This window comes from Acinetobacter sp. SH024 (genome assembly GCF_000163635.1).
In the GTDB taxonomy this organism is placed as follows: Bacteria; Pseudomonadota; Gammaproteobacteria; order Pseudomonadales; family Moraxellaceae; genus Acinetobacter; species Acinetobacter pittii.
Window position 1 is genome coordinate 444710 of the sequence record NZ_GG753601.1, and the last position, 230686, is coordinate 675395.

Annotated in this window: 199 protein-coding genes, 5 tRNA genes and 2 pseudogenes (1 of these 206 only partly in view); 93 read left to right on the forward strand and 113 right to left on the reverse strand. The window is 38.4% G+C overall.

Annotation, left to right across the window (positions count from 1 at the left end):
* The 3 genes from HMPREF0013_RS0105450 to HMPREF0013_RS14740 all read right to left on the reverse strand — a co-directional run.
* Window positions 1-569 (reverse strand): replication protein (locus HMPREF0013_RS0105450; RefSeq protein WP_228681030.1); only part of this gene is annotated, 569 nt, incomplete at its 3' end.
* 15 nt (window positions 570-584) lie between these two features.
* Entirely contained in the window at window positions 585-911 is a 327-nt protein-coding gene (locus HMPREF0013_RS14735) for a ribbon-helix-helix protein, CopG family (protein WP_000818540.1), read from the reverse strand.
* Between the two features lie 9 nt (window positions 912-920).
* Window positions 921-1169 (reverse strand): YdaS family helix-turn-helix protein, encoded by a 249-nt coding sequence (locus HMPREF0013_RS14740; protein WP_001111170.1) that lies wholly within the window; start codon window positions 1167-1169, stop codon window positions 921-923.
* A gap of 113 nt (window positions 1170-1282) precedes the next feature.
* Here HMPREF0013_RS14740 and HMPREF0013_RS14745 point away from each other — a divergent pair, with 113 nt between their 5' ends.
* From HMPREF0013_RS14745 to HMPREF0013_RS14790, 11 genes are all read left to right on the forward strand, one after another.
* The gene (locus tag HMPREF0013_RS14745) at window positions 1283-1972 is read left to right on the forward strand and encodes a LexA family transcriptional regulator (RefSeq protein WP_001026716.1); all 690 of its coding nucleotides are present in this window, start codon (window positions 1283-1285) and stop codon (window positions 1970-1972) included.
* Window positions 1972-2325, forward strand: coding sequence for a hypothetical protein (locus HMPREF0013_RS14750; protein ID WP_001221213.1), 354 nt, complete (start codon window positions 1972-1974; stop codon window positions 2323-2325). The genes HMPREF0013_RS14745 and HMPREF0013_RS14750 overlap by 1 nt, the downstream gene beginning before the upstream one ends.
* A gap of 237 nt (window positions 2326-2562) precedes the next feature.
* The gene (locus HMPREF0013_RS14755; protein ID WP_000508120.1) at window positions 2563-2910 is read left to right on the forward strand and encodes a hypothetical protein; all 348 of its coding nucleotides are present in this window, start codon (window positions 2563-2565) and stop codon (window positions 2908-2910) included.
* Window positions 2911-2929: 19 nt separating this feature from the next.
* A complete protein-coding gene (locus HMPREF0013_RS14760) occupies window positions 2930-3196 on the forward strand; it encodes a hypothetical protein (RefSeq protein ID WP_005803716.1) in 267 nt (88 codons plus the stop codon).
* Entirely contained in the window at window positions 3196-3381 is a 186-nt protein-coding gene (locus HMPREF0013_RS14765; protein ID WP_005803718.1) for a DUF551 domain-containing protein, read from the forward strand. Before HMPREF0013_RS14760 ends, HMPREF0013_RS14765 begins: the two co-directional genes overlap by 1 nt.
* Before the next feature lie 9 nt (window positions 3382-3390).
* Complete coding sequence (locus HMPREF0013_RS14770; protein WP_005803719.1) at window positions 3391-4404, forward strand: hypothetical protein; 1014 nt, start codon at window positions 3391-3393, stop codon at window positions 4402-4404.
* Window positions 4405-4414: 10 nt separating this feature from the next.
* Window positions 4415-5173: a phage recombination protein Bet gene (bet, locus tag HMPREF0013_RS14775; RefSeq protein ID WP_000065871.1), complete on the forward strand. Its 759-nt coding sequence runs from the start codon at window positions 4415-4417 to the stop codon at window positions 5171-5173.
* A complete protein-coding gene (locus HMPREF0013_RS14780; protein WP_025464128.1) occupies window positions 5154-5762 on the forward strand; it encodes a lambda exonuclease family protein in 609 nt (202 codons plus the stop codon). Before bet ends, HMPREF0013_RS14780 begins: the two co-directional genes overlap by 20 nt.
* A complete protein-coding gene (locus tag HMPREF0013_RS25310) occupies window positions 5759-6286 on the forward strand; it encodes a DUF551 domain-containing protein (RefSeq protein WP_005803725.1) in 528 nt (175 codons plus the stop codon). Before HMPREF0013_RS14780 ends, HMPREF0013_RS25310 begins: the two co-directional genes overlap by 4 nt.
* Window positions 6283-6627, forward strand: coding sequence for a hypothetical protein (locus tag HMPREF0013_RS14785; RefSeq protein WP_005803728.1), 345 nt, complete (start codon window positions 6283-6285; stop codon window positions 6625-6627). Before HMPREF0013_RS25310 ends, HMPREF0013_RS14785 begins: the two co-directional genes overlap by 4 nt.
* 1 nt (window position 6628) lies before the next feature.
* Complete coding sequence (locus HMPREF0013_RS14790) at window positions 6629-6898, forward strand: helix-turn-helix transcriptional regulator (RefSeq protein ID WP_000123991.1); 270 nt, start codon at window positions 6629-6631, stop codon at window positions 6896-6898.
* Here the strand turns inward: HMPREF0013_RS14790 and HMPREF0013_RS14795 are convergent.
* The gene (locus tag HMPREF0013_RS14795) at window positions 6895-7881 is read right to left on the reverse strand and encodes a site-specific integrase (protein ID WP_005803731.1); all 987 of its coding nucleotides are present in this window, start codon (window positions 7879-7881) and stop codon (window positions 6895-6897) included. The genes HMPREF0013_RS14790 and HMPREF0013_RS14795 overlap by 4 nt on opposite strands.
* Before the next feature lie 297 nt (window positions 7882-8178).
* Here HMPREF0013_RS14795 and HMPREF0013_RS14800 point away from each other — a divergent pair, with 297 nt between their 5' ends.
* From HMPREF0013_RS14800 to HMPREF0013_RS14835, 8 genes are all read left to right on the forward strand, one after another.
* Window positions 8179-9114 (forward strand): ABC transporter ATP-binding protein, encoded by a 936-nt coding sequence (locus HMPREF0013_RS14800; RefSeq protein ID WP_002118101.1) that lies wholly within the window; start codon window positions 8179-8181, stop codon window positions 9112-9114.
* Window positions 9111-9884: an ABC transporter permease gene (locus tag HMPREF0013_RS14805; protein ID WP_002118099.1), complete on the forward strand. Its 774-nt coding sequence runs from the start codon at window positions 9111-9113 to the stop codon at window positions 9882-9884. Before HMPREF0013_RS14800 ends, HMPREF0013_RS14805 begins: the two co-directional genes overlap by 4 nt.
* Window positions 9881-10693, forward strand: coding sequence for an NADPH-dependent 7-cyano-7-deazaguanine reductase QueF (gene queF, locus HMPREF0013_RS14810; protein ID WP_002118169.1), 813 nt, complete (start codon window positions 9881-9883; stop codon window positions 10691-10693). The genes HMPREF0013_RS14805 and queF overlap by 4 nt, the downstream gene beginning before the upstream one ends.
* 23 nt (window positions 10694-10716) lie before the next feature.
* Entirely contained in the window at window positions 10717-11367 is a 651-nt protein-coding gene (locus HMPREF0013_RS14815; RefSeq protein ID WP_002118229.1) for a hypothetical protein, read from the forward strand.
* 126 nt (window positions 11368-11493) lie between these two features.
* Entirely contained in the window at window positions 11494-12636 is a 1143-nt protein-coding gene (rodA, locus tag HMPREF0013_RS14820; protein WP_005068220.1) for a rod shape-determining protein RodA, read from the forward strand.
* A 19-nt stretch (window positions 12637-12655) separates the two neighbouring features.
* The gene (gene mltB, locus HMPREF0013_RS14825) at window positions 12656-13657 is read left to right on the forward strand and encodes a lytic murein transglycosylase B (RefSeq protein ID WP_005068218.1); all 1002 of its coding nucleotides are present in this window, start codon (window positions 12656-12658) and stop codon (window positions 13655-13657) included.
* A 288-nt stretch (window positions 13658-13945) separates the two neighbouring features.
* Window positions 13946-14557, forward strand: coding sequence for a septal ring lytic transglycosylase RlpA family protein (locus HMPREF0013_RS14830; protein WP_002118141.1), 612 nt, complete (start codon window positions 13946-13948; stop codon window positions 14555-14557).
* A gap of 572 nt (window positions 14558-15129) precedes the next feature.
* A complete protein-coding gene (locus HMPREF0013_RS14835) occupies window positions 15130-15579 on the forward strand; it encodes a DUF962 domain-containing protein (RefSeq protein WP_002118194.1) in 450 nt (149 codons plus the stop codon).
* Between the two features lie 43 nt (window positions 15580-15622).
* Here HMPREF0013_RS14835 and HMPREF0013_RS14840 read toward each other — a convergent pair whose 3' ends face one another.
* The 6 genes and pseudogenes from HMPREF0013_RS14840 to rpsB all read right to left on the reverse strand — a co-directional run bounded on the left by HMPREF0013_RS14840 (window position 15623) and on the right by rpsB (window position 19993).
* Window positions 15623-15940 (reverse strand): AzlD domain-containing protein, encoded by a 318-nt coding sequence (locus HMPREF0013_RS14840; RefSeq protein WP_002118104.1) that lies wholly within the window; start codon window positions 15938-15940, stop codon window positions 15623-15625.
* A gap of 1 nt (window position 15941) precedes the next feature.
* Entirely contained in the window at window positions 15942-16658 is a 717-nt protein-coding gene (locus HMPREF0013_RS14845) for an AzlC family ABC transporter permease (protein ID WP_002118115.1), read from the reverse strand.
* 88 nt (window positions 16659-16746) lie between these two features.
* Window positions 16747-17571: pseudogene (locus HMPREF0013_RS14850) on the reverse strand (AraC family transcriptional regulator).
* Window positions 17572-17676: 105 nt separating this feature from the next.
* Window positions 17677-18162: a DUF3465 domain-containing protein gene (locus tag HMPREF0013_RS14855; protein WP_002118103.1), complete on the reverse strand. Its 486-nt coding sequence runs from the start codon at window positions 18160-18162 to the stop codon at window positions 17677-17679.
* A gap of 65 nt (window positions 18163-18227) precedes the next feature.
* Window positions 18228-19103 (reverse strand): translation elongation factor Ts, encoded by an 876-nt coding sequence (gene tsf / locus HMPREF0013_RS14860; protein WP_002118238.1) that lies wholly within the window; start codon window positions 19101-19103, stop codon window positions 18228-18230.
* Window positions 19104-19240: 137 nt separating this feature from the next.
* Window positions 19241-19993: a 30S ribosomal protein S2 gene (rpsB, locus tag HMPREF0013_RS14865; RefSeq protein ID WP_002118204.1), complete on the reverse strand. Its 753-nt coding sequence runs from the start codon at window positions 19991-19993 to the stop codon at window positions 19241-19243.
* A 210-nt stretch (window positions 19994-20203) separates the two neighbouring features.
* On the opposite strand from rpsB, the gene map reads away from it, so the two are divergent.
* The 4 genes from map to HMPREF0013_RS14885 all read left to right on the forward strand — a co-directional run bounded on the left by map (window position 20204) and on the right by HMPREF0013_RS14885 (window position 25513).
* Window positions 20204-21031 (forward strand): type I methionyl aminopeptidase, encoded by an 828-nt coding sequence (gene map / locus HMPREF0013_RS14870; RefSeq protein ID WP_002118165.1) that lies wholly within the window; start codon window positions 20204-20206, stop codon window positions 21029-21031.
* Between the two features lie 203 nt (window positions 21032-21234).
* Window positions 21235-22377, forward strand: a complete 1143-nt coding sequence (locus HMPREF0013_RS14875) for an OmpW/AlkL family protein (RefSeq protein WP_002118130.1) — start codon at window positions 21235-21237, stop codon at window positions 22375-22377.
* Between the two features lie 404 nt (window positions 22378-22781).
* Window positions 22782-24128, forward strand: coding sequence for an MFS transporter (locus HMPREF0013_RS14880; RefSeq protein WP_002118212.1), 1347 nt, complete (start codon window positions 22782-22784; stop codon window positions 24126-24128).
* A 170-nt stretch (window positions 24129-24298) separates the two neighbouring features.
* Window positions 24299-25513 carry an MFS transporter gene (locus HMPREF0013_RS14885; RefSeq protein WP_002118121.1) on the forward strand — a complete coding sequence of 405 codons (1215 nt, stop codon included), beginning with the start codon at window positions 24299-24301 and terminating at the stop codon, window positions 25511-25513.
* Between the two features lie 242 nt (window positions 25514-25755).
* On the opposite strand, the gene sthA is transcribed toward HMPREF0013_RS14885, so the two are convergent.
* Window positions 25756-27168 (reverse strand): Si-specific NAD(P)(+) transhydrogenase, encoded by a 1413-nt coding sequence (gene sthA, locus HMPREF0013_RS14895; RefSeq protein ID WP_002118117.1) that lies wholly within the window; start codon window positions 27166-27168, stop codon window positions 25756-25758.
* Window positions 27169-27364: 196 nt separating this feature from the next.
* Here sthA and lipA point away from each other — a divergent pair, with 196 nt between their 5' ends.
* The 3 genes from lipA (at window position 27365) to HMPREF0013_RS14910 (ending at window position 31610) form a co-directional block, all read left to right on the forward strand.
* Window positions 27365-28378: a lipoyl synthase gene (lipA, locus tag HMPREF0013_RS14900; RefSeq protein WP_002118167.1), complete on the forward strand. Its 1014-nt coding sequence runs from the start codon at window positions 27365-27367 to the stop codon at window positions 28376-28378.
* Between the two features lie 279 nt (window positions 28379-28657).
* Entirely contained in the window at window positions 28658-31120 is a 2463-nt protein-coding gene (locus HMPREF0013_RS14905; RefSeq protein ID WP_005803747.1) for an acyl-CoA dehydrogenase, read from the forward strand.
* Window positions 31121-31226: 106 nt separating this feature from the next.
* On the forward strand, window positions 31227-31610 hold the full coding sequence (locus HMPREF0013_RS14910) for a carboxymuconolactone decarboxylase family protein (protein ID WP_002118157.1): 384 nt from the start codon (window positions 31227-31229) through the stop codon (window positions 31608-31610).
* A gap of 37 nt (window positions 31611-31647) precedes the next feature.
* On the opposite strand, the gene HMPREF0013_RS14915 is transcribed toward HMPREF0013_RS14910, so the two are convergent.
* Window positions 31648-32184 (reverse strand): cysteine peptidase family C39 domain-containing protein, encoded by a 537-nt coding sequence (locus HMPREF0013_RS14915; RefSeq protein WP_002118255.1) that lies wholly within the window; start codon window positions 32182-32184, stop codon window positions 31648-31650.
* A 221-nt stretch (window positions 32185-32405) separates the two neighbouring features.
* On the opposite strand from HMPREF0013_RS14915, the gene ahcY reads away from it, so the two are divergent.
* The 6 genes from ahcY to HMPREF0013_RS14945 all read left to right on the forward strand — a co-directional run bounded on the left by ahcY (window position 32406) and on the right by HMPREF0013_RS14945 (window position 42260).
* The gene (gene ahcY / locus HMPREF0013_RS14920; protein WP_005073425.1) at window positions 32406-33788 is read left to right on the forward strand and encodes an adenosylhomocysteinase; all 1383 of its coding nucleotides are present in this window, start codon (window positions 32406-32408) and stop codon (window positions 33786-33788) included.
* A 70-nt stretch (window positions 33789-33858) separates the two neighbouring features.
* A complete protein-coding gene (metF, locus tag HMPREF0013_RS14925; RefSeq protein WP_002118150.1) occupies window positions 33859-34695 on the forward strand; it encodes a methylenetetrahydrofolate reductase [NAD(P)H] in 837 nt (278 codons plus the stop codon).
* Between the two features lie 18 nt (window positions 34696-34713).
* Window positions 34714-35436 carry a 16S rRNA (uracil(1498)-N(3))-methyltransferase gene (locus HMPREF0013_RS14930; RefSeq protein ID WP_002118152.1) on the forward strand — a complete coding sequence of 241 codons (723 nt, stop codon included), beginning with the start codon at window positions 34714-34716 and terminating at the stop codon, window positions 35434-35436.
* Window positions 35437-35570: 134 nt separating this feature from the next.
* A complete protein-coding gene (locus HMPREF0013_RS14935; protein WP_002118155.1) occupies window positions 35571-38423 on the forward strand; it encodes a putative bifunctional diguanylate cyclase/phosphodiesterase in 2853 nt (950 codons plus the stop codon).
* Between the two features lie 236 nt (window positions 38424-38659).
* A complete protein-coding gene (locus tag HMPREF0013_RS14940; protein ID WP_002118176.1) occupies window positions 38660-40930 on the forward strand; it encodes an NADP-dependent malic enzyme in 2271 nt (756 codons plus the stop codon).
* Window positions 40931-41021: 91 nt separating this feature from the next.
* On the forward strand, window positions 41022-42260 hold the full coding sequence (locus HMPREF0013_RS14945; RefSeq protein ID WP_005073421.1) for a multifunctional CCA addition/repair protein: 1239 nt from the start codon (window positions 41022-41024) through the stop codon (window positions 42258-42260).
* A gap of 42 nt (window positions 42261-42302) precedes the next feature.
* On the opposite strand, the gene HMPREF0013_RS14950 is transcribed toward HMPREF0013_RS14945, so the two are convergent.
* Complete coding sequence (locus HMPREF0013_RS14950) at window positions 42303-43478, reverse strand: S1C family serine protease (protein WP_002118178.1); 1176 nt, start codon at window positions 43476-43478, stop codon at window positions 42303-42305.
* A 194-nt stretch (window positions 43479-43672) separates the two neighbouring features.
* On the opposite strand from HMPREF0013_RS14950, the gene HMPREF0013_RS14955 reads away from it, so the two are divergent.
* From HMPREF0013_RS14955 to HMPREF0013_RS14980, 6 genes are all read left to right on the forward strand, one after another.
* Window positions 43673-44431, forward strand: a complete 759-nt coding sequence (locus HMPREF0013_RS14955) for a Nif3-like dinuclear metal center hexameric protein (protein WP_001284932.1) — start codon at window positions 43673-43675, stop codon at window positions 44429-44431.
* Window positions 44432-44576: 145 nt separating this feature from the next.
* Window positions 44577-45203 (forward strand): superoxide dismutase, encoded by a 627-nt coding sequence (locus HMPREF0013_RS14960; RefSeq protein WP_000208083.1) that lies wholly within the window; start codon window positions 44577-44579, stop codon window positions 45201-45203.
* Window positions 45204-45349: 146 nt separating this feature from the next.
* A tRNA-Asn gene (locus tag HMPREF0013_RS14965) sits at window positions 45350-45425 on the forward strand.
* An 8-nt stretch (window positions 45426-45433) separates the two neighbouring features.
* Window positions 45434-45509 (forward strand) — tRNA-Asn (locus tag HMPREF0013_RS14970).
* A gap of 181 nt (window positions 45510-45690) precedes the next feature.
* A tRNA-Asn gene (locus tag HMPREF0013_RS14975) sits at window positions 45691-45766 on the forward strand.
* 56 nt (window positions 45767-45822) lie between these two features.
* Window positions 45823-46266 carry a DUF2726 domain-containing protein gene (locus tag HMPREF0013_RS14980; RefSeq protein WP_005068176.1) on the forward strand — a complete coding sequence of 148 codons (444 nt, stop codon included), beginning with the start codon at window positions 45823-45825 and terminating at the stop codon, window positions 46264-46266.
* A 4-nt stretch (window positions 46267-46270) separates the two neighbouring features.
* Here HMPREF0013_RS14980 and HMPREF0013_RS14985 read toward each other — a convergent pair whose 3' ends face one another.
* From HMPREF0013_RS14985 to glnA, 5 genes are all read right to left on the reverse strand, one after another.
* A complete protein-coding gene (locus HMPREF0013_RS14985; protein ID WP_000082753.1) occupies window positions 46271-46471 on the reverse strand; it encodes a hypothetical protein in 201 nt (66 codons plus the stop codon).
* 103 nt (window positions 46472-46574) lie between these two features.
* The gene (locus HMPREF0013_RS14990; RefSeq protein ID WP_002119060.1) at window positions 46575-47882 is read right to left on the reverse strand and encodes a lipase family protein; all 1308 of its coding nucleotides are present in this window, start codon (window positions 47880-47882) and stop codon (window positions 46575-46577) included.
* Between the two features lie 109 nt (window positions 47883-47991).
* Window positions 47992-48870: a 4-hydroxybenzoate octaprenyltransferase gene (gene ubiA, locus HMPREF0013_RS14995; RefSeq protein ID WP_002119072.1), complete on the reverse strand. Its 879-nt coding sequence runs from the start codon at window positions 48868-48870 to the stop codon at window positions 47992-47994.
* A complete protein-coding gene (locus HMPREF0013_RS15000; RefSeq protein ID WP_001231788.1) occupies window positions 48867-49376 on the reverse strand; it encodes a chorismate--pyruvate lyase family protein in 510 nt (169 codons plus the stop codon). Before HMPREF0013_RS15000 ends, ubiA begins: the two co-directional genes overlap by 4 nt.
* 125 nt (window positions 49377-49501) lie before the next feature.
* Window positions 49502-50917, reverse strand: a complete 1416-nt coding sequence (gene glnA, locus HMPREF0013_RS15005) for a type I glutamate--ammonia ligase (protein ID WP_002119065.1) — start codon at window positions 50915-50917, stop codon at window positions 49502-49504.
* A 761-nt stretch (window positions 50918-51678) separates the two neighbouring features.
* Here glnA and HMPREF0013_RS15010 point away from each other — a divergent pair.
* The 3 genes from HMPREF0013_RS15010 to HMPREF0013_RS15020 all read left to right on the forward strand — a co-directional run bounded on the left by HMPREF0013_RS15010 (window position 51679) and on the right by HMPREF0013_RS15020 (window position 55914).
* Window positions 51679-53238, forward strand: a complete 1560-nt coding sequence (locus tag HMPREF0013_RS15010; RefSeq protein ID WP_078210490.1) for a peptide MFS transporter — start codon at window positions 51679-51681, stop codon at window positions 53236-53238.
* On the forward strand, window positions 53235-55037 hold the full coding sequence (locus tag HMPREF0013_RS15015) for an aminopeptidase P family protein (protein WP_005803753.1): 1803 nt from the start codon (window positions 53235-53237) through the stop codon (window positions 55035-55037). The genes HMPREF0013_RS15010 and HMPREF0013_RS15015 overlap by 4 nt, the downstream gene beginning before the upstream one ends.
* Before the next feature lie 292 nt (window positions 55038-55329).
* Entirely contained in the window at window positions 55330-55914 is a 585-nt protein-coding gene (locus tag HMPREF0013_RS15020) for an anthranilate synthase component II (protein ID WP_000925675.1), read from the forward strand.
* A gap of 96 nt (window positions 55915-56010) precedes the next feature.
* On the opposite strand, the pseudogene HMPREF0013_RS15025 reads toward HMPREF0013_RS15020, so the two are convergent.
* Both HMPREF0013_RS15025 and HMPREF0013_RS15030 read right to left on the reverse strand, forming a co-directional pair.
* A pseudogene (locus HMPREF0013_RS15025) lies at window positions 56011-58781 on the reverse strand (M1 family metallopeptidase).
* A gap of 7 nt (window positions 58782-58788) precedes the next feature.
* Complete coding sequence (locus HMPREF0013_RS15030) at window positions 58789-61521, reverse strand: TonB-dependent receptor plug domain-containing protein (RefSeq protein WP_002118673.1); 2733 nt, start codon at window positions 61519-61521, stop codon at window positions 58789-58791.
* Between the two features lie 357 nt (window positions 61522-61878).
* Between HMPREF0013_RS15030 and trpD the strand changes: the two genes are divergently transcribed.
* On the forward strand, window positions 61879-62928 hold the full coding sequence (gene trpD, locus HMPREF0013_RS15035; protein WP_002118605.1) for an anthranilate phosphoribosyltransferase: 1050 nt from the start codon (window positions 61879-61881) through the stop codon (window positions 62926-62928).
* Between the two features lie 9 nt (window positions 62929-62937).
* Window positions 62938-63744, forward strand: coding sequence for an indole-3-glycerol phosphate synthase TrpC (gene trpC / locus HMPREF0013_RS15040; RefSeq protein ID WP_002118549.1), 807 nt, complete (start codon window positions 62938-62940; stop codon window positions 63742-63744).
* Between the two features lie 73 nt (window positions 63745-63817).
* Here the strand turns inward: trpC and HMPREF0013_RS15045 are convergent, their stop codons facing one another.
* Entirely contained in the window at window positions 63818-64549 is a 732-nt protein-coding gene (locus HMPREF0013_RS15045) for a hypothetical protein (protein ID WP_002118989.1), read from the reverse strand.
* A 94-nt stretch (window positions 64550-64643) separates the two neighbouring features.
* Here HMPREF0013_RS15045 and HMPREF0013_RS15050 point away from each other — a divergent pair, with 94 nt between their 5' ends.
* Entirely contained in the window at window positions 64644-65240 is a 597-nt protein-coding gene (locus HMPREF0013_RS15050) for a TetR/AcrR family transcriptional regulator (protein WP_005803757.1), read from the forward strand.
* Window positions 65241-65436: 196 nt separating this feature from the next.
* Entirely contained in the window at window positions 65437-66132 is a 696-nt protein-coding gene (locus HMPREF0013_RS15055) for a Smr/MutS family protein (protein ID WP_002118671.1), read from the forward strand.
* Window positions 66133-66142: 10 nt separating this feature from the next.
* On the opposite strand, the gene xdhC is transcribed toward HMPREF0013_RS15055, so the two are convergent.
* The 3 genes from xdhC to xdhA are packed head-to-tail and all read right to left on the reverse strand — an operon-like array spanning window position 66143 to window position 71009.
* The gene (xdhC, locus tag HMPREF0013_RS15060; RefSeq protein WP_002118468.1) at window positions 66143-67126 is read right to left on the reverse strand and encodes a xanthine dehydrogenase accessory protein XdhC; all 984 of its coding nucleotides are present in this window, start codon (window positions 67124-67126) and stop codon (window positions 66143-66145) included.
* Between the two features lie 6 nt (window positions 67127-67132).
* The gene (gene xdhB / locus HMPREF0013_RS15065; RefSeq protein WP_002118520.1) at window positions 67133-69508 is read right to left on the reverse strand and encodes a xanthine dehydrogenase molybdopterin binding subunit; all 2376 of its coding nucleotides are present in this window, start codon (window positions 69506-69508) and stop codon (window positions 67133-67135) included.
* A 1-nt stretch (window position 69509) separates the two neighbouring features.
* The gene (gene xdhA, locus HMPREF0013_RS15070) at window positions 69510-71009 is read right to left on the reverse strand and encodes a xanthine dehydrogenase small subunit (RefSeq protein ID WP_005803759.1); all 1500 of its coding nucleotides are present in this window, start codon (window positions 71007-71009) and stop codon (window positions 69510-69512) included.
* A 261-nt stretch (window positions 71010-71270) separates the two neighbouring features.
* Here xdhA and folE point away from each other — a divergent pair, with 261 nt between their 5' ends.
* Entirely contained in the window at window positions 71271-71819 is a 549-nt protein-coding gene (folE, locus tag HMPREF0013_RS15075; RefSeq protein WP_002118643.1) for a GTP cyclohydrolase I FolE, read from the forward strand.
* A 150-nt stretch (window positions 71820-71969) separates the two neighbouring features.
* Window positions 71970-73121: an extended-spectrum class C beta-lactamase ADC-18 gene (locus tag HMPREF0013_RS15080; RefSeq protein ID WP_002118772.1), complete on the forward strand. Its 1152-nt coding sequence runs from the start codon at window positions 71970-71972 to the stop codon at window positions 73119-73121.
* A gap of 68 nt (window positions 73122-73189) precedes the next feature.
* Here the strand turns inward: HMPREF0013_RS15080 and HMPREF0013_RS15085 are convergent, their stop codons facing one another.
* From HMPREF0013_RS15085 to hemE, 4 genes are all read right to left on the reverse strand, one after another.
* Window positions 73190-75082, reverse strand: a complete 1893-nt coding sequence (locus tag HMPREF0013_RS15085) for a DUF4105 domain-containing protein (protein WP_019767535.1) — start codon at window positions 75080-75082, stop codon at window positions 73190-73192.
* 61 nt (window positions 75083-75143) lie between these two features.
* A complete protein-coding gene (locus HMPREF0013_RS15090; RefSeq protein ID WP_002118800.1) occupies window positions 75144-75614 on the reverse strand; it encodes a DUF3015 family protein in 471 nt (156 codons plus the stop codon).
* A 145-nt stretch (window positions 75615-75759) separates the two neighbouring features.
* On the reverse strand, window positions 75760-76554 hold the full coding sequence (locus HMPREF0013_RS15095; RefSeq protein WP_002118932.1) for a DUF817 family protein: 795 nt from the start codon (window positions 76552-76554) through the stop codon (window positions 75760-75762).
* Window positions 76555-76560: 6 nt separating this feature from the next.
* Window positions 76561-77634, reverse strand: coding sequence for a uroporphyrinogen decarboxylase (gene hemE, locus HMPREF0013_RS15100; RefSeq protein WP_002118698.1), 1074 nt, complete (start codon window positions 77632-77634; stop codon window positions 76561-76563).
* A gap of 301 nt (window positions 77635-77935) precedes the next feature.
* Between hemE and HMPREF0013_RS15105 the strand changes: the two genes are divergently transcribed.
* Window positions 77936-79174: a L,D-transpeptidase family protein gene (locus HMPREF0013_RS15105; RefSeq protein ID WP_002118952.1), complete on the forward strand. Its 1239-nt coding sequence runs from the start codon at window positions 77936-77938 to the stop codon at window positions 79172-79174.
* A 120-nt stretch (window positions 79175-79294) separates the two neighbouring features.
* On the opposite strand, the gene basJ is transcribed toward HMPREF0013_RS15105, so the two are convergent.
* The 8 genes from basJ to basE all read right to left on the reverse strand — a co-directional run bounded on the left by basJ (window position 79295) and on the right by basE (window position 89391).
* Window positions 79295-80464, reverse strand: coding sequence for an acinetobactin biosynthesis isochorismate synthase BasJ (gene basJ, locus HMPREF0013_RS15110; RefSeq protein WP_005803771.1), 1170 nt, complete (start codon window positions 80462-80464; stop codon window positions 79295-79297).
* 124 nt (window positions 80465-80588) lie between these two features.
* On the reverse strand, window positions 80589-81344 hold the full coding sequence (locus HMPREF0013_RS15115; RefSeq protein ID WP_002118449.1) for a 4'-phosphopantetheinyl transferase family protein: 756 nt from the start codon (window positions 81342-81344) through the stop codon (window positions 80589-80591).
* 10 nt (window positions 81345-81354) lie between these two features.
* Window positions 81355-82089: an acinetobactin biosynthesis thioesterase BasH gene (gene basH, locus HMPREF0013_RS15120; RefSeq protein WP_002118515.1), complete on the reverse strand. Its 735-nt coding sequence runs from the start codon at window positions 82087-82089 to the stop codon at window positions 81355-81357.
* A gap of 72 nt (window positions 82090-82161) precedes the next feature.
* The gene (barB, locus tag HMPREF0013_RS15125; RefSeq protein WP_002118845.1) at window positions 82162-83757 is read right to left on the reverse strand and encodes an acinetobactin export ABC transporter permease/ATP-binding subunit BarB; all 1596 of its coding nucleotides are present in this window, start codon (window positions 83755-83757) and stop codon (window positions 82162-82164) included.
* Window positions 83754-85364: an acinetobactin export ABC transporter permease/ATP-binding subunit BarA gene (barA, locus tag HMPREF0013_RS15130; protein ID WP_002118873.1), complete on the reverse strand. Its 1611-nt coding sequence runs from the start codon at window positions 85362-85364 to the stop codon at window positions 83754-83756. Before barA ends, barB begins: the two co-directional genes overlap by 4 nt.
* Before the next feature lie 244 nt (window positions 85365-85608).
* Window positions 85609-86760 carry an acinetobactin biosynthesis histidine decarboxylase BasG gene (gene basG / locus HMPREF0013_RS15140; protein ID WP_002118388.1) on the reverse strand — a complete coding sequence of 384 codons (1152 nt, stop codon included), beginning with the start codon at window positions 86758-86760 and terminating at the stop codon, window positions 85609-85611.
* 115 nt (window positions 86761-86875) lie between these two features.
* Window positions 86876-87745, reverse strand: coding sequence for an acinetobactin biosynthesis bifunctional isochorismatase/aryl carrier protein BasF (basF, locus tag HMPREF0013_RS15145; RefSeq protein WP_002118594.1), 870 nt, complete (start codon window positions 87743-87745; stop codon window positions 86876-86878).
* Between the two features lie 17 nt (window positions 87746-87762).
* Entirely contained in the window at window positions 87763-89391 is a 1629-nt protein-coding gene (gene basE, locus HMPREF0013_RS15150; protein WP_002118378.1) for a (2,3-dihydroxybenzoyl)adenylate synthase BasE, read from the reverse strand.
* 160 nt (window positions 89392-89551) lie between these two features.
* Here basE and basD point away from each other — a divergent pair, with 160 nt between their 5' ends.
* Window positions 89552-92494, forward strand: a complete 2943-nt coding sequence (gene basD, locus HMPREF0013_RS15155; RefSeq protein ID WP_016802868.1) for an acinetobactin non-ribosomal peptide synthetase subunit BasD — start codon at window positions 89552-89554, stop codon at window positions 92492-92494.
* Between the two features lie 47 nt (window positions 92495-92541).
* A complete protein-coding gene (gene basC / locus HMPREF0013_RS15160; RefSeq protein ID WP_002118858.1) occupies window positions 92542-93852 on the forward strand; it encodes a putative histamine N-monooxygenase in 1311 nt (436 codons plus the stop codon).
* 64 nt (window positions 93853-93916) lie between these two features.
* On the opposite strand, the gene bauA is transcribed toward basC, so the two are convergent.
* From bauA to bauD, 5 genes are all read right to left on the reverse strand, one after another.
* On the reverse strand, window positions 93917-96220 hold the full coding sequence (gene bauA, locus HMPREF0013_RS15165; RefSeq protein WP_023187806.1) for a TonB-dependent ferric acinetobactin receptor BauA: 2304 nt from the start codon (window positions 96218-96220) through the stop codon (window positions 93917-93919).
* A gap of 84 nt (window positions 96221-96304) precedes the next feature.
* Window positions 96305-97273, reverse strand: a complete 969-nt coding sequence (gene bauB, locus HMPREF0013_RS15170; RefSeq protein ID WP_002118853.1) for a siderophore-binding periplasmic lipoprotein BauB — start codon at window positions 97271-97273, stop codon at window positions 96305-96307.
* A 6-nt stretch (window positions 97274-97279) separates the two neighbouring features.
* On the reverse strand, window positions 97280-98050 hold the full coding sequence (gene bauE / locus HMPREF0013_RS15175; RefSeq protein ID WP_002118433.1) for a ferric acinetobactin ABC transporter ATP-binding protein BauE: 771 nt from the start codon (window positions 98048-98050) through the stop codon (window positions 97280-97282).
* The gene (gene bauC / locus HMPREF0013_RS15180) at window positions 98047-98994 is read right to left on the reverse strand and encodes a ferric acinetobactin ABC transporter permease subunit BauC (protein ID WP_002118596.1); all 948 of its coding nucleotides are present in this window, start codon (window positions 98992-98994) and stop codon (window positions 98047-98049) included. The genes bauE and bauC overlap by 4 nt, the downstream gene beginning before the upstream one ends.
* Window positions 98994-99935 carry a ferric acinetobactin ABC transporter permease subunit BauD gene (gene bauD / locus HMPREF0013_RS15185; protein WP_002118809.1) on the reverse strand — a complete coding sequence of 314 codons (942 nt, stop codon included), beginning with the start codon at window positions 99933-99935 and terminating at the stop codon, window positions 98994-98996. Before bauD ends, bauC begins: the two co-directional genes overlap by 1 nt.
* Before the next feature lie 631 nt (window positions 99936-100566).
* On the opposite strand from bauD, the gene basB reads away from it, so the two are divergent.
* Window positions 100567-102597, forward strand: a complete 2031-nt coding sequence (gene basB, locus HMPREF0013_RS15190) for an acinetobactin non-ribosomal peptide synthetase subunit BasB (protein ID WP_016802870.1) — start codon at window positions 100567-100569, stop codon at window positions 102595-102597.
* 70 nt (window positions 102598-102667) lie between these two features.
* Here basB and basA read toward each other — a convergent pair whose 3' ends face one another.
* Window positions 102668-104515 (reverse strand): acinetobactin non-ribosomal peptide synthetase subunit BasA, encoded by a 1848-nt coding sequence (gene basA / locus HMPREF0013_RS15195; protein WP_002118455.1) that lies wholly within the window; start codon window positions 104513-104515, stop codon window positions 102668-102670.
* Window positions 104516-104908: 393 nt separating this feature from the next.
* Between basA and bauF the strand changes: the two genes are divergently transcribed.
* Complete coding sequence (gene bauF, locus HMPREF0013_RS15200; protein ID WP_002118744.1) at window positions 104909-105769, forward strand: acinetobactin utilization protein BauF; 861 nt, start codon at window positions 104909-104911, stop codon at window positions 105767-105769.
* 189 nt (window positions 105770-105958) lie between these two features.
* Complete coding sequence (locus HMPREF0013_RS15205) at window positions 105959-106645, forward strand: pirin family protein (RefSeq protein WP_002118840.1); 687 nt, start codon at window positions 105959-105961, stop codon at window positions 106643-106645.
* Window positions 106646-106679: 34 nt separating this feature from the next.
* On the opposite strand, the gene HMPREF0013_RS25485 is transcribed toward HMPREF0013_RS15205, so the two are convergent.
* From HMPREF0013_RS25485 to efp, 10 genes are all read right to left on the reverse strand, one after another.
* Window positions 106680-106925, reverse strand: a complete 246-nt coding sequence (locus HMPREF0013_RS25485) for a hypothetical protein (protein ID WP_078210493.1) — start codon at window positions 106923-106925, stop codon at window positions 106680-106682.
* 104 nt (window positions 106926-107029) lie between these two features.
* Window positions 107030-107584 carry a TetR/AcrR family transcriptional regulator gene (locus tag HMPREF0013_RS15210; protein ID WP_002118523.1) on the reverse strand — a complete coding sequence of 185 codons (555 nt, stop codon included), beginning with the start codon at window positions 107582-107584 and terminating at the stop codon, window positions 107030-107032.
* 682 nt (window positions 107585-108266) lie between these two features.
* A complete protein-coding gene (locus HMPREF0013_RS15215) occupies window positions 108267-108779 on the reverse strand; it encodes a phage antirepressor KilAC domain-containing protein (RefSeq protein ID WP_002118410.1) in 513 nt (170 codons plus the stop codon).
* Between the two features lie 137 nt (window positions 108780-108916).
* Complete coding sequence (locus HMPREF0013_RS15220; RefSeq protein WP_002118783.1) at window positions 108917-110218, reverse strand: hypothetical protein; 1302 nt, start codon at window positions 110216-110218, stop codon at window positions 108917-108919.
* Window positions 110219-110607: 389 nt separating this feature from the next.
* Window positions 110608-111087 (reverse strand): hypothetical protein, encoded by a 480-nt coding sequence (locus HMPREF0013_RS15225; RefSeq protein ID WP_002118748.1) that lies wholly within the window; start codon window positions 111085-111087, stop codon window positions 110608-110610.
* Between the two features lie 291 nt (window positions 111088-111378).
* Window positions 111379-112785, reverse strand: coding sequence for a MoeA protein (locus tag HMPREF0013_RS15230; protein ID WP_002118603.1), 1407 nt, complete (start codon window positions 112783-112785; stop codon window positions 111379-111381).
* Between the two features lie 259 nt (window positions 112786-113044).
* Window positions 113045-113121: transfer RNA gene (locus HMPREF0013_RS15235), tRNA-Val, on the reverse strand.
* Between the two features lie 167 nt (window positions 113122-113288).
* Entirely contained in the window at window positions 113289-113594 is a 306-nt protein-coding gene (locus HMPREF0013_RS0105485) for a YbdD/YjiX family protein (protein ID WP_002118393.1), read from the reverse strand.
* Window positions 113594-115690, reverse strand: coding sequence for a carbon starvation CstA family protein (locus HMPREF0013_RS15240; RefSeq protein WP_005803786.1), 2097 nt, complete (start codon window positions 115688-115690; stop codon window positions 113594-113596). Before HMPREF0013_RS15240 ends, HMPREF0013_RS0105485 begins: the two co-directional genes overlap by 1 nt.
* A 164-nt stretch (window positions 115691-115854) precedes the next feature.
* Complete coding sequence (gene efp, locus HMPREF0013_RS15245; protein ID WP_002118666.1) at window positions 115855-116424, reverse strand: elongation factor P; 570 nt, start codon at window positions 116422-116424, stop codon at window positions 115855-115857.
* A 73-nt stretch (window positions 116425-116497) separates the two neighbouring features.
* Here efp and epmB point away from each other — a divergent pair, with 73 nt between their 5' ends.
* The 3 genes from epmB to HMPREF0013_RS15260 are packed head-to-tail and all read left to right on the forward strand — an operon-like array spanning window position 116498 to window position 121383.
* Window positions 116498-117514 carry an EF-P beta-lysylation protein EpmB gene (epmB, locus tag HMPREF0013_RS15250; RefSeq protein ID WP_002118545.1) on the forward strand — a complete coding sequence of 339 codons (1017 nt, stop codon included), beginning with the start codon at window positions 116498-116500 and terminating at the stop codon, window positions 117512-117514.
* Window positions 117515-117529: 15 nt separating this feature from the next.
* Window positions 117530-119275, forward strand: coding sequence for a hypothetical protein (locus HMPREF0013_RS15255; RefSeq protein WP_005073306.1), 1746 nt, complete (start codon window positions 117530-117532; stop codon window positions 119273-119275).
* Window positions 119272-121383, forward strand: coding sequence for an EAL domain-containing protein (locus HMPREF0013_RS15260; protein WP_002118508.1), 2112 nt, complete (start codon window positions 119272-119274; stop codon window positions 121381-121383). Before HMPREF0013_RS15255 ends, HMPREF0013_RS15260 begins: the two co-directional genes overlap by 4 nt.
* Before the next feature lie 62 nt (window positions 121384-121445).
* On the opposite strand, the gene rpmE is transcribed toward HMPREF0013_RS15260, so the two are convergent.
* The 4 genes from rpmE to HMPREF0013_RS15280 form a co-directional block, all read right to left on the reverse strand.
* Entirely contained in the window at window positions 121446-121670 is a 225-nt protein-coding gene (rpmE, locus tag HMPREF0013_RS15265; protein WP_001200845.1) for a 50S ribosomal protein L31, read from the reverse strand.
* 196 nt (window positions 121671-121866) lie between these two features.
* Window positions 121867-122838, reverse strand: coding sequence for a bile acid:sodium symporter family protein (locus HMPREF0013_RS15270; protein ID WP_005803805.1), 972 nt, complete (start codon window positions 122836-122838; stop codon window positions 121867-121869).
* Window positions 122839-122971: 133 nt separating this feature from the next.
* Window positions 122972-123373, reverse strand: a complete 402-nt coding sequence (gene gloA, locus HMPREF0013_RS15275; protein ID WP_005067992.1) for a lactoylglutathione lyase — start codon at window positions 123371-123373, stop codon at window positions 122972-122974.
* A gap of 2 nt (window positions 123374-123375) precedes the next feature.
* Window positions 123376-125559: an AmpG family muropeptide MFS transporter gene (locus HMPREF0013_RS15280; RefSeq protein ID WP_002118376.1), complete on the reverse strand. Its 2184-nt coding sequence runs from the start codon at window positions 125557-125559 to the stop codon at window positions 123376-123378.
* Window positions 125560-125724: 165 nt separating this feature from the next.
* On the opposite strand from HMPREF0013_RS15280, the gene HMPREF0013_RS15285 reads away from it, so the two are divergent.
* A complete protein-coding gene (locus tag HMPREF0013_RS15285; protein WP_002118620.1) occupies window positions 125725-128343 on the forward strand; it encodes a Lon protease family protein in 2619 nt (872 codons plus the stop codon).
* Between the two features lie 51 nt (window positions 128344-128394).
* Here HMPREF0013_RS15285 and HMPREF0013_RS15290 read toward each other — a convergent pair whose 3' ends face one another.
* The 3 genes from HMPREF0013_RS15290 to surE form a co-directional block, all read right to left on the reverse strand.
* Entirely contained in the window at window positions 128395-129324 is a 930-nt protein-coding gene (locus tag HMPREF0013_RS15290; protein ID WP_002118686.1) for a LysR family transcriptional regulator, read from the reverse strand.
* 102 nt (window positions 129325-129426) lie between these two features.
* Window positions 129427-130254, reverse strand: coding sequence for a peptidoglycan DD-metalloendopeptidase family protein (locus tag HMPREF0013_RS15295; RefSeq protein WP_002119027.1), 828 nt, complete (start codon window positions 130252-130254; stop codon window positions 129427-129429).
* Between the two features lie 111 nt (window positions 130255-130365).
* A complete protein-coding gene (gene surE, locus HMPREF0013_RS15300) occupies window positions 130366-131136 on the reverse strand; it encodes a 5'/3'-nucleotidase SurE (RefSeq protein WP_002118784.1) in 771 nt (256 codons plus the stop codon).
* 101 nt (window positions 131137-131237) lie between these two features.
* On the opposite strand from surE, the gene HMPREF0013_RS15305 reads away from it, so the two are divergent.
* The 9 genes from HMPREF0013_RS15305 (at window position 131238) to HMPREF0013_RS15345 (ending at window position 138781) form a co-directional block, all read left to right on the forward strand.
* A complete protein-coding gene (locus HMPREF0013_RS15305; RefSeq protein WP_002118529.1) occupies window positions 131238-131609 on the forward strand; it encodes an MCR_0457 family protein in 372 nt (123 codons plus the stop codon).
* 154 nt (window positions 131610-131763) lie between these two features.
* Window positions 131764-132186, forward strand: a complete 423-nt coding sequence (locus tag HMPREF0013_RS15310; RefSeq protein ID WP_002118406.1) for an MCR_0457 family protein — start codon at window positions 131764-131766, stop codon at window positions 132184-132186.
* 126 nt (window positions 132187-132312) lie between these two features.
* On the forward strand, window positions 132313-133461 hold the full coding sequence (dacC, locus tag HMPREF0013_RS15315; protein WP_002118558.1) for a D-alanyl-D-alanine carboxypeptidase PBP5/6: 1149 nt from the start codon (window positions 132313-132315) through the stop codon (window positions 133459-133461).
* A gap of 90 nt (window positions 133462-133551) precedes the next feature.
* Entirely contained in the window at window positions 133552-134103 is a 552-nt protein-coding gene (locus tag HMPREF0013_RS15320; protein ID WP_002118988.1) for a gamma carbonic anhydrase family protein, read from the forward strand.
* A 144-nt stretch (window positions 134104-134247) separates the two neighbouring features.
* Window positions 134248-134736, forward strand: coding sequence for an NUDIX hydrolase (locus HMPREF0013_RS15325; protein ID WP_002119006.1), 489 nt, complete (start codon window positions 134248-134250; stop codon window positions 134734-134736).
* 4 nt (window positions 134737-134740) lie between these two features.
* Window positions 134741-135874 (forward strand): tRNA 2-thiouridine(34) synthase MnmA, encoded by a 1134-nt coding sequence (gene mnmA / locus HMPREF0013_RS15330; RefSeq protein WP_002118444.1) that lies wholly within the window; start codon window positions 134741-134743, stop codon window positions 135872-135874.
* 13 nt (window positions 135875-135887) lie between these two features.
* A complete protein-coding gene (gene hflD / locus HMPREF0013_RS15335; protein WP_002118587.1) occupies window positions 135888-136619 on the forward strand; it encodes a high frequency lysogenization protein HflD in 732 nt (243 codons plus the stop codon).
* A gap of 55 nt (window positions 136620-136674) precedes the next feature.
* Entirely contained in the window at window positions 136675-138063 is a 1389-nt protein-coding gene (gene purB / locus HMPREF0013_RS15340) for an adenylosuccinate lyase (protein ID WP_002118712.1), read from the forward strand.
* Window positions 138064-138142: 79 nt separating this feature from the next.
* A complete protein-coding gene (locus HMPREF0013_RS15345; protein WP_002118728.1) occupies window positions 138143-138781 on the forward strand; it encodes a DUF2238 domain-containing protein in 639 nt (212 codons plus the stop codon).
* 38 nt (window positions 138782-138819) lie between these two features.
* On the opposite strand, the gene blp2 is transcribed toward HMPREF0013_RS15345, so the two are convergent.
* The 8 genes from blp2 to HMPREF0013_RS15385 all read right to left on the reverse strand — a co-directional run bounded on the left by blp2 (window position 138820) and on the right by HMPREF0013_RS15385 (window position 150909).
* Window positions 138820-141006, reverse strand: a complete 2187-nt coding sequence (blp2, locus tag HMPREF0013_RS15350; protein ID WP_005803814.1) for an Ig-like repeat protein Blp2 — start codon at window positions 141004-141006, stop codon at window positions 138820-138822.
* Between the two features lie 253 nt (window positions 141007-141259).
* Window positions 141260-142222 (reverse strand): protease SohB, encoded by a 963-nt coding sequence (gene sohB, locus HMPREF0013_RS15355; protein WP_002118820.1) that lies wholly within the window; start codon window positions 142220-142222, stop codon window positions 141260-141262.
* 148 nt (window positions 142223-142370) lie between these two features.
* Window positions 142371-143273, reverse strand: a complete 903-nt coding sequence (gene pstB / locus HMPREF0013_RS15360) for a phosphate ABC transporter ATP-binding protein PstB (RefSeq protein WP_005067963.1) — start codon at window positions 143271-143273, stop codon at window positions 142371-142373.
* A gap of 13 nt (window positions 143274-143286) precedes the next feature.
* Window positions 143287-144684, reverse strand: a complete 1398-nt coding sequence (gene pstA, locus HMPREF0013_RS15365; protein WP_005803816.1) for a phosphate ABC transporter permease PstA — start codon at window positions 144682-144684, stop codon at window positions 143287-143289.
* Complete coding sequence (gene pstC / locus HMPREF0013_RS15370; protein ID WP_002119004.1) at window positions 144681-146060, reverse strand: phosphate ABC transporter permease subunit PstC; 1380 nt, start codon at window positions 146058-146060, stop codon at window positions 144681-144683. The genes pstA and pstC overlap by 4 nt, the downstream gene beginning before the upstream one ends.
* A 99-nt stretch (window positions 146061-146159) precedes the next feature.
* Window positions 146160-147191 carry a substrate-binding domain-containing protein gene (locus HMPREF0013_RS15375; RefSeq protein WP_002118975.1) on the reverse strand — a complete coding sequence of 344 codons (1032 nt, stop codon included), beginning with the start codon at window positions 147189-147191 and terminating at the stop codon, window positions 146160-146162.
* 476 nt (window positions 147192-147667) lie between these two features.
* Entirely contained in the window at window positions 147668-149047 is a 1380-nt protein-coding gene (locus HMPREF0013_RS15380) for an amino acid permease (RefSeq protein ID WP_002118750.1), read from the reverse strand.
* 140 nt (window positions 149048-149187) lie between these two features.
* A complete protein-coding gene (locus tag HMPREF0013_RS15385; protein ID WP_002118792.1) occupies window positions 149188-150909 on the reverse strand; it encodes an alpha-keto acid decarboxylase family protein in 1722 nt (573 codons plus the stop codon).
* Between the two features lie 134 nt (window positions 150910-151043).
* On the opposite strand from HMPREF0013_RS15385, the gene HMPREF0013_RS15390 reads away from it, so the two are divergent.
* Window positions 151044-151529, forward strand: coding sequence for an Lrp/AsnC family transcriptional regulator (locus tag HMPREF0013_RS15390; protein ID WP_002118966.1), 486 nt, complete (start codon window positions 151044-151046; stop codon window positions 151527-151529).
* A 69-nt stretch (window positions 151530-151598) separates the two neighbouring features.
* Here the strand turns inward: HMPREF0013_RS15390 and HMPREF0013_RS15395 are convergent, their stop codons facing one another.
* The 3 genes from HMPREF0013_RS15395 to HMPREF0013_RS15405 form a co-directional block, all read right to left on the reverse strand.
* The gene (locus tag HMPREF0013_RS15395) at window positions 151599-153029 is read right to left on the reverse strand and encodes an aldehyde dehydrogenase family protein (protein WP_002118947.1); all 1431 of its coding nucleotides are present in this window, start codon (window positions 153027-153029) and stop codon (window positions 151599-151601) included.
* Window positions 153030-153316: 287 nt separating this feature from the next.
* Complete coding sequence (locus tag HMPREF0013_RS15400; RefSeq protein ID WP_002118849.1) at window positions 153317-154849, reverse strand: pyridoxal phosphate-dependent decarboxylase family protein; 1533 nt, start codon at window positions 154847-154849, stop codon at window positions 153317-153319.
* 2 nt (window positions 154850-154851) lie between these two features.
* Complete coding sequence (locus HMPREF0013_RS15405; RefSeq protein ID WP_002118718.1) at window positions 154852-156225, reverse strand: diaminobutyrate--2-oxoglutarate transaminase; 1374 nt, start codon at window positions 156223-156225, stop codon at window positions 154852-154854.
* A gap of 467 nt (window positions 156226-156692) precedes the next feature.
* On the opposite strand from HMPREF0013_RS15405, the gene HMPREF0013_RS15410 reads away from it, so the two are divergent.
* On the forward strand, window positions 156693-157394 hold the full coding sequence (locus HMPREF0013_RS15410) for an SIMPL domain-containing protein (RefSeq protein ID WP_005803821.1): 702 nt from the start codon (window positions 156693-156695) through the stop codon (window positions 157392-157394).
* 49 nt (window positions 157395-157443) lie between these two features.
* Here the strand turns inward: HMPREF0013_RS15410 and HMPREF0013_RS15415 are convergent, their stop codons facing one another.
* Complete coding sequence (locus HMPREF0013_RS15415) at window positions 157444-158538, reverse strand: fatty acid desaturase family protein (protein WP_002118415.1); 1095 nt, start codon at window positions 158536-158538, stop codon at window positions 157444-157446.
* A gap of 12 nt (window positions 158539-158550) precedes the next feature.
* On the reverse strand, window positions 158551-159621 hold the full coding sequence (locus HMPREF0013_RS15420; RefSeq protein WP_005803823.1) for a ferredoxin reductase: 1071 nt from the start codon (window positions 159619-159621) through the stop codon (window positions 158551-158553).
* A gap of 140 nt (window positions 159622-159761) precedes the next feature.
* On the opposite strand from HMPREF0013_RS15420, the gene fabR reads away from it, so the two are divergent.
* Window positions 159762-160457 (forward strand): HTH-type transcriptional repressor FabR, encoded by a 696-nt coding sequence (gene fabR / locus HMPREF0013_RS15425; protein WP_002118668.1) that lies wholly within the window; start codon window positions 159762-159764, stop codon window positions 160455-160457.
* A 166-nt stretch (window positions 160458-160623) separates the two neighbouring features.
* Entirely contained in the window at window positions 160624-161640 is a 1017-nt protein-coding gene (locus tag HMPREF0013_RS15430) for an AI-2E family transporter (protein ID WP_002118525.1), read from the forward strand.
* A 57-nt stretch (window positions 161641-161697) separates the two neighbouring features.
* Here the strand turns inward: HMPREF0013_RS15430 and rapA are convergent, their stop codons facing one another.
* The 6 genes from rapA to HMPREF0013_RS15460 all read right to left on the reverse strand — a co-directional run bounded on the left by rapA (window position 161698) and on the right by HMPREF0013_RS15460 (window position 168669).
* A complete protein-coding gene (gene rapA / locus HMPREF0013_RS15435) occupies window positions 161698-164535 on the reverse strand; it encodes an RNA polymerase-associated protein RapA (RefSeq protein ID WP_005073250.1) in 2838 nt (945 codons plus the stop codon).
* Window positions 164536-164679: 144 nt separating this feature from the next.
* Complete coding sequence (locus HMPREF0013_RS15440; protein WP_002118925.1) at window positions 164680-165318, reverse strand: RluA family pseudouridine synthase; 639 nt, start codon at window positions 165316-165318, stop codon at window positions 164680-164682.
* A gap of 132 nt (window positions 165319-165450) precedes the next feature.
* Entirely contained in the window at window positions 165451-166155 is a 705-nt protein-coding gene (locus HMPREF0013_RS15445; protein WP_002118521.1) for a hypothetical protein, read from the reverse strand.
* A gap of 62 nt (window positions 166156-166217) precedes the next feature.
* Window positions 166218-167516: a glutamate-1-semialdehyde 2,1-aminomutase gene (gene hemL / locus HMPREF0013_RS15450; protein ID WP_002118795.1), complete on the reverse strand. Its 1299-nt coding sequence runs from the start codon at window positions 167514-167516 to the stop codon at window positions 166218-166220.
* A 42-nt stretch (window positions 167517-167558) separates the two neighbouring features.
* Window positions 167559-168170 carry a thiamine phosphate synthase gene (gene thiE, locus HMPREF0013_RS15455; protein WP_002118528.1) on the reverse strand — a complete coding sequence of 204 codons (612 nt, stop codon included), beginning with the start codon at window positions 168168-168170 and terminating at the stop codon, window positions 167559-167561.
* Window positions 168171-168285: 115 nt separating this feature from the next.
* Complete coding sequence (locus HMPREF0013_RS15460; protein WP_016802513.1) at window positions 168286-168669, reverse strand: DUF962 domain-containing protein; 384 nt, start codon at window positions 168667-168669, stop codon at window positions 168286-168288.
* Window positions 168670-168834: 165 nt separating this feature from the next.
* Between HMPREF0013_RS15460 and HMPREF0013_RS25335 the strand changes: the two genes are divergently transcribed.
* A complete protein-coding gene (locus HMPREF0013_RS25335) occupies window positions 168835-170298 on the forward strand; it encodes a CYTH and CHAD domain-containing protein (protein ID WP_002118867.1) in 1464 nt (487 codons plus the stop codon).
* A gap of 34 nt (window positions 170299-170332) precedes the next feature.
* Here the strand turns inward: HMPREF0013_RS25335 and HMPREF0013_RS15470 are convergent, their stop codons facing one another.
* Window positions 170333-170965, reverse strand: coding sequence for a hypothetical protein (locus HMPREF0013_RS15470; RefSeq protein WP_002118705.1), 633 nt, complete (start codon window positions 170963-170965; stop codon window positions 170333-170335).
* Between the two features lie 107 nt (window positions 170966-171072).
* On the opposite strand from HMPREF0013_RS15470, the gene HMPREF0013_RS15475 reads away from it, so the two are divergent.
* Entirely contained in the window at window positions 171073-171456 is a 384-nt protein-coding gene (locus HMPREF0013_RS15475) for a DUF3144 domain-containing protein (protein ID WP_002118682.1), read from the forward strand.
* Window positions 171457-171517: 61 nt separating this feature from the next.
* Here the strand turns inward: HMPREF0013_RS15475 and HMPREF0013_RS15480 are convergent, their stop codons facing one another.
* From HMPREF0013_RS15480 to HMPREF0013_RS15495, 4 genes are all read right to left on the reverse strand, one after another.
* The gene (locus HMPREF0013_RS15480; RefSeq protein WP_002118863.1) at window positions 171518-174280 is read right to left on the reverse strand and encodes a M16 family metallopeptidase; all 2763 of its coding nucleotides are present in this window, start codon (window positions 174278-174280) and stop codon (window positions 171518-171520) included.
* Between the two features lie 122 nt (window positions 174281-174402).
* Window positions 174403-175218, reverse strand: a complete 816-nt coding sequence (locus HMPREF0013_RS15485; RefSeq protein WP_005803828.1) for a PhzF family phenazine biosynthesis protein — start codon at window positions 175216-175218, stop codon at window positions 174403-174405.
* A gap of 148 nt (window positions 175219-175366) precedes the next feature.
* A complete protein-coding gene (locus HMPREF0013_RS15490) occupies window positions 175367-176761 on the reverse strand; it encodes an L-cystine transporter (protein WP_002118474.1) in 1395 nt (464 codons plus the stop codon).
* Window positions 176762-176969: 208 nt separating this feature from the next.
* On the reverse strand, window positions 176970-177851 hold the full coding sequence (locus HMPREF0013_RS15495; RefSeq protein WP_002118709.1) for a LysR family transcriptional regulator: 882 nt from the start codon (window positions 177849-177851) through the stop codon (window positions 176970-176972).
* Between the two features lie 96 nt (window positions 177852-177947).
* Here HMPREF0013_RS15495 and HMPREF0013_RS15500 point away from each other — a divergent pair, with 96 nt between their 5' ends.
* Both HMPREF0013_RS15500 and HMPREF0013_RS24610 read left to right on the forward strand, forming a co-directional pair.
* Complete coding sequence (locus HMPREF0013_RS15500) at window positions 177948-179126, forward strand: YbfB/YjiJ family MFS transporter (RefSeq protein WP_002118387.1); 1179 nt, start codon at window positions 177948-177950, stop codon at window positions 179124-179126.
* Complete coding sequence (locus HMPREF0013_RS24610; protein WP_002118699.1) at window positions 179123-179248, forward strand: hypothetical protein; 126 nt, start codon at window positions 179123-179125, stop codon at window positions 179246-179248. Before HMPREF0013_RS15500 ends, HMPREF0013_RS24610 begins: the two co-directional genes overlap by 4 nt.
* A 35-nt stretch (window positions 179249-179283) precedes the next feature.
* On the opposite strand, the gene icd is transcribed toward HMPREF0013_RS24610, so the two are convergent.
* Window positions 179284-180540: an NADP-dependent isocitrate dehydrogenase gene (gene icd / locus HMPREF0013_RS15505; protein ID WP_002118856.1), complete on the reverse strand. Its 1257-nt coding sequence runs from the start codon at window positions 180538-180540 to the stop codon at window positions 179284-179286.
* Window positions 180541-180736: 196 nt separating this feature from the next.
* Between icd and HMPREF0013_RS15510 the strand changes: the two genes are divergently transcribed.
* Complete coding sequence (locus HMPREF0013_RS15510; protein ID WP_005067912.1) at window positions 180737-181525, forward strand: rRNA large subunit pseudouridine synthase E; 789 nt, start codon at window positions 180737-180739, stop codon at window positions 181523-181525.
* 115 nt (window positions 181526-181640) lie between these two features.
* Here the strand turns inward: HMPREF0013_RS15510 and HMPREF0013_RS15515 are convergent, their stop codons facing one another.
* Entirely contained in the window at window positions 181641-183878 is a 2238-nt protein-coding gene (locus tag HMPREF0013_RS15515; protein ID WP_002118624.1) for an NADP-dependent isocitrate dehydrogenase, read from the reverse strand.
* A gap of 401 nt (window positions 183879-184279) precedes the next feature.
* The gene (locus tag HMPREF0013_RS15520) at window positions 184280-185983 is read right to left on the reverse strand and encodes a M61 family metallopeptidase (RefSeq protein WP_005073224.1); all 1704 of its coding nucleotides are present in this window, start codon (window positions 185981-185983) and stop codon (window positions 184280-184282) included.
* A 169-nt stretch (window positions 185984-186152) separates the two neighbouring features.
* On the opposite strand from HMPREF0013_RS15520, the gene HMPREF0013_RS15525 reads away from it, so the two are divergent.
* From HMPREF0013_RS15525 to HMPREF0013_RS15565, 9 genes are all read left to right on the forward strand, one after another.
* On the forward strand, window positions 186153-187472 hold the full coding sequence (locus HMPREF0013_RS15525) for a D-alanyl-D-alanine carboxypeptidase PBP6B (RefSeq protein WP_002118897.1): 1320 nt from the start codon (window positions 186153-186155) through the stop codon (window positions 187470-187472).
* Window positions 187473-187570: 98 nt separating this feature from the next.
* Window positions 187571-188857, forward strand: a complete 1287-nt coding sequence (locus HMPREF0013_RS15530; RefSeq protein ID WP_002118447.1) for an NAD(P)/FAD-dependent oxidoreductase — start codon at window positions 187571-187573, stop codon at window positions 188855-188857.
* 135 nt (window positions 188858-188992) lie between these two features.
* Window positions 188993-189475 (forward strand): FKBP-type peptidyl-prolyl cis-trans isomerase, encoded by a 483-nt coding sequence (locus HMPREF0013_RS15535; protein WP_002118581.1) that lies wholly within the window; start codon window positions 188993-188995, stop codon window positions 189473-189475.
* A gap of 118 nt (window positions 189476-189593) precedes the next feature.
* Window positions 189594-191036 (forward strand): cryptochrome/photolyase family protein, encoded by a 1443-nt coding sequence (locus tag HMPREF0013_RS15540; RefSeq protein ID WP_002118715.1) that lies wholly within the window; start codon window positions 189594-189596, stop codon window positions 191034-191036.
* A gap of 195 nt (window positions 191037-191231) precedes the next feature.
* Window positions 191232-191975 (forward strand): hypothetical protein, encoded by a 744-nt coding sequence (locus HMPREF0013_RS15545; RefSeq protein WP_002118735.1) that lies wholly within the window; start codon window positions 191232-191234, stop codon window positions 191973-191975.
* Window positions 191975-192871: a hypothetical protein gene (locus HMPREF0013_RS15550; protein WP_002118561.1), complete on the forward strand. Its 897-nt coding sequence runs from the start codon at window positions 191975-191977 to the stop codon at window positions 192869-192871. Before HMPREF0013_RS15545 ends, HMPREF0013_RS15550 begins: the two co-directional genes overlap by 1 nt.
* A complete protein-coding gene (locus tag HMPREF0013_RS15555; RefSeq protein WP_002118919.1) occupies window positions 192858-194108 on the forward strand; it encodes a glycosyltransferase family 2 protein in 1251 nt (416 codons plus the stop codon). Before HMPREF0013_RS15550 ends, HMPREF0013_RS15555 begins: the two co-directional genes overlap by 14 nt.
* Entirely contained in the window at window positions 194109-195953 is a 1845-nt protein-coding gene (locus HMPREF0013_RS15560) for a hypothetical protein (protein WP_005803831.1), read from the forward strand. It abuts the gene before it with no gap.
* Window positions 195931-196851 carry a hypothetical protein gene (locus HMPREF0013_RS15565; protein ID WP_002118563.1) on the forward strand — a complete coding sequence of 307 codons (921 nt, stop codon included), beginning with the start codon at window positions 195931-195933 and terminating at the stop codon, window positions 196849-196851. Before HMPREF0013_RS15560 ends, HMPREF0013_RS15565 begins: the two co-directional genes overlap by 23 nt.
* Here the strand turns inward: HMPREF0013_RS15565 and wecB are convergent.
* A complete protein-coding gene (gene wecB, locus HMPREF0013_RS15570; RefSeq protein WP_002118829.1) occupies window positions 196836-197978 on the reverse strand; it encodes a non-hydrolyzing UDP-N-acetylglucosamine 2-epimerase in 1143 nt (380 codons plus the stop codon). The two genes, HMPREF0013_RS15565 and wecB, sit on opposite strands and share 16 nt — an antisense overlap.
* Before the next feature lies 1 nt (window position 197979).
* Window positions 197980-199197 (reverse strand): tetratricopeptide repeat protein, encoded by a 1218-nt coding sequence (locus tag HMPREF0013_RS15575; protein WP_002118409.1) that lies wholly within the window; start codon window positions 199195-199197, stop codon window positions 197980-197982.
* Window positions 199198-199464: 267 nt separating this feature from the next.
* Between HMPREF0013_RS15575 and HMPREF0013_RS15580 the strand changes: the two genes are divergently transcribed.
* Together HMPREF0013_RS15580 and HMPREF0013_RS15585 are read left to right on the forward strand one after the other, a co-directional pair.
* Window positions 199465-200166, forward strand: a complete 702-nt coding sequence (locus HMPREF0013_RS15580; RefSeq protein WP_002118524.1) for a VIT1/CCC1 transporter family protein — start codon at window positions 199465-199467, stop codon at window positions 200164-200166.
* 117 nt (window positions 200167-200283) lie between these two features.
* Window positions 200284-201330 (forward strand): NAD(P)H-dependent flavin oxidoreductase, encoded by a 1047-nt coding sequence (locus tag HMPREF0013_RS15585; RefSeq protein WP_002119016.1) that lies wholly within the window; start codon window positions 200284-200286, stop codon window positions 201328-201330.
* Between the two features lie 37 nt (window positions 201331-201367).
* Here the strand turns inward: HMPREF0013_RS15585 and dusB are convergent, their stop codons facing one another.
* Window positions 201368-202393, reverse strand: a complete 1026-nt coding sequence (dusB, locus tag HMPREF0013_RS15590; RefSeq protein WP_005073199.1) for a tRNA dihydrouridine synthase DusB — start codon at window positions 202391-202393, stop codon at window positions 201368-201370.
* A gap of 83 nt (window positions 202394-202476) precedes the next feature.
* Here dusB and HMPREF0013_RS15595 point away from each other — a divergent pair, with 83 nt between their 5' ends.
* Entirely contained in the window at window positions 202477-203685 is a 1209-nt protein-coding gene (locus tag HMPREF0013_RS15595) for a DUF1615 domain-containing protein (RefSeq protein ID WP_005803832.1), read from the forward strand.
* Window positions 203652-204308, forward strand: a complete 657-nt coding sequence (locus HMPREF0013_RS15600) for an HAD-IB family hydrolase (protein ID WP_002118401.1) — start codon at window positions 203652-203654, stop codon at window positions 204306-204308. The genes HMPREF0013_RS15595 and HMPREF0013_RS15600 overlap by 34 nt, the downstream gene beginning before the upstream one ends.
* Window positions 204309-204334: 26 nt before the next feature.
* Here HMPREF0013_RS15600 and proB read toward each other — a convergent pair whose 3' ends face one another.
* The 8 genes from proB to uvrB all read right to left on the reverse strand — a co-directional run bounded on the left by proB (window position 204335) and on the right by uvrB (window position 213879).
* Entirely contained in the window at window positions 204335-205468 is a 1134-nt protein-coding gene (gene proB / locus HMPREF0013_RS15605; RefSeq protein WP_002118789.1) for a glutamate 5-kinase, read from the reverse strand.
* A gap of 15 nt (window positions 205469-205483) precedes the next feature.
* Window positions 205484-206704: an Obg family GTPase CgtA gene (gene cgtA / locus HMPREF0013_RS15610; protein ID WP_002118576.1), complete on the reverse strand. Its 1221-nt coding sequence runs from the start codon at window positions 206702-206704 to the stop codon at window positions 205484-205486.
* Between the two features lie 179 nt (window positions 206705-206883).
* The gene (locus HMPREF0013_RS15615) at window positions 206884-207558 is read right to left on the reverse strand and encodes a hypothetical protein (RefSeq protein ID WP_002119019.1); all 675 of its coding nucleotides are present in this window, start codon (window positions 207556-207558) and stop codon (window positions 206884-206886) included.
* An 11-nt stretch (window positions 207559-207569) separates the two neighbouring features.
* On the reverse strand, window positions 207570-208295 hold the full coding sequence (locus HMPREF0013_RS15620; RefSeq protein WP_005073189.1) for a hypothetical protein: 726 nt from the start codon (window positions 208293-208295) through the stop codon (window positions 207570-207572).
* Between the two features lie 149 nt (window positions 208296-208444).
* Entirely contained in the window at window positions 208445-209902 is a 1458-nt protein-coding gene (locus HMPREF0013_RS15625) for a glyceraldehyde-3-phosphate dehydrogenase (protein ID WP_002118702.1), read from the reverse strand.
* A 216-nt stretch (window positions 209903-210118) separates the two neighbouring features.
* The gene (rarD, locus tag HMPREF0013_RS15630) at window positions 210119-211066 is read right to left on the reverse strand and encodes an EamA family transporter RarD (RefSeq protein WP_078210111.1); all 948 of its coding nucleotides are present in this window, start codon (window positions 211064-211066) and stop codon (window positions 210119-210121) included.
* A gap of 110 nt (window positions 211067-211176) precedes the next feature.
* On the reverse strand, window positions 211177-211764 hold the full coding sequence (locus HMPREF0013_RS15635) for a lipocalin family protein (RefSeq protein WP_002118418.1): 588 nt from the start codon (window positions 211762-211764) through the stop codon (window positions 211177-211179).
* 93 nt (window positions 211765-211857) lie between these two features.
* Window positions 211858-213879: an excinuclease ABC subunit UvrB gene (gene uvrB, locus HMPREF0013_RS15640; RefSeq protein ID WP_002118463.1), complete on the reverse strand. Its 2022-nt coding sequence runs from the start codon at window positions 213877-213879 to the stop codon at window positions 211858-211860.
* Between the two features lie 179 nt (window positions 213880-214058).
* On the opposite strand from uvrB, the gene HMPREF0013_RS15645 reads away from it, so the two are divergent.
* Together HMPREF0013_RS15645 and HMPREF0013_RS15650 are read left to right on the forward strand one after the other, a co-directional pair.
* Entirely contained in the window at window positions 214059-214850 is a 792-nt protein-coding gene (locus tag HMPREF0013_RS15645; RefSeq protein WP_002118650.1) for a hypothetical protein, read from the forward strand.
* Between the two features lie 175 nt (window positions 214851-215025).
* A complete protein-coding gene (locus HMPREF0013_RS15650; RefSeq protein ID WP_002118677.1) occupies window positions 215026-216465 on the forward strand; it encodes a sensor domain-containing diguanylate cyclase in 1440 nt (479 codons plus the stop codon).
* A gap of 30 nt (window positions 216466-216495) precedes the next feature.
* On the opposite strand, the gene HMPREF0013_RS15655 is transcribed toward HMPREF0013_RS15650, so the two are convergent.
* Complete coding sequence (locus tag HMPREF0013_RS15655) at window positions 216496-216675, reverse strand: hypothetical protein (protein ID WP_002118942.1); 180 nt, start codon at window positions 216673-216675, stop codon at window positions 216496-216498.
* 208 nt (window positions 216676-216883) lie between these two features.
* On the opposite strand from HMPREF0013_RS15655, the gene HMPREF0013_RS15660 reads away from it, so the two are divergent.
* Window positions 216884-218119, forward strand: a complete 1236-nt coding sequence (locus HMPREF0013_RS15660) for a pyridoxal phosphate-dependent aminotransferase (protein WP_002118408.1) — start codon at window positions 216884-216886, stop codon at window positions 218117-218119.
* A 52-nt stretch (window positions 218120-218171) separates the two neighbouring features.
* Here the strand turns inward: HMPREF0013_RS15660 and HMPREF0013_RS15665 are convergent, their stop codons facing one another.
* Window positions 218172-219014, reverse strand: a complete 843-nt coding sequence (locus tag HMPREF0013_RS15665; protein WP_002118781.1) for a DMT family transporter — start codon at window positions 219012-219014, stop codon at window positions 218172-218174.
* 239 nt (window positions 219015-219253) lie between these two features.
* Here HMPREF0013_RS15665 and HMPREF0013_RS15670 point away from each other — a divergent pair, with 239 nt between their 5' ends.
* Window positions 219254-219691 (forward strand): PaaI family thioesterase, encoded by a 438-nt coding sequence (locus HMPREF0013_RS15670; RefSeq protein ID WP_002119022.1) that lies wholly within the window; start codon window positions 219254-219256, stop codon window positions 219689-219691.
* Window positions 219692-219706: 15 nt separating this feature from the next.
* On the opposite strand, the gene HMPREF0013_RS15675 is transcribed toward HMPREF0013_RS15670, so the two are convergent.
* Together HMPREF0013_RS15675 and HMPREF0013_RS24615 are read right to left on the reverse strand one after the other, a co-directional pair.
* Complete coding sequence (locus HMPREF0013_RS15675; protein ID WP_002118680.1) at window positions 219707-220138, reverse strand: hypothetical protein; 432 nt, start codon at window positions 220136-220138, stop codon at window positions 219707-219709.
* Between the two features lie 41 nt (window positions 220139-220179).
* On the reverse strand, window positions 220180-220326 hold the full coding sequence (locus HMPREF0013_RS24615) for a hypothetical protein (RefSeq protein WP_002118487.1): 147 nt from the start codon (window positions 220324-220326) through the stop codon (window positions 220180-220182).
* Between the two features lie 46 nt (window positions 220327-220372).
* On the opposite strand from HMPREF0013_RS24615, the gene HMPREF0013_RS15680 reads away from it, so the two are divergent.
* A tRNA-Asn gene (locus HMPREF0013_RS15680) sits at window positions 220373-220448 on the forward strand.
* A gap of 170 nt (window positions 220449-220618) precedes the next feature.
* Here the strand turns inward: HMPREF0013_RS15680 and HMPREF0013_RS15685 are convergent.
* The 12 genes from HMPREF0013_RS15685 to HMPREF0013_RS15740 form a co-directional block, all read right to left on the reverse strand.
* Window positions 220619-221377: an SDR family oxidoreductase gene (locus HMPREF0013_RS15685; RefSeq protein WP_002118958.1), complete on the reverse strand. Its 759-nt coding sequence runs from the start codon at window positions 221375-221377 to the stop codon at window positions 220619-220621.
* A 274-nt stretch (window positions 221378-221651) separates the two neighbouring features.
* On the reverse strand, window positions 221652-222296 hold the full coding sequence (locus tag HMPREF0013_RS15690; protein WP_002118428.1) for a tRNA-(ms[2]io[6]A)-hydroxylase: 645 nt from the start codon (window positions 222294-222296) through the stop codon (window positions 221652-221654).
* A gap of 6 nt (window positions 222297-222302) precedes the next feature.
* Window positions 222303-223028 carry a pyridoxine 5'-phosphate synthase gene (pdxJ, locus tag HMPREF0013_RS15695; RefSeq protein WP_002118629.1) on the reverse strand — a complete coding sequence of 242 codons (726 nt, stop codon included), beginning with the start codon at window positions 223026-223028 and terminating at the stop codon, window positions 222303-222305.
* A gap of 13 nt (window positions 223029-223041) precedes the next feature.
* The gene (gene recO, locus HMPREF0013_RS15700) at window positions 223042-223755 is read right to left on the reverse strand and encodes a DNA repair protein RecO (protein ID WP_005803836.1); all 714 of its coding nucleotides are present in this window, start codon (window positions 223753-223755) and stop codon (window positions 223042-223044) included.
* 9 nt (window positions 223756-223764) lie between these two features.
* The gene (locus HMPREF0013_RS15705) at window positions 223765-223968 is read right to left on the reverse strand and encodes an NF038104 family lipoprotein (RefSeq protein WP_005067833.1); all 204 of its coding nucleotides are present in this window, start codon (window positions 223966-223968) and stop codon (window positions 223765-223767) included.
* Between the two features lie 17 nt (window positions 223969-223985).
* A complete protein-coding gene (gene era / locus HMPREF0013_RS15710; RefSeq protein WP_014207367.1) occupies window positions 223986-225008 on the reverse strand; it encodes a GTPase Era in 1023 nt (340 codons plus the stop codon).
* A gap of 11 nt (window positions 225009-225019) precedes the next feature.
* Window positions 225020-225712, reverse strand: a complete 693-nt coding sequence (gene rnc, locus HMPREF0013_RS15715) for a ribonuclease III (protein ID WP_005067830.1) — start codon at window positions 225710-225712, stop codon at window positions 225020-225022.
* Window positions 225684-226058 carry a DUF4845 domain-containing protein gene (locus HMPREF0013_RS15720; protein WP_005073153.1) on the reverse strand — a complete coding sequence of 125 codons (375 nt, stop codon included), beginning with the start codon at window positions 226056-226058 and terminating at the stop codon, window positions 225684-225686. The genes rnc and HMPREF0013_RS15720 overlap by 29 nt, the downstream gene beginning before the upstream one ends.
* A gap of 24 nt (window positions 226059-226082) precedes the next feature.
* Window positions 226083-226910 carry a signal peptidase I gene (lepB, locus tag HMPREF0013_RS15725; RefSeq protein ID WP_002118456.1) on the reverse strand — a complete coding sequence of 276 codons (828 nt, stop codon included), beginning with the start codon at window positions 226908-226910 and terminating at the stop codon, window positions 226083-226085.
* Window positions 226911-226985: 75 nt separating this feature from the next.
* Window positions 226986-228803 carry a translation elongation factor 4 gene (gene lepA / locus HMPREF0013_RS15730; protein ID WP_002118606.1) on the reverse strand — a complete coding sequence of 606 codons (1818 nt, stop codon included), beginning with the start codon at window positions 228801-228803 and terminating at the stop codon, window positions 226986-226988.
* A 175-nt stretch (window positions 228804-228978) separates the two neighbouring features.
* Window positions 228979-229431, reverse strand: coding sequence for an acyl-CoA thioesterase (locus HMPREF0013_RS15735; protein ID WP_002118612.1), 453 nt, complete (start codon window positions 229429-229431; stop codon window positions 228979-228981).
* 122 nt (window positions 229432-229553) lie between these two features.
* Window positions 229554-230686, reverse strand: the 3' portion of a protein-coding gene (locus HMPREF0013_RS15740) for a Do family serine endopeptidase (protein ID WP_002118501.1). It continues 244 nt past the right edge of the window; the window shows 1133 of its 1377 coding nt (coding positions 245-1377); its start codon lies off the right edge, out of view; its stop codon occupies window positions 229554-229556.

Sequence of the window (230686 nt, forward strand, 5' to 3'; positions counted from 1 at the left end):
ACGGACTTATTAGTACTGGTCTCGGACGGATTATTAGTACTGGTCTCGGACGGATTATTAGTACTGGTCTCGGACGGATTATTAGTACTGGTCTCGGACGGATTATTAGTACTGGTCTCGGACGGATTATTAGTACTGGTCTCGGACGGATTATTAGTACTGGGACTATTTTCTAGTGCTGGTACTGATTTATCATATTGGTTATGAGTAAGAGTGAATTGATTTGTCACCCCACTTTTTCTATCAACAAAGATAAGTTTCAACTTCTCAAGTTCTGAAATTGCAGCTCGAAGCGTCTCTTTTCTCTTGATTCCTGTTTGGCTCATAAAAGCATGTTCAGAAATTTGGGCTGTGTCTTTGTGGTACCCAAAAGTGCAGCGAACAATGACATCTAAACACTTATATGCATTGCCACTTACTTGAGACATAACCTCATCAAAAAAAAGATTCGGTTTTTTTGTATACGACACATTTTCACCCCCAATTTTACTGGACATAACTTGTCGCTCATGTTTTGGAAACTCGATAACTTCACCTTGTGGAGAGTCGTGTTTGTATGCTAAATTCATATTTCAGTTCTCATTTCATTGCTTTGCATTGGAATGGCAAATTAGGCTCAATTGGTTACGACAATTGGGCTTTTTTTGTGCCTGTGGCTTATGTGGATTTGGTGCCATTTCTAATTCAAACGGCTCAGGTGTATTCCTTGTATCTTCGGTAACTGTGGTCAGATCGATTGGCATTTGGAGACAATTAAGCATCTCCTCAACCTCGAAGATTATGTCCATGGCAGCTATACGCATTAGCTCTGATGAGCCGTTTAACTTTCTAGAACGCGCAATACGCTCTAATTTGATTTTCATTTCATCCGTGCACTTAAAGGTGACACTTGCGGTTAATTTCTCAGCCATAGCTTTTACTCAAGAAAAAACGTCAGGACGAAGGTCAGATAGTGAAATTTTTCCTTCACTTTCTTTATTTATTGTTTTTGAGAGTGTTGCAGAAACACTTCCTCCATAAGCAATTTGAAAAAGGTTGTTTACGGTAGTTCCGCAAGACTTTGCGAAAACTTCTAAATCCTCTTTGCTTTTTGACTTGATATAAGAAAGCAAACTTTTTACATGCTTCTTTGATTTTGAAGCAGTTTTTAAATTTCGTAAGGCTGGCATAACAAGCTCCATAAATACTCAACTACTAATTTAGTATTTTACTAAAGTATTTGCAAGCTATGTTTAGTCTTTTACACATTTTGTTTTTAGTTTTTTACTATTAGATTGTGCATATGAATATTTCAGACATCCGAAGAAATAATCTTCTTCAATTAATCGAACAAAAAGCTAATGGCTCCCAAAAGGATTTTGCGAACCAAGTAGGCACAGCTGCTGCTTATTTGAGCCAAATTATTAACGGCACTATAGGGAATAATGGAAAGCCAGCCGCTGTAGGAAACCCATTAGCAAGAAAAATTGAAAAAGCTTATGGATTACCCGATGGGTTTATGGATAGAGAGAATTCAAATGATGCAAGATTAGACAACAATGTTGACTTGAAAGAAAAAATTACTACAGAAGGTCGCTTAGTGCCAGTTATCTCTTGGGTAGCTGCTGGATCATTTTCACCAATTGAAACGGTTTTACGTGATGCAGTAGTTGACGAATTTCTTCCGCCAAATACCAAGTGTGGTAAAAATGGTTATGGTTTAAAAATTACCGGAAATTCAATGTTGCCACGCTTTGAGCCGGGCGATAGGATTTATGTCAATCCTGATATACAAACATTTGACTTGCAAACTAATGATTTAGTTATTGTGGCTTGTGCTGGAGAAACTGAAGCCACCTTTAAAAAACTTATCATTGAAGGGAATAATCGATATTTAGAGCCATTAAATCCAGATTGGCCTGAAAAAATTATCAGATTGACAGAAGATTGCCGATTAGTAGGCAAAGTTGTAGGTTTATATAGGGATATATAATGAGAATACTGCATATGATATGGTTGCCATTTGCTTATTGGTTTTTTCCTTATCAGCTTGCCAACCACGCTTTAAGAGGCACTTTAAAGCAATATGGAATTGATTTAAGAGTTATACCCAATGAGCTTTCTCAGGAAATTTCAGCAAATATTATAAGATTGCAAAAGCTTAATCCTAGAAAATCTGGAGTACTTGCTAATTTAGAGCAACTACATTTATTGATTGATCATGATGCGATTATTATGAAGAGCATTATAAGACATGAATATAAGTATGAGTTTGAATTTACACCAGAAGTTGAAAGAATTAAGAATATAATGCTAAAGCATGCTGCAAGAAAAATTAAAAAATAATTTTTACTAAAGTAAAGCCCACTATAGGTGGGTTTTTTTATGTCTATACAAAACAAAAGTTTAGTAAAAAACTAAAAATAATTAGATAATTTATTTGTATTTAGTATTGTACTAAATTTAGTATTTTGCTAAATTTATCTCATCGACAAACAAAAACCGCCATAGGGGTCAGAGTCTAGGCGGTTTGCATCAAATGCGGAGATAAGTATGAATATAAAAGCCAACATAGTCAAATCCATGGGATTCGTAGGAGTAGTTAGTGCTCTAACTGCTGCTTATGCATTTACCCCAGCTAACAAAGAACCTGTAACGGTTGCAGCTCCTTTCAAAGTTGAATCAATCGACCCTGAAAATGAACAAGCAGTACTTCAAACTGCAAATGAAAAGTTCACATTAGAAGTTGATTTTGATGCTCAGTATTCAATTGATGGCAACGGCTATCAAGCTTGGCGTGAAGTTGAAATTAACGAGATTAAAGACATTCGCGTTTATGACGAAGATGGCGAGGTCTTAGCTTACGTTGATCGCTTGGACGTAGTTGAGATTAAAGACCTTATCGAATCAGGGATTAGAGAGCGCATTTAAGCGCTCCATGGTGAATGTCATGAATGCACATCCTGAAATTATCGAAGTATCAAGACTTCAAGCTCTTATTAAAGATTCTGTAAATGCCCTGCTCCCACTTTCTAGTGAGAAAGATACAGTAATCACTGACGGTGGCAATTGGATTCATCTTCGCTATGTAGGTCGCGGTACTGAGCAAATCCAATTGGAGCTAAGCGATCAGTTCTCTATTAAGACAAAGATCGCCTACTTAAGCGAAACGTTAAAAAGATTGGCTGAAATTAGAAATGAGTTGAGAGGTGGGTGATGGAGTGGATCAAGATTGAAGACGAGAAACCATATGAATATGAAATGGTTCTGTTAGTAGACAACTTAGGTCAGAAATATTACGGCACTCTTCTAATAGAGGGAGAAAACCACTTCATTAACGATTGTTGTTCAGGTGAGTTGGTTACTCATTGGATGCCTTTCCCAAGATTACCAAAGAATTAGGAGAAGATTATGAATGCGCCAGTAAACGAATTACAAGTATTAGAACACAACGTAATTGTAGCGGCTTTCGCTAAACGTGGCGGTACAGATGAATTGTATGAGCGCATTGCTCAAGAAGTTTGTTCTCATGTGCCAGATGTAAGCACTAAAAAAGGCCGTGATGCGATTGGTTCGCTTGCGTTAAAAATCAGTAAGTCAAAAACTCTTATTGAGAAATGTGGAAAAGAATTAGTAGCTGAACAAAAAGCTCAAATCAAAGTGATTGATGATGATCGAATCTCAATTGTTAAGAAGCTTGATTTATTACGTGATGAGGTTTTAGCGCCTCGTGATGCTTGGGAGCAAGCTGAGAAAGACCGTGTAGCGAAGCATAGCCAGGTTATTTCAAATATCAAAGTTATGTATGGTCTTTGTTTTGATCTTCCATCACTGGAAATCAAAAAAGCTATCGACTCCCTAGAGAGTTTAGTTGTTGACTCATCTCTTGATGAATATGAGCAGGAAGCAAAACTTGCAAAATTTGAAACTATTGAAGCACTTCGTACAACTCTTGTTGCTCGTGAAAAACATGAAGCCGAGCAGGCTGAATTAGAGCGTCTTCGCCAAGCTGAAATACTTCGCCAGCAACAAGAACGTGAGGCTCAGATTGCCCGTGAAGCTGCCGAAAAAGCGACCCGTGAGGCGGAAGAAAAAGCACGTTTTGAAGCTGAACGTGTACAACGTGAAAAGGCTGAGGCAGAACAACGCGAAGCTCGATTAAAGGCTGAAAAAGAAGCTGCTGAATTGCGTGCTCAACATGCTGCCGAAGCAGAACGTAAACGTATTGAGGCTGAACAAGCTGTGAAGCTAGAGGCCGAACGCCAAGCAGAAGAAGCGCGCCAAGCTAACCAAGCACACCGTAAAAAAATCTGTAATGAAGCACTTAAGGGTTTATTGGCTTTGGGTATTGATGAAGCAAAAAGCAAAGAGATTTTGCAGGCAATCAATAAAGGCCTAGTTCCACACGTATCTATTAAGTTTTGAGGATAAGAAGATGAGTAATATTGTTTTGTCGCAAGTTAGCAAGATTGCATCAGCTTTTAATATGCAAGATGTTGATCCTGCTGAGTTAGCAAATACTCTTGTTAATACAGTATTTAAGAAAGCAACAAATGATGAATTTCTCTCTCTATTAATTGTTGCAAACCAGTACAAGCTAAACCCTTTTACAAAAGAAATTTATGCATTCCCTGCCAAAGGTGGGGGCATCACACCAGTTGTTGGTATTGATGGGTGGGCGCGCATTATTAATGACAATCCTGTATGTGATGGTATCCAGTTTGAACAAGACGACGAGTCATGCACATGCAAGATTTTCCGTAAAGACCGTAACCACCCTACTGTTGTAACTGAATACTTGTCTGAATGTCAGGGTAATTCAGAACCTTGGAAAAAATACCCAAAACGGATGCTACGTCATAAGGCTTTAATTCAATGTGCCCGTGTTGCTTTTGGATTCTCAGGTATTTATGACGAAGACGAAGCTCGTCGTATTGATGATTGTCATATCCCTACCGTTCAGACCGTTAGTTCAGATCTTCCTCAAGGTTATGAAGCTTATGAGCAGCAACATTTAGACAACATGCGCGCTTTGGCCATGGAAGGTACAGAAGCTTTGCAAACTGGCTACGCTGAATTACCGCAAGGTGACTGCAAAAAATACTTCTGGACTAAACATAGTGCGTCATTGAAAGAAGCAGCACAACATGCTGATCAACCACAAGGGCAAGTGTATGAACATTCTCCAGCGTAGTGAAGATTGGCATTCAGAACGCTGTGGCAAAGTCACAGCAAGCCGAGTAAAGGATTTAAATGCAAAGCCTAATAAAGGTAAAGCTTTAAATGCACTGGGTTTAACAATTCTAGCTGAGCGCCTCACTGGCGTTCAGAAGGAAATCTTCACAAACCAAGCTATGCAATGGGGTATCGACAATGAGCCTCATGCAATCGCAGCTTATGAAAATGAGACGGGTAACTTTGTAGTTGGAACAGGTTTAATTGACCACCCTTTCATTGAAATGTTTGGGGCTTCACCAGATGGGCTTGTACTTGTTAAAGGTCAAATAGAAGTTAAGTGCCCAGACACTACAACGCATTTGAATACCCTTCTGACTAAACAAGTGCCAGATGAGTACATCCCACAAATCACTAGTCAATTGGCTTGTACTCGTCGTGAATGGTGTGACTTTGTGAGCTATGACCCACGTCTACCAGAAGGACTACAGATCATCATCATTCGTGTCTATGCCAGAGACTTGGCTATAGAAGCACTAGAGCAAGATGTTCGCAAATTCAACCAAGCTATAGATGACGCAATTAAAGCATTGAAGGTGGCAGCATGACAGATTTGAATAAGGAAAGAGAGGCTTTTGAAGCAAATGAATTCGTCAAAACAATAATCCACAAATTTGAATGGTCTGAAGAATTTAATAGTTATCAAATTAAAGACTGTGTGATTAAAGGAAATGTTTTTGAATTAATTGAGGCCGAAAAAGATCAACCTTTATTAAATGGTGCTTGGTTCGGGTGGCAAGAAAAAGCCAAAGCTCAGGCGGTGCCAACTTGGATTTCAGTTGATGATCACATGCCTGAGTCATTACGAAATGTGCTTGTTTTGATAGATGCAAACCCCGTTAAGAACCAAAACCAAATGGTTGCTCATTTTATTCCTAAGTTCACTGAAGAGTATCACGGTGATGATGATTGGTATGACTATGATGAAGAGCGCGGCTGCGGTTATATCAAAGAAGGATGGTATGCAAATACAGCATACATTGGTGATGAGTATTCTAGTTATTTTATTGAGGAAAAAGTAACTCATTGGAAGCCACTAAAAGAAGCAAGCGAATCGGGAGCTGAGGGATGATTAATCAATTAAAACCAACTGAGATTATCAGAGATGAAATGGGCTGTTGGGCACATCCTGAATATCTTAAGTACCTAGATGAAAATCATGCTGACCAAGAATGGTTGAGTCAAGAAGATTGGGATCAACTGAAAAAGCATTTCAATATTGTGACCACTAGATTTTATTTAGAAGGAAGTGTTTCAGAAGATCTATTTGAAGAAATTATGGATTCTGCGGATTTGTCGAAGTGGGATCCGATTGCGCCACATGGGTTTTTCTTAATAGATATCGGCTTTACTGAAGATGGTGCAGAAGCGTTGTTTGCAAAAGAAGTTAAAGCGGAAAGTAAGGAGGGGTGAAATGACAGCAATTGCGAATATAGGTAGTAACTTTGTAGTAGCGTTACCACCTTCGGACATCTGGCTTAATGACTCCCAAGCTGCTGAGTTCTTGGGATATCGAGATGTACATTTTAAGGCGGCAGTTTGCTGCCTACCAACCTTCCCTAAACCGCGCTATGTTATTAAGTGCGGTCAAGGAAGACGATGGAACTTGGCAGAGTTGTCAAACTGGTTGAATGAACAATCAGATGATGAGCCAAAGAAAGGAAGACCACGCAAACGGGGCTAATCTAGCCTCGTTGCAATTTCACTTGCAGTAGCATTGTAATAGACCATCAAGCTTCTTAAGTCTTTATGCCCAATCATACGAGCCAAGTCTAAAACTTCTAATTTCCTTGCAAGGCGTGTACAAGCCTCATGGCGTGTATCATGGAAATGCAAATCAGTGATTTGACATCTATCTCTTAATTTACGCCAAAGCGTATCAAAGCTTTGGGAATTACAAGTAAAGACCTGCTTTTTATCAAGACCTTTTAATAAAGTAAGCAACTCAACTGCACGCTTAGATAGTGGTACATTTCGTTTAGTACCATTCTTTGTTTCAGTTAAAACTAAATATCTATCTTTTAAATAAACACGATCCCAAGTCAACCCAACAATCTCACCAGCACGCATAGCTGTCTCAATCGCAAAGAGAAAGGCAATAATAATTTGCTGAGTTGAATTTACTGGTACATTGTTATCCCAATTTGCTGCAAGACATAATCTATCAATCTCATCCTGAGCAATTCGTCTATCTCGGTGCTTTGATGGTGGCGGTAAAGTCAAGTCGGCCATTGGAGACTCTTTAATCCACTTCCATTCTTTCCGGGCAACAGTAAATAAAGAAGCTAAAATATTTGCTTCACGTCTGACAGTAGCACCCTGCACTTCTTTTAATCGGGAGTCGCGCCATTGCACTAAATCGTCAGTTGTGACTTTGGCCAATTGTTTTTGACATAGCTTTTTATACTCACGCTTGAAGAAAGCCATTCGCTTAACTTCATTCTCATGAGTTTTCTTTTTAACACTCACTTCATTTAAGTAGCGTTCAATAGCTTCTAAAAAAGAGTGATCTGGTAATTTGCCATGCGATTGTTCGCGTAACTGAGTCTCGCGTTTAGATGCCCAAGCCCTAGCCTGAGCTTTTGTATCAAAGGTTGCACTTTCGCGAATTCCGTTTACACTTATCTCGGCTCGCCATGTGTCGTTGCGTTGTCTAAATGAAGCCATAATTTTGTGGCGTAATCTTGGCGTAATTGTGATAACCGAAATAATAGGAAAAGATAAGAAATAATAGAAGTACAGATTATTGGCTAATTTGGCATTTGTTTGTTTTGTATGAAATAATAAGAAAAGATAAAAAAACCTAAGAAGTTGTTATTTTTAGTCAAGTGCCCGCCGGGCGCACCAGTTTATATATAATAACTTCATAAATTTATCTCAATTTTATAAAATTCCGACTATTTTACTTGGTTTATTAATCATTATCGCTCAAAATATACCCCTCTTTCATAATGTGAGAATTTCATGACTGATGCTTTGGTTTTAAGAGATTTGTCCAAAACATATCGTAATGGTTTTCAGGCGTTAAAAGGTATTAACCTCACTGTGCCTGAAGGTGAATTTTATGCGTTGTTAGGCCCAAATGGTGCCGGCAAATCAACAACCATTGGTATTATCAGTTCCCTCACGAAAAAAACCGAAGGAACAGTTGAGATTTTTGGACACAATCTCGACACTCATCCATCCTTGGCAAAACAACAACTTGGCGTTGTCCCTCAAGAATTTAACTTTGGACAGTTTGAAAAAGCGTTCGATATTTTAGTCACCCAAGCTGGTTATTACGGCATTCATAAAAAGATTGCAGAAAAACGTGCCGAACATTATTTAGAAAAGCTAGGCCTCTGGGAAAAACGCAATATACAAGCACGTATGCTATCGGGTGGTATGAAACGCCGTCTCATGATTGCCCGTGCCATGATGCATGAACCTAAACTTCTTATTTTAGATGAGCCCACTGCGGGTGTTGATATTGAATTACGCCGCTCTATGTGGGATTTTCTAACCGAAATGAACGAAAGCGGTACTTCTATTATTTTGACTACACATTATCTCGAAGAAGCAGAAATGTTGTGTCGTCAAATTGCTATCATTGACCGCGGTGTCATTAAAGAAGACACCAGCATGAAAAGTTTCTTAAATCAGCTGAGTGAAGAATCTTTTATTTTCGATTTGGCAGAACCCATTGCCCCACTCCAGTTAAATATTATTGGTGTGAAGTTCAACTTAATTGATAGCAGCACTTTAGAAGTGACGATGGATAAAGCACATACATTAAATGACTTATTCCAACTTTTAGAATCACAAGGTATTCGTGTTCGTAGTATGCGAAACAAATCGAACCGTCTAGAAGAGCTATTCGTCAAAATGGTTGAGAAAAATCTTGAAGGAGAGGCAAAATGAATTTTAGCCAACTGCAAATTGCCCTCTGGACTCTAGTTCGTAAAGAAGTACGCCGATTTCTACGTATTTGGCCACAAACCTTGTTACCACCTGCGATCACGATGAGTTTGTACTTTGTCATTTTTGGTAATTTGGTTGGTTCGCGCATTGGACAAATGGGCGGCGTGAGCTACATGCAGTTTATCGTACCCGGCCTCATCATGATGGCGGTTATTACCAACAGTTATGCTAACGTATCTTCAAGTTTCTTTAGTGTGAAATTCCAAAAGAGCATTGAAGAACTGATTATGAGTCCAGTGCCACTACATATTATTTTGTGGGGCTATGTCATTGGTGGTATTTGCCGTGGTGTATTGGTCGGAGCAATTGTGACGACAATGAGTATGTTCTTTACAGACCTTTTTATACATAACTGGTTCGTAACTATATATACAGTCTTAATTACATCTGTTTTATTTTCCTTAGGCGGCTTCATTAATGCAGTCTATGCAAAATCATTTGATGATATTTCTATTATTCCAACCTTTGTCCTTACACCTTTAACCTATTTAGGTGGTGTGTTCTATGCCATTAGTGCACTTGGCCCTTTTTGGCAAAAACTTTCTTTAATTAATCCTATTGTGTATATGGTTAACGCTTTCCGTTTCGGCATTTTAGGTCATAGTGACGTGAACGTTACGTTCTCTTTAATCATTGTGACATTATGCTGTGCTGTACTTTACGGAATTGCCTACTATTTACTTGCTCGTGGTTCAGGAATGCGTGAATGAGTGTCGAACAGTCTTTATTGGGTAAAGAAACTCAATATCCAACTAACTATCAACCTGATGTTTTATTTCCAATTGCTCGTGCTCAGTCTCGTGAAGCCTACTCGCATATTGAAGGTATTACACAAGGTAAAGATTGGTGGCATGTTTTTGAAATTTCATGGTTAAACGCTCATGCTATCCCGCAAGTTGCTATTGGCAGAATTACACTGCCAGCTTCTTCACCAAATTTGATTGAATCAAAGTCATTAAAACTTTACTTCAATAGCCTTAACTTCACTCAGTTTGACTCTAAACAGTCGTTTATTGAAACGGTTGAAAAAGATCTATCTGCTGCGGCAGGTGCAAAAGTTGAGTTAACCTTATTTCAAGTAGATGATTTAGACATTTCTAAACCTCAAGGCATTTGTATTGATGACTTAGATCCAGAGCGTTTAGAGCAACATCCAGATGCGACTCTTTTAAAACGAGATGCGTCTGATGAAGAAGTCGAAATTGAACTATATTCTCATCTTTTAAGAAGTAACTGCCCAGTCACGGGACAACCAGATTGGGGTACAGTTTTTATCCGTTTTAAGGGCAAAAAACCTTGTTATCGTAGTGTTTTAGCTTATATTATCTCGTACCGTCAGCATAACGGCTTTCACGAACAGTGTGTCGAGCAGATTTTTGCGGATATTTGGCAAAATTTGCAGCCTGATAAGCTGATGGTTTATGCAACTTATACTCGTCGCGGCGGACTTGATATTAACCCTTGCCGAGTATCGGATCTTTCATGGATGCCAAAACCGATTCGATTGGCACGACAATAAAACGAATAATTTGAGGATACACCATGCCGTTTTTTGGTTTTACCCCTTCTGAAGGCTTATTGAACGATATACAAACTGGAATTGCGAACAAAAATTCTAGTGAGCCTTTATACCCACTTCGCGATAAGATTGCTTTACAACTTAATGAAGAGATTATTGATAATGTCTTAATTCAGTTAGTTCAGCACTTCCCTGCAAGTGAAAAGCGCGATACTGCCGAAAAACTAGCAGGCTATGTCAAATCAACAGTCGCTGTTCTTTTAAAACAATTGTTAAGCAAAGCGCCAAACGATGTTGTTAAACAGTCAGTAGAGTTCTCTGAAAAAAGCTTATTTAAAGATCCACAAGGTCAATATAAAGTAGGTGTAACTCTAGATCCTAGTTTAGTCACTAATCTTCAGCATAACTTCACTGAGCTTAAGGCGGGTAATGATATCAATAAAGCTGCATTGGCTGAACTGTATAAACAGTTTGGAGATGCTATGGTTAAACATTTTATGTCTGATTTTAATAAGACATTAGACCTTGGCATGATTAAGCGTAAAGCAGCTGATATTGGTGCGGCAGCTGTAACAAAAGCAGTTCATATTGCGATCGACAAACTCATCCCTAGCTTAAATCGCACTGAACTAAAAGCGATGGCTGAATATCACGAAAGTCTATTCTTTAACTAATAAGAAATAGCTTATCGGAAACCTAGCGAGAGCTAGGTTTTTTTATTGCAAAATATTGATATACATTGCCATTAATCAGGTTTATGTTAGCATGCGCCAAGCACTGATTGACCTAGTTAACGCCGCATGTCTCCTAGCCCACAATATAAGTTTTTACGCCAAGCTCCTCGAGATGGTCTTAGCACCGCTATGCAACCATCAAGGTGGCAACAACTCCACATTGACCCTTGGTTATGTCTATTTTTGCTGTTAAATGCGCTATTAGGTTTAACTGTACTATATAGTGCTTCGGCACAGGATGTAGGTCTGGTTAGTAAGCAAGCCATGAGTTTTGGTATTGGCTTTTTAGTAATGTTTGGTCTAGCCCAAATTCCGCCTAAGGTCTATCAAGCGTTTTCCCCATACTTTTATTTGTTCGGCCTATTTTCGCTTGTGGCAGTTATGGTATTTGGTGAAGTCCGAATGGGTGCTCAGCGCTGGATTGATATTCCGGGTTTCGGGAGTGTCCAACCCAGTGAGTTCATGAAAATCGGCATGCCGATGATGATTGCATGGTTTTTAGCACGAAAACCTCTTCCCCCTAGTTTTTCACAAGTTGTTTTATCATTAATGTTAATTGGTATTCCCTTTTTACTGATTGCAGAACAACCTGATTTAGGAACATCACTTTTAGTATTAGCAAGCGGTATATTTGTCTTATTTTTAAGTGGACTATCATGGCGAATGATTGGTGCAGCTGCCGCATGTGCAGCAATCGTAATTCCAATTGCATGGGAATTTCTTTTACACGACTATCAACGCCAAAGGGTTTTAACCTTACTTGATCCAGAGGCAGATGCACTCGGTACGGGTTGGAATATTATTCAATCTAAAACTGCAATTGGTTCTGGTGGTTTTTCAGGTAAAGGCTTCCTTGAAGGCACCCAATCACATTTACACTTTTTACCCGAAGGACATACTGACTTTATTATTGCTGCATATTCCGAAGAATTTGGACTCATCGGTGTACTTATTTTAGTAATCCTTTATTTTGCCATTATTTTTAGAACATTCCAGATCGGTTTACAAAGCTTCCATAACTATGGACGTTTAGTTGCTGGCGCCTTTGGTTTGTCTTTTTTTGTTTATGTATTTGTAAATGCGGGAATGGTCAGTGGTATTTTACCTGTAGTAGGTGTTCCTTTACCTTTTATGAGTTATGGCGGAACAGCTATTATTACTTTAATGGCCACCTTTGGTTTAGTCATGTCCATTCATACACATCGATAATCTGGAATTTTAAAACGATATGTTGTCTCAACACTTAAATAAAACTTTAAAAATGCTCGCTTTGTGTACTGGCTTAATCAGTACAAGTCATTTCGCTCAGGCCAACGATTTTGCAACACATCCTGATTATTTGAATTTTAAACAAAAAACGATGAATGCTTATGGCTTAAGTAGCGATCAAGTCGATGCAGCCATGAGTGGTGCAAAAAATTTACCAAACATTCTAAATATTATGACTCGTCCGGGTGAAAGTAAGCCTTGGTATGATTATCGCTCTATGTTCTTGGTCGAAGGCACAATTCAACGTGGTGTCCGTTTTAAAAATCAATATGCAGATGCGTTAAATCGTGCAGAACAACAATATGGCGTATCTCAAGCTGTCATTTTAGGTATTTTGGGCGTTGAAACAGGTTATGGCGCAAATAAAGGTTCTTTTATTACACGTGATGCTTTAGCTACGCTTGCTTTTGGCTACCCTCGCCGTGCTGAATATTTTGGTGATGAGCTAGCTGCTCTTATTGCTTGGACTTATAAAGAAGGCTATCCAACAAATAGTATTGTAGGTTCCTATGCAGGTGCGATTGGCTATCCACAATTTATGCCAAGCAATATTAGTAAATATGGGGTGGATTATGACGGCAATGGACATATCGACTTAAGAAACTCAGCAGAAGATGCTATTGGTTCAATTGCAAACTACTTAGCAAAACAAGGTTGGCAACGCGACCAACCGATCGGGTTTATGGCTCGTTACACTGGGTCAAATCCAGAAAGTATTATTGCTAAAGATTTAACGCAACCTTTCCCATATGGTGCATTAAAGACACTTGGTATTTCTCCATTGAATCCTTTAGTTAAAATTGATGATCTCGATATGGTGAATGTTATTCAATTACAAGACTATAATGGACCAATTTACTATTTAACTTACCCGAATTTTCAAGTGATTACGACTTATAACAAGAGCCGCATGTACGCTACAGCTGTATGGTTATTAGGCACCGAAGTAGCTAGCCGATAGGCTAGCTTTTTTATGCTTTATGTAAAAGTCAATAAATATTTTTGTTAAATAGATCACAATACATACATTTTTAATAACTTGTTACATTATTGATTATTTTTTATCCTAAAACTGTAAGTTTTTGCCCTTTTTGTAAAGATTTCTCGTTAAAGACTAGACACTCTCCGTAACCGATGAATATTATCCACCCCAATATAGCAATTGCAAAAGTGAATAATAAGGCATGTTCACTTTAAATTTCAGTCAATGGCTGAAAGAAAAAGTACATGTTCTCAGGAGTTTATACAAATGCAGTTATCGCTGAAATACGTTCTTGCACTGACGGCTAGTTTAAGTATGGCCCCACTGCACGCTGAAATGGTGCAGTCATCATCATTAAACAGTGATGTAGATGGTCCTAATCTAGCAGCACGTGTATTGAGTAAAGATACTCAAAACTTTAATTCTCGTTTTTCTAACATTAACAGTCTTTCAATCACTGAACGTTCTGGCGATCAAATCCGTCGTCAAGCTATCGCAGCAAAAATTGAAATCCCTGAAGATGAGCCTTCAGTGATTGAAAAACTTAACACAGTAGCTTCAAACACTGTTCGTAAGTTTAGCCAAACTGGTATGGCATCTTGGTATGGCCGCCAATTCCATGGCCGTAAAACTGCAAGTGGTGAAACATTCGACATGAATGCTTTAACTGCTGCTCACCGTAGCCTACCGTTGAACTGTTACATTCGAGTAACGAATAAAGACAATGGTAAAAGTGTGGTTGTAAAAGTAAATGACCGTGGTCCTTTCCATGGCAACCGTGTACTTGACCTATCATACGGTGCAGCTAAACGTCTTGGTATTACCAATGCTGGAACTGCTAAAGTAAATATTGAGCGTGTTGATGGCCCAACTTCATAAGTTATAGCCTCTCGAGTTCATGTAAAAAGCCGCAATTTTTTCTGCGGCTTTTTTATATTTTAAGTTATCAAAATAATTCCTAACGTAAAGTTAAAAAATCCTCTTTTTTTGCCCCTTATCTAGCTCTGAATTTGAATATTTTTTAAACAAAAAACCATGTTTATTTAATACCAGTTAATTTTACGTCCAATTTGCGTTTAGAGCGTCTTTTTTAAATTTGCGCTACCCTAGTACCATTTTTCCAAAATAAAGGCTATTTATGGCGTTTTTAGAGTAGATGAGTAGAGCTTTTTCATACAATTTTCCCATCAATCTCAAAATTACGCTTTTTTAGATGATTTCATCATCTAGCAACACAGAAAAAATATTATGAAAAATTGCCCCATTCTTGAGGTCGAATTGACCACCTTTTCAACCACAGTCATATTATTTTTTCGTTTGCCCTTTCTTAGTTTTTTTAATACAACGCTCCCTATAGTTGAATAGTGTTGGTTTCTTGTCGAGATCCTCAAGAACAGGCTAAAATATACTCACAAAAATAAATCGAAGTTAAAACAAGGAGTGTGCTACCAATGAAATCCATTACTGAATGGTTTGATGAATATAGCGAAAGTCATCAAAATCCAACCAATAAACAAATTCACTGGCTTTGCGTTCCCGCCATTTTATTTTCTATTATTGGAATCATTGCGCATTTCAGCACATTGCTTACTGCTTTATTACTTGTGTTGACCTTAGTATTTTATGCACGTTTAGATCTTGTACTTGCTGTGGCAATGGCTGCCTTACTTGTTGTTATGGCATGGCTCATTTACACCCTACCTGTAGGAGTCGGGTTTTATATCGCTATTTTTGTGATTGCTTGGGTTGGACAATTTTACGGACATAAAGTCGAAGGCAAAAAGCCCTCGTTCTTTAAAGATTTACAATTCCTATTGATTGGACCAGTTTGGTGTATGGATGCTTATCTCTCAAAAATTTTACCTAAATGGAAAAGCAGACAAAAACAAGCTCTTGCTTAAAGATGAATTTAAAGCTGAATCCTTTCGATTCAGCTTTTGCATGTTAGTAATTTATTAGAAAATTTATAAAGTAAAAAAATCCTAAACTTGCTATCACACTTAAAAGAACTTTTTTTAGGTACATAGCGATTACAATACAAAAGATTGCTGCATAAATATAAGGATTATTTATCACGCCTCTTAAATGATCTCCATCGAAAAAAATAACTGGAATACAAATTGCAGTTAACAAACAAGGTGCAGAATAGTTAAGCATCTTATTCAGAATAAGCGGCAGTTTAATTTTCACTTGAGGTTCTAAAAAATAATAGCGATTAAAAAAGACGATTGCTGCCAAGCCTAAAATCATAAACCAAGACATATTATTGCTCCTTACCTATTTTTTCAGTTAAAACAGCAATTAACATTCCCATTAATCCTGAAAGTAAAATCGCACCCTCAATTTGATAAAATTTAAATAAAAACCCACTTAAACAAGTTGTTAGCACCCCAGCTATGACCGGAAATCCTTTACATAACGGCACAATCATAGCAATAAAAATAGCAACGATCGAAAAATCCAAATGGTAATTTAAAAGATCAGGTATCACTGTCGCCAGCAGTATTCCCACCAAACTAAAAGCAACCCAAAATAAATAAAAACACAGTCCAGCTCCCAACAGATATTCCGAACTTCTTTTTTCAAATGGAGCACTCACCGCAAACAATTCATCTGTTAATAAAAAGCCTAAACTCAATCGTTTAGGCAAGGACAAAATAGAAATGTCATTTCTTAAAGTTAATGCATAAATAAAATGCTGAGCCGTTAAAAAGAAAATAGTCAAATAAATTGTAAAAACAGATGCACCTTCCATAGCCATGCTTAAACTAACCAACTGAGCAGCTCCAGCAAAGACGAGTCCAGACATTGCTAGTGCTTTATAGAAAGATAATCCTGCATGAATTGCCATAGATCCCGCTAGGATTGCCCACGGAATAATAGAAATTGACAAGGGCAAAATATCCATTGCGCCACGTAAAAATAAATAGGATGGCTTATTTTTTGAAAACCCAACTGGCTGATTAAGCTGAATATTCATATATAAAATCCAATATAAGAAACATCTCTATACCATGCTTGATGAGTGCCGACTTATATTGGATAAAATTGCTTTAAAACTAATTTATTTATATGTTCAAACTTGCTACATATTGAGTGGGTGTGACGCCCATTGCTTTTTTAAAGTGACGGTTAAAATGGCTTTGGTCAGAAAAACCACATTGTTGTGCCACCATGGCAATTTGGTCCCCCTGTTTTAATAACTGTCTTGCTTTTTGCAAACGTGCTTGTACAAGCCAAGCATGAGGTGGCAGACCTACATATTTTTTAAATTGCCTTAAGAAATGCCAAGCGCTCAAGCCGACCATGTCAGCCAAATCTTGTAAAGAAAAGTTTGTTTCAGGCATTTCTACGAGTAATTCTTTAACTCTTAATATTTTTGAATATGCTTCTGGTAACTCACAAAAAGTATGATTTGATTTACCATGTCTCTTCATAAGACAAGCTAAAGTTGTTAAATACATCGTTTCTTTGAGCAGGAAATTATCTTTTTGTTCTAATAAATCAAAAAGTAAGCAAAGCTGTTGAGCCAAACCTAGGTCGCGAATCACAGCTTGAGGAAACCATGGGGCGCCATGTGGATTTTCAAAAAAATCTTGGCTAACTTCTGCTAACATTTCAGGTGTTGGATAGATCGCTCAATAACGCCACCCTGATTCAACAGCCGATGAACCAGTATGGATCTCGTCAGCATTGACTAAAATAATATCGCCTTTAGGAGCTACATGTAGCTTTCCCGTCCTAAAAAAAGACTGTGCTCCTTCTTCAATCACACCAATACAGTACCCTTCATGAGTATGCTTTGAAAATTGTGTTTGGTGATAATGTGCTTTTAATAACTCTAAACCGCCCAACTCTCGCACATGCAGATAATCGGCTTGCTCCCGCTGCATAAATACGTCTCATCTATTCAATAAAAAAACCATAGCACGTTTTAACAAACTGAATAGAACAAAATTGCTCTATGAAAATAATCTGATTAAACGTTCACGTGAGCTTTATTGATAGATCTGTCCGTCATGTTTAAGCCATCCACCCTCATGACGACCTTGTGGATCGCGATGAGTCCAATGTAGTACACCACCTTTTGAGTTGTATTCATATTCGCCATAAAACTCAACGATGTCACCTTTATTTAGATTAGAAATTTTAGGTGCCAAATCGATATTATGTGCAACCAAAATTGAAAGACCATTTTTTAATACTAGAATGAATTTCTGGTGTCTTGACCCATCATTATCATCTCTTAAAATTGCTTTGACTCGACCACTTCCCTGCACTTGAACATTACTTTGTCTCTGCTCATAAGCAGCTTTTACAGTGTCCACCCCATTATTTGAAAGTGTAGTTTCATTACGCTGAGCTGCGGGTATAGTTGATGATGGTAATTGACTTTGCTTGTGCCCAGATAAATCCAGACCAAAATACGCAGCAATCAATAAAATAATCACACCAGCAATACTGAGATTTTTTTTATTTGTCATTGTATACCCTTATTTTAACTGAGATAAAAAAAGCCCCAATGGGGCTTTTTTTATTGTGATACGAATTACTTCGCAGCAGCTTGAGCAGCAGCAACTTCTTCAGCGAAGCTAAGTTCTGCTTTCTTCTCAATACCTTCACCAACTTCGAAACGTACGAATTCAGCAACAGTAGTACCAGTTGCTTTTAATACATCAGCAACTTTCTTGTCATTGTCGATTACATACATTTGACGATCAAGAGCAACTTCGTTCAAGTATTTATCAACTGAACCAGTTACCATTTTCTCAACGATGTTAGCTGGCTTACCAGATTCTAACGCTTTCGCTTCAGCAATTTCTTTTTCTTTAGCGATAAGGTCAGCAGGAACAGCTTCAGCATTTACAGCTACTGGGTTGAATGCAGCAACGTGCATTGCAATACCTTTACCAGTATCAGCATCACCAGTATAAGAAACTACAACACCGATTTTTAAACCGTGTTTGTAGATAGCCAAGTTTTCGCCTTCAACGATTTTCGCGCGACGAACTTGGATGTTTTCACCGATTTTTTGAACAAGTGCAATACGAGCTTCTTCAACTGATTGACCGTCTGCTAATTTTAATTCAGCGATTTTAGCAGCATCAGTTTCACCAGCAGCTAAAGCAGCAGTAGCAACAGCTTTTGAGAAGTTAGAGAAGTTTTCGTCTTTAGCAACGAAGTCAGTTTGACAGTTAACTTCAACTAAAATTGCTTTGTTGCCTTCTTGAACGATTGTTATTGCACCGTCAGCAGCAATGTTACCAGCTTTTTTAGCAGCTTTAGCTTGACCAGATTTACGAAGGTTATCAATAGCAAGCTCGATGTCACCGTTCGCTTCTGTTAATGCTTTTTTGCATTCCATCATTGCAAGACCAGTACGGTCACGTAATTCTTTTACCATGCTTGCAGTAATTGCAGTCATGTTGATCTCCTAAAATCGGTAGAAAATAAATCTTTTCAACAAAAACGGCCCAAAGAAACTCTGGGCCGTTTGCACTCTCGACGCTTAATTTGCCACCATTACATGTCGCAAAAATGACAAGCCTGCGTCAAAACGCATTAAGCCTCAGAAGCGTCTTTCGCAGCGTCATCGCCTTTTGCTTGAGCGTTCGCTTGAGATTGAGCGTATTCTTTACCAGCAAGAATTGCGTCAGCCATAGCTGAAGCATATAGAGTTACTGCACGGATCGCATCGTCGTTACCAGGAATAACGTAATCAACGTTGTCTGGGTTAGAGTTTGTATCAACGATACCGATAACAGGAATACCTAAGTTCTTAGCTTCTTTGATTGCAATCGCTTCGTGATCAACGTCGATTACAAATAATGCGTCAGGTAAACCACCCATGTTTTTAACGCCGCCTAAAGAGCGCTCAAGTTTTTCCATCTCACGAGCACGTTCTAAAGCTTCACGTTTAGTAAGCTTAGCAAAAGTACCATCTTGAGATTGAGTTTGAAGATCTTTTAAACGGTTGATAGATTGGCGAAGTGTTTTCCAGTTCGTCAACATACCACCTAACCAACGGTGATCTACATATGGTTGACCAGCGCGTTGAGCTTGTTCACGGATGATGTTAGAAGCAGCACGTTTTGTACCAACGAACAAAACTTTGTTCTTTTTGCTTGCTAATTGGTTAGCGAAGTTCAAAGCATCATTTAACGCAGGAACAGTGTGCTCAAGGTTGATGATGTGAATTTTGTTGCGCGCGCCAAAAATGTATTGACGCATTTTTGGGTTCCAGAAACGAGTTTGGTGACCAAAGTGCGCACCTGCTTGAAGAAGGTCGCGCATGCTTACGTTGTAATCTGCCATTTTCTTTACCTTAAAAGTTGGGTTAGGCCTCCATATATCCGCATTCTCCACCTTTTTACGGGCACCCAGAGTAATGTGACGATATATGTGCGGATTTTTTACTCCATCTATCAAAATTGTTCGTAAAAGATATTCACGAAAAGCATTTGATAAAATGGGCGGCTATTTATACCATAGACGCTTGTAAATTACCAAAAGTTTTTAGAGATCATGAACAGTACTTATACAGCTCCACGTCGATTAATCAAAACTCCAGATGAAATTGAAAAAATGCGCATTGCAGGACGACTGGCGGCTGAAGTTCTAGAGATGATCAAGCCCCATATTAAGGCAGGTGTAAGTACACTTGAACTTGATACCATTTGTCGTAATCACATTGAAAATGTGCAACATGCTATTCCTGCATGTGTAGGCTATGGTGGAGCTCCTGGGCGCCCTGCTTTTCAACACTCTATTTGTACTTCGGTTAACCATGTTGTCTGTCATGGTATTCCCTCTGAAAATAAAATTTTAAAAAATGGTGACATCCTTAATATTGACGTTACTGTCATTAAAGATGGTTATCACGGCGATACCAACATGATGTATGTCGTTGGTGGTGAAACTTCTATTTTAGCCAACCGTCTATGCAAAGTTGCTCAAGAAGCGATGTATCGTGGGATGGCAACTGTTAGAGATGGTTCATATTTAGGTGATATCGGCCATGCAATCCAAAAGTATGTCGAATCAGAACGTTTTAGTGTAGTACGCGAATATTGTGGTCACGGTATTGGAACTGTTTTCCATGATGAACCTCAAGTACTCCATTATGGTCAAGCTGGTACAGGTATGCGTTTAGAAGCAGGTATGACTTTTACAATTGAACCAATGGTAAATGCTGGCGTATGGCAAACTAAATTGTTAGGTGACAAATGGACTGTCGTAACCAAAGACCATAAACTTTCAGCTCAGTATGAACATACTATTTTAGTCACCCAAACAGGCATTGAAGTTTTAACTGCTCGTCCTGAAGAAGACCTATCTCGCTTCAACCAATAATTTAAAAATCTTAAATAAAAGGCTACTTTGTGTAGCCTTTTATTATTTATTATGTACTTTTTATTAATAAATCTTTCTAAATATAAACAAATATTTCAAAAAAATTACAATTATTAATTTTTAATACACAATCTATTCAATAAAACAAGGTATGGTGGGCTCAATAAAAATCAGTAAACAAATGTCGGACATGGAGTCCTTTTATGATGAAAAAGTCATTATTTTGTATGACAGCTGCCTTTTTTGCTCTGCCAACATTCACTTATGCCGCTTCACCATATTTTAGTTTTAAAGATGGCGATGGCTTCAAACGTTTTTCTGTCTCTGCTGGTCCTTTATATGTCAAACCAACAGGAAAAGCTCAGCCTTTACATGTAAATACTGCAATCGCAGAAGGAACAAAAACAAGAGTAGGAGATGTAAAAGGTGATTCAGTATTAAATTCCATTGATGAATCACAACCAAATGCAACAGCTAAAAAGGCATTACTCAAAGGTGTATTAGATTTCGAGAGAAATACACTTCTTAACCTAGGGTTGCCTGGTATCGTATCTTATAAAGGTGATGACGGAGCTCAGTATCTAAGAGCAGATACCGCAGGCTCTGCAGTAATTAATGGCCTCTCCTCTTGGGATAATCCTGGTACTGGTCTTGAAGCTGATGATGTAACAACACTAGGTTTAATGACAAGTTATTTCTTTACAGATAATGTTTCATTAGAAGTGAAAGCAGGAATTCCACCTAAAGTCGATCTACAAGGTAAAGGTAAAATCTATGCCCCTCTTACGGGTACAGCCACTCCAGAAGATTTAGGTGTAATTGTCGGAGACCTACCGCTTAAAAATAATATTTTTATTACCGATCTTGAAGCCCATGGAAGTGCTGCATCAGCTCGTGCCTGGACACCAGCTTTTGAACTTCAGTACCATTTTGGCAAGACTGGCGTAAATAAATTTAGACCGTATGTTGGACTAGGTGTGATGTATGCCTATTTCAGTGAACTGGAAATGAATCCTGAAATTGAAAATGATTTAATCAATGCAGGTCATATGATTGTGAATATTAAAGATGGTAAAGCTGGAGCTGCTCTTGATCGTAAAAAAAGTTCTGGTGATCCTAAAGTAGACCTTGAGGCATCTGATGCAATTGCGCCCGTAGCAACTTTGGGTTTCACCTATGACTTCAATGACAAATGGTATGCGGTTGGTTCTGTCTCTTACGCTCACTTAAAAACAGATACGACTATTACAGTCAATGATGCCAAATATGGTGAATTAATTAATGCAAAAGCAGATATCGAAATTAATCCAATTTTAGGTTATGCCGGTATTGGTTACCGCTTTTAACTTTTGTATCACCCAAAGCTATAAAAACTTATGCACGTTTTTATAGCTTTCTTTTTTCCACATTTTGCTTCTTTTTAAATCAAAATGCTAAAAAAATGAGCACTTTTATAAAGCCGATTGAAAAAATTTACCGCCTTCCTCTCTTATGACCATTTACTGATTTATTTCTGTTTTTTAATTAATTTTATTTTTAATAAACTAACTCAATAGAATTAGAAAGTAATTTTTCCTTTTTAGTAAAATTAATTTTTTGGCACAAGCTTTGCTTTATTCATAGCGAGATGAGTCAACGATGATTCAATGAATAAACCAAGACGGCCAACGATGTCCGCTCTGATCGGTCTGCAGATAGGCAATAAATTGCCATGCAAATTAAAATTTCGTTCAGTTCAGAGGGACGGCGTATGTCTTCAAATATCAATCTAGATGCAAAAAAAGCAACTGAAATAAAATTATTTAGCTTTTCTACTCCTGCAATGCGTGCTTTCCACATGACATGGCTCGCATTCTTTGTGTGCTTCTTCGCATGGTTTGCTTGCGCACCATTAATGCCAGTTATTAAAGGCGAGTTCGGCTTAACTAAAGATCAAATTGCCAATATCAATATTGCCGCCGTTGCAATTACGATTTTAGTACGACTCGCTGTCGGTCCACTTTGTGATAAATATGGCCCGAGGATTACCTATACCGCCCTTCTCTTGCTTGGCAGTATTCCTGTATTTGGCGTTGCTGCTGCTAATAGTTATGAGTCTTTTTTATTCTTCCGCTTACTGATTGGTGCAATTGGCGCAAGCTTTGTTATTACGCAATATCATACAAGCGTTATGTTTGCACCTAATGTTGTAGGTACAGCAAATGCGGCAGCAGCTGGTTGGGGTAATGCTGGTGGCGGTGCAACCCAAGCTCTAATGCCTTTATTACTTGGCGCAATTGTCATGTTCGGTGTCGAACAAACTATGGGTTGGCGTGTTGCATTAATCGTACCAGGCGTAATGATGGTCATTGTTGGTATTCTTTATTGGAAACTCACCCAAGACTGTCCTCAAGGAAACTTCAAAGAAGTCCGCGCACAAGGGATTGAAGTTGGCAGTGGTAAAAAAGGTGGCATGGCAATTTTGATGCAAGCTGCTCGTAACTACCGTGTCTGGATTTTATTTGTGGCTTACGGTGCATGTTTCGGTATTGAAATTTTTATCCATAACGTTGCAGCAATGTACTATGTTGATCACTTCAAAATGGATTTAAAAACTGCTGGTTTAACCGCGGGGATATTTGGTCTTCTTGCACTCTTTGCTCGTGCACTTGGCGGTATTATTTCCGATAAAGTCGCACTCAAAAAAGGTTTAGATGGCCGTACTAAAGTACTAGTACTCATGATTTTAGGTGAAGGTTTATTCTTAATTCTTTTCTCTCAAATGAATGTGATAGCTCTTGCAATTATTTCTATGACGATTTTTGCCCTGTTTACTCACATGGCTTGTGGCGCGACATATGCTCTTGTACCATTTATTGATCGTAATGCATTAGGTGGTGTTGCAGGCATTATTGGTGCAGGTGGTAATGTTGGTGCAGTTGCAGCTGGTTTCTTATTAAAAGGTGTACTCGATATTCAAACTTGTCTATTTATTTTAGGTGGGTTGGTTATAGTCGCTGGCTGTAGCGTAATTCTAATTCGCTTCACGACTGAACATAAAGAAAAAGAACAAGTACTTTTTGAACAAGCATTACTTGAACGTAATTCCGTAGCATAATTTCTACAAGAAGCAGAGATCAAAATGGTGTCTGCTTCTTTAATTTCCTTCTCATAAAATACGATCCTTAAGAACTTTTTAATTCTTCTTAAATATTCCCTCTAACTATATCGATATTTTTCGATATATCTTCTACAATAAATCATCATTATTATAATTTTCCATTAATCATGACTAAAACTGGCAACCAATTTTCTCAGTCCCTCATCTATATGCTGATTGGCAGTGCAATTATTTTGGCCCTTTCATTAGGTGTCCGTCATGGTTTCGGTCTCTACCTTGTACCCATGAGCCATGAATTTGGCTGGGGACAGCATGTTTTTAGTCTTGCGATAGCCATGCAGAACCTGATATGGGGAGCTGTTCAGCCTTTTACCGGTGCAATTGCAGATAAATATGGCAGTAAAGTTGTAGTTGCTGTTGGTGGTTTACTTTATACCCTAGGCCTACTTTTAATGGCTTTTAGTTCAAGTGTACTCATTTTGAATTTAAGCTTAGGTCTTATTATTGGTTTAGCTTTATCAGCAACCTCTTTTACTGTTTTACTGAGTGCAGTAGGCCGAGCTGCCCCTCCAGAAAAAAGAAGTATGGCAATGGGTATTGCTAGTGCAGCAGGCTCTTTTGGTCAGTTTATTATGTTACCTTCCACCCTTCTCTTGCTTAAAACGGTAGGATGGTCGTCAGCTTTGATGGTGAGTGCACTATTAATTGCTCTTATTATTCCCCTAGCGTGGATGCTAAAAGGACCAAGCAATCAAACGCCAAAAGCAATTGCTGAACCACAGCTCACATTTAAACAAGTACTGAATATTGCTAGAAAACATAAGCCATTCTGGTGGTTAGCTTTAGGCTTTTTAGTCTGTGGGTTTCAGGTGGTCTTTTTAGGCGTTCATCTGCCGGGCTATTTAATCGATCACGGCTTTGATGCAGCTACAGGAACTGTGTTTCTGGCACTAGTAGGACTATTTAATATTGTGGGAACTTATGGGGCGGGTTGGCTGGGAGATCGATTCTCAAAACCTAAATTATTAATGGCACTTTACGGTAGCCGCGGCATCGCAATCATGGCCTTTTTACTATTACCTCTAAGCACTTATACGGTATATGCTTTTGGCGTCATTATGGGACTTTTATGGCTCTCTACAGTTCCACTTACCAACGGCATTGTCGCAAATATGTTCGGTGTTAAATACCTTTCAATGTTAAGTGGTATTGTGTTTTTCACCCATCAAGTCGGTTCTTTCTTTGGCGGTTGGCTTGGCGGTGTTAACCATGACTTAACAGGTAATTACAATGCGATTTGGCTATGCTCAATAGCATTGAGTATATTAGGGGTAATCGTACATTTCTTTGTAAATGAGGAGGCTGTTATTCATGACGCATAATGCCTTACTTTTGAAAACAATTATGACTTTGCTCGTGATTATCCTGCTAGCCTGTTCAATCATTTTATGGAAACAAACTCCTGATTTGTTTGTATATTTCAATCAAGCATTTTGTGCCCACTAGAGATACAGACAGCCAGACGCATACTGCTAATTGTCATAAAAATATAAAAAACCTATGGTCTAATGAAAATAAAAAAGCCCGCAAGTTTGCGGCTTTTTTATGAAAAACTTATTTAAAATCAAAACAAACGATTCATACCATTAAGCGCAGCTACACGATATGCTTCTGCCATTGTTGGATAGTTAAACGTTGTTTCAACAAAATATTTCAGAGTATTGTTTGGGCTGTGCATAACTGCTTGCCCAATGTGGATAATTTCGGCAGCGTTATTACCAAAACAGTGAATACCTAAAATTTCCATAGTGTCACGGTGGAAAAGAATTTTTAACTCACCCACTGTATCACCGGTAATTTGCGCACGAGCCAAATGACGGAAAGAAGCTTGACCTACTTCATACGGAATTTTCTCTTCCGTTAATTCCTGTTCATTTTTACCAATTGATGAGATTTCTGGAATGGTATAGATACCTGTTGGGATATCACGTACTGGCTTCGCATCTTCACCACTCATGTTTGCACCAGCACAGCGCCCTTGGTCATAAGCAGCAGAAGCAAGTGATGGCCAACCAATCACGTCACCAGCAGCATAAATATTTTCAACTTCAGTTTGGTATTGATCATTTACTGAAAGTTGACCACGGTTATTTGGTACTAACCCAACATTCTCAAGACCTAAGCCTTCTGTGTTACCTGAACGGCCGTTACACCAAAGAATCGCATCGGCTTTAATCTTTTTACCACTTTGTAAATGTAGTACAACATGGTCATCAAACGTTTCCAGATGATCCATTTGCTCATTGTGACGAATCAATACACCTTGTTCACGTAAGTGATAAGACAAAGCATCAGCAATTTCATCATCTAGATAACTTAATAATTTTTGCTGAGTATTAATCAAGTCAACTTTATGGTCCAAACCAATAAAGATTGAGGCATATTCACAGCCAATAACACCTGCACCGTAAATAATGATTTTTTGAATTGAATAATCAAGATCAAGGATTTTGTCCGAATCGAATACGCGAGGATGATCAAAGTCTAAACCTTGCGGATGATAAGGACGACTACCTGTCGCAATCACGATTTGCTTACAGATAATTGTTTCTTTAATGCCTTCATGGCTAAAAACTAAAACTGTATTTTTATCTTGAATATATGCACGGCCGTGGAATACACCGATTTTGTTACGATCGTAAAAACGTGTATGCGTATCAACCTGTTGTTGAATTACTTTGTGTGCATTACGCAAAACCTGTTTCATGGTGAACTGTTTCCATTCACCTACTTTCTGAAACATTGGATCACGCTGATAACGAATAATACTAGAAACTGTTTGACGTAATGCTTTACTTGGAATGGTACCAACGTGTGCACAGTTACCACCCAGTTGATCACGCACATCTACAATTGCAACACGCTTACCCGCTTTTGCAAGCTTCATTGCCGCGCCTTCACCTGCAGGTCCAGAACCGAGAACTACCGCATCGTATTTAACGAAATTCCCACTAACGACCTCTTTTTTACGTGGCATTGAAAGCTCCTTCCTCACTTGAATGACCATATTTTATAATAAATTATGGCTAATATGCGGTGAATTTATGTATTTCTCAACCCTATATTTCTGAATAACCACATTTATTATATGAATAGTTATTTTCCGCTATTAACTGCAGAAGTTCGCTATAATACAATGTCAATGTCTCTATAAACGAGTGGAAAAGTTAAATATGTCAGAACACCGTAAACCTGAACAGGGTGTAAAACTTCGTGGCGCAGAAAAAGTCGCAAGAATTCCTGTAAAAGTTGTACCTACGGTTGAAGTGCCGCGTAAACCTGACTGGATTCGTGTCAAGATGACGGCACCAGAAGAAGTTCAGCGTATTAAAACCACTTTACGTGCTCAAAAACTCCATACCGTTTGTGAAGAAGCTGCTTGTCCAAACCTACCAGAATGTTTTGGTGGTGGTACAGCAACATTCATGATCATGGGTGATATTTGTACACGTCGTTGCCCTTTCTGTGATGTAGCACATGGTCGTCCAAATGCACTCGATGCAGATGAACCTCGTCATATGGCAGAGACAATTGCTAATCTTAAGCTCAAATATGCGGTAATTACTTCGGTTGACCGTGATGACTTACTTGACGGCGGTGCACAACACTTTGTGGACTGTATCAAAGAAGCTCGTGCACTAAGCCCAAATACATTGCTTGAGATTTTAGTACCAGATTTCCGTGGACGTATGGACATTGCTTTACGCATTATGACTGAATGTCCGCCAGACGTATTTAACCACAACATTGAGACTGTGCCACGTCTATATAAAGCAATGCGTCCAGGTTCAGACTATCAACATTCTTTAAACTTATTAAAAATGTTTAAAGAATATTGTCCTGACATCCCAACAAAATGCGGTTTGATGGTGGGTATCGGTGAAACTGAAGAAGAAGTTATTGCATTGCTTGATGACTTGCGTGCTCACGATGTTGACTATGTGACTATTGGTCAATACTTACAACCTTCTAAACAACACGCGCCAATTGACCGCTTTGTAACACCAGAAGAGTTCGAACGTTATGCAGAACATGGCCGTAAACTTGGCTTTAGAAATATTTGGTCTGCACCAATGGTTCGTTCAAGTTACTTTGCTGATCGTCAATACCACGGTGAACCAGTACCAGAAGTTCGTCGCAAAGTAGATCCAGCTAAAAAAATCGCTGTTCAAGTTGTCGAAGCTTAAAAATTAAATATCTGTAAAAGCCCTCTACTTTAGAGGGCTTTTTATTTGTATAAGAAAATCAATAACATTTCTTGACAAATCGATAAAACAACCCATTACACTTTCACTTAAAAATATCTTATACCTAAAAGTACGATATATCCCTGCTCTAGCATATACATCAATTGCGACATAAAAAATTAAATTTAAACAGCATTAAAAATTAGCTAGTTAAGCCTTAAATCTCTCCTCGCTTTTTTGTAACTTCTAACTTGAGGGCTTATCTAGCAAGGAGCAAGTATGATTTTCCTACTCTTTGTTTTAAGCGTTGTCATTCAGCTTTTTGCAATATGGGCAATTTTCTTTTTTAATCTAAACAGAACCATTGGTAGTGTTATTATGATTGCTGTAGCCATACTTACTGCACTCATATTAACGCCATGGGCTCTCCTTTTAGGTATTCCCCTTATTGCCCTTAGTATCATTATTTTATTTGCACCATTACGCTTTAATCTGATTACTCAACCTGCATATAAAACATTAGCAAACTCAATGCCGAGCATCAGTACGACTGAACAAGAGGCTTTAGGGGCAGGTACCAGTTGGTGGGAAAAAGAATTATTTATGGGGGCACCCGATTGGTCACAATTTGAAAAATATCCCTACCCAACCTTGTCAGCAGAAGAACAAAGTTTTATCGACAATGAAGTTGAGCTCCTTTGTAGCATGCTAGATGAATGGGAAATTCATCATCACTTAAAAGATCTACCACCAGAAGTTTGGCAATTTATTAAAGATAAGGGTTTTTTAGGACTCATTATTCCAAAATCCTTTGGCGGCAAAGAATTTAGCTCATTTGCCCAAAGTCGTATTATGAGCAAAATTGCTTCCCGCTCACTCACCACAGCTGTGAGTTGTATGGTTCCAAACTCATTAGGTCCGGGTGAGCTACTCATGCACTACGGTACAGATGCACAAAAACAGCAGTATTTACCGGGCCTTGCTAAAGGTGAAGAGATCCCATGCTTTGGTTTAACCAGTCCAGAAGCAGGTTCAGATGCAGGCGCGATTCCAGATTCGGGTATTGTTTGCTACGGCGAATATGAAGGTGCTCAAGTCCTTGGACTTCGCATGAATTTCTCTAAACGCTGGATTACGCTTGCGCCAATTGCCACCGTTGTTGGTCTAGCCTTTAAACTTTATGACCCAGAAGGCCTATTGGGAGATAAAAACAAAACAGAATACGGTATTACTTGTGCCTTAATTCCTGCAAGCCATGCGGGTGTAAAAATAGGAGCACGCCATTATCCTGGTTCACCATTTATGAATGGAACAGTAGAAGGAGAAGATGTTTTTATTCCTATTGACTGGATTATTGGTGGTCAAGAAAATGCCGGTAAAGGTTGGCGAATGCTCATGGAATGTTTAGGCGTGGGCCGTGGTATTTCCCTTCCAGCTCTAGCAACAGCCGCAGGTGAAATGAGCTATTTAACCGTTGGTGCTTTTGCGAAAATTCGCCAGCAATTTAATATTTCTGTCGGTAAATTTGAAGGCGTACAAGAAGCAACCAGCGAAATTGCCAGCGATGCCTATATGCTTGAAGCATTCCGTTATTTAGTGACATGTGGCCTAAACCAAGGTGGAACACCTGCCGTGATGACTGCTATGGCAAAATATTATGCAACTGAAACGATGCGTAAAGTTGTCAATCACGGAATGGATATTGCTGGAGGACGTGCAATTCAACTTGGGCCACGTAATTTCCTTGCCCTTACCTATCAAGCAATTCCAATTGCTATTACGGTAGAAGGCGCAAATATTTTGACCCGTTCATTGATGATTTTTGGTCAAGGCTCAATGCGTTGTCATCCTTATCTATTTGAAGAGTTACAACTCCTTCAATCTGAAGATAAAAATAACTCAGTCAAAAAATTCGATGATTTGTTATTTAAACATTTAGCCTATACCTTTAACCGCGGTGCTAGATCATTTGCCTACGGTTGGACAGGTGGCTCAAGCGATGCGCCTCAGTCAGCAGATCAATTCACTGCAAGTTACTATAAAACGATTAATCGTTTTAGTGCCAACTTCGCACTTGTTTCAGATATGTCACTTGGCCTACTTGCAGGCGACTTAAAACGCAAAGAAATGTTATCAGGCCGCTTGGCAGATATTCACGCGCACCTCTTTATTTCTACTGCGATATTAAAATTTTATGAAGCTGGACAAAAAACTGAAGCTGAACAACTTCACGCTAAATTAGCGCTACAAAAAGCTTTCTTGAATATTCAGGAAGCATTTTGGGGATTATTTGAAAACTTCCCAGCTAAACTTCCAGCAGCATTTGTAAAATGGATCTGTTTCCCTTTTGGTCGTATCATTTCAAAACCAGATGATGAATTAAAACAACAAGTCGCTGAACTTATGATGCAAGAGCACCCTTTCAGAGAACAGCTTAAACATCACGTATTTTATTCAACCAAAGCCGATGATGTAACTGGTCGTTTAGAGCATGCTTTCCAAATTCTACGAACACTTGAACCACTTTGGGATAAGTTTAAAAAAGCTGAATCTAAAGGCAAATTTACGGGACTTACTTTCGAAGAGAATATTGCACAAGCAATAAAAGAAGGCTTTATTTCTGAAAGCGAAGCTCAACAATTATTGCAATACAACGCAATTCGATTCGATAGCATGCTTACAGATGTGTTTGATGAAGATTTAAATAAAGATCTTCCTTTGTCAAACCCTCATCAAATTTAGTGACTGATGCCTCCACTAATTCACTATTGCAATCATTTTTGATTCGCATTAATTAATAAACAGCCATAAAAGCGTCAATCGACGCTTTTATTTTTAGGAGAAATTAATGTCTAAGCAAGATTACGAAAATGGATTAAAAGTTCGCACAGAAGTGATGGGGGAAGCTTTTGTAAAGCGTGCACAAGAAAATACCGTACCCTTTACCCAGCCTGTGCAAGACTGGATTAACGAGCATGCATGGGGATCGACTTGGCAACGTGAAGGTGTGCTACCTCGTAAATATCGCTCATTAATTACTTTGGCAATGCTCACGGCACTAAAATCACCAACTGAACTCAAAGGCCATGTTCGTGGTGCACTTAACAATGGTTGTACAGTTGAAGAGATTCAAGAAACTTTATTGCACAGCCTGCCATATTGCGGCGCCCCTGCTACACAAGAAGCTTTTCGCGCTGCTTTAGAAGTGATTCAAGAATATCAACAACAATAACTTCAATATGAGCCAGCACTCTACTGGCTCTTTTTATCTAATTCAATTTGGATGAATGCATCTGAAAATTACGATCATCAATCACAATAGCCTGACGGCAAATCCCCTCTACTTGACGCTGCTTTTCAAAAACTGCCGCTGACATCGGTTCAAAACTATCAAAAAAGCAGATTTCATTTTGATCTATAGAATAAATGAGCGACTGATTTCCAACACCTTCTAAAGTATCGTAGTACACAATCACCATTTTTCCGTTTTGAATTGCAACTTGAATATCTTGATAGCTCAGCGCCGGTCCAGTTGGAATTCTTAATACCTTTGCTTCTTTATAGCTCATACGTTCGCTTTGGCTAATGCTAGGATCCTCATCTGAATGAAATGACACCTCAAATCCTAGTTTCTTTAAAGCGACAGCTAAGGCAATAGTATAGGTGCCTCCTTCATCGTGTCGGCAAACATTAATCAGCTCATCCACATCAATTTGTACTCCATGATGCTGAAGCACCATCCAAACTGCAAAAACGCCACAGTTTGAATCTAGGCTTGCCAACGACTCGGGAATATTTAATGCCATAATTAGAATCTAAAGTGATAATTACGCAGATAATAAACAAAACTGGATTGGCACTAAAAGCTTTTCCAAGTACAATGTTTCGCTAGTCGAGGGATGCTGCGACAATTGATCGGCACTAAAGATCAATTTGCCAGGCTCGACGATCGGTTAAACAGTCGTTTTAACCAACAACGGCATCCGCGAACAGAATGATCAATACTATTTTTTCCTAGGAGATCCTGATGAACGCGGTTAATGCTTCATTTACAGATTACAAAGTTGCTGACATCTCTCTTGCTGATTACGGCCGTAAAGAAATCAAACTTGCTGAAGCAGAAATGCCAGCTTTGATCGGCTTACGTAAACGCTATGCAGCTTCTAAACCACTTGCTGGCGCAAAAATTCTTGGTTGTATTCACATGACTATTCAAACAGCTGTTCTTATTGAAACGCTTGTTGAATTAGGTGCTGAAGTACGCTGGACATCATGTAACATTTTCTCTACTCAAGACCATGCTGCTGCTGCAATTGCTGCTCGCGGTATTCCAGTTTTTGCTTGGAAAGGTGAAACTGAAGAAGAATACGTATGGTGTTTAGAGCAACAGATCAATGTAAATGGCCAACCTTGGGATGCCAACATGATCTTGGACGATGGCGGTGACTTAACTGCTCTTGTTCATGAAAAATACCCTACTCTTTTAGAACGTATTCACGGTATTACCGAAGAAACTACAACAGGTGTTCAACGTCTTATCGAAATGTGGAAAGACGGTTCTTTGAAAGTTCCTGCAATTAACGTAAATGACTCAGTTACTAAATCTAAAAACGACAACAAATATGGTTGCCGTCACTCATTAAATGACGCAATCAAACGTGCAACTGACATGCTTTTGTCTGGTCGCCGTGCACTTGTAGTTGGTTATGGTGACGTAGGTAAAGGTTCTGCTCAATCTTTACGTCAAGAAGGCATGATCGTTCGTGTAACTGAAGTTGACCCAATTTGTGCAATGCAAGCATGTATGGACGGCTATGAAGTTGTATCTCCATACAAGAACGGCGTACAAACAGGCAAAAAAGAAGATATTAACCACGATCTTCTTGGCAACACTGACCTTGTTGTAACAACAACTGGTAACTACCACGTGTGTGATGCAGCAATGTTAGACAGCTTAAAAGCTGGTGCAGTTGTATGTAACATCGGTCACTTTGATACAGAAATCGACACGGCTTATTTACGTGGTTACAAGTGGGTTGAAGTTAAGCCACAAGTTCACCAAGTTTATCGTTCAGAAGATGAAAATAACTACCTTATCCTTCTTTCTGAAGGTCGCCTTGTAAACCTAGGTAATGCAACTGGTCACCCATCACGTGTAATGGATGGTTCTTTTGCTAACCAAGTTTTAGGTCAAATTCACTTATTCCAAGAGAAATTTGCTGATCTTCCTGCAAATGAAAAAGCTGCAAAAATTCGTGTAGAAGTTCTTCCTAAGAAACTTGACGAAGAAGTTGCCGCTGCAATGGTTGCAGGTTTCGGTGGTGTACTTACCCAGTTAACTCAAGAGCAAGCCGATTATTTAGGTGTAGCTGTTGAGGGACCATTCAAGTCTGACGCTTACAAATACTAAGAACTTAAGGGCAGACGGTGAACCGACTGCCCTTTTTTCTAAAATGTTTCGCTGTTTACAAGGATTTGACATGACTAAACGTACACCTATTTCTTTTGAGTTTTTTCCACCAAAAACTGATGCTGGTGCTGAAAAACTTCGTATTGTTCACCAAGAATTACAACTTCTGAACCCTGAGTTTTTCTCAATTACTTATGGGGCTGGTGGTTCTACTCGCGAACGTACTCTAGCTGCTATTGATGATTTCAATGGTAAAGGTACACCAGTTGCACCTCACCTTTCTTGTATTGGTGATGATAAAGCTCGTATTGCTGAGTTACTGGATTTATATAAAGCTCAAGGCATTAACCGTATTGTTGCTTTACGCGGTGACTTACCTTCTGGTCAGGTTGGACTTGGGGAACTTCCGTACGCACAGGATTTAGTACGTTTTATTCGTGAGCACTCAGGTGAGCATTTTCATATTGAAGTTGCAGCTTATCCAGAAATGCATCCTCAAGCTGAAAATCTTGATTCAGATATTCAACGTTTTATTGAAAAAGTACAAGCTGGTGCCAATGCAGGAATTACTCAATTCTTCTTTAATCCAGATTCTTACTTTTATTTTATAGAGCGTTTAGAGCAAGCTGGAATTAACATTCCGGTGGCTCCAGGAATCATGCCTATTACCAATGCAAGCAACTTAATTCGCTTTGCAGACGGTACGGGTGCTGAAATTCCTCGCTGGATCCGTAAGCAATTACAAGCCTATGGTGATGACAGTGAAAGTATTAAAGCTTTCGGTCATGAAGTTGTTGTTAAGTTGTGTGAACGCCTTATTGCAGGTGGTGCGCCAAGCTTACACTTCTATTCAATGAATCAAATCGAACCAACTCGTCAACTCGTTGTTGATCTTGGTTTAAATTAATTTTGTAAGGCGCACCCAATGAACCGTTTTTTTATCGAAACTGAACTTACAGTTGGCTCAACAATTCAACTGACAGAATCAGTATTCCATCATTGGGTGCGTGTTTTACGTGCACAACTACAAGAACAAGCGACTCTATTTAATGGACAAGGTGGGGAATATCTCGCGACTTTGACAGAAATTAATAAAAAAAATGCGTTTGTCACCATTGAGAATTTTAACCCTGCAAACCGTGATGCCCCTTTTAAAGCTGTTTTAGGTCAAGTCATGAGTAAAGGCGATCGAATGGATTATGCCATTCAGAAAGCCACTGAATTGGGTGTAAGTCAGATTCAATTGCTAACAAGTGAGCGTTGTGAAATGCGCTTAAAATACGACCGCGATCAAAAAAAATTAGATCATTGGCAAGCTGTTGCAATTGCAGCATGTGAACAATGTGGCTTGAACTTAGTTCCAGAAGTATTAGCGCCTATTTCTCTTCATGAATGGTTAAGTTCTTCTGAGCTTCCTCAATCTAAATTTGTTTTAGCACCAGAAAAAGAACAAAAAGATGTATTGGCGGGAATACAGCCTGAACTTGCCTTATTGATTGGCCCAGAAGGTGGCCTAAGTGAAAATGAAATTACCCAAGCCAATCAAGCTGGATTTATGAACTGGTGCATTGGTGACCGAGTTTTGCGTACAGAAACTGCCCCTGTTGTTGCCTTGTCTATTTTAAATTATCGATTTTTATCCACCTAAGTTCTCTGCACATTGATTAAATCATTATTTAAAGTTAACTTACTTTTATTGTATGAATAAAATTTCAAATTCTTTTTCACTGATAAATCAGATTCTTTCTGTATATATGTAAAAAAATAGGATAGAAAAATCTTATGTCTGGGCTTCAGGAAGAATATCTACAGCATCAAACAAAAATTGAACAGCTGAAACTTTCAACTCAATATATCCGCTGGTATTTAATTAGCCTGATATTACTGTGCCTCATTTCATATGGTATTTTTTCTTACTATTTTTCATCTACAATAACAATATTTAGCTGGTCTATTGGCCTTACCGTCGTCGCTCTTGTCTGCTTATTATTTATTCCCAACATCTTAACTCACTATCGCACGATTGATTTTACAAAAAAAGCTGATCGTATCTTACAAAGTATTTGTTTATTCTCAGGAATTTTAATTGGAATAAATGTCACAATTATTCATTTTTATCTACCTCCTGAATTAATTGCACTACCAGATGCTCATATTTTAATTGCTTTATTTATTACTTCGGCTCATATCATTGGCCTTACTTTTTTAACCCAACAACCCCGATATTTTTATCTATTATTTATTCCTAGCACTGTCCCTCTACTAATTGCTCAATTCACACATAATCCAATTACTCAGTTACCTTTTTATTTCGCCTATAACCTCACCTTTGTCGCAACTGTGCTTTGTGCATATGCAACTCAACGTAATTACCAAAAGACCTCTCAATTATTATTAAAAAATAAACAGCTCGTTCAAATTTCAGACCAGCACACCCAATGGGCTGAAGAATTATGTGTACAACTCCAACAAGAAGTGAATAAGTCCAAAGATATTGAAGCCCAGCTCCAATTTAATAACCATTTACTTGAGCAAAAAGTACGTGAACGTACCTATGACCTCACTAAAATGAATGAGCAACTCGAAAGCCATCACTATAATTTAGCTTTTGCACATGAAACAGCGGGTATTCGGCCTTGGGATTGGGATATTGAAAGTCAAAGATTGGAAATTACATTTTTCGATCAACAAAAACAAACTCAAACCGCCGTTATTCATCTCAACACGATATTAGATCGTATACACCCAAGCGATAAAAAACTTTTTGATGAACGTTTAAAACAACATTTGGAAGGCGTTACAGATCATTTTAATATCACCTTTCGAATTTTACGTCGAGATGGTTCTTGGAGATGGATTCATGATGTAGGCCGTGTCATCACTAGAGATCCCAAAACACAAAAAGCGCTTCGTATGGTGGGAATGACCCGTGATATACATCAAGAGAAGAAGGATCAAGAACATCTAAGGCTATCTGCAATTGTGCTCGAGCAAGCTGCAGAAGGAATATTTATTTTAGATGAGCACCTAAACTATATTGATGTAAATCCCTACTACGAAAAATTAACCGGATTTTCTAAGTCAGAACTTCTGAATAAAGAACTATTTAGCATTACAATTAATCAAAAAGAATTGCAACAACAGTTTCATACATCAATAACGCAACAACTTCTGGAGACAGGAGAATATATGGGCCAGTTTGATGAAAAGTTTAGTTCTGGCAAAAGCGTATATTTATGGTTGCATATCAATGTGGTCAAAGATGAATTCAATCAAATTACCAATTATATTGGATTTGCACGTGACCTCACTGAGCAAAAGCGCCAAGAGCAACATCTATCTTACTTAAAAAACTACGATAGCCTCACCCATCTGCCTAATCGTCTTTACTACTACAATCAATTACATCAATATCTTGTAAACCCTTCATATAACATTAAAAATTTAGCATTAATACGGGTGAATATTGACCGCTTCCGAGCTTTCAATGAATTTTTAAATAATGATAGTGGTGATGAATTACTTAAACAGTTCGCACAAAGATTACGCTTAATCAATATCAATGCGATTTTGGTCGCCTATTTAAATAGTGATGATTTTGCAATCATTTATGAAATTTCGCCAATTCATCCAAATGTTGAGCAATATTGCCAAAACATTTTACAAGCACTCAATGCACCTTTTTACATTGATAATCACGAATATTTTATTACTGCATCTATCGGTGTTGCATGTTTTCCTGAACATGGCAGGCAAATTGATCATCTCAACAATCATGCAGAGCAAGCTCTTTCCGAGGCAAAACGTTTAGGTGGTAATACAATTTGCTATTACTGCAATAAAACAAATCACTCATATAAAACTGCCGATTTAGAGCAAGAGCTACGTAAAGCCATTCAAAATGATGAATTTGTCATTTATTACCAGCCCAAAATTAATATAAACGATCAATCGATTATCGGTTTTGAAGCACTCATTCGTTGGCAGCATCCTGAAAAAGGATTAATCCTGCCAAATATGTTTATACCTTTTGCTGAGCGTAGTAGCCTGATCTCAGATATTGGGAAAGTTGTTTTAGATAAAGTTGGAAAGCAACTCCAAGAGTGGAAAAATGCTGGTTATATCAATATTCAAGTCTCTGTAAATATTGTCGCTCAACAAATACATCGAGGCTTATTACTCAATGACTTAGATGAGGTTTTGCAAAAATATAATATTCAAGGTTCAGATCTCGAACTTGAAATTACAGAGTCAGCCCTTCTAGATAATACTGCCAATGTAAAAACACTATTACACGCGATAAAACAACGAGATATCTCAATTGCTTTAGATGACTTTGGTACGGGTTATTCCTCTTTAGCCTATTTGACAGAGTACCCAATTGACGTATTAAAAATTGATCGTGCTTTTATTTCTAAAATTGGTGATCACAAACAAGAAGCTATTGTAAATGCAATGATCGCGATGGGTAAAAGTATGGGACTTAAACTGGTTGCTGAAGGTGTAGAAACAAAAGAACAAGTCACCTATCTACAAAAACAACAATGTGATTTTTTACAAGGCTATTTCTTTAGTCGCCCTATTCCTGCCGAGCAGATTATTCCTTATCTACAAACAAATCCGCATATTTCTTAATTGTTCCAATCATCTACTTTACCTATGCTGCTTTTTCCAAAAATGAGCGTTTTTGACTGTGAGAAATAAAGAAGTAGTGTTATATTCTTTAGCATTTAGCTCACCACGGGGCTATTGGCAATTCGTCTACTATTCTCTTAATTGGTAAAAATTAAAGCGTAGTTAAAGAAGTGAGTTGCCTCTCCCTAAATGAGCAATTTGACTAGTTTGCTTTTTTGTATCAAATAGAGACTCAGATGGACGATCAATCTTTAAAACAGGCCGCTTTAAATTACCATGAATATCCAAACCCAGGGAAAATCAGCGTCACCCCAAGTAAGCAACTTGTCAACCAACGAGATTTGGCTTTAGCCTACTCACCAGGAGTTGCTGCGCCATGTTTAGAGATTGAGCGTGATCCATCTGCTGCTGCTAAATATACAGCTCGCGGAAACTTGGTTGCCGTAGTCAGTAACGGTACAGCTGTTCTTGGTTTAGGTAATATTGGACCATTAGCGTCTAAACCTGTAATGGAAGGTAAAGGCGTACTTTTCAAGAAGTTTGCTGGTGTTGACGTATTTGACATCGAAATTGCAGAAAACGATCCAGATAAAATTGTAGATATTGTTGCCTCTCTTGAGCCAACTTTCGGTGGTATCAACCTCGAAGATATTAAAGCGCCAGAATGTTTCTATATCGAAAAGAAACTTCGCGAACGCATGAAAATTCCTGTATTCCATGACGATCAACACGGTACAAGTATCATTGTAGGTTCAGCTTTGCTTAATGCATTGCAACTTGTAAATAAGAAAATTGATGAAATCAAAATTGTAGCTTCAGGTGCAGGCGCTGCTGCCCTTTCTTGTTTAGATTTACTTTGTGCTTTAGGCGTAAATAAAGAAAATATCATTGTTGCCGATTCTCGCGGTCTACTCACTACTTCACGTGAAGGCTTGGATGAATCGAAAAAACGTTATGTTCAAGACATTAAAGCGACTCAGTTACATGAAGTAATGGCTGGTGCTGATATGTTCTTGGGTCTTTCTGCTGCTGGTATTCTCACCAAAGAAATGGTGAAACAGATGGCTGAGAACCCTATTATTTTTGCTTTGGCAAACCCAGATCCAGAAATTTTACCTGAACATGCACATGAAGTACGTCCTGATGTAATCATGGCAACTGGTCGTTCTGACTATCCAAACCAAGTAAACAACGCATTATGTTTCCCTTACATTTTCCGTGGTGCGCTTGACGTTGGTGCAACAACGATTAATGAAGACATGAAAATTGCATGTGTACATGCAATTGCACGTATGGCACACGTAGAAGCAGATGCAGCAACTTATGGCGAAAAATCTGCTTCATTTGGCCGTGACTACTTAATTCCACGTCCACTTGATCAACGTTTAATTTTAGAAATTGCCCCTGCTGTTGCTAAAGCTGCAATGGATTCAGGTGTTGCAACTCGTCCGATCGAAGATTTCTCTGCATACCGTCAAAAATTATCTGAGTTTGTTTATAACTCTGCATTCTTGATGAAACCGATTTTTGCTCAAGCAAAAACTGATCCTAAACGCATCGCATATGCTGAAGGTGAAGATGAGCGCGTATTACGTGCAGTGCAAATCGCAGTTGATGAAGATTTAGCTAAACCAATTTTAGTAGGTCGTACTGCTGTAATTGAAGCTAATATCAAAAAATTAGGCTTACGTTTACAACATGGCGTAAACATTGAGATTGTAGATCAAGAACAAAACCCGATGTATGAAGAGTTTTGGAAAGACTACTATCAAACTATGCAACGCAAAGGTATTACTGTTGAATATGCTCAACGTGAAGCACGTCGCCGTTCAACATTAATTGCATCTCTACTGGTTAAATTCGGTAAAGCAGACGGTATGTTATGTGGTACTTACAGTAGCTATAACATTCACCTTGACTTTGTACGCAATGTCATCGGTCTAAAAGAAGGTATGAATAACTTCTTCACCTTAAATGCATTAATGCTTGAAGATCGTAACTTGTTTATTGCTGATACATACGTAAATACAAACCCGACTGCTGAACAACTTGCTGAAATGACTATTTTAGCAGCTGAAGAAGTACGTCGTTTTGGTATTACTCCGCGTGTAGCCCTGCTTTCTCATTCAAGTTTTGGTAGTGACCAGACTGACTCAAGTGCTCAAAAAATGCGTGAAGTTTATCGTATTTTATCTGAGCAAGCTCCTGAGCTTGAAGTTGAAGGTGAAATGCACGGTGATGCAGCATTAGACGAAAACATTCGTCAATTTGCATTCCCTGGCTCACGTTTCAAAGGTTCGGCAAACTTGCTCATTATGCCAAACCTAGATGCAGCAAATATTTCATTTAACTTGTTGAAAGCAACTTCTGGTAACAACGTTACTATTGGTCCAATTTTACTTGGTGCAGCAAAACCTGTTCATATTTTGACACCTACAGCAACAACTCGTCGTCTTATCAATATGACTGCTTTAACTGTTGCTGAAATCCAACAACAAGAAAAGTAATTTAGAAACTGCTTTTTACGAAAAGCATCTCTAATGACTTGAGAAAACCTCTATTCTGTAGCATGATTGCTTGAAGAATAGAGGTTTTTTCATGCAAGTGTATTTAGTAGGCGGTGCCGTCCGTGATTTTTTACTTGGGCATCCCTATCAAGAAAAAGATTATGTTGTTGTCGGTGCAACGCCGGAACACATGCTCGCCCAAGGTTTTCAACCTGTAGGCAAAGATTTTCCTGTGTTTCTTCATCCCGAAACGAAAGAAGAATATGCACTTGCACGTACTGAAAGAAAATCTGGTAAAGGCTACCACGGCTTTCAATTTTTTACCGATACCACAGTAAGTTTAGAAGAAGATTTAATTCGCCGTGATTTAACCATCAATGCCATAGCAATGGATCAAGATGGCAAATTATACGATCCATATGGCGGTCAAACAGATTTAGAAAATAAAACTTTACGTCATGTTTCAGAAGCTTTTGCTGAAGATCCTTTACGTGTTTTACGTGTTGCACGCTTTGCGGCTCGCTATTCTTCATATGGTTTTCAGATTGCGCCAGAGACAATGCAGCTTATGCAAACCATGGCCGAATCAGGTGAGCTTGATGCCTTAACACCAGAACGTATATGGAAAGAGACTTCTCGCGCACTTTTAGAAGATCATGCGGATGTTTATTTTCAGACATTACGTGACTGTGGGGCGTTGAAACATCTTTTCCCTGAAATTGACGCATTATTTGGTGTACCACAGCGCCCTGAATATCATCCAGAAGTGGACTGCGGCATACATACCTTAATGTCGTTACAGCAAGCTTGTAAATCAAACTATTCACTTGATGTTCGATTTGCTGTTTTAGTACATGATTTGGGTAAAGCATTGACTCCAGCTAACGAACTTCCTCGCCACATCATGCATGAAGAACGTGGAGTAAAACCTGTTACCGAGTTATGTGAACGTTTAAAAGTTCCAACTCAAACTCGACAGTTGGCATTATCAGTGTGTAAAGAACATCTAAAATGTCATCAGATTATGTCGTTAAAACCAGGAACAGTATGGCGTCTATTACAGCGTCTAGATGTATTACGTCGTCCTGAGAGAGTGGAAGCTTTTGTACAAGCATGTGAATGTGATGCTAAAGGAAGATTAGGTTTAGAAGACCGACCTTATCCACAAGCTCAGTACATGTTAGATGCGATGCAAATCGTTCGCTCTATTAAAGTTCAGGATTTACCTGAAAACATTAAAGGTGCGGAGATTGGTGAAATGCTCATTCAGTACCGTATTGATGCTTTAACTGAGTTCAAACATCAGCATCAAGCACTGTCTCATACTTAATTAACACCAAGAAAAAAGCCTCATTACGAGGCTTTTTTATCTTTACTGTTTAGGCAGCGGTATAAATTGTGATTGAGTATTTTGGTTTTTTCTTTCCCCTACTGTCACCACAAAGTTTTGTTGCTTCCCATCTCGCTCGACTATTACATTAATTTCGCTGTTAGGCGCTTGTAATGCAACATAATTAATCAAATGAGATGCTGAAGTGATTTGTTGGTTATTCACCTGAATAATTTTATCACCAATCTTAATACCTGCTGATGCAGCTGGACCATTTTTCAAGACATCTGCAACCACAACACCAATTTGCTGTTTAGGTGCTAATACGTCTTCTTGTGTAGGCGGTACTAAACTAATACCTAACCATCCACGGACTACACGGCCATCTTTCAAAATCGAGTTTAAAACTTGTTGGCAAACTTTAGCAGGAATTGCAAAACCAATTCCTAAAGAACCACCTGACTGAGAGAAAATAGCAGTATTTACCCCGATTAAATTCCCAGCCACATCAATTAATGCTCCACCAGAGTTACCTGGGTTAATTGCGGCATCTGTTTGAATAAAGTCTTCATAGGTATTAATGCCTAAATCAGAGCGTTCAGTCGCAGAAATAATACCTTGAGTTACCGTTTGGCCTACGCCAAATGGGTTACCAATTGCTAAGACCACATCACCTACTTCATTACCACTGAGTTTAAATGGCAATACAGGTAATTTATCTAAATCGATTTTAATTACAGCTAAATCAGTATCAGGGTCTGTTCCAACAATCGTTGCTTCTGCACGACGGCCGTCATGTAATGCAACTACAATCTGATCAGCTTGAGCAATCACATGATTATTCGTCAGAATATAACCATCAGCTCGTACAATAACCCCAGAGCCTAAGCTATTTTCATTTTGCTGTTGTTGTTCAGGAACCTGATTTCCAAAAAACTCACGGAAGACCGGATCACTTAATAATGGATGATTTTGTTTAACTTTCTGGGTCGTAAAAATATTAACAACTGCTGGCGCTGCAACTTTTACTGCAGCGCTATAAGATACCACCCCGCCCGCTCGCGAAGTATCAACGAGTGGTTCAACTTTCTCAGCAGGCATTTGCACCCCATCAACTGCAACAGTTGGTTTCGGCTGATGGTATTTTTGCCATGCAATAAAACTGGCAATTACAATAATAAGTAACACCCAAGGTAACCATGTAAAGGTGCGGCGCACGTTCATATCCTCTACGCAAAGAAGTTTTTAATTAAATTAATATATTGAACAAAAAGAGTTTTCAGTTAAGCATTTTAAATTAAATATGTCGATATACATAAAAAAGTCAAAAAAGATTTGTCTAGCTTTAGTTACACAACAAAATATGTTTCTATAGCTTTAGCAATTATTTACTACTCAATTCAGGAAATATCATGGCAAATTTGCATGAAATTATTCAGTGGTGCGACCAAACCTTAAAAGCGGCAGAATTTAAAGATTACGCACCAAATGGCCTGCAAATTGAAGGTTCAACTGAAGTAAAACGTATCGTTTGTGCGGTTACTGCTTCCGAAGATGCGATTGATGCAGCAATTGCTCAAAATGCAGATTTATTACTCGTACATCATGGTTATTTTTGGAAGGGTGAACCGTATCCAATTACTGGAATGCGAGGCAACCGCATTAAAAAACTCATTCAAAATAATATTTCATTAGTCGCTTATCATCTACCTTTAGATGCACACCCAACTTTGGGCAACAATGTAGCGATTGCAGAAAAACTAAACTTGAAGAATTTAGAACCACTCGATTTAACCGAGAAACATCCGATTGGTAATATTGGTTATTTAGAGCAAGCAGTTTCTGTAGATGAGTTTAAAGCACAGCTTCAAAACAGTTTTGATTTTAAAGTGATTCATTTGCCAGCAGAAAAGCAAAGCATTCAAAAAGTAGGCTTCTGTACAGGCGGCGCTCAAGATTTTATTGCTAAAGCTGCTTTGCAAAATTGTGATGCTTATATTTCAGGTGAAGTCAGTGAACGAACTTTTTATGAAGCAAAAGAATTAGGGGTTCACTATTTCGCCTGTGGTCACCATGCTACTGAGCGTTATGGAGTTCAGCGTTTGGCACAAGCGATCTCAAAACAGTTTTCAATTGAAGCTGAATATTTTGAATTGAATAATCCGATTTAATTAAGTCTTTTTTTCAATCTGTGTTATGCGTATTAATTAGATCTTTATTGTGTATAGTTCTTTAAAACGATGCCCTATTGTTACCAGAATCATTTACAATAGAGCCACTTAATTGTATAACCCAGCAAATGCAAGGAATAGGAACATGACAACCATTACTTTACCTGCACTTCCATATGGCTATGATGATTTAGCGCCACATATTAGTAAAGAAACTTTAGAATACCATCACGATAAACACCACAATACCTATGTTGTTAACTTAAACAACTTAATCAAAGGGACTGACCTTGAAGGTAAAACTTTAGAAGAAATCATTAAAGCGACTGCTGGTGATGCATCTAAAGCTGGTATTTTCAACAATGCTGCTCAAGTTTGGAACCACACTTTCTACTGGAACAGCATGAAGCCAAATGGTGGTGGTAAGCCTACTGGCGCAATCGCTGCTAAAATTGACGAAGCTTTTGGTAGCTACGAAAAGTTTGCAGAAGAATTTACTGCTGCTGCAACAACTCAATTCGGTTCAGGTTGGGCTTGGTTAGTTGCTGATGAAGTAAACGGTAAATTATCTATTACTAAAACTTCTAATGCAGACACTCCACTTGCACATGGCCAAATTGCTGTATTAACAATTGACGTATGGGAACATGCTTACTACATCGATTTCCGTAACTTACGTCCTAAATACATCGCAACTTTCCTAGAAAGCCTTGTGAACTGGGACTATGCAAATGCAAAACTTGCAGGTCAACCAGCTGGTGTAGAGAAATAATTTTATTTCTTTATGAAAAACCACCCTATTTGGGGTGGTTTTTTTATTTTTAATACAGCAAAAGCATATTAATCAAGCAAACGATTCATTTTCTTTAATATTCTTATTGACGCTTTTAGATTTCATCCATAAAATGCGCATCAGATTCTCCAATAGCTCAGTCGGTAGAGCGACGGACTGTTAATCCGCAGGTCCCTGGTTCGAGCCCAGGTTGGAGAGCCATCTACTAATCTCCCATAGCTCAGTCGGTAGAGCGACGGACTGTTAATCCGCAGGTCCCTGGTTCGAGCCCAGGTGGGAGAGCCAAGATTCTAAAAGCCCGCATTTATTGCGGGTTTTTTCTTTTCTAATGATTTAATAATTTTTCATTATTTTGAATAAAATCAATGTTTCGAGTATTTTTAAACCAAACGATTAGATATTCACTCTAATTCTGTTATTAAGGCTTGACCCAGCCCTCTTTCCTGCCTAAAATCCTTTTCCAGATTCTCCCATAGCTCAGTCGGTAGAGCGACGGACTGTTAATCCGCAGGTCCCTGGTTCGAGCCCAGGTGGGAGAGCCAAGATTCTTAAAAACCCACTCATCATGAGTGGGTTTTTATTTGTATGATGCCTTCACATGTTCGAATCGAGTCACTTATTTTTTATTGTTTTAGGTTGCGTAAGCACCTGTATTTTTCTTCTTGTTTGTTTACGCCCTTATTTATTTCCAAAACAAAAATTCTTTGCTCGCCCTGTCATTACAAACTTTGAAACTCAAATGTTTATACGTTTAAAACAAAGTTTTCCAAATTATCATGTGTTAGCACAAGTGGCGTTTAGCGCATTAATTACCAGTAATGACTATAAAATTCGTAGTCAGTTCAATCGTAAAGTTACTGACTTTGTTGTGCTCAACGACAAGATGGAAGTCATGGCCATCATTGAACTAGATGACCCTACCCATCTTGAAAAAGTAGAAGAAGACCGTATTCGTGATCAAATGCTTACTGAAGCAGGCTACCTTGTAAAGCGTTACACAAATATTCCTACTGTACGCCAATTACAAAAGGATATTCATTAACAAGCTATTTCGATTCAGAATTTGCAGCTTCTTTCTCAGCTATTCTTTTTGCCATCTCTAAACGCTGTTGTTCATATTGTTTTTTATTCTTAGCATCGCTTTTTGCAGCCAAGAAAAGTATTCCAATAATTAGAAAAGGAATAAGTAAACCTAATCCCATTAATAACCAAGGAACAGATTTTTTTTCAACAGGTTGCTGGCTCATAAGTTCTTCAAACTCAAATAGTATCAAATCAAACTGTGTAACAATATAACAAAAAAGGCCCTTTTCAGGACCTTTTTAATTTGAAGATTTTAAATACAAAAAATTATTGTGCTATTCCAGTACATTCAACATTCTTACTGGCATCTATTACTGATGGATCAAGCACTATATTTGTTTTAGCTGGCATCTTAGATTGAACAAATTGATAAATTTCAGCATTTCTACATACAATCGCCTGAGTATGGGCAGCTCCAACAACAGGTACAAATGTCACATCAGTTCCCATTTTTTTAAGTCCCTCTTGTAAGGCATTAGTAACAGGATATGGTACAGCCATATCCGCAGTACCTTGAACAATCATGACTGGTGAATTAATTTTTTTGGTAGCAGGTTGATTATCTACCAAGAATTTTTGTACCGTTGGATTCTCCTGGAAATTACCAGCTAGGCCTGGATAATCTAGAACTGTTTTACCAGTATTAGTCGCAAGAAAATCTCGAATATCATCTGCAAATTTATTATGCAAATCAGTTAAACAGACTCCATTTTCACCCGTAGTGCCTTCTGCAAACTCAGCTATACTTTGAGAACGTTGTTGAAAGATTGCACGATAATTAAATTTAGGTTCATAAGCAGTAATACCCACTGTGGTATATGCAGCATATGCAAGTAGCTCGGCATACACTTCCACAGCCGTACCAACAGGTGCGGTACCAGCCTGCTCTTTCTGAAGAATGTCTCTAATTGCTTGCGGAGCAATTTTAGAAATAATATCGCCAAGGCTAGAAGCTGGTGCTGTTGCAACAGCTCCTTTGTAGTTAGTGTCGTTATTAGCAAATTCAGCTGTTCCTAATGAAGCATGGCCTCCTTGAGACTGCCCAATTGACATCCATGAACTATTTAACTGACTACCGTAATGATCTTTAGCAGCTTTAACTGCTGCAATTGCAGATTTAGCCTCACTTCCTAAATTAAGGTATGGATGCATGCCTCTAGTACCTAAACCTTCATAGTCAGGTGCCACAATCACATAACCAGCAGCTAATAAAGTATCCGCTAGAATTTTAAAACGTGGATTAATCGTATTGTTGCTTGGTGCACAACTATCCCCTACACCTACTGTGCCGTGCTCCCATACCACTACGCGATAACCATCTTTTGGTTGAGCAACTTTAGGGAACATTACCAAAGCAGTTGCTTCAGCTGTTTTCCCTTGTACATTCACCATGTTATATGTCATCACTTTTATAGATGAAGCACCACTTAAGGTATCCTTAGAATAGGATTTTTCAGAAACATAAGTTTTATCAGGATTTACACCAATATAGTCATCATCATCGTCATTACACGCTGTAAGAAATAGTGCTGAAGTTGATAATGTTATAGCTAAAGCAATTTTTGACCGTTTCATAGAATATCCTTTTTATGTGTTATTTATTCCGCATATTTTTATGCACAAATATTAAGACATAAAAAAAGTGCTCTGCATAGAACACTTTTCAACCTCACGGTCATTTTTACTATATGAAATTTAAAAATATTCCTAGAAAAATGATTAATCCCACCCAACGATTGTGACGAAATGCCCAAAAACAAACTTGAGGGTTGCGGTCTTTGGTTTTAACTGTTTGATATACAAAATCAAAGGCCACTACAACTAAAGCAATAATTGCCCAGGGGAATAAAATATTTTCTAAATATAGTGCAGTACCAATCAAAACAAGACTAGTTGCTTGTAAAAGAGCAATAATCTGGATGTCATATCGGCCAAAAAGAATAGCTGTAGATTTCACGCCAATCTTTAAATCATATTCACGATCTGTAATTGCATATTGAGTGTCAAAAGCCACTGTCCATGCCAAATTACCAAAATAAATTAGCCAACACGTTATATCTAAAGGCTTACCCATTGCAGTAAATGACATTGGAATCCCCCAAGAAAATGCCATACCTAACACTACTTGCGGTAAATGGGTATAACGTTTCATAAAAGGATATATAAATGCTAACGCCAAGCCCCCTAATGCACAGTAGAACGTCGCGATAGGTAAAAAGAACAGCGTACAAGCACTGGCAAATACTAATGCTAAAAATACATATACCGCTTCTCTTGGACTAATTACCCCTGTTGCCAAAGGGCGCGTTTTTGTACGCTCTACATGTCCATCTACTTTACGATCAGCAAAATCATTAATCGCACAGCCAGCGGCACGCATAAAAATTGTACCGAATACCATCGCCAAAAGAATATGTAGAGGTGGCATTCCCTCTGCTGCAATCCAAAGTGCCCACATGGTTGGCCAAAACACCAGTTCTGTTCCAACAGGCTTATCAAATCGACATAGATAATAATAAGCTTCTAAACGCTGACGCCATGTTGTGCCTGTTGCAGTCGTCATAGTAATTCCTTGTCGTGCTGCTGATTTAAAAAAGCTTCAAAAGCCGGTAAGAATGTTTCTTGGACGATAAATTTACATCCATGCCAAGTATAGCAACTTTGTCGCGTCCAGCCTTCTGGCAAACGAATGACACGACGGTCACAAAGCGGAGTTGTTCTTTGAAATAGAAAAAAGCCAATCGGTTTAGAACCGATGTGCTGAAATATACGCGCTTTTTTTTGTAAACTTTGAATTGGAAAAATACTTTTTGCTTTCACCCACGGCTCTGCTTCACAGCCATATAAGTAGGTTTCCCTTACCCATGAAGTATGAGCATGAGACATGTTCATCCATTGGCTATCTACAAACGTTAAACGCTGAAAGTGTTCTTTAAAGGGCCTCACACTAAACTGGCCGCCACCGAGCTCAGTTAATTGTTGAGTCAGAGAACCAGAAGCATACAACCATGTTTTCAACTCAGGATTTAAAGCCTTTTCCTGTTTAAGTACTGGTTGTCGTTTACGCATAATCTGCTCACATGAAAACTCGCACTTAGTTTACTCCAATTTTTTGATAAAAAACGTAGAGAATTCAATCAACATTCCAGGCAATAAAAAAGCCTGCATATGCAGGCTTTTTTACGAAATACGTATTACAAGCTGTAGTACATATCGAATTCAACTGGATGAGTAGTCGTGTTAAGACGACGTACATCTTCAGTTTTAAGTTCGATGTATGCATCAAGCATTTCTTTAGTGAATACGCCGCCTTTTAACAAGAATTCGTGATCTGCTTGAAGTGCTTCAAGAGCCATATCTAAGCTATGAGCAACTGTTGGGATTTTTGCTTCTTCTTCTGGAGGAAGATCATACAAGTTCTTATCAGCAGCTTCGCCCGGATGGATCTTGTTTTGGATACCGTCGATACCAGCCATTAACAATGCAGCGAAACCTAAGTACGGGTTCATCATTGGGTCTGGGAAACGAGCTTCGATACGCTTACCTTTAGGGCTAGAAACGTATGGAATACGGATAGAAGCAGAACGGTTACGTGCTGAGTAAGCAAGCATGATTGGTGCTTCGAAGTGAGGAACCAAACGCTTGTATGAGTTTGTAGATGGGTTTGTGATTGCATTCAATGCACGAGCGTGCTTGATGATACCACCGATGAAATACAATGCCATTTCTGAAAGGCCTGCATATTCATCACCAGCAAACAAGTTTTTGCCATCTTTAGAGATAGACATGTGAACGTGCATACCAGAACCGTTATCACCTACCATTGGTTTAGGCATAAACGTAGCTGTTTTTGCATATTGATGTGCAACGTTCCAAACAGCATATTTGAACTGTTGAACTTCATCAGCTTTACGTACAAGTGTATTGAAGCTCACACCAATTTCTAACTGGCAAGAAGCAACTTCGTGGTGATGTACTTCTACACGACCTGGACCCATGATGTCTTCGATTTTTGCACACATTTCTGCACGCATATCTTGTGAAGAATCAACTGGAGGAACTGGGAAGTAACCGCCTTTAACACGTGGACGGTGACCAGAGTTACCAGACTCGTAATCTTTACCAGTAGACCAAGCAGCTTCTTCAGCGATTAATGTATGACGAGCGCCAGACATATCGATGTCCCACTTCACTTCGTCAAATACAAAGAATTCTGGTTCTGGACCAAAGAATGCAGTATCACCGATACCTGTAGATTTTAAGTATTCTTCTGCACGGCGAGCAATCGAACGCGGGTCACGCTCATAACCTTGACCAGTTGAAGGTTCAATAACGTCACAAGTCACAACTACAGTTGGTTCAGCAAAGAACGGGTCGATAAAACCAGTTTCCGCATCTGGACATAAAATCATGTCAGATGCTTCAATGCCTTTCCAACCAGCGATTGAAGAACCATCAAACATTTTACCGTCTTCAAAAGTATCTTCATCAATAGAATCAGCTGGGTAAGTTACGTGCTGCTCTTTACCCTTAGTATCAGTAAAGCGAAAATCGACCCATTTTGCGCCACTTTCTTGTATGAGTTGAAGGACCTTGTTCGCCATGCTCATTTTGCTCCAATGAAATTTTGTTGCACTTGTTAAGTGCGTGTTAGTTGCTGGTATTTATATAGCAATTCTCATACCAACTTTATAAGACTTACCTAAAACATTGAATTGCTTATAACTATCCATGATTTAGGCCCCTTGTCTTGAACCCATTATACTGTTTGCATAGTTAAATGCACCATATTCAGACATTTTCAAATTATGACATACAAGAATAGCTCGCAATCGCCCTAATTTAGTGCAAAATTGTTGCGCTAATATGAATCACCGCATCAATATCTAACAGTAATTTGTGATCATAATACTTTCTTATATAGAAATCTGACTTTCTTACTGTAATCCTTAAAAATAATAATCTATTCCCGATAGAACTATTAATCTCTAAATTAGACGATGTTATATACAATATGCCCTTGCCAAAAAAGTTTGAACATAAATACGATTTCTAAGTAACTCTACACAATTTTTTTAAATAATATCAATTACCACTCTTCACTGCCCATCCATAGAAAGGTTGAGGTTTTAAAGTGCTAATTTAATTTTTCTCATCGTAGTTTTACGCTAGGGCTAGCCTGATCAGCTTTGGTGCGCCAAGAGGAATCTTTTCGACTGATAATTTCAACTTTCTAATTTTTACCATTTGTTATATACCTTTTTTATACATGACCAACTTGCTTTTTCATTTTAAAAAATCTAAAAAATAAAACATAACTTTTTTTTATAATTAAACAAACTAAAAGTTTTGTTTTATCTAAACTACAAATATGTTCAAAGGATTTGAAATGAAGCATGAACTCGAACAATATGACAGAGCTTTTTTCGGCCATCCAAAACCATTAAAAACTTTATTTTTTACAGAGCTTTGGGAAAGATTTTCTTATTATGGTATTCGGCCTTTACTCGTTCTTTATATGATTGCAATGGTTAATGACGGTGGTTTAGGTCTTGACCGTCCAACTGCAGCCGCAATTGTTGGGTTATTCGCTGGATCTATGTATTTAATGACCGTTTTTGGTGGCTGGATTGCCGATAACTGGTTAGGTCAGGCACGATCGGTCTGGTATGGTTCTATTATTATTGCACTAGGTCATTTATCTATTGCCCTCACTACCATTTTTGATCAATTCTTTTTTTATTTCGGGTTAGTATTGATTGTTTTAGGTACTGGATTATTTAAAACATGTATTTCCGTAATTGTCGGAACATTATACAAAGCTCAAGATAGTAGACGAGATGCTGGTTTCTCCATTTTTTATATGGGAATTAATTTAGGTTCTTTTATTGCTCCTCTTCTAACAGGCTTATTAGCACGTGATCATAACTGGCACTTAGGTTTTGGAATCGGTGGCCTTGGGATGTTAGTTGCATTACTTATTTTTCGTGTATTGGCTGTTCCTCAGTTACAAACTTTTAATGAGTTACGTCAAGAAAATGATAATTGGAATAAACCTGTCGTACAAAACAAAAATGCGCCAAAAATTGCTTTCTCCTTCTTACTATCTGTTGCAGTCGTTATTGTTCTTACCTTATTTGATGTCATTCATATCAATCCGGTCGAGGTAGCAACTTATTTAACAGTTGGGATTGGTATTGGGATTATTGCTTATTTTGCATATTTACTGCTTTTCCTGAATTTAGAGCAGCATGACAAATTTAAAATTATTATTTGTTTTGTTTTATTAGCAGCCTCTGCCCTATTCTGGTCAGCTTTCGAACAAAAGCCCACAACTTTTACTTTATTTGCACAAGACTATACAAATCGTATGTTTTTTGGATTTGAGATTCCAACTGTATGGTTTGAATCAATTAATGCCCTATTTATTATTATTTTTGCCCCAGTTGCAGCATGGCTTTGGGCACGACTGGGTAAATCAAATAAAGACCCAAGCTATATCAGCAAATTTATTATTGCATTGTTATTCGCAGCAGGTGGCTTTCTTGTTATGTCTTTTGCTAGTCGTTTCGCAATTGCTGGCGGCCTAGTTTCACCATTTTGGTTAGTAGGAACTTTATTTTTACTTACCATAGGAGAACTGTGCTTAAGCCCAATTGGATTATCAACCATGACTAAACTTGCACCTGATGTTATACGCGGTCAAATTATGGGGCTATGGTTTACTGGCACAGCTTTAGGTAATCTCATCGCTGGCTTAATTGGCGGGCATGTATCAGCAGATAATATTAATCATTTACCAAATCTCTTTATGCGATGCGTTTTGGCATTAGTCGTTGGTGCAATCGTGTTATTTTTATTAAAGAAACCTATCAATAGATTAATGAACAAAAGTACCAGTAAAGTTCAACCTGAGTTGGAAACTATATGAGCGTTTTAACTGTTCCAGAAAAACTTGAGAAACTTCGTCAACTCATGCGCAATCAGCATATTGATGCTTTGATTGTGATGAGTGCCGATCCCCATATGTCAGAATATTTACCAGACTATTGGAAAGTAAGGCAGTGGTTAAGCGGTTTTAGTGGTTCTGTTGGTACGCTTGTGGTGACCCAAAAGTTTGCAGGTCTATGGGCGGATGGTCGCTATTGGGTACAAGCAGAACAACAACTCGCTGGAACTGGCTTTCAATTACAAAAACTGACCAGTGATGAAACTTCTACACATCTCGCGTGGATTGAGAAAAATCTACCAACTGGTTCGGTCATTTCAGTAAATGGCCAAACATTATCCATTCAACAATTTAAGGCGCTCGAACATACTGCACGACTTAATCACTATAAACTTGAAACCCAGCAAGATTTAGTCGGAGAGATTTGGGTAGACCGTCCAGAACTTCCATCAGAAAAAATCCATTTAATGCCTGAAGGGTTAAATGCCCTCTCTCGTAAAGAAAAAATTCAGGCAATTCGCGAGAGCTTAGCTAACAAGAATATTGCGGGTCATTTTATTTCATCTTTAGATGATATTGCTTGGGTCTTAAATGCACGTGGACAAGATGTAGAGTATAACCCTGTATTCCTTTCACATTTGTATATCAGTACTCAACAGGCTGTTTTATTCATTGATAGCAACAAAGTTGATTCAACCATTCAACAGGCTTTCAAAGCTGATGGTATTGAGATTCGTAACTACCAAAATTCCGCTCAGTTTTTAGCGAATATTTCTGATGCTTCAGTACTTTTAGATCCCGCCAAAGTATCGATTTTTCATGAGCAAGCTATCGCAAAAGATATTCAGGTTGTCTACGACATCAACCCAAGTACACTTTTTAAATCGCGTAAACATGAAAGTGAAATAGCTCATATCCGTCATGCCATGCTTAAAGATGGTGTTGCACTTTGTCACTTTTTTCACTGGTTAGAAAAAACGCTTCATCATGGTGAAAGCATTTCAGAATTGACTATTGATGAGAAAATTACGGCTTTCCGTGCTCAGCAAGATGGATTTATAGGACCGAGTTTTTCAACGATTGCTGGCTTTAATGCTAATGGTGCTCTACCCCACTACCGTGCAACTGAAGAGCACTATTCATTTATCGAAGGTGATGGTCTATTACTCATTGACTCTGGCGGCCAGTATGTTGATGGAACAACGGATATTACTCGTGTTGTTCCTGTAGGCACGCCAACAGGGCAACAAAAACGTGACTACACATTGGTTTTAAAATGTCACATTGCCTTGGCAAAAACGATTTATCCGGAAGGTTTAGCTGCTCCTCTACTCGATTCAATTTGTCGCCATACTTTATGGCAACATGGTTTAGATTATCGACATGGAACAGGCCACGGTGTAGGCTTTGCGCTTAATGTTCATGAAGGTCCACAAGTTCTTTCTTATTACGCGCCTGTACATGCCTACAGTAAATTGCGTGAAGGAATGATTCTTTCCAACGAGCCGGGCTTATACCATGAGGGACAATACGGTATTCGTATTGAGAATCTGGTTGCAAACAAACTTCACTCTGGCTTTGTGAAAACCTACGGCGATTTCTTAGAGTTTGAAACGCTGACCCTTTGTCCGATTCATTTAGATTGTATCGTTGTTGATCTGCTAACGAATGAAGAGAAAGACTGGTTAAATAGTTATCATCAAACTGTTCAAGAAAGACTAGCTGAACATTTGTCTGGCGATGTTTTAGATTGGTTGATTTATAACACACGTAAGATTTAATCTTCTTTTACGAACAAGGCAGAATAATTTTTATTTCCAATAGAAGCTTATTCTGCCTAATTTGTACTTATCTGTAATTTTAAAAAGCTCCCCTTCACAAAGCCTTTTTTCTGCAAATTTCTAACGAATGAAATAGTTAAACTGGTTACTTCTTTTTTTGTTATATTAGCCGTTTAGAAAGCGGCTTTTTATTTGATCAAATAAAAGTACTTTTTAAAAAGTGAGTAACATTTTGAGTAATACTCTAGTCACTTATTAAATATATATTAACTATCATGAGGTTAAGTTCATCATGCTTCTAATGATCGACAATTACGACTCTTTTACCTACAACATCGTCCAGTATTTTGGCGAGTTGAATCAGGAAGTAAAAGTAGTTCGCAATGATCAAGTCACATTAGAGGATATTGAACGATGGCAACCAAAATATCTTGTGATTGGTCCTGGCCCTTGCTCTCCAAGTGAAGCAGGTATTTCAATTCCTGCAATTAATCATTTTGCCGGAAAAATTCCTTTGCTTGGCGTGTGTTTAGGGCATCAAAGTATTGGGCAAGCTTTTGGCGGAAAAATTGTAAGAGCCAAAACGGTGATGCACGGGCGTTTATCTGATATGTACCACAGCAATAAGGGTATTTTCAGTAATCTTCCTAGCCCATTCTCGGCAACTCGCTATCATTCTTTGGTGATTGATCAGCAAACACTGCCTGATTGCCTTGAAGTAACGTGCTGGACTAATGAAGCAGATGGCTCAATAGAAGAAATCATGGGTGTTAAACATAAGACATTGCCTGTTGAAGGCGTGCAGTTCCATCCTGAATCAATCTTGAGTCAGCATGGCCATCAAATCTTTAAAAACTTTTTAGAGATCTACGCATAAGCCAGCCGTAAATAGATTGTTTTAAAAGTAATTTGATAAGAATCCTTAATAAAAAAGCCAACTACGATCAGTTGGCTTTTTTTATGGCTGAATCAATTACAACTTTAACTGCTGCACAATCGATCCATCTTGTTTTGCCACCAAAGATTCGCAGAGTTGAATACGTTCTTTGGTTTGTTTCAATCCTCTTTCAACCCCGACCAATTCTTTAGTTCGTGGTGCAAAAAAGTCATTTAACTGTGCCGCTTTTTGTTGGCTACATGCTGCTCCACTGAACATTGCAGGAAAACGCCCAGCCGAAGATTTACCTAAACGATCAAACACGGCGTCATGATTTACCTTAAACCAAGACCATAAGCCACCTTGTTCATCTCCATAATTATTGATGGAGTTAATCACGGTATGAACTTCACCGACTTTAACACGAGGGTTCAAAATCAACTGACGTGCTTGTTGGCGTGTTGCTTCTTGGTTTGCTGAACCCAAAGCTGTAAGTATTGCAAGACGTTGTGTCGGTTGAGTCACGCGTTGTAGCTCTCCAGATAAACGATCAAAAGCTAGTTGACCTTTTTCTTGTACACGTACAGCCAAAATAGTTGGCAATAATTCAGGTGTTACTTGCGCAAAATTAAGCTGCTTTTGAGCAAAGAGAGCATCTGACTGTTTTAACAGTTGTGTACGGACTTCTGAAACTTGAATATCTAAAGCAAGAAATCTAACCAACTCACTACGCCATAAACTGTCTTCAGCTGGTTCACCTGTTTTGCTGACATAACCCAACTGATTTAATTTAGGTAAATATAAATTAGCTAAGACTTTTCTAAAATGTTCACGTTCAGCTTCTGTTTTCAATACATGACGATAAATCGTACTTAACTGGGAAAACAGCGCTGTACTAATTTGTCGGCTATTTGAATTGGCAAATTTCTTCGCAGCATCTACGACAGCCAATAAATTAATATCACCGTGGTTAAATGCCGCTGAAATCGCGTAGGCGTAAGCCAACTGTTCAGTGTTAGAAAGCTTTTCTGTAGCGGCAGTCAGACGAGTAAACTCTTTTTGTGGCAAACTAAATTGGTAATATCCTGCCGCATCTGCATTTGGTATATACCAACTGCCAAGGCTGGCACCTTTGAGTTCAATCTTGGTTTCTGCTTGGTCTACCAATTCACATTGCACTTTACTACCTGCATTTGGAACTTCATAACGTACACATAATGGTACACCCCACAGGCTTCTTGCATCACCTTTTGAGCCAACAGGTAAGTAACGGCTTTGCTTCACATTTAAAAAGACTTTATTGTCTTCTTGCTGTAATGCGGTGTTAATTAAAGGCACACCTGGTTGATCAAGAAAACTTTTCATCGCTCTAGTAAAGCGCTCACCTTGTCCAGACTGCTCTGCTAAAGCGCTAATTAAATCATTAGCTGTCGCATTACCATATTGGTGCTTATTAATATAATTGCGCACCCCTTGTTTGAATTTTTCTTCACCCAAATAGCTTTCAAACATATTTAAAACAGCTGCACCTTTTTGGTAAGTAATACCATCAAAAGCAGTTTGAATATCGGCATTACTTAAAATAGGCTGGCGAATACGGCGCACACTCACCAAGCTATCACTTTTCATCGCATCTGCAGTGTCTGTAATACGTTCTAGGTCAGCATTAAATTCAGGATGTAATTTTTGAGTAATTTTACTTTGCATCCATGTGGCAAAAGATTCATTTAGCCACAAATCATCCCACCACGGCATCGTGACGACATCACCGAACCATTGATGTGCAAGCTCATGTGCATTGACATTAAATGAATTCTGTACAAAAGAGACTGGCGAGTCCTTATCTAGCAACATCAAGTAGTCTCTAAAAGTAATTAACCCCGGGTTCTCCATTGCCCCAGCAGCAAAGTCTGGTGCTGCCAGTAAATCTAGCTTGTCAAATGGATAACCAAAGGCAAAATAATCTTCTAAAGTTTTTAAAATGGCTGGCGTTTCAGATAAGGCATGCTGCATTTTTTCAGCTTTTGCATCGGGTGCAATACCACGTAACTGGATCGGCTGCTTACGCCATGAAGTTGCACCAATATCAGGCCCTTTTTGTAATTGCCAAGGACCGACAGCCAACGCAAGTAAATAAGTGGGTAGTGGTTTAGTTTGTGCAAAACTGAGTGTTTTCCAACCTGACTTATCTGCTTGCTCAGATGTTTGTTGAGTATTGGCAAAACCTGAATATTTGCTTGGAATCGTCAAACGAATATTAAACGGCGTTTTAAAACGTGGCTCATCAAATGACGGAAATGACTGGCGTGCACTAATTGCTTCCATTTGAGTCATCACATAAGGTTTACCCTCAAACTCAATTTTATAAATACCGTCAAGTTGCTGGTCATACGCTGCATTAAAATCTAGAACGAGTTGATACTGTCCTGCGGGCAAGGTTTTGGCAAATTTAATTTTACTCACCCCATCTACCTCGGAGGCTTGCTCATATTTTGCTTTGGTTTTGACGCCCTCTGCCGATGTAATACTCACATCTTTCACCATCAAAGATTTACCATGAATCCAAATGTGATCTATGGCTTGAGCCAGCTTTAAATGAATAGTGGTTTTACCGGTATAGCCTTTTTGTGCGGGATCAATCTTAAAATCTAAATCATAAGATTCGGGTACGACCCACTCGGGTAATTTACCAATCGGGATTTGTTCACTGTTATTCGATGCAAAAATCTGTGTCGCCGATAAAGATAATAATGTTGTAAGTAGTAATCTTTTTTTAAATGAAGGCTTGACCAACATAAGGGATTTATCCTCTGTAGTTTTAAATAAAAAGATGCAGCAAATGCTGTACCACTTCGCTGCATCCACACATCATTCTTAGAATTTATAGTTAAACTCCAACCAACCTTGACGGCCAAATGGTGAATATGATCCTACTGGATAATACGGCCAACCGCCCGTGTCATCTCGTTTCACTTTGTCAAACAAGTTATTAATAATGATTGAAGCAGACGCTTTTGGAGAGATTTGATAAGTACCACTCCAGTTCACTAAATAGGTGGGGCTTAGGTAGACAGTTTGGTCACCGTTTGGAATTTTGCCATAACGATTAACTAATACTGTTGATGCCCAATCTCCAAAGCTCCAGCTGAAACTGGTATTAAAACGGTCACGCCAATCTGGAATAGTTAAATCTTTTAAGTAGTCATCTTTCTCGCCATCTTTTGATTGTTGATATTCATGTTCTAGTACACGGCTATAATTGATCGTCCAGAGAAAGTTACCAAAGCTCTCTGTTTTCCAGCGCCATCTGCTAGTGAAATCAATCCCGCGGGTATGGTCTGATGCAGCATTAATCGGAACAATATTAATATTCTTAATCACATTTGGATCGACAACTGCATTTGCAGGATTACGCTCTACACGTGCCAATGCATCAATACAGGCCGCAGAGTTAATATCTTGGTTGCCTAAACGACAATCTGCTTCTAAGCGTAGAATTTTGTCCTCACTTAAGTTGGTCACAAGATTATCAATTTTGATATCCCAGTAATCGACGCTGATATCAAATTTATTGGTGGGTGACCATACAAAGCCTGCACCATAAGATTTACCCTCTTCAGGTTTAAGCTCTTTGTTTCCGGTTAAAGTGTAGTTCGCCCCAGGTGCATAATCTTTAAAGCTACATTTATCTAAAGGTTGTCCCGTTTGGCTACAACGTAAATAGTCAGTCGTACTTGCGAAATAACCTTTTTGCTTATTTAAGAACAGATAGTTCATATCTGGTGCACGAAAACTAGTTGCATAGTTACCGCGCACCAATAAAGTCGGATGTGGCCTAAACTCAAGGCCTGAACCGAAAGTTAGCTTATCAATGCTGTTATCTGACAAAGCATAACGGTCATAACGTCCAGACAAGGTTAAATTTAATGGTTTCGCTAAAGGCAAGAATAATTCTGCACCAAGTGCTTGGCGTGTACGAGTGCCACTATATTCGCCACTAGAACTCGCATTATAAAACTCACCATTTTCAAGTGCCTGATCCGGCTTAATCGAAAAACCTTGACGTCCAATTTCAGCCACAGCCGCAAGTTTGGCAGTTCCTGCAGGTAACTTAAATACGTCACCATTCGCGCTTAAGGTCAAACTTTGTGCCCATGACTTATCTTTTTCTTTTGTTGTGCCCGAAATACTCTCAAATTCGTTTGCTGTCAGTGGTCGACTTAAACGATCTAAACGAGGTGAATAAATAGGAATACCATCTGCATCTGTGCCAAGTTGCTGACCTAAGAAATATTCATCAACACTCGAACGTAATAAGCCTTGGCGGCGTAGCTGACTGGTATAAATGGAACCATTATAGGCTGCTTCATAACTCCAGCTCGTTTCTCCAATATCGCCTCGAATTCCGAAGTTTAAGTTCGAAGAAAGTTCTTTCCACTTTTTATTTACGCGCTCTACCCCACCTAATTCTTCAGGTGCAAAACGACGATTCCAAATTTCATAATTTCCCGAATCTTGATTGAGGAAATAACCACTTGATCCACCTAAAGATGTCCATGTCGGACCACGCGTATTGTTTTCAATTTGATTGGCGCCAATTAAAAAATCGGCAAACAATTGAGTTTTATCATTTAACTCATAGTCTAAACCGAGATAACCATTTTGACTGCGGTTTTGGGTTTGGACCGTCCAATAGGTTGGTCGTGCCAAACCACTAGCACAATTGTCTGCACCAGCTTGTCCTATATTACTGACTGAACCTTTGAATAAACCATTAAAGGCCTGACACCCACCAATGGAAAGATATTTTCCAGTATTGGCATTTTTACGACCTACAACCGTATCTGGTTTTTCTCCCAAACGAGTTCGGCTCGACATAAAATCTCGATCGGCTGCCCAAATCGGTTCACGGCCACTGAGTTCAACCCCATAAACAAGGCTGAGCTTGTCTAAAGTTTTACTACCACTCAGTTGTAAACGTAAGTTTTCACCACCTTCTTTTGTTCCGCCTGCCTTAATATTAAATTGAGTACCGTCTGTTTTCTTTTTCAGAATAATATTCACCACACCTGCAATTGCATCTGAACCATAAATTGCAGAAGCGCCACCGTTTAATATTTCAATACGGTCAATAATAGCAGTTGGAATATTGGCTAAATTTACGAAATTGACAGAACCGTCGTACGGTACAGGATAGTCTGCAACCCGATGCCCATTAATCAAAGTCAAAGTATGATTCGGTCCTAAGCCCCGTAAACTAATAGCATTAGCCGCAGGCGTAAAAGTATTTCCATAATCGGCGCCTTGTACAAAACCCGTGTTCTGCGTCAGGTTATTAAGCGCATCAAATGCATTACTAAACCCTTGTTTTTCAATATCGGCTGCGGTAATGACGGTCACACTCGTCGGGCCATCTTTTTGTGCTTTTGAAATCCGAGACCCTGTCACAGCAACACGGACTACTTTATCTGTTTTAGCTTGCTTTTGTGGTTGCTCTATAGCTTCTTGCGCATAGCTTTCCAGTGGATGAAACAGTGCAACAAATACAAAAATAAATGAGCGCTTATTTTTTAAAGCTCCTACATATTTCAAGTTATTTAAATACATATTTATTAATAGACAAAATAAAGATCGCCCTACTATATCTACTTTTATTTGACTGATTTATACGCATTTTTCCTAGATATATTTATGTTTAAGATATACCAAATGTTTAATTATTTATCATAAAAACTCACAACAAACTAAAACCTTTTTCAATGAATAAATTCTGTTTATTAATCAAACTAAAGTAATAAACCAGCAAATTTTTTAAAACTCGTATCGAACAACAAAAATCTTTGGTTATTTTCTGCTAACATAGCTCCCCGTAGCTAGTGAAACATGGAACGCAACAAGCTGAACATCCCACTCTTGATCAACTTCACCTAAAAATTTTAATCATTAATGCTGTAAATCATGACTATGAATATCCAACAGGCGCTCAACCACATTACCAAGAACATTCATTTGACTCAGCCTCAAATGGAAGAAATTATGCGCAGCATCATGCAAGGTGAGGCAACCGAAGCACAAATTGGTGCTTTGATGATGGGCCTACGCATGAAAGGTGAAAGCATTGACGAAATGACAGCTGCTGCACGTGTCATGCGAGAATTTGCGATCAAGATCGATGTTAGTGATATCAAACATTTAGTTGATATTGTGGGTACTGGTGGTGATGGCCAAAATTTATTTAACGTTTCTACAGCGTCAAGCTTTGTCATTGCAGCAGCAGGCGCAACCATTGCAAAACATGGTAACCGTGGCGTTTCAAGTAAATCGGGTTCATCAGACCTACTTGAACAAGCAGGTATTCATCTTGATTTAGATATGCAACAAACCGAACGCTGCATCCGTGAAATGGGTGTAGGTTTCTTGTTTGCTCCAAACCATCATAAAGCCATGAAATACGCTGCTGGTCCACGTCGTGAACTTGGTATTCGAAGTATTTTTAATTTACTCGGCCCACTGACCAATCCAGCTGGGGTAAAACGCTTTGTCATTGGTGTGTTTTCAGATGAACTTTGTCGCCCAATTGCCGAAGTGATGAAACAACTTGGTGCCGAACATGTCATGGTGGTTCATTCAAAAGATGGTCTTGATGAAATCAGCCTTGCCGCTCCTACTGCTATTGCTGAGCTTAAAGACGGTGAAATTACGGAATGGACCCTTAATCCTGAAGATGTGGGAATTGAGTCGCAAACATTAAGTGGTTTGGTTGTCGCTGATGCAACAGCAAGTCTAAAGTTAATTAAAGATGCTTTAAGCAAAAATAAATCCGATATTGGTGAAAAAGCAGCAAACATGATTGCGCTTAATGCAGGCGCAGGCATCTATGTTGCGGGCATTACCAAAACTTATGCTCAGGCTGTTACATTCGCTCAAGATATTATCTATGGCGGACAGGCTTTAGAAAAAATGAGTGTTTTGGCTGAATTTACCAAAACATTAAAGCAATCTCAGGCAGATTAAGGACTTCTCATGATTAATATTCAAAATACCATTTTAGGTAAAATTGTTGACCGTAAACATGAGGAACTTGCTGCGCGTTTAAAACAACGTAATTTGCAAGACGTTGAAGAATTAGCGAAAGCGGCAACACCAGTTCGAGGTTTTGCTAATGCTTTGCAACATAAACGTCCGGGTGTAATTGCTGAAATTAAAAAAGCCTCTCCATCAAAAGGGATTATTCGCGCAGACTTTAATCCTGCTGAAATTGCCCAGCAATACGAACAAGCAGGAGCAGCATGTTTATCGGTATTGACCGATGTTGATTTCTTTCAGGGAGCAGATCAAAATATTGCGATTGCTCGCAATCATTGTGCCCTCCCTGCTTTACGTAAAGACTTTCTGATTGACCCATACAATGTAGTTGAAGCTCGTGCTTTGCATGCTGACTGTATTTTATTAATTGTTGCTTGTTTGTCTGACCAGCAACTCGAAGAAATGTCTAAAACTGCGTTTGAACATCAACTTGATGTATTGGTTGAAGTCCATGACGAAGAAGAAATGGAACGCGCTTTAAGGCTTTCTGAGCAATGTTTATTAGGCGTGAATAACCGTAATTTAAAAACGTTTGATGTGGATTTAAATACGTCTATTCGATTGAAAAAATTACTTCCGGCCTCACGTTTATTAATTACTGAAAGCGGTATTGCGACACCAGATGATGTGCATATGATGCAAGAGCATGATATTCACAGCTTCTTAGTCGGCGAAAGTTTTATGAAACAAACTCGTCCAGATCAAGCTTTTAATGAATTATTTGGGCAGCCTGAGCAAATCTAATTAAATAAGGTTCAAGATACGATTCAGCCTTGAACCTTAATATTCTTTGTTATACCAATTATATTACATAATTCTAATGATTAAATGACCAGCCAAATGCAGCACTAATCCAGTTTGAGAACTCATTAGCTAAATGCCATTGATGCCCTGAAATCACTGTAGGTAAAATCAATAAAGGATACTCAACCGTTAATTTTGCTCGAAAGCCCTTTTCTTCATTACGGAATTGATGTCTAACACCACCAATAGCAAAGCCATCTTTTGAACGTGCAACTCCCGCGATTTGCAAAGGAAAGCTTAAATCAACCCTCGAGCGTAAACTTGATAATTCGTTATAGTCTATGTAAAAGTGAGCCACTAATGGTGAACCACCATTAGTTTCAATGACTTCCTGAGCACCATTATTTGTGGAAATAAGATAATGATCGGGTGTTCCAGCAAGCATTGCTTGTTCATTATTTTGATTGGTACATTTTTCAAACCATTCAACAAACTGCTCTGCCCGTGCATTTTCTACAAATATTTCGATAGAACTTAATCTACGATAGCCAAATGACAAGCGTGCAATCAATTTGGCAAAAAAATCCGAAATTATTAATTCCTTTTTTAATAATGCTTTAATTTTATTTTGTCCCAATTCAGACTTTCTTTTTAGTAAAAGCTCTCTGAGCTCAAGTAAATCTTTACTTTTAGGACTTAGTCCCAGTTTTTTTAATACAAGACGAGCCCGTCGCTTTTCCCACTCAAGAATAGCGGAATTTGTTATGTTCTGGCCGTTTATACAAACATGAATATTAGAATACATAGAAGAATAACCATTTATACAACCCACTAAAGCAACTATAGTTGCTTTAGTGGGTTGTATAAAGAAATATATGCAGTTTCGGACGAACGATCAGATGCAAAATACAGAAGTAGAATTCAAAAAACAAAGACGTCCAAGAGGACGGTCTGAAAGAATGGTGGCGACAATACACCAGACAACTTATGAATTACTTTTAACAACTGATTACGAAGATATTGAAATACCAGAAATTGCAAAATTAGCACAGGTCAATAAAACAACAATTTATCGTCGTTGGCCGACTAAAATTGAACTCATATTAGATGTTGTATCGACAAGAATCAAAGCAGATGTCGAACTTCCTGATACAGGCAATACCCTTACTGATCTCTGTTTATTTTTAAAAAAGATTGTCATCAGTCTATACACCCCTTTTACCCTTAATATTCTAAAAGCAACCTTAAGTCATCCAGACGAATATGTGCAAAAGGCTAAAAAACGTTTTTGGGACGAGCGTTTTTTATTAGCAAAACCGCTGATTGATCGTGCCATTCAACGAGAAGAGTTAGCTGAGAAGACACAAGTTCGTGAGTTTTTTGAGCTCGCTGCATCCCCATTGTTTTATCGAACTATTATTACTGGAGAATCCATATCTGATCAGGATATAGAGCTTTTTGCTCAAAGAGCAATTACATATTTTAGGCCCCAATAAAAGTAGATATTTACACCAATCTCATCAAAATTATTCAACTGTTCGGCATATCGATATATTTAATTGAATACAAATGAGTTAATGCTTTTCTTTGCTAAAATCCATACCGTAGACTGAATGCAATTTAGTTCAAATTATCTCAGTTTCAGACTATAATTTCACACCTCTCTGGTATCTTGCCTATTTTTCAAAAATTATGAGTAAACATGATTCATCGCTTTCTAAAGAGCAACAGAAGTTATTGAAGCAATTTAAAAAGCAAATCTCCAATCCTCATTCAAGCAAAATCACAAATCAGCCTGAGACTAAAAAATCTCAGGCTGAGTCTGAAGAATTGGAAGATACCCATCTGTTTCAACAGGCTGTTGCAGGTGTAAAACGCATCAACAATAGCAATGTTGCCGATGTAAAAATACCTCGTGCCAGAAAAGTCGATGCACAAACGCTAGCGAAACGTGCAGCTGCCGAAGGTGGTCGTGATACCGAACATGCCGAGTTATCAGATACGCAAGCTGCTTTAAATCCGGTCGCAAGCCAAGCAACACTAAGCTATCGCATTGCGACTCTTCAACATAAAGTTTTTGAAGATTTAAAAGCAGGCAAGATGCGTTGGTTTGAAGCTGTAGATTTACACGGCTGCACGATTGAGCAAGCACGTGACGCAGTTTTACAAATTATCCAGATGGCAAAAGATGAAAATCAAAATGTCATCAAAATTGTGCATGGTAAAGGCCCAGAAGCAGTCTTAAAAACCTATGTCAACGGATGGTTACGTCAGCATCGTGATGTTTTAGCCTTTGTAAGTGCCCCTGAAAATCAAGGTGGTACAGGTGCCGTTCTCGTACTGCTTAAACGTGCAGAAAAAAATCCTAAGTTCGAACAAAAAAAATGATCCTTTGGGATCATTTTTTTACATCAAATACCTGTAATAATTGAGCAACTACTGCAATGGCGATCATTGCAGGTTGTTTCGATGAAATCCCTTCTATCCCGATCGGGCAAACCAAACGTTGTAATGTTTCCTGAGTATAGCCACGTATTTGCATACGCTTTTCAAAAACAGCCCTTTTACTTTTTGAGCCAATCATCCCAACATAAGCAAATGGTTTTGCCGTAGGTTTTAAGGCTGTAAAGCACAATTGCAAATCCAATTGATGATCATGAGTTAATATTAAAATTGCGCCTGAACGGTCAAAATGCTCGATCTCGGCTTCTAAGGTATCAGTCGTTAAGCATTGCACCTGTTGCAGTAAATCGGATGGGAAAATATCATCACGTGGATCAATCCATTTCACCCGAACACCAATAGGTAATAAACAACGGACAATTGCTTCACCCACATGCCCCGCACCACAAATCAGAACTTGCATAGCATATGGTTGAATCTGCTGGCCAAATTGCCATTCTTCACTATTGGTAGGATGAAACTCGAAACTTGGTTGTTGTTCTATATCCATAGTCTGCCAAGTGGATGCATATTGATGTGAGACGGTACGCGATATACGCTTTCCAACTCGGCATGCTTGCAAACTCACGGATAAATCCGATGTGACCGTAGCGGGTGATATTTTTTCAAACAATAACCACATTACTCCGCCACAACACTGCCCTAACCGAGCACTGAGGTTAAAGCGTTCAATACGCCTCACACTAGTTTCCGTTTCTTTTAACATTGCTTTAGCAATATCAATCGCCTGAAACTCTAAATGCCCACCGCCGATCGTATCTGACTGCTGCCATTGCTGTTGCAAATTAAACCGCAACAACATAGTTGCACCAACCTCTCGCGGTGTAGAACCATCAGCGCGGACTACTGTGACCAATACCATAGGTAGAGCATCGACTTGCCACGCTACAAAATCAGTCCACCATTGTAAATGTTGCATAATCTTCTACATTTTAGCCTGTGGGCGAGCAGCCAAAGCTTGTCCCCGTCCAATCGCAATTGCACGTAAAATTTCTTCGGCAGTTGCTGGAGCATTGAGTACGAGCGGAGTTTTTTCGGGAATAGCCGCCTGTACCGCCTGACGAATTGCAGAGAAAACAGATAATGCCAACATAAATGGCGGTTCACCTACAGCTTTGGAGCGGTAAATGGTGTCTGCCTGATTTTGATTATTAAACAATTTAACATTAAAAATATGAGGAATATCTACACTGGTCGGGATTTTGTAAGTTGAAGGTGCATGGGTAAACAAACGGCCTGCGTGTGGTCCATGCGGCTGCCAATACAGCTCTTCTGTCGTAAGCCATCCCATCCCTTGAACAAAACCACCTTCAATTTGTCCAATATCAATTGCAGGGTTAATTGACTGCCCGACATCATGCAAAATGTCGGCACGTAATACTTTCATTTCCCCAGTTAGCGTATCTATTGCGACCTCACTAACCGCTGCACCATAGGCATAATAGAAAAATGGACGCCCTAAATGGTTGACCTGATCATAGTGAATTTCTGGCGTTTTATAAAAACCGCTGTCCCATAGTTGTACACGTGCCATATATGCCCGTTGAACCAAATCAGGAAAAGTCCATGAATGACCATTCGCTGTTGAAACCATACTATCTTCAAACTGGACTTGTTCAGCTTCACTTTGACTTATTTCGGCTGCAAGTTTAGCCAGACGCTCACGAATTTTAATACAGGCATTTTGAACAGCTTTACCGTTTAGATCTGCGCCACTTGATGCTGCAGTTGCCGAAGTATTTGGTACACGAGAAGTATCAGTTGCAATTAAACGAACGCTATCGATGGGTAAACCCAACTCATGTGCAGCGACCTGCCGTACTTTGGTATATAGCCCTTGTCCCATTTCTGTACCACCGTGCGTAATCGCGACAGTGCCATCCATGTAGACATAGACCAGTGCACCTGCCTGATTGTAATGCACGGCGTTAAACGAAATACCAAACATTAATGGGGTTAACGCAATACCACGCTTAATGATGTCATTGTTCTGATTAAAGGCCTGAATAGCCTGTTTGCGTTTCGCATAATCGCTAGTCTGCAATAATTCAGCTACCAATTTTGGCGCAACATTATCACGGACTTCCGCCCCATAGTGCATACGGTCACGTCCAGCACCGGGCTGTTCGGCAAAGAAATTACGTTGACGAATTTCAACCGGATCACAACCTAAATAACGAGCAATGTCATCAATAATATTTTCGATGACAAACATGCCTTGCGGTCCACCAAAACCACGGTATGCGGTATTAGAAACAGTATTGGTTTTACAACGTAAGTTACGTAGCTCAACTGCATTTAAATAATAAGCGTTGCCAATATGGCAAATCGCACGTTCATTTACTGGCCCAGAAAGATCAGCCGAAAAACCACAATTTGAAGCCAGTTGTACCTTTAGGCCTTGCAAAATACCAGTGTCATCAAAAGCCACAGACCACTCATAAGCAAAACCATGACGTTTGCCTGTAGCACTCATGTCATCATCACGATCTAAGCGTAATTTACACGGACGGCCCGTTTTTTGTGCTGCCAAAGAGGCAATGCATGCCCACTGGGCTGACTGTGACTCTTTACCACCAAAACCGCCACCCATACGGCGACTTTCCACACTCACCTGATGCATATTCATGCCTAATGCATGACAAATCAGTAACTGCATTTCGGTTGGATGTTGTGTCGAGCAATAGACTTTTAAACTCTGATTTTCTTGTGGAATCGCATAGGAAATTTGCCCTTCAAGATAAAAATGCTCTTGCCCACCCAGCTCAATAGCACCTGAAAGTTGATGAGCTGCGTTTTGAAATGCCTGTTCAACTTCACCATGGCTAAATTCAACAGGCGGCAACACCCACGATTCTTTTTTAATTGCATCTTGAATCGTTAAAATTGGAGTTTCGGGCATATACTCAATTTTTGCTAAGCGAATTGCCTGACGGGCTTGTTGATAACTCTCGGCCACGACCACAAATAAGGCTTGTCCATAAAATTCGACCTGCTCTTCTGCAAAAATTGGGTCATCTTTAACAATTGGCCCCCAATTATTTTCAACCTCAATATCCTTTGCCGAAAAAACTGCATAAACACCTTCAGCCTGACGTACGGCATCCAAATCAAACTTACTGATTTTGCCTTTGGCACAATTTGAAAATCCAACTGCCAAATGCATGGTATTTTCAAGCTCGGGTAAATCATCAATATAAGTTGCCTGCCCAGTCACATGTAAATGTGCACTTTCGTGTGCAATCGAGTCGCCTGCTTTAGCTGATTTTTTAGAAATATTTAAGTCAATGGTTTGATTCATTTTAGATCTCCATCATAGCGATCAAGTCATTCACACGAGTGATCGTTTGAGACAGGATTTTTTCTACATAAAAACGCTGTAAACAGTTTTTCGCGACGTGTAAACGATATGCCGAGCTAGCACGTCCATCATCTAAAGGCTGATAGTCTTTTGACAAGGCCTCTTGTGCCAGAACGATCAATTCTGCTGTAAGTTGCTGACCTTCCAATATGGCTTCTGCATATTTTGCACGTTTAGGAATAGCTGCCATACCACCAAAAGCAATTCTTACATTGTGAGCGACATCATCATTATCTAAATCGCATGAAATGGCTGCACATACCGCAGAAATATCTTGCTCAAAACGTTTGGCAATTTTATAGCTGGCAAATTTAAAACTCGTCTGCCCTTCACGAAGCGGAATAACAATCGCCTCAACAAACTCACCAAGTTGTAATGCTGTTTTTTGATAATCTATATAAAAGTCTTCCAAAGCAATTTCACGAGTCTGTTCACCTGCTCGCAAAATCAATCGTGTACCTAGCGTAATTAATGCTGGCATTGAGTCACCAATAGGCGAACCATTAGCAATATTTCCACCTAGTGTTCCTGCATTTTTAATAGGCATGGAAGCAAAACGGCGCTGTAATTCTTGAAAGTCAGGATAAACATCTGAAATTTTGATGAGTGCATCACTCAAACTTACATTTGCCCCAATCGTTAAAGCATGATCTGTGACTACAATTTTTTTGAGTTCTTCAACCTGACCGATATAAAGCATATCTCCTAAATTACGGCCTTGCTTTGTGACCCACAAACCAACATCTGTGCTACCAGCAACAATACGTGCCTGCGGCAACTGTAACCGTAAAGCGGCAAAATCCTGCAAAGTCTTTGGTGCAAAAAATTGCTGACCATGATCATTCAAATGCAATGCAGGTAATGCTTTGATCTCTTTTAATACTTCAATTACTTTTTGACGTTTTAATAAAATACGTGGATAGTCATATGCTTTTTGTGCTGCATCAAAAATAGGGCGATAGCCTGTACAACGACACAAATTTCCAGAAAGATAATTACTGACTTGATCTTTGCTTGGACAGTGTTGCTCATTTTCATACATTGCCCATAAAGACATGATAAAACCGGGAGTACAAAACCCGCATTGTGAACCATGCATATCGACCATCGCCTGTTGAACCGGATGAAGTGCCCCATCCTTTTTAGGCAATAATGTACAAAGATCTTCTACTGTAAATAAAGCCTTACCATCTAAAGTGGGTAAAAACTGAATGCAAGCATTCACACTGCGTAATTGCAGGTTGTCATTGACCAGCTCACCAATCACTACCGTACATGCACCACAATCGCCCTCAGCACATCCCTCTTTTGTACCAGTCTGCCTAGTCTTACCAGTTTGGATATACTCTCGCAGAAATTGTAAAACTGTCATTGTGGGTGTTACATTTTCAACTTGCTGCTGGCTACCACGGAAAAAGAAGGTGATTGGACGTTCTGACATGTTTTATCCTTATGCTCTATAACACTGCATCTGTGCAAATATGATGCCATTAGGCGATCATTTAGAACCTATCAACATTAAATACACATTTGACGTTCAAACTCTTGACTATTAACGATAAAAAACATGAAATTTATTCATCTTTTATTAAACACACATAAAACCAGAATAAATATAGTGCGAGGAGTTATGAACATCAGGTCATGTTTCTGATACAATGCCGAGCTTGTCTAATAGAGTAAACTTATACGTCTTATGTCAATGCAGCAATCGTACGCAAATATCCTGACTGCCGTCGGTGAAGATCTTGATCGTCCCGGCCTTAAAGATACGCCTGTGCGTGCGGCTAAAGCTTTTTCATATTTAACTTCTGGCTATAGTAAAACTTTAGAAGAAGTCACCAATAATGCTGTTTTCCCATCAGATAACCATGAAATGGTATTGGTGAAGAATATTGAATTCTATTCGCTTTGCGAACATCATCTCCTCCCATTCTACGGCCGTGTTCATGTAGCCTATTTACCGGAAGGCAAAGTTCTCGGTTTATCTAAATTTGCACGTATTACTGAGATGTTTGCTCGCCGTTTGCAAATTCAGGAAAATCTGACTCAACAAATCGCAGAAGCCGTTGCTGAAGTGACTGGCGCTCGTGGTGTTGCTGTAGTTATCGATTCAGCACATATGTGTATGATGATGCGTGGTGTAGGTAAACAAGAATCTACAACTCGTACAGTTTCATTTGTCGGCGATTTTAAAACCGATAAAGAAGCACGCCGTGAATTTTTAAGCGCAGTACCAGAAAGTTATTAATCTGGTTTTAATGCAAAAATAAGAGCCCGACGACGTTGGGCTTTTTTATATCTAGTTAAAGCACTTAATCTATAAAACATAACAATTAAATTAAGTGATTTTTGTTATAAAAGTACGCATCTTTCTTTTTAAATAATTTATGAGTTCATCATGCGATTTAAAAAAATTTCTTGCTTACTTTTACCGCCTCTTTTTATTTTTAGTACCTCAATTTATGCGGGCAATACACCAAAAGAACAAGAAGTTAAAAAACTGGTAGATCAAAATTTTAAGCCTTTATTAGATAAATATGATGTGCCTGGTATGGCCGTGGGGGTCATTCAAAATAATAAAAAATATGAAATATATTATGGCCTACAATCCGTTCAGGATAAAAAAGCCGTAAATAGCAGTACCATTTTTGAACTAGGTTCGGTCAGTAAATTATTTACCGCTACAGCTGGTGGATATGCAAAAGCAAAAGGAAAAATCTCTTTTGATGACACACCCGGAAAATATTGGAAAGAACTAAAAAATACACCGATTGACCAAGTTAATCTTCTTCAACTTGCGACGTATACAAGTGGCAATCTCGCCTTACAATTTCCAGATGAAGTTCAAACAGACCAACAAGTTTTAACTTTTTTCAAAGATTGGAAAACTAAAAACGCAATCGGTGAATACAGACAATATTCAAATCCAAGTATTGGCTTATTTGGAAAAGTTGTGGCTTTGTCTATGAATAAACCTTTTGACCAAGTCTTAGAAAAAACAATTTTTCCACCTCTCCATTTAAAAAATAGCTATGTAAATGTACCCAAAACTCAAATGCAAAATTATGCATATGGCTATAACCAAGAAAATCAGCCGATCCGAGTTAACCCTGGCCCGCTAGATGCTCCAGCATACGGCGTTAAATCGACACTACCAGATATGCTGACTTTTATTAATGCCAACCTCAACCCACAGAAATATCCGAAAGATATTCAACGTGCAATTAGTGAAACACATCAAGGTTTCTATCAAGTCGGTACGATGTATCAAGCATTGGGTTGGGAAGAATTTTCTTATCCAGCACCTTTACAAACTTTATTAGACAGTAATTCAGAGCAAATCGTGATGAAGCCTAATAAAGTGACTGCCATTTCCAAAGAACCTTCAGTTAAGATGTTCCACAAAACTGGCTCAACAAATGGCTTTGGATCTTATGTGGTGTTTATTCCAAAAGAAAATATTGGTTTAGTCATGTTAACCAATAAACGTATTCCAAATGAAGAACGCATTAAGGCAGCGTATGCAGTATTAAATGCAATAAAGAAATAATCGTCTTGTTTAAAAACAAAAAAAGAGAAATGAATAAACTCATTTCTCTTTTTTTATACATTTATTCTTTAAAAGAACCAAACATATCCTAGACTTGATTTCATCCAGTCTTGATGGTTTTGTTGCTCATAGTCCCAATTCAATCGAACAGCATTATTGCGATTAATCACATATTGCCACTGAGTATTTACTCTCAAATTCCATTGGTTTTGATCTTTCCAATATGGCAATTCAATTTGCACCACAGAGTTGAAACGCTCAAACCATTGATTCATACAACCTAAAGTTGGCCCCATACCTACGCGCCACCCTTTATCTAGATTTGAACCTGTTTGTACGTAGGTCTGTACTTGTCCATAGCAAATATGCTTTCGCCCATAGTCTGCAAGACTGTAACCGACCTGAGCATTAAAGCTTGCTACGCCGTGTTGTTTGTCTTCACTAAAGCTTCCATCATGAATAGCTTCTTGACGCCAACCTAAGTTAAAACCCCAACTCAGTGGTGTTTTAAATGGTTGAATCGGGTTATAAGAGTTCACTTCTAACAGATCAAGACGTTCTAGTTTTAAATGGTCATCTCGCCACTGTGCATTACCATTTAAAAATAGTAATTGAGTACCTGCACGATAGCCTCCTTGAGGATCTATTAAATCATGATAGGCTTGGCGATGACCAAGTTCGATAAACTTATCGCCTTGAACCTCACCAGCTTTTAATGAAAGATTACGTGCGTTATGGCCTTGAGTCGGCTCCTTTGTTGGTCTTTTTGGTTCTTGACGTTGCTTATCTAAATCAATCTGACTTCTGAGTGCTAAAAGCTGACGTAACTGCGGCTGAGCAATGCTTTCTTCAACTTTACGACCAATAAACTGTAGATATAAATCATCGTAAGCCATCTCGAGGATTTTAGCCTGATCCTGCTCAGTAAATGATTTTAAAATCTGAGAAGACTGCTGTATAGGCAGCATCGCAATTTGATGAGCCACCTTCGCCAGTGAGGCGCCATGCTGATGAGCTTGGGCCAATAATTGGGTTTCTAAAGCAGGTCGATATACAGGAGCTTTGGTGAGCCCCTGCTGCTGCATCGATTTAATGGTTTCCATTGGAATCGATGCATAGGTGAATTTCTCTTGCAAGTTAGATTCAGGTTTTACTAAATCCACTAACCCCAACAATCGATAGGCACAGTTATCACTCACAAAATAATAAGGAAAGCTCACATGTTGCATTTCCCAAATATGGCTTACTAAAAACCGAGTTTCTTCAGGTGATAGATTTAACTCATATTCCCACAAATCGCGGCTTTCAAAATCACCATACTCTTTTACCTTACGATAATAAGGCATCAATGAATATTCGCCTGGATACTGCCCCGTTAAACCTTTCCATGCATATGACCAGTTGTCGTTGCCTGCCACAGTTGCTGCATAGTTTACGGCGTAAGAGACAAGGTTTAACTGCTGTTGATCTTTTGGGTCCAAACGCAATAACGTATGACCAAACATTGAGCTAGGATTGCCCATAAAATCGGTCGCATAAATTAAGGTCGCTTTATGAGGCTTAATCTGCCCAATCCAGTTTTCAAATTCGGTACACTTTACTTGAGGCAATTCATTTTCTTGAATGCCGACTTTTTGCATGAGCCATTGACTACGTGCCGGAAACTTACAACGAATCGACTGATTATCTTGAGCAGGCACAAATAATGCTGAAATGTCAGCTTTTAGTTCTTCTTTTAAGTTATTTTTTCCATTTTCTGATAAGAAATAGCCAGAATAAGTAACCTCACTTTTCTGATTTTTATTGGCATACATCAGCCTTTGCCATGTAATGTCTTGATCTAGATTTTGTTGTTCTGCAATTGACCAATATTTTTGAATAGATGGATTTATATCTGCTGAATAAGCAATATTCACTGCCAGAGAGGCAAAAACTAAAACAACTGACTTCATTAAGCTCATCAATTTTTATCATTAAATATAAGAAAAACCCTGCCATACGACAGGGTTTTCAGTTTCAAACTTATACGTAAGCTTTTAAAACGTCATCTTTAGCCATTACTGTTTGTAATGATGCTAAAACTTGAAGCGTATTTTGATTATTTGCAGAATAGATTTCACCAAAGTTTGCTTTTGAAACTTTAAAGAAACGATCTTTGTCTTGAGGTTTGATTTGCATTAACTCAGCAAGTACGTTCAGGCTTTCACCTTGGCCTACTGCCATATCACGTGCTAAAGCTTCAGCATTTTCATTTGTGAATGTAACCACTTGCGCAGTTACTGTTCCGCCTTGACGGCAGCCTAAAGTACCAAAAGTAATCCCTAGTAATTGGTTAGTAAAAATACCATTTGTTGTTGCAGCAAGAATTTTAGGCACCACTCCTTTTTGGCCAGCCCATACTTGCGTACCCACACCACAACCTACATCGTTATCAGCCATAGCAACACTTGAACCAGCTGCTAACAAAGCAGCTAAAGCTAATTTTTTTAACATAGATGTATATCTCCAAAATCATTATTGATTGTTTCTTATGTATTGTTATGTGTAATTCTTATTACACGATATTAAAGATAGCGAGAAGGCTGTGATTTAGCAATTAAAAAATAAATAATATGATGAAAAGTGCTAACGAAAAAATTTACCTTAGATTCCAGTTACCTTGATTATCTCGATGACCTAATATTTTAAGCACGAGAACCAAACTTAAAAGTAATAATAAATACCATGACCCCAGTTTACCCCAACCTACCATATGCCAAGCATCTACCTGACTTGGATAGAGCCAGATTTTATAAAAAGTACTAATATTTTCAGCAATCCAGATTAGAAAAGCGAGGGTCAACAATACAGGTAACATCGGGATTTTAAATTTATATTCATTTAGCTGAAAATAAAGTTTGGTCTTCCAAAAAATAAAAATACTGATCGCAAATAAAATATAGCGAATATCAGGTACAAAAAATTTACTCATAAAGTTTATATATGAGAAAAATGCGAGTAAAAGCATCGTTCCAAAACTTGGAAGTTTTTCAAAAGAAACCTTAAATAATCGGAGTGATCGCGCAAAAAAACTACCTACAGCCGAATACATAAAGCCTGCAAATAAAGGCACAGTTAAAATTTTAAATACCGCAGGCTGAGGATATTGCCATGATGCAATCGCAGGATGCGTTAAAAATATTTCCATGACCATCGCCATGACATGAAATAAAGCAATAACTTTAGCTTCTGCCCATGATTCAAGTTTTAAATATAAAAGACAGATCTGAATCAGCACTGCATAGATGAGTAAATAATCATAACGATAAAAACCCATATATTCATGGCTTCCCATCGGTGCTGTTAAAGCAAAAGCAATTAAAAGTAGAATACCAAACAAGGCTGCCGAAACAGCCTTGCCGATAAAATGAATTGGTAAAGTGAGATGGCGCACAAAAAACTATCCTAGATATTTAGCACTATACTCATGTACTGTATCTACAAAGATTTTTGGTTGCGCAGGGTCTACCCACTGGGTAATACCGTGGCCTAAGTTAGCAACGTAACCTGTTTTTTCACCGTTTGCATAAGCATCGTCTAACATTGCTTTTACAGCTTTTTCAATTGAAGCAGCCGAGCCATATAAAACAGCAGGGTCAAGATTACCTTGTAGCGCTACACGTCCCGACACAATATTACGAGCTGTATTAAGTGGAGTAGTCCAATCTAAACCTAATGCATCTGCACCAGTCGTAATCATTGGCTCTAACCATTGACCGCCACCTTTAGTGAAAACAATAACAGGAATACGGCGACCATCTTTCTCACGTTGCAAACCAGCAATGATTTTATTCATGTAGTTTAAAGAGAATTCGACATATTCACGATGTGCTAATGCCCCACCCCAGCTATCAAAGATCTGGATAGCCTGAGCACCTGCATCAATTTGAGCATTTAAATAGTCAGTAACTGAATCTGCTAGATGATCAAGTAAAGCATGCAAAATTTCTGGTTGCGCGTACATCATCTGCTTGGTAAAACGGAACTCTTTACTTGAACCACCTTCAACCATATACGTTGCTAATGTCCAAGGACTACCAGAAAAACCAATCAGTGGAACTTGGCCACCTAAAGCAGAGCGAATTGTGCTTACTGCATTCATCACATAATCAAGGTCTGACTTTGCATTTAGCTTGGGTAAATTCGCGACATCTTGTTCAGTACGAACAGTTTTTTGAAACTTAGGGCCTTCACCCGTTTCAAAATAAAGCCCTAAGCCTAATGCATCAGGAATTGTTAAAATATCTGAAAATAAAATTGCTGCGTCTAAATCGTAACGGCGTAAAGGCTGCAAAGTCACTTCACAAGCAAATTCTGTATTTTTACATAGAGATAGAAAGTCGCCTGCTTTTGAACGTGTTTCACGATATTCAGGCAAATAACGTCCTGCTTGACGCATCATCCATACCGGTGTGGTATCTACAGGTTCGCGTAACAAAGCTCGTAGGAAACGATCATTTTTCAAAGTCGTCATTACCAATCTCTATATTCTTTATGTGGCAGCATCATATCAAAAACATAGAGATTTTTATAATTTCAATTTCACACAAAAAACTCGTCAATCTACTAAAAAATGCATATTTACACAAAAGTCTACTGCAAGCAGCAAGGTTTTCTGCAATACTTGCAACATGTTACATCGGGTCTATTGATATTCTTTTAACCACTAAATTGCCAATCTTGGGCTCATAGAGATGAGTTATTGGTAATTTTATGCAATTTTAGATTAGATCATGCCCCTATTGCTTATATGAAAATTCTTAAGGTTGAATTACATGTTTGTTCGCTCATTACTCGCTATGAGTTTAAGTTGTATTATTGCTAATGTTGCTTTTGCTGCTTCAACAACTGAGCAACCCCTGAACCCTAAAAAGGTATCAGCTCCTGTAGAAGATCCGATTGATCCTTTAGCAGTAGATGCAGCTTCAACTGTAAAAGCTCAAGCTTCGACACAAATTACCGCTCAAGAACAAAATGACCTAAATCGAGCGTCAACAACATTACAAAATTTGCAAAAAACTGAAGACCCAAATGCCGAGTCTGGTATTGCTGCATCTACACCAGTAGCAGCTAAAACCACAACTGCCTCTGCTACAGCACAAGTACCTGCTGCGTCATGGACTTTAGATAGCTTAAACTCGGCTGAATGGTCTGAAAATATTGGTAAAGGCCAACTTCCAGTTTACGCACGTGCGCATGTTATGCTCAATAATGCACATGCATCGCCAGGTGCGATTGACGGCATGAGCGGTAAAAACACATTAAAAGCAATCTCTTCATTCCAACAAATGAATGGTTTATCACCTACTGGTGAATTGACTAAAGAAACTTGGGATGCATTAGTTGCTAAACAAACAAAACCAGCATTTATTGAATACACTATTTCTGATGCTGATTTAAAAGGTCCATATGCTGAGTCGATTCCTTCTGACTACGCATTACAGGCCAAAATGAAAGGTTTGTACTACACTCGTGTTAGCGAAATGTTGGGCGAGAAGTTTCACATTGATGAAGCTTTCTTAAAGAAAATTAACCCAACTGCGACATTCAAAAAAGCGGGTGAAAAAATCATTGTTCCAAACGTACGCAATGATTTACCAGAAGACATTCATTTGATTATTGCGCATAAAGGTGCAAAACAACTGTACCTCTTCAACAGTCGTAACCAAATGATTGCGTCATTTCCTGCAACAATTGGCAGTACTGATACGCCTTCTCCGACCGGTACTTACAAGGTAGTTGGTGTAGCACGTAACCCTTGGTATAGCTACTCACCTTCTAACTTCGTACAAGGTAAAAACTTAAAACCGCTTTCTTTACCACCTGGCCCAAATGCTCCTGTAGGTAATATCTGGATCGGTTTAAGTAAAAAATCATTTGGTATTCACGGTACACCAAACCCGTCTTTAATTTCTAAAACTGCGTCACATGGTTGTATCCGTTTAACTAACTGGGATGCTAACGATTTAGGTAATAAAGTACGTTCAGGTGTAACTGTTAAATTCTTAGAATAATCCTCTTAAATAAAAGAGCCTGCTTTATGCAGGCTTTTTTATTTAACTAAATTCTGACTACATCTATCTTATATCGTTATTATTTTTAACTATCGAATAAGACTACCAAAGATTTGTGAATCACACAGCAATTTTTGTATTTAGAATATTTAGCATGGTTTGCATCTTAGCTTCTGTTTCTAGCCATTCAGCTTCAGCATCTGACCCTTCGACAATCCCCGCACCAGCATATAAGCGCATTTTATTTTCACTGAGTAGACCACATCGAATCGTCACTACCCATTCTCCATTACCCTCGGAATCCATCCAGCCTACTAACCCCGTGTAATAATGTCGGTCATAACCTTCATGATCTAAAATAAACTGCTTAGCAACATTGGTTGGTGAGCCACAAACCGCTGGTGTTGGATGTAATTCTAATGCAAGGTTTAATGCATTCGGTGCCTGTTGTTTGAGCACACCTTGGAACTCTGATGATAAATGCAACATTGTTGATGTTTCTAAAATATCTGGAAATTCAGAAACCTTAAGCTCTACACAATGAGTGGCTAAATTTCTAATAATATTTTCAACCACAATTCGATGTTCATGCTGGTCTTTCTCAGAATGATTTAATTCTTGTTGGCTGACGAAATTTTTTTCAGAAATTTGAGATTTGGGTCTAGAACCGGCCAAAGGATTACTGGTTACAATACGACCTTGTTTTGATAAAAGCAGTTCTGGGCTTGCGCCTAGAATATAATCATTATGTTCTACTGGAATCACAAAATTATAAGCATTTGGATTTTGTTTTAATAAAGCAGCCAATAAATTTTCTGGCTCTTGATGATGGTTAAACTCATATTCAACAGCCTGAGAAAGAACAACTTTTTCTACCTTCTTTTTTTCAAAAGCATCTAAAGCTAACTGTACTGTACCTTCAAATTTTTGGCGTTGAATGAGTAATGATTTATTAATTACCTCAATGTTATTACGTTTTTTTAATGAGTTAATCGTAGAAGATGCTTGTGTTATTTTTTTATGATCAGCATAAAAATTTAAGCTACTTTTCTTTGTAATATCAAAAGGTATAGCACCAATTAAAACTGGATTTTGATGGCCTTGCTTTTTAATTTCTTCAAAACATTTTGCAATCCCCTCATTAAATAGTGCGGTATTTGCTGCAGGTGTATTTAGCGTTTTAACGAATTCGTTCACTTCGAGATAATAATTTTTCGTAGAGAAACATGAAAATTTCTTTTGACCGATATGATCTAAATTTTGCTCTACTGATATTTGAGTCTGCATCATCTGTATATCACCTCTCACATTGATTTTTTTCAAGCAAATTCTGTAGTACTTCTTTTTAAATATAGGAGTATAAAAATACTGAAACACACATTAATGCAAATGATTATTATTATCAATAATAAAATTAGTTTTCAATACAAGAAATTGTAATTATCTCGTTATTTGTATAAAAAAATTGAACTTTAATCTCTAGATTTATCTCGATTGAACTTTCTTGACTAAGGTAAAAATAAAGATACTCGCCATCTAGTTGTTTAAAATTTATATTTTTAAAATCAATAATTTGCTTATATTTTAAATAAATTGCTTTAATGATACTTTCTTTAGCAGAGAATATTACCAAATATAAATATGCTTGTTTTTTTTGCAGCTTTTCAATTTCTTCTTGTTCGTTTTTATTTAGAAAAACATCATAAAATTCATCTTTCTTTTGAAAAAAAATATGATGCTTTTGAGACTCTATATCGATCCCAAATATTTTTTCTTTAACCGTGTTATTTCTAGCATATGCGATGGCATGACATGATTTTTTTGATCCAACATGGCTAATCCCACCCAGCACTCCTTCGGGCCATAGGGGTTCCCCATGTCTACCTTGATAGACAATAGAATGTTGTAAATTGAGGCTTTGTAATGCATATTTTGCTGCTAAGCGTCCCGTCAAGAATTCTAATTGTCGAATGAAGCGTGAGCTTTTTATATTCGGTGGAAGAAATATATTCAGATCCTGATAGATATGATCAAGCTGAGGTATTTCTTTGATTTCACTGAGCTGGACTTTATGTATATCTAGCCCGAAAGCTGTTAGCTTTTCATATTGAATATTTATTTCATCCAGACATGAATTAGCCTCTCTATTTACCTGCTTCTCCCTATTCATAGCCTGCACTTTATTCAATATTCACGGTCAATGTTTCAACGATGGCAGCAATTTTTTCAAGCATCTTTATTCGGGTCTCGGGATTGAGAAAGTAGAAATGGTCCCCTTCAAACTCAATACTACCTAACCACTTTTCTGTGTGTTGTTGCCATGCATCCATCATTCTTTTGTTAGGAATATCAGGGTCTTGTTGGCCATAAAATGCAACAATCGGGACCTCAGTCTTATGAATCTTCTCGCTAAGTAATTGATCACTAAGATAGAAATCATTACGAATGATTTTGAGAAAGAATGTGAGTGCATCCTGATTATTTAAAATTTCATCAGGAAAATTATTGTATCGCTTCAATTCATCAATAATTTTTTTATCAGTTAGCTCATGCTTGTACCGCATATGTTGAATATAGTGGTGCTCAGGTCGGCTACTTATAACAATTAATCTCAACTGATCAATTATGGGTTTTTCATTCAAATAATTGAGTACTTTCCAAATCAAGCCACCTCCTACACTATGTCCAAATAAAATGAACGGTGTATCTGAATAAGCATGTATTTCATTGGCAATTTGCATAGTCAATAGATCAGGATCATCAATTAATGGTTCATTTATTTTTATACCATGACCCGAATATTCAATAGGAATAATACGAATATTGTCAGAGATCTGCTTTTTCCATGGATGATAAATACTCGCGCTACTCCCCGCAGGCGGTAAACAGAACATATTATATTGATGTTTATTCACTTAAGAATTCTCCAAATATTAAGCATTTTTCTTTTATAAAAAATGCTTAAATCAGATTTCTGCGCTATTTTTTTAAACAGAAGTTGAAGCTAAATTGATAGTTTGAGTCGGTTGCCAAATGGCTGAATCACGATGTGTCACAAAAATAACCGTAGAAGAAAGAGTACGTATCGTTGTAACGATTTCCTGCTCAGTCTCTTCATCCAAAGCAGAGGTAGCTTCATCAAGTATTAAAATCGGCGCATTTTTGAGTAATGCTCGCGCAATTGCGACCCGCTGACGTTCACCACCAGACAATGCGGTGCCTTGCTTACCCACCGATTGATTAATTCCTTCTGAACTACGGTCAATCATTGCGCCTAATGCGGCATCTCTTGCAGCCTTTTCTATTTCATCATCAGTTGCATCAGGTTTTCCTAAACGGATATTTTCAGCCAGTGTTCCTGTGAACAAAATAGGTTCTTGTGTGACATAAGCGATATTCGAAACTAAATCTTCATATTTCATTTGATCAAGAGCTATGCTACCAAGGGTAATTTTTCCTCTTTGTGGATCATCAAACCTTGTAAGCAATTCAAGTAAAGTACTCTTACCACTACCGCTTGGTCCGGTAACCCATACTCTGCTCCCCGATGCGATGTCGAGAGATATATTTTCAATTGCTGGCGCATAGCTAACGTCTTGTATCGAAATATGATGGCCAGTAGGAATTTGAGGGTGTAATGGCTCAGGCAACTCAGGTGGATGGGTGATCTGATTAAAATTGCGCAGTGCGGCAAACAAATCATTGATATGCAACCCTGCGGTAGCAAGTTCACCTAACGGCGCTGCTGCACGTCCAATTAAGACGAGTAATGCCAACACCAAAGCAGCATGATTGACTCCAGCGATCACCAGATATGTTGCCATCCCAGCAATGGGTAAAACACTTGCCAAGGTCGCAACAAAACTTGCAAATGCAGCAGCACGGTTGATCCGTACTAATGTCTCTTCTTGCTCTTCCCAACGATGTTCTAGCCTTTGGACCGCACGTTCTGGTCCCGCGGCTGTGCGTAATAACTCAACATGATCAACCAATTCCAACGTTGCTTGTGAAGCCGCTAAATCGGCAGTATTACGTTTGTTATCAATATGCATGAGTGCACGTTGTGCTAAGAATTGAGCAAATAAAGAGAGTAAAAGTAAGCCTAAAGCGACAAATGCTACACCTGCTCCAGCAAGCAGGCCTATTCCTATTGTTAGAAATAAAGGCATAAAAGGCGCATGTAAAAAGGTTTGCAATTGATGAGCAGGGATACTCATAAACCCAGGAATTCCCTGTCCAGCAATTGTCTTAATCTGAGCACGCTGTTCATTGGTAAACCAAGAGAGCTTGGCACGAGCTAAAGATTTGCCTAACGCAGCAAATAGATCCCCTGCTAAACGCACACCCGTGAGAAAGCCAGCACGAGTGACTATAACTGTCACTAATATTGCTGCAATTGCACTGATGAGAACCCAACTTGGAGACCATTGATTGACAATTGCAAATGCCAAGACGGTATATGCGATTGCTTCAATTGCGGCAACAATGATCCATCCGATACCAACAATAATTAATTTTTGCTTGGCTGCACGAGGAAGCATCGAAAAAATCTGATCTTTATTTAATTTAGCAGCAGTATTCATAAAGATTTCCCTGAGTCAGTTGGACCTTTCAGCACTAACCTGTTGTCGGCATGAGCAGCTAAGGCAAGATCATGAGTGACCATGACGATGGTTTTATTCTGGTTTTTAGCTAAGTGGCTTAATTCCAATATTATTTCTGTCGCATTGGTCTGGTCGAGTGCGCTCGTTGGCTCATCTAATAAAATAATAGGAGCTGAGGATAAAAAAGCACGCGCTATACCTATGCGCTGTTTTTCACCGCCTGAAAGTAAAGTTGCATCTGCATTTAAATCTACTTTTAATTGGGCCTTGAGTAATGCCTGCTCAAGTTGTTCATCATTTGCATTAATGGCAGATAAGGACAAGTTTTCTCTTACTGTGGCCGGTAATACATCTCCACCTTGTGGAATAAACAAAACCTTTTCATGTCTTAGTTTTTCATGTAATTGCAAAATATCTGTTTTTGCTAATTGAACGACACCTTCTTGTAATACAGCGAATCCAGCAAGTGCTCGCAGTAAGGTTGTTTTTCCAACTCCACTCGGTCCCGTAATTGCAATAATTGAATTTTTTGGAAATGAATAACTTAATCGATCTAATACTTTTTGATTTTCAATTGTAAAGCTCGCATTAACTATTTCAAGTGTTACATCTTGCTCAATCTGTTGTAGATTGCCCGATGAGAGTACTGGCTCTTTTAATAATGTAGATAAACGAGTAGCTGCAGCTCGCCCAGCAGCAACATAATCAAGACCATGCCCTAAACGTAGTGAAGGTGTCACGATGGCCAAACTAAAGAAAAGTGTTGCAGCCAAGGTCATGCTGTCGTATTGATAAGCCACGAGATAGGCGATGGCAAAGGTTGCAGCAGCTTGTAGTAATGCAGTGGCAACAGCAGCGAGTGTTGCGACTTTACTCACCCAAGACACCATATTTTGAGTGAAATTTTGTGCTGATTGGGTATAGGCAGTTAAAGCGCCTGATTGTTGCCCATATATACGGTTATCACGAATGCCGCGCGCATAATCATCAGCAGAACCAATAATATCTAACATGACCTGCATACGTGCAGCGCCATCCCGTTTTGATACATGGGGAACAATAATTAAATAATAGAGTGAAGCAATTGCCCCAGGTAATAATACCCAAAGTGCCATCGGGCCAACCAACACAACTAATAAAACAATAGAAACCAAAGGGATTACAGCAAAAATCGCAATTTCCGACGGTAAATGTGCCACCATATGGTGTAAGGTTGCGATATCGTCTGAAACCAGTCGTTTTAAGTTTTGGTCACCCTGTTTTGATAGGGTTGTGTTAGGTAACCGAATTAAATGATGAGCAATTTGACGACGTAATCGTGCCGAAAATCCAGCCTCTGCATCATGCACTAACCATGAGGCCAGTGCTGCCAATGCTGCCCCGACTATCCAAAAAACCGCTGAAAAGATCACCCAATAAGAAGATAAATAACCAATCAACTGAATCATGCCCCACAGGGCAGTTAAAATAGCTAAACCTGAAAATACGGCAGCAAGCGTTCCTGCAAATAATTTAGGAAATGCTGGCTTGAGTGCAGGTGCCAAGGAAGAGTCTGTCATCAGATGAGATAACTTTAAATCAGACATGCTTATCTCTCTTTATATTCATAGAAAAAGCGGTACTTAAAATAAAATCTCGCTTCAATTGACCGGCAAGAATTGCTATTTTCGGCTTTAAAAAAGCATGAATAAGAAAATCATATAAAAAGTATTTTTTTAAAAACTTTAATTGCATCAAAAAATTCCTAACCACCCTATCAAAATATTTTTAGATCATTTTCTAGACTGTAAAAATTAATATGGATTGTCTAAATCATTCTGGTTGATATGACTAAAAACCAACTGTACGTTTAGAGGCACCTTGTAGATCAAAAATAACGTCATCAATTAAGTTATCAATCTGACGTGTATCTCGGTGATGTGCCGTAGTAATTAAATGAGCCATATTTCCAGAGGTTGCCAGATAATGCTTTTTCCAGATGTGCTCAGAAGGACACGGAAATACCACAGTGATTGAATTCGGATTTCGCCAAGCAGGAATGCCCACTGCCTGAAAGCGATCAACCGCGTACTGGGCCATTTTGAGGCAATGTTGAATTCTCTGTCGTCTTTGTAAATTAGTTTGGCTACGTATTGCCGCCCACATCAACAAGACGGTATGGCCATTGCGAGAACCACTAATGGTTTGATCACGTGTAGAGATATAGTCAACATCTACCGATATACGTTCTACATTTTGTCGCTTGGCCACAACAATGCCACACGGAATTGGTGAACCAATCATTTTATGACCAGACACACAGATCGAGTCGATGCCATGAGCAAAGGAAAACGCTTGAGGATGATCAACAAAAGGTAAAATCATGCCACTTAAGGCAGCGTCGGCATGAATATAATAATCTCGGCGCATGATTCCGATTTGCGCTAAGCGCTCTTGAATCATTTCAATATCATCAATTGCGCCAGTCATGGTCGTGCCAATATTTGCAAAAATAATGGGGTGACTTTCTTTATTGGTTTTTATTTTATGGATTAAATCATCATAGTCGATTTCACCATTATCCAATGATTCAACCACGCAAGATTTCATCTGCAATAATTTGGCGATTTTTCCAACCGAATAGTGCGTATCTTTTGAGTAATATAATGTGGAATCAGGAAATAGCTCACGCGCCAGATAGCAGCCAAACATATTACCTTCTGTGCCACCGTTGGTTACGTATCCCCAGCTTTCTTCAAAGGGAATTTGAAAAATTTCAGCAAAATATGCCATGACATCTTTTTCAAAATCAAAAGAATTCAATGCGTAATTGCTATAGTCTTTCCAATCACCACAATTATTAATAGAGAATTTGAAAAAACGGAATAAAGCTGAATAATCAAAATCTGCAGATTCAGGATATCCAATATTGAAGTATTGATGTTTTAAACAGTAATTCCAGAATGTCTCTATTTTCTCTTGATCAGCAGGCGATAAAATCATTTTTTGCTCCGTTAATATGACGATTACAAGTCGTCTAAGGAGTCGCTATCAAAGATATAAATTTTATGTAAAATTTAGCGACCAGGATTTGTCGTATGCCTTATGAGGCAACCCTCTACCCTGCAATCCGTTGCCGTGCATCAACCAATGACCACCAATTTGATAAAGTGGGTGTGCGTCCTAATTCCTCAAAACTAATATTGATTCCCTGAGCTTTGAGTTCCGAAGAAAACTGCATAATTCGTAATGAGTCCAATCCATAAAGAATCAGGTTTTCTTCGGGATCTAATTCATCTTCTTCAATCAGTTGCTGGACCTTCTGCTCTAGCCAAGGTCGTGTAATGCCTGTTGCCACCTGCCCCACTACAGATTCAGTATCAATGACTTGACCACAACGTGAAGACACATATTTCAAAGCTAAGCGGTGTTCTTCTTCTGAAAAATCGGCAACTGCATCCCCAACCAGAAAGGGTTGTATGTCACTCATAAAGGCTTCAATTGCCGTAACCATACAACCGATATGAGCATAGACACCGCCAATAATGAGCTGATCACGATTCCAGTTTTGCATTCTTTCAAGCAAATCCGAACGTTTAAACGCGCTATAACGCCATTTCGTTAAGACAATGTCATGTTCAGCAGGAGAAAGTTGATCAATAATTTTTTGCTGATCGATTGTTGAGGCTGGCAAACCCGGCCCCCACATGGCATTCAGTAATGCACGATCTGCCGCTGGCTGTTCATAAGGCTGTGCTGTATAGACAACAGGAACATTGTTCTGATGTGCCCAAGTTCTTAGTTGAACTAAATGATTAACAACCGTCTTAATTAATTCACTTTCAGCATCGTAAAAATTTAAAAAGTAACGCTGCATATCATGAATTAATAAAACTGCTCGAGAAGGATCTAATTGCCATTCTGTTTTATTATTTGGATAACTCTCTCGTTTGGGCATGAGATAAGTGGAAATTTTTGCAATAGCCATATGCTGCTCAATATTTATTAAGATGTTGTAGATGTATTTAAAATGCTGCGAAGTTGTTTTTTGTCCACCTTACCGACTGCAGTCAGTGGCAAACTTTCGATTAATTTGATCTGGTCTGGAAGTTTGTATTGTGCAATACCCAACTCCATGAGATGGCGTCTGAGCACAACAGCTTTAAGTTCAGGATTCCGAGAAACAATAAAGGCACAACTTTTTTCACCGAATTGGTCATCAACAATTGCGACCAAAGCTGCGTGCATAACTTCCGGATGTAGAAGAATAAGTTTTTCTATTTCTTCCGAAGCAATCTTTTCACCACCACGGTTAATCTGGTCTTTAATTCTTCCTACTACACGTAAATTACCATCAGGGGTACGCTGCACGAGATCGCCCGAATAGTAATAGTTGTCCTCATCAAAGACCTGTGAATTATGTTCAGGACTTTGGTAATAACCACAAAAGGTATAAGGTCCCCGAGTCGCAAGCATTCCTATTTCACCTTCCGGAACCTCTTTATACTGCTCATCTACAATTTTGATTTCATCACCAGAACTGATAGGACGTCCTTGGGTCGTAAAAATTTGCTCATCGGAGTCATCGAGTCTGGTGTAATTGACCAAGCCTTCGGCCATTCCAAATACTTGTTGTAATTTACAATTGAGGACTTCAGGAACTTGACGGGCTAAAGATTCAGGAAAACTTGCTCCCCCCACTTGAAGCAACTTTAAAGACTGAATTTGATCTTTATATTGAGCTGCCTTTTCTAGCCACATAATGACAGCACTCGGCACTAAAGATGCCATATTGACTTGATGTCTTTGAATAATAGAGAAGCAATTGAGCGGTTCAGGATTTGGTGCCATCACAACACATCCACCTGCATGTAAAACACCTAATGCACCAGGTGAACTCAACATAAAGTTATGGGGAGCTGGTAGAGCGCACAATAACCGTGTATTCGAGTTTAAACCGCAAATCTCGGCACTGGCCCGCACACTATAGTCGTAGTCATTATGCGTTCTTGGAATAAGTTTTGGTGTTCCCGTACTTCCACCTGACAACTGAAAGAAAGCAACTTCATCAGCAGGTGTAGATGAAAAATCGACAAAGGTCTTTGCTGGTGTTTCAATCCAGTCTAATAGTCCGAAATCGGTAGCTTGATGATTAAGCATCAAAATAATTTCAGGACTTAAATTTACTTCATGAAGTGAGTCAATAAATTGATTACTGCTAAAGACTTCATGCTGACGCGAACCAATTAAAAGCTTAGGTTGAATCTGTTTAATAAAGGCATTTAGTTCATATTGGCGATGGCTATATAGCGCATTGAGCACAACCACACCAGCCTTAAGCAAGGCAAAAAAGACAATATAAAACTCTGCAACATTGGGAAGTTGTACTAAAGCAGTATCACCCTTGCCCAAGCCTTTTTCAGCTAGTCGAGAAGCTAAATTTGTTGATAGCTGGTCCAGCTCGATATAACTCAACTGACGTTCACCACAAATAATTGCCGGCGAATGCGGATACGATTGAACCCCTACCATTAAAATGCGCGTCAAAGGTTGGTCAATCCAATAACCTTTATTGCGATAGTGTTGCGCTCTCTCTGGAGTCCAGCGAACAAACTCAATCAACTGTTTTTTCATGACATTCTAAATATTCAATTTAATTTAATGGTTATCAAGCTATTGATTCTTGGTAAATTTTCTTACATATCGGCATAAATATTTAATTTGAATACCGACAAAAGAAAATTCTTAAGACGGACAAGCTATATATTCACAGCAAATTGGAAATGATTAACAAATGCAACTGGTAATCATTTTCATTTGTTTGTATGATGCTGAAACAAGATTAATTTGTCAACCGAGTTATCGTTCAATGTGTGAATTAACTTCGATGCAAGCGGCCTGCTGGTTTGGTCGCTCTGGCAACGCAACTTTAGGTGGGGTTGCTGCCCACCTCTATGCAGAATTTGACGGTCAATTTATTGATCTACAAAAATTACATTTAGCACTTCAACGACTTTATAAAGAACACCCTATTTTGAGATTAAGTTTGAGTGCCGATGGCATCGCAAACATCATGTCTGAGAAAACTCAACAGATATTAGAAGTCGATGATTTTTCAAAGTTTAGTGATCATCAAATTGAGCAAATGCTCATGCAAAAACGGGAGCAATGGACCCATCAAAAACTTGATTTAAGTCAGGGCCAGACTGCAAGATTTTCTGTAAGTGTTCTTAAAAATAATATTTTTCGTTTTCATGTAGATACGGACATGATTGCTATAGATCCATCCAGCTTCTTGAATTTAATGGAAGATCTTTCTTTGTTTTATGAAGACCCAGAAATATCATTCTCCCGTCCGCCTAATTTTTTTGACTGGTATCAAAAAGTACGGACGGACCCTGACCTAAAAAAATTAAGCCAACGAGACCGCTTATGGTGGAAAGAACGTCTGTCTCATATTAGCCCTGCTCCGTCTCTACCTTTCATTCATCAAGAATTCAAAATAGCAAAAAGTAATCGTTTAAGTACTTGGCTATCGCCAAAAGAACGAACAGCATTACAACAACTTGCTAGAAAACAACATATTACTGTAACCAACCTGATATTAGGTCTATTTGCCTATACGCTTGGTCATGCAACCAAAGATCACAGCTTCCGATTAAATATTCCTACTTTTTGGCGCGAGACAGTTTTAAAAAATGTCGAAGGCACTATTGGTGATTTTGCTAATCTAGTCATCCTTGATGTCGATATGAAAGGGACAACTACTTTAGCCGCATTCTGCAAACAAATAGCAAATCAAATGTTTGAGTTATTAGAGCATTCACATTATTCGGGTGTGAATGTTCTACGTGATCTGTCTCGTTTTCATGGTAGTGCACAGATTGCTCCCGTGGTATTTACAGCGGCGCTCGACTTAGAAAATGATAATTTACTTTCCGAACGTGTCCGCCGTGTTTTTGGCTCAATGAATTGGGTCATTTCACAAGGGCCGCAAGTTGCACTTGATGCACAAGTTGCTCATGTAGATGACGGTATTTTAGTTAACTGGGACATCCGTTTAGATGCTCTACCCAAAGAATGGATCACGAATTTATTTGAATCTTTTATTCATTTACTTAAAAATCTTGCCGCACATCCTGAGCAACTGAATACACAAATTATAAGCCCAGCACAAAATACCTCGTCAGATCGTACGTCTCAAAAACCATTAAATGCATTACAGCAAGCCTACCTATTAGGCCGAACTCAAGCCCTTCCCTTAGGTGGTGTTGCCATGCAAGAGTTTAGGCAGTATCACGGCACAATGGATATTGTTTTATTAAGACAACGATTGACAGAAATGGTACGGCGGCATGACAGCTTACGAACCTATATTGATAAAAACAGGTTAGTACAATATGTAAGCGATCAAGTGAGTGTCAATTTAAAAGAAATAGACCTAACTACATGGGAACCTGAACGTGCTTCTCACCACATCCAGTCCTATAAAAATAGTTATACGCATGAGCTATTTGATTTAAATCAGTCGCCTTGGAATATCACCGTATTTTTATTAAAAAATAATCTATTAACGATTTTTGTCCGTTTTGATGCATTAATTTTAGATGGCCGATCTATAGCTTCACTTATGTTAGAGCTGTTTGATGGACAACAACATGATATCCAAACACAAATAGAAAAAAATGAAGTTGAAGATAGCTTATCTGTTCATCACACAGATATGGCTTACTGGGAAAGAAAATTTTCTAAATTATCGGCTATTCCTGCGCTTCCGTGGAAAACACCCTTACAGCATTTACCGACTTCACGTTACCAACGTAACAGTCTGGTTATAGAAAAAGATCAATTTAAACAGTTGTCTAAAATTGGCGCAAAACATTCACTGTTTAAAAACTCAATTATTATGGCGATTATTTTGGAAGTGCTATCTCATTGGAGCACGGACAAATCTCTATGCGTTGCTGTTCCTACACTTCCCCTCTATGCCGGACCATTTTCAAATAGCTCTACGTTTATTGCAGTTGAGTGGAAAGCTTTAGATCAATTTGCTGAACAAGCAAACCGCTTACAAACTGAAGTTTTAGAGGGTTTACAGCATCTTTCATTTTCAGGCGTTGATCTCGCTCGACTATTATTTGAAAAAGTTGGCACTGCTCCAGTATTGCCAATTGTAATTACAAATGGTTTGTCATGGCCGGTATTATCTGAATCTCATCCTATTCAGCAACTAGATGGCCTTACTCAAACACCTCAAGTTGCAATTGATATTCGCTTTAGCACAAGAAATGACGGCGCTTTGATTTTCGATATTGATTATGCCCAAGAAGCATTTCCACCCAACATGATTGACGATTTCTTGGATGCACTGCAATTAGCAATCAAGCAAATTATTGGTTCAGAAATATTCAGTTTTGATCTCAGCAATTTTTTCAGTGAGCTTCAAAATAAACGACCATATTTTAAAAATAATGAGTCCGATCATTCATCTATACCACTTGAAAATAATGCTAAACAGCAAAATCAACTACTCAATATTTATTTAGAAGTGATAGGTCACACTCCAAATAAGGAAGTGGACAGTTCAACTCATTTTACTCATCTCGGGCTGCGTCCACATCATTTAAAGGTCGTTTCAAAACGTATTAATGAAACATACGCGATTCAGCTCTCACCTGTTCAACTTATTCAATGTCGCAATATTGCTGATGTAGAGAAACTACTAACACCACATTAATTCGTATTTTGAACTTTCATCATTTTGGAAACAGATAAAGTATAAACATGAAAAAAATAGATATTACCGGAATTGGTATTGGGCCATTCAACTTAGGTTTAGCTGCTCTTTTGTCTCATCATCCCGAAATCAAAAGCGTATTTTTAGAACGCAAACCAGAATTTCGATGGCATGAAGGGTTGCTATTGCAAGGCACGACATTACAAGTTCCTTTCTTTGCCGACTTGGTTACTATGGCCAATCCTTGCCATCCCTTAGGCTATATTAATTATTTACATCAACATGATCGCTTACATCAGTTTTATTATTACGACAGTTTTTTAATTCCACGCCGTGAATACGACCATTATTGCCGTTGGGCTTCAAAACAATTACCTGATTGTCGATTTGGAGAAAATGTAAGCCATGTGGAATATGACTCCAAGCTGGATAAATTTATTATAGAAAGTGAATCAGCCTCGGGTGAAAAACAAAAATATATAAGCCAAAATCTGGCAATTGGTATTGGGACTAAACCTCGAATTCCTACATGGCTAGAAACATGCAAGCACCCTTTAGTAAAACATTCTGCGGAGTTTGCAAAAATTCAGGAACAACTCAAGCAATGTAAACAAGTCACGGTTATTGGCTCGGGCCAGAGTGCAGCAGAATGTGTACTTGCTTTATTTAATTCACTTACACCAGAACAAGTAAAAGCAGGTGCATCTATTCGTTGGATCACACGTTCTGCCGGCTTTCACCCAATGGAATATTCTAAACTTGGACAAGAGTGCTTTACCCCTGCATATATGCAATATTTCCAAAGCCTGCCTAGAGATAAACGTCGTGACATTGCTGCTAGTCAGGGCCTGATCTATAAAGGAATTAGCTTCTCAACCATTGGCGATATATATGATGTGCTTTATGAACGTTCAGTGGGCGGTGAGAAATCCGGTTTAAGCCTATACACAAGCTGTGAAGTTGAATCGGTTGAAGAACTTGAATCGGGTTCTCTGCGTTTAACCTGTTTGCACACCCAACTCGATCAACGTTGCGAATTAGAAACTGATGCCCTTGTCGCAGCTACAGGCTATGTTCATGATTGGCCTGAATGGTTCCAAAATATGAAAGGTTCTATTTTAGCTGTTGATAATAAAAATGATTGTATTGTTCAAGAAGACTTTACCGCTTTACGTTGTGATAAAGGACAAGGTCGTATTTTCATTCAAAATGCCGAGATTTTTCAGCAAGGTGTAGGTTCTCCAGATTTAGGAATCGGAGCAACCCGAAACTCAGTGATTATTAATCAATTACTGGGGCGTAATGCTTATCGAATTCCTAAACAGTCTTCTTTCCAGCACTATGGTTTGCCAGAATAAAATATGAATATCATAAAAAACCCGCGATTGCGGGTTTTTTTATTCGGTTGAAGATTACAACAAATTAAAAGTCATATGATACAGATAGCATATATGTTCTTGGTGCGCCTAAAGCCAAATTCGTCAATTGTGGCTGTGCCCAATACGCTTTGTTGGTTAAGTTATAGATATTGGCACGGAAAGTAACTGGGTGGTTCTCGACTTTCGTGCTATAGCGTGCGCCAACATCTAAGAGCGTACGTCCAGGTACGGACAAGGTATTTTCTGCATTAATATATTGCTTGGAAACTGCATTGATATTTCCTGATAAGGTTAAAGTCCCTTGTGCTACTTGAGTATCCCACTCTGCTCCAAGCTTAGCCTGATTTTTTGGCACAGCAACTGCTGTATGACCATCGTTTCCTCCACCGTTAGTCTTAGTAAGTTCAGGATCAAGATAGGTAAAGCCACCCATTAAACGCACATGTTCAATTGGTGAACCAAAGAATGACCATTCAATACCACGATTTCGTTGTTCTCCATCCGAAACAAAGGTAGGTAAGTTATCCACAAGCTGTGAAGCATCTAAATAACTACTTGGTTTGGTAATTTCAAATGCACTCAATGTATGCGCAAATGTCCCCAAATCAACCTTCAAACCAAGTTCCTGTTGTTTAGTTTTTTGAGGAGGAAATATTGTCCCCGCATTTGATGCAGTTGCAGGCGCCTGATCACCCTTTGTCAAACCTTCAATATAGTTTGCATAAACAGAAATTTTATCATTCGCTTTAATCAGTAACGCGACACCAGGCGTGGTTGCTGATTTAGCATTTTCAGGTAATGTATTAACAGAACTTGTTGCTTTTACAGTCTGATGACGAAGTCCTAAAGTCAACTGTACTTTATCTTGAGCAAACGACAATGTATCGGCTAAACCGAAGCTAGAGGTAGAGAGTGTCGAATGCAATAGAAACGGCGGTGTAAACTCCGGTTTAGGCCCCCAATTTGGATTTGGATCATAAATATTCGTAATAACAGGCTTACTAAAACCTGGGATAATTCTATAACCATAATCATCTTGTGCATGATTATAGTAAGTTGCGTTGGCGACCCATTGATGTTTCACAGGCCCCGTCTCAAACTTGCCTTTAAAACCTGCATCTGCTGATTTTTTATCGACTTCAAAAGCAAGTTGTCCAAGCATTGAACTCAGTGTTCCAGTGCTACTCGTAATCGTCCCTGCACTTGCCCCATTATATTTATATTGGGTTGTACTTTGTCCATAAGCCGCATATGCCATTAACTGATCAGAAAAATCATATTCGCCACGAATCATGGCACCTTTATCTTTAGTTTCCACAGAGCCCCAATCCGGACTAAGTAAGGTATCCGCTTTCGGTGGTTTCGGAATTCCAACTGCAGTAGAGACGTTAACACCACGTGTTACACCATCAACATGATCTAAGGCATCGTAAGCATCAACAAAAACACGTGCTCTTTCACCTTGCCAATCTAAACCAAGCGAAAATAAACGACTTTCTTTCGACTGATCATTAACTGCTGCATCTCCATCTCGATACATTCCATTGATACGAACGCCGAATTCTTTATTTTCACCAAATCTTCTTCCAACATCGACATGTCCACCAAACTGGGCATCCGACATATAAGTTGTGGTCAATCGTGCAAACGATTCATCAGCGGCATATTTGGTCACTAGATTTACCGTTCCACCCACCGATCCTGCTGGCGGCATCCCATTTAACAAAGCGGAGGGACCTTTCAACACCTCAACGCGGCTAAACATTTCCGGAGAAGTTCGATAAAACGGTGTGATACCAAAAAGTCCGTTCATTGACATATCATTCGTGCTCGAAGCATATCCACGAATATAATAGTTTTCACTCCAACCACCACTTGCACCGTTGGTATATATCGATGGATCAGTTGCTGCAATCACTTCTGTAATATCTTTTGCCTGTTTATCTTCGATATATTTATCGGTATAACTAATCGTATTAAATGGCGTATCTAGAAATTTTTTACTACCGAGAAATCCAACATTGCTCGATGTTGCAACTTGTCCACCTGCATAAGTATCATCTTGTTCAGCTTTTACGGTAATTGCTGGTAAAGCTGCTACATTTGTTTGAGCAGCTTGTTGTTGTTCTAGAGTTTTTGTTGAATTATTAATAACAGCAGCATAGGTATTTGATGCACATAGAACAAATACAGTGCCTAATGCATAGCCTAATCGAAGGGCCATTTGTGCAGATGCAATACCATTTAATACAAAAGAACGTTGATTAATTCTTTGATCATTCCCACTTTTAAAATTACGGTTATCGCTAACGTTGTTCATTGAAAGACCTTTAATGTTGTGATTCATTTTTTATTAACTATCTGCTTAAAATACAAAGCAAAATAGTGAAAATTTATGCTGTAAAATTTGATTAAGTGATATGCGTAAAATTTATTGGTAGCCTTTTTTTACATCTTCCATCACTATTTTGAGCGAGGTTGGGCTTGCAGCCGTGGTGTACCACGCATCTGCATCGACAAAAATAACACGACCGTTTTTCCACGCTTTGGTTTGACGTAATAATGGATTTTCAACACTGGCGGCATTAATGTTTGAGCGATGTTCCATCACAGCAGTTCGGTCTACGATATAGAGAATATCTGGGTCCGCTTTTTTGATGAATTCACTCGAAATTGGTTGTCCATGTAGACTTGTATCCATCACACCACTTGCAGGCTTTACTCCAAAAGCATTAAAAATAAAGCCATAGCGTGACTGAATACCAAAATTACTAAATGCCCCATTGTTATGAAGAACGACTAACGCTCTTGCTGGGCGATTGGCTGTCACCGCTTGTACATGCTTCACCTGTTCATCAAGTTCAGAAACTTTCTGGCGGGCTAAATCTTCTTTATTAAATATTTTTCCTAAGGTCATCATATGATCTTTAACCAGACCAATATGATTACTCTCGCTATTGTTGAAGTTAATATCGTAGTGAATGGTCGGGGCAATTTTTGATAGTTCCTGATACTGATTAACGTGTAATGGCGTCATCAAAATCAGGTCTGGTTTTAATGCATATATCCGTTCCATATTGGGCTGTACAATTGCACCCAAATCCTGAATTTGTGCATCTTTTTTATATTTTTCCAAAAAGTGTGGAACATAATCTTTTGGCATTCCCATAATCGGGACATTCAGTTGATCTAAAAAGTCAGCTTCATTCATATCAAGTACGGCAACGCGTTGCGGTAAATGATCTATCACCGTAGTTCCAAGCGCATGTTTTACCGTAATCGGTTCTGCTAGCTTCTGAGAAGCTTGAGTGGTATCTGCAACTTTTTGATCACATGCTTGTAGAGTGACAGCTGCCGCTATGATTAGGGCTACTCCCCCATACTTTTTCTTCCAGTTCATATGTATTCAAGCTCCAGATGAGTTGAAGTAATTACACATACAGCCACGCTCACTGTATGTAATTTCAAAATCAAGCTCGTACAGATCATTTAATTGCGCCTCTGTAATCACTTGTTCGGTTAACCCACTGAAATGAAGCTTGCCGTTCTTCAGCGCGACAATATGGTCCGAATAATTCGTGGCAAAATTGATGTCATGAATGACTAAAATCACAGTGCGCCCTTGTTCATCACATAGGCGTCTGAGTGCACGCATAATTTGAACGGCATGTTTCATATCAAGGTTATTTAAGGGTTCATCTAATAAAAGTACGTCTGTTTGCTGTGCGATCGTCATCGCCAAAAAGGCCATTTGCCTTTGACCACCACTAATTTCATCGATGTAAGATTTGCGCAGCGGCTCTAAAGAAAGAAACTCAATAGCTTCATCAACCACCTGATGATCTTGCTCGGTTAAAACACCACGGCTATAGGGAAAGCGTCCAAATGACACCAGCTCTTCTACGGTTAAGCGCAAATTAAAGCCAGGTGCTTGACGTAAAGTCGCGACATGCTTGGCGTAAACAGCGGTTTTAATATCCGCAATATTTTGATGATTAAGAAAAATCTCGCCTTTATCTGGCTCAATTAAACGTGCCATCATCATGAGCAAAGTCGATTTTCCAGCTCCATTTGGACCAATGAGTGATGTCACCTGACCTGTAGGAAATTCAACATTTACGTCAGTCAGTACTGGCTTATTTCCATATGACTTATTGATATTCTTGACATGAATCATGCAACACCTCGGGTACGAACCGTCAGCGCAAGGAAATAAATGCCACATACCAGATTGACCAAAATGCTGACGGTCGTTTTGTAATTAAAAACGTGCTCAACTAAAATTTGAGCAGCAATAAATATGGCAATCGTGATGGCACAGCCCATGGGCAGCGTTAATTTATGCTTATAACTTCTTGCTAGTGCATAAGTAATGTTGGCAATGAATACGCCCATAAATACTGTCGGGCCAATGAGACTGGTAGATACCGCAACCAAAATAGCGATTAGAGCTAAATAGAAACTGACATAACGGTGATGATGAATGCCTAATGAAATGGCTTGCTCACGCCCTAAAACCAGAACATCCAAAACAGGGAGTGCTTTTCTACCGAGGAATAGAACAATGACTACGGCTACACTGGCATAAAATAAAGTTTCTGGTTGAGAGCGATTAAACGAAGCATAGCTAAGGCCTTGGAAAACAGAAAATTCACCAGGATTAATTTTGAGTTGAATAAATTGAGTAACCGTCCCGACGACCATCGTAAGGACTAAACCTAAAAGCAACAGGAGAAACACATCATTTCTGCCATATGGCAATAACCACTTATGGATTACCCACGAATAAAGCAGCATTAAAACGATTGAGATAAAGAAATTACCATTTACCCCTAACTGGCTTAATCCATGCGTTCCCCAAAAAAACAACAACAAAACTTGCCATAAGAGATAAATCGCTTCATAGCCCATAATGGAAGGGGTCAAAATACGATTACCGACCAGTGTTTGAAAAACAATCGAGGAAAAAGCAACACAAATACCGGCTATCACAATCGTGGCAAGACGCAGAAGTCGATTAGGAATGACGTAATCAAAATCTAACCCTGAGTTTAAAAATAAAAAACTTATTGCTAGGCAGATGACAATTAGATAAATCGTCCATAGCTTTGTAATACGCATTATCTGAATTCCCTCAAAATGAGGATGAGGAAAATAATTCCCCCCACACCACCTGCGGTAAGTCCAATTGGCACTTCAAATGGGTAAATAATCGAGCGACCAAGAATGTCGCAAACCAGTAATAGTGATGCCCCACCCAAAGCCACAATGGGCAAGGTTTTAGCTAAGTTTTCTCCGTATTTCAGTGCGACCAAATTGGGGACCACGAGCCCGACAAAAGGAATGGCACCAACAGTAATTACTGTGGTTGAAACTGTAATGGCAACCAGTATTAAACCAATGGCGGCTATAGCTGCATAACTAAGTCCCAAGCTAGAAGCCATCTCTTCACCCATACCAATCACGGTAAAGCGATGTGCGAAAAGATAAGTCAGGACAACAATCGGAAAAATAATGTAAATAACTTCATAGTGACCTTGGACAATTTTTGAAAAATCTCCTAAAAGCCACCCTTGCATACTTTGTAAAATATTAAAGCGATATGCATAAAACTCAGCTAAGGCACTCAGTACACTGCCGTACATCAAGCCAATAACCGGTACTAAAACCGTATTTCTAAAACGGATCCGACGGATAATTGCGATATAAATTAAGCTGGCAATAAAGCAAAAAATGATCGCAAATATCATCTTACTCAGCGTGCTGGTTACCGGAACTAAAGTTAACGACACTAAAATTCCTAGTTTGGCAGCATCTAAACCGCCCGAAGTTTCTGGTTCAACAAACTTGTTACGCACAATATGCTGCAAGATGACACCACATACCGCCAACCCGATACCGGTAAGCACAATGGTAATCAAACGAGGGATACGGCTGGCTGTAAGAGTGAGCCAACTCTCATGAGAAAAAGAAAATAAGGTAGACCACTGTATTTGCTCAGCCCCGAGCAATAACGAACAAATACATAAAATGTTAAAAATACAGAATAAGCCAAATCGCATCAGTGGTGTGCCCCACTTGAGCGTAATAAAGCCGATGCAAATTGCAAATTTAGTCCCATCAAACTAAAGCGAGGGAAAATTTGTTCAATATTTGATGGGCTTATTAACCTTTCATGATTGAATATTCTCATGAAAATTCCTCAATTTTATCGAGACAACAGAATCAGTTCCTTTTGAATAGGCAAAATCACAGCCCTATTCTGAGGATCGTTTTTTTCATCTTTAAATTATTTTTGCCGAACCAATTTCGAATTAAATAAATATTAATCAATCACTTATTATTTATTTTCTATTTTAAAAATTCGTCACTCTCAATTGGCATCATCTTCTTGCAAATAATAATCTTGATGTAAATGAGAATCAATTATAGTATGTTTAAAGGTAAAATGTAACCCTACTGTTACATCAGCACAGTTCATGTGGACATCAACTCATTAGAAAAAGGTCAATTTTTGCAAACAAGCAAATCTATAACATTATGAATTATATGAAATTTAATCTAATGTAAAAAATTTGCGAAATAAAAATTGATGAAAATAGCCATTTGATAAACCAGGATTCATTTATGTTGGAACAATTTTCCAAATCGCCCTCTCTCCTTTCGGTTACTGATTACGAAGAACATATCTGGATGTTGCAATTACAGCAGCCTGAACAAGTTAATCGACGTTTTAATCTGTGGAAAGTTAATCAAGGTTTAGATATTCAACTGCTGATTAAAGCAATTCAAGACATTATTAAAACTACGCCTGACTTAAATGTCCGCTATACATTTAGTGACGAAGGCGATTTATACAAATATCCATTTGATGACCATTCAGCTTGCCTAGAATTAAAAAAGAGCAATACAGAACAAGTATTTGAGCAGATAGCTAACTTAAAAGCGCAACCATGGAATGCAGAATTTCATCCCCCTTTTTTTACAAGTCTGGTAGAAACTGAACAAGACTATTTCCTGATTTTAGCGCTCCACCCGATTCTTGATGAAAGCTATCAAAAGTCAGATTTCATTCAGGCCATACAAAATCGCTATCGACAATATTCACCCAATAATATGCCATTGGTACTGAATGAAATTGATATCTCACATCATCTAGATACAAGTTTCACAAAAGCGTCAGAACAACCTAACCAAGCTTATGTTTCGGAAATTATTTTAGAAGAGTTCCGAAATACTCTCGCTGAGCCAGAAATGAGCCAACATGATGACTTTTTTGATTTTGGCGGCCATTCACTATTAGCAACACGAATTATTGGAAATCTACTTAATAAACATGGAATTGAGATTCAATTTAATGATTTCTTTAAATCTCCATCTGCTGCTGACTTAGCCCAATATGCTTTCGTTAAATCTGCAAAAACTGAAAAATCCACCTTGCAAAGTGTCGATAAAGCCCCGCTTACTTTAGCTCAAGATTTCCTGTGGCAAGCTTATTCTGCGTTCGATTTTAGCCCAATTTATAACTTGCCATTTGCCGTAGAATTCCTTGAAGAAATTAATGAAGATATTTTCTTGCAAGCCTTTACAGATATTGTTGAGCGCCATGCAGGTTTACGCACAATTTTTAATAGCGCCAATGGTCAAACCTATCAACAGGTGGTTCCTACATCTGAACTTCAACAATTCAAATGGTTTTGGAACAGTGCCGAAAGTCACGATGCAACGCTTGCAAGTGAAGCTTCATATAAATTTGATTTAACTCGCGAACTTCCCTTAAGAATTCGTTTAATTCGAAATGCCAAAGGTCGCCAAACTCTATCGTTTTTAGTTCATCACATGGTGATTGATGAATGGTCTTTAAATACCATTATGGCTGACCTTGCGCATGCTTATCTTGCTCGCTCAAATGCTCAAGCACCAAACTGGAAGGCACCCGCTCAATCTATACTTGATTTTTCTTTACTTCAGCAAAAACAAGGTATCAATCAAGACTATCTAAATTATTGGACTAACCTGCTAACAGGGGCAACTAAAGGTCTAAGCCTCCCTGTTTCGGAACATGAATTAAATGCTGAAAAGGAAAAACCTCCAGTCCAATGGCTCGAACTTAAATTTGCACCAGAAATGCATGACAAGCTCCTCGCATTTTCGAGACAACACAGCTCTTCTATTTTCGCGGTTCTCTATACTGCTATCGCCAATGCGTTACAGCAACAAGGTAATTTAAAAGATATTGTGATTGGTACTTCTGCTTCTGGACGAACTGATCCCGAGTTTTTTGATACGGTGGGTTACTTTACGACCATGGTTGCGCATCGCACACATTTTAGCCCTTCAGATTCATTCCAATCATTGCTCCACAATATCAGCACAATGATTAATACATCGATGGCCTATGCAGATATTCCAATCAACCATATTCAAAATGCACTAGGAATGAGCGCTGATGAAGGTCTGTTATTTGATGTGTTTATTCATATCCATTCAAATAACGCTTTAAACGGCGCGCTCAAAACGCCTCAGGGACAAAATCTTCCTTATCGTCAAATCTTGCCGGAACGTGATGAATCGATGTTCGGATTACATTTTGAAATTATGGAAAATGTGATTGATGGACAACATCAGTTAAGCATGATCATTACGTATCAAGCCCACCGCTTCCCGACTACAACAGTGCAAAGTATCTGTGAAAAAATTAAGGCAACCTTAGCTCAAATCTAGTTGCCCTAAAACCCACTATGTGCTTAAAAGCAAACAACTCAACTCCGCTTTTAAGCACATTTCAATTTTTCTATTTTATTTGCTGCTCTACTTTATTCACTACATCCTGAATTGTTTTGCAGCTAATGAGTGTATAAAAATCAATTTCTGTATTGAGCTTTTGAGAAAGTTTCTGAGCAATACTCATGAGTTGTTTCGGACGAATTCCTATCGCTAATATTTCACTTCTATAAAAAATATCCATTCTTTCAGCTTGGCTGTCGGCTATGCATTCACGGAAAACTGATAAAACCGAATCTCCCACCTCAGCGACTGATGACTGTGTTTTAGAGGAGTTTGTAGACGACGTAGAAGATACATAAATTTTCCCCTGAGCGATTTCTTGCACAGCTTTACGATCAATTTTTCCATTCCGGGTCAAAGGTATGGTTTCGACGACCAAATATTTCGAAGGAATATGAGAACTTGGCAAATGCACTTTTAAAAAGTTCTTTAATTCGGGGCTATTTAAGCGAGTAGTTTTATATTTATTTTCTAAGGTGTAAACGGCGACTAGCTCTTGAGTTTCAGTCGTTGGATGTACACAACTTACCACCACACAGTTATGAATATACGGGTTCTTCGTTAAAGCATTTTCAACCTCGGCCGCAGAGATTCTCACGCCTTTTATTTTTAAATAACCTTCCTCACGTCCAGCAAAAATAATATTTCCATCTTCCCTAAAATATCCTTGATCACTCATGCGAAAAGCAGTTTGAGTTTCATTTTCACTCACTTGAATTTCAACGAAATCTTTATAATAAATCTCCCCATCAAGTAAATAACCATTTGATAAATTCAGGCCGGTCATATACATCGTACCGACCTCGCCCATTTGGCAAGGTTTTAGATTTTCATCCAAAATATAATAACGGTTATTTTCTAAAGCTTTTCCATACGGAATAATTTCCTGATCTTGCTCATTTATTTCATGCCATATACTCCAAATTGTGGTCTCGGTAGGCCCACCTAATGAAAATAAACGAGCGTTAGGCAATTGTTCTCTTAACTTTGCTATAAGTGAAGGTTTGATATAGTCGCCGCCTTGGGCAATTAAACGCAAAGACTGTAATTGTTCTTTTTGAGCTACACTGAACAGCATATCGACAATGGCAGGAACACTGCTCCAAATTGTAACCTTGCAACGATCTACTAAATTGGCCCAGACAACAGCATTTTTACTTTGCTCAAAAGATGGCACCACCAAAGTTGCACCCACTGCCATTGAAGCAAATACATCAAATACCGACATATCATGATGAAACGGTGTTACCGCCATAATCACATCGTCAGCAGTAATTTTCCATTCCGAGATCGTCTGTTGTAGCGTGTTTTCTGTGGCTTGATTATTTAAGACCACACATTTCGGAGTTCCTGTACTTCCCGAAGTATATAAATAATAAGCCGGACGTCTGTTGATTTCGGCATTAAAGCTCGGTTTGTACTTAGTTGTAGCCGATAAAATTTCATTAATATTTAGGTTTTGCACACCTGCAATGGATGAGTCACTCACCACAACATCTGCCCGACTATTCGTCAATAAATAGTTCAGTCGCGATGGCGGAGAATCCATATCTACAGGTAGCCAAATGATGCCAGTGAGCGCACATGCTAAAGCTGTATAAATATGCTCAGGACTTTTTCTCAGGCAAATTGCCACCACCGACCCTGTCGCCAAGTCTTGCTTTCTTAGCGCATACATAACTTTGGCGACCTGAGTCCCTACCTCAGCATAACTAATGCTACGATCTTCAAAAATGAGTGCTGTTCGATTGGAATTTTGCTCAAAAATATTTTCATAAATTTGCTTTAAGAAATTTTCTACGTTGTTATTTTTATCATTCATTTGCCCTAAATTTTGACTCAAATCTTTTAGCATTTATCTTGGTCCTCACCCTATTCTTTATGCAATACCACCCAACCTAATATTCAAAACAATGTTATAAAAATGTCGTTTTCATTGCTGTTTGTTTGAATAATAGATACCCCAGCACAATAATATAAATGATAATCATTTACAATTAATATTGTGATAAATATCAATTTTCCCCCTTTAAAAGCACTTTATAAAAAATAATAAATATCAAAACAATAAGATAATTTTTAACCTTAGGCCTAATCATTTAGAGGGCTATATTTATGAACTAAAAACCACAATTAATAATGATTATTATTTACATTTAGAGCTAATTTAGTTATCGTAATGAATAGAGAGACTACATCTATATCAATTATTACGCTCTATAGTAATCATGAAGCTTGGGTTATATGTATGACAAAAATTGCAGAAAAATCGAAACAAGAATATGGCGACTTACTAAAAGAAAAAGACCATTTACAAGATATGGAACAGCTTGAGATGACTATCGTCTCCATCCATACGCCGTATCCGTCCATTGTAAGAATTCAAGGAAAAATCAACACATTACAACCAGAGCTTTGGCAAGCTCCCAATTTGGCAATTCGGTTAATTGTGAACAATCCGCCAGAGGGACAACCCATTTCACGCGTCTATACGGTCCGTTCATTTAACCCTGTAAACGCTCAAATCGAAATTGATTTTGTTAAACATGAAGATTTAAGCCCAGCAATGGAATGGCTTAATTCAGCTCAAGTGGGTACAAAAATCGGGCTTATTGGCCCCCGCCCTCATTTCATTCCCAATTTCACAGCCAAAAAGCATGTGGTCATGTTTGCCGACGATACGGCTGTACCCGCATTATATTCCATACTGAATGAATGGGAAAATGGCGTAAGTGCGGATATTTTCATTGAAAGTTTTGAAAAAGATATTGCTAGCCAATTACCTCGTCATGACCATGTTAAAATTCATTCGTTCCATAAAGAACATCACACGCCACAAAAAGGTCTTCTTTTAAAAGCAGCATTTGCACTAAAAACTTATGAAAATATTACGATTTGGGCGGCTTGCGAACGCAAAGAAGCCAGAGCTTTACGCCAGTTTTTTCTAGAAGATAAACAGTTTAATAAAAATGACGTGCGTATTGCTGGGTATTGGAGAGATGGCGTATCAAGTTCAGAACTAGACATACTCCGTGCTCAACATTATCAGAAACATATTCAGCAAGGTAAGACGTTGAATGAATATGATGACCTTGATCTAGCGAATTAAGATCAGCAATCATTTGAATAAAACCTGCTTTGTGCAGGTTTTTTTATGAGTCAACATACATCTATAAATATAAAACTATATGACCATATCAATTATGCAACGACATGTTGCAGTTAACCTATTTTTTAGCCCCACATAGAACATTACTATATTTCTCAAGAGATAAATAAAAATTTGGGAGATTAGATCATGAATGCTTATCTACATCGTAGTGAAGATCGAGGTCATGTAAAAGCAGGCTGGTTAGAGTCTTATCATAGCTTTTCATTTGGTAGTTGGTACGACCCTAAATATATGGGTGTAAGCGCTCTACGTGTAATTAATGACGACCAGATTGATGCACATAATGGTTTTGGTACGCACTCCCATGACAACATGGAAATCTTAACTTGTGTGCTAGATGGTGCAATTTCACATCGCGACACGATGGGAAATGAAGGCCAGATTAAAGCGGGTGAATGGCAACTCATGAGTGCTGGCACAGGTGTGGCCCACAGTGAAATCAACAACACTGATACGCCTGTACATTTACTACAAATCTGGATTATTCCTGATGAAAGAGATGCAGAGCCAAATTACCAGCAAATTAATCTTGACCCGCGTAAAGATCCAAACAAATGGCATTTAATTGCAGGTCCTGACGCAAACGCACCAATGCATATTCGCCAAAATGCAGAAGTAAAATCTGCCGTATTGGAAAAAGGACATGAGTTAACGGTTGATACAGTTAAAAAAGTGAACTATGTGCACGTGATTTCAGGTGTAGTTCGCATTGGCGATCAAGAAGTTAAAGCAGGCGATGCTTTAGTTTTTGAAGATAAAGCGACAATTCACGCAATTGAAGACAGTCAATTTATCTGGTTCGATTTACCTTAAATCATCAAAAGCCCTTTTCATAAAAGGGCTTTTTTTAATCTCCCCCGCCACCGCCGCCATCACATCCTCCTGAATCTGAAGATGATGATGAACAGTCATTTGAGTAACTAGAGTTATGATGATGACTCGGACTATTATCGTGAAAATGATGTGTTGAAGCAGATAAGTGATCATGCTCACCAGATGGTGAATAATTTTTTAAATTTCTGAGTAGCGCGATTAAACAAATGAGTCCAATACTAGAAAAAATTACTATGAATATAATAATAAATAACTTCAAATAACGACCTCCTAGATCAAGCTATAGAGATGCTTGTTGTGTTCCCATTTATTATATGAGTCATGTTTAATAAACAAGTTGTTTTTTGATAAATAAAAGTTGTATTAAACCAACCCCGCCAAAAAACAATCCAACACCTTTTCCCGTTCGATTGTCGCATCCGAGCTTAAAAGCTGAATAATTGCACCTTCAATCATATATAAAAATAGTTTGGCATCCTGAAAAGTCGCATCGTTTTTAAGTGTTCTCAGCTGGCTATAAATTTCATTGATGAGCCACGTTCTATACCTCACTGCGATGATATAGGCTTTTGGATAGGTGAGTTTGGTTTCAAAAATTGCTTTAAATAATAAATAGTACGGCCCTTCTACATCGCTATGTAAGAAATAAAGTTTCTTAAGTTTATCCTTCACGTTTGTACTTTGATCGTACCCAACAATTGAGATTACTTTTTCTTTTAAGCGTTCTTTTTGCACGATCAAACAGATTTCAATAAATCGCTCTTTAGAGTGAAAGTAGTTATAAAAAGTTGCTTTTGGAGTGTGAGACTCTTTCACGATTCGGTCGACCCCAACCTTATGAAATCCGTGATGGTGAAACAAATGAATTGATGTATTAATGATTTGGATCGCACGTGTTGAGAGAACTAAATTTGGCATATTTTTACCGTTATAAATTCTTGTTGTTTCTAAACGAGATACTTTTTTGGGAGAAAAAAGGCATAGCAAAGCCGTAAGACTGTGCTTGGCACATCTCAAGTTTTATTGTTGATGCAAGTTTTTTGAGCCGTAATGACTTAAAGCCTGAAAACCCTAAAGGGCATCAAGCTGCTTTAAATTTTTAAGTTGTGTCGTTATAGCTTTTGGCAGTCGCTGCCAAGAAATTAAGAATGTGCAAAGCCAACTCCTTTTTATTGGGAGTTCTGCCAGACATTTATAGAATTATGGTGGCAGAACGGAAGAAGGTTGACAGACTAGTAATAACTCAAACTAGCACACCCGAAGGTGTCCCTCTCCCGTCCTACCGCTACGGGAGGGAACGAGTGGTCCACCACACACAAAACTATTCCTCAGAAAGAAAAGCTCTGATGCGGGAGTTATTATTCAGCCTGTCAAAGCCGGCTGGCAATGTGGCCAGCAGGCAAAGGATAGTGCTCTGCCCTTTAGCAGTCAAGCACACAAAATGACATTTGTTTTAAATTAGATCATTAAAAAGTAAGGATAAATAATGGATAAGTGATTGTTAAAGTGGGGTTTATAAAGGTGGGAATCTCTTTTGAGAATTTCCCCCTTATTCACAATGCCTTATCTTTTCTACCATGCAACTTTAAAATTCATTATCTTAGGTATCCTTACCAAAAGCTTTAGCCAAAATCTTCATCCCCTTAGGAAGAATAAAAAACTCCACCATAGTGAAAGTATAATGATCGCCATTAGGGCGAACCCGAACAACTTTCTCATATTTGGTTTCACAATATCCACGTGACTGACTATAGTATGTTGAAGTACGCATATTATTAAGATGACGATCCCAACCATTTTTTCGCAGCCAGCTAGCTAATACTTGTCTTTTAATATTTAAGATCTTGCATGCTTGCTGAAATTTCACTCCTGCAGGTGTTTGAGTAATGGTGTCGATCGTTCGCTCTAAACACTGGTTCTGAGTTTCAAGATGAATTACTTGCTCTGTATAGTCCAAAAGAGCACGGCGTAAAGCATGAGGATTTGAAATATCTACGACCACTCTCTCCTCCTTAGAGACAATCGGTTCATTCAAATTAGGCTGACCTAAAGTATTATGCTTAATACTTAATAATTCACATGCTTGGTTATAAGTAACTCGAATAGGTTGCATTTATTTAGCTCCATACAGTTGTGTTTGATGGAGCAATAAAACCAAATTAGGTATTACCTCAGGTAAGATAGGTAACGTAAAAAAATACCCTACCTTAGGTAGGGAAGATATATATAAATCAACAACTTAAAATAAAATTATTTTTTATAATTTCTATCTCTATGTGTTGACCAATTGATAAAAGGAGTTGTTATTTCTCTTAATTTTGTAGCAGATGGCCTAGATAGGTCGTAACCAGTATTCATAGTAATCCAACTATTAGCTTTATTACTGTGGCTATCATTTTTAGGATTGTTTATATAAATTGATTCCCATAACTTAATTGAAAGCACTAAATCAGGTGAATATCTTTCTGTAGCTGACTCATCAAAAATTTGGTCTAGAATATTAAGCGTGGAAGAAGGGGTACTTATTAAAAGTTTAGCTTCTAAATCCTCATATTTGAGCTTTAATTGTTGAAAGTCATTCTTTGCACTATTAAGGTCCATACTAAGACAAAATACTTCTCCATTTTCTTTTTGCACATCATCTTTTAGCTTTTGAATTGTTTTATCTTTTTCAGAAATGACACTTTTAAGATTCTTTATTTCAGCTTGTGATGACTGATAATCTGATTGCAATAATTGGGATTGAAGAATTTCTTGCTGTAATTTTTGTTCTAATTTATTAATTTTTAGAGCCAATTCTTGATTTTCACGCTGATAATCCTTTAATTTAGTTTGCTCCATAATGTAGTTAGGCTCTATATTTTTATTAAAACCATCTATATAGATTCCTCTATCAGAAAAAAATTCTTTTAATCTATTAGCTTCAAGATATTGGCCTTCATTGACAAATTCTCCAAAAAAACCTGATTTAACCGCAGAATATATAAAATCAAATGCTTCTTCGTACTCTGGATGCTGTTCTAGCCAACTTACTTTATTTGAGCATCTTGATGTTGAAGTAGGGTTGTAACCTGTCATTAAACAAGATGCTTCATGAACTGAAAATATCTCATTTTTAAAATAAAGAGGAAAAGTCTTACTCTCATCTAAAGTTTTGTTTTTATAAATCTTATCTCTCTGTTCACTGTTTTCTAAATTAATTTCTGTGAAATGTTCAAATTGATAAAAAAAATCGTCTTTAAACCATACATAATTTTTAAAGTCGAGATTAAAGTCATCAATAGTAATAGATCCACTAGCTAAATTTATTAAGAGATAATCCATTTTTGAAAATTGTTTATTATCAAAATCTCGATGAAGTCTTACTGGGTTACCATCGAAATAATGTGACTTATCATAAGGTATACAAAATTCATTTATTTCGATCGAAATTAAAAGTTCTGCTATCTCATAATCTAACTCTAAATCAGTTTTATTTTTTATAAGATTAAAAGCATCAAATACTGATAACCATGGACTCTTATCTTTAATAAGCTTTTTTAAACTATTCATAAATGCCTCCCACAGCCCCCCAAGAAAATAGCTAAGCCAATCAGATTGGGTATCTGACTTTCGGGAGCAAACCTAGACTTAGCAAATTAAATATAAGTGATAAAAATCTAAATAAGAACATATAAATCCAAGTAATACGTCTAATCATGTCGCGCACTAGTTTTAGATCTACAGAAATAAAATATTGATGAGTTCAAGCAAAAGACGAATAATTTTTAAAACTGAATTTAGCAAATCTAACAGTATTTTAAAGTTTGGCTTTACTGAGTCTGAAGCAATTTTTTTGGGTTGGTTAATTTTATTCAACATCTAAATACATCCTTTAGAATTTAACAGGGATGTACTTCATTATTCACATAGTAGTTTTAGAAAATAGGGAAAAACTTTTTTTACTTTTTCCCTTTAATTTTCTCATAACTAACAATTATACTTTCTGGATTATTAATAATCATATCGTCTGCTTGCCTTTTAATTGGCTGTCCAGCTTCTCGTTCTTGCTTTATCCAACTTTTTAAGTTATCTGGTGTAATACCTTCGTAAGAATAACAAACTAATTCAATGGCTCGTCTTTGAACCTTTAGAATTTTTAGAGAGCAATAATATCTAAGAACCGCTTCATATCTCCTAGGATCTGCGGGAGCTCCATTTTCTTCCTTAGAGATATATTTGGTTGGATTTATTATTTGATCTTTACCCCTTGCTCTTACTATACCTGCTGCCCACTCTCTTTCCATTTCGGTTAACGGCTCGTTCTTTTTTATTTTTTCTGCAATCTCGACCATAAATTTGCCTTGATTTATGCAAGTATTTATTTCGTCCTCAGGGGTAACATCACCAGTCAAACCTTTAAACATCCAGTCTTTAGCCATTTTCAACTATCCTATCAATCTCATCAGTTCACTGTATTATCTCTATTCACTATTCAAAATACACTCTTTTATTCTAGGCGCCTTTAACACCTTTCTTGCAATGTGCCTTTAGTATTTTTATAAGTTTATAGAAAGCAATACCCGCCTAAATCATTATAATTTATGGATTTTTAAGTCATATAAAGCTATTCGAGTTTATATGATTTTTTATACAGTAAGCTTTGGACGATGTAACCTTTTAACATGAGAAAAGGTTACACCACTCAATTAAATTATAAATAGAAATTAGATTTAATCTATTTTCATAAAATATAAATCAGTGCCTTTTGCAATTGTCTGCTCTTGAAAAGGTACTATCACAATACAATTCGCTTTAACAAATGGCTCTATCTGATATGACTGTCGTTGTTCAATAATTTCTAATACATATTCCCCATTTTCTTGAGGCTTATAATGACCCCATAACAACTTTCTGTTTGTCACATCAGGAACAATCTCTATGTCAGTTTTACCTTTAAAGTAAGCATGATCAAAAAAGTCTGAGATGTGCTTATTCAAAATATATTTCACAAAAGCATGCATTAGAATCGCAATATCTTGGATGTCACCCGGTAAATTAATAATAGTCGCTTTGTCTTCTGTAACAACTACACGCATACCTTTATGATTACCGCTTTCATCATATATCTGCACAGTCTCACGGCTAGCTGGAGTCCTATCTTGGCCTTTAAGAATTTTAATTTCATTAGCTGGTATACAGCGTGTATTCAAGGCCGATGACATGCTGCTTTGATCAAAGATTGGAAGTTTTTCAAGCTGGAATAAAGAAGAACGATTATTTTGATATGTGCAGCAAAGAATGACATCAAAGTTTGAAGTTTGTTCTTCAAAGAATTTTATATAATCGTCCCTGCTTGTTGTTAATGAGTCATCTAAAGCTGGGTCATTATCTTTTTTAAGATTATTAAATGCAGCATCAAAACGTTCAGGTTTGAGTGATTTGATTTCTACCTGTTCGTAGCCCCATGTTTTCAAGACATCTTTAACATACAGACTTTCCTCACTCATTTCTTCTTTATCAAAAGAATGCATACTTACAATGAGAATTCTGGGATTTTTATATATAGATAATTCTTTGATTCCCGCTCGTCTTAAAACAATTAATTTTTCAGGAGTCAGTTTCTCATCTTTTTTTAGAATTACATCGCCTTGTTTAAATATACTGCCTTTGGGGATAACACCATGCATGGCAGGAATAGAACCAGTAATCTTTTTAGCGTCCGTATCAGAAAGATCTAATCTTTCATCTTGTTCAGCAATCACTGAATCTAAAGACTCTGGTAATTTTGTATAGGCAGGAATTTCTAACAAACTTGGAGTTTTTAGATCTAATTTATACGGATTAATAGATCTATAAAGCTGTTGTCCCCAATAATACCAATGAGTAATTAATAAAGGGCTATCTTTACTTGCAGATTGAGTTGTTTCTGAGTTAAGAGCCCAACCCGCATATTCAGATAAATTATGCAGAGGATAATCCTGTAAAGCATATACATCACTTGCGTTAACTTGATTTACAGCTTCATCTAATTTTACAGTTTCTTTTAAATCACCTTTAGGCAAATTTATATTGATATGATAAAAAATGTCCGTTAAATGATTTGGTAAGTTATCTGGTATTGGAAGTTTTTTTTGCATAAATATAGATCCTAGAAGTACCTCAAATAGCAGGTACTTCGCTAGTTTTATTTATTAATAAAGAATTTATCGTTATCTAAAACATTTGGTATTAAATAAGCTCCAAACTGCTTCAGCCTTTTAGGGAATGAATTGCTCTTTTAGGCTAATATAGAAAATGAAATTAATTTATAAAACCAATAAAAAAAGCCCTAAACCATTATAATTTAGGGCTTTTTCAGTCATGTAAAGCTATTCGAGTTTATATGACTTTAAATCTTGGTAGGTATATCCAGACTCGAACTGGAGACCTCTACGATGTCAACGTAGCGCTCTAACCAACTGAGCTATACACCTAGAATGGAAAGCATAATATTCATTTTTCAAAAGCAAAACAAGTGATTTGCCATCGAAAAAAATACAAATGAGCAGACTTTAAGCAAACTCTTTTTCATTTTCCAAAAAAGAAAAACGGTACATGGTTTAACCACATACCGTTTCTTTAGCTGAATATTAATCTCAACTTAACAAGGGCATTTCTTTAAATTACCACCTGCCGATGGATATCTCGAATCAACACAATGACGGTAGAAAGTCTTCGCATCCATTGGGGTTAAATCAGGATGATGAGCTTTCATGTGCTCCAGATAAGTTTGGTAGTCTGGAACCCCAACCATCAGTCGGAAGCTTTGCTGCAAACGCTGCCATAAGGTTGCAATGCGCGACCAGTTCTTTGGGGAAAGTAATAGCTCTTTTTGCGAGAGCACTGTCATTTTGATGATTTTCGCAATAATGACAGTTCCATTTTTTGCAAATTTAAAATTCATCATTACTCTCCTCGTGGGGTGACCACTTTCGGATCAGCATATACAGCTGGTGCTTCTTGAGCAGTTGGTGTCGGGCTTGCTAACGCACGGCGCACAATACCAATCGCAGCAATCACCATCACAATCGCAACGATCATGAAGAAGCCACAAAGTGCAGCGTTGATTTGATTTGACATCACAATCGTCTGCATTTCTTCAAGTGTTTTTGCTGGTTTTAATATTTCACCACGCGCAATCGCATCTGAAAATCTATTCGCTTGTGCTAAGAAACCAATCTTTGGATTTTCGTGGAAAATCTTTTGCCAGCCCGCAGTCATACAGGTAATGAATAAGAAAATTGTTGGGAAAATCGTTACCCATACATATTTTTCTTTTTTCATTTTAAACAGAATAACTGTACCCAAAATGAGTGCCATTGAAGCCAACATCTGGTTACCCACACCAAATAAAGGCCAGAGTGAGTTGACACCACCTAATGGATCAATCACACCTTGATAGACGAAGAAGCCCCATCCACCTACCGCAACAGCAGTACCTAGCAAATTACCAAAGAATGAGCTTGAAGATTTAACCGCAGGAATAACAATACCCACAGTGTCTTGCACCATGAAACGACAAGCACGAGTACCCGCATCTACAGCAGTTAAAATGAATAATGCTTCGAATAAAATCGCAAAGTGGTACCAGAATGCCATCATTGAACGGCTGTTAAAAATTTCCGAAATGATATGTGCCATACCAATCGCAAAGGTAGGCGCACCACCTGTACGTGAAAGAATCGAGCTTTCACCTACTTCCTGAGCCAACACCGTTAGCATTTCAGGCGTAACGACAAATCCTAAATTACGCACAGCTTCTGCCGCAGATTCTACAGTTGTACCGAGTACAGCCGCAGGCGCATTAATTGCAAAGTACACACCTGGGTCTAAGACAGTTGCACAGATCATCGCCATAATACCGACGAAAGATTCCATGAGCATGCCGCCGTAGCCAATCACACGAATGTCAGCTTCGTTATCAACGAGTTTTGGTGTTGTACCACTTGATACAAGCGCATGGAAACCAGAAATGGCACCACAGGCAATGGTAATAAATAGGAATGGAAATAAGCTACCAGAGAATACTGGACCAGTACCGTCAATAAAATGAGTCACTGCCGGCATTTTTAGTTCAGGTAATGCAATCACAATACCAACGGCCAAGCCAAGAATGACGCCAATTTTAAGGAATGTTGATAGATAATCACGTGGCGCTAACAATAACCAAACTGGTAAAACTGATGCGATAAATCCATAAATGATTAAGCACCATGTCAGCTGTGTTCCTGTTAAAGTGAAAAACTCACCCCAGTAAGGATCTGCTGCAACCTGACCACCATAAACAATGGCAAGCATCATTAAAACGAAGCCGATAATAGAAACTTCGGCAATACGTCCCGGGCGAATAAAACGCATGTAAACGCCCATAAACAATGCAATTGGAATCGTCGCTGCAATACTGAAAACACCCCATGGACTATGGGCAAGTGCTTTCACCACAACTAATGCCAGTACCGCAAGGATAATAATCATTACCCCAAGCGCACCAAGCATGACCACAATACCGGCAAAAGAACCGAGTTCTTGTTTTGCCATTTCACCAAGTGAGCGACCGTCTCGACGTGTTGAAATAAATAAAACTAAAAAGTCTTGTACCGCACCCGCCAGAACCACACCGACCAATAACCAGATCGTTCCTGGTAAAAAGCCCATTTGTGCAGCCAAAATTGGTCCGACTAATGGCCCCGCTCCTGCAATGGCAGCAAAGTGGTGACCGAAAAGCACGTATTTATTGGTGGGAACATAATCCAGACCATCGGCCAAGCGATGTGCTGGGGTTAAACGTCTTGGGTTTAATTCAAATACTTTAGTTGCAATAAATAGACTATAAAATCGATATGCGATGCTATATACACATGCTGCAGCAAGTACAAGCCAAACCGCATTGACATGTTCACCGCGACTGAGTGCCAGCATCCCAAAAGAAATTGCACCTATTATTGCCACTAGGCTCCAGACCAGCTTGGAGGGAAGCGTAGATTTCGCTTGCATTGTGTCCATTCTTAACCTCTCAATAAATAACTACAGCATTTTTATATTGTTATGTACTGTTTCTCTTAATCCCTGTGACTCTACTCCTCCTTTTTCTTTTTTCCTCTTATACTTTCGCATAAAAAAAGGGATGATTTACATCATCCCTTCGATAATAGTGTATTTTTTAACTATTATGCACGCTCTAAATAATCGCCAGTACGAGTATCTACACGAACGCTTTCTTCTTGCTGAACAAATAACGGGACACGAACAACCGCCCCTGTTTCAAGCTTAGCTGGTTTACCGCCGCCGCCAGATGTATCACCACGTACGCCCGGATCAGTTTCAACAATTTTCAATACAACGAAGTTCGGTGGGCTTACTGTTAAAGGTACGCCGTTGAACAACATAATTGTACATTTTTCATTTGAATCGTCTTTTAACCATTTAGCAGCATCGCCCATAGCAATTTTGTCTGCCGCGATTTGCTCAAAAGATACAGGATCCATGAAGTTCCACATTTCACCATCGTTGTATAGGTATTCCATTTCAACTTCAACGATGTCAGCTGCTTCTAAAGAGTCACCTGATTTGAAAGTTTTTTCTAATACTTTACCAGTTTTAAGGTTACGTAATTTTACACGGTTGAACGCTTGACCTTTACCTGGTTTTACATATTCGTTTTCCATGATTGAACATGGGTTACCATCAAGCATAACCTTAAGGCCTGCTTTGAAATCATTTGTAGAATAATAGGCCATGAAAGGCACACTCCAAACTTAACAAGTCAACTATGCGATATAATGCGTTGTTGCATTATCTTAATCGTGTCAAATGATAAACTATTTATACCAAGAGCAAAACTGGCAATCTCAACTGAGTGACCTTATTACTGATCCTTCGGAATTGCTAAGCCTACTCGAGTTATCCTCAGAACAGCTATTATCGGGTGCGATTCTGGCTTCTGAAAAGTTTAAATTGCGTGTTCCTCGTGCGTTCGTCGGAAAAATGAACGCTAAAAACCCGCTTGACCCGCTTTTGCTACAAGTATTACCCCATCATTTAGAACTCGAAGAACATCCTGAGTTTGTGACTGACCCATTAGGCGAAGAAGCAGCAAATCAGTTACCGGGTGTATTGCATAAATATAAATCACGTTTTTTATTAACCTTGACTGGTGCCTGTGCCGTACATTGCCGTTATTGCTTCCGTCGCCATTTCCCCTATCAAGAAAATTTGCCAAAAAATGAAGATTGGCTAAATATTAAAAACTATATTGAAGCAAACCCGAACATTAACGAGATCATTTTAAGTGGTGGTGACCCGCTTACGCTTTCTAACCGTAAATTAGCACTTTGGTTAGAACGCCTATCATCTCTCAAACAAATCGAGATTCTGAGAATTCACTCACGAGTCCCAATTGTTATTCCTAACCGGATCGACGAACAGCTAATTTCTTTATTAAAAAACAGTAGGCTGCGTATAGTTCTGGTGGTACACTCAAACCATGCTTCTGAACTCGATGACTTTACTTGTTCAAAATTGTTGCAGTTATCTGACCATCACATTACTGTACTAAATCAGGCAGTATTGCTTAAGGGTGTCAATGACTCTGCACAGACGTTAATTGATTTAAGTTATCGTTTATTTGAAGCTCGCGTTATGCCTTATTACTTACATGTTTTAGATAAAGTAAAAGGTGCACAACATTTTGATTTAGAATCATCCAAGATAGATGATATCTATCGTGACGTGTTAGCGAACCTACCGGGGTATTTGGTTCCTAAACTCGTCAGGGAAATTGCGGGCGAAAAGAATAAAACACCGCTTTTTGGGGCTACAACTTTTTGAGTTATATAATAAGTGATGATGAATAATGCGCTGTCGGACATTTTTCACAATCAAACCGAACTCTCTCGTGAACGGTTAAGCTTTTGTGAAGCCAATATTAAAGATCTTAATGAATGGGTCACTACCCTTTCTATTATGCAACTCGGTGATACGTCAAAAGCATTATTCACAGCTATTTTAGAGCTCAATGAATTAAAATGTAGTGAAACCTTACGTTTCGACCTCATACAAACGCTTCATCCGACCATTAACAATGTACTCGCCAGCCTAGAGAAAAACTTCTTTAACCAAGGCGTGATTAGTACAGATCGTAATGAGCACATTATTGAATTAGCGATGTTGCTCCGCTGCTATTTCGCCAGTATTTATTTAAATATTGCGCAAAATAGTCATGAGCAACTACAGCATCAAAAGTTTTCAATCTTTGCCTACAAGCAAAAAAAGAATTTGCAAACGGCGCGTACTTTATCGACGTTTCATGCACTTCAACAATTAACGAGTCTCCTTTATCAGCAGCACATGCTTTATAGCGAGCCTCTTAAAGGTCAATGGTTAATAGCGCATCAGCTCTATGAAACCGCAGTTCAGCACAAATATCATCTCATCAATATCAATCATATTCAGGGCATACAGCACCCTTTAGCGAATATTACACAAGCTTATGCCCAGTTGATTTTGCTGGATATTTTAAATACGAACCAGATTCGTCAGTCAGAAATTCAGGCATTGTTTCAATGTAGTTTTGACTGGGCAAGAATGATTCATATTTTGCCGAAAGATACCGCATTAACGAAATATGTGGTCGATCCAAATAAGGACCATCCGCCTGTTTATAATACAAAGCGTAGCTCTAACTTTAACCCTAGCATCTTCATTGGTACGCAAGCTTTACTTGAGCATGTCACTGCAACCATGCATAAAAATGCTCAATATATTTCTAAAAATGAAAAGTTTTATTTAAGCCCTGCTTTAAAGTTTCATGTTCAAACGATTTTAGGAACCACGGCTCAACGTCGTCATGAACGTTATGAATACAATGCAGAGCTTCAAATTTGTTTTGGTTTAAGTACTGCTCATTTCTATCTATCAAAAGCAAAAAACTTTGAAGAAACGCTACAACTTAACCATAACTATAACTTACAAAGCGAATCTAAAGTTTTATCCAATCTAGAGAAAAAAGAACAACAAACCAGCTCTTATCAACGCTTAAGTCGTGAAAGCAAAACCATTTATCAAACCACCGTTCTCGATATTAGTGTTAATGGATATCGTATTAAGTGGTCTGGCGAAGCACCAAAGAACTTAAGAACTGGTGAATACATTTTAGTTAAAGAAACTTTGCATGGACAATGGCGCGGCGGTGTAATTCGCTGGATTAAACAATCGACAGAAAAATCCCTAGAGTTAGGTTTAGAGATTTTGTCGCAAGCCATGTTCCCTTGTTCAGTGCATATTCAAGCTGAGCGCCATACTCGCAATTATCATCCCGCACTATTACTACAAACACAAAATCTAGAAGAAATACAAAATACGCTTATTTTACCGGGCTCTCAAATTTTTAGAGAGCAACAAACAATTCATTTACGATTGGGGACAGAAGAAATCAAAGTGTATCTACTCAAAGCACAACTCATTACGCAAAGTTTTATTCAATTTCATTTCGAACTTTTAAATGAGCAGCAACAAGGTCTGCTTGATCAGTTCATGATGAAAAAGGGTAATAACTCTAGCACTCAAGATTTATGGGAAGCACTAAAGTGAGAAACTCTTTATTATCTAAAAAGTTAAAACGTACTGAAACACGTTTACTCATTATTGATGACAACCAGCTACGTTATAACCAGATTTTAAATTTATTATTGGGGAATGATTATCAAGTTCAGGCATTATTACTTGATGATTTAAAAAGTTTTGAAAAACAGTTAAATACGCCGTGGGATGCTATTATTTTTGGTCGTGCTTATGACCTAAAAATTGAACAAACTCTCTCCCTCATTCAAGCATCTGAACAGCCAAATTTACCTGTTTTATTATTACAACCTGACGATTATCAACCTCAGCAATATCAGGCTTATATTCAAAAAGGTATCTATGATGTAGTTCCATTAGAACCATTAGATTATTTTTATATCACTCTTATTCGGACCTTGTCGTATAGCCACTTATTGCAGACTGAACAACGCCTAACAAATGAGCTAGAAACAATTCACTCCCATACACAAACATTGGTCAATAGCAGCCATAAAGCTGTTGCCCTTTTTCAAGAAGGGATGCATGTTAAGGCAAACACAGAATACCTCAACCTTTTTGGGTTTAAGCAAGAAGACGAGATTATTGGCCTACCGATTTTAGATGTTTTACAACCTGATGATTTAAATGTTTTTAAACAAAGATTTAAGAAAATTTCATTAGGCCAATTTGATCAGGCCCGCTTTGAAATTCAGAGTCAACATGCAGCAATCGCAGGTAACAATGCTCTAAAACTAGAGTTTATTCCTAGTCAGGAAGAAGATGCTGTACAGCTAACCATTGACTATCAACTGGATTTAGCAACACCTGCAAATACACTTTTTTCAGAAAAGAGTTATGGTGTGCAAGCACCTTGGCAACAAATTAATCGACAACTATCGACCTACCGTGCTCAAGCCAACGCATTAATTTTATTTAAATTAAATCAGTGCCCAGAGCGAGTATTTCAACAAGATTGGCAAACTCCTGCACAATATTTTAATCAGCTGCACAGTTTCTTAAAAGAACACGCGCAAATGCCGATTTTTAATATCGAACTTGGTGCATATGTTGGCGTTTTACAAGCTGAAAACAGCACAGTCCTTAACTCCCAACTGACTAGTCTGCAAAGTTTGCAAAAAGAGCATTTATTAAAGATTAATGAGCTTAATTACTCAATCCAATTTAAGCTGAGCTATGCCCCAATTACTGAATCTTTAAATGAAGATAGCTTTACAAGCTTACTTGATCAAACAAATCAGCAAGAGTTACCTAAGGCGCAGGCAGAAATTGAGCTGGCACCAACCATCGATATTATCTCTCCTGAGCCTGTTAAACCTTCTATATCGCTTGATCTAAGCCTTGAGCAAGTCGATGCTCCTTTGCAATCTTCGTTATTGCAGCAATTAAAGCAGCAGTTAGCACGAAGTGAAATTCATTTAAAATATCAGCAGATCTACGATAAACACGATCAAGAAACCCATAACTATGAGGTGACTAGCGGTTTTATTAGCGATGAACAATGGCATGACATAAATGACTTGGCTGAATTAAGAGAAGACAGTGAACTTTCTATTCAATTAGATCGCTGGATTTTGGTTGAGGCATGTAAGCAACTACATAACTTTATTACTCAATACCCGAAAGCTAAACTGATTATTAACCTGAATATTGATATCTTGCTCAAAGATAAATCTTTCCCCGAGCTAATTTCAAAACTACTCACCATTATTGGTAGTAAGCTTGAAAGCCCCCTAGTTTTACAATTTTCAGAACAAGCAATTCAGCCTCATCTTGCAATTGCCCAGCAACACATAGCTCACCTGCGTCAACACGGCGCAGAAATTTCGATTCGGGATTTCAGCTCTTCTATGTATAGCGAATCAATATTGCAACAACTAGACGTTCAATATTTAAAACTACAATCGAAGAAAACAGAGCTGTTAAACTCAGATGATGGTCTAGTCCGCTTACAAGAAAAGGTTTTGAACTATTTGGCAGTAAAACCAGTCGGGATTTTACTGAGTGAACTTAATGACATGAACTCATTTGCAAATGCTTGGAATGTAGAAACTCGTTTCTTGCAAGGCCAATATTTTCAGAAAAAACTTGATCGATTAACAGACGTGCAAGACCAATAATGGTCTTGTACTGAAAAACAAAAAACGGGCATAAAGCCCGTTTTTTGTTTCGTGTTGCAGTATTAACGCTTGATAGAGCGAGACATACCAGCAAAACGTTGTTTGAATTTGTCGATACGACCACCAGTGTCTACATTCTTTTGCTTACCAGTGTAGAATGGGTGGCAAGCTGAACATACGTCAAGGTAGATAGTTTCTTTACCTAAAGCAGAACGAGTTTCGATTACGTTACCGCAAGAACAAGTTGCAACTAATTTTTCATATTTTGGGTGAATATCGGCGCGCATCGTCGATTACTCCTAATTGGAAGAAAGGCTTAAGCTGTCATCGCAATTGATCACTCTCAACTAAGTTGAGGACAGGCTCAAAATGAGCAGATCAACACCACAACAGACCATTCTTTTGGCCCACCGAAACCTCTAGGGTTAGAGCTAAGCACAACAAGTGGGCAACATTATACGTTAAATAATTTTCTTTTGCGAATTAATCTTTCGATTTAGCCCAGTAATTTGCAATCACGCCACAAACCATTAATTGGATTTGGTGAAAGATCATAATAGGCAAAACGATCATGCCTAATGGTTGGCCAATAAATAAGATTTGCGCCATCGGAACACCACTTGCCAAGGTCTTTTTAGAGCTACAAAAGAAAACCGTAACTTGATCTGCTCGGTTAAAACCTAAAGCACGTGGTAGGTAAAGTGCTAATAGCATAATGACTGTTAAGAGCACTGAACACGCAATTGTTAGAATGAGTAAAGTTTTCCAACTTACTTGATGCCAAAGCCCTGCCACTACTGCTCCACTAAATGCGCCATACACCACCATCAAAATCGAGCCTTGATCGAATGCTTTAACAATACTCGGAACTTTTGCCATATAAGGGAAAATATAAGGACGTAATAATTGACCTAAAATAAATGGCACTAACAGTAATAATGTAATTTGTATAATTGAAGTCGTCGGGTCAAATCCATGTTGGCTTTGGCCTAAAATAAAGAAGCTCACCAATACTGGCGTAATAAACATACCAATCAAGTTTGAAAAAGATGCACTGCACACCGCTCCCGCCACGTTCCCTTTTGCAACCGACGTAAATGCAATGGAAGATTGAACTGTAGAGGGTAAAAAGCACATAAATAAAAAACCCCAGTACAGCTGCTGACCTAACAGAGGTAATAAAATTGGCTTAGCCAACAGACCAATTACAGGGAAAATAAAGAAAGTAAATGCGAAGACCAGTAAATGCATTTTCCAATGCAAAATACCTTCAATTACAGCCTCACGTGATAGTTTCGCACCATGCAAAAAGAATAAGATTGCAATTGCGACTGTGGTCAATGTATTGAAATATTGCGCTGCTTGACCACTGACTGGAAAAAATGTTGCTAGTAGTACCATTCCAACTAACAAAACTGTAAATCGATCAAGAGCCAATAACTTCAGCATAGCCATATCCTATGATTATTCTAGATAAATAAAAAACCCAGTTGATAAATTGACCATTTGGTCAAGCGTTCATCATACTGGGCTAAAAAAATAAAGCTAGGCTTTTAAGAACTAATTCTTAAAGCATCACAGTCAATTTTTAGTTATTTGTCGCATTAGCATCTTGTTGAATCAATTCGACTTTATAGCCGTCTGGATCTTCAACAAATGCGATAACAGTAACACCACCTTTCATTGGCCCCGCTTCACGCACAACTTTGCCACCACGTGCTTTAATTTCTTCACACGCTTTGTAGGCATCATCAACACCAATGGCAATGTGGCCATAGGCATTGCCTAAATCATAACTTGATGTATCCCAGTTATGGGTAAGCTCAAGCACGGTATTGGTTTCTTCATCGCCATAGCCAACAAATGCTAGTGTAAAGCGCCCTTCTTCATAATCACGCTTACGAAGTAACTTCATCCCTAATACTTCGGTATAGAACTTTAAAGATTGTTCTAAATTGCCTACTCGCAACATTGTATGAAGCATTCGCATGTTTATTCACCTGCCTTTTCTGATTCATGTGTTTGATGATCTCTTAGCAATTTTCCCACCCAAACCACTAAGATCAAGATTGGAATACCAATAAGAGTTGTCATCAAAAAGAACTTTGGGTATCCAATATTACTGACTATGGTACCTGAATATCCACCCAAAAGTTTTGGAGTAAGTGTCATGAGTGAACTAAAGATTGCATATTGAACAGCTGTAAATGAAACACTCGTTAAACTTGAAAGGAATGCAATAAATGCCGCACCAGCCAAACCAGAAGCCAAGTTATCGACAATAATGGCAAAATAAAGCCATAAAGAACTATATGGTTTAATGACCTTACCGCTGACTTCCACTGGTTGACCAGAAAGTGGATCAATATAAGCTACCGGTTCAATATTCACATCAAGTTCACTTGCCGCTTTTTGATTTGAGCTAACAGCATATGGATGAGATGCAGAAAGTATTTTTTGTTCGCCATCCATTACAGCTACGTTAAGCTCTTTACTGGTCGATGCCACTAGTTTTTTTGCATCAATGGCTGCACTAAAAACACCTTTTTGATCAGTCATTTTTGCATCAAAATTTTGCCCATCAAGGCTAATGATAATTTTTTGCGTAGGAGTTAATGCTTTTCCAAAGTATTGCCCTCGAACCACAACACTTCCCTCACCATCTTTAAGTGAGACCTGATCATTACCCATTACAGGTAAAATTTGTAGAGGCGATTTAGCTGACTCAGTTGTCAGTAATGGCTGAGTACGTGTAACAGGCGCTACATCATTTGAAGCATAAGCAGCTTTTACTTCAATTTGTTTTGTTCCGCTAAAAGCAGAACTTGGTACTTCTAACTTCCATAACCCGACTTCGTCTGGTTTGACTTGATAGCTGTGTTCACCAACTTTTACATCTACCATATCTAATGGCTGACCAGATTTTACTAGTCCAATAAAAATTAAATTGGTAGAGCTAGCCAAAACAGCACCGACAAACATCAGTTTCATAATGTTGATGCGCTGTGCTAAAAGACCACCTAAGAAACCGCCGACTAAACTAAATAGTACCCCATAGATTTTAACTGCTTCTGCAATTTGCTCTTTACTGAAGTTAAGATCTTGGTAGAACACATTAGAAATAACACCAGCAATAATGTCTGAAATACGGAAGAAACCAATAAGTAGCAACAACACTAATGCAAGTTTGACACCATAGCGTTTAAAGAAATCTAGAATTGGTGCAATCCATGTCTCTTTAGCCATTTGCTGGTTAACCACACCAATTTTAACGAGTAGATAACCTACAAAAATCGCAGCAGCAGTTGCAGTTAAAAATCTTAAAGCCTCTAAACCAAATAACGCAGCACTGTCTTTAATATTGCCAGCTTGTGAAATGGCCTCGGTAACCTGCCCCGAATAAATATAAGTGATTACGAATGAAATAACGGCAATAAAAAATACGAGAACCAAACGGTAGTAATCACTACTCTTATAATTTTTATAAACTCGATTTACAACAGGCTCACGCACAAGTAGGGTCGTGACAATACCCACTAACATAACGCCTGCCATGATTAAATAAGTCGTTTTCCAAGCTTCGTAAATGTAATTACCTTTAGCAGTTCCCAAGTGGGCAGCTAGAAATAATGCACCCGCTCCAGCCACAATCATGCCAATTCGGTAACCCGCATTATAGGTAGAGGCCAATACCGTTTGCATTTCTGTTTCTGCTAATTCAATACGGTAAGCATCAATCACAATATCTTGGGTTGCTGCTGAGAAGCCGAGTAATACAGCACCCACCGCCATTTGAATAAGATAACTTTGACCTAGAGAAGGATCAGAAAAAGCCATAATACAAATAGCAAGAACGATCAAACACTGTGCAATTAACAACCAAGCTCGTCTTCGACCTAATGTTTTAGTTAAGACAGGCACAGGTAACTCATCAATAAGAGGAGCCCAAACGAACTTAAAAGAGTAACCTAGGGCAGCCCAACTAAAAAAAGTGACTGCACTTTTATCAATGCCCGCCTCTCCAAGCCATAAAGAGAGACTAGAGAAAATTAATAAAATCGGAATTCCGGCAGAAAAACCTAGAAACAGCATAATTAATGCACGGCGATCTAAAAATGCTTTAAAAGCCGAGACCCAACCCGAAGCTTGTGTGGTCATTCGTTTTTTATTTTCCATAAATTATAAATGTGCCTATTCAAACCCTTCTTACAATTCCTTTCAAGATTCTTTATGCAATCAATTTTGTTTTGGCGATAAAAACGGCAAGTTTGCTTGATATTTTATGCTAAACCTGTATACCTTTAAGCTTCAACATTCGTTTTCTTTTGCTGGATATCAACAGTGACACAAAAACTTGATCAAGTGACCATCTCAACTTTATCACTCGCTAAAACAAACACCACAAACGTCACAATAAATGCATTTCCTTCAGCTTTTGAGCAACCTGATATAAAAATGACTTTGGATAAAACAGCCTTAAAACCCGAACAACTTACACATATTCCAGATTTTGAAAAAATTCCAGCTTCTACAAAACGTATAAAACCGCTTAATAACTTTTTAGGGCAAGACCGTGCCAAAGCATCGGTAGAAGCAGGTATTTCTTTACCCTACTCTGGCTATAACATTTTTGCAGTAGGAACAGCAGGCTTGGGTAAACGCACCATGATTAAGCGTTTACTCCAACAACATGCGAAAACAATGCCTACTCCAGATGACTGGGTATATGTCTATAATTTTAAGCAGGCACGCCAACCACTTGCTCTACGCTTCCCTGCTGGACAAGGAACCAAGTTTCAACATGCCCTTCATCAAACTTGGCAAATTATTTTAAAACAGCTTGAACGCCGTTTTAGTGCCGAGACCTATCATAACCGTATTGAGCGTATCCGTGAGGAAACTGGAGATGAGCAGCAACAAGCGCTTGTCGAGTTAACCAAAGAAGGCGAAGAACTCGACTTAAAACTCATCTCCCGCAATGAAAAGCATGGCTTTGTACCTGTACAAGTAAAAGATGATCAGGTGCAAGAACTCACTCAAACAGAAATTGATTCTCTAAATACTAAGCAACGTGCTGAAATTGCAGCGAATGTTCGCTACATGGATAAAAAGCTCGAGCGTCTTGGTTTGCATTTAGGTGATTTAGAAGATGATGCACGTGACAAAGTCTCTGTGTTGAATCGAGACATCGCGACCCAAGTAGTTAAGCCACGCATGGATTTGATTTTAAATAAATATGGTCAAGTCAAAGGCCTTGAAGATTATTTAAAACAATATGCTCAAGATGTAATTGATAATGTTGAACTCATTTTAGAGCAAGAAGAAGATGACTTTGCTCCGGCAATGTTTAATCGTGTGCCTGCACGTTATCAGGCCAATGTAATTGTCTCAAACAAACCAAACAGTGGTGCACCAGTTATTTTTGAAGATTTCCCAACGCACTACAATTTGCTTGGTCATGTTGAACAACTTACTCACAACGGCACAATTACCACAGATTTCACGCTCATTCGTCCAGGTGCCCTACATCAAGCGAATGGCGGCTTTTTAATGCTTGAGGCCGAGCAATTACTCGAACAGCCTTATGCATGGCAAGGTTTAAAGCGCGCCTTAAAATCAGGTCAACTCAAGCTTTCTTCTCTTGAACATATGCTGACGTTAACAGGCTCTATCTCGATTGAACCTGCTGCTGTTCCGCTTGATATTAAAGTGGTTCTTATGGCAGAACCTGAAATTTATTATGAAATTTTAGAAGTAGAACCAGAGCTTGGTAGTGTCTTTAAAATTCGTGCAGATTTTACCGATACTCTGCAACGTAATGACGAAAATGAACAAGCCTACATGCAGCTAATTGCTGATTATGTACAAGCGGATAAATTACTTCCGTTTGACCGCAGTGCTTTAGCAGCTTTACTTACCGACTCAAGTCGTCAGGCAGAAGACCAAAGCTCACTGTCGTTACATGCTTCAACTTTAGGCGACCTCATTCGCGAAGCACATCACCATGCATTTAAAGCCAATGAAAAGCTTGTAACTGACCAGCACATTAACTTGGCACTACAACACAGACAGTATCGCTTAGGCTATTTAAGAGAACTTTACTGGCAAGATTTATCACGTGGAACTCAGTTAATCGAAACTTCTGGTCATCGTTTGGGTCAAATCAATGCCCTCTCTGTCATTCACTATGCAGATGTCGAGTTTGGCTTACCTTCACGTTTGACTGCATCAGTCTATCAAGGTGGCGGTGATATTCTTGATATTGAGCGTAGTGTGGAGCTTGGCGGCTCACTACATGCCAAAGGCGTGTTGCTCATGTCTAGCTTCTTGAAAGCTCACTTTGGCCGTGAACAGATTTTACATTTCTCTGCTGCGCTTGCATTTGAACAAAGTTATGGGCAAGTAGACGGCGACAGTGCAACAGTTGCCGAGCTTTCTGCATTAATTTCTGCAATTAGCCAAATACCAATTGATCAATCATGGGCAATTACGGGCTCTATGAACCAGTTAGGCCAAGTTCAACCAATTGGTGGTGTAAATGCAAAAATTGAAGGCTTCTATGATGCGTGTAAATTACAAGGTTTAACTGGTAAACAAGGTGTCATTATTCCACGTCAAAACATGCAGCATTTGATGTTACGCCAAGATGTGATTGATGCGGTACAAAGTGGTCAATTCCATATCCATGCAATTGATACGATTGATCAAGCGCTTGAGATTTTAATGGCCCGCCCTGTCGGTACACTCGACAAAAAAGGTAAGTACAGTAAACACTCTATTTATGCTGCTGTAATGGAGCAACTCGAATATTGGCAAGCCATTGAAGATGGCGCAGAAATTGAAGAGGAGCCAAAGAAGAAAAAGAAAAATAAGAAAAAAATTAAGAAGCATGAAGAACTTACTGCGGAAGATCTGCCGCAAGAAAGTGTAGAAGAAGTCGCAACCTTAAAACAGAAATAATAAAAAAGGGCCTGTCAAATACAGGCCCTTTTTACTTTTAGAGGCGCAAAATTAGCGAACGATTTGGATCGCTCGTCCTCCTGCTAACTGACTAAAATATTGTTTAAGTGCTTCAACACAGCGCTGAATTTTCATTGGCTGTTGGTCATGCTTGGCAACTTCTGCATACAAAGTAAAAGTTGGTAATTTCCAATCTGGCATGAGTTCAATTAAAGAACCATTTTTTAACTCTTTTTGAGCATCTAAATATAAAATTCTTGCAATACCATGTCCTTGCTGACATAACGCTTTTGCAACTTGTAAATTATTGCTTTGCAAACGGCTTTGCATTTCAACATTAAGTGTTTCACCCGTTTTTACATGTTGAAAATGGAAATGGTGCGCGTCATTCATGACATTAATTGATAATAACTCATGATCTCTTAAATCATTAGGATGCACAATTGGACTAGATTGATTCAGATAACTTGGAGAAGCAACCAAAATCTGATCGACAAAAGCCATCGGAATGACAGAGCTGCTTTCTTCTACCGGCGTAGAACTCATGCGCACTGCAATATCAATTCGCTCTTCAATTAAGTCGATATAACGATGCCCAACCTCAAAATGCACAGATAAACCGCGATGAGCTGACATCCAGTGAGATAACGCAGGAATGAGGTGCTGAACTGCTAAATCAGGAGTAGTTGCGATACGCAAATCCCCAATTAAGTCATCCCTCAACTCATTAATTCTGATTTTCCCCCTTTCAGCAGCCGCCAACATTTCTTGACAGCTTGAAAAAAAAGCCTGTCCGGCTTCTGTCAAACTGAGTTTACGCGTGGAGCGATGTAATAGAATTACATCCATTTCATGCTCAAGGGATCGAATCTGCTGGCTCACCGCACTTGTTGTAATTCCTAATTCACGTGCCGCACCACTAAATGAACTTTTTTCAACCACACAAGCAAAAACACCCATCGCACGAAGCTGATCTAACATAGGTTTCCTCAAATCTAATTCTAAATTTATAAAAAAATGCTTATTGTTGTAATGAAAGCAACCAATTATATTATACGAGGAAACCTAAGTTTTATGCATTAGCTATTTTGGTAAAAGATTTATAGGATTAATTGGTTTTCCGTCCAAACGAATCTGGAACTCAAGCATGACCTGAGAAGCCCCAGTAGAGCCCATCTCGGCAATTTTTTGTCCAGCAGTTACATTATCACCGCTTTTCACCAACATCTTGCTATTGTGGGCATAGGCACTAATATAGCCATCAATATGCTTAATTAAAACCAGATTGCCGTATTCTTTTAAACCATCAGCTGCGTAGACAACTTGACCATCTGCTGCGGCATAAATAGGGTCACCCTGATTTCCACCATAACGGATTCCTTTGACATTATTTGCCAAATTAAACCCTTGAATCACTGGTCCATTATTCGGTTTTATCCAGCGTAAACTAGAATTTGGTGCAACCGAGGTCACTGTCGTATTCGTTGATGGTGCGGTCGTTGTAGGCTGAGTTACTGGTGTAACAGGTTGTGTGGTTGGTAGAGCAATAGTTTGACGTTTGATTTGCTCAGGTTGTGCCATGACTTGCGTAGATACTGTTCTTGGTGAAGAACCTTTCTTCAAACGCAAAGACTGATTAACATAAATACGATATGGCGGAGCAATATCATTCATTTCGGCAATACTAATATAGTCGAGACCATAACGCATTGCGATACCACTTAAAGTATCACCTGAACGAACTGTGTAATAGTTAGGAGCCATTGCATAGCGAGAACTATTATTAATTTGTGGTTTAGAAGCACACCCTGCCATAGCAACGGTAAAACCTACAGCCACAGACAACAACATAATTTTCATTATTTTGTCTTTTTGGATATGCACTCTGCTTTGTTGCCCAATTAAATGCATTGATCTCCCTCACTAAATGCTACAAATCATTTCGGCTAAGAGTACCAAAAAAGTAAGAGGAAACACGTTCCTCTTTTTCTTTATTCACAAAGTTATAACATTCGAGGCAAATTATTGACTCAAACTGATCTGTAAATCTTCTAAAACAGCGTAATTTGTTGCATCCATTTGAATAGGGGTAACACTTACATAACCGTTTGCAACGGCAAAGAAATCAGATTGAATCTGGCTAGAAACACGTTGCGGATCTGTAACCGCCTCACCTGCTAGTCCAATCCAGTAAACTTGACGTCCGCGTGGATCGACATGACTGGTAATAGGCTTAGATTGAGCACGGCGCCCTTGATACGTAATCTGTGCTCCTTTTAACTGCGGCACGTCAGGAATATTAATATTAAAGATATGTCGCGGAGGTAAAGCTGGTAATCCGCTTGCAATAAAATCATGTACCCATTTAGCAGCCTGAGCATAATCTTCTTTATTGTTATAGGCACGCACATCAGGACCCGCTAAAGACACAGCGATTGCAGGTTGTTTCATTAAACGACCTTCAAATGCGGCCCCTACCGTTCCCGAATATAAAACATCATCACCTAAGTTCGCGCCACTATTGATTCCGCTCACGACCAAGTCAAACTCAAAATCAAACAATCCATTCATGGATAAATAAACACAATCTGCTGGTGTACCATTCACTGCCCAAACATCTTCGGCAATTTGAATGGGGCGTAATGGTCGATCCAATGTTAATGCACTTGAGAAACCACTTCTTTCACTTTCTGGTGCAACCACAACCACGCGTCCAAGGGGTCTTAATGCTTCAGCTAAAGCCTGTATACCTGGCGCAAAAACACCGTCATCATTCGCAATTAAAATATTCACTAAAATCTTTCTCTACAAATAAACCTAAAGGTTTTCACAATTGAATTATTTGTTGAATTATATATATTTATGCCTCCATAGCATTATAAAATTGTGAAAAAATGAAAACTTTCGCTCCTTTTTTTCAGGTATTGGGGATCAGTATCACATTGTGTACGCAAGCGGTTTTTGCAGATGAGGATATATCAACACAAGAGGCTGATAGCTTAATTAAAGATGACATTGCCGCAACGCAAGTTTTGCAGGAAATCTGCCCAGCTTTCGTCGGACCAAATAAAAAACTTGAGTCAAACGCGCAAAAGATTATTGCGATGTATTTAAGTGGTTATTCAAATAAATCAATGACCTTAGCGACTCTACAAAACGATGCTGAATTTAAAACTTTATTAAATGAAGCACGTCTTACGGCAAAACAAATGGACCATCACGAGCAACATGAGCTCTGTGAAGAGATCGTTAATTATAAAGAATAGATCTTACTCTTTTTTGATCTAGAGACTTATTCATTTTGGGTTTTCTGTTTGCCATTAAGCAGAAAACCAACATAACAATACATTTTTTCCATTTTTTTAAATTCTAAATTGGTTAAGCTAACGGCATATTTAGAAATTTTATTTTGGGTTATCGATGTTTATGAAGAAAAGCTTAGTTCAATCGCTCTCTTTGGTTTTACTTATGAGCATGGCAACAGCTGGTTTTGCTGCTGATAAGAAGAAAACAACTGAAAAGAAAACCGAAAATGAAAATGTTGTTGAAGTCACTCCACAACAAGGCACGACTCCTGAAGAATTAGCTGCAATTCAAGTGCTTTCTGAAATTTGTCCAAGTTTGATTGGTAAAAAAGACGCTGATTTTGCTCAAGGCTATGAACGTTTAGTTAAAGACTACCTACCAAATGAAACTGATGCTGTTTCTGCATTAGAAAAACGTAGTAAAGACAAAGCTTTCAAGAAATACTTAAAAGAAGCACGTAGCGATGCGAAAGCTGCTGGTGATGAACAAAACACATTAGTTTGCCAAGACGTGAAAGCATATCAATCGCAAAACTAAATTAGTAAAAAACTCTTGAGTTACAATACTGTTTGAAAAAGCCGACTTCTCCCGTAGAAGTCGGCTTTGCTTTATCCTAAAATGCTAGGCTCTTCTGCTTCATACAAGATATTGGAATTACCTAGAATGACTCGAAAAAGCGCTATTGCTGCACTACTCCTCTTACCAAGTTTTTCTTATGCAGCAACTGTCTTATCAGCTCCGCCAGAATTAAATAATAAGTCTTATGTATTAATGGATTATGAGACAGGCCAAATTCTCGCTTCTAAAAATGAAAACGAAAAGCTTGCACCTGCGTCTATGACAAAAATGATGACCAGTTACATCATTGAACAAAAATTATTAAAAGGTGAACTGACTGAAAATGAGCAGGTTCGTATGAACGAGTCTGCATGGTGTAAAGGAAGTAGCTCTGAATCATGTATGTATGTTCCTTTAAACGGTACAGCGACAGTTCTAGAAATGCTCCGCGGTATTATTATCCAATCAGGTAATGATGCATCAAAAGCAATGGCTGAACATATTGCAGGAAATGAAGGCACGTTTGCTCATATGATGAATCAGGAAGCAAAACGTATCGGCATGGTAAACACCCAGTTTATTAACTCGACTGGTATGCCAGCTGAAGGCCACTATTCAACTGCAAAAGATATGGCTGTGTTAGCACAACATATTATTAAAGACAGTTCAAAATACTATCCAATTTACTCTGAAAAAGAATTTACTTTTAATGGTATTAAACAAGGTAACCGTAATGCCTTGCTTTACACTGACCCAAGTGTAGATGGTTTAAAAACAGGTCATACAGATGAAGCGGGCTACTGCTTAACTACTTCTAGTAAACGCGGTCCAATGCGTTTAATTTCAGTGATTTTTGGTACTCCAAGCATGTCTGAACGTGCAGACCAAACTCGTACGTTACTGGCTTGGGGCTTTGCAAACTTTGAAACTGCAAATGTTCAACCAGCCAATCAGGTTCTTGCAAAAGCAAAAGTTTGGTTTGGTAAAGAAGATGAAGTTCAAGTTGGTTTAGCTGAAAACTTTAGTGTGACTATGCCTAAAGGTAAAGCTGATGGCATTAAAACTCAGTTAGTGGTTCAACCTAACTTAAATGCACCACTTCAAAAAGGTCAAGTTGTCGGTAAGCTTGTTGCTAGCCTAGATGGCAAAGTAATTGCTGAAAAGCCGTTAGTTGCATTAAAGCCAGTTGAAGAAGCAGGTTTCTTTGCTCGTTTAATCGATCATATCAAACAATTCTTCAGCAACTTATTCTAATTTTTGAATAGTTGAATTAAGCACTCATGCTATTTAGCCTGAGTGCTTTTTTATTTTATAATTCGACTAAATTTTATTTTGATACTTCTTATGGCAAAGAACATTCGTCCTTATCTTGAACACCACCCTCAAGTAGATAAAACATGTTATATCGATGAAATGGCTGTTGTGGTTGGTGACGTTAGCTTAGCTGAAAATGTTTCTGTCTGGCCTTTTGCAGTCATCCGTGGTGACGTAAATAGTATTCAAATTGGCAAAAACAGTAACGTACAAGACCATTGTATGTTGCATGTAAGCCATAAAAATGATGCCAAACCGAATGGCTCACCTCTGATTATTGGTGAAGATGTAACGGTTGGACACCATGTGACTTTACATGGCTGTACCATTGGCAACCGTGTTTTAGTCGGAATCAACACCGTTATTCTAGATGACGTGATTATTGAAGATGATGTGATGATTGGTGCAGGAAGTTTAGTTCCACCTCGCAAAGTCTTAAAAAGCGGTTATCTCTATGTAGGAAGCCCTGTACAACAAGTGCGCCCGCTAACTGAAAAGGAACTGGCGTTTCTTCCTTATTCAGCAAGACATTATGTAAAAGTGCAAAATAATCATAAAGCTGCACAAGCAAATCAGGATTAATTATCTATCTTGATTATGAGTAATAAAAATTCTGCTTTTTAAACGATATGGTTTTATCGTATTGCTCATATCGTTTAGCAGATCACCGTAGCCAAAAACCCCTAAATTTCGTATTATACGTCTTTTAAATCATGGTGCTTTTTTATGGCCGCATGGACTCCTCATGTCACTGTTGCTACAGTCGTAGAAAAAGACGGACGCTATCTGTTTGTAGAAGAGCATAGCGAAGGTTTTGTACACACAGTATTTAACCAACCTGCTGGTCATGTGGAATGTGGTGAGTCATTAACAGAAGCTGCCATTCGAGAAACACTTGAAGAAACAGGCCATCATGTTGAAATTGATGCTTTGCTCGGTATTTATACTTATACCCCACCAATGTTTCCCGATCGCACCTATTACCGTTTCTGTTTTCTAGCGCATGTAACTCAGGTTGAAATTGATCCTCAACTCGACACAGGTATTATCGCTGCTGTGTGGATGACACCGGATGAACTCAAAGAATCTGCCCGTGCTCGCAGTCCTCTTGTGCTAAAAGCAGTTGAAGATGCTATGAAAGGCCACCATTATCCTTTATCGCTTATTTATGAGCACCCCTTCTCTCCCTCATTAACTTCTCATTTGGATGCCTAGTCCTATGCAACAACGTGTCATCGTCGGTATGTCTGGTGGTGTAGACTCTTCTGTTTCTGCAGCACTTTTACTTCAACAGGGTTATCAAGTTGAAGGTCTTTTCATGAAGAACTGGGAGGAAGACGACGGCACGGAATACTGTACGGCAATGGAAGACTTAGCTGATGCCCAAGCAGTAGCTGATAAAATCGGTATTAAGCTGCATACAGCAAACTTTGCTATGGAATATTGGGATCGAGTGTTTGAACTTTTCCTAGCTGAATATGCGGCTGGTCGCACACCAAACCCAGATATTTTATGTAATAAAGAAATTAAATTCCGTGCATTTTTAGATCATGCCATGACTTTAGGTGCAGACTTCATCGCGACTGGTCATTATGCACGTCGTGGTGAAACCGCATATAACTCTAAAGGCGAAGCATACGCACCATTATTACGTGGTGTAGATAACAATAAAGACCAAACCTATTTCTTACATGCCGTTCATGGTAGAGAAATTAATAAAACATTATTTCCAGTAGGCGAAATCGAAAAACCTGAAGTTCGCAGAATTGCTGAAGAACTTGATCTTGCTACAGCAAAGAAAAAGGACTCAACAGGAATCTGTTTTATTGGGGAACGTCGTTTTAATGACTTCCTTAAACAATATTTACCCGCTCAGCCTGGGAAAATTGTACTTGATACAGGTAAAGAAGTTGGTGAACATCACGGTCTGATGTACTATACGCTCGGTCAACGTGGTGGAATTGGTCTAGGTGGTTTGAAAGGTGCAGCTGAAGGTGCATGGTTCGTACTACATAAAGATCTGGCCAATAATCGCCTCGTTGTAGGTCAGGGACATGAACACCCACTCATGCAAAGTACTCAACTGTGGAGTGAGTCAATTGACTGGGTAGCTGGTGAACAAAATATTCCAGTTGAAGGATTACGCTGTACAGCTAAAACGCGTTATCGCCAACCTGATCAGACATGTACAATTTTTATTGATGAAAACACTGAACACGGAGTTCGCGTTGAGTTCGATGAACCTCAGCGTGCTGTTACACCGGGTCAAAGCGTTGTATTTTATTCAGATGAAGTTTGCTTAGGCGGGGGTGTCATTCACCATACAAATGCCCCTACACCAAATTTTATTTAAGGGAATGAATGGCATGGTGGAGTTACCATTTCAACAATCACAAGCCTTGAATGTTCGCCAAAACCGTGCCCTTGCCTTGGCTGGGGTATTTCAGGCCACTCAGCTCACCCATATGACAGCCATGACGGGTCAGCAAAGTATTGGTGAAAGTGGTAACTTCTATTTTGAACTATTAATCAAAGCAAGTTTAAATATTCGCCCTACAGCCAACAATGGTGTTCAAACCTTAGATTTTTTTAATCAGTTAGCAGATATCTCTTTAGGGCTTAAAACACTCGAAAATTGTATTACTCAACCTTTTTCAAACATGCCTAAGTCTCGCCTTCCAAAAATGGGCACGGCCAAATTGCCAATGTCCTATGCGATGTCGCTCTTACAGCTAGAAAAAAAGGTTTATAGCAATCCTGAATATGTCGCAATCATTGAAAAAGCTCAGCAGAAAATTTTAAAACAGCTGTCTTTTTTTGATAATAACTACTTACACCCGAGCATTTTAGCCAATTTAGCGCAAACTTATGTTGATACGGCTGGCCAGATTAACCCACGCATTTTAGTTCGTGGTAATGCAGAAGCATTTAAAGATACCAACCATACTAACCGCATCCGTGCTTGTCTGTTTACTGGCTTGCAAATGGCCCATTTATGGCGACAACTCGGCGGTAGTTCATGGAACATGATTTTTAGCAAACGTAAATTGCTACAGGATATTCAAGCACTTGCTCGTTTACAGTACCAAGTCGTTTAAGACTATAAACGAGATTTTTTTAGTTTTATGTTTATTCCAACATTAAGGAATCGTTATGAACGCTTTAACCGCACTATCACCATTAGATGGACGTTATGCCAGCAAATGTGATGCGCTACGCCCTTTTCTTTCTGAGTTTGGTTTAATCCATGCTCGTGTCACTGTAGAAGTGCGTTGGTTACAAGCACTTTCTAACCGTCCGGAAATTGTTGAAGTTGCACCTTTTTCAAACGAAACAAATGCAGCTTTAGATGCAATTGTTAGCAACTTCTCTGAAGAAGATGCAAATCGTATTAAAGAGATTGAACGTACGACTAACCATGACGTTAAAGCAGTTGAGTATTTCTTAAAAGAGAAAATTGCTGGTATCGCTGAATTACAAAATGCGGGTGAATTCATTCACTTTGCATGTACTTCTGAAGACATCAACAACTTGTCTCATGCGCTTATGCTTAAAAATGGTCGTGAAGTTTTAGTATCAAGCATGAAGCAAATCCTTAATGCGATCTCTGCTTTGGCAACGACTCACGCTGAACAGCCAATGTTGTCTCGTACACACGGTCAAACTGCTAGCCCAACAACTTTGGGTAAAGAAATGGCGAACGTGGCATACCGTTTAGCTCGTCAAATCAAACAATTTGAAAACGTTGAGTTACTTGGCAAAATCAATGGTGCTGTAGGTAACTACAATGCTCACCTTTCTGCTTATCCAGATGTTGATTGGGCTGCTCATGCACAAGCTTTTGTTGAATCTTTAGGTTTAACATTCAACCCTTATACAACTCAAATCGAACCACATGATTACATGGCAGAGTTGTTTGATGCGTTACGTCGTTTCAATACGATTTTAATCGACTTTAACCGTGACGTATGGGGTTACATCTCTTTAGGTTACTTCAAACAAAAATTGAAAGAAGGCGAAGTTGGTTCATCAACAATGCCACACAAAGTTAACCCAATTGACTTTGAAAACTCTGAAGGTAACTTAGGTATTGCAAATGCAGTATTGGCTCACTTAGGTGAAAAATTACCAATTTCTCGCTGGCAGCGTGACTTAACTGACTCAACTGTATTACGTAATATGGGTGTTGGTTTTGCACAAAGCTTAATTGCTTTCGATGCGTGCTTAAAAGGTGTTGGTAAACTTGAGTTAAATGCAAACCGTTTAAATGAAGATTTAGACCAAGCTCAAGAAGTTTTAGCTGAACCAATTCAAACTGTAATGCGTCGCTACAACATTGAAAAACCATACGAAAAGTTAAAAGCATTAACTCGTGGTCAAGCAATGACGCGTGACATGATGGTTAATTTCGTAAATGGTGATGAACTTTCTCAAGTACCAAGCGAAGAACGTGCGCGTTTAGCTGAACTTACGCCTGCAACTTACACAGGTAATGCAGCTGAACAAGCGAAACAAATTAACGATCTAATTAGCAAAATTTAATTAAAAAGTTTACAAAAAGCGGAGCTTAGGCTTCGCTTTTTTATTACACTCATATAAATCACAATAAAGACTCCATAAAATGATCGAAAAACAATTCAAACTTAAACACTATATTGCTCTTGGCTTGCTTTTGATTGCGATTGTTATTTCAGCTATTCAGCCTCTTGAATTTGAAGCGTATTTACTTCACCAAACGGGCACTGTGTTTATGTTGATTTTGCTCTTTGCTATTTTTAAGAAGATTGGACTCAATTTTTTAAGTTTTACTTTCTATCTGCTGTTTTTGCTCATCCATATTGTTGGCGCACATTACCTGTATTCATACGTTCCATACAATGATTGGATACAACAGGTATTCAATTTTAATTTAGATCAATACATGGGTTGGTCCCGTAATATGTATGATCGTTTGGTTCATCTTGCCTATGGTATTTTTCTCTACCCTCTTACTTATCGCGTGTTTCAAGTGTGGTTACCATCAGTAAAGCCATTCAGTCTTTTTTTATTAGTAGTTCAATTTGTAATGGCATCAAGTGTTTTATATGAACTTATTGAATGGGCAATTGCTATTGGATTATCTCCCGAAGAAGCCGAAAATTATAATGGGCAACAAGGCGATATGTGGGATGCCCATAAAGATATGCTGTTAGCGACTATTGGGGCAATTTTCTATGGACTTCTTGCACTGATGCTTCCATCTAAAACAAATAACTCATAAATAAAAAAGCGCTCAATGAGCGCTTTTTTAAGATCACTTTAGACAACAGGATAGGTTTGTTCTAAAAGGCTTTGTAAAACCGAAGAAGTCGTATCAGGTAAAACATGCTCAAGATTGGCAGTGATATTACTAGCGTTCGTAGTTATATCACTCTGGTCATTTACCTGAGTAGGCTTTAATGCCGCTGAAGACAAAAGAGTTTCAATTGGGTCTGGTTCACTAGACGTAGAGCTTTTTAACAAATCATCTATTGGCACAGATTTCTGCTGCTGTCTATCCGTTTCATTTGTTGTGCTTTGTACTAACTTTAATGTATTTAACCCAACACTATCAGCAACAGATACAGTTTCTGTATGAGCAGTATCAACAGCTACATCACTCAAACTAGCAGTCTTTGGAGCAACTATCTCAAACGTAAAAGGTAAACTTATTTCGCTAGTAAACCCTTCAGCATCTGTTTGCATTAAAGTAATCGTATGTTTACCAATGGCTAAAGTTTTATCAAGTGTAAATGACCACTCACCATTAGCATTTACCTGACCTATTTTAATAATTGAAATTGCTACTCCGTTATCGTAAATAGTCAAACTTGCATGTGATTCAGCTTTGACAGTGAATTTCGGGGTTGCATCATCTGTCTCAGAGTTAGCAAGAATTTGTTTTATAGAGGTTCCATTATCATCATATACCTTAAAACTCGGTTTATCAGGAGGCGTATCCTTTGTACCATTGATTTCTAGAGCTACAGAACTATTTCCAGAGGCATCTATAGCAGATACAGAGGCTTTATCTTTAACAGTTAAAGCGGGTGAAATCGTAATTGTAAATTTTCCATCCGCATCAGCTACTCCACTACCAATAACCTTAGTACCTATTGTTATTTGTATTTTTGCATTTGCTTCAGCAGTTCCTGTTACCGTTGTTCCATCTGCATTAATTTGAGCTGAAGGTTTATCTGGCGCCAGAGTGTCATAGCCAGATTTAATTTCTAAGGGTTTAGAGGTATTACCTGCTGCATCTTCAACAATGATCGTCGCCTTTTGTGCCTCTTTTAAGGGTGAAGAAAGCGTAATTTGGAATTCACCTTGAGCGTTTGCGGTACCAGTTCCAATCACTTTACCATCTGCATCTTTTATCTGAACTTTTGCATTAGCCTCTGCTATTCCTTCAACTACTGTTCCTTCTTTATTTAATTCCAGTAAAGGAGCTTTTGGAGGGATAGTATCTTTACCAGCAAAAATAAGTGTCGCTTCTGACTCATTTCCAGCTTCATCTATAGCAACTACTTTACCGCCCGCTTCACTCGTCAAAGGCGGAGTAAATTTATAAGAAAACTTGCCTTCTGGACTCGCAGTTATAGTATCTATCAATTTATCACTGGCATCATAGATTTTGACAGTAGCCCTAGGTTCAGTCTTACCATCCAAGATCGAGCCATCTTCACTTAATTGAGCTTCTGGGGCATCGGCAATTGTGTCTTTACTACCAGTCACAGTACCTGCTTTAGACATATTGCCAGCAGCATCCTCAGCAAAAACATTTAATTTATTTCCATTTGCTAAAGGTTTATCGAGTTTAATTGTAAAATTACCGCTTGCATCTGCAACACCCGTTGCGATCGTATTACCAGCAGCATCTTTAATATAAATTTTTGCATTTGCTTCCGCTTTACCAGTAACCGTAACAGTATCATCTGCAACAGTAGCAGTCGGTGCAGCGGGTGGTAAGATATCTACAGGCCCTGAAGAATCATCTTTGTCATCATTATCAAAAGCCCAAAGATATAAACCTTCAGCAGCTAAAACAGCCAAACCTGCTTTTAGCACATTACCCATTGAAAAAGTTGGGGAATCATCAACTGCCATTGTCGAGGCTGGTTGGCTCGTGCTTGTATAGGCTAAATCTGTGACATGGTTTAAACCTGTATAGTCGATTACCTTACCTTGAGCATCAAATTGTGCCTCAACAAATTTTCCATGTTCAGTCGGAAGAACAAGTGAATGTTCTGTTGTATTCGTTGCTTCATTAAAGAAATTTTCTAAGACAATAGTCTCTCCATTTTTTAAATGGACGACTAGATTTCCACCTTGTTTTTCCACCGATGCTATATCTTTTTGACTTACGCCAATTTGAATAATAGAAGGTTTACTTAACACGACCTTATTGAGCTGACCATCTTGCAGAACGTCCAAACCCTCTTTGGATGCTACAATTATTCTTGTCATTATTTCCTGTCCTAAATTTCAGTTATATTTTTAAATGTCTAACTTTTTAAATATTTCATTTAAAAGCTATTTTATTGCTGTTTAAAATATCAAAACCATGTGGTTATCACAATTCAAAAATTATATTTATCAACATTTATTTTTTACTTTCCATTAAAAATCTAAACCTATTTAATAAGACAAATTTGAATATTAACTTTATAAAAAAACCAGCATTTAAGCTGGTCTTTTATAACATTTGAATTATATAAACTTATAGTTTTGGATCACGTACCTGCACAAGCGTCGTGTTCGCCTTTGCTAGGCTTTCCATGACTTTGCTCATTACAGTAGGAATCAAACTATCTGCCATTTGCGCTGCTTGTAAACCCAGCTTTTCACCTAAAGTCGCTTTCTTACGTGTATTAATGACATACACATCATGTTGCGGCAATAAAGCTAATAAGTACTCATCAGATGTTTGTAATTTATCAACAAGGTTCAAATCTAGAGCATCTTCACCATACCAATGCTCACCTGTCGCCACCTTATCAACATTAAGCTGTGGGCGATACTTTTCTACAAAGTGCTTAAATAAGACATGAGTTTGTTGCAGTTCTTCTTCAAACTTCGCTTTACCTTCAGGCGTATTTTCACCAAACATGGTGACTGTACGCTTATACTGCCCTGCTGTGTAAAGCTCAAAATCCACATTGTGTTCTTTTAAAAGGCGATTAAAGTTTGGAACTTGAGCGACCACACCAATTGAACCCACAATAGCAAACGGCGCTGCAATAATTTCATTTGCAATACATGCCATCATATAGCCACCACTTGCAGCGACTTTATCAACACAAATTGTTAAATGAAAACCTGCATCGCGTAAACGCACCAACTGAGCTGCTGCCAGACCATAACCATGCACCATACCGCCTGGGCTTTCGAGACGAACTACAATACGGTCACGTCCTGCTTTAGCAGTTGCTAAAATCAGGGTAATTTCTTCACGCAAGTTTTCAACTGCCGAAGCTTGAATATCACCTTTGAAATCTAAAACAAAAATCTTCTGATTATTTTTACGGCGAATTTTAGCTTCTTTAGCAAGTTGTTGAGCTAATTGTAAAAGTTCTAAACGGCTTGCCGTAGTTTGCGCAATTTTTTTTCTCTGTTCATTGACACGTGCATTTAAATGGCTGACACGTATTTCCGCAGGGAGTTTAGGCAAATGGAATAACATAAAATTCTAAGCTCATAAGTTTATCTTTATAGCCTTAAGATGTGGTCCTTTTGATTAAAATTCAATAGCGATTTTGCAAAATAGAGTCATTTTCATTTATAAAATAAAAAAAAGAGCACATGGCTCTTTTTCTTTTATTGTTTATTAATCAACCGAAGCGACCAGTAATATACGCTTCCGTTAACTGATGGTCAGGTTGAGTAAAGACTTTTTCAGTTGAATTGACTTCAATTAAATCACCTAAATGGAAATAAGCAGTACGATCAGAAACACGTGCCGCTTGTTGCATTGAGTGAGTCACAATCACAATTGTGTATTGATTCGACAATTCAGAAATAAGTTCTTCTACTTTTGCTGTTGCAATTGGATCGAGTGCCGAACACGGCTCATCCATTAAAATCACTTCAGGACTAACAGCAATGGTACGTGCAATACATAAACGTTGTTGCTGACCACCTGATAAACCTGTACCTGGCTGGTTCAAACGGTCTTTAACCTCATCCCACAAACCAGCTTTGCGTAAACTATTTTCAACAATTTCTTCTAGGTCATATTTATCACGCGCTAATCCGTGAAGTTTAGGACCATAAGCCACGTTGTCAAAAATAGATTTAGGGAATGGGTTTGGCTTTTGGAACACCATACCAACCTGAGCGCGCAATAATACAACGTCTAGATTTGGGTCATAAATATTGTGGTTATCAAGGGTAATTTTACCTGTTACGCGGCAACCATCAATCGTATCGTTCATACGGTTTAACGTACGAAGAAACGTTGATTTACCACAACCTGAAGGGCCAATAAATGCGATCACTTCATTTTGGTAAATATCTAGGTCAATACCTTTGATAGCTTCAAAATCACCATAATAAACATGGGCATCTTGTGCACTAATTTTAATTTCGTTTGAGTTCTGCTTTTTTGAAGTATGTGGTTCAAAATGCGAAACATACGAAGTGCCATGATTCAGCGATTTATCTGTAAATTGAGATTGTTCAGTATTCACTAACTTATCCTTTTCTAAGGAATTCGTAATATCAATAGTATTCATGATTTATCCTCTATTACCAACGCACTTCGAACTTTTTACGTAACCAAATTGCAAGACTGTTTAAACCAATCATTAATGCAAGTAGTACGATAATCGCAGCAGCAGTACGGCCTTCGAAGAAGTTACGCAACTCATTACCCTGCCATAAGTAGACCTGTACAGGTAAAGCAGTTGCTTGATCAAATGGAGTTGCTGGAATACTTGCAACGAATGCACTCATTCCAATTAAAAGTAAAGGTGCGGTTTCACCAAGCGCATGTGCAACACCAATAATTGCACCTGTCATAATGCCCGGTAATGCCAACGGTAAAACATGATGGAAAATCGTTTGGAATTTAGAAGCCCCCAAACCAAGTGCCGCTTGACGAATAGAAGGTGGCACTGCTTTTAATGAAGCACGCGTGGTAATGATGACTGTTGGTAGTGTCATTAAGCTTAAAACCAAACCACCCACCAGCGGAGCTGATAAAGGCAAATGCATCCAGCCAATGAAAATTGCAGCACCAAGTAGACCAAATACAATTGAAGGAACAGCAGCTAAGTTATTGATGTTAACTTCAATAATGTCGGTAAGAACATTTTTTGGAGCAAACTCTTCGAGATAGATTGCGCTGGCAACACCAATTGGGATCGCAATGATGATCACGATGAGCATCATGAATAATGAACCCATGAATGCACCTGCAAGACCACTAATTGCTGGAGAACTACGAGAGTCAGGATTCTTAAATAAGTTCAAGTTAAATGTACTTTCAAGAACACCTTTCGCCTTTAACTCATCTGCAAGCTTACGCACTTCTGGATCGAGTTGTTGCTGATCATCTGGTAAGGAACGGTCAATATTACCTTTTAACCAAACATCGACGTTCGCATCACCTAAGAAGGTAATATTTTCTTTTTTACCAATGAGTGATGGATCTGCAAAAACCATATCACGTAGACGATAAGCTTCCGAGCTTGCATATAAGCTGCTCAAGTAGTCACGTTGTGATGCAAGTGCAGGATCTTTAGCAATCATTCCATTTACAATGATGCCATCCCAATCGACCATACCCATTTTAGTTTGCCAATCAACATAACGTTCTTGGTAATGTGCAGGTGTTTCACCTTGAGTACGTACAGGTACTGGTCCCGCATCAATCACTTCAGGGTCAAAGTAAATTGGAACATTCATACTAGTTTGCCAAAAAGCAGGTAAACCTTTTGCCAAGATACTACCGAACAAGAGAGCAACGAATGCAAGACCAATAATGACTGCCGAGAAACCCGCAAAACGGAAAGCTTTTTCTTTGCGATGACGTTTAGCCAAAGATTTTTCAATAACCTGTTTACGTCGTTCACGTGTTTCGGCAGCAGTTTTCGGATCAAATACGTTCTGATCCATAGGAGACGATGTATTTGATGTACTCATTCGTATTGCTCACGGTATTTACGCACAATGTACAGTGCTACAATATTTAATCCCAAGGTAATAACAAATAGTGTTAAACCTAGCGCGAATGCAACCAATGCTTGTGGACTTGAGAAGTCTGTATCTCCAGTCAACTGTTTTACAATAGTTACTGTCACTGTCGAAACAGCTTCAAATGGATTTGCGTGTAAAAGTGGACTGTTCCCTGCTGCTAAAACCACAATCATGGTTTCCCCAACGGCGCGAGAGACTGCCAATAAGAAAGCGCCTGTAATACCCGGTAAAGCTGCTGGTAATACGACTTGACGAATTGTTTCAGACTTAGTCGCACCAAGTCCTAAAGAACCGTCACGTAGTGCACGCGGGACTTGAGTAATAATGTCATCTGACAAAGATGATACAAACGGGATAATCATAATTCCCATTACAAAGCCAGCAGTTAAAGCACTCGTCGCATTAATCTCTAAACCAACATATGCACCCGCTGCTTTAAAGAATGGTCCAATAATCATCATGGCAAATACACCATAAACAATTGTTGGAATACCAGCTAAGACTTCAATTGTTGGTTTTGCCCATGAGCGGAACCATGGTGAAGCATATTCAGCTAAATAAATTGCGATCATTAATCCAACTGGTACAGCAACGAGTAGAGCGATACCACTGACCATGAGCGTACCCCATAGCAATGGTAATAAACCATAACTGCCTTCAGCATTACCAGAAGTACTAAAGCCCGGATTCCATTCTGTACCAAAGAAAAAGTCCATTGGACTAACAAAACGGAAGAAGTGCATTGCTTCGCCAAACATCGACATTACGATACCGATGGTTGTTAAAATCGCAACACCAGAACATAAAATCAAACCAACATTAATGGCACGTTCAACTTGGTTACGAGCACGATATTGTTGGCTGATTTTTTTCTTTGCCCAAACCAACCCCAATAAAGCAGCACAAATTACAACAGCAAATTTGGCAAAAGAGCCAATGGTTTGAAATTTTGCAAACTGTTGAGCAGCAGCTAATTCGTAGGCTGCCGGTTTATCGCTCACCCCAAAACCTGAAGCAATTGATTGAACACGATCAACCAATACACTTCTACCCGCTTCATCAAGAGAAGCACTTACAGACGCCGGAATATTATTAAAAATAATATGATTTAAAATACTTGGTTCAACCAAGTTCCAAATGATCAAAATTAAAAAAGCAGGGATACCGCACCAAAGACCAACCAGTGCGCCATAATAACCAGGACGAGAATGTAACGTCGCCGAGTTGCTTCCCTTACCTGCTATGTTACGGCTCTTTCTCAGCCCAAGTTGATATGCAATTGCCACGAGGGCTAACAACACACCGATAAGTAGCAGATTCATGTACTCTCCACTGTTTTCTCAATTGTCATAATTTGGAAAAACTAGTTAGACAAAAAGGCTGATGAACTCTTAAGATCACCAGCCTTCATTCAAACTAACTTATTTAACAGTTTTACCTGCTTTAAAGTCAGCCAAAACTTTTGCACGTTCAGCATCAGACATCGCGATTAAACCATCACGTTCAGCTTTAGAACCTTTACCAGTTGCTTTCTTGCTTACGAAATATTCTACATATTGCGGTAAGCCTTTAACTGATTTTAAGTGTTCGCCTTTCACGTAGAAGTACAATGGGCGAGATACAGGGTATGTACCATTCAATACTGTCTTCTCAGATGGAACAACGTTGTTTACTGTTGCTACACGTAACTTGTCACGGTTCATGTCATAGAAACTTAAACCAAACACGCCTACAGCACTTGGAGAAGTTTTTAAGCGCGCTAATGTTTCTGTATAGTCGCCAGCGATTTCAATTACACGGCCATCTTTACGGAAAGTAGAACATGCTTTCTTCTGAGCATCTTTATCTAAGCTCTTGAAGTATTCATATGCTTCACAACCAGCTTCAACCATTTTCTCTTGGAAAACTTCACGAGTACCGTGATTAGATGCAGGGATTACAAGAGTAATCGGTTCATTTGGAAGTGTTTTATCAATTTGATTCCAGTTTGTATATGGGTTTGGAACCAATTTACCTTTTGATGGTAACTGTGCAGCTAAAGCAGCAAACACATGGTAAGGTTTTAATTTATAAGCTGCTTTGTGTGAGTTAGACGCGAATACAATACCGTCATAACCGATTTTGATTTCTTGAATTTGTTTTACACCAGCTTTGTTACAAGCTTCGATTTCAGTGCTTTTAATTTTACGAGAAGCGTTAGCAACGTCGATCGTGTTATCGCCAACACCTTGACAGAATTGTTTCAAACCAGCAGAAGAACCGCCAGAACCAACTACAGGAGTTTTAAATTGAGGGAAAGTATTACCAAACTCTTCAGCTACAACGCTGGCAAACGGTAATACAGTTGAAGAACCAGCAATTTGAATCGTATCACGAGCTGCATTTGCAGTCGTTGTTACAGCTGCCCCAGTTACTGCTAACGCAATTGCGATTTGACGTGGATTTAAGCGCATTCTGTTCTCTCTCATTAATGCAATAGGTTGTACGTCACTTTTTGTTGAGTGCTTGTACGCTCTTCGATAGCTGCATTGTGAATAGAAAATATGACAATTAAGTTACAGTATGATGACGCTTTAATGATTTCGATAGTGTTAACTGTCACATTAATATTTTTTATGTACTATCAATTAGTTATTTTAAATAAAGAGATTATTTAACCCTCTCTAGCAATCTATATTATGACATTAACTAAAAATATTAAATTTTTATTTTTTATAAATATAAAAACAAAAGGTATTATAAATATATTAAAAAACGGTAATTTAGTGATTTATTAATTTTATTATTTAAATATTTTCTATCATTAAAATTATTATTAAAAATTTCTATAAAAAAACAATTTCTTTGTAACATGAAAATAATATGACAAAAGATAAAGGGTTACCAACCTTAAGGCTGATAACCGCAATATCATTGTCAATTTAAAGGATCAATTCGATTGTACTTCTGGCAGAACAACCATTTTTTTACGATATTTTAAGAAGTACATCACAGCTAAAACAGCAAGCCAGATTGGTCCTAAAATAACTGCCAATCTCATATCTGGAGTCATCGCCATAATAATAAGAATAAAGCATACAAAGCTAATGGTTAAATAATTGCTCCATGGACTAAGAATACTTTGAAATTTAGTCTGACGTTTTTGCAATTTCATCGCTTTAGTAAATTTCAAATGTGTGACTGAAATCATAAGCCAGTTAATGACAAGCGCTGCGACAACCAACATCATAAAGAGCTGAAAAGCTTGACCAGGAATCAGATAATTCACGACCACACATATTGCTGTAATAGATGCAGAAACAACTGATGCTGGAACTGGAATACCGCGACTGTTTACTTTTTTCAAAATTGCAGGAGCATTACCCTGCTCTGCCAAACCATGCAACATACGGCTATTACAATAAATACAGCTGTTATAAACAGAAATAGCAGCAATTAAGACCACAAAGTTCAAGACGTTCGCAACACCGTTACTATTGAGTGACTGGAAAATCATAACAAATGGACTGCCGCCTTCTGCCACCATGTTCCATGGATAAAGACATAAAAGGATACCGATTGCACCGATATAAAAAATTAAAATACGGTACACTATCTGATTTACTGCTTTAGGAATAGTCGTTTCAGGTTTCTTCGTTTCAGCTGCAGCAATACCAATTAATTCCAATCCGCCAAACGCAAACATAATGACAGCTAAAGCCATGACAAAACCGTGAATCCCGTGCGGGAAGAAACCACCGTGTTGCCATAAATTTGCAACACCCGCTTGCGGACCTGCTGAGCCTGAAAGTAAAAGATAAGCTCCGAAACCAATCATACTTAAAATGGCAACAATTTTAATGCAGGAAAATAAGAACTCGGATTCCCCAAAAAAGCGAACATTTACCAAGTTAATGCCGTTAATTAAAATAAAGAAAAATAAAGCAGTTAGCCATGTCGGAATTTCAGGCCACCAAAACTGTATAAACGTCCCAATCGCACTCAATTCAGCCATGCTGACGAGTACATATAATACCCAATAGTTCCAGCCAGACATAAAACCCGCCATTTTGCCCCAATACTTGTTCGCAAAATAACTAAAAGAACCACTGACCGGCTCTTCAACAACCATTTCACCTAAATGGCGCATAATTAAAAAGGCAATAATTCCTGCAATTGCATATCCTAATAAAATTGAAGGACCAGCCAATTTAATTGTTTGTGAAAGACCTAAGAATAACCCTGTTCCGATCGCCCCTCCGAGTGCGATGAGTTGAATATGCCGATTGGATAAGCCTTGTTTTAAATCGTGCTTATTGTTTGCATCCATAACATTATCTCCAATGTTGGTGTCACTTCCTGTACACCTTTATTCAGCACCATATCCGAAGGCCAGAACCCGACCTTCGGAAATAAGTAGCTTTAATATGAGTCCATTTAATTTTTGAGAAGACTTGTCCTGTCTTCTATTTAAAAAGAGATTGCATCCTTACATTTAATCGGTTGGGAACGCTCCTTTAAAATTTCGTAACCGCGATCACCGTAGTCAAAACGAGCAATCACAGAAGCAAATTTTTTCAAACTTACCGGCGCATCCATTGCTGGTAGTTTTAATTCAATGAAAGCTAACTGATCATTTTGCTGAACGTTGTCTAAAACACTCTTCAGCTGTCCAGCGGTTTCAACAACATAAGTTGTATGGCCTTTTTTACCGTTAAATACCGCAGGAATTTCAGTGTATTTCCAGTTTTGCACGTCGTTATAGGCCGCGTTTTCACCCATAATGAGGCGCTCAATGGTGTAGCCACCGTTGTTCAGCAAGAAAATGATTGGTTTTAAACCGTGACGGATAATCGTAGAAAGCTCTTGTACCGTAAGCTGGAATGAACCATCACCAATAAATAGAATTTGACGACGTTCAGGAGCAGCCAACAGACTACCAAGCAAAGCCGGTAAGGTGTAACCAATAGAACCCCAAAGCGGCTGAGCAATATATTTAGCTGTGGCAGGAAGTTTGATACCTGACAAAGCAGAGTTTGATGTTCCTACTTCACCAATAATCACATCATCTTCTTTTAAGAACCCTGAAATGTAATTCCAAAGCACATCTTGGCTTAACTTTTGTTGAGCTGGAGCTTCAATTACTTTCGACGGTTGTTTTTCAAGAAGAGGTATTGTCGATTTACGTGGAGCAACTTTTTTATTTAACTCGACAAGTAATTGTCCAATTTCAATACCCGGAAAATCCTGACCAAAAATATTTAGGCCATAAGATTTAATTTCGATGTAGTTCTTGGTCTCAATTTGATGAGTAAATACAGCTGAGCCTACATCGGTAAAGCGTGCACCAACACCAATTAAACAGTCAGATTGTTCAATGATATTTTTCACATGCGGTTGGCTTGCCCCACCCACATAAGTTCCAATGTAACGAGGTGAGCCTTCATCCATAATATTTTTTGCAGTATTCATGCCTGCAAATGGAATTGAGCATTTTTGAGACAAATCATTTAAAAGTGACGTTACACCAAAAACTGAAGCTTCATTATCAATAAGAAGCGCTGGACTTTGAGCATTCTCAATAATGTCACAGAGTTTGCTTACCACACTCTGCAATAATTCAGGTTCAACAGCTGGGTAGCTTAAGTCAAGCGGACGTTCAGATACTTCAATCTTAACGTGAGTAATATCGCCTGGTAGTTGAATGTGCACAGGACGGCGCTCAAGGAAACACTGACGTAATACACGGTCAATTTCAAAAGCTGCATTTGCAGGAGTTAAACGTGTTTGGGCAACTGTGAACTCTTTCATACAGTTCATAATATTGTCATAGTTACCATCGACAAGCGTGTGGTGTATTAGAGTGCCCTTTTGAACTGCATGTAACGGTGGAATTCCTGAGATATGAATAAGAGGTATATTTTCTGCATAGGCACCTGCGATGCCATTAATGGCACTTAAGTCACCTACACCATAAGTGGTTGCCAAGGCAGAAAAACCGTTAATTCGTGCATAACCGTCTGCTGCATAAGCAGCATTTAATTCATTACAATTTCCAATAAATTCGAGTTGTGGGTCTGCTTCAACTTGTTCTAGATATGAGAGGTTAAAATCACCAGGTACTCCAAAAAGATGTTGGATACCCATTTGTTTTAAACGAAGATTTAAAAAGTCACCGATTTCTATGAACATTGCTCTATATCCTTTGAGACCAATTTTTATTCCATAGAAAAATAATATTTCATCTATCTTTTAGATTTCGTGCATAATGAAAACGCATTTTAATAAAAATACATGATTTGTGTATCATAAAAGGATTTTATGCAATGGATAAGTTCGACTGGCAAATCATTCAGGCACTACAAAAGAATGGACGGCTCACCAATCAGGAAATAGGAGATTTAATTGGTTTATCTGCTTCACAATGTTCAAGAAGAAGGCAGCTACTCGAGCAAAAAGGCATCATTCTAGGCTACACTGCACGCATCCAGCAACAAGCGCTGGGACTCGAAGTTACAGCGATGATTCACATTAATTTAAGGACACACGAGGCAAAATCACAGCAGGCTTTTCAAGAACTCATCGAAGCAGAAGATAACATTCAAGATGCATTTTCAATTAGTGGCGATGCGGATTTTATTTTAAAAGTCGTTGCTGAAAACTTAGAACAGCTTTCTCAATTTGTAACCGAAAGATTGCTTTCTTATAATTTTATTGGCCACATAAAGTCTTACATTGTTCTAAAAAAAATTAAAGAACAGAATCATTTTTTAATCAAACCTAAAGGTCACGGTTATCATCACACGACTTAAGCAGGTTAGTATTTAATAAGATAATTTAAAATAAAAAGGCGGATTTATCATCCGCCTTAGAATTAATATTTAGACTTTACTGATATGAACCGTTTGCCCAATCGTATTTTCAAGCAAGCCTTCCAGACCAAATTCAGCACCTAGACCAGACATTTTCCAGCCACCAAAAGGTGCATGAGGCAGAACCTCAGCATGGGTATTAATCCAAACAGTACCGCATTGAAGCTGACTAGCGTAAGTCTGTGCTGCTTTAATATCAGAAGACCAAATTGAGCCACCTAAACCAAACTCACTATCATTGGCACGAGCAATAGCATCGTTGATATCGGTATATTTTAAAACAGGTAACACAGGGCCAAACTGTTCTTCTTGCACCACGCGGCAAGAATCAGAAATTTCAGTCAAAATAGTTGGTGCAATAAAGTAGCCCTGCTCTGGTAACTGCTTTTGCCCAGAAAGTGCTTTTGCCCCCTGTTCAATCGCTTCAGCAATAAGTGCTTTCACTTTGTTATATTGCATTTGATTTTGTACTGGACCAAATGTTGTAGAAGACGCCATACCATCACCCACAACTTGAGCGTTGGCAATATCAGCTAACTTTTGAGATAAAGCTTCATATTGGCTTTCATGCACATATAGACGCTTTAAGGCTGCACATGTTTGACCAGCGTTTAAGAACGCCATATTAAAAATCTTGGCTGCAATTTCATCGATATTTGCATCAGGCAATACAATACCAGCATCATTACCACCCAACTCTAAAGTTAAGTGTTTTAGGTGCTGAGCTGCCCCAGCCATAATGTGCTGACCTGTTCGAGTTGATCCCGTAAACACGACTTTTTGTACATCAGGGTGAGAAGATAATGCTTCACCAATCTCACCAGCACCAACTACAATTGAAATTACGCCAGCAGGAACTTCTTGCTGAATGATTTCACATAAACGTAAAGTCGATAGTGGGGTGTATTCAGAAGGTTTACTAATGACAACGTTACCTGCACGCAATGCAGGCATGATATGCCAAACCGCAATCATCAATGGCCAGTTCCAAGGAGTAATTGAAGCCACTACACCTAATGGTTGGCGATGGCGCTCAATACGCTTGGTTTCACTGTCTTCAATTACTTCTACTGGTAAATCCATAGTAGCTGCGTAACGCGTCCAGCCAATTGCGCCCTGCACTTCCATTTGAGCAAGTGCGAGTGGCTTACCCTGTTCAAGCACAACCAACTCTGCGAGCATTTCAGCGTGCTTTTCAATGCCATCTGCAATCTTGCTCAAGATTGACTTACGCTCTTCGTGTGAAACTTGTTGCCAAGCTTTAGATGCTTGTTTAGCAGCACTCACTGCCTGATTTACCTGCGCAACCGAAGCTTTTGCACAACGTGCAGCAGTTAAACCTGTAGCGGGGTTAAGAATTTCTAGCTCGCCTTGCTCACCTGAACAAAGTTGACCGCCAATAATGAGTTTAAATTCATTGAGCATATTCGCTTGTTGCATTTCTTCTTCCTTGTCTTAATTGTAATTACAGCCACTTACTTTTTTCAGTTAAAGCGGGATTATTCAAAGTAAGTATGATATTGATATATCAATGTGACCAAAAATATTGGGGACATACCAATACAATAAGAAATTTGCTCCCCATAAATCATGCATAATTATTTTTGTTTTTTGAAAATATGCATGATTTGTGCATGTATTCTTTTCTTCATACACAATTCAAATAAAAATAATCTGCAATAAAAAAGCCCGGCAATAAACCGAGCTTTTTTTTGTTATCAACTCAATTAGTCGATTGGTGGTACATAGTTACCAGAAGCAATTGCATCTTTAATGCGGTCAGCTTCAGCCAATACTTGACCTAAAAGGTTTTTAACGTTTTCAAATGTCACAACAGGGCTTAATGTTGTCATTTTCAATGACTGTACATTACCAACTTTTGTTACACCGATATTTGCCTCACCACGTGCAAACAATTCGTCCGCTACGTTTTGGTTCAAGCTATCGATAAACTCAACTGGGTAGCCTTGTGGCACAACACGGAATAATACCGAAGCAAACTGAGGCTCAACTAAAAGTTCTAAACCATCAGTTGCCTTAATGTAATCTGCAACTTCACGAGTAAGTTTTACACCATGGTCAATCATTGAACCATAAAGGTCTTCACCTAGTGATTCGATTGTCATCCACAATTTCAATGCATCAAAACGACGAGTCGTTTGTAATGATTTAGACACAAGGTTTGGTACACCGTGCTCTTCGTCATAAGCAGAATTCAAGTATTCAGCTTCGTAGTGCATGAAACGATAGTTCGCTTCATCTTTCAACAAGAACGCGCCACAGCTAATGCTTTGGAAATAATGCTTATGGAAGTCGAGGGTAATCGAGTCAGACAACTCAATACCATCAAGCATTGCACGATAGTCATTTGACAGAATTAATGCACCGCCCCATGCCGCATCGATATGCATCCATGAACCATATTTATTGGTAATTTCACGGATTTTCTTCAATGGGTCAATTGCACCAGCATCGGTTGTACCTGCTGTCGCAACGACACAAGCAACAACTTTACCTTCAGACTGAAGATGCGCCATCGTTTTTTCGAGAGCATCTACATCCATCTGTGCATTTTCATTCACAGGAACAGTCACAACTGACTGGAAACCCATGCCCATCATTGCCATGTTCTTTTGCACAGAGAAATGCGCATTTTCAGAACAAATGACTTTGACATTTTTCATTGCATCGGCAGGAATACCATCACGCTGTACAGACCATGGGTTACCATTTTCGTCTTTCCAGTTTTTCGAGATGCACCAGTCACGAGCAAGCAATACACCCATCAAGTTAGATTGAGTACCGCCAGAAGTGAAAACACCAGCCTGACCAGAACCATAACCTACTTTTTGACGCAACCAATCAATGAGCTGAACTTCCATTAATGAACCTGCCGGGCTTTGATCCCATGAGTCCATAGATTGGTTAGTTGCATTGATTAACACTTCCGCAATCTGGCTCATCACCATGGTTGGGCAGTGTAAATGTGCTAATGAATGTGGATGATGTACTTTCAAGCTTTTATTCAAGAAAAGCTCAATCATACGTTGAAGAGATTCTTGTACACCCATACCTTCTTTTGAAGGTTGGAAAGAAATTGCTGAACGCAATTCTTTAATGCTACCACCAGTGTACATCTTTTCATTTTGCAACCATGCTGAAACGGCTTTTACCGCTTCGCCCATTGCTGACTCATAGTCAGCAATGGATTGTGCATCATTGCAGAGTAACGCTTTACGATGTTCTGCAAAATCCACCATACTTATGCGCCTCGTACTGCAACCAATGCTTCTGCAATTGCTTTCTTAAAGCGAGCAACTACTTCAACACACTCGTCTTGAGTGATGATAAGCGGGCAAAGTAAACGAATTACTGTACCGTTACGACCACCTTTTTCAAGCAATAATTTATTGTTGAAACAAGCAGTTTGAATTGCAGCAGCTAATTGTGAGTCAGCAGGATGCGAACCAATACGATCAGCTGGTTTACGCTCGTCAACGATCTCAACACCGATCATTAAACCGCGACCACGTACGTTACCGATACATGGGAATTCTTGAGCTAATTTTTTAAATTCAGCTTGTAAGAAGTCACCACGCTCTTGCGCATTTTGAGCAAGATTTTGTTCGCTAATCGTTTTTAATACGACAAGACCAGTACCCATAGCAAGTTGGTTACCACGGAAAGTACCCGTGTGACCAGCAGGCTGCCAAGCATCAAATTTACGTTTAATACCTAATACTGCAAGTGGTAAACCACCACCTACTGCTTTAGACATTACAACAACATCAGGTTCAATACCTGCATGTTCAAATGCAAACATTTTGCCCGAACGTGCAAAGCCAGCTTGAACTTCGTCTAAAATTAAAACGATGTTGTGCTTTTCAGTCACTTCACGGATTTTTTGCAACCATTTTACTGGAGCTGTAACTACGCCGCCTTCACCTTGAATCGCTTCAAGAATAACAGCAGCCGGTTTTGTTACACCGCTTTCTACATCTTCAATAAAGTTTTCAAAGTAGTAAGTTAAAGCGTCAACACCAGCTTCACCACCTAAACCAAGTGGGCAGCGGTATTCATGCGGATATGGCATGAATTGTACGCCTGGCATTAAACCGTTAACTGCATTTTTTGCACTTAAGTTACCAGTCATAGCAAGCGCACCATGGGTCATACCATGATAACCGCCTGAGAAACTGATCACTGAGCTACGGCCAGTGTAAGTCTTAGCAAGTTTGATTGCTGCTTCAGTTGCGTCTGCACCAGCAGGACCACAGAACTGCAAGCAATATTCTTCTTTACCACCAGGTAAATATGCTAACAATGCTTCAGTGAATGCATCTTTTAAAGGTGTGGTTAAGTCTAAAGTATGCAATGGCAAACCACTTGCCAATGTATCTTGAATACTTTGAATCACCGCAGGATGATTATGACCTAAAGCCAATGTACCTGCCCCAGCTAAACAATCAAGGTACTGTGTACCTTCAACATCAGTAACCCAGCATCCTTGTGCTTTCGCTATCGCTAACGGTAATTTACGTGGATAGCTACGAACATTTGATTCCATTTGACTTTGGCGAGTCAAATAATATTCGTTAGTAGCATTAGTGGCAGGGTTAACGGAAGTAACGCTCATATCGGATTACCATCTCTGATAGGGGTAGAAAGAAATAAGTCTGGTGACGATTGGTCCTTTGACTCGGTGCTTTATAGAACTAGTAAAGACACTTATTTTATATCTTGTAACTAGGAGCGCGATGATACCTAATTTTACAAGAAAAAAAACGTCTTTTATGTACTTTACTCATCTAATCTTATTGAAAAAATGTATCATCCCAATAGTTATGATGAATTATCATCATACTATGTGACAACCTAAAGAAAATATTCTTTTTTTATATTACTTTGATTTTTTAAGTTACATTGAAACACTTTAATTTTAAGCTTTTAATTTTTAAAGACTTTATATTTACCAAAATTTAAAAAAATCTGATCTGAATATTACAAATACGCCACAAAATCTGCAAAAGTTATGCATAAGTTATGTTTAACATTTCCTAATGAAAAAAATTAAATTTATATTAATTTTTAAAGGAAAAATTTATGCGTACTTTAGCCGTCTCTACCCTTCTTTTAGGTTCTCTCCTTAGCCCTTTAGTTTTTGCTCAGGATGACAATGCTTTGAACTACAATATTGTGAATGTACAAGCTGAAGCTTCTCGCCAAGTTTCTAATGATGAAATGCATGCAACTTTATATATTGAAAAAAGTAACAAACAACCAGCTGAGCTTTCAAATCAAATTAATCAATTGATGAATCAGGCACTTAATGTTTCTCGTAAATATCCACAAGTAAAAGTGGAAACTGGTGCTCAAAGCACTTATCCAATTTACGATAACGATAGCAATAAGTTAAAAGAATGGCGTGGCCGTGCTGAAATCCGTCTTGAAAGTAAAGACTTTAAAGCTGCTAGCCAGTTAGTAAACGAATTACAGCAAAACTTCCAAACTCAATCGATTAATTTTACGGTTTCTGATGAACAACGTAAAAAAGTTGAAAATGAGTTAATGGTAGAAGCATCTAAAAATTTCCAACAACGTGCTCAAATGTTGACCCAAGCTTGGAATAAAAACCAATATACTTTGGTCACTCTAAACCTGAACACAAATAATTATTTCCCACAACCTGTAATGCGTGCCAGCATGGCTAAATTTGCTATGGCCGAAGCTGCACCAGCTCAAGACATGGCAGCTGGTGAGTCTAAAATTACTGTGAATGCAAACGGTTCAATTCAGTTTAAATAATTTGTTTCTCTAAAAAAAAGCCCTGATTAGTTCAGGGCTTTTTTTTGACTTATTTTTTAAAAGGTAAAGCATATTTAAAGATACGGCCTACCACTTGTCCAAACTGTTTAGCCAGACTTGCGTTGTTATAATTTAGACCATATTTTTTACATACAGCTTCAACTTTTGGAGCCATTTGGCGATAACGACGCGCTGGAATATCTGGAAATAAATGGTGCTCAATCTGATGGCTCAAATGTCCGCTTAAAATATGTAATGCTTCTGAACCTTTCAAGTTAGAAGAACCACGAATCTGGCGCATATACCAGTGACCACGGCTTTCTTCTTGTAAAACAGACTTTGGAAATACTTCTGCATCTTTTGTGAAGTGACCACAAAAAATAATCGTAAATGTCCAGATATTACGAAGACCATTTGCAACCAAATTACCAGTGAATACAGGTAAAGCTGCTGGACCTGCAATTAAAGGGAAGAAAACATAGTCTTTAAAAAGTTGTTTTCCAATCTTTTTATTAACAGGTTTTAACTCTTCCAAGAATTTTGCCATGCTCTTACGTTTATAAAGGACACGTCCAATTTCAAGATTCTGAATAGCTACGCCCCATTGGAACAATAAACAGAATGGGATGCTATAAACAGGTTGAAGTAAGAAACCTGGCTTCCAGCGTTGCTCTGGGAATAAACGAAGTAAACCGTAACCGATGTCATCATCAATACCTTTAATGTTGGTATAGGTGTGATGTTTATAGTTATGCGTTTGACGCCAGTTATCAGAAGTACCGACTGTATCCCACTCGTAAGTTTGACCATTAAATTTAGGATCATTCATCCAGTCATATTGACCATGCATTACGTTATGACCGAGTTCCATGTTTTCCATAATTTTAGAGAAGCCTAATAGGCCTGTTCCTAAAATCCACGCTGGTGGGAACCAACCTGCAAACAAACATGCACGACCTAAAAAGCTACTATAACGAATCGCAGCATAAACACGGCGGATATACTTAGCGTCTTTTTCGCCCAAATCATCCAATACTTCTTGCTTGATCTGATCGAGCTCTTTTGCAAATGCATCAAGTTCTGCTGGAGTCAAATCTCGATTTTTAGGATTTTTAAAATATTCGACTTTCACTGGCATATTCATAAGAGTTCTCTCTTAAAGATCAATAACTAGATCGGATTGTGCTGAGTTCACACAAATTTTGAGTAATTGGCTTGGTTCAGTGTTTTCACTACCGTTAAGTAAATTACGTGTTGAACCTTGTGATTTATTACAAACACATTTATTACAAATTCCCATACGGCAACCATGAGTTGGTTTAAGACCTTCATGTTCAAGGCTAACCAGAATTGACTGGCCTTTAGGAATTGCAATGACCTTATTAGACTGGATTAATGTGACATTCACATAACCAATATCATCAGCAGAGCTTTCATTTGTTAAGCTAAAGGCCTCTGTTAAAACGGCTGGAGCTTTTTCAAAAAGTTGCTCAACTGTCGCCACAAAGCCAGAAGGTCCACACGCATAAATTGTGCTGTTTTCCACATCATCAACTAATGCTAAATGCTCTGTATTTAAACGCTCATCATTTGGGGTTTCTTGTGTATAGAAAACCTGATAATTAAAGTTCGGATATTGCTGTGCAACTTTTTCAAAGTATTCAACAAAAGCTGCATCTGAACGCTGCTTTACCCAATATAAAAGTTGTACCTGAACTTTATCTAACTGCTGGCTTTGTTTAATCGCAGTAATTAGGCTTAACATTGGGGTAATACCACTACCCGCAGCCAATATAGTTAAATTCGATGTTTTGATGTTTTGTTGCATGTCACCATAAGGTTGACCAAGCTCAAAAACATCACCAATTTTGCTTTCAGAAATAAACCAGTTACTCACGATCCCATCAGCAACTTTTTTAACTGTTAAACGTAAGTGCTGCGCATCTATTTGCGTCAAACTATAAGTACGTTCATAGCGACGACCGGCAATTTCTACAATTACAGGATGATGCTGGCCTGCAACGCCCATTTTTACTAGGCGGTTGCATTTCAGCGTCAGGCTCACCATGTCATGAGCGACAAATTCTTTTTTTACAATTTGAACAAGTCCGTGCTTTACAGACCATAAAGGATTAACTTTTTGTAGCCAGAAATTAGCCATTTCTTTATCAAAGATGGCTTGTGTCAATGAATTGAATAGAGAATTTCTCTTTTCGATTGCTTGCATAACTGAAGGCTCTGTCGCTCTTTTTTAATTATTATACACATGTATATATATTTGTATATACACCCGTACTTTTAATTACAATTTCACAAGTTCAGCTTCTAAGGCTATAATCCTGAGAGTTTACAAATATATTGAACAGCATGACCCAATCTTCACTTTCTCAGAACCTGAATGACACACCTCAACAACAAGATGTCATTGAAATTAAAACAGCTACGCGTTCTGTTGGAAGAAAAGCGACAATTACTAAAGAAGAACTTTTTCAGGCCGCTTTAAACCTCATTGGTCCGCAAAAAAGTATTGCTTCATTAAGCTTACGAGAAGTAGCTCGAGAAGCAGGAATTGCGCCAAATAGTTTCTATCGACATTTTAAAGATATTGATGAATTAGCTATTTCTCTAATTGACCGCGCAGGTATCGTTTTACGTAAAATTATCCGTCAGGCTCGCCTACGCGCTTCCTTGCAAGAAAGTATTATTCGTAGTTCGGTCGATATTTTTCTTCAACAGCTTGATGCCGACGAAGGCAATTTAAGTTTACTGCTCCGTGAAAGTTTTACAGGTTCAGCTTCTTATAAAGCTGCCGTAGACCGTCAACTCAACTTTTTTCAGCAAGAGTTGCAAGAAGATTTAATCCGTCTTGAGCGTTTAAATAACAATCACCTCTACCATCCAGATCTTGTTGCAAAAGCAATTACTCAACTTGTGTTTCACATGGGTGCAAAAGTCATTGATTTACCGATCAATCAACGTGCAGAAGTTGCTGAACAAACCATGATTATGATTCGGATGATTTTAGAAGGTGCACGTCATTTAGATGAAGCAAAAATTCGCTAAAATTATCTAATGAATGGCTTGTTGATGAACAGGCCATTTTTAAATCTAACTCCTCTATTTTCTAATAAAAATATAATTCACCAATTGAAGCTAATAGCTTGCCAGAGTATAAATAATCTTTCTGTTTGCTCTTTCTCCTATATTCCCAACGATCTCAGGGATCCACATGCAAAATTTGAATAATCGTCAAAGTCTGATTGCAAGCTACATTCTTATGGGCATCTTTTTGCTTTCGGTTATCCCCTTACATTTATTAGCAAGTTTTTTTGCAGGCTTTCTCATTTATGAAATTATTATTAGTTTAAGTTCGGTTGTAGAACGTTATATTGATGGCCAAAGAGCCCGTATTTTTATTAGTATTTTACTCAGTATCATCACCATCTCACTTATTGGTTTTTTCATCACAAGTCTAATTAGTTTCGTTTTATACGATCTAAAAGGTGTCGGCTTACATAGTATTAATAGCAAGGTTGATCAAACCCTTCTTCATTTGCAAGCAGAGATCACAAAGTATCTTCCAGGTTATATTCCTGATAGCGTGACAGATCTAAAAGACGAAATCTTTGCATTTATGAAAGATAACGTGACTACTCTAAAAAACACCAGTTCCGATATTTTGCATAACTTCGTGACTATGGTCATGGGATTAATTATTGGTATTTTGGTGGCAATACATGGTTTTCATCGCCGTACGCCTCAGCCTGTTTTTAAGTCACTGCTTATCCAGCGTATTCAAAAATTATCAATTTCATTTAAAAATGTTGTTTTTGCCCAAATAAAAATTTCAGCGATTAACACGCTGCTCTTTATTTTATTCGCCTTTATTTTGTTGCCGCTTTGGGGAGTTCACCTTCCTTTTGCCAAAACTTTAACTATTTTGACCTTTATGTTTGGTCTCATTCCAATTTTAGGGAATCTGCTTTCAAACACTTTAACGTTTATTGCAGCTCTTACCATTTCCCTAGGACTAGCAGGAGCAGCATTACTTTATCTCGTTTTGGTTCATAAGCTTGAATATTTTATTAATGCTAAAATTATTGGGCATAAAATCAATGCAAATGCATGGGAGATTTTATTAGCAATGCTAGTATTTGAGTCAATTTTTGGCTTAGGCGGTTTAATCGCAGCTCCAATTTTTTATGCGTATTTAAAGCTAGAATTAAAAGACGCTGGTCTCATCTAACTCAAAATCGATGTATGAAAAAAGCGCCCTCTCGGCGCTTTTTTCATTTTGAGTGAGTTACGGCTTAACCACAACTAACACTTGAATTGCTTCTGGTGTAACAGTTAAACCATCAAGTAAACTCAAGCCTTCTTTTTGCAGTTTCTGTAAACGCTCAATTTCGTCTTGACGAATACTTGGGTTGAACTGTTTGAGATAAGTTAAACGGTCAATTTCATATTGCCATTTATTGCCATAATGTTCTTTTGCTTGTTGCTGAAGCTGCGGTAAATCAACTTTCGCAATTTCTAACGCTTGTTTATAGCGCTGCTCAATGATATCACGGCGAGCTTTAACTACTTGGCGGCAGCTATTGCCATCTAAATGATGTAAATATGGTTTTAAAATTGTTGGATCAATCTTTTCAGATAAATCCTGTCCATTTTCACTTAACAACACGCGAATGAGTTGTTTCGGTAAACTTGATGGCAAGTTCAAAGATTTAGGTGCAACAACATCCACTTTAAACCAGACTTCAATTAATACTGAGCCCTGCTTTAACGCATTAGATTTAAGTACAGCAACATTGGTACTACCAAACGATTGTGTACGGATCATTTCCATAACACTTTCAATGAATGGATGCTCTAAAGTTAAATATTGAGCATCTTCACGAAGCTGAGCCTGATCGCGATAGAAGGTTGCTGTCATACCTTCTTCGTCTAAAGCCAAACCTTGCACTTGCATTTGGTCGGTTGGTTTAATAATCACCGTACCATTACTTTGCTCATCAAAGTCGATATTGGTTGATGACATGAAACGCTTCACAAACATTGGTAGCGTAGTATTGTCATCATAGTCTTCAAGGGCTTGAACAATTTCTTGTGCCACAATAGGACGACATGAATTATATTCAAGTAAACGATCTCGGCCAGCTTGAAGTTCAGCTTCCAAGGCTTGACGTTGAACGTTCACCTCTTCAAGCAAATCTTCAAATGTTTGACCTTGGTCTGCAAGTAAACAGTCTTTTAATTCAACAATAAAATTCTCTTGCAGCGTTTGCGCTGTCGGAGAAATATTGCTGAAAATATTCAGTGCTTCGTTATACCAACGGAACATACGCTCTTGAGCTGTTCCCACAAGGTATGGCACATGAATTTGGATACGGTTTTCTTGACCAATACGGTCTAGACGTCCAATACGTTGCTCTAAAACATCTGGGTTAGCTGGTAGATCAAATAAAATTAGATCACTGGCGAATTGGAAATTACGGCCTTCCGAACCAATTTCCGAACACAATAGAATCTGAGCGCCATAGCTTTCTTCAGCAAAATAAGCAGCCGCTTGGTCACGTTCTAATAAGCTCATGCCTTCATGGAACATTGCCGTACGAATACCTGCATGCAAACGCAACACATTTTCTAAAGATTCAACTACTGGTCCGCTACGCGCAATTAAAAGCACTTTTTTATGCTTAAGATCTTTACGTAAAATTTCCATTAACCATGGCACACGCGGATCATTTTGCATCCATGAACCATCAATTTGCGCTTCTTCAGGCCACATCTGCTCACGCAGTTTGCCATCTTTTGACCAATCTTCTGGTGCTGGTAATGGTGCTGGTTGACAATCACGACCTGGGAAGCCCTGAATGGCTTCACGTGTATTACGGAATAAAATACGTCCAGTACCGTGACGATCTAATAATTCGTGAATTGCTCTAAAGCGTTGGTCAGGCTGGTCTTCAATACTGTGACCTAATAAACCTTCTAAAGCAGATAAATGCTCTGGGGTTAAAGCTTGATCCGACATCAGCACTTCAGCAATTTTTGCAGTCTGCTGGTACTGAGTCTCCTCATCTAAGAAGCGCTCTAAACTACTAAAACGCTGTGGATCAAGTAAACGTAAGCGAGCGAAATGACTTTCTACACCTAATTGTTCAGGTGTTGCAGTGAGTAATAGTACCCCTGCTGTATTTTCAGCGAGCTCTTCAATTAAATCGTAGCGATCATTACCGCCTTCTTCTTCGCTCCACATCAAATGATGTGCTTCATCAACCACAAGCAAATCAAAACCAGCTTCTATGGCTTGCTCACGCAAATCATCATGGTCAACCATTAAGTCAACGCTGGCAATAATGCATTGCTCAGTCAAGAACGGGTTAAGCTCTGGATCATGTTCTTTAATAGATGCAGTACGCGTTAAATCAAACAGAGAGAATTGCAAGTTAAAACGGCGACGCATTTCAATCATCCACTGATACTGAAGAGAATCAGGGACTAAAATCAGAATTCGTTCTGAACGACCAGTTTTAAGCTGTTGGTGGATAATTAAACCAGCTTCAATTGTTTTACCTAAACCAACTTCATCGGCAAGTAAAACACGAGGTGCAAAGCGTTTACCAACTTCATGTGCGATATAAAGCTGATGAGGAATCAGGCCAACACGTGCACCGACCATCCCACGTAGAGGACTGGTCTGCATTTGTGCTTGCATCAACATCGCTTCAATACGCAGGTCATACCACTCTTTATAGTCAACTTGACTTGCAAGCAAACGATCTAAAGGTTTAGATAATTGAATTTGCGCACCAATACGTGTTTCATTAAGCGCTTTACGCTCTTGCTCGCCATTTTCTAAAGTACGAACAACGTTGTAACGCAAAACGCCATGACGGTCTTCAACAGACTCAACGATCCACTTTTGGCCTTCTTGATCTTGAACTTCATCATTCGTATTGAAGATGATACGAGATAGTGGAGCATTATTACGTGCATATACACGTGTCTCATCACTTTTGGGGAATAAAATGCTGACAGATCTTTCATCTACATCAATAAGAACACCTAAACCGAGCTCAGTTTCTGTGTCTGATAGCCAACGTTGACCAATAGCATACTGCTGCAATTTTTCCACCTTTCTCTCAAGTTCGCACTACATATTGTACGATGCAAATTAGCTTATTTTTGCATCTTTTTATGTAGTCTTTAAAGCAAAATTTTGAAGCAAAAACCAATTAAATTGCTTTGCTACAAAAAATCACGCATTAAAATTTTTACATTAAAACGGTACAGGACAGTCAAAAGTTAATGTTTCTGCTGTGACAGGATGATTAAAACTTAACTGTTTGGCATGCAAACATAAACGCGGAACAAGTTGCTGCTCCGGTGTTGCATACAGCGTGTCACCTACAATTGGATGCCCAAGATATTGCATGTGTACACGGAGTTGATGAGATCGGCCCGTAATTGGTGTTAATTTGACACGAGTTACAGGCTGTCCCTGAATCTGAAAATGTTCTATTGCCTGCCAATGTGTTAAAGCAGGCTTATTGTGAGAAGCGTCGACAATATGTAAAGGTGGTCGGCTTGGGTCATAGATGACAGGAATATCTACAGTCCCCTCACCCTCTAAATGACCTGCGACAAGCGCTTCATATATTTTTGAAGTCTGACGATCTTGAAATTGACGTGCAATTGCACTTTGACCGAGCTTCGATAAACCAAATACTAAAATACCTGAAGTATCTCGGTCTAGACGATGAATGAGCAAAGTTTTAGGTTCAATTGCAACCAACCTTGTCAAAACGCTATCATGTAAATCACCCTTACCAGGAACACTCAAGATGTCCGAAGGTTTATGAATCACCATAAAATCATCATCACGATAGATCAGATGTTCACTTAGAAAATCACTCAAAGTTGTATTCCCAAGGTAAGATGAAAAACAAGCGGGCAATAATAAAAAGCTTACGTCCGAATTACAATGCCGTTCGGGTAAATTAACAGCAGAATTTGCAAATATTATGGATCACTTGAGGTCTATAGTCAGTCAAGGCTTCAATAACTGCATAATATGTTGCAATGTCGGTGCTTGCATTATCTCTTCAGCACTTAAGCTCGCACCATTTGCACGCCATAGATCGACCAAATAATTCACAGCAGACTGATCTAGTCCGTAGTTTCTTAAATCAATTTCAGGATGGATCTCCATAGGATGTCGCCCCACATGTTCAGCAATTGCCAATAAGATTCCTTTATCTGACAAGATATAAGAGGACGGCGTACTTAAAGACCATAACCGCATTAAGCTCTGCGTATTTAAATGTTTTATATGGTCAAAACTGATCTTTTCAACCCATTGGATATGCTGCTCTAGATTAGCCGCCAAGATCGCATCATTTACAACACTGACCTGATCTGTAATCGATAAAACAAGCTGCATGACTTGTTTAAACAGAGGCGACAAATCACCTGCCATCATAACTTGGGCTTTAGTATTTGATGACAAACGCTGACCAAGCTCCAACATGGTTTGTTGAAGCTGAGATGTCTCAATAAAAATAATTGGAATTTCAAGTGATTGAGCGCGCTTAATCAACAATTCCAAATGATTCGCCAATGGTTGCTCAGACCAATCTGCTCGTAGTTTAAGCTCATTGAGCCCAACCATGAGCAAAATACTTTGCGCTGACTCAATTGACCAATTTGAAGTACTTGCAGCTAATTGGATTTTTCGAGGTAAGGGATAAAACATTATTCTCTACAAATATAAAAATAGCTCAAATTAAAAAGCCCGTTTAACACGGGCTTTTTTGCTTACTTCATTTCAGCGAATGTTTCTTTTGCAGCCTGAATCGTAAATTCAATATCTTCATCAGAATGTGCAGATGAAATAAAGCCTGCTTCAAATGCTGAAGGTGCCAAGTTTACCCCACGCTTTAACATGCCATGGAAGAACTTTTTGAAAGCCTCAATATCACATGCCAACATTGAGTCAAAGCTTGTAATATCTTCTTGGTCAGTAAAGTAAAGACCGAACATTGCGCCAGCTTGCTGAGTCTTAAATGGAATACCCGCTTCATCAGCTGCAGCTTGTAAGCCTACAAGTAGCTTTTCAAGTTGAGCAGATAATTTGCTGTAAAAGTCAGGTTGGCGTAAATGTTTAAACATTTCAATACCAGCACGCATAGCAAGTGGGTTACCAGATAATGTACCGGCTTGGTATACACCGCCTAAAGGTGCGATACATTCCATGATTTCACGCTTACCACCAAATGCACCAACTGGTAGACCTGCACCAATAATTTTACCTAAAGTCGTTAAATCAGGTTTAACGTTATAAACCGATTGCGCACCACCTAAAGCAACACGGAAACCTGTCATCACTTCATCAATAATGAATACAGATTTATATTCATCACAAATATCACGAATGGCTTGTAAGAAACCGTCGATTGGTTTCACCATATTCATGTTACCTGCGACAGGCTCAATAATAACGCCCGCAATTTCATGACCAAATTTAGCAAAGCATTCTTTTAATGCAGCAATATCGTTGTAAGGTAACGTTAAAGTGTGTTTAGCAAAATCAACAGGAACACCTTTCGAAGTCGGTTCACCTTCACCTAAAGTCAGTAAACCTGAACCCGCTTTTACTAAAAGTGAGTCAGAGTGGCCATGATAACAACCTTCAAACTTCACGATTTTGTCACGGCCAGTATAACCACGTGCTAAACGAATAGCAGTCATGGTTGCTTCTGTACCCGAGTTAGTCATACGCACCAATTCAATTGATGGCATGATTTCACAGATAATATCTGCCAGTGTTGTTTCGTGTACGGTTGGTGCACCAAAACTTAAGCCATCTTCTGCTGCTGTTTGTACAGCCTTAATAATCTCTGGATGAGCATGACCTAAAATCATTGGTCCCCAAGAACCAACATAGTCAACATAACGCTCACCATCGACATCCCATAAATAAGCACCTTTTGCTTTCTCGATGAAAACAGGTGTTCCTCCAACGCCATTAAAGGCACGTACCGGAGAGTTCACACCACCTGGAATGTGTTTGCTGGCTTGTTTAAATAACTGTTCTTGCTTTGGAGATAAACTCATGGAAATGCTCGTCTTAAATATCTAAAAAATAATTTTGAAAGCTTAAGAAAATAATTGTGCCCACGCCTGTACACGGGCAGGAATTTCAGCAGTTGATCGGCCTAATATATCACTAATGACTGCACAGAGGTCAGCCCCTGCCTCAATCACAGGTTTTGAGTTTTCAACAGTTAAACCACCAATCGCACAAATTGGTACATCATATTGAGCTGCTGCCTGCTTAATTACTTCGATCCCCACATTACCTGCTTCAGGTTTTGTAGAAGTCGCGTAAACCGCACCAAAGGCAACATAAGTTGCACCATCGGCAATAGCTTTTTGGGCAAGTTCTAATGAATTTAAGCAAGTACGGCCAATGATGACACCTTCTGGTAACTGCGATTTTGCATCGGTAATTTCACCGTCACTTTGCCCTAAATGCACACCTAATCCAAACTGAGCAGCCAGTTTTAGGTCATCATTAATCACAAAAGGAACTTGATATTTTTCACATAAAAGTTTGATCTGTTCAACTTCTGCGGGTTGGTCTGTTTTTTCTACTTTCTTACGGCGGTACTGCAAAATTGCGATCTGACGAGTTGCGAGTGCGGCATCTAGTTTTTCTAATAATAGTTGGATTGGGTCATCGTTGGTAATGAGGTATAAACCGCGCATACTCTACTCTCGCTTTAAAAAACTTGGCTAGTATAACGGATTTATAGGACATCATAAGTACCGATTGATCTAGGTCTAACAGTACCAATCGGTATATTTAGAATAGAAAGTAAAATTAGCTCGGAATTTTATCAAACTTACGGTCAACCAAACTCAAACGGCCACGTGCAACATCAGACAACATTCGCCAATCAGAAATAAAGCTATAGAAAGGTTGTTTAAAACTGGCAGGCTTATTTTTTTCAAACACAAAATGTCCAACCCAAGCATTTGCATAACCCGCTACCAAACCATAGAGCACATATTTGGCTTGCTTCTTACGGACTGCTTTTGAAAAAAAGTATAGACCAATGCTACTGCCCACCACATGCAAACGTCTGCTCATGATGTTACGGTGTTCAGTTAAATAAAAACGATAAAATTCCTGATAGTTTTTAATCGGCAATTCAAACTCTGGCTGAGCTTCATGGCTAAAGTTTATTGGTGCATTCACGATCATCTTCCTGATTTTTATTTGATCAAAACGTCACCTGATTGTACACCTAAATAAAAGTGTAGCGTCATATGTTTGATTGTAACTTTCTCTATCAAAACCATTATTTTTAGAGCTGAGCTATTATACTTATTCAAGATAGTCTAAATACCTGATTCAGGGAGATATATTATGGTCGAAGTCGAACTAAAGTTTCAGTTGCCTGAATCGAAGAAAAAAACTGTCCAGCAATACTTAAAAAAACACAAAGCAAAGAACATCCACTTACAGGCAAAGTATTACGATACACCTGATCGACTGCTTGCAAAAAACGGTATGGCCTTACGTTTACGTAAAGAAGATGATCAATGGGTACAAACATTTAAAGCCGCAGGTCAAAGCCATCTCCACCGTGTTGAAGAAGAAACTCATTTAGGCGTTTGTGACCAAGAACCTGACTTAAACCTTGAGTTATACCAAGATAATAAAGTGGTAACTGATTTAATTAATGCGGCCTTAGGAACGCAAGCTGAAAAACTAAGTTTGCAGTTTGAGACTGATGTACAGCGCACCTATCATGTGTTTGAAGCAGATAATACAGCGATTGAAGTTTGCTTAGATGATGGTGTCGTAAAAACAGCGGATGCACAAAGTGTAATTTGCGAAGTCGAATTTGAACTCAAGCAGGGTGCAGTGAAAACGCTTATTCAATTTGCGCAGCAATGGATTAATCGTTATTCACTTTGGCTTGATGTAAGAAGTAAAGCCGAACGTGGCAACTTATTAGCACTAGGGCAAGCTGCCTCACCTGCTGTTCATGCTAAAACTTTGACATTAAATAAAGATATTACTGCTGAACAGGCTCTAAAAAAGATTGTCGAAAACTGTTTAGGGCAATTCTTACCAAATATGGCTGTCATTGCCGATGGAGTTGCCGAAGCTGAGCATATCCATCAGGCACGGGTAAGCTTACGTCGTTTACGTAGTGCCCTTAAGCATTTTGCAGGTTGGTCAAGCGAGCTAAATCCTGTTTGGGAAGAACAAATTGCTGAGCTTTTCCGTAAACTTGGAGACACTCGTGATGAAGATGCGATTCGCACCGAAGTGTTACCTATTATTCAACAACACGGTTCACCTGAACTTTTACTACCAGTTTCAGCCCAGCCCTCAAAAGAACTCTCAACAATCTTTACCTCTGCAGACACAATTAAGCTATTACTCGATTTATTAGCATTTGCTTATTCAGAAGAAGATTCAGAGCGTAAAACTGGTGCATTAAAAAAACATATTAAAAAGAGTTTAGATAAGATACATCATAAAGTGATTAATAATGCTGAACACTTCTCTGAGCTTGAAGTGAATGAACAGCACAAAATAAGAAAGCAAGCTAAACAGTTACGTTATTGTGTTGAGTTTATTTCGAGTCTTTATCCAAATAAAAAAGTACAGCAATATTTAAAACAGCTACAACCTGTGCAAAATACCCTAGGTCAATATAACGATTTGTTTATTGCAGAAGGTATTTTTAACAATGTGGTTGAACAAGATCCGTCTTTCTGGTTTGCCTTAGGTTGGGTCAAAGCCAAACAGCCACAATTACAAAAGCGCTCAGCAAAAGCTTTACAAGCTTTTAGTGAGGTTGAAACTTTCTGGTAATTTATAAAAAGTCGCTGTAAACGTGCAGCGACTTTTATCGGTATTTACCAAATACTTTCCATACGCCGTTATCTGCTAACGGATCACTATAGCTATCGCTGCGTTGCTTTCTTGGCTTATCACGAGCATCTACCAATTTAAAATGCGGTTCAACCCCTAGCACAATCCCATTGGTGTAAAACCGTGAACGTGTATATTCGCTTTGTCCATGCTGGAATACATAGGTTCTTAAATCGATGAATTCACGGTGAGCAACCAGAGCCGCGGTATCATCACTTTGCAACCATTCTTGCATCGTAAATATCTGGTCTGTTTCAAACTGCCCGCATTTTTCAATAAGACTCGCAACACCGCGGAAAGTTTTAGATTCTTTTGCACGTGTTTTATTAATCCGAATTCGGTCTACATGAAAAAAGAATAGCGGTAAATTTAAATGACTTGGTAAATGAATGGCATCTGGTAATTCATCTTCCATAAATGGCTGAAAAAGCTCTTGTGCCCTTTCAATTAGCCCCTGCCATTGACGGTAATAATTTTCGACTTCTTCTTGCAAGCCATAATAAATCGGCAATCCTTCAACATGCTCTAAATATTGGGGTGGGAAAACATGCTGGCGTAATAAAGCAATATCTGTCTTTAAACTTTGAATCGCAATTGCATCTTGCATATTAGTCTCTCCTACCAATACTTAGGCTATTTACAGACTAAGTCAAAGGTTTTGTTTCCGCAAGCGTTTGCCTATAATAAGCAGCTCTATTTTTGCGGGAATAAGTCATGTCTCAAAAGATTAATGCAACAGATATTACTGAAGAAGAAGCATTAAATGCTGTTTTCTTTGAGCGTGCGGATGAATTTATTAAACAAGCTAATGATTTTTGTCGCCCGCCAAAAGATAAAAAAGTTGATCCAGCTGAGCTACGTGGTCAAGTGAGCGCTGCAATGTTATTTGCTACTGCCCGCTTCAATACATGGGTAGCAGCAAATAACTTTAAAGATGGTAATGAAATGCGTGATGCGAAAGATCAGGTCATGTCTTATCTTCTTCAGCAATTTCAGATGATGCTTGAAGATAACTTCGATGAATATTGTGAACAATTCGAAAATTATTTACGTTTCCGTAAAAATGAAGATTTTCACGCGCACAAACATGATCATTAATATGATTTAAAGACCCAAATAAAAAGCCACATTTGAGTGGCTTTTTATTTGCGAGAAGACTTTATTTCTTTGCGGCCTGACCATATTGATCAGCCATCACTTCGACCAAATGTTCAGGTTTAATATACTTCTTAATTACTCTGTTAACGTCAGCAACAGTCAATTTAGTTAACTCTTGATCATGACGAATTCGGTCTTGCAATGTTTTGTTTGTTTCAAGCTGTAGATTTAACATGCCATGAATATTACGCTCATCTTCTAATGCCGTAACTCGTTTCTTCATGATATCTGCTTTAGCAGCTTCAAGCTCTTGCTCAGTTACCCCATTTTTAACCAAGTCATTTAACACTTTGTGTATTGATGCAGACACTTGTGCTGAGCGACCCGAAGTATAATTTGCACTAATACTCAAAGCTCCTACATTCGTGTCACGATCAAGTTGCAGCCCACTTCCAAAACCATAAACCAGCGCATTTTTCTCACGAAGCTCTTGAGCCAAACGTGATGAAATTTGAGACTCACCTAAAATATAGTTCATTAAAATGAGAGCAGATGCATCTGGATGGTTTTTCCCAACTGGAATTGAAAGCACACTTTGGTAGCTACCAAATTCACGTTGCTCTGATAAAACATGAACTTGCTGTGCTGGAAAATCAACGTGATCAATCAAGATTTTTTGATATGGTTGCTTACCGTTCCAACGACCAAATTCCTGATTTAGTAATTTCTGCATCTTCTTCGCATCAAATTCGCCTGTAATGGCAATTTGAGCATGGTTCATTGCAAAGAAACGCTCATATAACTCTTTCACTTGCTCTTGAGTTGCATTTTTCAACTGCTGTTTTGCCAGTTCAGGTTCGAAGTGATAACGCAAATCACCTGGTTGATATTCTTCAAGTAAACGTGAAAGTGTTAAACCCGCCACTACATCTGGCTCGGTATAAGGACGATCTAGGCTTGATAAGCTTTGCGATTTAATTAAATCAAATTGAGATTGTTCAAATTTTGGATTTTTCATCACATCAAGAACAAACTTGAAAAACTCATCAAATTTTTCTGATTTAGACTGAATATTAATGGTCATGCCATTGCCGTCAGCACTTGCATAAGCCGCGCCGCCTGCATCAATTGATTTATCGGCAATGTCTTGCAAACTGTATTTATCAGAACCACGGAGCAATAAGTATGAAGTTAGATCAACTACTGTGCCTTTATTAAATAAAGATTTTTCTGTTCCGAAGTCCATCGTAATCGTTGCGTAAGTACGATCATCGCGTGTTTCAACTGGGAATAGAGCATACTTCATTCCATTTTTTAGTTTTCCACGGATAATCTTTTTCTCATTGCTTTCAACATATTGCTTTGAAGTTTTTAAAAACTCAGCAACTTCTTGTTGATATACCTTAGGATCTTTTAAAGGTTCAGCCTTTGCTTCGACCTGATCTAGAGTTTTAGGTGTCTCTTTTGAATTTTGCTGTTGCGCTTTTTTCTGGTCTTCAGGTGTTGGCAAAATATCGCCATCAATACGATGATCAGCCACAAGGAACTGTTTTAAAGTTTGATTCACATCATCTAGCTTAACTTTTTCTACAGAATCTAAATCTTTAAAATATTGATCCCATTGCCCGCCAGCGACGGTGTAATCACTTAAACGTGACCCCAGTGCTACCGCATCTTTCGTGATTAAGTCACCTTGAGTTTTCATTAAACTTTTAACACGATTTAATTCAACTTCAGTAAACGGCTTCCCTTTTTCAATGCCTGCTAACAAAGAACTTTCAACTTTTTTAGGGTCATTACTTGGTGAATAAATAGCACCTAGAAACACCACGTTAAAATCTTGGTCTAACCAAGTACTAGCTTCAACATTTGTGGTAATACCTGTTTCCACCATGTTTTGGTATAGGTGACCACTTGGCTGCATCGTATATAACAAAGGAGCTAAAGCAAGTGTCGGCTGAATTTTGGTATTTTTACCATTCATATAGATATGGAATTTAGCCAGATCACTGCCCTTTTTCACTATGAATTGACGATTTTTCATTTTTGTAGAGTCAAGCACAGGAATCTGTACAGTTTTAGGAACCGCTCTTGCCGCAATTGGACTAAAATATTGATCTATTGTTTTTAAGACATCAGTCTTATCAAATTTACCTGAAATCACCATAACCGCATTATTGGGTGCATACCAGCTACGATAAAACTGGTTCAGTTCAGGCATCTTAATAGATTTAAGCTCAGGCAAATCACCAATCGGTAAACGACCTAAATATTGGTTACCATAAGCTGACTTCCACATTTGATCCATCAGCACAGCAAAAGGCTGATCCATACGGACTTCACGTTCACGCTTTACAATTTCAATCTCGGAAGGAACAAACTTTTCTTGAAGAACTAATTTATCCATACGCTCAGATTCAAGATACAGTACCTGATCAAGCGCAGTTTTTTCTGGACGAACGATATTAGTATATTTTGTTGAATAATAATCGGTGCTGGCGTTTGTCATCAATGTATATTGATCTAAACGACGCTGGAACTCTTCCCCTTTAACATTTTGTGTCCCCTTAAAAGCCAAGTGCTCAAGCAAATGAGCTAAGCCACTTTTACCTTGCGGGTCATTTAATGAGCCTGTTAAATAAATGGTATTAATAAAGATTTTATTTTCTTTGTCATTCGGTGCAAGCACAATCCGAAAGCCATTATCTAATTTATATTCCTCAATATTTTGCTTACTTTTTACTAGTGTAGTTTGTGCCCAAGACGCAGCACTTAAACCAAGAATACATAGGGAGAGTGTCAGTTGTTTAAACTGCATAAACATATAAATACCAATTAATTTGAATAATAAAAAATCAATAGTTGTGGGACTATAGTAGGAAATTTGAACTAACTTTCATAGTAAAGTTTTGAAAAAAAAGCCGTTTATTTAAACGGCCTTATATTTTAAGGAAAAATTTCAGCTTGCATATAAAGCTTCCCATACCCTGAAACTTCAATACGTTCCTGATTCAGGACATTGCAATATAAAACGCCTCCACGGCTAGAAGCCTGATAAGCAATAATATTATTTTTAGCAAGTTTCTCTGCCCATAATGGCGCTATTGCCGTATGAATTGAACCCGTAACCGGATCTTCCTCAATGCCCGCGACAGGTGCAAAATAACGCGATACACAATCATATTGTTGATCGGCTTTTGAGGTGATTGCAACATCCATCCCTGCAGTAGTAATCGCAGTCCGCTTACCTAAGGCTTTAAGTAAGTTCATGTCAGGTTGCTCATCTAACACGTCTTGCACTGATTCATATTCAACAATGTAGGCTTGAACATTTTGATAAACCGCTTTAAAAGGCTTTGTTAATGCTTGACGTAAAATAGCTGGATAATCTTCAACTTGATGAGCTTTACGAATTGGAAAATTCATTCTGATTTTACTGTCTTCATCTTGGTGAACCACAAAAAGACCTAAGTTTCGTACATGGAAATTAATTGTCTTTTTCTCGGTAAAATCTTTAAATAATACAAAAGCGCTGGCAAGCGTGGCATGCCCACAGAAATCAACTTCAACTGTTGGAGTGAACCAACGGATTTCATAGTTTTCAGAGTCTATAATTTTTACAAAAGCAGTTTCAGACAAATTATTCTCAAGTGCTATCTTCTGCATTAAATCTGTATCTAGCCACTCTTTTTCAACAACGACAGCGGCCGGATTTCCACGAAATAACTCTTTTGTAAAAGCATCGACTTGATACATTTTCATGATAGTACTCTCTTTTGTAATAGACTCATTTTCGAAAATTATTTAAAAGAAAAACAGATACAGTTTTTTTAGAATTAACATCACAGTAGCAATTTATGCCTATAAAAAACGGCTCATCCAGAATAGAGAGCCGTTTTTTTATTGATTTTTAATGATGTTGAGTTAACTCAATTTCATCTTCACTGTTTAATATTTCTTTATCAGTTTGACCCATCAATTGGCTCGTAACTACGCCAGCAGTCATCGAACCATTTACGTTTAACGCAGTACGTCCCATATCAATGAGTGGCTCGATTGAAATAAGAAGCGCAACCAACGTTACAGGTAAACCCATGGCAGGAAGCACAATCAACGCAGCGAAAGTCGCACCACCACCTACTCCTGCAACCCCAATTGAACTTAAGGTCACAATACCGACTAACGATGCAATCCACATTGGGTCTAAGGTGTTAATACCCATTGTAGGTGCAACCATCACTGCCAGCATTGCAGGATACAAACCCGCACAGCCATTTTGACCAATGGTAGCACCAAAAGAAGCAGAGAAACTTGCAATAGATTCAGGCACACCCAAACGACGAGTTTGTGTTTCAATGCTCAGTGGAATACTTGCTGCACTTGAACGGCTAGTGAATGCGAACGTTAAAACTGGAGCAACTTTCTTAAAGAATTTAAGCGGAGAAACACCGGTCATAGTCAAAATAATGGCATGTACGACAAACATAATCGCCAAGCCTAAATAAGATGCAACCAAGAAACCGCCTAGATTTAAGATATCTGCAACGTTTGAACTTGCCACGACTTTTGTCATAAGCGCAAATACGCCATATGGTGTAAGAGTCATCACTAAGCGCACAAGCTTCATTACCCATGACTGCAACGTCTGAATCGCAGTCAGAATACGTTGACCTTTTTCTGCGTCATCCTTCATTAGGTTAAGCGCTGCTATACCTAAAAAGACGGCGAAAATAACCACACTAATAATTGATGTTGGATTTGCACCAGTCAATTCAGCAAATGGGTTACTTGGAATAAAGGAAAGAATAAACTGCGGCACACTTAAATCGGTAACTTTGCCTACATAGTCTGTATTAATCGCAGTTAAGCGTGCAGTTTCAGCAGCACCTTGCACCAAACCTTTTGCAGTTAAGCCAAACAGGTTTGTAACAAATACCCCTACCAGTGCAGCAATCAGCGTTGTAAAGAGTAAAGTACCGATCGTATAAAAACTGATTTTGCCTAAAGAAGATGCTTGGTGTAATTTTGCCACCGCTCCCAAAATAGACACAAATACCAAAGGCATCACGACCATTTGTAAAAGTTTTACATAGCCGTTTCCAACGATATTAAACCAGCTAATAGATTCAGCAAGAATCGGATGGCCACCGCCATAAATCAAATGTAGTCCTAAACCAAACACTACACCTAGAACTAAGCCAGCCAGAACTTTTTTCGATAAGCTCCAGTCTGTTTTACGTGTTTGGGCGAGTAAAAATATTAACCCGACAAAAACCACAATATTGATGATTAAGGGTATATTCATTCCCAAACTCCAAATTATTGCTTGTGTCATCTTTCAAGGGGGCATATTTGACCATAGCCAGCCTATATAAACTACCCTTTTCCACAATTTTATAGCATCAAGATGATTACAAACCTCTGTGAGAATTTAAAATGACTTTTTCATACATATATATCACTTTTAATTTATAAATTAAGTTGGATATTTACGTATGAAAATCAATCACAACCTAAGCAACCTTTAATTCAAATTGTTGCTCAATAAAATGAATAAACTGCTTTAAATTGGTTCCCCATGTTTCAGGCGACTGGGCAACTAAGTAGGTAGTAAAATGAGCGGATTCAGTATTAAGTTCAAAACAACTTAATGACACTTTCTCGACTACTTTGTTTAGATATGACTTTGGCAATAAAGCAAAACCAACGCCTAATTCCACACAGCTTACAATCCCGTCCAGACTGCCCATTTCCATAATTTGTGAAGGCGGAACACTGTGATCATTTAAAAATAACTCGATTGCATGACGATAAGAACAACCTTGTCGAAACGCAATAAATCGGGTCTTTGCAAGCTTGGCAACATCTGGAAAGTGAGTTTGCTGTTTCGGACAAACCAAAACCAATTGTTCTTGCCAAACAGGTAAACTATACAACTCTGGAATTAAATATTTAGAAGCAACAAAAGCACAATCAACCTCTCCTTGCTGCACAGCGCTTAACAAATATCGTGTCGGGTGAGTTTGCAGCTCGATCGGCAAATTCGGATATTGCTGCATACATTGATTGAGTAATTGAGGTAGACGTATTGCTGCTGTCGTTTCCATACTGCCCAAACGAATGGTTTCGTTCGGGTCAATATCACCCTCTTGAAAGATTTTTTTCGCTTTATTATGTAGAGCAATCATTTGAACAGCATAACTATGCAGCTGTTGTCCGGCATTCGTTAAGGTCACTGGGTTATTACGATTGAATAAAATAACCCCTAACTCTTCTTCAAGCTTTTTCACATGGCTCGTGATATTCGATTGAACCGTATACATTTTTTGTGCAGCCAAGGAAAAACTTCCACTCTCTGCAACAGCTAAAAAAAACTCTAGAGACTTAAGCAACATATCACTATCTCAAAATAAGATAATTACCATCATATTAAATCATTTTTAAAGATTTAAAAACTCGCTTTTAATAATAAAAAAATTGAGCATCCTCTCATGTCTACGTTTTATCGAATGAGCTTAATTGTCTTTTTGGCAACTTGTTTGGGAATTGGTGTTTTTAGATTTTCCTATACTGCGCTTATGCCCATCATGATCGAGCAATACCACTGGACTCACGATTTTGCCAGTTACTTAGGCAGCGCAAATTTATTGGGATATCTCATTGGCGCCTTATTGGCGCTCTTAAGTATTAAAGAAAAGTACATCCCACCCATGATTGTATTGTCGGCTATAGCTGGTAGCCTCAGCCTACTATGCTGTTCATTCATGGATATGCCTCTGGTGTGGTTCATTTTTTGGCGTACGATTTCAGGTATTGCTGGCGGCTTACTAATGATTTTGGCACCTAGCTTTGCGATGAAATACATTCCCACCACGCAAAGATTAAAAGTTAATTTTTTAGGATTTAGCGGGATTGGTGTAGGGGTTTTATCCGCCACTATTATTATTCCTCTACTTCAAAATATGCCTGTTCATTATGTTTGGAATATTTTTGCGGGTCTTTCTCTATTAGGAAGCTTAACTCTTTATCGATTATTAAGTAGTAATACTGCCCAAATTATTAAGCCGCAATCGACCACTATAAAAGTCTCAAAAAAATCACGTTTAGGCCTTGTCATTATTATTGCCTATATGTGTAGTGCCTTTGCATATATTCCACACTCTTTGTTTTGGATGGATTATTTATCTGGAACTCTGCATTTTCCCCTACAGCAAAGAAATCTATTTTGGGTTCTCTATGGATTAGGAAGTTGTATTGGTGCACTTGTCGCTTATTGCTTAAGCAGATTAACCGGATATCTACAGGCCATTAAATGGTTATATACCATTTACTGCTTAGCCGTTGTTTTGCCTTTCTTTTCACATACCGCTTCTTTACTGGCCTTATCTTCGCTTTTGACAGGCTTACTAACCCCCGCAACCGTATTTATTAGTTCTTATAGTCTGCTACAGATTTATGAGCAGCGTTATCAGAAGCTTTGGAGCATTGCCACTATTGGCTTTGCCAGTACTCAACTTTTGGGTGGTGTTGTCATCAGTACTTTACATCATTTGCATTGGTCTTATGCCCATCTATTTCTTTTGGGTGGAACCGTTCTTCTCTTTGCGGTTTGCCTTTTAATTCCCCTACGCCCTTCTTTCACCTCAACTCTCGGAGAAACCAAACCGTGAAAACTCTGCTCTTTCCTTTATTTCTAGTTGCTTTCGTTCTTATTATTCAAGCCCTAGACCAGAGTTATCAAAAGAAAACTGGTTTTATTAAATCTCCGAAACATCCCGAATTTATGCAATAAAAAAAGCCCTCAACCGAGGGCTTTTTAATAGAAGATTACTCACCCATATGTTTGATAATTGCATCACCAAATTCAGAACAACGTAACAAGGTTGCACCCGGCATTAGGCGCTCAAAATCGTAAGTTACGGTTTTGGCAGCAATCGCTCCAGAAATTCCTTTAATGATCAAATCAGCTGCCTCTGTCCACCCCATATCACGCAGCATCATTTCTGCAGAAAGAATAATAGAACCAGGGTTTACTTTATCCTGACCTGCATATTTAGGTGCTGTGCCATGAGTTGCTTCATACACAGCAATAGCACCACCAATATTTGCACCTGGTGCAATACCAATACCTCCAACCTCTGCTGCCAAAGCATCAGAAATATAATCACCGTTTAAGTTTAGCGTGGCAATAACAGAGTAATCGGCTGGACGCATGAGAATCTGCTGTAAAAACGCGTCTGCAATGACATCTTTGATAATGATGTCTTTACCCGTTCTAGGGTTTTTAATTTTAACCCATGGACCACCATCAATCAGTTCTCCACCGAAACGATCTAGAGCCAATTCATAACCCCACTCTTTAAATGCGCCTTCGGTGTATTTCATGATATTGCCCTTGTGAACAAGAGTCACAGAAGGCTTGTCATTTTCGATTGCGAACTGAATGGCTTTACGGACTAAACGCTGTGAACCTTCTTTCGATACAGGTTTAATTCCAATGCCACATCCTTCAGGGAAACGGATTTTTGTGACACCCATTTCTTCTTGAAGGAACTTAATGACTTTTTTTGCCTCTTCAGAATCAGCTTTCCATTCAATACCTGCATAGATATCTTCCGAGTTCTCACGGAAAATCACCATATCAGTTAATTCGGGGTGTTGAACCGGTGAAGGAACGCCTTCAAACCAACGTACTGGTCGTACGCAAACGTATAGATCTAATTCTTGGCGTAAAGCAACGTTGAGTGAACGAATGCCTCCACCTACTGGTGTGGTTAAAGGACCTTTGATTGATACAACAAACTCGCGAAGTGCTTCGAAAGTTTCTTCGGGCATATAGTTGCCATAAATTTTATTGGCTTTTTCGCCGCAATACACTTCCATCCATTCGATTGAGCGTTTGCCACCGTAAGCTTTTAAAATCGCAGCATCTACGACTGCTTTCATGGTTGGTGTAATATCCACACCAATACCGTCGCCTTCAATGAAAGGAATAATTGGATGATTTGGTACGTTCAGTGACAGGTCTGCATTTACTTTGATTTTGTCGCCGTCGGCAGGAACCACGATCTTCTGATAACCCATTGTGTAGATTCTCCCTTTTATAATACTTAATTAACTAAAAATAATTATCGATAAACAATACTTTCAACTTTTATTAACGCATAATAGCTTAATCGAATTTAATACTTTTTGAGATTTATGTGGGAAATAAGCAAATTTCGCACTTAAATATAGCTCAATGTTTTCTCTAGTTATTTGAAAGAAGAAGCCATTTTTTATGAAAATTGTGATTCTCAACAAGCCTTATGACGTTCTCTCCCAGTTTCGTAAAGACGAAGCGCACATGACCGTCTCTGACTTTGTTGATGACCCGACTTTGCGCTTGGCAGGCCGTCTTGATATGGACTCTGAGGGTTTAGTTTTTTTAACCGATCATGGTGGTCTGAATCAGTTCATTACCAACCCTGCAAATAAAAAATACAAAACGTATTTAGTTCAAGTTGATGGCGATGTAACCGAAGAAGCGCTTGAGCAACTTCGTAAAGGTGTAGAACTGAATGATGGTATGACGCTTCCTGCTAAAGCCATTAAAGTCAGTGAACCTGAATGGTTATGGGAACGCAATCCACCCGTACGTTACCGTGCAAATATTCCGACATCTTGGATTGAGATTTCAATTTGTGAAGGCCGTAACCGCCAAGTTCGTCGTATGACTTCTGCGGTAGGTTTTCCAACTTTACGTTTAATTCGTACTAAAATTGGCTCAATTGACTTAGTTCAACTTGGTTTAAGACCGGGTGATGTAAAAGAAATTGAACCATTACTCTACCCTGACTTTAAAGATGTACCAGCTGAACAGCCTTATCGCTCGCGTTCATACGTGAAAAAGCCAGGTGGTACGGGTGGCAAACCAATGGTTCGCAAGAACAAAGATGGTTCTGCGAAAAAGTCTGGTACAAAACGTATCTGGCAAATGGATGAAAGCGAGAAACCACGTCGTAAGACCAATGGTACAACTCGTCCAAATACCAAAGCACCACGTGGTCGTGGCCGCAATGGTCGATAAGATTTAATCTTTTAAAAGCTCACATCAGTGGGCTTTTTTAATGTCTTTTATTTTAGGCAATAAAAAACCGGTGCATATGCACCGGCTCTTAAGCTAATTACTAACGAGTTAGTAATTAAGCCTCAACTGTTGCAAGAGCTGCATTAAATGTAGCACTTGGACGCATTACAGCATTTACTTTAGTTGGGTCGATAGCGTAGTAACCGCCGATGTCCGCTGGTTTACCTTGTACTTGAGCAAGTTCAGCAACAATCTTCTCTTCATTTTCAGCTAAAGCTTTAGCAAGAGGAGCAAATTTAGCTTTCAACTCAGCATCTTCGTTCTGAGCAGCAAGCGCTTCAGCCCAGTAAAGTGACAAGTAGAAGTGGCTGCCACGGTTATCGATTTCACCAGTACGACGTGATGGAGACTTGTCATTGTCAAGCAATTTACCAGTCGCTTCATCAAGTGTCTTCGCAAGTAACTTAGCACGAGCATTATTTTCTTTAATGCCCATTTCTTCTAAAGATACTGCAAGCGCAAGGAACTCACCAAGTGAATCCCAACGTAAGTGGTTTTCTTCAACAAGTTGTTGTACGTGTTTTGGTGCTGAACCACCTGCACCAGTTTCGTACATACCACCACCCGCCATTAGCGGAACGATAGACAACATTTTTGCAGAAGTACCAAGTTCCATAATTGGGAACAAGTCAGTTAAGTAGTCACGTAAGATGTTACCAGTCACAGAAATCGTGTCTAGGCCACGTACGACGCGCTCAAGTGTGTAACGCATTGCACGTACTTGAGACATGATTTGGATATCAAGACCAGTCGTATCATGATCTTTTAAGTACTTTTGTACTTTCTTGATCAATTCGTTTTCGTGTGGACGGTACGGGTCAAGCCAGAAGATTGCAGGCATACCTGAGTTACGTGCACGAGTTACTGCAAGTTTAACCCAGTCACGAATCGGAGCATCTTTAACCTGACACATACGCCAGATATCGCCTTCTTCAACATTTTGAGTCAATAACACTTCACCAGTGTCAAGATCGGTAATATTTGCAATACCAGCTTCTGAAATCTCAAAAGTCTTGTCGTGAGAACCGTATTCTTCAGCTTTTTGAGCCATCAAACCAACGTTTGGTACTGTACCCATAGTCTTCGGATCGAAGTTACCATGCCACTTACAGAAGTTGATCATTTCTTGGTAAATACGGGCAAATGTTGATTCTGGCATTACTGCTTTAGCATCGTATTGCTTACCATCAGCACCCCACATTTTACCACCAGCACGGATCATTGCTGGCATAGAAGCATCTACGATGATGTCGTTTGGAGAGTGGAAGTTTGTGATGCCTTTTGCCGAGTCAACCATTGCAAGTGCAGGACGGTGTTCTTGACAAGCATGTAAGTCTTCAATGATTTCTTCACGTAATGAAGTTGGAAGAGTTTCGATTTTCTCGTACAACCCAGCCATACCGTTATTAACGTTAATGCCTAATTCGTCAAATAACTTACCGTGCTTTTCGAAAGCTTCTTTGTAATAGATTTTCACACAGTGACCGAAAACGATCGGGTGTGAAACTTTCATCATTGTCGCTTTTACGTGTAAAGAGAATAAAATTCCCGCTTCTTTACAATCATCAAGTTCTTTTTCATAGAAATCACAAAGTGCTTTCTTGCTCATGAACATTGAATCAATGATTTCACCTTCTTGAAGCGCAACTTTTGGCTTAAGAACAATGCTCTTACCACTATTCGTGATAAGTTCCATTTTCACATTACGTGCGCGATCAAGTGTCATTGATTTTTCACCATGGTAGAAGTCACCTTCTTCCATATGTGAAACGTGAGTTTGTGACCACTGTTTCCACTCGCTCATTGAATGAGGGTGTTTTTTCGCATAGTTTTTAACTGCTGCTGGAGCACGGCGGTCAGAGTTACCTTCACGAAGGACAGGGTTTACTGCTGAACCAAGGCACTTACCATAACGAGCTTTGATTGATTTTTCTTCTTCAGTCGTTGGATTTTCCGGATAATCAGGAATTGCGTAACCTTTTGATTGAAGCTCTTTGATACATGCAGTTAATTGCGCAACAGACGCACTAATGTTCGGGAGTTTGATAATGTTTGTATCTGGATCTTGTGTAAGACGACCTAGCTCTGCAAGGTTGTCGGATACCTTTTGCTCTTCACTTAGGTAATCAGCGAATTCTGCGAGCACACGTGCAGCTACAGAGATGTCACTTTTAATAATCTCGATGCCAGCTGGCTTGGTAAAGGTCTCAATGATCGGCAGTAGCGAATAGGTCGCCAATAATGGCGCCTCATCAGTCAGTGTGTAAATAATAGTTGACTTTTCACCAGCCATATATAGCCCCTTCCGTTTGATTGAGTGTTGAGGACCGAGCTTGTGGCCCAGTGCCTACGAACCGATATGCTTAAATAAAACCCTGAGAGTATCGGCTCTCATTGTCTTCCAGTCAACGAAATATCCAGTGATAACGACATTTCGCAGCGAAATAATACATAATTTAAATCTATTGATAATATTCCTATACCCAACTTTAAGTAATACATAATTCATCATTACTTTTTTAGGGACTGAATACGATTAAATTACATGAGATATCTTTCAGAGTTCTGACAATTATTATACTTTTCATTCAAAACAAACTCAAAGATAAAACGAATCTCATCGTTTAGCAGCACTTAAAAAATAAAAAACCGACGTACAAAACATCGGTTTTTTATAAACTATTTATCTGTTATTTAAGCTTTTAACCATTTTTCAGTTTTAGCCTGATCTTCAATAATAAGTTCAACTTCAGTTAAATCAGATGTAGCACATTCAACTTCAAAAGATAGTAACTCATCGCGACGGAAAGCAAACACAGTATAAGTACCGCCCTGCTTTGCATACTTCTCAACAAGTTTAGTGGTCGCTTTTAGCCCATCAATTGCAATAATTACATCATTGGCAGAAATACCTGCTTTAGCTGCTGCGCTATCACGGCGAGTACTTTGCACGAGTACACCTTCAGGCTTATCAACAAGTTTCAAACCAAGTGGCAAAGATTTGTCAGTTTTAACTCTATAACTTAAGCCAAACTCAGGGAACAGTTGATCAAGTGGCAATTCATCAGTGGTATTAATCAAATGATTAATTTGTTCAATCCAGCTATCACCCGTCAGTTCTTTACATAAATCAAAAATGGTTCTTTCGTTTACTTGCATACCATTTTGAGTGTTTTCATATAACCGACGCATTAAAGCATCAAGACTAGAACCCCGTAGACGTAAACCTAAATCTAGACATAATGCTACAAGCGAACCTTTATTGTAGTAACTGGTGCCCGCATTATTCGAGTTTTCATCTTGGCGATAAAATTTAATCCACGCGTCAAAACTTGACTCTGCAACTGTTTGAACAAAACGACCTGGGTTTTGCAAATAACGGTCAATTTGTGCTTTGAGTAAATCAAGATAAGACTTCTGAGAAATTACGCCACTACGTAATAAAATCAGGTCATCGTAATATGAAGTAAAGCCTTCAAATATCCACAATAAAGACGTGTAGCCTTCTTGATGCAAATTATAGTTTGCAAAGTTTTCTGGGCGGATAAACTTGACTAACCATGAATGAAAATATTCATGACTACATAAGCCTAAAAAGCGTTGATAATCTTTAGAAGGTTCAGTTGGTTCATTCGATTTTGGCAAATCCTCACGCGGTGTAATCAAGCTTGTGCTATTACAATGCTCTAATCCGCCATAACTATTCCCTGTTGCCATGGTCATAAAGGTATAGTTTTTAAATGGTGCTGACCCGAACATATTTATTTCAGCTGCACAAATCTTTTCAATATCGGCTTTTAGGCGATCAATATTGGTATTGTGCGAACCAGAAATTACGAACTCATGTTCAATGCCGTTCGTCTCAAAACTAAAGCGTGTTTGATCAGCCAATTCAAATGGACTATCAATCAGTTGATCGTAATGATCTGCTTTTAAAGTAAATCGACCTTTGACTAAGCTTTTTGAAGCTAAGCCTGTTGCTAACTGAAAATGCTTTAATTCATCCGGCAAGAAAACTTCGACTTCACAAGCAGACTGCTCCTGCCCTTCTAAAGCCAAACATACACACGCAGGATTAATATATAGACGAGTCTGGTCTACATAAGCACCACGGACAGACAAGTCATATGCATACACATCATATTCAATCGTCATTAATTCATGATCTGTATTAAATAAACGCCAGCGATTCTTGCTCGTTTTTTTAATGTCCAGCAGACGTCCAGCTTCATCATAAGCTTTAACGGATTCAATATGTTTTGAGAACTCTCGAATTAGATAACTACCTGGAATCCAAGTTGGTAGCCAAAGTTCCTGATTTGGGTTGGCTAAAAAACGAATTGTCACGTGAACAAGGTGCTGTTTGTAATCATCGAACTCAATTTGATAATGCAACATAAATTCTTCAATTTAAAATAAGAACGGCTTCACATTAGATTATCACTTTTTTGTATCGTCTTGCGTAGATGTATTTTTTGGCAACAATTCCCACTAGCCTTCCATGAAAAAAAGGCATAGCATGCTGTGCATCTGTGTCCCGTATTTGCCAGTGAAGTTAAGGTCATCCGTGAAATTTTTTCTATCTCTTTTTACCCTCTTTAGTATTTTTTGTACTACTCTAACCAATGCTGCACTACTCAATATTGCACCTGAAAGTGTTGAAGCTGCTGCATGGACTATTGTAGATACTCAATCGGGTCAAATCATTGCTGAGCATAATAGCCATGTGCAACGTGCACCAGCATCTTTAACCAAAATGATGGTTGCCTACATTGCCCTAAAAGAGATTAAAGCTGGAAAACTGAAAAAAGAAGAAATCATTACTGCAACTCCAGTGGTTAGTGTTGTGCAGTGGGATGAATCACAAATGTATCTTAAAGCTGGTGAACAGATTTCAGTTGATCAGTTATTGGCAGGTTTAATCGTAATGTCTGCTAATGATGCAGCCGTGACTTTAGCTGAAAAAATCTCTGGTGATGTTCCGCGCTTCGTGCAACGTATGAATCAGGAAGCTCAAGCTTTGGGTATGAAAGATACTCATTTTAGTAATCCTGCCGGAATTACGATGCCAGACCATTTCACTACAGCACACGACCTTAGCTTATTAAGTCAGGCTGTAATTAAGCAGACCCCTGAATATTTGCATTATTCAAAAATGCCAAACTTTAGTTATAACCAACGCTTCCATCATGCGACAAACCTTGCGCTCAAATATGACCCATATGTAGATGGCCTAAAAACGGGATATACCAAAGCAGCGGGTTATAATTTGGCACTCACAGCTTCACGTCCTTCATTCTCATCTGACTTAACTCAAAGACGTTTATTAGTCATTGTTTTAGGTACACCGAGTGCTGTAAAACGCGCTGAGATTGCAGATAAATTAATGAATCTTGCTTACGCCTATACACGTGATGAAGTGATTATTCCTGAGCAGAAATTAATTGCTGAACTACCTGTTGTAAAGTCGACTTTAAAAATGTTTAAGGTTGAAACAAAGCAACCAACAATTGTAACGACATCTTTATATGCAGACCCAGCACCAATTGACCTAAATACTTTTGATAATGCAACTCAACGCGTTCAAGTACTTGATAGTAACCAACAGCTCAAGGTGATTGCTCCACTTGAAACGACTCAAACACATGTAAACATTGAGCTCAATGAAAAACAATTAACTGCGCCATTAATGAAAGTCGTAAGTTTGGCAACAGTATCGATTTATCAAAATAATCAACTGATCCGTAGTCTTCAAATCGAAGATAACGTACATATTGAAGAAGCCAACATTTTCCAAAAAATCGCAATGTGGTTTTCTAGCCTCTTCTCTATTTTTTCATCAAGTGAACATAGTGCTGCTAAACTCTACCCAGTAGATTCGCACTAAAAACATCAAATTGTGCACAGACGCACAATAATTTTTATAAATAAAAGATGGCATAATTTAGCCATCTTTTTTTATAGAAAAATAATTAGGTGAAAAAAATGACCCAAAATTTACATCATATTGTAATTGTTGGTGGTGGTGCTGGCGGCTTAGAACTGGCAACACAACTCGGTGAAACTTTTGGGAAAAATCGTAAAGCAAAGATTACATTGGTTGACCAAAACCTTACCCATATTTGGAAACCATTGCTTCATGAAATTGCTGCTGGTTCTTTAAATCCCCACGAAGAACAAACTAACTATTTTGCGCACTCAGAAAAACATCATTACGAATTTGTGCTCGGAACATTAGTTGGGGTTAATAAAGATAAAAAATTAATTGAACTAATGCTCCCTCAAGTGTCTAAGGATCAACAGAATCATTCGCAAGAGCTAAGTTATGACACACTTATTTTAGCGCTTGGTTCGGTATCAAATGATTTTAATACCACTGGAGTGCGTGAAAACTGCCATTTCCTTGATAGCAGAAAGCAAGCCGATATTTTCCAGCAAGATTTATTACATCTTTATATTGAAGCTCAAAATCAACCCAATCAACGAACTTTAAATATTGGAATTGTTGGTGCGGGAGCAACAGGTGTAGAACTGGCAGCTGAGTTAATTGAGACAACTAAAAACTTTTATCGATATGGTTTAAAGAAGATTCATCCAAACCAAGTCAAAATCACATTGATTGAAGCTTCTGAACGTATTTTACCCGCTCTAAGCGATAAAACTGCTGAACACAGTGCTGGGCAACTCAAAAAAATGGGTGTTGAAATTTTAACTCAACACCGCGTTGAAAAAATTGATGAGCATTGCATCTACTTTAGCAATGGCAACCAACTCAAAAGTGATATTACCGTTTGGGCTGCAGGCGTAAAAGCACCAAAGGTATTAGAAAGTTTTACTGACTTTAAACGTGACAATATTAACCGCCTGATGGTCTATGCGACCTTGCAAACCTATTCTGATCCAAATGTATTTGCGTTTGGTGACTGTGCTCATTGCCAACTTGATGCAAGACATCCTCCACTTGGCCCCCGTGCTCAAGTTGCAAGCCAACAGGCCAGCTTTTTAGTCGATGCTATGGCTGCTCGACTAAATGGCCGATCACAGCCGATGTTTACATTTAACGACAAAGGTTCTCTCGTGTCTTTAAGTCGTAATAAAGCCGTTGGAGAATTACTTGGAGATGTCAGCGTGCAAGGCTATATTGCGAAAACAATGTATGTCTCTTTATATCGTTTACATCAAGCAACGATTCACGGATATACTCAGGCTGGACTACTCACAATGAAAGATTTACTTACAAGACGTGTACGTCCAAAAATTAAGCTGTATTAAGTTGAATTTTTTAAGTTCGTCCCTATTTATATAAAAACGCATCAGAAAAAGTGCCAAAGATTAAGATTTTGTAGTCTACAAAATTTATTTTTCACTTTATGATGTACGCTTCAATTGATTGAATGGATCAAAAACATGACTGCTATTGCAAATAACCACGTGGTTTCATTCCACTACAAATTAACAAACGCTGAGGGTGAAACACTTGATCAATCTCAAGGTGAACCACTTGCCTATTTGCACGGTGCAGGCAATATCATTCCTGGTTTAGAAAATGCATTAACAGGTAAAACTGTTGGTGAAAAATTCACTGTTAACGTTCCAGCTGCTGAAGGTTATGGCGAATACAACCCAGACCTAGTACAAGAAGTTCCAGCTCAAATGTTCCAAGGTGTTGAGAACATTCAACCTGGTATGCAATTCCAAGCTCAAACAGATGACGGCGTACAGATCGTTACTGTTAAAGCGGTTGAAGGCGACAACGTTGTTGTTGATGCTAACTTCCCACTTGCTGGTCAAGATTTAACTTTTGAAGTTGAAATCGTAGAAATCCGTGATGCTTCTCAAGAAGAATTAGATCACGGTCACGTACACGGTGCTGGTGGTCATCACCACTAATTCATCTTTAAAGATGATAAGAGCAAAGCTTCGGCTTTGCTTTTTTTATGTATTTATTTTTATATAATATTTTGATAATAATTCTTTAACTCACCTCACTATATAAGGGCCAATTTTCATGTCAAACGTAAATCAGCTAATTTGGTTTCGTCAAGATTTGAGAGTTCGAGACCATGCTGCTTTATGGCATGCCTCTCAACAAGGGCCTTGTATTGGGTTAATTATTTTATCGCCTGAACAATGGAAAATGCATCACGATGCGCCTATAAAAATTAATTTCTATTTACGTCAACTTCAACAACTAAAAAAAGAACTAGAACAACTTAATATTCCCCTTATTATCCAAGTCATTCCTTACTGGAAAGATATCGCTGATTATATTGGTGAACTTAGCACTCAACTTAATATTGAAAATGTCTATTCAAATATAGAGATCGGCGTTAATGAATTAAAAAGAGATAAAACTGTACAAGATTTTTTAAATCAACAAGGTAAAGAGCTCTTTTTATTCCATGACCGTACGATTTTTCCTTTATGCTCTATTCGCAATCAGTCACAGCAGCCCTATCAGGTTTTCGGTGCATTTAAAAAAGCATGTTATTCAAAATTGGATATCAGTGGTTTACCTCAATGCTATCCAATTCCTGAAAAGCAAAGTAGCTATCCAGCGTCTTTTTCAAAAATAAACAGCTTAACTCTAGAAGATATTGAAGCTTTTTTTGATCCTTCTGTTTCTAAAGAGCAACAAGGCTTATGGCCAGCTGGAGAAAATTTTGCTCTAGAGCAGCTCGACATATTTATTAAAGATCGTTTATCTGATTATAAATTAGAACGTGACTTTCCCAATGTAAGAGGAACTAGCCAACTTTCCCCCTACTTAAACATTGGGATTTTGTCTATCCGCCAGTGCCTGCAAGCTCTTTTTAGGGCTGAACATGGCAACTTTCATTTGACAAATGAAGGCCAGCAGACTTGGTTAGATGAACTCATTTGGCGAGAATTTTATCAACATATTTTATTTGATTTCCCCCATGTTTCTAAACATATTCCGTTTAAAAAAGACACTCAGAAAATTAAGTGGAATCACAACCCAGAGCACCTAATTGCATGGCAAACGGGCCAGACAGGTATACCGATTATTGATGCTGGAATGCGTCAACTTTTAAAAACGGGATGGATGCATAATCGTGTTCGCATGATTACCGCTATGTTTTTATGTAAAAACTTACTCATCGATTGGCGAGTAGGTGAACAATGGTTTATGGAGCATTTAATCGATGGGGATTTAGCAGCAAATAATGGTGGCTGGCAATGGTGTGCTTCTACCGGAACTGATGCCGTACCTTACTTTAGAATTTTTAACCCTATTGCTCAATCAAAGAAATTTGATCCAAATGGAGATTATATTCGTCAATGGGTTGAAGAATTAGCTCATCTAGACAATAAAGCCATTCATGAGCCCTACTCGACTAAAACGAATATTCAGTTAAATTATCCAAAACCAATTGTAGATTTAAAGGAAACTCGTCTTAAAGCAATTGAAACTTTCAAGAGTATTTAAATAAGAATTACGTCTTAAGTGTTTATTTTTAATTAAAAAATAATAACAGTATTTGACTATAGTGAGACTTTGTTCTACAAATAAACATAATAGATACTTAAAAAAGGCCATAAACAACAACAACTTCGCAATGTCTCACATTTAGTAATAAAAGTATAAAAAAATTAACATTACAATAAGGTAGCTATAGCTCACATGCAACAAAAGAACCCTGGAAGAACACTCGTCTTATGGATTATCGCAGCTCATCTATTTATGGGCATGGTGGCGTATGAGTGGTTGCCTGTAAGTTTTAGAGGAAGCTGGATTTTTATTCTCATTCTTTTAATTTCTGGAGCTTTTTTACAAGTTGGTGCATCCTTAATTGTGGGCTTACTCGCTTTTATCGGTGTTGCAGTATATTTTCTACTCGACTTAGGGGCTCAGACGCATATTGAACGTCAGCTTCTTTTACTTTTTATTATTCCCCTCATTCCTCTTTTTCTGAGTGCTGTTCGCCATAATATTGAAATTAACGTTCAAAAATACCGCGATATTCAAAGTTATGACCGTAATTATCGCCGTGATATTTTCCCGCTTAGCGCACTCAAGTATTTTCAACGCAGTTTCTTTAAGCTTCTTGATCATCATCACATTCAAGACTATGAAGTCTTTGAAATTAGAATTCTCAACCGAAGCTTAATTAAAGAAATGTTAGGCGACGATGTGTGGAAAACCACTCAAAATGAAATGATTAAAATTTTGAGCCAACATCATCCACAAGAAATCGTTTTCCAGTTTGCTGATGATGATCTTGAAACTATATACAGCATTGTAATTCGCAAGCAAAAAACGGATGAAGAACCTGAATTTATTAAAAAGCTAAAAGAAATTATGACTTTGCGGCTTGAAGTCGAATATAAAGTTATTCAGATTCCACCTGAAGAGGAGATTACTTAATGTCTAATCTTCTTAATATTTGTGGAATTATTATTGCATCTAGTCAGTATCCTGATGCCACTTTACAGCAGTTCTATCGGCAATATTATCATTGTGAGATTAAAACGGAACAAACAAAAACAGAAGTTCAGAGTACCGATGATCTTTCAATGTTTTTTCCATATCAGGATACATGGTGGCCTATCTTTACAATTGACCAGATCAGCTCGGATAGCTTTCAACGACTTATTCATAAAGGGTTCAAGCCTGGCATTATATTGCCGGATGAAGTTTTTAGCTTTTCTCATTATTTCTTGCTCAAAGAAGCAGTCAGCCAAGGTGCGATTCCGATTGCACTTTATAAATCAGAGCAACCTCAATATTTTGCGGCTAAAGCCACATTTTCAACTGCAATTGGGTTGCGCCCAATGGCTGCTTTTGTCTCAACGGGATGGGATGAAAATTTAATTTCACAGACCGCTGGTAGTTATATTATTCAATTTAACCCTTCGCAGCTCCCGTTACCCTCTAGAGAAATTAAGCAAAAACAGCATTTATTTTATTCGGCTAAACGTTTTAACGGTCATATTTCTGGGTATGAAATTATTATTAATCCTCCTGCTGATCTACCCACAACAAATATTCGATATCCTCAACTCGGAATATCTTGGAAATTTAATAAGATTAATTACATAAGTACGCCAGAGCATGTAAAAACTAATTTCCTTGGATACATTTTTATCGGTTTAAGTACTGTTGTAGTTCCACTCGATCTAATTCTGACGAGTACCTACCCTGACCTCCTTGGTACGTTTGGTAGCTATATTTCATGGTTCTCTCTTGTAATCGGGTTGATTTTATTAGTCTTGCTCATCTCGTCTATTATCAGGAGGGTTAAATCAAATGGCTCCCATTGATATTCTCTTCTTATTTGGATTTTTAGGGATTTGGATTCCACAAGCATTTTGGGCGTGGTTAAGTTATCAAGCTTGGAAATATTCAAAAACAGCAGAAAAAGAGTTACAAAACCTTCCAATACCAGAGAGATGGCCCGTTTTGAGTGTCTTGATCCCTGCCTATAATGAAGGTGTTGTGATTGAAGATACTTTGCATGCAATTGCTCAACAAGATTACCCAGCCGAAGCATATGAAGTTTTACTCATTAATGATGGGTCAAAGGATAACACCCTAGAAATCGCCGAAAATTTGGCAAAAATTTATCCTTGCATAAAGATTGTTAATGTTCCTAAAGGAATGGGGGGTAAAGGTAAATCTAGAACGCTTAATAATGGCCTCCCCCATGCTAGAGGCGAATTGATTGTTGTCTATGATGCGGACAGTACACCAGAACCCGATTGTGTTCGCTTGCTAGCTCAAACCCTACTTGCCGATAAAAAATTAGTAGCCGTTAATGGAAAAGTAAGAACACGTAATTGGCAAGATAGTATTTTGACCCGATTTATCGCAATTGAGTTCATCTTTTTCCAATGGATTTTCCAAGGCGGTCGTTGGCAACGTTTTGAATTATCAACATTGATGGGTACTAACTATGTGATTTGGCGTGATGCTTTAGAAACCTTAGGTGGTTTCGATGAAAAGTCATTGGTCGATGACACTGAAATGAGTTTTAGGATTTTTATCGGCCAAAAACGAATTAAATGGGTGCCCTATGCGATTGGTTGGCAGCAAGACCCCCCATCTCTAAGTGTATTTGTTAAACAGCGCTCACGTTGGACCCAAGGTAATTTTTATGTGACTCGTAAATATTTACCCGTCGCATTAAGAACGCCTTTTCCTATCGGAATTGAAATTCTTAACAACATTATGTGCTACATACTTTTTGTACCCGCTTTATTCTGGAGTCATATCACCTTAACCCTTGGCATACTTGATATTGCGGGTATTTCAGTTCCAGGCCCATTCACAACTCTATGGGGACTGTCATTTTGCCTATATGTGGCACAAATGTGGTTTACGCTTTCACTCGAAAAAGTTAAACCAGAACTCTACTTTTATTCAGTTCTATCTTACGTAAGTTACTCACAAATATTTCTATTTATTGTTTTTAAAGCCGCATATGACATGCTTAAAAATAAAATACAGGGCAACTCCCTTCAATGGTACAAAACGGAACGTAGCAAGGAGAAAAAATAAATGAAAAAGACTTTTGATCTTTACAAAACAGCTCAAGTGCTCCTTGCCAGCACCAGTCTTATGCTCGCCATGTCTGCTCATGCGTATACATGGGAACTGGACGATATTAGTACTTCTACTAAATACACAGTCGAGCCTCATTTTTTCTATATTGGCAAAGGTGCCCAGTGGCAAAACATTCAATTTTCAAGTGATTATTCCACTGAAAGCGATACAACTTTACTTGTAAAATATGATGATAAACTCATTTATAACACTACCCTAAGTGGGGATGGTCAAGTCAAATTTGATATTCCAGCAAGTCAGAGTGGTTTTCACCGTTTAGATTTTATTATTCAACAATATGCGAAACCGACTACGCTGAATCAAACCAAAGAAACATTCTGTACAGAAGATATTGATCACCTAACTTATTTAAGTAATTCCCAGCTCGACTTTACACCTATTCGTAATGAATATCGCTTAAAAGATTTGCCAGATGCTTTATATAACCCACAAGCGAGACAGCCTACTCCATTTGTTGGTATTTTAAAATACAACCGTAAAGAGATTATAGAAGCCTCCATGCTCGCCAGATTAGCAAGTTCATGGACCTCCATAACACCTGTTGAATGGGTTGATTCAGGACAAACCAATTTAAATCCTGAAACAAACTTTATTATTGAAGTTATTCGCTCAGCAGCACCACTAAAAGGCGGAGCACTAGTACAAATTGCAAAACCTGTAGAAGGTGTGCCTACCTTATCAATTACTTATCATACTCAACAAGATTTAACGAGCGCAGTAAATGGACTAATTAATTCTTCTTATGTACAACAATTGAGTACAGGAAACGCAGTTTTTCCAAATACAATATCTAATCCAACATGGGCTCAATTTAAAAAAATCGATACACTCGCCGATTTAGGTATTCAAGATTTCAGATTAAATCACGCTGAAAAAAACTTATTTCTTGATTTCCCTGCGGTATGGCAACCAACCGATATCTTGCAAGGACAAATCGCACTTCGTATTCAAAGTGGTTTATTACAAGGTTCCAATATTACAGCTTGGATTGATGGAGGACTTGCTGGAAGCATGAAAACAGCCGACCTTGCTTCAGACCCAGTAAACCGTCAGTTCAATATTTTTGCAAAAGCTATTTCTAATACGACAAATTTTAGTCTAAAGCTGGAAAATTCAGTGATAGCCAATTCCCAATGTTTACCTAACGCACATGGTTCACTTTGGATTGATACAGCCAAATCTACTGTAAAGCTACCTCATAAACTTAAAAATGGTGTAGCCGCAATTTCAATGACTTTAGCAACAACCCCCACAATTGCGGTTGATGGTCAATCTGGTGCATTAAATATCGCGATTGTGTTAGGTCAAACTGCGAAAAAAATGCTTTTAACCCAAGCACCAATGCCTCTCAACCTAGTCCGTTATTCACCGAGCGCGCCACAATCTGTAAATGTCCGCGTTAACAAAGATATTTATCAACAACAAGTACTAATGCATCAGGATATTATTTATGCACCTGCTGCCCAAAATGGTTTTATTGTCAGTTATAACAATAACCGCTTTGATGTGATTACCGACTCACAAGGTGGCGCACAAACGTTTATGCACCTTTGGGAAAAAATACAACATAAAATTCCAAACAACGTGACGAAAATGCTGGTTTCAGAAAATGGAAATATCTATGTTTTACAAAAACTCATTGTCGGAAATCAAAAGGCGCCTCTAGTCCAACAGTCTTCTTTCTTCTTATTAGTTGTGATTATCTCTGCAATTATGATAATAATTATCTTCTTGTGGTACTGGTTAAGACGAAATAATGAGAAAACAGATACCAATTAAAATAGCTGCTTTTATTATTTTAATTATATGTAGTGTCGTCGTATATGCGGGGCTTTTCAAACATCAAGGTCAAGCCCCTCATATTGAAGGCATTTTCTGGCAACCTGACAATAACACGACTCCTCCAGAAGGAAATTGGCACTATTTAGGTGTTGATACATTTGTTCCCCAATGGTCTGTTGTTGAATCTAAATCTTGGTGGAAAGAATCAAATTTTCCACAGTGGGAAAAAGCTATTAATTTAGAAAAGATTAAACAAGAACCTTGGGCAAAAAATCTTATATTAGGCTTAGCCGGTGAATATAATGAACCTAAAGCTCGGGCTAATGTCATTGAGTTAGGCGAAAAATCTGCCCAAATTATAAAAGAGCAAAAAACAGCATTTAAAGGTTATTACTTTCCGGTAGAAGCAGATCCAACTTGGCTACGAGTCAGTGCTTTAGGTCATGTGTTATCGAAGCTTCCTTCACCAGTCTGGGTGAGTATTTATAGTGGCGAAACTGAGCCTGAAAATTATGGTTTATGGGTTAAAAGCTGGCTGCCTGACCATACGGGAGTTTTTTTCCAAGATGGTGTTGGCGTTGGCGTTCGATCACCTAAACAGGCCAAACATATTTTAGATCAGCTTGAACATAAACTTGGAAAAGACAAAGTAATTATAGTATTAGAAGCTTTTAGAGTGAAAAAGAATGGGCAATTTAGAGCCGCATACCCTTGGGAAATTATTTCTCAGCTAAAAGCATATGAAGGTAAAACTGTTTATATTTTTGATGGTCCTCATTACATGAGCCGCTGGTGCGTTAATATTGTGAGCTTATGGTACCGCCTCACTTATGGTCATGCGAATAAAACCATAAATGAGACGAGATCCTTAAATCATAATTATGCCGATTCATAAGATTTAGCAATTTGATTGAGAATACGTTGAGCAGCTTGCCCATCGCCAAATGGGTTTTCCACATGTGCCATTTTTTCATAATGCTGTTGGTCGGTGAGTAACTTTTCAGCTTCTTCAATAATTTTTTGTTGATTTGTACCCACCAAAACGCCTGCTCCCACCTCAACAACTTCTGGTCGCTCGGTAGTATCCCGCAAGATCAAAACTGGCTTATTAAATGATGGACTTTCTTCTTGTAAGCCTCCCGAATCCGTCAAAATAAAATTCGATCGGTCTATCACTGCCAATAGACTTGGGTAGTCTAATGGTTTAACAAGATGGATTTGGGAATGGTCTTTAAACTTATCATGGACTACATCATGTACTGCCGGGTTCAAATGTACAGGCCAAATAAAATGTAAATCAGGATGTGCTTGAGCTAAGTGCTCAACTGCATTACAAATATTTTGAATTCCACCACCAAAGTTTTCACGACGATGGGCAGTAATAAGTACAACTTTGTCATCCTGCTTTAATTGAATTCCATAAGGTTCAAGCTGGTTCTTCAAATCAGATTTTTCAGAAATTAATTTACGCCCTAAATACACAGCGTCAACAACAGTATTGCCTGTAACAGTAATGAGTTCTGGCGGAATTTGTTCATTAAGTAGATTTCTTTTTGATTGTTCAGTCGGGGCAAAATGCCATTTAGTAATACGTGAAACTAACTGACGATTTCCCTCTTCTGGAAAAGGATGATCTAAATCATAAGAACGTAAACCAGCTTCAACATGCGCAACAGGAACTTTCATTGAAAACGCGACTAAGCCAGCTGCTAAAACAGTTGTTGTATCACCCTGAATAACAATTGCATCTCGTTTTTGTCCATCAGTGTACACATTCTCGATTTGGCTCAAACCATGAATTAAGAGCTGATTTAAACTTTGTCCAGCATTCATAATTTTAAGACGGTGGTCAATTTCAACCCCAAAGAAATCTATCGCATCTCTTACTAGTTCGTCATGCTGTCCAGTAAAAATCACTTCAACTTGAAAGCGAGGGTCTTGTTTTGCCAATAAAATCACAGGGGCAAGTTTGATTAATTCAGGACGGGTTCCAAATACGATAGATATAAAAATTTTATTCATTTTAGAAATCCTTATAAAAAACGAGTTCTACTCGAGTATTGTTGTAATGATCTTTCGTATTTACTGGCACATCTTTAAAGTAATTGCCATATAGTCGTTCTACACGTAATTTTATAGGTTGATAATTAAAAGGCTGCCATGAAATACCTGGGCCATATTCAAATAAATTATTGTAATACTCATCTTTACTGTCAGCTAAGCCATGCAATTTCATATACGCCTGTACAGTGCCCGTTTCCCCCTTATAGACATTCAAACCCGTACGTAAGCGTAAATCGCCAATAACGTTATAATCTTCTCTAGAATAAGTCGCAGCATTGCCATATAAATCAGTGAAGTAATCATTAAAACAAAGTGACTGATTACAACTATTTTGAGAATACCATTCTTGATAACCTGCTATCCCACCCACAACACTTTCACGAAATTTATCTCTATTTCGGTCAATCAGATCATAGCTTCCACCTACTTCTAAATACATGCGTACAGGTATAGAAGTCCAAGGTTGATAATTAGCGCCGACACCTAGAGTTACTGCATTTTCATCAATAATTTCAGGTCGTACTCCGCCTTGAGATTGAGTATCGCGGTTTAGATTTAAAAAGCCATACACCTGCGCTCGACCATTATCGAGGTTCTTACCATAGCGAGCTTTAAGTGGGAAAATTACATCGTCGTAACGTGATTCATATGAAGGTGCAAAATACACATCACGGAAATAAGTTTTGACTTCCCCTCCACTTAAATTCTTTACGGCCTGTGTCGCCTTATTGGCAATATCCGCATCTTTAGATTGCGTAAGCTCCTTAAAAACTACCAAAGCCTCTTTGTTATGTTTTTGAGAATTCAGTAGATAAGCTTCTTGGAGTTTTAAATTATCATCTGCTGGATCTAATGCCTCTGCTTTTCTTAGACTTTGCAAAGCAGCATCTTGTTTCCTTAACCTAATCTGTAAATAAGTTAAACTTTTCCATACTTTAATATCTTGTGGTGTCATCTCTCCAAGTTCTAATAATAACTTCTCGGCATTTTCAGGTTGAGTCTTTTCAATTTTATAAAATTGATCCCATTTATCATAAATTGGATTACCTGGTTTATATTCTTGATTAACAATCTCTTGCGCAAAACTAGTCTCAACACTTAAGAGGCCTAAAGCTGGACAGATCGAACCAATAACGATAAAGGAACGGGTTATAGATTTTATTGTTTTGCTATTCATTGGGACCTCTAGAGTAAAATAGGTAGAATGCTTGCGTAGCAATCAAATTAAAATTTAATCAATAAGTATTATAATTAAACCCATAAATGACACTGTTTATATAAGTAGATGAGTTCTTTAAATTGTTCATTTTATCTCCTTTAATATTATGTTTTAAAAAAGTTCTTATCTGTTTGTTTTTCCTATAATGACACATTTTTTAATCGTATTATTGTAAATAATCTTATAGGATAAGATAAAAATTTATAACTACAAATAGGGGAAAACATGTCCTTTTCTCAGCATCCAGAACATCATTTTATTCACCGCTCAGGTTGGTTAAGGGCGGCCGTTTTAGGGGCAAATGATGGAATTATTTCTGTTACTAGCCTAATTATGGGAATGGCTGCAAGTGGGGCTTCTGCTCATACACTTCTTATTGCATGTATTGCTGGTTTAATTTCTGGTGCAACCTCTATGGCTGCAGGAGAATATATTTCAGTAAAATCACAAGAAGATATTGAAAAAGCCGACTTAAAATTTGAAGAACAAGAACTCAAAAAGCATCCGCAGCGTGAATTGGACGAACTCACCCAAATTTATATATCCAGAGGCTTAGCACCTGACTTAGCTCTACAAGTTGCTACTGAACTTACAAATCATGATGCATTAGGGGCTCACGCGCGTGATGAAATTGGTATTCATGAAAATACCGCAGCAAACCCTATTCAAGCCGCATTAGCTTCAGCTGGCTCATTTTCATTTGGGGCATTGTTTCCTATGCTGGCTATTTTACTCAGTCCAGATATATGGATCGAAAAAACAGTCTTAATATTTGGCATTATTTCATTAGCCTTTTTAGGAGCGCTATCAAGTCATTTCGCAGGTACTTCCAAGCTTAAAGGGAGTCTACGCATTACCTTGTGGGGAATTTTAGCGATGGGCTTTTCAAGCTGGATCGGCTCTTTATTTCATGTTACTCCACTTTAAAAAATCAGAACTTATCAATGTTTAAGAACTAAATATTTAAAAACTAAATGCCCAATATTATTTGCTCTTGGTTCGGTTTTCACGCTATGGTGAATAGAAAGAAATGAGGTGAATAAAATGGACCTATTACAACAACTTGAAATTAAACATCCAATTTTTCTTGCCCCTATGGCAGGTGTATCTACACCTGAACTTGCAGCAGAAGTTTCTAATCAGGGTGGTCTTGGATCCTTAGGTCTAGGTGCAAATACGGCGCAAAGTGCACGTGAACAGATTTTAAAAACCCAAACACTTACAGAAAAATCATTTCAGGTTAATTTTTTCTGCCATCAACCCGAACAACTAAACCCTCAAACCTCAGCACAATGGATTGAATATTTACGCCCCCAATTTGAAAATTTCGGAGAACAGCCTCCTCAAAACTTAAACTGTATTTATCCAAGTTTTCTTGATAATGATGATTTTTTAAATGTCGTATTAGAAACCAAACCTAAAGCTGTCAGTTTTCATTTTGGCATTCCCCATCCCCATCAAATTCAGGCATTAAAAGATGCCGGAATTATTACGATGGTATCTGCTACCAATTTAGTTGAAGCACAAGCCATTGAGGCAGCTGGTATTGATATTATTATTGCTCAAGGGATTGAAGCTGGCGGACATCGTGGAATTTTTAATAAAACCTTTGATGCAGCAATTAAAACCAGTGATTTAGTACATCTGATTGTCCAACATTGCAAACCACCTGTGGTAGCCGCTGGCGGTATTATGAATGGAGCACAAGCACGACATATGTTGAGCTTAGGAGCTAGTGCTGTTCAACTCGGAACAGCATTTGTTCAATGCCATACATCAAACGCATCTGCCGAATATCGTAAAGCTTTATTTAATGAGCCTGTGACACAAATTAGTGCCAGTCTTTCTGGACGTCCTGCACGTGGATTGCTCAACCATTGGCACACACAAATTGATCTACCAAATCGCCCTTCTCAACCAGAATATCCATATACTTATGATTTGGCTAAGCAACTCAATGCAATTGCAAGCAAAAATAAAGACTATGGCTTCGGCGCTTTTTGGGCGGGTAGTAATGTCTCTCAAATACGAGAGCTAGATGCTGCTGATCTGGTTAACCAGTTAGTTGTAGAAATGCTAGAAGATGAATAAATCTTAAAAAGCCAGTAATCATATACTGGCTTTTTATTTAATGGGTTTCTAGTAAGTTAACCTGCTCAACCTGAACATCACTCATCAAATTGCCTTCAGCCAATAACTGATTAAAATAGTTTTCGACTACTATTGCCTGTTCAGCGGTACTTTCAACTTTATACATATTTTGGCGGAATTCATTACTCGAACGTAATCCTTTGGTGTACCAAGCAATATGTTTACGAGCAATACGACATCCAGAATATTCACCATAAAATTGATATAACTCAGTCAAATGTCCTAAAAGTACATCTTTAACTTCTTCAATATTAGGCGCAGCTAAGTGCTCTCCAGTTTTTAAATAATGAGCAATTTCTCGAAAAATCCATGGTCGACCTTGAGCAGCTCGACCAATCATAATTGCATCTGCCCCTGTATAGTCGAGTACATATTTTGCTTTTTCAGGACTATCAATATCACCGTTCGCAATAAGTGGAATATTGATTAATTCTTTGACATGTTTGATCAAATCATAACGTGCTGTATTTAGATACATGTCTTCGCGAGTACGGCCATGTAAAGCCAGCGCAGCAATCCCCGCTTCTTCTGCCCTTTTTGCGACTCTTAAAATATTTTCCTGACCATTTAAAAAGCCCAAACGGGTTTTCAAAGTCACGGGAACATCAACAGCTGTGACCACTGCATCAAGTATTCGCGCTACCAAGTCCTCATCTTGTAATAACGCTGAACCAGCGAGCTTATTACATACTTTCTTGGCAGGACATCCCATATTAATATCAACAATTTGTGCGCCATTTGCTACTTGATAGCGTGCAGCCTCTGCCAATTGCTCAGGATCAGAGCCTGCAATTTGAGCAGAGATCGGAGCGAGCTCACCATCAAAGTTCGCACGGTAGAGGCTCTTTTTGCTCATCCGCAAAGTTTTATCAGCAGTCATCATTTCACTGACTGCATGGCCTGCGCCAAAATACTTGCAGAGTGTTCTAAATGGACGGTCAGTAACTCCCGCCATAGGAGCAACAATTAAATTATTTGACAGTTGATAGGGACCAATATACATATATATTCATACAATTGATGATCAACATAGTATACTTCATCCGCTTAATCGGCTCATCTTTTTATGCAGGTGCTTTCCTCGCCATGAACAAACCGTTGTCTTCCCGTTTTTTATTAAAATCATTCGGCATGGCTGCCGTATGCATGAGTTTAGCTGCTTGTGGTGATAAAGCTTGGTGGTCAAACAATGATGAGCCTGAACTAGAAAGCCAACAGATTAAACGTCTAATTCCATCGCGTGTGCATGACCGTGAGTCATGGGCTAAAGATATTGATGACATTATGAAAGACTTGGATATTCCTAAAACCAAGAAAAATGTCTGTAGTATTGTGGCTGTAGTGGATCAGGAATCTAACTTTGTTGCCAACCCTCAAGTGCCTGGGTTAGGACAAAAGGCAGTTGAAGAAGTTAGTACACGTTTAAATGAAAAATTTGAAGATAAGCTTGGCAAAACCATTGGTGGAACAATTGCTGGTTACTTTGAAGAAGTTCTAAGAACTCAGCCCTCTCCTGATAACAACTATATGAGTCAAATGCGTAAAGTTAAAACCGAGAAAGAACTCGACTTACTTTACCGAGAAATTTTCGACTTCATGGCTAAACACTATCATGTGAGTGCCTTAACTGGTGCAGCCAAATTGGTTGGTCAAGATATTGGCGAGAAAATGAACCCTATTACGACTTTGGGTTCAATGCAAGTTCATATTAATTATGCGAAAGCCAATAAGCGTTCGAGTATGAGTACTGCTGCGCTCCGCGATGACCTATATACTGAATACGGTGGTTTATATTACGGCATACATCGTTTAATGGTTTATCCGGCAGACTATGATAAAGCCATTTATCGTTTTGCGGATTATAACTCTGGTATGTACTCTAGCCGTAATGCAGCTTTTCAAAAAATGCTACAAGAACTTACGGATAAAGATATAAGCCTTGATGGCGATCTACTTCTTTATACAAAAGATGGTGATCCACGCGCAGCTCAAAGCGAGTCAGAAAAAGAGCTGATTACGGTATTTGCAAAAAATAATGTATTGGTTACACCAAGACAAATTCGTGATGATCTTAAATTAGAAAAAGAGAAAAAGTTTGAAAGTACTCAAACTTATATTGCGCTGACTAAACTTTATAAATCAAAAACTGGCAAAGAACCGCTCTATGCAATTATGCCTCAAGTAGTGATTTCTGGGCCTAAATTAAGTCGTGATTATAATACCAATTGGTATGCAACCCGCGTAAACGGACGATATGAAACATGTATGCAACGAGCGAAACGAATAAGACTATAAAAAGTCTCGCCCTGTTCGATTTTGATGGAACCTTGTGTAGTAAAGATAGTTTTACAGGGTTCATCTTTTATGCTTTATCTAAGCGTCATATTGTTAAGCAAGGCTTGAAAATTCTGCCATGGATTCAAGCCTACTATCTTAACTTTTATCCTGCCCATGCTATGCGTGCCAAGTTATTCCGCAGCATGTTTAAAAATACTCCTGCAATTGAATTACAAAAATTAGGTGAAGAATACGCGCAAGAGCTAGTCTCTGCGCTTTCGCCTGAAATTTTTACTCAGTTACAACACCATCAATTGCGTGGTGATCAGGTCGTATTAGTTTCAGCTTCAATTGATGTCTATCTTGCTCCACTTTGCAAGTTACTAGATATCGAATTAATTTGTACTGAAACTCAAATTAAAAACGGCATGATGACGGGTTACTATTCCACTCCAGACTGTAGTAGTGAACAAAAGAAGTTAAGAATACATCAGCAATATACGCTACAGCATTACCACCAGATTTATGCGTATGGTAATAGCTCGGAAGACTTAGACATGCTCAGTCTCGCCACACATCCATATATGGTAGGTGAAGACCGTGTTTTACCTCGTTTAACACCAGAAAAAAAGCTCGCTTAAAGCGAGCTTTTTTATTTGAGTAAAACTTAATAAATTGCCATATGATCACGGTGAATCATTTCAAGTGAACGAGCTTCACCAAGCACTTGATAAACCTTATCTGAGGCTAAGCCTTTAATAATTTCGGCTGATCGTGAGCTAAAGTTCACTCGACCTACCGCAATACGTTTACCTTGTTTATCGACACATTCAACCACATCACCACGATCAAAATGTCCTTCAACATTTTTAACTCCAACAGGGAGCAAACTGCGATGCTTCAATTTAATCGCTTCAACAGCACCATCATCAATCACAAGACGACCTGCTGTTTGTAAATGAGCAGCGAGCCACTGTTGATGAGCAGTCATGCGGTCTTTATCTGTAGTAAACAAAGTGCCTAGCATCTCACCTGCCATCGCACGTGATAAGACATTATCACTTTCGCCACTCGCGATGAGGGTTGGGCAGCCCGATTTAGCAGCTAAACGCGCAGCACGAACTTTGGTGACCATCCCACCTCGCCCAAGCACGCCACCACCGCCGGCCATATCGAATAAATCATCATCCATAGCCCGAACAGTAGAGAGTAATTTAGCATCAGGGTTATGACGCGGATCTGAGTCAAACATACCTTGCTGATCGGTTAAAATGATCAGCAATTCTGCGTGAACCTGACCTGCCACCATAGCAGCTAAAGTATCGTTATCACCAAAGCGAATCTCGTCGGTAGACACAGTGTCATTTTCATTAATGACAGGAATCACACGCCAATCAATCAAGTTTTGCAAAGCATCACACGAGTTCAGATAACGACGGCGATCTGCCAAATCATCATGAGTCAATAAAACCTGAGCAGTACGAATACCGTGGTTTTCAAGCACACTAGACCAAGTATGAATTAAGCCCATCTGCCCAATTGCAGCACAGGCTTGTAGACTGGGTAGATCGGTGGGTCGACTCGCAAGCTTCATACGAACCATACCTTCTGCTACAGCTCCTGATGACACTAAAATAATCTCGTGCCCGGCATTGTGCAAATCTGCAATCTGTTTCGCCCAATGCGAAATAGCATCTAGATCTAAACCTTGCCCATTAGCTGTAAGTAAAGATGATCCGATTTTAACAACGATTCGTTTACACTCACTGAGCTGACGTTGCCCATCGACCACTTCTATCATGTTTCCCTCGGTTTTCTAGTCACGAACGTAGATGACTTCTACATCATTGTCGTCTTCATCATCGTCAAAATCATCATCATCGTCCATCATGCTTTCGAGACGTTGTGCTCGACGCATTGCACGATATGCTTCTTTTGCCGCAATGGTTTGTTCACGTGTTTCAACTTCTAGTTGTTCACGGAAAGCTCTTACTTCTGCTGCGTATTCAGGATCTTCAACTTCACGTTCACGTTGTTGTTCAATCTGATCCATCAAGTAATACACAACTTCTTTTGTACCTTCGCTTAATAAGCCCGATGTCTTAAAGACAGGTCCAGTCCACTCTAGTTCATCTAGAATGTGCTGACACCACTCTTCGCGGCTTTCTTCAGCAATCTGATCAAGTTTGTTGAGTACTAAAACAACTGGTAATTTAGCCAAAGTTGGTGAGAACTTAGCCAACTCATTCATAATCGCTTTTGCATTATGTGCTGGATCTGAACCATCAATTGGTTGTACATCAATAATGTGTAAAAGAATACGAGTACGTGCCAAATGTTTAAGGAAACGAATTCCTAAACCTGCACCTTCTGCTGCACCCTCGATTAACCCTGGAATATCAGCCATTACAAATGAACGATGGCGGTCAGCATCGACTACACCCAAGTTTGGAACCATGGTTGTAAATGGATAATCTGCCACTTTTGGTTTTGCAGCACTTACAGCACGAATGAAAGTAGATTTACCGGCATTTGGCATACCCAGCAAACCAACATCTGCCAATACTTTTAATTCAAGACGAATTTCGCGGAACTCACCTTTTGTACCAGTCGTACATTTACGCGGTGCTCGGTTAGTTGATGATTTAAAGTGAGTGTTACCTAAACCACCTTCACCACCACCAGCAACCAGAATTCTTTGGCCGTCTTCAACCAAATCGCCAATAATATCGCCTGAATCTGTATCAACAATTGTTGTACCAACGGGTACTTTTAAAACCACATCTTCACCACCACGTCCAGTACAGTTAGCACCTGCACCGTTTTTTCCACGCTCAGCACGGAATTTACGTGTGTAACGGTAATCGACTAGCGTACTTGTATCGTCATCAGCTTGAATATAGATACTTCCACCACGTCCGCCATCACCACCATCTGGGCCACCAAATGGTACAAATTTTTCACGGCGAAAACTGGCTACGCCATTGCCACCGTCGCCAGCCTCTACGGTAATGACTGCTTCATCAACAAAGCGCATCTGCCAATCCTCTAAAAACTCTAAAACCGCCTATTCTGCCATATTTTCATAAAATTCTCGAATAGAAAATGGAACAATTCCATTTATAACGATCTGTTTTATCTTTAATCCAGCAGATGCTTTTAGTTTTGCAAATAGGATCCTTATAAAAAATAAAATTTAGCCAATTTATTTAATTATCAAGGATGAACATTGCGCAGAGGTAAGGTCATTTGCATATCAAGATTTGCTTTTGTTTTTGGCACAGAATTATACATGATGGCATTAAATGACGAGACATTACCCATTTCCATAGGATCATTTACGTTTAGGCTTGGTTTAAACTGATGTTTCACCGATAAATTTACGGGTTCATCGAATTCAAAATAAACAGGACCATCAAAAACAATTTTAACGGGAACGGTATAACTACGTTTTAAATTAAAAGGCACATCTAATTTAATAGGAATATCTAATTTAAGGGGAAATTTTGGTAAAAACTTACTTTGATAAACCAAATCTGTGGTGGTTTCTAAAGGCATAACCTGATCAATTTTTAGAGTCGTTGAATAATCGACACTTACCGTAATAGGTGTTTCTACGGCAAAATTTAAATCTGCTAAATATTTCCCTTTTAGAGGTAAAGTTAATTGGCGATCTATATCTAATGTTGTATCAAGTTTACCAATAGACTGAACCTGCAAAGTATTACCAACTTGGATCTTTGTTTCTAAAGAGTCAGGTAAACTAATATCGGCATTATGAGCCGAAACGACTAAATTTGCTTGAATATTGAGATACACCCAAAACATAATAGCGGCAAGTATCATCATTAAAAAGAAACTGATTAACATACCCTTGAGTGAACGGAACATTAGCATTCACCCTATTGATCAGCTGTGTCTTGTGATGTTTCTGAACCTAATACTCGATTTAATCGCATAGTGGACAGAGGAATCTTTAACTCACCATTTGCAATCTTAACAGGCAGAGTATTTTTCACATCAACCGAAGCATTTAATGCAGTTTTAACAGGTACACTTAAATTACCCTCAATTGGGATATTCGTATCTAATCTTGCTTTTAAAGGAATATGTAGATTTTCTTTTAATACCGTGCGTACTGGGGCATCAAATTTTAAATGAACCTTTTGCTCAAGCGGGACATTAATATCAATTGGCACATCAAGTTTTAATGGAATCGTTCCTTTTAATGGCAACGTAATATCACGCCCCAAAACACGCACCTGAACCTTGGTATCAATTGGTAGATTTTGCTCAACTTTTAATGTTTCTTTGACTGGAATGGTTGTACTAATCGGCACCATATTATCGAAGTAAACACGCGGAGTTAATGTTTGTGTTAAAGGAATATTCAGTTTCTCATCAATTGGAATACTGGCATTTACGCGCCCCTTTACATCCACATTTAAAGCATCTTGTACTTTAACCTTAACCTGTAGAGGCTCTTGTAAATCAATAGCAACTGCCTGATTTTTCAGTGGAATATAAATATTAAAGTGCTTAAATACCCATATTGCAATGAGTACACCACATAAATTGGCAATAATGATGAATATAAAAACGACCAACAAACGTTTAAACTGCGACAATTCCTATCCCTTACTATTTTCTTTTTTTCCTTAATTTGTATTCTCATTTATTTACAAAAAATAGTCAGCATATATTTTGTACGGTTGTAAAAAAACCCAGTCTAAACTGGGTCTTTTTGTGAAAATATTTTATAGATCGTTAAATGATCTTAAGCATTCAATTCTGCTGGGATTTTTTTGTAGCTTACACCGCACATTTGTTCAGCAATACGTAATACCTGACAGCTATAACCAACTTCGTTATCGTACCAAACGTAAGCAGTTAAACGGTTACCAGAAGTAATCGTTGCTTGAGCATCGTATACACCTGCTGTACGAGAACCGATAAAGTCACTCGATACAACTTCAGTCGAGTTGGTATAACCAATTTGACCTTGAAGGTTAGAGTTAATCGAAATTTGACGAATGTATTCGTTCACTTCTTCACGATCAACTTCTTTATCAAGCGTTAAGTTCAAGATTGCAAGAGATACGTTTGGTGTAGGAACACGTACAGAGTTACCAGTTAATTTACCTTTCAATGCAGGTAATGCTTTAGCAACTGCTTTAGCTGCACCAGTCTCTGTAATTACCATGTTCAAAGTAGCAGCACGGCCACGACGATCTGCTTTATGGTAGTTATCGATTAAGTTCTGGTCATTTGTAAATGAGTGAACAGTTTCAACATGACCGTTAAGAACTTTATATTTGTCATCCAATACTTTAAGAATTGGAGTAATTGCATTTGTTGTACAACTTGCAGCAGAGATGATTTTGTCTTCATCTAAGATATCTGTGTTGTTTACACCAAATACAACGTTTTTCATTTCGCCTTTACTTGGTGCAGTCAATACAACACGTGCAACGCCTGGGCATTTCAAGTGTTGGCTTAGACCTTCAGCATCACGCCATTTACCAGTGTTGTCGATTAAAAGTGCGTTTTCAATACCGTATTCAGTATAGTCAACTTCACTTGGGCTAGACGCATAAATCACTTTAATGAAGTTACCGTTAGCAATGATTGCTTCGTTTTCTTCATCAACAGAAATTGTACCAGCGAAAGTACCGTGAATAGAGTCACGACGAAGTAAAGAAGCACGTTTTGCTAAGTCACCGTCAGAAGACTTACGTACAACGATTGCTTTAAGGCTTAAACCACGACCTAAACCTGATTGGCTAATGATTAAACGAGCCAAGATACGACCAATACGACCAAAACCGTAAAGAACTACATCTTTAGGTTGTTCAGAAGTTGCGCTACCTTTGATTGACTCAACTGATTGAGCAACAAAAGCATCAACATCACCGCCTTTTTCTTTATATTCAACAGCAAGTTTACCGATATCAACTTCTGCAGAACCAATATTTTCAACTTTTGCTAAAGCTTCTAAAATTGGGAAAGTATTTACAACAGAAAGCTCAACGTCTACAACACGTGTACGACGGTGAGTTTTCAAAATTTGGATAACAGAACGGTTAATTAAAGAGCGACCGTAAACAGATACGACAATATTTTTTTCACGGTATAATTGACCGATTAATGCAATCATACGTTCCGCGATTTCTTCACGGTTTTTCCAACGGCCTTGGTGTTCAGCGTGCAGGGCGATGATAGTGTCTTTGCTCACAGATACGTCCTCTAATTAATTATATCTAGGCGTGATTTTTAAAACCCCGTAATTGTAATGGAATTATTGGCAAGAATGAATCAAAAGCTGACGTTAGTGACTAGATTTTCCTAAAATTCATCATAAATTCATAAAATACCTATAATTATTTTTTATTATCTTATTGTTTAAAGCAGCTAAATTTTTGCTTTTTCTTACTTTTTAGGTTCTGACAACCTAATTGAACTCATCATTTTTTAATCTTTTTTGATATTTCGTGATATTAAGTTGCAGATTTTGGGCTTTTTGCCGTTGTTGATAAAGATGAATTGCCCCTTCTAAAACGAGTACAAAAACAGCACACCAAATCGGAATATAAGTGAACCATTCTTCCTGACCAATGCTCTCCCCTAAAACTAAAGAAGCTAAAGCAAGTAATACAGGTTCCAAATACCCCAAGAGTCCAAACACAACTAAAGGTAGAAAGCGACTTGCCAGAATATAACTTCCCAGACCAATAGCACTTAAAATTCCAAGCCCAATAATGATCAAAGAAAGACTTGGTGGGTCTATAAATTTACTGTATGGCAGCAAACCTGTATGAGTTAAATAAATCGCAACGGGCATAATAATGACCAAATCCCACCAAAAGCCCCCTAAATTATCTGTTTTAATTTTTTTACGTAATAAAAAGTAGGCAGAATATCCAACTGCTACCAATGCAGTTTCCCACGCAATACTTCCTAAACGCCATATCTCATGGCTAACACCAATGACTGCAAGAATAATTGCTACCCATTGAAATTTTGATATTTTTTCGCCATACAACACACTTCCAGCTAAGACAAGAACCAGCGGTAATAAGAAATATCCCAAAGAGACTTGTAACCCACGCCCATGCATCGGCCCCCACAAAAAAAGCCAAAGTTGTACTGAGGTTAAAATAGAGGTTGTGATTAATAATAATAGTAAAGAAGGCTTAGCCAAAATACGTTGATAGATATTTTTGATATAAGCTAAATCACCACTCCACCACATAAATAAAGTAAGGAACGGTAGTGTTGCAATAATGCGCCATCCAAAAGTTTGCTCACTATCGAGCTGGCTTAATAATTGAGTATAAAAATAAAGTACACCAAAAGTGAATGATGCCATGACAGACAAGATCACGCCCTTAAACATCATTAACCTCTTAGACTTTAATAAAAACAACTCACTACAATACTTGATTTATCCACTATAAAAAAGAAAAAACCATGTAAAAACATGGTTTTTTCTTAATCAGACATATACCACTATTCTTTATGTTCTGTACAAATAACATCTCGAATATCAAAACCCAATGTTTTTGCATAATTTAAATATTCATCCACCACTTCTTGCTCTGGATGAGGGTTTCTTGATAGCACCCAAAGGTATTTACGTGAAGGCTCCCCGACTAAAACAGTCTGATAGTCTTCATCTAGCTTTAAAATCCAGTAATCCCCACGGATTACCGGAATCCATCTTACAGCTTCCGGTAAAAAACTTACCTTCAATTTGGTGTTATATGGCGGGTTAACCACAAAGGCCTCCCCGATAGATTGCTGTAATTGTTTTCTATTATCGTAGCAGCGATTATCTACTACTAGATTTCCATTTTCGTTTAAGGTGTAGGTTGCAGATACATTATAAGCACACTTTTTTTGGAAAAATGCAGGTTTACGCGCGACTTCATACCAAACACCTAAATATCGGTCCAGTTCAACTTTATAGACAGTTTGCAAAGGTTTCGGCTGGGCATAGACATAGGTTCCAACAGCCAAACCAGCCAAAACGACACCGCCCAACGCAATTTTAGCCAAACGCCAGCTGGCTTGCGGAACATTATTTCGAAATGCCATTGTTGCCCTCAACGATTAGTTGTGAATACAAAAGAACTCAAATATCTACAGTAGCTTGTTTTTTAAACACATTATGTAGCGTTATGTATTCGTTTATTGCAACATTTGCGCTTTCAGTCGAATGATTTCATCACGTATCCGTGCTGCTTGCTCAAACTGTAAATCTTTCGAAGCTTTTAACATCTCTTTTTCAAGCTTAGTAATATGCTTACTAAACAATTTTGGGTCAGAGAGAATATGTCTTTCGTCAGCACTTAAAGCTTGTGCTTGTTCAAGCACCTTCTCATCAATTTCGTCGTCTGAAAGCACTTCGCCTGAATCAATTTCTTTGATGACCTGACGAACAGCACTACGTGGAGTAATACCATGCAACTCGTTGAACTCGATTTGTTTAGCTCTACGGCGTTCAGTCTCATCTATTGCTTTTTGCATAGAATCAGTAATTCGGTCAGCATATAAAATTGCTTTACCTTTCACGTTACGCGCGGCACGACCAATTGTCTGAATGAGTGAACGTTCTGAACGTAAAAAACCTTCTTTATCTGCATCTAAAATAGCAACTAAAGAAACTTCTGGCATGTCGAGACCTTCACGCAACAAGTTAATACCAACTAAAACGTCGAATACACCTGTACGTAACTCATGAATAATTTTGACACGTTCAACAGTATCAATATCAGAGTGTAAATAAGCGACTTTAACCCCGTATTCTTTTAAATAAGAAGTCAGATCTTCCGCCATACGCTTTGTTAAAGTGGTCACCAACACACGTTCATTTAGGTTCTTACGAATATTAATTTCAGAAAGAACATCATCGACTTGAGTAAGTACTGGGCGAACTTCAATTTCAGGGTCAATTAATCCTGTTGGACGTACCACTTGTTCAACCACTTGGTCAGACTTTTCTAGCTCATATTTAGCAGGTGTTGCACTGACAAAAATAGTCGTCGGCACAATGCGTTCCCACTCTTCAAATTTCATTGGTCGATTATCAAGTGCGCTTGGTAAACGGAACCCGTAATTCACTAAATTTTCTTTACGTGATCGGTCGCCTTTATACATCGCCCCAATTTGCGGAACTGTAACGTGTGACTCATCAATAATCAGCAATGCATCTTCTGGTACATAATCAAATAAAGTTGGAGGCGCTTCACCAGCTGGACGGCCCGATAAATGACGTGAATAGTTTTCGATACCATTGGTATAGCCCAACTGTTGCATCATTTCTAAATCATAACGGGTACGCTGCTCAATACGCTGGGCTTCCAGCAATTTGTCATGTTCACGGAAGAATTTAAGTTGATCTTGTAACTCATCTTTAATTGTATCAATAGCACGAGTCAGATGATCCTTCGGTGTTACATAGTGGCTTTTTGGATAAATCGTAACACGTGGAACTTTACGAACCATTTTACCCGTTAACGGGTCAAACCAACGGATCGAATCGACCTCGTCATCAAATAGTTCAATACGAATCGCATGTTGATCAGATTCGGCAGGGAAAATATCAATAATTTCGCCGCGAATTCGATATGTACCACGTAAGAACTCAAGTTCATTACGCGTATATTGCATTTCAACCAAACGGCGGATAATTTCATCACGACTTACACGGTCGCCCTCAACCACATGCAGTAACATTTGCATATAAGCATTTGGATCACCCAAACCATAAATTGCAGAAACCGAGGCCACAATAATTGCATCACGACGCTCTAATAAAGCACGTGTTGCTGATAGTCGCATCTGGTCAATGTGATCGTTAATGGCAGCATCTTTTTCAATAAAAGTATCTGAGGATGGAACGTAAGCCTCGGGTTGATAGTAATCATAGTAACTTACGAAATACTCAACCGCATTATTAGGGAAGAACGCTTTAAACTCTCCATAAAGCTGGGCAGCCAAAGTTTTGTTATGAGCCATCACAATTGTAGGTCGCTGTGTTTGAGCGATCACATTCGCCATGGTATAGGTTTTACCCGAGCCAGTTACACCCAGCAATAACTGATTACGAAAACCATGCTCGATACCATTTACCAGCTTTTCAATGGCCTGTGGCTGATCACCTGCTGGCTGATAATGAGTGACCAAATCAAAAGGTTGATTTTCGTTCAAAGTTATCTCTCTTTATGAAAAATTGAATTTAACGTCTCCCCTTTTAATGGGGATTTTTATCTTAATTTAAAGTCTAAATTGAGCTGGAAATTCAATGTAAAAGATTAAGCATCTTAACACTTGACCAATACCCTAATCGGTTGCAACATGAAGCTATCCATTAAACAAAAAGTATAACCATGACCTATCAATATCATGATGAAAGTATTGTAACCGAACTTCCCGAAGATACAGTTTTTGTATTTGGAAGTAATCTTGCTGGACAACACGGTAGTGGTGCAGCGCGCGTTGCAAGTCAGCACTTCGGAGCAGTTGAAGGTGTAGGTCGTGGCTGGGCTGGTCAAAGCTTTGCAATTCCAACTTTAAATGAACACATTCAACAAATGCCACTTTCACAAATTCAGCATTATGTTGAAGACTTTAAGATATACACAAAAAATCATCCTAAAATGAAATATTTCATTACTGCATTAGGTTGTGGCATTGCGGGTTATAAAGTTTCCGAAATCGCTCCTCTTTTTAAAGGGATTTATCATAACGTTATCTTTCCGGAATCTTTTAAACCCTATGTAGAAGATAATGCAGTATCACAATTTCCGACTTTAACTCAAAAGATGGTACAAAGTTTCATTAATGATGAAGTTATTTTTTACTTTAATCATGGCAGTGAATCATTTGAAGAAGCTTTAGATAAAACTGATTTATCAGATGCTGAAAAAGCCATAGCTCTTATTGTCTTAAATGAAGAGTTGTACCCACGAGATCGTTATGGACGAGGCCGTGATCATGAGCTTAGTGATATTTTAGGGAAGTTAAACGGTAAAATTTTCAATCTTCATGGAAACTCTGAAGGTGCCATGATTTTTGTGAGTGCTGTTGTTGCACTGATGGAACTTTACGATTTTGATGAGCAAGATTTTATTAAGTTATGGCGTGGTGAAAAAAACATTGATCACCCTATTAATCGTTAATTTTTCTTATGAATTTATGAGTTAAGCAGATAATCTCTGCTTTCTCATTATTTTATTTTTAATTACATTTAATCCTTTTATTTTTAATTATTCTAATATATTTAAACTCTTTATCCTCCCAAATCTTAATTTTTCTCATTATACTTTAAGGCAAACTGAATACTTAAAGAAACATATGGAAACTTTAGATTCTTCGATTTTTGACCTTAGCCCAATTCCAATGTGGATTGAGGATTTCAGTGAAGTTAAACAACAATTTGATTTATGGAGAAAGCAAGGAATTGAAAACCTCCATGAATTTTTAAATCAAAATAAACACTTAGTTATTGAATGTGCTCATAAAATTAAAATTATTCGTGTTAATCAAAAAACTTTAGAACTTTTTGAAGCAACAACCCACGAAGAACTATATTCAAATTTGAATCTTATTTTTAAAAAGGAAATGTTCGAATCACATATTTATGAGCTTGAAGCGTTATGGAATGGCAAAACCCATTTTTCAAGCACTACCGTGAATTACACCTTATCAGGCAAACGTATTGATGTTCAGTTAAGAGGGTCTATTTTACCTGGTTCTGAATCTACCTTTGAACGTGTATTAATTACTACAGAAGATATTACCCCTTATCAAAATGCACTCCGTCAGGAAGAAAAAAATCGTCGACTGGCTGAATCTATGTTTATCTACTCACCTACTTCACTGTGGGTCGAGGATTTCAGCCGTATAAAGAATAGAATTGATCAACTTAGGCTATTGGGAATTGAAGATTTTAGAACTTTTCTAGATGTTCATCCTGAGTTTGTCCGCCAGTGTGTAGAAGATATTTTAATTTTAGATGTTAATCAGGCCACGATAGATTTATTTAAAGCTCCTGATAAGTCGACACTTTTAAGAAATACACATAAGATTTTTGCTGAAGAAATGGTTGAAACCTTTCGAGAACAACTCATCGAGTTATGGCAAGGCAATATCCATCATAAACGTGAAGCCGTTAACTACGCTTTAGATGGCCAAATAAGAAATGTTTTGCTTCAATTTACCGTTTTTCCGGGATATGAAGAGACTTGGGGATTAGTACAAGTTGCACTGACAGATATTACTGCACGGAAAAAAGCGGAAAACTATCTCGAATATTTAGGGCAACACGATGTTCTTACCAAACTATATAACCGTGCTTTTTTTACAGAGGAACTTAATCGCTTAAACCGAAGTATTATTCGACCAGTTTCTTCAATTTTTTTAGATATGAATGGATTAAAAGAAACAAATGACCAGTTTGGGCATGATATTGGAGATGGTTTATTACGCCGTGTTGGAAATATTTTAAGTCAGGCTATTTCAAATACAGCCTATACTGCATCCAGAATCGGTGGTGATGAGTTCGTGATCTTAATGCCAGGTGCAGATGAAGCGCACGTTCAAATCATGCTTCAAACGATTCAGGAGCTTTTTAATATCGATAATCAATATTATTCAAGCCATCCAGTAAGTATTGCAATTGGACATGCAACCACTCAAACAAATGAACAGATTGAGGACATGTTAAAACGAGCAGACCATCACATGTATCAAAAGAAAAAAAGTTATTATCAAGAAATTTTATTCAATCAATAAAAAACAGGCATATTGCCTGTTTTTCAAAAATTAGCGTTTTCCCATAGAACGACGCGTACCACGTGGAGGCATCCATGTTCTATCCGCATATTGCTCTGGTTTTGGACGCACTTGGTTGTGTACCGCATCATCTGCTTGATTGCTTTCATTCGGCATTGGGAATGGCAATTTCACCAAAGCCTTTTTCTGTTTTGGCTGTTGCTCAGTCATGATTCATTCTCGAAATTTCGATTGCGACCTATTATAAATGATTTTTATCATTTCTTTTCAAAAAAGCTTCAATTGAGTAAAACAGCAACAAGAATCTTCTTAAATTAAACTTTTTTACATCTAAAAATACCCGTATCCGCAAATTGCTTAATTTTTGCGATAAGATAGTATGCTTTTTATTTTTTAATCCCATAAGAGGAATATTGCCGTGGACGTACGTCTTTCTGATCGTGTCAATGCTATCAAACCGTCCCCTACACTTGCTGTAACAAACAAAGCTGCTGAACTTAAAGCTGCTGGCAAGAACGTGATTGGTTTAGGTGCTGGCGAGCCAGATTTTGATACCCCTCAACACATCAAAGATGCTGCAATTGAAGCGATTAATAATGGTTTCACCAAATATACGGCTGTAGATGGTACTCCTGGGTTAAAAAAAGCAATTATTGCTAAGTTCAAGCGTGATAATAATCTTGATTATCAAGCGAACCAGATCTTGGTTTCTTGTGGTGGTAAACAAAGCTTCTTTAACTTGGCACTTGCTCTATTAAACAAAGGCGATGAAGTTATTATTCCAGCACCTTTCTGGGTAAGCTATCCAGATATGGTCATTATTGCTGAAGGTACTCCAGTCATTGTGAAATGTGGCGAAGACCAACGCTTCAAAATCACTCCTGAACAATTAGAAGCTGCTATTACACCTAACACTCGTTTAGTTGTATTAAACAGCCCATCTAACCCAACAGGCATGATTTATAGCAAAGCTGAATTAGAAGCTTTAGCTGAAGTTTTACGTCGTCATCCACAAGTATTTGTTGCATCTGACGATATGTATGAACCGATTCGTTGGGAAGATGAGTTCTACAACATCGCAACTGTTGCACCTGATTTATATGACCGCACGATTGTTTTAAACGGTGTTTCTAAGGCATATGCAATGACAGGTTGGCGTATTGGCTATGCAGCCGGTCCAGCGAAAATCATTGGTGCAATGAAAAAGATCCAATCACAGTCAACTTCTAACCCAACTTCTATTTCGCAAGTTGCTGCTGAAGCTGCATTGAATGGTCCACAAGACGTTTTACAACCTATGATTGAAGCGTTTAAACGCCGTCATGACTTAGTTGTAAATGGCTTAAATGATATTAAAGGTATCTCTTGCTTACCTGCTGATGGCGCTTTCTATGCCTATGCAAACATTCGTCCTCTTATTCGTGCAAAAGGCTTAAAATCTTGCACAGAGTTCTCTGAATGGTTACTAGAAGAAACTGGCGTAGCAGTTGTTCCTGGTGATGCATTTGGTTTAGGCGGTTTTATGCGTATTTCATATGCAACAGCTGACGAAGTACTCGTTGATGCGTTAGCACGTATCAAAAAAGCTGCTGACTCAATTGAAGGTGTAGACGCTGCTATTGCTTCAATTGAAGCTGAAAAAGCTGCGAAATAATCTGCATTTTGCATAAAAAGGGTTCTCTTGAGAGAACCCTTTTTTAATTCACTTATGCATTTTTGGCTTTTTGAGGTCTTATATAAATGACTAATAAAATTCCAAATAAAACCATAAAACTCGATAAAATCACTCGCCCTGTCACAGTCTCATTTACAAATAGGCTTCCACCTATAATCGCCAAACATGGCACACTTAGCTGTACTGTACTCGCTGTCACTCGATCAATATGCTTCAAAATTGCATACCAGAGTACATAAGCCCCGCTTGAAGTGACACCGCCCGACAAAATCGCTAAGACCCATCCTTGCATGTCAATGTAGCGATCTTGGGCAAGTAATACATTCGCCAACAAAACCATTGGCACAGCTAGCGTAAAATTTGCCAACGTACTACCAATCGGTTGTGTCATATTACGACCAGCAATGCTGTATCCTGCCCATGCCAACCCAGATATCACCATAATTAGAGCATATCCCCAATCAGGCGCATGAGTATCGGGTAATAACAAAACAATGATTCCAGCCAAAGCAATACATAAGCCTATACCACGGTATATGCCAATCTGTTCACCCTGCCAATAGCCATAAAGCACCATAGTCAGCTGTACAACCCCAAACAATAAAAGAGCACCAATACCAGCGTCGATCTGAAGATAAGCATATGAAAATGCCAAAATATAAACCGCTAGAAAAAATGCGTTTTTTAAACTCCATTGGACTTTGGTTTGAGACGATTTTGAATATAAAAACAGTCCAAATAAAACAACCGCACCACTTCCCACTCGTATTAGACTAAAAGTCATTGGGTCAATATGTCGGCCAACCAAAGCCAAACGACACAATACAGAATTTGCTGCAAAAGCCGCCATTATGAGTGCAATTTTAAAAAGCATTGTCCTTATGCTCCTGTTATTTCTTATAGTGTAAAAGAAGCCTTTCTTATCTATCTAATTCATTATGCAACTCATTTAATTCAATTTTTATAATAAAGGAATTTTATATTAAATGAACAAAATTTTAAAATTCAACTTATCAGTTCAATCTTTAACACTAGAATTGACTTATCGATGACTTAATAATAGGCTAATATCAAGTTCTATTTTAGAACTTAAAGAATTAAAGGACCCAAAAAATGAAAAATCCGATGGAAATGACTGGCCTTGAATTTTTACAAGCAATGATAGAAGGCCATATTCCACCTGCCAGCATTAGTAAAACAATACCTATGCAACCTACTGAAATTTCAGAAGGATCTGTTACTTTTAAAGCTCAAGCAGATCATAACCATTTAAATCCACTCGGTGGCGTACATGGCGGTTTTGCTGCCACAGTCCTAGATTCAGTGACTGGCTGTGCAGTACATACGATGTTACCTGCGGGTGTAGGTTACGGCACAATCGACCTTAACGTAAAAATGTGCCGCCCTATTCCCCAAAATCAGGCTTTAATTGCCACAGGCAAAGTTATTAATTTAAGTAAAAATTTAGGTATTTCTGAAGGAAAGATTATTGATGAGGAAGGTAAACTGTATGCCTATGCAACAGCAACCTGCATGATTATTCGTCCATAATGATTAAAGGCAGCCTTAAACCGCTGCCTTTTTTATTGAATCACCTGAATTATCTGGACGTTTACAAGTTTGTGCAATCACATACGGCGCCCAAATATTTTTAAGTTGGAGCTCTATAATTTCTTGATGCTCTACAGACCAAGCTAAAACTTTATTTTTACCCAGCAATAACTCACCTTCTAATTGAAAAATATATAAAGATTCAGAGGAGTTTAGTAGTTTCGAGCTTTTTAAAATCTTAAGTGCATTATGCACATTCCATTTAGAGCTAAACCAAAGCTGCAATAAATCGCCTAAATACAAATTCTGCTTTTTGAAAGGATAAGTATTAATCCATGCACTTTCTACGGGTGTGTAATAAGATTCTGATTGATTTAAGATATTCAGATAATTGTGTTGATAGAAATCAAAATTAGAAAAAATAGAAGCGATCGTAAGCGTTTTCATACTTATCTCCGATTTAGCCATTTTAGTGCTGGCAAGTTGGTTTAAATCCACACTGTTTGGATTTCTCCAAACGCTTGTTCTTTTTTGAATCTAGCAATTGATTTTTTAAAGTGCAAGTAATTTCTTAACTCACCACTCAACTGATCAAATAAAAAGCATATGACACAAAAATGAATTAAACATGACAATTTAGACTTGACCCTTCTCAAAATCTCCTTATAATCGCATGCAGATTCTCCCATAGCTCAGTCGGTAGAGCGACGGACTGTTAATCCGCAGGTCCCTGGTTCGAGCCCAGGTGGGAGAGCCAAATACTAAAAAGCCCGCAGCATTAAAGCGGGCTTTTTTTTGCCATAAATTTATCAATAACTATAAAAAAAATCCTCTATCAGCAGCTAGAGGATTTAATTTTTTATTAGAGTCTTTGTTAGGTTTAACGCACTAACCTAACTCGAAAGAATATATTTTCTTCTCAAATTATTATTCCACTTCAACCACTTTTAAAGGATTAAAAGATTGAGTGGTCGGCATCATTTCAATACGATTAATATTAATGTGTGGCGGTTGTGAAGCAATCCAAGCTACCGTATTTGCAATATCTTCAGGCAAAAGTGGATTCTTTTTATCATATAGACTGTTTACTTTATTCTCATCACCTTTAAAACGCACAAGAGAAAATTCAGTACCTCCACACAACCCTGGTTCAATGTTAGTTACGCGCACACCAGTACCAGCCAAATCAGCACGAAGATTTAGACTAAATTGCTCCACAAATGCTTTGGTTGCCCCATACACATTACCCCCTGGGTATGGGTATGTACCTGCAATTGAGCCCATATTAATAATCAAACCTGATTTTTTCTTTACCATACTTGGCAAAATTAATCGGGTAATCGTAACAAGCCCCTTAACATTGGTATCAATCATCGTGTACCAATCATCCAATTCTGCTTTATCTGCGGGTTCCAATCCTAATGCCAATCCAGCATTATTCACCAATAAATCAATTTGACCGATTTGAAATTCGGCTGGTAAATCAACCAATACTTTATTTATATTTTCTGCGGTATCTGTCATGTCAAATACTAATGGGTAGAATTTTTCACCAAGTTCTTGTTTTAGTTCTTCTAGTTTTTCTGCTCGTCTTCCGCAACCAATAACGTTATATCCTAACTCAATCAGCTTTTTTGAAATGCTATAACCAAAGCCCGCTGAGGCACCTGTAACTAATCCTAACATTCTTATATCCTTAGAAATGATCAACTATTTCAGTTGAACTCATGATGAACATATCAGCCTTTATATTTACACAATATTTATTATTAGCCTAAAAAAATAAAAGTTTTTTTAAAAATTTTAAGAGAAATTAAAATCTAGAAAAAATATATTTATTAAATAATTATATGCATTAAAAAACTAAAAGCAGAACATGCTTACTGCCGAAGAGATAATGTGCACCTAATAAAAAAGTTTACCGTGAAAGGTAAACTTTTTTTATTTTAGACATCCAAGACTAAGCAGGAATACCACTATGAAAACGGAAAGTATCATCTGGTGTTAAAATCAGATTCTTTTCAACTTCACGGATATGATTTATTCGCTGTTGAATATCCTCTTTAGGATCTTTCATTTTTGCAGTTTTCGCCACATCAAGCGCAAGTGCAAGATAGTCTTCAAAATGACGAGATTCTGACTTAAGCAAGTATCGATAATAACGTCCTAACTCATCATCTACACGCGGTGCAAGTGCATAAAAACGCTCACATGAACGAGCCTCTACGAATGCACCAATCACCAGCACATCAATTAAAGCTTCTGGCTCATACGTACGAATCTCTTTACGCAACCCACCTGCATAACGCCCAGCACTTAAACCAGTCCACTCTTGACCGCGCTTAGCCATAAGCTCAAGTACTTGTTCATAGTGAAGCATTTCTTCTCGTACAAGTTGAGCAAGTTTTACTTGTAAGTCAGGAAAGAAGCTATAGCGGAACATTAAGTTCATTGCTGTACTAGCAGCTTTCTTTTCACAATTAGCATGATCTTGCATCAAGATATCTAAATTATTGATTGCCTCATCCAACCATGCATTTGGTGTTTGACATCCTAAAAAGGCCACCACAGGTTGCATTAATTCATCGTAATTGATACTCGACATAACCAACTATCCTGCTGCCTGAATCGCTGTTTTCATATCTTTAACAGCTTGAACCAGACCTACAAAAACACTTTCAGCAATAATTGAATGACCAATGTTTAATTCATGAATTTGTGGAATAGCTGCAATTGGCGCAATATTTTTAAGGTTAAGGCCATGACCTGCATTTACAACCAAACCTTTTGAAGCTGCATACTCAACACCTTTGATAATGCGCTCTAACTCGGCTTGTTGATCTTGCTCCGTTTCCGCATCCGCATATGCACCCGTGTGCAACTCAATCGTAGGTGCGCCACACGCAACTGCTGCATCAATTTGAGCTAAATCAGCATCAATAAATAATGATACATCACAACCAATAGCCGCTAAAGTTTGAGTTGCTGCTTTAACTTTTTCAAAGTTACCTACTACATCTAAACCGCCTTCAGTTGTTACTTCTTGGCGTCTTTCTGGCACAAAACACACGTGCTGCGGCTGAATTTCTTTCGCAAACTCGACCATTTCATCAGTAACAGCCAACTCTAGATTCATACGTGTTTTTAATAATGGACGCATGCGACGTACATCGTCATCTTGAATATGGCGACGGTCTTCACGCAAATGCAAAGTAATCCCCTCTGCACCCGCTTCTTCACAAATAAGAGCAGCTTCTACAGGGTCTGGATAAGTAGTACCGCGCGCCTGTCTCAAAGTAGCAACATGGTCTATGTTTACACCAAGCAATGCAGCCATAAATAAATCCTAATTACGATTGAGTTTGAGTATTTTGAATCCACAATTGTCGACTTTTTAGGGGACGATCTCCTAAAAGCGATGTAATCATTTGACGGTATAGTTTACCTAATAATTGCAATTGTTCGTGAGAAAAATCCTGGCCTTGCTCATAATCCAGCATAGATAAAATTGCTTTACCTGACAATGAAGAACGACTTGCCTGAACAACAGGCGCAAAACCTTCGGTCACCTGAAATTGATAAAACTGGTGAGCCTGTATTGGCTGTTGTTGAGTATCAATTAAGAAATCAATCGCGTAACCCAGCTCAGGAAGTAAAACATGCTCGAACTGGCGCAAAATCTGTCTCAGAAAAAGATCAGGATTTTCGTGGGAAGATAATTGCTGTAATTGAAGCAAAGTTAACTGATATTGTTCAAAAGTTTGTGGCATTGCCTCTTCTAATGGGCAAAGTCTAAGAACAATTTCATTTAGATAAAAACCAGCAAAAAAAGCATCACCAAAAAAGAAAACAGGCTGATTTAATATTTCCAGCTTAGTAAAATTTTTGAGTTCACTTTTACCTGTGGCTTGCATTCGAATAGGCTGATATTGAGGGGGCGGAGTCTGTCTTAAAATACCATCGACTCGCCCATATTCCTGAGTAAAAAGATGCACAATATGACTTTTTTCACGGTACTTACGGTGATGAATCATATATCCATGGAGGACTTCATTGCGCATCATAAAAAGAATCTATTCCTCAGATTCTTTTTCTTTTTTATCATCCTCATCATCACCATCAGGAATAACAGCACCTACAACAGCTGCTGTACCTTTAACTACACCTTTAGTAGTTTTATAGGCGATACCTACTGGTACGGTTACAAGCTTATATACACAACCTTGTAACATCAATGTACATCCAACTATAGCGATTAATGATGTAATTGTTTTCATACCAGCATCCTTATCCTTTAGATATCACTGTATCCTAAGCTTTTGAGAGCACGCTCATCATCAGACCAGCCACCCTTCACTTTCACCCAAAGTGTGAGCATAATTTTTTGCTCAAACATTTTTTCCATGTCTTTACGAGCATCCATACCAATCGTTTTAAGCTTAGTACCTTTTTCACCAATCACAATGGCTTTTTGACCAGCGCGATCTACAAAAATCGTTGCATCGATATAGGTACAAGCTGGTTTTAAACGACCAGTTTTTTCATTAACAGTTGCTTCTTCTGTTTTGAAAGATTCAATTTGTACTGTTAAATCATAAGGAAGCTCTTCACCCAACTGACGCATGATTTTTTCGCGAATAATTTCACTTGCCAAGAAGCGTTCAGAGCGGTCAGTAATCTGATCAAATGAATACAATGGTGGTTGATAAGGAAGGTATTTCTCAATCGTTTCACTCAAGTGTTCTAAGTTTGCACCACGCAAAGCAGAAACAGGAACAATCTCAGCAAAATTCATAAGTTTGGCACGTTCTTGAATGAGAGGAAGAATCTCCCTTTTATCTTCAAAAGTGTCCGCCTTATTAATGACCAAAATAACCGGCATTTCAGCGTTCTTGAGTTTTTCAAGCACTAAATCGTCGTTTTGAGTCCACTTATAAGCATCGATAACGAATAAAACTAAGTTAACGTCACGTAATGCAGAATGAGCAGCACGGTTCATCATTTTATTAATAGCACGCACTTCTTTTTTATGCATACCTGGGGTATCTACATATACCGCCTGCATCTTTTCGCGCGAATCAATACCAATAATTTTATGACGTGTTGTTTGAGGTTTACGCGAAGTAATAGAGAGCTTTTGACCCAATAAATGGTTCATGAGGGTAGATTTACCCACATTTGGACGTCCCACAATCGCCACAAATCCGCTCTTAAAATCCGAAGGGATTGTTACACCTTTGGAACTAAAAAATTGATCAATCAGATTATTAGGATCTTGGTTTTCATTTGAATCTGGATTGATTTGATCAGAATGCATCGACATGCAGGTTATTGCTCCAATAACTTTAAAATTTCCGCCGCTGCTGCCTGCTCGGCAAAACGACGACTTGAACCCTCACCATAAATCTTCGGTAAACCATCTACCACACATTCCACTTTAAAGTGCTGATGAGGTGCATCACCCTGAATATCTACAACCTCGTAAACAGGGAGAGGTTTTTTACGTGCTTGTAGATACTCTTGTAAACGTGATTTCGGATCTTTGAGTTGATCCGTAGGTTCTATATGGTCTAAATAGGGTATGTACCATTTTAGCACAATATCTTTAAGTAAGTTGAGATCACCACTATCAAGATAGATTGCACCAATAATCGCTTCTACCGTATCTGCTAATATTGACTCACGATGATGACCACCAGACTTCAACTCGCCTGTACTTAATATTAAACACCGACTAAGTTGCAAATCTGTTGCAATCTTACCTAAAGCTTCCTGACGAACTAAAGTCGCTCGCATACGCGTGAGGCGGCCTTCATTTTCATTTGGATAGGCATGATATAGATAATTAGCGATTATCATGCCTAATAATGAATCACCGAGAAACTCTAAGCGCTCGTAATTGTATTTGTGACTCACCGAACGATGAGTCAAAGCTAACTGTAACAATTCAAGCTGCTTAAATTGATATCCGATTCGACTCAGTAAGCGAGGATCACTTAGTTTGAACTGATGTTTTATCAAAACTCTTCTCAAATGTTAAAACTAAATCAATATTAAATAAGAAAGGTTTTCTTACTTCATATTTCTTTTTGACCGTTAGACCTGACTGATTAAACACTTGAGCGATCTCTTTAAAGGGGAGATCACGAATATTGTTCATTTCGAGTCGCTGATCCATTTGTGTTACAAACTTTTGTGGTGTGATCTCAGAAGAGCTTTCTTGTAAAAGCTCTTCTATCTGATTATTAATCAGCCGATCATCCCAATATGCTGGCCAAACTGCAAGTACAGCTTTTACTGCAACTGCAAATATAACCACCCCAAATAAAATTGCTAAATACGAAGTACCCTGTTGTGCCTTACGCATTTCTTTTTTTCCTAATGGTTGTTTTTAATCTATTTTTCCATTTCGGCTAAAGTTAGGAAGGTGTAAACCCGGTTCTTTATGCATCCACACGTAGAATGCTCGTCCTGTTAAGTTTTCTTCAGGAACGAACCCCCAGAAACGACTGTCTGCACTTTGATCGCGGTTATCCCCCATTGCAAAGTAATGTCCTTTTGGCACAGTCACTTCCCAATATAAACCGTCTTGGTTTGCATATTTACCATTTTCAACATAGTTGATAAACGGTGCTTGGCGCGCCACATTTACGCCTTCAAGCTCACGCATCGTAAAGGTATGCTCACCAATCGTCTCTTTATGATAAATAGACGTTGGCGTATCCATCACATCTTTTTCACGACTGAACTGTGTTAATACTTTCGGTACTTTTTTCCCGTTAATAATCAATTGCCCATGGTCATAAACAATATGATCACCAGGTAAACCGATTACACGTTTAATATAGCTAATAGTCGGTTGAGGTGGATAACGGAATACAATTACATCACCACGCTTCGGCTCACCTACATCAATAATTTTTTTATTAACGATAGGTAAACGTACACCATAATCAAATTTATTCACCAGAATAAAATCACCAGTTTCTAAAGTTGGTACCATAGAGTCCGATGGAATATTAAATGGTTCATAAAGAAATGAACGAAGCACAAGTACTACAGCTAAAACTGGCCAAAAGTCATAGGCCCATGTAATGACAAAATTTTCGTTCCCGCGTCCTTTATTTGCACGCTGTTTTAATACAAGTTTATCTAACAACCACACTGCAAATAGAATCAGCGTAACTGGAACAAGAATTAAATTAAAATCAAAATCCACATGACCTCACTCGCAGCCTTGCTGCTTGTATTACAGTGGGGAAAAGAAATTGTTCACTTCCCCCACCCTCATTTCTTATCTTTCTACTTTCAATACAGCCAAGAACGCTTCTTGTGGAATTTCAACACTTCCCACTTGTTTCATACGTTTCTTACCTTCTTTTTGTTTAGAAAGTAGTTTTTTCTTACGCGAAACGTCACCACCATAACATTTTGCCAAAACGTTTTTACGCATCGCTTTTACGGTAGAACGGGCAATAATTTGTGCACCGATTGCTGCCTGAATAGCAACATCGAACATTTGGCGAGGAATTAAATCTTTCATTTTCTCAACCAATGCAATACCACGATGACGTGCATCATTACGGTGACAAATCATAGCCAAGGCATCAACCTTTTCGCTATTAATTAACACATCAACCTTAACTAAAGCTGAACTTTCAAAACGTACAAAGTTATAGTCTAAAGATGCAAAGCCACGAGAGCATGACTTTAATCTATCAAAGAAATCCATAACGACTTCAGCCATCGGGATTTCAAAAGTAATAGAAACTTGGTTACCCAAGAATTTCATATCTTTTTGTACACCACGACGTTCGATACAGAGCGTCATTACGTTCCCTAAGTATTCTTGAGGAACAAGGATATGACATTCAGCAATTGGTTCACGCAAATCTTCTACAGTCGATCCATCCGGCATTTTTGATGGACTATCGATGTAAATCGTTTCGCCTTTCTTGGTTAATGCTTCATAAATTACGGTAGGTGCAGAACTGATGAGATCAAGATCGTATTCACGCTCTAAACGCTCTTGTACAATTTCCATGTGCAGCATACCTAAGAAGCCACAACGGAAACCAAAGCCTAAAGCATCTGAACTTTCTGGTTCAAAGAATAAAGCCGAGTCATTGATCTGTAATTTTTGCAATGCTTCACGGAACGGTTCAAAGTCACTCGCGTCAATCGGGAAAAGACCAGCATATACTTGCGGTTTAACCTTTTTGAAACCTGGTAAAGTTGCAACATCTGGTGTAGAAGCAAGAGTAATCGTGTCACCTACTGGTGCACCAAAAATATCTTTAATACCCGCAATAACAAAACCTACTTCACCAGCTTCAAGAATATCTGTTTCAGTATGCTTAGGATTAAACACGCCTACAGAAGTGACCGGATGAGTTTGTCCTGTCGATTTAACCAACATTTTGTCGCCCTTGCGGATACGACCTTGTTTAATACGAACAAGAGAAACTACGCCTAAGTAGTTATCAAACCATGAGTCGATAATTAATGCCTGTAATGGTGCTTCACGATCACCTTCTGGCGCCGGAATAACATCGACTAAACGCTCGAGTACACCTTCAACACCTAAACCAGTTTTTGCTGAACAGGTTGGTGCATCTGTCGCTTCAATCCCGATAATTTCTTCAATTTCATGAATTACACGTTCAGGTTCAGCCTGTGGTAAATCAATTTTATTTAGAATAGGAAGAACTTCTAGACCTTGTTCAATTGCTGTATAACAGTTTGCAACTGATTGAGCTTCAACGCCTTGTGCAGCATCTACAACCAGTAGCGCACCTTCACATGCAGCTAATGAACGAGAAACTTCATAGGAGAAGTCAACGTGCCCTGGCGTATCAATAAAGTTAAGTTGGTATTCCTGACCATTTGGATGGGTGTAATACAGCGTGACAGAAGCGGCTTTAATGGTAATCCCACGTTCACGCTCAAGCTCCATTGAGTCTAAGACTTGAGCTTGCATTTCACGATCTTGTAGACCGCCACACATCTGAATAAAACGGTCAGCCAATGTAGACTTACCATGGTCAATGTGGGCAATAATCGAGAAATTTCGTATATTTTTGATATCGACGGATTTTTTAGCTTGCGCCATGGGTTACCTTGAGAAAATATAGAGTGCTATGTAGCTTGTTTTAATACACAGCCAAAGCGGTTAAATAAATTGCGTGAGATTATAACAGATGCATATTTTAAAGTATCCAAAATAATCATTAGCTTTGTACTTATGTTTTAAAAAAGGACAGTCAAAGTAAGCGTCTTACTTCAAATTATCGAGCATACGAAACAGTAAAATCATAAGGGTTTATGCTTGAGTCAAGCGGCTTGTATGCATGGGTAAAAGTTGGCGACATTCGTTTTGGACGTCCTGTAGCAATTTCAATACATGCCCATTTGGTATTTCCAACAAATAATACGGCCTGATCTGATGGACGAAAAAACACATACTGGCGGAATGAATAAAGTGCATTAATGTCATCTAACCATGTACGTAACACAATTTGTTCGCCTTCAAATGCAGCTTTACGATATTGCACATGATGCTCAACCGCGACCATGGCGTGTTTTAACTCAAGATATTTAGTTACCCCTACTCCCAAAGTTTCAACATGAGCAGCAGCTACATCCTGCATCCATTGAACATACATTACGTTATTTACATGCCCTAACGCATCAATGTGATGTGGCTGCACCTGAATATGTAAATCAAAAATACTACTCACAAATGAACACTCTTATTTATTAACCTTAAAACTGAAATAAGTGTAGGTAGATATCGCTAAACGCTCAAGATAAATAACAAAAACCACCCATTTTCAGGGTGGCTTATTGATTCGGTTGAGGATTATTGAATACGTAAACCAAGCATTGCGCGCTGTCCCTGACGAATAATAGCAACACGTGCTACAGTATTTTTCGGCAAGTTAGAAACAACTTTTGCAAAATCCTGACTATTTAAAATTTGGCTATTATTGACTTGGGTAATCACATCACCCGGAATGATATTGGACAATGACGCTAAACCACCACGGCGAACATCTTGTACAAAAATCCCACCTTTCACGCTTAACGCATTTTTTTCCGGTTCAGCTAGATCACGAATACTCATGCCTAAAACTGGCCCCTTAGATGCAGCACCTTGTGCACCAGTAGCAGGTGTTTCATCTGGTGCAGTCGTTAAAGTCGCTGAAATATTGCGTGTTTTATCATCACGTAACACTTCAAACTGAACAGTTTGATTTGGCTGTACTTTGTTTAATGCGTAAAGTAAATCACTCGTACGAAGTACAGACGCACCATTTAGTTTTAAAATTACATCACCAGCTCTCAGCCCTGCTTTTTGTGCAGGTGAGTTCGGAGAAATTTGAGTAATTAAAGCACCTTCAGGTTTTGGTAATTTGTACGCATCAGCAAGGTTTCTGTCAATATCTTGCATCATCACCCCTAGGTAAGAGCGTGTTACTTTACCTTTTGTTTTGAGCTGGTCTGCAACATCCATAGCTACGTCAATCGGAATAGAGAAAGACAAGCCCATATAACCGCCAGTACCACTAAATATTCGAGAGTTTACCCCGACCACTTCACCATTTTGGTTAAACAATGGACCACCAGAGTTACCTGGGTTTAAAGCCACATCAGTTTGAATAAACGGCACCGAAGTTTCACCGCTCATGTTTCGTGATTTTGCGCTGACAATACCGGCCGAAGCTGAGTAGTCAAAGCCAAACGGAGAACCAATAGCTAAAACAGGTTCTCCGACACGTAAGCGATCAACATTTCCTACTCGTAAAGCTGGATAGTTAGTTCCGTTTACTTTTAATAAAGCAACGTCTGTACGCTCATCGCTACCCACCACGGTTGCATCAATTTCACGGCGGTCATTTAGAGTGATGCTAATACGAGAGGCATTTTCAATCACATGATGGTTTGTGAGTAAGTAACCATCTTTACTAATGAAGAATGCACTTCCGTAAGCTG

Excerpts from the sequence above, each read along its gene's own strand:
- HMPREF0013_RS14735 (WP_000818540.1), bottom strand. The coding sequence starts at position 911 with ATGGCTGAGAAATTAACCGCAAGTGTCACCTTTAAGTGCACGGATGAA.
- HMPREF0013_RS14740 (WP_001111170.1), bottom strand. The coding sequence starts at position 1,169 with ATGCCAGCCTTACGAAATTTAAAAACTGCTTCAAAATCAAAGAAGCAT.
- HMPREF0013_RS14745 (WP_001026716.1), top strand. The coding sequence starts at position 1,283 with ATGAATATTTCAGACATCCGAAGAAATAATCTTCTTCAATTAATCGAA.
- HMPREF0013_RS14750 (WP_001221213.1), top strand. The coding sequence starts at position 1,972 with ATGAGAATACTGCATATGATATGGTTGCCATTTGCTTATTGGTTTTTT.
- HMPREF0013_RS14755 (WP_000508120.1), top strand. The coding sequence starts at position 2,563 with ATGGGATTCGTAGGAGTAGTTAGTGCTCTAACTGCTGCTTATGCATTT.
- HMPREF0013_RS14760 (WP_005803716.1), top strand. The coding sequence starts at position 2,930 with ATGAATGCACATCCTGAAATTATCGAAGTATCAAGACTTCAAGCTCTT.
- HMPREF0013_RS14765 (WP_005803718.1), top strand. The coding sequence starts at position 3,196 with ATGGAGTGGATCAAGATTGAAGACGAGAAACCATATGAATATGAAATG.
- HMPREF0013_RS14770 (WP_005803719.1), top strand. The coding sequence starts at position 3,391 with ATGAATGCGCCAGTAAACGAATTACAAGTATTAGAACACAACGTAATT.
- bet (WP_000065871.1), top strand. The coding sequence starts at position 4,415 with ATGAGTAATATTGTTTTGTCGCAAGTTAGCAAGATTGCATCAGCTTTT.
- HMPREF0013_RS14780 (WP_025464128.1), top strand. The coding sequence starts at position 5,154 with ATGAACATTCTCCAGCGTAGTGAAGATTGGCATTCAGAACGCTGTGGC.
- HMPREF0013_RS25310 (WP_005803725.1), top strand. The coding sequence starts at position 5,759 with ATGACAGATTTGAATAAGGAAAGAGAGGCTTTTGAAGCAAATGAATTC.
- HMPREF0013_RS14785 (WP_005803728.1), top strand. The coding sequence starts at position 6,283 with ATGATTAATCAATTAAAACCAACTGAGATTATCAGAGATGAAATGGGC.
- HMPREF0013_RS14790 (WP_000123991.1), top strand. The coding sequence starts at position 6,629 with ATGACAGCAATTGCGAATATAGGTAGTAACTTTGTAGTAGCGTTACCA.
- HMPREF0013_RS14795 (WP_005803731.1), bottom strand. The coding sequence starts at position 7,881 with ATGGCTTCATTTAGACAACGCAACGACACATGGCGAGCCGAGATAAGT.
- HMPREF0013_RS14800 (WP_002118101.1), top strand. The coding sequence starts at position 8,179 with ATGACTGATGCTTTGGTTTTAAGAGATTTGTCCAAAACATATCGTAAT.
- HMPREF0013_RS14805 (WP_002118099.1), top strand. The coding sequence starts at position 9,111 with ATGAATTTTAGCCAACTGCAAATTGCCCTCTGGACTCTAGTTCGTAAA.
- queF (WP_002118169.1), top strand. The coding sequence starts at position 9,881 with ATGAGTGTCGAACAGTCTTTATTGGGTAAAGAAACTCAATATCCAACT.
- HMPREF0013_RS14815 (WP_002118229.1), top strand. The coding sequence starts at position 10,717 with ATGCCGTTTTTTGGTTTTACCCCTTCTGAAGGCTTATTGAACGATATA.
- rodA (WP_005068220.1), top strand. The coding sequence starts at position 11,494 with ATGTCTCCTAGCCCACAATATAAGTTTTTACGCCAAGCTCCTCGAGAT.
- mltB (WP_005068218.1), top strand. The coding sequence starts at position 12,656 with ATGTTGTCTCAACACTTAAATAAAACTTTAAAAATGCTCGCTTTGTGT.
- HMPREF0013_RS14830 (WP_002118141.1), top strand. The coding sequence starts at position 13,946 with ATGCAGTTATCGCTGAAATACGTTCTTGCACTGACGGCTAGTTTAAGT.
- HMPREF0013_RS14835 (WP_002118194.1), top strand. The coding sequence starts at position 15,130 with ATGAAATCCATTACTGAATGGTTTGATGAATATAGCGAAAGTCATCAA.
- HMPREF0013_RS14840 (WP_002118104.1), bottom strand. The coding sequence starts at position 15,940 with ATGTCTTGGTTTATGATTTTAGGCTTGGCAGCAATCGTCTTTTTTAAT.
- HMPREF0013_RS14845 (WP_002118115.1), bottom strand. The coding sequence starts at position 16,658 with ATGAATATTCAGCTTAATCAGCCAGTTGGGTTTTCAAAAAATAAGCCA.
- HMPREF0013_RS14855 (WP_002118103.1), bottom strand. The coding sequence starts at position 18,162 with ATGACAAATAAAAAAAATCTCAGTATTGCTGGTGTGATTATTTTATTG.
- tsf (WP_002118238.1), bottom strand. The coding sequence starts at position 19,103 with ATGACTGCAATTACTGCAAGCATGGTAAAAGAATTACGTGACCGTACT.
- rpsB (WP_002118204.1), bottom strand. The coding sequence starts at position 19,993 with ATGGCAGATTACAACGTAAGCATGCGCGACCTTCTTCAAGCAGGTGCG.
- map (WP_002118165.1), top strand. The coding sequence starts at position 20,204 with ATGAACAGTACTTATACAGCTCCACGTCGATTAATCAAAACTCCAGAT.
- HMPREF0013_RS14875 (WP_002118130.1), top strand. The coding sequence starts at position 21,235 with ATGATGAAAAAGTCATTATTTTGTATGACAGCTGCCTTTTTTGCTCTG.
- HMPREF0013_RS14880 (WP_002118212.1), top strand. The coding sequence starts at position 22,782 with ATGTCTTCAAATATCAATCTAGATGCAAAAAAAGCAACTGAAATAAAA.
- HMPREF0013_RS14885 (WP_002118121.1), top strand. The coding sequence starts at position 24,299 with ATGACTAAAACTGGCAACCAATTTTCTCAGTCCCTCATCTATATGCTG.
- sthA (WP_002118117.1), bottom strand. The coding sequence starts at position 27,168 with ATGCCACGTAAAAAAGAGGTCGTTAGTGGGAATTTCGTTAAATACGAT.
- lipA (WP_002118167.1), top strand. The coding sequence starts at position 27,365 with ATGTCAGAACACCGTAAACCTGAACAGGGTGTAAAACTTCGTGGCGCA.
- HMPREF0013_RS14905 (WP_005803747.1), top strand. The coding sequence starts at position 28,658 with ATGATTTTCCTACTCTTTGTTTTAAGCGTTGTCATTCAGCTTTTTGCA.
- HMPREF0013_RS14910 (WP_002118157.1), top strand. The coding sequence starts at position 31,227 with ATGTCTAAGCAAGATTACGAAAATGGATTAAAAGTTCGCACAGAAGTG.
- HMPREF0013_RS14915 (WP_002118255.1), bottom strand. The coding sequence starts at position 32,184 with ATGGCATTAAATATTCCCGAGTCGTTGGCAAGCCTAGATTCAAACTGT.
- ahcY (WP_005073425.1), top strand. The coding sequence starts at position 32,406 with ATGAACGCGGTTAATGCTTCATTTACAGATTACAAAGTTGCTGACATC.
- metF (WP_002118150.1), top strand. The coding sequence starts at position 33,859 with ATGACTAAACGTACACCTATTTCTTTTGAGTTTTTTCCACCAAAAACT.
- HMPREF0013_RS14930 (WP_002118152.1), top strand. The coding sequence starts at position 34,714 with ATGAACCGTTTTTTTATCGAAACTGAACTTACAGTTGGCTCAACAATT.
- HMPREF0013_RS14935 (WP_002118155.1), top strand. The coding sequence starts at position 35,571 with ATGTCTGGGCTTCAGGAAGAATATCTACAGCATCAAACAAAAATTGAA.
- HMPREF0013_RS14940 (WP_002118176.1), top strand. The coding sequence starts at position 38,660 with ATGGACGATCAATCTTTAAAACAGGCCGCTTTAAATTACCATGAATAT.
- HMPREF0013_RS14945 (WP_005073421.1), top strand. The coding sequence starts at position 41,022 with ATGCAAGTGTATTTAGTAGGCGGTGCCGTCCGTGATTTTTTACTTGGG.
- HMPREF0013_RS14955 (WP_001284932.1), top strand. The coding sequence starts at position 43,673 with ATGGCAAATTTGCATGAAATTATTCAGTGGTGCGACCAAACCTTAAAA.
- HMPREF0013_RS14960 (WP_000208083.1), top strand. The coding sequence starts at position 44,577 with ATGACAACCATTACTTTACCTGCACTTCCATATGGCTATGATGATTTA.
- HMPREF0013_RS14980 (WP_005068176.1), top strand. The coding sequence starts at position 45,823 with ATGTTCGAATCGAGTCACTTATTTTTTATTGTTTTAGGTTGCGTAAGC.
- HMPREF0013_RS14985 (WP_000082753.1), bottom strand. The coding sequence starts at position 46,471 with ATGAGCCAGCAACCTGTTGAAAAAAAATCTGTTCCTTGGTTATTAATG.
- HMPREF0013_RS14990 (WP_002119060.1), bottom strand. The coding sequence starts at position 47,882 with ATGAAACGGTCAAAAATTGCTTTAGCTATAACATTATCAACTTCAGCA.
- ubiA (WP_002119072.1), bottom strand. The coding sequence starts at position 48,870 with ATGACGACTGCAACAGGCACAACATGGCGTCAGCGTTTAGAAGCTTAT.
- HMPREF0013_RS15000 (WP_001231788.1), bottom strand. The coding sequence starts at position 49,376 with ATGCGTAAACGACAACCAGTACTTAAACAGGAAAAGGCTTTAAATCCT.
- glnA (WP_002119065.1), bottom strand. The coding sequence starts at position 50,917 with ATGAGCATGGCGAACAAGGTCCTTCAACTCATACAAGAAAGTGGCGCA.
- HMPREF0013_RS15010 (WP_078210490.1), top strand. The coding sequence starts at position 51,679 with ATGTTCAAAGGATTTGAAATGAAGCATGAACTCGAACAATATGACAGA.
- HMPREF0013_RS15015 (WP_005803753.1), top strand. The coding sequence starts at position 53,235 with ATGAGCGTTTTAACTGTTCCAGAAAAACTTGAGAAACTTCGTCAACTC.
- HMPREF0013_RS15020 (WP_000925675.1), top strand. The coding sequence starts at position 55,330 with ATGCTTCTAATGATCGACAATTACGACTCTTTTACCTACAACATCGTC.
- HMPREF0013_RS15030 (WP_002118673.1), bottom strand. The coding sequence starts at position 61,521 with ATGTATTTAAATAACTTGAAATATGTAGGAGCTTTAAAAAATAAGCGC.
- trpD (WP_002118605.1), top strand. The coding sequence starts at position 61,879 with ATGAATATCCAACAGGCGCTCAACCACATTACCAAGAACATTCATTTG.
- trpC (WP_002118549.1), top strand. The coding sequence starts at position 62,938 with ATGATTAATATTCAAAATACCATTTTAGGTAAAATTGTTGACCGTAAA.
- HMPREF0013_RS15045 (WP_002118989.1), bottom strand. The coding sequence starts at position 64,549 with ATGTATTCTAATATTCATGTTTGTATAAACGGCCAGAACATAACAAAT.
- HMPREF0013_RS15050 (WP_005803757.1), top strand. The coding sequence starts at position 64,644 with ATGCAAAATACAGAAGTAGAATTCAAAAAACAAAGACGTCCAAGAGGA.
- HMPREF0013_RS15055 (WP_002118671.1), top strand. The coding sequence starts at position 65,437 with ATGAGTAAACATGATTCATCGCTTTCTAAAGAGCAACAGAAGTTATTG.
- xdhC (WP_002118468.1), bottom strand. The coding sequence starts at position 67,126 with ATGCAACATTTACAATGGTGGACTGATTTTGTAGCGTGGCAAGTCGAT.
- xdhB (WP_002118520.1), bottom strand. The coding sequence starts at position 69,508 with ATGAATCAAACCATTGACTTAAATATTTCTAAAAAATCAGCTAAAGCA.
- xdhA (WP_005803759.1), bottom strand. The coding sequence starts at position 71,009 with ATGTCAGAACGTCCAATCACCTTCTTTTTCCGTGGTAGCCAGCAGCAA.
- folE (WP_002118643.1), top strand. The coding sequence starts at position 71,271 with ATGCAGCAATCGTACGCAAATATCCTGACTGCCGTCGGTGAAGATCTT.
- HMPREF0013_RS15080 (WP_002118772.1), top strand. The coding sequence starts at position 71,970 with ATGCGATTTAAAAAAATTTCTTGCTTACTTTTACCGCCTCTTTTTATT.
- HMPREF0013_RS15085 (WP_019767535.1), bottom strand. The coding sequence starts at position 75,082 with ATGAGCTTAATGAAGTCAGTTGTTTTAGTTTTTGCCTCTCTGGCAGTG.
- HMPREF0013_RS15090 (WP_002118800.1), bottom strand. The coding sequence starts at position 75,614 with ATGTTAAAAAAATTAGCTTTAGCTGCTTTGTTAGCAGCTGGTTCAAGT.
- hemE (WP_002118698.1), bottom strand. The coding sequence starts at position 77,634 with ATGACGACTTTGAAAAATGATCGTTTCCTACGAGCTTTGTTACGCGAA.
- HMPREF0013_RS15105 (WP_002118952.1), top strand. The coding sequence starts at position 77,936 with ATGTTTGTTCGCTCATTACTCGCTATGAGTTTAAGTTGTATTATTGCT.
- basJ (WP_005803771.1), bottom strand. The coding sequence starts at position 80,464 with ATGATGCAGACTCAAATATCAGTAGAGCAAAATTTAGATCATATCGGT.
- HMPREF0013_RS15115 (WP_002118449.1), bottom strand. The coding sequence starts at position 81,344 with ATGAATAGGGAGAAGCAGGTAAATAGAGAGGCTAATTCATGTCTGGAT.
- barB (WP_002118845.1), bottom strand. The coding sequence starts at position 83,757 with ATGAATACTGCTGCTAAATTAAATAAAGATCAGATTTTTTCGATGCTT.
- barA (WP_002118873.1), bottom strand. The coding sequence starts at position 85,364 with ATGTCTGATTTAAAGTTATCTCATCTGATGACAGACTCTTCCTTGGCA.
- basG (WP_002118388.1), bottom strand. The coding sequence starts at position 86,760 with ATGATTTTATCGCCTGCTGATCAAGAGAAAATAGAGACATTCTGGAAT.
- basF (WP_002118594.1), bottom strand. The coding sequence starts at position 87,745 with ATGGCTATTGCAAAAATTTCCACTTATCTCATGCCCAAACGAGAGAGT.
- basE (WP_002118378.1), bottom strand. The coding sequence starts at position 89,391 with ATGAAAAAACAGTTGATTGAGTTTGTTCGCTGGACTCCAGAGAGAGCG.
- basD (WP_016802868.1), top strand. The coding sequence starts at position 89,552 with ATGCAACTGGTAATCATTTTCATTTGTTTGTATGATGCTGAAACAAGA.
- basC (WP_002118858.1), top strand. The coding sequence starts at position 92,542 with ATGAAAAAAATAGATATTACCGGAATTGGTATTGGGCCATTCAACTTA.
- bauA (WP_023187806.1), bottom strand. The coding sequence starts at position 96,220 with ATGAATCACAACATTAAAGGTCTTTCAATGAACAACGTTAGCGATAAC.
- bauB (WP_002118853.1), bottom strand. The coding sequence starts at position 97,273 with ATGAACTGGAAGAAAAAGTATGGGGGAGTAGCCCTAATCATAGCGGCA.
- bauE (WP_002118433.1), bottom strand. The coding sequence starts at position 98,050 with ATGATTCATGTCAAGAATATCAATAAGTCATATGGAAATAAGCCAGTA.
- bauC (WP_002118596.1), bottom strand. The coding sequence starts at position 98,994 with ATGCGTATTACAAAGCTATGGACGATTTATCTAATTGTCATCTGCCTA.
- bauD (WP_002118809.1), bottom strand. The coding sequence starts at position 99,935 with ATGCGATTTGGCTTATTCTGTATTTTTAACATTTTATGTATTTGTTCG.
- basB (WP_016802870.1), top strand. The coding sequence starts at position 100,567 with ATGTTGCAATTACAGCAGCCTGAACAAGTTAATCGACGTTTTAATCTG.
- basA (WP_002118455.1), bottom strand. The coding sequence starts at position 104,515 with ATGCTAAAAGATTTGAGTCAAAATTTAGGGCAAATGAATGATAAAAAT.
- bauF (WP_002118744.1), top strand. The coding sequence starts at position 104,909 with ATGACAAAAATTGCAGAAAAATCGAAACAAGAATATGGCGACTTACTA.
- HMPREF0013_RS15205 (WP_002118840.1), top strand. The coding sequence starts at position 105,959 with ATGAATGCTTATCTACATCGTAGTGAAGATCGAGGTCATGTAAAAGCA.
- HMPREF0013_RS15210 (WP_002118523.1), bottom strand. The coding sequence starts at position 107,584 with ATGCCAAATTTAGTTCTCTCAACACGTGCGATCCAAATCATTAATACA.
- HMPREF0013_RS15215 (WP_002118410.1), bottom strand. The coding sequence starts at position 108,779 with ATGCAACCTATTCGAGTTACTTATAACCAAGCATGTGAATTATTAAGT.
- HMPREF0013_RS15220 (WP_002118783.1), bottom strand. The coding sequence starts at position 110,218 with ATGAATAGTTTAAAAAAGCTTATTAAAGATAAGAGTCCATGGTTATCA.
- HMPREF0013_RS15225 (WP_002118748.1), bottom strand. The coding sequence starts at position 111,087 with ATGGCTAAAGACTGGATGTTTAAAGGTTTGACTGGTGATGTTACCCCT.
- HMPREF0013_RS15230 (WP_002118603.1), bottom strand. The coding sequence starts at position 112,785 with ATGCAAAAAAAACTTCCAATACCAGATAACTTACCAAATCATTTAACG.
- HMPREF0013_RS0105485 (WP_002118393.1), bottom strand. The coding sequence starts at position 113,594 with ATGATGAATTTTAAATTTGCAAAAAATGGAACTGTCATTATTGCGAAA.
- HMPREF0013_RS15240 (WP_005803786.1), bottom strand. The coding sequence starts at position 115,690 with ATGGACACAATGCAAGCGAAATCTACGCTTCCCTCCAAGCTGGTCTGG.
- efp (WP_002118666.1), bottom strand. The coding sequence starts at position 116,424 with ATGGCCTATTATTCTACAAATGATTTCAAAGCAGGCCTTAAGGTTATG.
- epmB (WP_002118545.1), top strand. The coding sequence starts at position 116,498 with ATGATAAACTATTTATACCAAGAGCAAAACTGGCAATCTCAACTGAGT.
- HMPREF0013_RS15255 (WP_005073306.1), top strand. The coding sequence starts at position 117,530 with ATGATGAATAATGCGCTGTCGGACATTTTTCACAATCAAACCGAACTC.
- rpmE (WP_001200845.1), bottom strand. The coding sequence starts at position 121,670 with ATGCGCGCCGATATTCACCCAAAATATGAAAAATTAGTTGCAACTTGT.
- HMPREF0013_RS15270 (WP_005803805.1), bottom strand. The coding sequence starts at position 122,838 with ATGGCTATGCTGAAGTTATTGGCTCTTGATCGATTTACAGTTTTGTTA.
- gloA (WP_005067992.1), bottom strand. The coding sequence starts at position 123,373 with ATGCGAATGCTTCATACAATGTTGCGAGTAGGCAATTTAGAACAATCT.
- HMPREF0013_RS15280 (WP_002118376.1), bottom strand. The coding sequence starts at position 125,559 with ATGGAAAATAAAAAACGAATGACCACACAAGCTTCGGGTTGGGTCTCG.
- HMPREF0013_RS15290 (WP_002118686.1), bottom strand. The coding sequence starts at position 129,324 with ATGTTAGATCAGCTTCGTGCGATGGGTGTTTTTGCTTGTGTGGTTGAA.
- HMPREF0013_RS15295 (WP_002119027.1), bottom strand. The coding sequence starts at position 130,254 with ATGCATTTAATTGGGCAACAAAGCAGAGTGCATATCCAAAAAGACAAA.
- HMPREF0013_RS15305 (WP_002118529.1), top strand. The coding sequence starts at position 131,238 with ATGAAAACTTTCGCTCCTTTTTTTCAGGTATTGGGGATCAGTATCACA.
- HMPREF0013_RS15310 (WP_002118406.1), top strand. The coding sequence starts at position 131,764 with ATGTTTATGAAGAAAAGCTTAGTTCAATCGCTCTCTTTGGTTTTACTT.
- dacC (WP_002118558.1), top strand. The coding sequence starts at position 132,313 with ATGACTCGAAAAAGCGCTATTGCTGCACTACTCCTCTTACCAAGTTTT.
- HMPREF0013_RS15320 (WP_002118988.1), top strand. The coding sequence starts at position 133,552 with ATGGCAAAGAACATTCGTCCTTATCTTGAACACCACCCTCAAGTAGAT.
- HMPREF0013_RS15325 (WP_002119006.1), top strand. The coding sequence starts at position 134,248 with ATGGCCGCATGGACTCCTCATGTCACTGTTGCTACAGTCGTAGAAAAA.
- mnmA (WP_002118444.1), top strand. The coding sequence starts at position 134,741 with ATGCAACAACGTGTCATCGTCGGTATGTCTGGTGGTGTAGACTCTTCT.
- hflD (WP_002118587.1), top strand. The coding sequence starts at position 135,888 with ATGGTGGAGTTACCATTTCAACAATCACAAGCCTTGAATGTTCGCCAA.
- purB (WP_002118712.1), top strand. The coding sequence starts at position 136,675 with ATGAACGCTTTAACCGCACTATCACCATTAGATGGACGTTATGCCAGC.
- HMPREF0013_RS15345 (WP_002118728.1), top strand. The coding sequence starts at position 138,143 with ATGATCGAAAAACAATTCAAACTTAAACACTATATTGCTCTTGGCTTG.
- blp2 (WP_005803814.1), bottom strand. The coding sequence starts at position 141,006 with ATGACAAGAATAATTGTAGCATCCAAAGAGGGTTTGGACGTTCTGCAA.
- sohB (WP_002118820.1), bottom strand. The coding sequence starts at position 142,222 with ATGTTATTCCATTTGCCTAAACTCCCTGCGGAAATACGTGTCAGCCAT.
- pstB (WP_005067963.1), bottom strand. The coding sequence starts at position 143,273 with ATGAATACTATTGATATTACGAATTCCTTAGAAAAGGATAAGTTAGTG.
- pstA (WP_005803816.1), bottom strand. The coding sequence starts at position 144,684 with ATGAGTACATCAAATACATCGTCTCCTATGGATCAGAACGTATTTGAT.
- pstC (WP_002119004.1), bottom strand. The coding sequence starts at position 146,060 with ATGAATCTGCTACTTATCGGTGTGTTGTTAGCCCTCGTGGCAATTGCA.
- HMPREF0013_RS15375 (WP_002118975.1), bottom strand. The coding sequence starts at position 147,191 with ATGCGCTTAAATCCACGTCAAATCGCAATTGCGTTAGCAGTAACTGGG.
- HMPREF0013_RS15380 (WP_002118750.1), bottom strand. The coding sequence starts at position 149,047 with ATGGATGCAAACAATAAGCACGATTTAAAACAAGGCTTATCCAATCGG.
- HMPREF0013_RS15385 (WP_002118792.1), bottom strand. The coding sequence starts at position 150,909 with ATGTTCATAGAAATCGGTGACTTTTTAAATCTTCGTTTAAAACAAATG.
- HMPREF0013_RS15390 (WP_002118966.1), top strand. The coding sequence starts at position 151,044 with ATGGATAAGTTCGACTGGCAAATCATTCAGGCACTACAAAAGAATGGA.
- HMPREF0013_RS15395 (WP_002118947.1), bottom strand. The coding sequence starts at position 153,029 with ATGCAACAAGCGAATATGCTCAATGAATTTAAACTCATTATTGGCGGT.
- HMPREF0013_RS15400 (WP_002118849.1), bottom strand. The coding sequence starts at position 154,849 with ATGGTGGATTTTGCAGAACATCGTAAAGCGTTACTCTGCAATGATGCA.
- HMPREF0013_RS15405 (WP_002118718.1), bottom strand. The coding sequence starts at position 156,225 with ATGAGCGTTACTTCCGTTAACCCTGCCACTAATGCTACTAACGAATAT.
- HMPREF0013_RS15410 (WP_005803821.1), top strand. The coding sequence starts at position 156,693 with ATGCGTACTTTAGCCGTCTCTACCCTTCTTTTAGGTTCTCTCCTTAGC.
- HMPREF0013_RS15415 (WP_002118415.1), bottom strand. The coding sequence starts at position 158,538 with ATGAATATGCCAGTGAAAGTCGAATATTTTAAAAATCCTAAAAATCGA.
- HMPREF0013_RS15420 (WP_005803823.1), bottom strand. The coding sequence starts at position 159,621 with ATGCAAGCAATCGAAAAGAGAAATTCTCTATTCAATTCATTGACACAA.
- fabR (WP_002118668.1), top strand. The coding sequence starts at position 159,762 with ATGACCCAATCTTCACTTTCTCAGAACCTGAATGACACACCTCAACAA.
- HMPREF0013_RS15430 (WP_002118525.1), top strand. The coding sequence starts at position 160,624 with ATGCAAAATTTGAATAATCGTCAAAGTCTGATTGCAAGCTACATTCTT.
- HMPREF0013_RS15445 (WP_002118521.1), bottom strand. The coding sequence starts at position 166,155 with ATGTTTTATCCCTTACCTCGAAAAATCCAATTAGCTGCAAGTACTTCA.
- hemL (WP_002118795.1), bottom strand. The coding sequence starts at position 167,516 with ATGAGTTTATCTCCAAAGCAAGAACAGTTATTTAAACAAGCCAGCAAA.
- thiE (WP_002118528.1), bottom strand. The coding sequence starts at position 168,170 with ATGCGCGGTTTATACCTCATTACCAACGATGACCCAATCCAACTATTA.
- HMPREF0013_RS15460 (WP_016802513.1), bottom strand. The coding sequence starts at position 168,669 with ATGATCGTGAATGCACCAATAAACTTTAGCCATGAAGCTCAGCCAGAG.
- HMPREF0013_RS25335 (WP_002118867.1), top strand. The coding sequence starts at position 168,835 with ATGGTCGAAGTCGAACTAAAGTTTCAGTTGCCTGAATCGAAGAAAAAA.
- HMPREF0013_RS15470 (WP_002118705.1), bottom strand. The coding sequence starts at position 170,965 with ATGCAAGATGCAATTGCGATTCAAAGTTTAAAGACAGATATTGCTTTA.
- HMPREF0013_RS15475 (WP_002118682.1), top strand. The coding sequence starts at position 171,073 with ATGTCTCAAAAGATTAATGCAACAGATATTACTGAAGAAGAAGCATTA.
- HMPREF0013_RS15480 (WP_002118863.1), bottom strand. The coding sequence starts at position 174,280 with ATGTTTATGCAGTTTAAACAACTGACACTCTCCCTATGTATTCTTGGT.
- HMPREF0013_RS15485 (WP_005803828.1), bottom strand. The coding sequence starts at position 175,218 with ATGAAAATGTATCAAGTCGATGCTTTTACAAAAGAGTTATTTCGTGGA.
- HMPREF0013_RS15490 (WP_002118474.1), bottom strand. The coding sequence starts at position 176,761 with ATGAATATACCCTTAATCATCAATATTGTGGTTTTTGTCGGGTTAATA.
- HMPREF0013_RS15495 (WP_002118709.1), bottom strand. The coding sequence starts at position 177,851 with ATGTTGCTTAAGTCTCTAGAGTTTTTTTTAGCTGTTGCAGAGAGTGGA.
- HMPREF0013_RS15500 (WP_002118387.1), top strand. The coding sequence starts at position 177,948 with ATGTCTACGTTTTATCGAATGAGCTTAATTGTCTTTTTGGCAACTTGT.
- icd (WP_002118856.1), bottom strand. The coding sequence starts at position 180,540 with ATGGGTTATCAGAAGATCGTGGTTCCTGCCGACGGCGACAAAATCAAA.
- HMPREF0013_RS15510 (WP_005067912.1), top strand. The coding sequence starts at position 180,737 with ATGAAAATTGTGATTCTCAACAAGCCTTATGACGTTCTCTCCCAGTTT.
- HMPREF0013_RS15515 (WP_002118624.1), bottom strand. The coding sequence starts at position 183,878 with ATGGCTGGTGAAAAGTCAACTATTATTTACACACTGACTGATGAGGCG.
- HMPREF0013_RS15520 (WP_005073224.1), bottom strand. The coding sequence starts at position 185,983 with ATGTTGCATTATCAAATTGAGTTCGATGATTACAAACAGCACCTTGTT.
- HMPREF0013_RS15530 (WP_002118447.1), top strand. The coding sequence starts at position 187,571 with ATGACCCAAAATTTACATCATATTGTAATTGTTGGTGGTGGTGCTGGC.
- HMPREF0013_RS15535 (WP_002118581.1), top strand. The coding sequence starts at position 188,993 with ATGACTGCTATTGCAAATAACCACGTGGTTTCATTCCACTACAAATTA.
- HMPREF0013_RS15540 (WP_002118715.1), top strand. The coding sequence starts at position 189,594 with ATGTCAAACGTAAATCAGCTAATTTGGTTTCGTCAAGATTTGAGAGTT.
- HMPREF0013_RS15545 (WP_002118735.1), top strand. The coding sequence starts at position 191,232 with ATGCAACAAAAGAACCCTGGAAGAACACTCGTCTTATGGATTATCGCA.
- HMPREF0013_RS15550 (WP_002118561.1), top strand. The coding sequence starts at position 191,975 with ATGTCTAATCTTCTTAATATTTGTGGAATTATTATTGCATCTAGTCAG.
- HMPREF0013_RS15555 (WP_002118919.1), top strand. The coding sequence starts at position 192,858 with ATGGCTCCCATTGATATTCTCTTCTTATTTGGATTTTTAGGGATTTGG.
- HMPREF0013_RS15560 (WP_005803831.1), top strand. The coding sequence starts at position 194,109 with ATGAAAAAGACTTTTGATCTTTACAAAACAGCTCAAGTGCTCCTTGCC.
- HMPREF0013_RS15565 (WP_002118563.1), top strand. The coding sequence starts at position 195,931 with ATGAGAAAACAGATACCAATTAAAATAGCTGCTTTTATTATTTTAATT.
- wecB (WP_002118829.1), bottom strand. The coding sequence starts at position 197,978 with ATGAATAAAATTTTTATATCTATCGTATTTGGAACCCGTCCTGAATTA.
- HMPREF0013_RS15575 (WP_002118409.1), bottom strand. The coding sequence starts at position 199,197 with ATGAATAGCAAAACAATAAAATCTATAACCCGTTCCTTTATCGTTATT.
- HMPREF0013_RS15580 (WP_002118524.1), top strand. The coding sequence starts at position 199,465 with ATGTCCTTTTCTCAGCATCCAGAACATCATTTTATTCACCGCTCAGGT.
- HMPREF0013_RS15585 (WP_002119016.1), top strand. The coding sequence starts at position 200,284 with ATGGACCTATTACAACAACTTGAAATTAAACATCCAATTTTTCTTGCC.
- dusB (WP_005073199.1), bottom strand. The coding sequence starts at position 202,393 with ATGTATATTGGTCCCTATCAACTGTCAAATAATTTAATTGTTGCTCCT.
- HMPREF0013_RS15595 (WP_005803832.1), top strand. The coding sequence starts at position 202,477 with ATGAACAAACCGTTGTCTTCCCGTTTTTTATTAAAATCATTCGGCATG.
- HMPREF0013_RS15600 (WP_002118401.1), top strand. The coding sequence starts at position 203,652 with ATGTATGCAACGAGCGAAACGAATAAGACTATAAAAAGTCTCGCCCTG.
- proB (WP_002118789.1), bottom strand. The coding sequence starts at position 205,468 with ATGATAGAAGTGGTCGATGGGCAACGTCAGCTCAGTGAGTGTAAACGA.
- cgtA (WP_002118576.1), bottom strand. The coding sequence starts at position 206,704 with ATGCGCTTTGTTGATGAAGCAGTCATTACCGTAGAGGCTGGCGACGGT.
- HMPREF0013_RS15615 (WP_002119019.1), bottom strand. The coding sequence starts at position 207,558 with ATGTTCCGTTCACTCAAGGGTATGTTAATCAGTTTCTTTTTAATGATG.
- rarD (WP_078210111.1), bottom strand. The coding sequence starts at position 211,066 with ATGATGTTTAAGGGCGTGATCTTGTCTGTCATGGCATCATTCACTTTT.
- HMPREF0013_RS15635 (WP_002118418.1), bottom strand. The coding sequence starts at position 211,764 with ATGGCATTTCGAAATAATGTTCCGCAAGCCAGCTGGCGTTTGGCTAAA.
- HMPREF0013_RS15645 (WP_002118650.1), top strand. The coding sequence starts at position 214,059 with ATGACCTATCAATATCATGATGAAAGTATTGTAACCGAACTTCCCGAA.
- HMPREF0013_RS15650 (WP_002118677.1), top strand. The coding sequence starts at position 215,026 with ATGGAAACTTTAGATTCTTCGATTTTTGACCTTAGCCCAATTCCAATG.
- HMPREF0013_RS15655 (WP_002118942.1), bottom strand. The coding sequence starts at position 216,675 with ATGACTGAGCAACAGCCAAAACAGAAAAAGGCTTTGGTGAAATTGCCA.
- HMPREF0013_RS15665 (WP_002118781.1), bottom strand. The coding sequence starts at position 219,014 with ATGCTTTTTAAAATTGCACTCATAATGGCGGCTTTTGCAGCAAATTCT.
- HMPREF0013_RS15670 (WP_002119022.1), top strand. The coding sequence starts at position 219,254 with ATGAAAAATCCGATGGAAATGACTGGCCTTGAATTTTTACAAGCAATG.
- HMPREF0013_RS15675 (WP_002118680.1), bottom strand. The coding sequence starts at position 220,138 with ATGAAAACGCTTACGATCGCTTCTATTTTTTCTAATTTTGATTTCTAT.
- HMPREF0013_RS15685 (WP_002118958.1), bottom strand. The coding sequence starts at position 221,377 with ATGTTAGGATTAGTTACAGGTGCCTCAGCGGGCTTTGGTTATAGCATT.
- HMPREF0013_RS15690 (WP_002118428.1), bottom strand. The coding sequence starts at position 222,296 with ATGTCGAGTATCAATTACGATGAATTAATGCAACCTGTGGTGGCCTTT.
- pdxJ (WP_002118629.1), bottom strand. The coding sequence starts at position 223,028 with ATGGCTGCATTGCTTGGTGTAAACATAGACCATGTTGCTACTTTGAGA.
- recO (WP_005803836.1), bottom strand. The coding sequence starts at position 223,755 with ATGATGCGCAATGAAGTCCTCCATGGATATATGATTCATCACCGTAAG.
- HMPREF0013_RS15705 (WP_005067833.1), bottom strand. The coding sequence starts at position 223,968 with ATGAAAACAATTACATCATTAATCGCTATAGTTGGATGTACATTGATG.
- era (WP_014207367.1), bottom strand. The coding sequence starts at position 225,008 with ATGCATTCTGATCAAATCAATCCAGATTCAAATGAAAACCAAGATCCT.
- HMPREF0013_RS15720 (WP_005073153.1), bottom strand. The coding sequence starts at position 226,058 with ATGCGTAAGGCACAACAGGGTACTTCGTATTTAGCAATTTTATTTGGG.
- lepA (WP_002118606.1), bottom strand. The coding sequence starts at position 228,803 with ATGGCGCAAGCTAAAAAATCCGTCGATATCAAAAATATACGAAATTTC.